192 protein-coding genes and 1 pseudogene (1 of these 193 cut by a window edge) are annotated in these 230,686 nt (G+C 45.9%); 91 read left to right on the top strand and 102 right to left on the bottom strand.

All coding sequences use genetic code 11. From position 1 onward, the window contains the following. Positions 1-242 carry the 3' end of a tetratricopeptide repeat protein gene (locus A4R26_RS17820; protein WP_081165815.1) on the top strand. The gene continues 604 nt to the left of window position 1, outside the view, so the window shows 242 of its 846 coding nt (coding positions 605-846); its start codon lies beyond the left edge, outside the window; it ends in the stop codon at positions 240-242. A 346-nt stretch (positions 243-588) separates the two neighbouring features. Further along, positions 589-2,142: an Rne/Rng family ribonuclease gene (locus tag A4R26_RS17815; RefSeq protein ID WP_081165812.1), complete on the top strand. Its 1,554-nt coding sequence runs from the start codon at positions 589-591 to the stop codon at positions 2,140-2,142. An 87-nt stretch (positions 2,143-2,229) separates the two neighbouring features. Here the strand turns inward: A4R26_RS17815 and A4R26_RS35040 are convergent, their stop codons facing one another. Together A4R26_RS35040 and A4R26_RS17810 are read right to left on the bottom strand one after the other, a co-directional pair. Further along, a complete protein-coding gene (locus A4R26_RS35040) occupies positions 2,230-2,373 on the bottom strand; it encodes a hypothetical protein (protein ID WP_165760320.1) in 144 nt (47 codons plus the stop codon). A 967-nt stretch (positions 2,374-3,340) separates the two neighbouring features. After that, positions 3,341-4,030, bottom strand: a complete 690-nt coding sequence (locus tag A4R26_RS17810; RefSeq protein WP_081165809.1) for a zinc metallopeptidase — start codon at positions 4,028-4,030, stop codon at positions 3,341-3,343. A 618-nt stretch (positions 4,031-4,648) separates the two neighbouring features. On the opposite strand from A4R26_RS17810, the gene radA reads away from it, so the two are divergent. The 4 genes from radA to A4R26_RS17790 all read left to right on the top strand — a co-directional run bounded on the left by radA (position 4,649) and on the right by A4R26_RS17790 (position 9,008). Then, positions 4,649-6,022 (top strand): DNA repair protein RadA, encoded by a 1,374-nt coding sequence (radA, locus tag A4R26_RS17805; protein WP_081165806.1) that lies wholly within the window; start codon positions 4,649-4,651, stop codon positions 6,020-6,022. 95 nt (positions 6,023-6,117) lie between these two features. After that, entirely contained in the window at positions 6,118-6,813 is a 696-nt protein-coding gene (locus A4R26_RS17800) for a ComF family protein (RefSeq protein ID WP_081165803.1), read from the top strand. Positions 6,814-6,977: 164 nt separating this feature from the next. After that, positions 6,978-8,372 carry a choice-of-anchor Q domain-containing protein gene (locus tag A4R26_RS17795; protein WP_081165800.1) on the top strand — a complete coding sequence of 465 codons (1,395 nt, stop codon included), beginning with the start codon at positions 6,978-6,980 and terminating at the stop codon, positions 8,370-8,372. A 120-nt stretch (positions 8,373-8,492) separates the two neighbouring features. Further along, positions 8,493-9,008 (top strand): glutathione peroxidase, encoded by a 516-nt coding sequence (locus A4R26_RS17790; RefSeq protein ID WP_081165797.1) that lies wholly within the window; start codon positions 8,493-8,495, stop codon positions 9,006-9,008. 573 nt (positions 9,009-9,581) lie between these two features. Here A4R26_RS17790 and A4R26_RS35855 read toward each other — a convergent pair. Further along, complete coding sequence (locus tag A4R26_RS35855) at positions 9,582-9,713, bottom strand: hypothetical protein (RefSeq protein WP_278248430.1); 132 nt, start codon at positions 9,711-9,713, stop codon at positions 9,582-9,584. Between the two features lie 212 nt (positions 9,714-9,925). On the opposite strand from A4R26_RS35855, the gene A4R26_RS17785 reads away from it, so the two are divergent. From A4R26_RS17785 to A4R26_RS17775, 3 genes are all read left to right on the top strand, one after another. Further along, the gene (locus A4R26_RS17785) at positions 9,926-11,140 is read left to right on the top strand and encodes a DNA polymerase III subunit (RefSeq protein WP_081165794.1); all 1,215 of its coding nucleotides are present in this window, start codon (positions 9,926-9,928) and stop codon (positions 11,138-11,140) included. A 475-nt stretch (positions 11,141-11,615) separates the two neighbouring features. After that, positions 11,616-12,941: a PSP1 domain-containing protein gene (locus tag A4R26_RS17780; protein ID WP_081165791.1), complete on the top strand. Its 1,326-nt coding sequence runs from the start codon at positions 11,616-11,618 to the stop codon at positions 12,939-12,941. A 194-nt stretch (positions 12,942-13,135) separates the two neighbouring features. Next, positions 13,136-13,891 (top strand): Bax inhibitor-1/YccA family protein, encoded by a 756-nt coding sequence (locus A4R26_RS17775; RefSeq protein ID WP_081165788.1) that lies wholly within the window; start codon positions 13,136-13,138, stop codon positions 13,889-13,891. Positions 13,892-14,018: 127 nt separating this feature from the next. On the opposite strand, the gene A4R26_RS17770 is transcribed toward A4R26_RS17775, so the two are convergent. Next, positions 14,019-14,813, bottom strand: a complete 795-nt coding sequence (locus A4R26_RS17770) for a TIGR00266 family protein (protein ID WP_081165785.1) — start codon at positions 14,811-14,813, stop codon at positions 14,019-14,021. 242 nt (positions 14,814-15,055) lie between these two features. Between A4R26_RS17770 and A4R26_RS35655 the strand changes: the two genes are divergently transcribed. Further along, complete coding sequence (locus tag A4R26_RS35655; RefSeq protein ID WP_278248429.1) at positions 15,056-15,967, top strand: M16 family metallopeptidase; 912 nt, start codon at positions 15,056-15,058, stop codon at positions 15,965-15,967. Then, complete coding sequence (locus tag A4R26_RS35650) at positions 15,946-17,922, top strand: M16 family metallopeptidase (RefSeq protein ID WP_278248428.1); 1,977 nt, start codon at positions 15,946-15,948, stop codon at positions 17,920-17,922. The genes A4R26_RS35655 and A4R26_RS35650 overlap by 22 nt, the downstream gene beginning before the upstream one ends. A 122-nt stretch (positions 17,923-18,044) precedes the next feature. On the opposite strand, the gene A4R26_RS17760 is transcribed toward A4R26_RS35650, so the two are convergent. The 4 genes from A4R26_RS17760 to A4R26_RS17745 are packed head-to-tail and all read right to left on the bottom strand — an operon-like array spanning position 18,045 to position 24,993. Beyond that, positions 18,045-21,641 carry an efflux RND transporter permease subunit gene (locus tag A4R26_RS17760; protein WP_081165782.1) on the bottom strand — a complete coding sequence of 1,199 codons (3,597 nt, stop codon included), beginning with the start codon at positions 21,639-21,641 and terminating at the stop codon, positions 18,045-18,047. Between the two features lie 36 nt (positions 21,642-21,677). Next, positions 21,678-22,889 (bottom strand): efflux RND transporter periplasmic adaptor subunit, encoded by a 1,212-nt coding sequence (locus tag A4R26_RS17755; RefSeq protein WP_242674938.1) that lies wholly within the window; start codon positions 22,887-22,889, stop codon positions 21,678-21,680. 60 nt (positions 22,890-22,949) lie between these two features. Next, the gene (locus A4R26_RS17750) at positions 22,950-24,359 is read right to left on the bottom strand and encodes a TolC family protein (RefSeq protein WP_081165776.1); all 1,410 of its coding nucleotides are present in this window, start codon (positions 24,357-24,359) and stop codon (positions 22,950-22,952) included. Next, on the bottom strand, positions 24,331-24,993 hold the full coding sequence (locus tag A4R26_RS17745; RefSeq protein WP_165760319.1) for a TetR/AcrR family transcriptional regulator: 663 nt from the start codon (positions 24,991-24,993) through the stop codon (positions 24,331-24,333). The genes A4R26_RS17750 and A4R26_RS17745 overlap by 29 nt, the downstream gene beginning before the upstream one ends. 258 nt (positions 24,994-25,251) lie before the next feature. Here A4R26_RS17745 and A4R26_RS17740 point away from each other — a divergent pair, with 258 nt between their 5' ends. The 7 genes from A4R26_RS17740 to A4R26_RS17705 all read left to right on the top strand — a co-directional run bounded on the left by A4R26_RS17740 (position 25,252) and on the right by A4R26_RS17705 (position 35,003). Then, positions 25,252-25,890, top strand: coding sequence for a DUF502 domain-containing protein (locus A4R26_RS17740; RefSeq protein ID WP_081165770.1), 639 nt, complete (start codon positions 25,252-25,254; stop codon positions 25,888-25,890). Between the two features lie 440 nt (positions 25,891-26,330). Continuing rightward, positions 26,331-27,296, top strand: coding sequence for a zinc dependent phospholipase C family protein (locus A4R26_RS17730; protein WP_081165764.1), 966 nt, complete (start codon positions 26,331-26,333; stop codon positions 27,294-27,296). 95 nt (positions 27,297-27,391) lie between these two features. Then, complete coding sequence (gene serC, locus A4R26_RS17725) at positions 27,392-28,471, top strand: 3-phosphoserine/phosphohydroxythreonine transaminase (protein WP_081165761.1); 1,080 nt, start codon at positions 27,392-27,394, stop codon at positions 28,469-28,471. Between the two features lie 154 nt (positions 28,472-28,625). Next, positions 28,626-29,858, top strand: coding sequence for a DUF1015 domain-containing protein (locus tag A4R26_RS17720; protein WP_081165758.1), 1,233 nt, complete (start codon positions 28,626-28,628; stop codon positions 29,856-29,858). Between the two features lie 293 nt (positions 29,859-30,151). Continuing rightward, positions 30,152-31,177 (top strand): tetratricopeptide repeat protein, encoded by a 1,026-nt coding sequence (locus A4R26_RS17715; RefSeq protein WP_133054721.1) that lies wholly within the window; start codon positions 30,152-30,154, stop codon positions 31,175-31,177. Positions 31,178-31,318: 141 nt separating this feature from the next. Further along, positions 31,319-33,100 carry an AMP-dependent synthetase/ligase gene (locus tag A4R26_RS17710; RefSeq protein WP_081165752.1) on the top strand — a complete coding sequence of 594 codons (1,782 nt, stop codon included), beginning with the start codon at positions 31,319-31,321 and terminating at the stop codon, positions 33,098-33,100. Between the two features lie 430 nt (positions 33,101-33,530). Continuing rightward, entirely contained in the window at positions 33,531-35,003 is a 1,473-nt protein-coding gene (locus A4R26_RS17705; RefSeq protein WP_081165749.1) for a pyridoxal phosphate-dependent decarboxylase family protein, read from the top strand. On the opposite strand, the gene A4R26_RS17700 is transcribed toward A4R26_RS17705, so the two are convergent. Further along, positions 34,993-35,241: a hypothetical protein gene (locus A4R26_RS17700; protein ID WP_081165746.1), complete on the bottom strand. Its 249-nt coding sequence runs from the start codon at positions 35,239-35,241 to the stop codon at positions 34,993-34,995. The two genes, A4R26_RS17705 and A4R26_RS17700, sit on opposite strands and share 11 nt — an antisense overlap. A gap of 16 nt (positions 35,242-35,257) precedes the next feature. Between A4R26_RS17700 and A4R26_RS17695 the strand changes: the two genes are divergently transcribed. Both A4R26_RS17695 and A4R26_RS17690 read left to right on the top strand, forming a co-directional pair. Continuing rightward, entirely contained in the window at positions 35,258-36,322 is a 1,065-nt protein-coding gene (locus A4R26_RS17695; protein ID WP_081165743.1) for a branched-chain amino acid aminotransferase, read from the top strand. Between the two features lie 101 nt (positions 36,323-36,423). Beyond that, positions 36,424-37,116, top strand: coding sequence for an SDR family NAD(P)-dependent oxidoreductase (locus A4R26_RS17690; RefSeq protein ID WP_081165740.1), 693 nt, complete (start codon positions 36,424-36,426; stop codon positions 37,114-37,116). 149 nt (positions 37,117-37,265) lie between these two features. On the opposite strand, the gene A4R26_RS17685 is transcribed toward A4R26_RS17690, so the two are convergent. The 6 genes from A4R26_RS17685 to A4R26_RS17660 all read right to left on the bottom strand — a co-directional run bounded on the left by A4R26_RS17685 (position 37,266) and on the right by A4R26_RS17660 (position 42,117). Beyond that, positions 37,266-37,562: an early set domain-containing protein gene (locus A4R26_RS17685; RefSeq protein ID WP_081165737.1), complete on the bottom strand. Its 297-nt coding sequence runs from the start codon at positions 37,560-37,562 to the stop codon at positions 37,266-37,268. Positions 37,563-38,029: 467 nt separating this feature from the next. Beyond that, complete coding sequence (locus A4R26_RS17680; protein WP_081165734.1) at positions 38,030-38,296, bottom strand: hypothetical protein; 267 nt, start codon at positions 38,294-38,296, stop codon at positions 38,030-38,032. Positions 38,297-38,430: 134 nt separating this feature from the next. Further along, complete coding sequence (locus A4R26_RS17675) at positions 38,431-39,828, bottom strand: HAMP domain-containing sensor histidine kinase (protein ID WP_081165731.1); 1,398 nt, start codon at positions 39,826-39,828, stop codon at positions 38,431-38,433. A gap of 1 nt (position 39,829) precedes the next feature. After that, positions 39,830-40,519, bottom strand: a complete 690-nt coding sequence (locus tag A4R26_RS17670; RefSeq protein ID WP_081166312.1) for a response regulator transcription factor — start codon at positions 40,517-40,519, stop codon at positions 39,830-39,832. A gap of 184 nt (positions 40,520-40,703) precedes the next feature. Next, a complete protein-coding gene (locus tag A4R26_RS17665; protein WP_081165728.1) occupies positions 40,704-41,687 on the bottom strand; it encodes a type I glyceraldehyde-3-phosphate dehydrogenase in 984 nt (327 codons plus the stop codon). 82 nt (positions 41,688-41,769) lie between these two features. Continuing rightward, complete coding sequence (locus tag A4R26_RS17660) at positions 41,770-42,117, bottom strand: response regulator (protein WP_081165726.1); 348 nt, start codon at positions 42,115-42,117, stop codon at positions 41,770-41,772. Positions 42,118-42,166: 49 nt separating this feature from the next. On the opposite strand from A4R26_RS17660, the gene A4R26_RS17655 reads away from it, so the two are divergent. The 3 genes from A4R26_RS17655 to A4R26_RS17645 all read left to right on the top strand — a co-directional run bounded on the left by A4R26_RS17655 (position 42,167) and on the right by A4R26_RS17645 (position 43,283). Beyond that, positions 42,167-42,472 carry a YtxH domain-containing protein gene (locus A4R26_RS17655; protein WP_081165723.1) on the top strand — a complete coding sequence of 102 codons (306 nt, stop codon included), beginning with the start codon at positions 42,167-42,169 and terminating at the stop codon, positions 42,470-42,472. Between the two features lie 63 nt (positions 42,473-42,535). After that, a complete protein-coding gene (locus A4R26_RS17650; RefSeq protein WP_081165721.1) occupies positions 42,536-42,886 on the top strand; it encodes a hypothetical protein in 351 nt (116 codons plus the stop codon). After that, positions 42,870-43,283: a hypothetical protein gene (locus A4R26_RS17645; protein WP_081165718.1), complete on the top strand. Its 414-nt coding sequence runs from the start codon at positions 42,870-42,872 to the stop codon at positions 43,281-43,283. The genes A4R26_RS17650 and A4R26_RS17645 overlap by 17 nt, the downstream gene beginning before the upstream one ends. Here A4R26_RS17645 and A4R26_RS17640 read toward each other — a convergent pair. Together A4R26_RS17640 and A4R26_RS17635 are read right to left on the bottom strand one after the other, a co-directional pair. Then, a complete protein-coding gene (locus A4R26_RS17640) occupies positions 43,256-43,693 on the bottom strand; it encodes a response regulator (protein ID WP_081165715.1) in 438 nt (145 codons plus the stop codon). The two genes, A4R26_RS17645 and A4R26_RS17640, sit on opposite strands and share 28 nt — an antisense overlap. A 160-nt stretch (positions 43,694-43,853) precedes the next feature. Further along, positions 43,854-44,021 carry a DUF1328 family protein gene (locus tag A4R26_RS17635; protein WP_081165712.1) on the bottom strand — a complete coding sequence of 56 codons (168 nt, stop codon included), beginning with the start codon at positions 44,019-44,021 and terminating at the stop codon, positions 43,854-43,856. Between the two features lie 358 nt (positions 44,022-44,379). On the opposite strand from A4R26_RS17635, the gene A4R26_RS17630 reads away from it, so the two are divergent. Next, positions 44,380-44,697: a hypothetical protein gene (locus tag A4R26_RS17630; RefSeq protein ID WP_081165710.1), complete on the top strand. Its 318-nt coding sequence runs from the start codon at positions 44,380-44,382 to the stop codon at positions 44,695-44,697. On the opposite strand, the gene A4R26_RS17625 is transcribed toward A4R26_RS17630, so the two are convergent. Then, positions 44,666-46,033, bottom strand: a complete 1,368-nt coding sequence (locus tag A4R26_RS17625) for a sensor histidine kinase (RefSeq protein WP_081165707.1) — start codon at positions 46,031-46,033, stop codon at positions 44,666-44,668. The two genes, A4R26_RS17630 and A4R26_RS17625, sit on opposite strands and share 32 nt — an antisense overlap. 183 nt (positions 46,034-46,216) lie before the next feature. Here A4R26_RS17625 and rpoN point away from each other — a divergent pair, with 183 nt between their 5' ends. The 4 genes from rpoN (at position 46,217) to A4R26_RS17605 (ending at position 52,921) form a co-directional block, all read left to right on the top strand. After that, the gene (gene rpoN / locus A4R26_RS17620; RefSeq protein ID WP_081165704.1) at positions 46,217-47,638 is read left to right on the top strand and encodes an RNA polymerase factor sigma-54; all 1,422 of its coding nucleotides are present in this window, start codon (positions 46,217-46,219) and stop codon (positions 47,636-47,638) included. A 100-nt stretch (positions 47,639-47,738) separates the two neighbouring features. After that, positions 47,739-49,295, top strand: coding sequence for a sigma-54-dependent transcriptional regulator (locus tag A4R26_RS17615; RefSeq protein WP_081165701.1), 1,557 nt, complete (start codon positions 47,739-47,741; stop codon positions 49,293-49,295). Between the two features lie 128 nt (positions 49,296-49,423). Continuing rightward, positions 49,424-51,418, top strand: a complete 1,995-nt coding sequence (locus tag A4R26_RS17610) for a PAS domain-containing sensor histidine kinase (RefSeq protein WP_165760318.1) — start codon at positions 49,424-49,426, stop codon at positions 51,416-51,418. A 9-nt stretch (positions 51,419-51,427) separates the two neighbouring features. Then, on the top strand, positions 51,428-52,921 hold the full coding sequence (locus tag A4R26_RS17605; protein WP_081165695.1) for a hybrid sensor histidine kinase/response regulator: 1,494 nt from the start codon (positions 51,428-51,430) through the stop codon (positions 52,919-52,921). A 78-nt stretch (positions 52,922-52,999) separates the two neighbouring features. Here the strand turns inward: A4R26_RS17605 and A4R26_RS17600 are convergent, their stop codons facing one another. Then, positions 53,000-53,656: a porin family protein gene (locus A4R26_RS17600; RefSeq protein WP_081165693.1), complete on the bottom strand. Its 657-nt coding sequence runs from the start codon at positions 53,654-53,656 to the stop codon at positions 53,000-53,002. A 203-nt stretch (positions 53,657-53,859) separates the two neighbouring features. On the opposite strand from A4R26_RS17600, the gene A4R26_RS35035 reads away from it, so the two are divergent. Together A4R26_RS35035 and A4R26_RS17595 are read left to right on the top strand one after the other, a co-directional pair. Further along, complete coding sequence (locus A4R26_RS35035) at positions 53,860-54,033, top strand: hypothetical protein (RefSeq protein WP_165760317.1); 174 nt, start codon at positions 53,860-53,862, stop codon at positions 54,031-54,033. A gap of 89 nt (positions 54,034-54,122) precedes the next feature. Then, positions 54,123-55,781, top strand: a complete 1,659-nt coding sequence (locus A4R26_RS17595) for a hypothetical protein (RefSeq protein WP_081165690.1) — start codon at positions 54,123-54,125, stop codon at positions 55,779-55,781. 287 nt (positions 55,782-56,068) lie between these two features. On the opposite strand, the gene tamL is transcribed toward A4R26_RS17595, so the two are convergent. From tamL to A4R26_RS17580, 3 genes are all read right to left on the bottom strand, one after another. Next, positions 56,069-58,324, bottom strand: a complete 2,256-nt coding sequence (gene tamL, locus A4R26_RS17590; protein ID WP_107685860.1) for a translocation and assembly module lipoprotein TamL — start codon at positions 58,322-58,324, stop codon at positions 56,069-56,071. A 28-nt stretch (positions 58,325-58,352) separates the two neighbouring features. Next, positions 58,353-63,470, bottom strand: a complete 5,118-nt coding sequence (locus tag A4R26_RS17585) for a translocation/assembly module TamB domain-containing protein (protein ID WP_081165684.1) — start codon at positions 63,468-63,470, stop codon at positions 58,353-58,355. Positions 63,471-63,640: 170 nt separating this feature from the next. After that, complete coding sequence (locus tag A4R26_RS17580; protein ID WP_081165681.1) at positions 63,641-64,570, bottom strand: YihY/virulence factor BrkB family protein; 930 nt, start codon at positions 64,568-64,570, stop codon at positions 63,641-63,643. A gap of 182 nt (positions 64,571-64,752) precedes the next feature. Between A4R26_RS17580 and A4R26_RS34480 the strand changes: the two genes are divergently transcribed. Next, positions 64,753-64,899 (top strand): lmo0937 family membrane protein, encoded by a 147-nt coding sequence (locus A4R26_RS34480; RefSeq protein ID WP_107685853.1) that lies wholly within the window; start codon positions 64,753-64,755, stop codon positions 64,897-64,899. Between the two features lie 168 nt (positions 64,900-65,067). On the opposite strand, the gene A4R26_RS17575 is transcribed toward A4R26_RS34480, so the two are convergent. Then, positions 65,068-65,412, bottom strand: a complete 345-nt coding sequence (locus A4R26_RS17575; RefSeq protein ID WP_081165678.1) for a hypothetical protein — start codon at positions 65,410-65,412, stop codon at positions 65,068-65,070. Positions 65,413-65,630: 218 nt separating this feature from the next. Next, a complete protein-coding gene (locus tag A4R26_RS17570; protein WP_081165675.1) occupies positions 65,631-66,098 on the bottom strand; it encodes a ferritin-like domain-containing protein in 468 nt (155 codons plus the stop codon). A gap of 377 nt (positions 66,099-66,475) precedes the next feature. Between A4R26_RS17570 and A4R26_RS17565 the strand changes: the two genes are divergently transcribed. Continuing rightward, positions 66,476-66,793, top strand: a complete 318-nt coding sequence (locus A4R26_RS17565; RefSeq protein WP_081165673.1) for a DUF6496 domain-containing protein — start codon at positions 66,476-66,478, stop codon at positions 66,791-66,793. A gap of 1,279 nt (positions 66,794-68,072) precedes the next feature. On the opposite strand, the gene A4R26_RS17550 is transcribed toward A4R26_RS17565, so the two are convergent. The 3 genes from A4R26_RS17550 to A4R26_RS17540 form a co-directional block, all read right to left on the bottom strand. Next, positions 68,073-69,164 carry a DNA topoisomerase IB gene (locus A4R26_RS17550; RefSeq protein ID WP_242674937.1) on the bottom strand — a complete coding sequence of 364 codons (1,092 nt, stop codon included), beginning with the start codon at positions 69,162-69,164 and terminating at the stop codon, positions 68,073-68,075. Then, positions 69,161-69,631 (bottom strand): low affinity iron permease family protein, encoded by a 471-nt coding sequence (locus A4R26_RS17545; RefSeq protein ID WP_081165665.1) that lies wholly within the window; start codon positions 69,629-69,631, stop codon positions 69,161-69,163. The genes A4R26_RS17550 and A4R26_RS17545 overlap by 4 nt, the downstream gene beginning before the upstream one ends. 205 nt (positions 69,632-69,836) lie before the next feature. After that, positions 69,837-70,448 (bottom strand): ferritin-like domain-containing protein, encoded by a 612-nt coding sequence (locus A4R26_RS17540; RefSeq protein WP_081165663.1) that lies wholly within the window; start codon positions 70,446-70,448, stop codon positions 69,837-69,839. 191 nt (positions 70,449-70,639) lie between these two features. Here A4R26_RS17540 and A4R26_RS17535 point away from each other — a divergent pair, with 191 nt between their 5' ends. Continuing rightward, positions 70,640-71,152, top strand: coding sequence for a pyridoxamine 5'-phosphate oxidase family protein (locus A4R26_RS17535; protein WP_081165661.1), 513 nt, complete (start codon positions 70,640-70,642; stop codon positions 71,150-71,152). 349 nt (positions 71,153-71,501) lie between these two features. Here the strand turns inward: A4R26_RS17535 and A4R26_RS17530 are convergent, their stop codons facing one another. Next, positions 71,502-72,527 carry a helix-turn-helix transcriptional regulator gene (locus tag A4R26_RS17530; RefSeq protein ID WP_081165659.1) on the bottom strand — a complete coding sequence of 342 codons (1,026 nt, stop codon included), beginning with the start codon at positions 72,525-72,527 and terminating at the stop codon, positions 71,502-71,504. A 500-nt stretch (positions 72,528-73,027) separates the two neighbouring features. On the opposite strand from A4R26_RS17530, the gene A4R26_RS17525 reads away from it, so the two are divergent. From A4R26_RS17525 to A4R26_RS17485, 8 genes are all read left to right on the top strand, one after another. Next, positions 73,028-76,024, top strand: coding sequence for a T9SS type A sorting domain-containing protein (locus tag A4R26_RS17525; RefSeq protein WP_081165657.1), 2,997 nt, complete (start codon positions 73,028-73,030; stop codon positions 76,022-76,024). Positions 76,025-76,302: 278 nt separating this feature from the next. After that, entirely contained in the window at positions 76,303-77,499 is a 1,197-nt protein-coding gene (locus tag A4R26_RS17520; RefSeq protein WP_081165655.1) for a glycoside hydrolase family 5 protein, read from the top strand. A gap of 641 nt (positions 77,500-78,140) precedes the next feature. Then, positions 78,141-78,326, top strand: a complete 186-nt coding sequence (locus A4R26_RS17510; RefSeq protein ID WP_081165649.1) for a hypothetical protein — start codon at positions 78,141-78,143, stop codon at positions 78,324-78,326. A gap of 259 nt (positions 78,327-78,585) precedes the next feature. Continuing rightward, positions 78,586-79,254 carry a hypothetical protein gene (locus A4R26_RS17505; protein WP_133054720.1) on the top strand — a complete coding sequence of 223 codons (669 nt, stop codon included), beginning with the start codon at positions 78,586-78,588 and terminating at the stop codon, positions 79,252-79,254. Positions 79,255-79,265: 11 nt separating this feature from the next. Continuing rightward, a complete protein-coding gene (locus A4R26_RS17500) occupies positions 79,266-80,261 on the top strand; it encodes a hypothetical protein (protein WP_081165643.1) in 996 nt (331 codons plus the stop codon). 43 nt (positions 80,262-80,304) lie between these two features. Next, positions 80,305-82,071, top strand: a complete 1,767-nt coding sequence (locus A4R26_RS17495; protein ID WP_081165640.1) for an OmpA family protein — start codon at positions 80,305-80,307, stop codon at positions 82,069-82,071. Positions 82,072-82,153: 82 nt separating this feature from the next. After that, a complete protein-coding gene (locus tag A4R26_RS17490; RefSeq protein WP_081165637.1) occupies positions 82,154-82,933 on the top strand; it encodes an ABC transporter permease in 780 nt (259 codons plus the stop codon). Next, positions 82,933-83,724, top strand: a complete 792-nt coding sequence (locus A4R26_RS17485; protein WP_081165634.1) for an ABC transporter ATP-binding protein — start codon at positions 82,933-82,935, stop codon at positions 83,722-83,724. The genes A4R26_RS17490 and A4R26_RS17485 overlap by 1 nt, the downstream gene beginning before the upstream one ends. Positions 83,725-83,799: 75 nt before the next feature. Here A4R26_RS17485 and A4R26_RS17480 read toward each other — a convergent pair whose 3' ends face one another. After that, the gene (locus A4R26_RS17480) at positions 83,800-84,318 is read right to left on the bottom strand and encodes a hypothetical protein (protein ID WP_081165631.1); all 519 of its coding nucleotides are present in this window, start codon (positions 84,316-84,318) and stop codon (positions 83,800-83,802) included. Positions 84,319-84,718: 400 nt separating this feature from the next. Between A4R26_RS17480 and A4R26_RS17475 the strand changes: the two genes are divergently transcribed. After that, positions 84,719-85,900 carry a glycosyltransferase family 117 protein gene (locus A4R26_RS17475; RefSeq protein ID WP_081165628.1) on the top strand — a complete coding sequence of 394 codons (1,182 nt, stop codon included), beginning with the start codon at positions 84,719-84,721 and terminating at the stop codon, positions 85,898-85,900. After that, positions 85,893-87,788, top strand: coding sequence for a hypothetical protein (locus tag A4R26_RS17470; protein WP_081165625.1), 1,896 nt, complete (start codon positions 85,893-85,895; stop codon positions 87,786-87,788). The genes A4R26_RS17475 and A4R26_RS17470 overlap by 8 nt, the downstream gene beginning before the upstream one ends. A 78-nt stretch (positions 87,789-87,866) precedes the next feature. On the opposite strand, the gene A4R26_RS17465 is transcribed toward A4R26_RS17470, so the two are convergent. Next, entirely contained in the window at positions 87,867-88,325 is a 459-nt protein-coding gene (locus tag A4R26_RS17465) for a hypothetical protein (RefSeq protein ID WP_081165622.1), read from the bottom strand. Between the two features lie 172 nt (positions 88,326-88,497). Here A4R26_RS17465 and A4R26_RS17460 point away from each other — a divergent pair, with 172 nt between their 5' ends. After that, positions 88,498-89,085, top strand: coding sequence for a peptidylprolyl isomerase (locus A4R26_RS17460; RefSeq protein ID WP_081165619.1), 588 nt, complete (start codon positions 88,498-88,500; stop codon positions 89,083-89,085). Here A4R26_RS17460 and A4R26_RS35465 read toward each other — a convergent pair. Continuing rightward, entirely contained in the window at positions 89,072-89,248 is a 177-nt protein-coding gene (locus A4R26_RS35465; protein WP_207625779.1) for a hypothetical protein, read from the bottom strand. The genes A4R26_RS17460 and A4R26_RS35465 overlap by 14 nt on opposite strands. Before the next feature lie 31 nt (positions 89,249-89,279). On the opposite strand from A4R26_RS35465, the gene A4R26_RS35460 reads away from it, so the two are divergent. The 5 genes from A4R26_RS35460 to A4R26_RS17435 all read left to right on the top strand — a co-directional run bounded on the left by A4R26_RS35460 (position 89,280) and on the right by A4R26_RS17435 (position 94,870). After that, a complete protein-coding gene (locus tag A4R26_RS35460) occupies positions 89,280-89,435 on the top strand; it encodes a hypothetical protein (protein WP_207625778.1) in 156 nt (51 codons plus the stop codon). Between the two features lie 302 nt (positions 89,436-89,737). Further along, complete coding sequence (locus tag A4R26_RS17450; RefSeq protein WP_081165613.1) at positions 89,738-89,944, top strand: hypothetical protein; 207 nt, start codon at positions 89,738-89,740, stop codon at positions 89,942-89,944. Positions 89,945-90,232: 288 nt separating this feature from the next. Then, a complete protein-coding gene (locus tag A4R26_RS17445) occupies positions 90,233-90,700 on the top strand; it encodes a (2Fe-2S)-binding protein (protein ID WP_081165610.1) in 468 nt (155 codons plus the stop codon). Positions 90,701-90,741: 41 nt separating this feature from the next. Further along, a complete protein-coding gene (locus tag A4R26_RS17440; RefSeq protein WP_081165607.1) occupies positions 90,742-92,898 on the top strand; it encodes a xanthine dehydrogenase family protein molybdopterin-binding subunit in 2,157 nt (718 codons plus the stop codon). A gap of 328 nt (positions 92,899-93,226) precedes the next feature. Further along, positions 93,227-94,870, top strand: a complete 1,644-nt coding sequence (locus A4R26_RS17435; RefSeq protein WP_165760316.1) for a DUF2341 domain-containing protein — start codon at positions 93,227-93,229, stop codon at positions 94,868-94,870. A gap of 137 nt (positions 94,871-95,007) precedes the next feature. On the opposite strand, the gene A4R26_RS17430 is transcribed toward A4R26_RS17435, so the two are convergent. The 10 genes from A4R26_RS17430 to A4R26_RS17385 all read right to left on the bottom strand — a co-directional run bounded on the left by A4R26_RS17430 (position 95,008) and on the right by A4R26_RS17385 (position 104,366). After that, entirely contained in the window at positions 95,008-95,673 is a 666-nt protein-coding gene (locus A4R26_RS17430) for an NAD-dependent epimerase/dehydratase family protein (RefSeq protein WP_081165602.1), read from the bottom strand. 228 nt (positions 95,674-95,901) lie between these two features. Next, positions 95,902-96,915 (bottom strand): LLM class flavin-dependent oxidoreductase, encoded by a 1,014-nt coding sequence (locus tag A4R26_RS17425; protein WP_081165600.1) that lies wholly within the window; start codon positions 96,913-96,915, stop codon positions 95,902-95,904. A 63-nt stretch (positions 96,916-96,978) separates the two neighbouring features. Continuing rightward, positions 96,979-97,524: an RNA 2'-phosphotransferase gene (locus tag A4R26_RS17420; RefSeq protein ID WP_081165598.1), complete on the bottom strand. Its 546-nt coding sequence runs from the start codon at positions 97,522-97,524 to the stop codon at positions 96,979-96,981. Between the two features lie 10 nt (positions 97,525-97,534). Then, on the bottom strand, positions 97,535-98,476 hold the full coding sequence (locus tag A4R26_RS17415) for an ADP-ribosylglycohydrolase family protein (protein WP_081165596.1): 942 nt from the start codon (positions 98,474-98,476) through the stop codon (positions 97,535-97,537). 20 nt (positions 98,477-98,496) lie between these two features. Continuing rightward, positions 98,497-99,438 carry an ADP-ribosylglycohydrolase family protein gene (locus A4R26_RS17410; RefSeq protein WP_081165593.1) on the bottom strand — a complete coding sequence of 314 codons (942 nt, stop codon included), beginning with the start codon at positions 99,436-99,438 and terminating at the stop codon, positions 98,497-98,499. After that, positions 99,435-99,992, bottom strand: a complete 558-nt coding sequence (gene ybiA / locus A4R26_RS17405) for a riboflavin biosynthesis intermediates N-glycosidase (RefSeq protein ID WP_081165591.1) — start codon at positions 99,990-99,992, stop codon at positions 99,435-99,437. Before ybiA ends, A4R26_RS17410 begins: the two co-directional genes overlap by 4 nt. A gap of 81 nt (positions 99,993-100,073) precedes the next feature. Continuing rightward, complete coding sequence (locus A4R26_RS17400) at positions 100,074-100,895, bottom strand: TIGR02452 family protein (RefSeq protein ID WP_081165589.1); 822 nt, start codon at positions 100,893-100,895, stop codon at positions 100,074-100,076. A gap of 20 nt (positions 100,896-100,915) precedes the next feature. Further along, positions 100,916-102,355 carry a nicotinate phosphoribosyltransferase gene (locus A4R26_RS17395; RefSeq protein WP_081165586.1) on the bottom strand — a complete coding sequence of 480 codons (1,440 nt, stop codon included), beginning with the start codon at positions 102,353-102,355 and terminating at the stop codon, positions 100,916-100,918. Positions 102,356-102,405: 50 nt separating this feature from the next. Then, positions 102,406-103,302: an NUDIX domain-containing protein gene (locus A4R26_RS17390; RefSeq protein ID WP_081165583.1), complete on the bottom strand. Its 897-nt coding sequence runs from the start codon at positions 103,300-103,302 to the stop codon at positions 102,406-102,408. A 371-nt stretch (positions 103,303-103,673) separates the two neighbouring features. Then, entirely contained in the window at positions 103,674-104,366 is a 693-nt protein-coding gene (locus A4R26_RS17385; protein WP_081165581.1) for an NUDIX hydrolase, read from the bottom strand. Positions 104,367-104,442: 76 nt separating this feature from the next. On the opposite strand from A4R26_RS17385, the gene A4R26_RS17380 reads away from it, so the two are divergent. Genes A4R26_RS17380 through A4R26_RS17370 form a run of 3 tightly spaced genes read left to right on the top strand, consistent with a single transcriptional unit; the run spans position 104,443 to position 109,314 of the window. After that, positions 104,443-106,035 (top strand): class I SAM-dependent methyltransferase, encoded by a 1,593-nt coding sequence (locus tag A4R26_RS17380; protein WP_081166309.1) that lies wholly within the window; start codon positions 104,443-104,445, stop codon positions 106,033-106,035. Positions 106,036-106,079: 44 nt separating this feature from the next. Beyond that, entirely contained in the window at positions 106,080-107,090 is a 1,011-nt protein-coding gene (locus A4R26_RS17375) for a hypothetical protein (protein WP_081165579.1), read from the top strand. Continuing rightward, a complete protein-coding gene (locus tag A4R26_RS17370) occupies positions 107,047-109,314 on the top strand; it encodes a hypothetical protein (RefSeq protein WP_133054719.1) in 2,268 nt (755 codons plus the stop codon). Before A4R26_RS17375 ends, A4R26_RS17370 begins: the two co-directional genes overlap by 44 nt. A 234-nt stretch (positions 109,315-109,548) precedes the next feature. Here A4R26_RS17370 and A4R26_RS17365 read toward each other — a convergent pair whose 3' ends face one another. The 6 genes from A4R26_RS17365 to A4R26_RS17340 form a co-directional block, all read right to left on the bottom strand. Continuing rightward, the gene (locus A4R26_RS17365; protein ID WP_081165575.1) at positions 109,549-112,491 is read right to left on the bottom strand and encodes a DUF4132 domain-containing protein; all 2,943 of its coding nucleotides are present in this window, start codon (positions 112,489-112,491) and stop codon (positions 109,549-109,551) included. Positions 112,492-112,526: 35 nt separating this feature from the next. Then, entirely contained in the window at positions 112,527-113,669 is a 1,143-nt protein-coding gene (locus tag A4R26_RS17360) for a VWA domain-containing protein (RefSeq protein WP_081165573.1), read from the bottom strand. A 3-nt stretch (positions 113,670-113,672) separates the two neighbouring features. After that, a complete protein-coding gene (locus A4R26_RS17355) occupies positions 113,673-115,958 on the bottom strand; it encodes a DUF5682 family protein (RefSeq protein ID WP_081165571.1) in 2,286 nt (761 codons plus the stop codon). An 80-nt stretch (positions 115,959-116,038) separates the two neighbouring features. Continuing rightward, positions 116,039-117,118, bottom strand: coding sequence for an ATP-binding protein (locus tag A4R26_RS17350; protein ID WP_081165569.1), 1,080 nt, complete (start codon positions 117,116-117,118; stop codon positions 116,039-116,041). A gap of 14 nt (positions 117,119-117,132) precedes the next feature. Beyond that, on the bottom strand, positions 117,133-118,584 hold the full coding sequence (locus A4R26_RS17345; protein ID WP_081165566.1) for a DUF5691 domain-containing protein: 1,452 nt from the start codon (positions 118,582-118,584) through the stop codon (positions 117,133-117,135). 29 nt (positions 118,585-118,613) lie between these two features. Continuing rightward, positions 118,614-119,915 (bottom strand): SWIM zinc finger family protein, encoded by a 1,302-nt coding sequence (locus A4R26_RS17340; RefSeq protein WP_081165564.1) that lies wholly within the window; start codon positions 119,913-119,915, stop codon positions 118,614-118,616. Between the two features lie 518 nt (positions 119,916-120,433). Here A4R26_RS17340 and A4R26_RS17335 point away from each other — a divergent pair. Beyond that, positions 120,434-121,705, top strand: a complete 1,272-nt coding sequence (locus tag A4R26_RS17335) for a hypothetical protein (RefSeq protein WP_081165561.1) — start codon at positions 120,434-120,436, stop codon at positions 121,703-121,705. Positions 121,706-121,774: 69 nt separating this feature from the next. On the opposite strand, the gene A4R26_RS17330 is transcribed toward A4R26_RS17335, so the two are convergent. The 4 genes from A4R26_RS17330 to A4R26_RS17315 all read right to left on the bottom strand — a co-directional run bounded on the left by A4R26_RS17330 (position 121,775) and on the right by A4R26_RS17315 (position 124,511). Then, on the bottom strand, positions 121,775-122,248 hold the full coding sequence (locus A4R26_RS17330; protein WP_081165558.1) for a Dps family protein: 474 nt from the start codon (positions 122,246-122,248) through the stop codon (positions 121,775-121,777). A gap of 12 nt (positions 122,249-122,260) precedes the next feature. Further along, complete coding sequence (locus tag A4R26_RS17325; protein ID WP_081165556.1) at positions 122,261-123,115, bottom strand: pirin family protein; 855 nt, start codon at positions 123,113-123,115, stop codon at positions 122,261-122,263. A 115-nt stretch (positions 123,116-123,230) separates the two neighbouring features. Beyond that, positions 123,231-123,746 carry a DinB family protein gene (locus tag A4R26_RS17320; RefSeq protein ID WP_081165554.1) on the bottom strand — a complete coding sequence of 172 codons (516 nt, stop codon included), beginning with the start codon at positions 123,744-123,746 and terminating at the stop codon, positions 123,231-123,233. A gap of 63 nt (positions 123,747-123,809) precedes the next feature. Continuing rightward, the gene (locus A4R26_RS17315) at positions 123,810-124,511 is read right to left on the bottom strand and encodes an acyl carrier protein (protein ID WP_081165552.1); all 702 of its coding nucleotides are present in this window, start codon (positions 124,509-124,511) and stop codon (positions 123,810-123,812) included. A gap of 264 nt (positions 124,512-124,775) precedes the next feature. On the opposite strand from A4R26_RS17315, the gene A4R26_RS17310 reads away from it, so the two are divergent. Continuing rightward, the gene (locus A4R26_RS17310; protein ID WP_081165550.1) at positions 124,776-126,584 is read left to right on the top strand and encodes a PQQ-dependent sugar dehydrogenase; all 1,809 of its coding nucleotides are present in this window, start codon (positions 124,776-124,778) and stop codon (positions 126,582-126,584) included. 22 nt (positions 126,585-126,606) lie between these two features. Beyond that, positions 126,607-127,305, top strand: a complete 699-nt coding sequence (locus tag A4R26_RS17305; RefSeq protein WP_165760315.1) for a carbohydrate-binding family 9-like protein — start codon at positions 126,607-126,609, stop codon at positions 127,303-127,305. Between the two features lie 2 nt (positions 127,306-127,307). On the opposite strand, the gene A4R26_RS17300 is transcribed toward A4R26_RS17305, so the two are convergent. From A4R26_RS17300 to A4R26_RS17280, 5 genes are all read right to left on the bottom strand, one after another. Further along, positions 127,308-127,613: a hypothetical protein gene (locus tag A4R26_RS17300; RefSeq protein WP_133054718.1), complete on the bottom strand. Its 306-nt coding sequence runs from the start codon at positions 127,611-127,613 to the stop codon at positions 127,308-127,310. Between the two features lie 115 nt (positions 127,614-127,728). Further along, positions 127,729-128,838, bottom strand: coding sequence for a pyridoxal phosphate-dependent aminotransferase (locus A4R26_RS17295; RefSeq protein WP_081165544.1), 1,110 nt, complete (start codon positions 128,836-128,838; stop codon positions 127,729-127,731). 60 nt (positions 128,839-128,898) lie between these two features. Next, a complete protein-coding gene (locus A4R26_RS17290) occupies positions 128,899-129,405 on the bottom strand; it encodes a DinB family protein (protein ID WP_081165542.1) in 507 nt (168 codons plus the stop codon). 174 nt (positions 129,406-129,579) lie between these two features. Next, positions 129,580-130,005 (bottom strand): VOC family protein, encoded by a 426-nt coding sequence (locus A4R26_RS17285; protein WP_081166306.1) that lies wholly within the window; start codon positions 130,003-130,005, stop codon positions 129,580-129,582. Between the two features lie 93 nt (positions 130,006-130,098). Beyond that, positions 130,099-130,308: a hypothetical protein gene (locus A4R26_RS17280; protein WP_081166304.1), complete on the bottom strand. Its 210-nt coding sequence runs from the start codon at positions 130,306-130,308 to the stop codon at positions 130,099-130,101. Positions 130,309-130,690: 382 nt separating this feature from the next. On the opposite strand from A4R26_RS17280, the gene A4R26_RS17275 reads away from it, so the two are divergent. Beyond that, entirely contained in the window at positions 130,691-131,677 is a 987-nt protein-coding gene (locus tag A4R26_RS17275) for a GlxA family transcriptional regulator (protein ID WP_081165540.1), read from the top strand. A 273-nt stretch (positions 131,678-131,950) separates the two neighbouring features. Here A4R26_RS17275 and A4R26_RS17270 read toward each other — a convergent pair whose 3' ends face one another. Next, positions 131,951-132,292, bottom strand: coding sequence for an ArsR/SmtB family transcription factor (locus A4R26_RS17270; RefSeq protein ID WP_081165538.1), 342 nt, complete (start codon positions 132,290-132,292; stop codon positions 131,951-131,953). Between the two features lie 314 nt (positions 132,293-132,606). Between A4R26_RS17270 and A4R26_RS17265 the strand changes: the two genes are divergently transcribed. Continuing rightward, positions 132,607-132,984, top strand: coding sequence for an SWIB/MDM2 domain-containing protein (locus tag A4R26_RS17265; protein WP_081165536.1), 378 nt, complete (start codon positions 132,607-132,609; stop codon positions 132,982-132,984). A 411-nt stretch (positions 132,985-133,395) separates the two neighbouring features. Beyond that, positions 133,396-135,000 (top strand): L,D-transpeptidase family protein, encoded by a 1,605-nt coding sequence (locus tag A4R26_RS17260; protein ID WP_081165534.1) that lies wholly within the window; start codon positions 133,396-133,398, stop codon positions 134,998-135,000. A 111-nt stretch (positions 135,001-135,111) separates the two neighbouring features. Here the strand turns inward: A4R26_RS17260 and A4R26_RS17255 are convergent, their stop codons facing one another. Continuing rightward, positions 135,112-136,185 carry a WG repeat-containing protein gene (locus A4R26_RS17255; protein ID WP_081165532.1) on the bottom strand — a complete coding sequence of 358 codons (1,074 nt, stop codon included), beginning with the start codon at positions 136,183-136,185 and terminating at the stop codon, positions 135,112-135,114. A 234-nt stretch (positions 136,186-136,419) separates the two neighbouring features. Next, positions 136,420-136,884, bottom strand: coding sequence for a hypothetical protein (locus tag A4R26_RS17250; protein ID WP_081165530.1), 465 nt, complete (start codon positions 136,882-136,884; stop codon positions 136,420-136,422). Positions 136,885-137,092: 208 nt separating this feature from the next. On the opposite strand from A4R26_RS17250, the gene A4R26_RS17245 reads away from it, so the two are divergent. From A4R26_RS17245 to A4R26_RS17230, 4 genes are all read left to right on the top strand, one after another. Further along, entirely contained in the window at positions 137,093-138,109 is a 1,017-nt protein-coding gene (locus A4R26_RS17245; RefSeq protein ID WP_207625777.1) for an alpha/beta hydrolase, read from the top strand. Next, positions 138,106-139,125 (top strand): pectinesterase family protein, encoded by a 1,020-nt coding sequence (locus A4R26_RS17240; protein ID WP_081165528.1) that lies wholly within the window; start codon positions 138,106-138,108, stop codon positions 139,123-139,125. Before A4R26_RS17245 ends, A4R26_RS17240 begins: the two co-directional genes overlap by 4 nt. A gap of 282 nt (positions 139,126-139,407) precedes the next feature. Continuing rightward, positions 139,408-139,605, top strand: a complete 198-nt coding sequence (locus A4R26_RS17235; RefSeq protein WP_081165526.1) for a hypothetical protein — start codon at positions 139,408-139,410, stop codon at positions 139,603-139,605. A gap of 378 nt (positions 139,606-139,983) precedes the next feature. Continuing rightward, a complete protein-coding gene (locus A4R26_RS17230; RefSeq protein WP_081165524.1) occupies positions 139,984-140,364 on the top strand; it encodes a response regulator in 381 nt (126 codons plus the stop codon). Positions 140,365-140,411: 47 nt separating this feature from the next. On the opposite strand, the gene A4R26_RS17225 is transcribed toward A4R26_RS17230, so the two are convergent. Continuing rightward, positions 140,412-140,912 carry a GNAT family N-acetyltransferase gene (locus A4R26_RS17225; RefSeq protein ID WP_133054717.1) on the bottom strand — a complete coding sequence of 167 codons (501 nt, stop codon included), beginning with the start codon at positions 140,910-140,912 and terminating at the stop codon, positions 140,412-140,414. 274 nt (positions 140,913-141,186) lie between these two features. On the opposite strand from A4R26_RS17225, the gene A4R26_RS17220 reads away from it, so the two are divergent. The 4 genes from A4R26_RS17220 to A4R26_RS17205 all read left to right on the top strand — a co-directional run bounded on the left by A4R26_RS17220 (position 141,187) and on the right by A4R26_RS17205 (position 147,024). Further along, a complete protein-coding gene (locus A4R26_RS17220) occupies positions 141,187-143,313 on the top strand; it encodes a M43 family zinc metalloprotease (RefSeq protein WP_165760314.1) in 2,127 nt (708 codons plus the stop codon). A gap of 108 nt (positions 143,314-143,421) precedes the next feature. Then, the gene (locus A4R26_RS35850; protein WP_081165518.1) at positions 143,422-143,913 is read left to right on the top strand and encodes an acyl-CoA carboxylase biotin carboxyl carrier protein subunit; all 492 of its coding nucleotides are present in this window, start codon (positions 143,422-143,424) and stop codon (positions 143,911-143,913) included. Positions 143,914-143,951: 38 nt separating this feature from the next. After that, positions 143,952-145,421, top strand: a complete 1,470-nt coding sequence (accC, locus tag A4R26_RS17210) for an acetyl-CoA carboxylase biotin carboxylase subunit (RefSeq protein WP_081165516.1) — start codon at positions 143,952-143,954, stop codon at positions 145,419-145,421. 58 nt (positions 145,422-145,479) lie between these two features. Then, complete coding sequence (locus A4R26_RS17205; protein ID WP_081165514.1) at positions 145,480-147,024, top strand: acyl-CoA carboxylase subunit beta; 1,545 nt, start codon at positions 145,480-145,482, stop codon at positions 147,022-147,024. Positions 147,025-147,072: 48 nt separating this feature from the next. Here A4R26_RS17205 and A4R26_RS17200 read toward each other — a convergent pair whose 3' ends face one another. After that, the gene (locus A4R26_RS17200) at positions 147,073-148,203 is read right to left on the bottom strand and encodes an RtcB family protein (RefSeq protein WP_081165512.1); all 1,131 of its coding nucleotides are present in this window, start codon (positions 148,201-148,203) and stop codon (positions 147,073-147,075) included. 267 nt (positions 148,204-148,470) lie between these two features. Between A4R26_RS17200 and A4R26_RS17195 the strand changes: the two genes are divergently transcribed. Continuing rightward, on the top strand, positions 148,471-148,932 hold the full coding sequence (locus A4R26_RS17195; protein WP_081165510.1) for an OsmC family protein: 462 nt from the start codon (positions 148,471-148,473) through the stop codon (positions 148,930-148,932). 112 nt (positions 148,933-149,044) lie between these two features. Here A4R26_RS17195 and A4R26_RS17190 read toward each other — a convergent pair whose 3' ends face one another. From A4R26_RS17190 to A4R26_RS17140, 11 genes are all read right to left on the bottom strand, one after another. Next, the gene (locus A4R26_RS17190; protein ID WP_165760313.1) at positions 149,045-149,911 is read right to left on the bottom strand and encodes an ester cyclase; all 867 of its coding nucleotides are present in this window, start codon (positions 149,909-149,911) and stop codon (positions 149,045-149,047) included. 102 nt (positions 149,912-150,013) lie between these two features. Next, positions 150,014-152,587 carry a BamA/TamA family outer membrane protein gene (locus A4R26_RS17185; protein ID WP_081165506.1) on the bottom strand — a complete coding sequence of 858 codons (2,574 nt, stop codon included), beginning with the start codon at positions 152,585-152,587 and terminating at the stop codon, positions 150,014-150,016. A 128-nt stretch (positions 152,588-152,715) separates the two neighbouring features. Further along, complete coding sequence (locus A4R26_RS17180) at positions 152,716-153,660, bottom strand: endonuclease/exonuclease/phosphatase family protein (RefSeq protein WP_081165504.1); 945 nt, start codon at positions 153,658-153,660, stop codon at positions 152,716-152,718. Positions 153,661-153,681: 21 nt separating this feature from the next. Next, complete coding sequence (locus A4R26_RS17175; protein ID WP_081165501.1) at positions 153,682-155,079, bottom strand: FAD-dependent oxidoreductase; 1,398 nt, start codon at positions 155,077-155,079, stop codon at positions 153,682-153,684. A gap of 134 nt (positions 155,080-155,213) precedes the next feature. Further along, positions 155,214-156,479: an MFS transporter gene (locus A4R26_RS17170; protein WP_081165499.1), complete on the bottom strand. Its 1,266-nt coding sequence runs from the start codon at positions 156,477-156,479 to the stop codon at positions 155,214-155,216. Between the two features lie 19 nt (positions 156,480-156,498). Then, positions 156,499-157,578: a metallophosphoesterase gene (locus A4R26_RS17165; RefSeq protein WP_081165497.1), complete on the bottom strand. Its 1,080-nt coding sequence runs from the start codon at positions 157,576-157,578 to the stop codon at positions 156,499-156,501. Positions 157,579-157,636: 58 nt separating this feature from the next. After that, positions 157,637-159,301: a RagB/SusD family nutrient uptake outer membrane protein gene (locus A4R26_RS17160; protein WP_133054715.1), complete on the bottom strand. Its 1,665-nt coding sequence runs from the start codon at positions 159,299-159,301 to the stop codon at positions 157,637-157,639. A gap of 19 nt (positions 159,302-159,320) precedes the next feature. Beyond that, positions 159,321-162,359, bottom strand: coding sequence for a SusC/RagA family TonB-linked outer membrane protein (locus tag A4R26_RS17155; protein WP_081165493.1), 3,039 nt, complete (start codon positions 162,357-162,359; stop codon positions 159,321-159,323). A gap of 624 nt (positions 162,360-162,983) precedes the next feature. After that, the gene (locus A4R26_RS17150) at positions 162,984-164,165 is read right to left on the bottom strand and encodes a hypothetical protein (protein WP_081165491.1); all 1,182 of its coding nucleotides are present in this window, start codon (positions 164,163-164,165) and stop codon (positions 162,984-162,986) included. Positions 164,166-164,177: 12 nt separating this feature from the next. Then, a complete protein-coding gene (locus tag A4R26_RS17145) occupies positions 164,178-164,588 on the bottom strand; it encodes a hypothetical protein (RefSeq protein ID WP_081165489.1) in 411 nt (136 codons plus the stop codon). 641 nt (positions 164,589-165,229) lie between these two features. Next, positions 165,230-166,249, bottom strand: a complete 1,020-nt coding sequence (locus A4R26_RS17140) for a helix-turn-helix transcriptional regulator (protein WP_081166298.1) — start codon at positions 166,247-166,249, stop codon at positions 165,230-165,232. Positions 166,250-166,787: 538 nt separating this feature from the next. Here A4R26_RS17140 and A4R26_RS17135 point away from each other — a divergent pair. The 4 genes from A4R26_RS17135 to A4R26_RS17120 all read left to right on the top strand — a co-directional run bounded on the left by A4R26_RS17135 (position 166,788) and on the right by A4R26_RS17120 (position 169,784). Further along, entirely contained in the window at positions 166,788-167,111 is a 324-nt protein-coding gene (locus tag A4R26_RS17135; RefSeq protein WP_081165487.1) for a S24 family peptidase, read from the top strand. A 1-nt stretch (position 167,112) separates the two neighbouring features. After that, on the top strand, positions 167,113-167,874 hold the full coding sequence (locus A4R26_RS17130) for a nucleotidyltransferase domain-containing protein (protein WP_081165485.1): 762 nt from the start codon (positions 167,113-167,115) through the stop codon (positions 167,872-167,874). Next, complete coding sequence (locus A4R26_RS17125) at positions 167,864-168,922, top strand: DNA polymerase beta superfamily protein (RefSeq protein ID WP_081165483.1); 1,059 nt, start codon at positions 167,864-167,866, stop codon at positions 168,920-168,922. The genes A4R26_RS17130 and A4R26_RS17125 overlap by 11 nt, the downstream gene beginning before the upstream one ends. Before the next feature lie 181 nt (positions 168,923-169,103). Then, positions 169,104-169,784: a TIGR02117 family protein gene (locus A4R26_RS17120; RefSeq protein WP_081165481.1), complete on the top strand. Its 681-nt coding sequence runs from the start codon at positions 169,104-169,106 to the stop codon at positions 169,782-169,784. A gap of 50 nt (positions 169,785-169,834) precedes the next feature. Here A4R26_RS17120 and A4R26_RS17115 read toward each other — a convergent pair whose 3' ends face one another. The 9 genes from A4R26_RS17115 to A4R26_RS17075 all read right to left on the bottom strand — a co-directional run bounded on the left by A4R26_RS17115 (position 169,835) and on the right by A4R26_RS17075 (position 184,016). Continuing rightward, complete coding sequence (locus A4R26_RS17115) at positions 169,835-171,004, bottom strand: M23 family metallopeptidase (protein ID WP_081165476.1); 1,170 nt, start codon at positions 171,002-171,004, stop codon at positions 169,835-169,837. 317 nt (positions 171,005-171,321) lie between these two features. After that, a complete protein-coding gene (locus A4R26_RS17110) occupies positions 171,322-172,416 on the bottom strand; it encodes an SGNH/GDSL hydrolase family protein (protein ID WP_081165473.1) in 1,095 nt (364 codons plus the stop codon). A gap of 22 nt (positions 172,417-172,438) precedes the next feature. Next, complete coding sequence (locus tag A4R26_RS17105) at positions 172,439-173,668, bottom strand: YdcF family protein (RefSeq protein WP_081165470.1); 1,230 nt, start codon at positions 173,666-173,668, stop codon at positions 172,439-172,441. A 5-nt stretch (positions 173,669-173,673) separates the two neighbouring features. Then, positions 173,674-174,549: an endonuclease/exonuclease/phosphatase family protein gene (locus tag A4R26_RS17100; protein WP_081165467.1), complete on the bottom strand. Its 876-nt coding sequence runs from the start codon at positions 174,547-174,549 to the stop codon at positions 173,674-173,676. 124 nt (positions 174,550-174,673) lie between these two features. Continuing rightward, on the bottom strand, positions 174,674-176,674 hold the full coding sequence (locus A4R26_RS17095; protein ID WP_081165464.1) for a phosphodiester glycosidase family protein: 2,001 nt from the start codon (positions 176,672-176,674) through the stop codon (positions 174,674-174,676). 26 nt (positions 176,675-176,700) lie between these two features. Next, positions 176,701-178,452, bottom strand: coding sequence for a RagB/SusD family nutrient uptake outer membrane protein (locus A4R26_RS17090; protein WP_081165461.1), 1,752 nt, complete (start codon positions 178,450-178,452; stop codon positions 176,701-176,703). A gap of 24 nt (positions 178,453-178,476) precedes the next feature. Beyond that, positions 178,477-182,037: a TonB-dependent receptor gene (locus A4R26_RS17085; protein ID WP_081165458.1), complete on the bottom strand. Its 3,561-nt coding sequence runs from the start codon at positions 182,035-182,037 to the stop codon at positions 178,477-178,479. A 125-nt stretch (positions 182,038-182,162) separates the two neighbouring features. Next, positions 182,163-183,377 carry a FecR family protein gene (locus A4R26_RS17080; RefSeq protein ID WP_081165455.1) on the bottom strand — a complete coding sequence of 405 codons (1,215 nt, stop codon included), beginning with the start codon at positions 183,375-183,377 and terminating at the stop codon, positions 182,163-182,165. A 90-nt stretch (positions 183,378-183,467) separates the two neighbouring features. Further along, the gene (locus A4R26_RS17075; protein ID WP_081165452.1) at positions 183,468-184,016 is read right to left on the bottom strand and encodes an RNA polymerase sigma factor; all 549 of its coding nucleotides are present in this window, start codon (positions 184,014-184,016) and stop codon (positions 183,468-183,470) included. Positions 184,017-184,353: 337 nt separating this feature from the next. Between A4R26_RS17075 and A4R26_RS17070 the strand changes: the two genes are divergently transcribed. Next, complete coding sequence (locus tag A4R26_RS17070; RefSeq protein WP_081165449.1) at positions 184,354-186,597, top strand: ATP-binding cassette domain-containing protein; 2,244 nt, start codon at positions 184,354-184,356, stop codon at positions 186,595-186,597. 93 nt (positions 186,598-186,690) lie between these two features. On the opposite strand, the gene A4R26_RS17065 is transcribed toward A4R26_RS17070, so the two are convergent. The 3 genes from A4R26_RS17065 to A4R26_RS17055 all read right to left on the bottom strand — a co-directional run bounded on the left by A4R26_RS17065 (position 186,691) and on the right by A4R26_RS17055 (position 188,404). Then, positions 186,691-187,188, bottom strand: a complete 498-nt coding sequence (locus A4R26_RS17065; protein ID WP_207625776.1) for a CAP domain-containing protein — start codon at positions 187,186-187,188, stop codon at positions 186,691-186,693. 98 nt (positions 187,189-187,286) lie between these two features. Next, positions 187,287-187,583, bottom strand: a complete 297-nt coding sequence (locus tag A4R26_RS17060; protein ID WP_081165446.1) for a hypothetical protein — start codon at positions 187,581-187,583, stop codon at positions 187,287-187,289. 17 nt (positions 187,584-187,600) lie between these two features. Further along, positions 187,601-188,404 carry a hypothetical protein gene (locus tag A4R26_RS17055; RefSeq protein WP_081165443.1) on the bottom strand — a complete coding sequence of 268 codons (804 nt, stop codon included), beginning with the start codon at positions 188,402-188,404 and terminating at the stop codon, positions 187,601-187,603. A 191-nt stretch (positions 188,405-188,595) separates the two neighbouring features. On the opposite strand from A4R26_RS17055, the gene A4R26_RS17050 reads away from it, so the two are divergent. The 5 genes from A4R26_RS17050 to A4R26_RS17030 all read left to right on the top strand — a co-directional run bounded on the left by A4R26_RS17050 (position 188,596) and on the right by A4R26_RS17030 (position 193,814). Next, positions 188,596-189,561, top strand: coding sequence for a hypothetical protein (locus tag A4R26_RS17050; protein ID WP_081165440.1), 966 nt, complete (start codon positions 188,596-188,598; stop codon positions 189,559-189,561). A 162-nt stretch (positions 189,562-189,723) separates the two neighbouring features. Next, positions 189,724-190,869, top strand: a complete 1,146-nt coding sequence (locus tag A4R26_RS17045) for a tetratricopeptide repeat protein (RefSeq protein WP_081165437.1) — start codon at positions 189,724-189,726, stop codon at positions 190,867-190,869. A gap of 173 nt (positions 190,870-191,042) precedes the next feature. Continuing rightward, on the top strand, positions 191,043-191,504 hold the full coding sequence (locus A4R26_RS17040; RefSeq protein ID WP_081165434.1) for a hypothetical protein: 462 nt from the start codon (positions 191,043-191,045) through the stop codon (positions 191,502-191,504). A 90-nt stretch (positions 191,505-191,594) separates the two neighbouring features. Next, entirely contained in the window at positions 191,595-192,848 is a 1,254-nt protein-coding gene (locus tag A4R26_RS17035) for a vanadium-dependent haloperoxidase (RefSeq protein WP_207625775.1), read from the top strand. Between the two features lie 6 nt (positions 192,849-192,854). Beyond that, positions 192,855-193,814 (top strand): homocysteine S-methyltransferase family protein, encoded by a 960-nt coding sequence (locus A4R26_RS17030; RefSeq protein ID WP_081165428.1) that lies wholly within the window; start codon positions 192,855-192,857, stop codon positions 193,812-193,814. Positions 193,815-193,912: 98 nt separating this feature from the next. Here A4R26_RS17030 and A4R26_RS17025 read toward each other — a convergent pair whose 3' ends face one another. The 3 genes from A4R26_RS17025 to A4R26_RS17015 all read right to left on the bottom strand — a co-directional run bounded on the left by A4R26_RS17025 (position 193,913) and on the right by A4R26_RS17015 (position 196,950). Next, complete coding sequence (locus tag A4R26_RS17025) at positions 193,913-195,151, bottom strand: MFS transporter (protein WP_081165425.1); 1,239 nt, start codon at positions 195,149-195,151, stop codon at positions 193,913-193,915. Positions 195,152-195,235: 84 nt separating this feature from the next. After that, complete coding sequence (locus tag A4R26_RS17020) at positions 195,236-196,183, bottom strand: helix-turn-helix domain-containing protein (RefSeq protein ID WP_081165422.1); 948 nt, start codon at positions 196,181-196,183, stop codon at positions 195,236-195,238. Positions 196,184-196,233: 50 nt separating this feature from the next. After that, positions 196,234-196,950 carry a hypothetical protein gene (locus A4R26_RS17015; RefSeq protein ID WP_081165419.1) on the bottom strand — a complete coding sequence of 239 codons (717 nt, stop codon included), beginning with the start codon at positions 196,948-196,950 and terminating at the stop codon, positions 196,234-196,236. 72 nt (positions 196,951-197,022) lie between these two features. On the opposite strand from A4R26_RS17015, the gene A4R26_RS17010 reads away from it, so the two are divergent. Then, entirely contained in the window at positions 197,023-197,973 is a 951-nt protein-coding gene (locus A4R26_RS17010) for a helix-turn-helix domain-containing protein (RefSeq protein WP_081165415.1), read from the top strand. 77 nt (positions 197,974-198,050) lie between these two features. Here A4R26_RS17010 and A4R26_RS17005 read toward each other — a convergent pair whose 3' ends face one another. From A4R26_RS17005 to A4R26_RS16995, 3 genes are all read right to left on the bottom strand, one after another. Then, positions 198,051-199,610 carry an IPT/TIG domain-containing protein gene (locus A4R26_RS17005; protein WP_081165412.1) on the bottom strand — a complete coding sequence of 520 codons (1,560 nt, stop codon included), beginning with the start codon at positions 199,608-199,610 and terminating at the stop codon, positions 198,051-198,053. Positions 199,611-199,691: 81 nt separating this feature from the next. Beyond that, the gene (locus tag A4R26_RS17000; RefSeq protein WP_165760312.1) at positions 199,692-200,798 is read right to left on the bottom strand and encodes a T9SS type A sorting domain-containing protein; all 1,107 of its coding nucleotides are present in this window, start codon (positions 200,796-200,798) and stop codon (positions 199,692-199,694) included. A 27-nt stretch (positions 200,799-200,825) separates the two neighbouring features. Beyond that, complete coding sequence (locus tag A4R26_RS16995) at positions 200,826-202,094, bottom strand: phage tail-like protein (RefSeq protein ID WP_165760311.1); 1,269 nt, start codon at positions 202,092-202,094, stop codon at positions 200,826-200,828. 434 nt (positions 202,095-202,528) lie between these two features. Here A4R26_RS16995 and A4R26_RS16990 point away from each other — a divergent pair, with 434 nt between their 5' ends. After that, entirely contained in the window at positions 202,529-205,573 is a 3,045-nt protein-coding gene (locus tag A4R26_RS16990) for a sensor histidine kinase (RefSeq protein ID WP_165760310.1), read from the top strand. Between the two features lie 6 nt (positions 205,574-205,579). Further along, entirely contained in the window at positions 205,580-206,335 is a 756-nt protein-coding gene (locus tag A4R26_RS16985; protein WP_081165400.1) for a LytR/AlgR family response regulator transcription factor, read from the top strand. Positions 206,336-206,409: 74 nt separating this feature from the next. Here A4R26_RS16985 and A4R26_RS16980 read toward each other — a convergent pair whose 3' ends face one another. Then, a complete protein-coding gene (locus tag A4R26_RS16980; RefSeq protein ID WP_081165396.1) occupies positions 206,410-206,787 on the bottom strand; it encodes a SnoaL-like domain-containing protein in 378 nt (125 codons plus the stop codon). 195 nt (positions 206,788-206,982) lie between these two features. Between A4R26_RS16980 and A4R26_RS16975 the strand changes: the two genes are divergently transcribed. Beyond that, a complete protein-coding gene (locus A4R26_RS16975; RefSeq protein ID WP_081165393.1) occupies positions 206,983-207,201 on the top strand; it encodes a hypothetical protein in 219 nt (72 codons plus the stop codon). On the opposite strand, the gene A4R26_RS16970 is transcribed toward A4R26_RS16975, so the two are convergent. Further along, positions 207,202-208,941, bottom strand: coding sequence for a glycoside hydrolase family 28 protein (locus A4R26_RS16970; RefSeq protein ID WP_081165390.1), 1,740 nt, complete (start codon positions 208,939-208,941; stop codon positions 207,202-207,204). It lies immediately after the preceding gene. A 90-nt stretch (positions 208,942-209,031) separates the two neighbouring features. Further along, a complete protein-coding gene (locus A4R26_RS34640; RefSeq protein WP_133054714.1) occupies positions 209,032-209,250 on the bottom strand; it encodes a TIR domain-containing protein in 219 nt (72 codons plus the stop codon). 147 nt (positions 209,251-209,397) lie between these two features. Here A4R26_RS34640 and A4R26_RS16965 point away from each other — a divergent pair, with 147 nt between their 5' ends. Both A4R26_RS16965 and A4R26_RS16960 read left to right on the top strand, forming a co-directional pair. Then, a complete protein-coding gene (locus A4R26_RS16965; RefSeq protein ID WP_081165387.1) occupies positions 209,398-209,787 on the top strand; it encodes a DoxX family protein in 390 nt (129 codons plus the stop codon). 70 nt (positions 209,788-209,857) lie between these two features. Further along, positions 209,858-210,073, top strand: coding sequence for a hypothetical protein (locus A4R26_RS16960; RefSeq protein ID WP_081165384.1), 216 nt, complete (start codon positions 209,858-209,860; stop codon positions 210,071-210,073). 71 nt (positions 210,074-210,144) lie between these two features. Here the strand turns inward: A4R26_RS16960 and A4R26_RS16955 are convergent, their stop codons facing one another. Both A4R26_RS16955 and A4R26_RS16950 read right to left on the bottom strand, forming a co-directional pair. Then, a complete protein-coding gene (locus tag A4R26_RS16955) occupies positions 210,145-212,151 on the bottom strand; it encodes a CehA/McbA family metallohydrolase domain-containing protein (RefSeq protein ID WP_242674936.1) in 2,007 nt (668 codons plus the stop codon). A gap of 251 nt (positions 212,152-212,402) precedes the next feature. Further along, positions 212,403-213,563: an acetyltransferase domain-containing protein gene (locus tag A4R26_RS16950; RefSeq protein ID WP_081165378.1), complete on the bottom strand. Its 1,161-nt coding sequence runs from the start codon at positions 213,561-213,563 to the stop codon at positions 212,403-212,405. Between the two features lie 236 nt (positions 213,564-213,799). Here A4R26_RS16950 and A4R26_RS16945 point away from each other — a divergent pair, with 236 nt between their 5' ends. Then, positions 213,800-214,834, top strand: a complete 1,035-nt coding sequence (locus A4R26_RS16945; protein ID WP_081165375.1) for a sensor histidine kinase — start codon at positions 213,800-213,802, stop codon at positions 214,832-214,834. Further along, positions 214,831-215,538: a LytR/AlgR family response regulator transcription factor gene (locus tag A4R26_RS16940; RefSeq protein WP_081165372.1), complete on the top strand. Its 708-nt coding sequence runs from the start codon at positions 214,831-214,833 to the stop codon at positions 215,536-215,538. The genes A4R26_RS16945 and A4R26_RS16940 overlap by 4 nt, the downstream gene beginning before the upstream one ends. Before the next feature lie 174 nt (positions 215,539-215,712). Here A4R26_RS16940 and A4R26_RS16935 read toward each other — a convergent pair whose 3' ends face one another. From A4R26_RS16935 to A4R26_RS16920, 3 genes are all read right to left on the bottom strand, one after another. Further along, positions 215,713-216,153, bottom strand: coding sequence for an SRPBCC domain-containing protein (locus A4R26_RS16935; RefSeq protein ID WP_081165369.1), 441 nt, complete (start codon positions 216,151-216,153; stop codon positions 215,713-215,715). 396 nt (positions 216,154-216,549) lie between these two features. Next, positions 216,550-216,975 carry a small multi-drug export protein gene (locus tag A4R26_RS16930; RefSeq protein ID WP_081165366.1) on the bottom strand — a complete coding sequence of 142 codons (426 nt, stop codon included), beginning with the start codon at positions 216,973-216,975 and terminating at the stop codon, positions 216,550-216,552. Between the two features lie 514 nt (positions 216,976-217,489). Further along, entirely contained in the window at positions 217,490-218,083 is a 594-nt protein-coding gene (locus A4R26_RS16920; RefSeq protein ID WP_081165360.1) for an outer membrane beta-barrel protein, read from the bottom strand. Positions 218,084-218,742: 659 nt separating this feature from the next. On the opposite strand from A4R26_RS16920, the gene A4R26_RS16915 reads away from it, so the two are divergent. Together A4R26_RS16915 and A4R26_RS16910 are read left to right on the top strand one after the other, a co-directional pair. After that, entirely contained in the window at positions 218,743-220,512 is a 1,770-nt protein-coding gene (locus tag A4R26_RS16915; protein WP_133054713.1) for a histidine kinase, read from the top strand. A gap of 14 nt (positions 220,513-220,526) precedes the next feature. Beyond that, entirely contained in the window at positions 220,527-221,282 is a 756-nt protein-coding gene (locus A4R26_RS16910) for a LytR/AlgR family response regulator transcription factor (RefSeq protein ID WP_081165354.1), read from the top strand. Position 221,283: 1 nt separating this feature from the next. On the opposite strand, the gene A4R26_RS16905 is transcribed toward A4R26_RS16910, so the two are convergent. Then, positions 221,284-223,647, bottom strand: coding sequence for a response regulator (locus tag A4R26_RS16905; RefSeq protein ID WP_081165351.1), 2,364 nt, complete (start codon positions 223,645-223,647; stop codon positions 221,284-221,286). 234 nt (positions 223,648-223,881) lie between these two features. Continuing rightward, entirely contained in the window at positions 223,882-225,075 is a 1,194-nt protein-coding gene (locus A4R26_RS16900) for a serine hydrolase domain-containing protein (RefSeq protein ID WP_081165348.1), read from the bottom strand. A gap of 232 nt (positions 225,076-225,307) precedes the next feature. Here A4R26_RS16900 and A4R26_RS36095 point away from each other — a divergent pair. Further along, positions 225,308-225,634 (top strand): annotated as a pseudogene (locus tag A4R26_RS36095) (MgtC/SapB family protein); the annotation flags it as partial. 210 nt (positions 225,635-225,844) lie between these two features. Next, complete coding sequence (locus tag A4R26_RS35640) at positions 225,845-226,549, top strand: MgtC/SapB family protein (protein WP_242674935.1); 705 nt, start codon at positions 225,845-225,847, stop codon at positions 226,547-226,549. Between the two features lie 169 nt (positions 226,550-226,718). On the opposite strand, the gene A4R26_RS16890 is transcribed toward A4R26_RS35640, so the two are convergent. Further along, positions 226,719-229,025, bottom strand: a complete 2,307-nt coding sequence (locus A4R26_RS16890; protein ID WP_081165342.1) for a leucine-rich repeat domain-containing protein — start codon at positions 229,023-229,025, stop codon at positions 226,719-226,721. A gap of 303 nt (positions 229,026-229,328) precedes the next feature. Here A4R26_RS16890 and A4R26_RS16885 point away from each other — a divergent pair, with 303 nt between their 5' ends. Then, positions 229,329-229,655, top strand: coding sequence for an ArsR/SmtB family transcription factor (locus A4R26_RS16885; protein ID WP_081165339.1), 327 nt, complete (start codon positions 229,329-229,331; stop codon positions 229,653-229,655). Next, on the top strand, positions 229,652-230,152 hold the full coding sequence (locus A4R26_RS16880) for an SRPBCC family protein (protein ID WP_081165336.1): 501 nt from the start codon (positions 229,652-229,654) through the stop codon (positions 230,150-230,152). The genes A4R26_RS16885 and A4R26_RS16880 overlap by 4 nt, the downstream gene beginning before the upstream one ends. Positions 230,153-230,401: 249 nt before the next feature. Here A4R26_RS16880 and A4R26_RS35455 read toward each other — a convergent pair. Further along, the coding region (locus A4R26_RS35455; protein WP_207625774.1) for a hypothetical protein at positions 230,402-230,686 on the bottom strand (285 nt) is incomplete at its 5' end.

The following is a 230,686-nucleotide window of genomic DNA, read 5'->3' as shown; positions in this document are numbered from 1 at the left end:
TTATGCTTGGCCTTGGCGGTATGATCTCGGGCCAGTTTGATAAAGCAGCCGGCCGCCTGCTGCAAGTTGTTCAACACCAGCCAGAGAACATCGAAGCTATCCTGATGCTGGCCGACGCTTATGAACAACAGAAAGACAAGGCAAATGCGGTAAAATGGTACAATGTGGCGAAGAAGCATATTCAGAATGCCGAATTAACGAAGGAGATCGACGAACGTATTAAATTACTTGATAATAAATAATTAAACCTTTCCGGTAAAAGACATTAGAAACATTATTATTTAATCTTAAACTCATTGGTGTTATATGCCTTGTGGTAGAAAAAGAAAGCGTCATAAAATAGCCACGCACAAGCGTAAAAAAAGACTTAGAAAAAACCGGCATAAGAAGAAGAACCGCTAGTTTTATCTTCTTGAAAAAGGTCGCGCCATACGGCGAGGCCTTTTCCTTCTTTCGCTGAATCTAGTTACGTTGTCATTTATTACAGGTTACCTGCTATGCTGATTTTCTGATACCTGACAACTAATTCCTCTTCAGCACCTTTCCTTGTAGTGATGAGATGGTTTAGACGGTATAAAGACAGTACGCTTGAATAAGGAACTAATTATAAATGCAGCACCTCAGGGCGTTGAAATAGCGCTATTAGAGGACAAAAAGCTCGTGGAATTGCATCATGAAAAAGCTGATGCAAGCTTCGCGGTGGGAGACCTATATCTCGGAAAAGTAAAGAAACTCATCCCCGGACTTAACGCTGCATTCGTAGATGTAGGTTTTGAAAAGGATGCCTTCCTTCACTATACTGACCTCAGTCCGTATGCCCGCTCCCTTTTGAAGTTTACCCAACAGGCCATTAGCGATAACAGCCCGCAGGGTTTCAACTTCGCCAACTTCCAGGTTGAACCGGAAATTATAAAAACCGGTAAGATCAATGAAGTACTGAGCGGCAAACCGAACATTCTGGTTCAGATATTGAAAGAGCCAATTGCAGCCAAAGGCCCCCGCCTTAGTTGTGAAATTTCTTTGCCCGGCCGGTTTGTGGTCATCACTCCTTTCAATGATATAGTGGCCGTTTCCCGCAAGATCCACTCTGCCGAAGAAAGAAAAAGATTACAAAAGATAGTAGAAGCTATTAAGCCAAAGAACTTTGGCGTAATAGTTCGTACTGCCGCTGAAGGGAAAAATACCGCCGAACTGCACGAGGACCTGGCCGCCCTGGTTGAAACCTGGGAAACCATTCAGGCAAACCTCAAAGGTGCGGTAGCGCCCGCCAAGATATTGAGTGAGCAAACGAAAACCACCAGTATCTTACGCGATCTGCTGAATGAAGACTTTAACCGGGTGGTTGTAAATGACAGGAATATTTACAACGACACCCGAAACTACATTCAACGCATCGCCCCCGAAAAAGCGGAAATTGTTTCCTTCTATCATAATGGGTTGCCGATCTTCGATCAGTATGGTATTACCAAGCAGGTAAAAGCCGCGTTTGGTAAAACCGTTAACCTGCCCAGCGGCGCCTACCTCATTATTGAGCATACCGAAGCCCTTCATGTAATTGATGTAAACAGCGGTTATAAAAGCGTTGGCAATAACCAGGAACAAAATGCCCTGGAAACCAACCTTGAAGCTGCTGCTGAGATCAGCCGCCAGTTGCGTTTACGCGATCTTGGTGGTATCATCGTGGTTGACTTCATCGATATGAAGCTGCCCGATAACAAACGGAAGCTGCTGGAAGCCATGGAAGAATGTATGCGCCCCGACCGGGCCAAACATGCGGTTCTGCCCATCTCCAAATTCGGGTTAATGCAAATAACCCGGCAAAGGATGAAACCTGAGGTTAATATCAATACCCAGGAAGTTTGTCCAAGCTGCGCCGGTACAGGTAAAATATCTTCTACCCTGCTGCTGGAGGATGAAATTGAAAAGAACCTCAGTTACCTCATCACCCACCAGCATAAAGACCTTACCCTGGTTGTACATCCTATTATGCATGCCTACCTTACAAAAGGTTCCATGTTCAAATCGAAACAATGGAAATGGCGCTGGAAGTACGGTCAGAAGGTTAAGATCAGGGAGAACACCAATTATCATCTTACCGAATTCCATTTCTTCGACAAACACGACGACGAGATCAAGTTGTAGCCTTTGGCTACAACCAACAGGTAATAAACAAAGGCAATGTTCACCGTTATCGGGTTTACCCGTTAATTGTGAACCTTTCAATGTTGTTCAAGGAGCTATTGATTGCCGGTAGCCGGCCGCCTGCATGGAGGTATCTGTTACCCCTTCGCCTGTTTTTTCATTTATTGAAATCGCCAAGCCCGAACGGCCGGTTTCGCCTATGGTTTGCTGTAATAATATTGTACGCCGCATTTTCACTACTCCAGTTTGCCTACTGCCGTCAATAACGATCACAGGTAGCCCCGCAAACATCAAACGCTTCCCAAATCGCTTTACAGGCGATTTCAGCGCCTCTTTTTCTAATGCAACTCCGCGACCGTTTTTATCTACAAGCCGCCCACTCTCATTTAAAAGGCAACCGCAGCATCTTCGGAAAGGCAAAAGATTTTATTCGATGAAGAAGCATTAAATGAACACTAAATAATATATCAGATGGCTGTAACATGCGAGGAGTGTTCTTTTCCGGTTGTATGTTCACGGGAGGTATATAAAAAAAGGATCGGGCAAGAAATTGCCCGATCGAAATATAAAACCAGAAAGGCGTAGGGAAAAAAGTGAATCAGACATGTCAAAATTATTTTTAAATCTCTTACCGCAAAGAACAAATTGGTAAGTGTGCAGTTTTGGCAATAGGCGTGTTATTATGGTCGATAAGTGTGCAGCAAAAAACGCCAAATTACCTAGTTCGGCGCCATCCGTCCCTATTTTTGGGTAGGCTGTAGTCTTTTTTTCGGCCCCTCAACCCGCCCTAAATCATGCCGGGTAATGATGCCGCCGGCAAAAGCCAGTCTTTTTTTCTAATCCTATTCTAATTATTTCGGTTTCAGGGCCGCCTGGTATCCAGTTGCCGCCCTGGCAGACCGCAGCTCCCGATCAACCTTTTTAAGCCCGCGGCTATCCAGTAATTGCTTTAAAGCTCCGGGCTTTTTCAATGAAAAAACCCCGCCTGTTGGCGAGGTTTCCTAACTCACTAAACCAGTAATTACAATTTATAGTTGAGACTTCATTTCCCCGCCTTACGGCGAAGTATTGAAGCCGGATAGCCTTTCGGCCTGCCCCGGCCTGGAAAAACCGGTTGCCGATTTTAGCACTCAGTCCTGCAACCTGTTTTGCTTACCTGTTCTTAAATCCCTGTTCTTAAGCTCCTTACGCCTAAGCCTTAATCCCTGTCCCTGCCACCGAGGAATATAAATATATATTGTACCAAGGTGGCTACGGAAGCCAGGGCAGCTACCACATAAGTTAAGGCAGCCCATTTAAGCGCGTCCTTTGCCTGGGGATACTCACGGTCGCCGGTAATATTTGAGCGGTTCAACCAGGCCAGCGCCCTGCGGCTGGCATCCAGCTCAACAGGCAGGGTAATCACTGAGAATAAGGTAGTTAGACCAAAAAGTACAATACCTATCAGCAACAAGGCCGGAAACGCATTTACCATAATTACACCCAGTAACAAAATCCACTGTACAATTCCCGAGCTGAACATTACCACGGGAACCAGCTTGCTGCGCAGCGTTAACCATTGATAGGCAGTGGCATGTTGTACGGCATGGCCGCACTCGTGGGCCGCCACGGCTGCAGAAGCCACTGATATACCGTTATATACGTCTTCGCTCAGGTTTACCGTTTTTTTGGTGGGGTCGTAGTGGTCGCTCAGGAAACCATTGGTTGATACCACTTTAACATCATATATACCGTTATCGCGTAACATTTTCATTGCCACTTCCCTACCCGTTAAACCGGCTGACAATGGCACCCGGCTGTACTTTGCAAATTTGCCTTTCAGCACACCGGACACCGCTAAACTGATCACTAAAAACAGGATCGAAATAATTAAAATTGATGGTGTCATTTTTCGTACTCTTTTATTAATAAGTAACAATAATCTATCAAATCAGTTACCAAAACATTTGAGTAAATTTTACGCCATTTTTCGGCAGAAATCAGGGGCCTTTTTGTCATTCAAATTGCGTTTAATCGCGGTGGGCTGACATTTTATCACAAGCCTTTTCTCAAATCTCTTAAAATTCTATTAAAATTTGATTATCAACGCCTTATGGCATCAAAACGATAAATCGCCCCGACATTAAAAAGGCGTTGGAATTTATTCACAACCCCAAAAAATAATTTTGTTATGTGGCGCTTATTTGTAATTTAGTGCAAGAATTTAATGGGTTAGTAAGTAAAGGGTCAACAGTAATGTTGGCCTTTTTACTTTTAAGAAAAAAGCACCTTTTTTACCCCCCTCCGGCCATCTTTTTCGTTCAATTTATTGTTCAAAAAACAGCCTGCGCAAATCGCTTATCGTTTTATACTATCACATACCTTAAACGCAGTTTATACCACTCACTAACTTTTTAACGTGAATAACTACTTCAAAAATCATACTTCATACCTATTCACATGTTATCAACAACTCAATTCATTGCACCGGCTTAATAACCGACGTGGTTTTCATTAACTTTATCGCATGGCTAAAGTTAAAACAGCATTCTTTTGTTCGAATTGTGGATATGAAAGCGCGAAATGGGTTGGAAAATGTCCATCATGTGGTACATGGAATACATTTGTTGAAGAAGTAATTTCAAAACCATCCTTAAAAAAAGAAAACGGATGGGATGATTACAATGAAGAAACAAAATCTATTCGCACCATTGCATTACATACCATCAAAAGCAATGAACAGGTTCGCCTTACTACAACAGACGCAGAACTCAACAGGGTACTCGGCGGAGGAATCGTTCCCGGCAGTATCGTATTGATAGCAGGCGAACCCGGCATTGGTAAATCAACTTTGTTTTTGCAGAATGGTTTACAACTGAAAGAAAAAACTGTGTTATACATCAGCGGCGAAGAAAGCGAACAGCAGATAAAGATGCGCGCCGACCGTTTGAACATCCAGAACGATAACTTTTACCTGCTCACCGAAACTTTAACACAAACCATATTCCAGGAAATAAAAAAATTAAAACCGCACCTGGTCATCGTCGACTCCATTCAAACCATTCAGTCGCCGTATATCGATTCGTCACCCGGAAGCATATCCCAGATCCGTGAATCGGCAGCGGAGTTCCAGCGCTTTGCCAAAGAAACCAATACGCCGGTGTTTCTCATTGGGCATATTACAAAAGACGGCAGTATTGCCGGCCCGAAAATACTCGAACATATGGTCGATACCGTATTGCAGTTTGAAGGCGACCGGCATTATGCGTATCGCATTTTACGAACCATCAAAAACCGTTTCGGCAGCACCTCTGAACTGGGCATATATGAAATGACCGGCGCCGGTATGCGTTGTGTTAACAATCCCAGCGAAATACTGATGACGCAAAAGGAAGACCGTTTAAGCGGTATTGCCATTGCAGCTACCATTGAAGGCATGCGTCCGTTGCTTATTGAAGTACAGGCGCTCGTAACCCAATCGGTTTACGGAACACCACAACGCACCGTTTCGGGATTCGATCTGCGGCGTTTACAATTGCTGCTGGCTGTACTGGAAAAGAAAGGAGGCTTCCATTTCGGCGTAAAAGATGTTTTCCTGAACATTGCAGGCGGTTTGAAGGTAGAAGACCCCTCGATCGATCTGGCCGTTTTATGCGCTCTCCTGAGCTCCTACGAAGATGTGCCGTTGCCATCACAAGTTTGTTTTGCCGGCGAAGTGGGATTGAGCGGTGAAGTAAGGGCCGTTCACCGGGTTGAACAACGGATAGCAGAAGCCGAAAAACTGGGTTTCGAAAAGATCATCGTATCGCGGTACGGACAAAAATCGATTTCCAAATCGGCGCACAATATAGAAGTAGTGCCCATGGGCCGGGTTGAAGAAGTATATCAGTACCTGTTTTAATATCGAATGTTGAATGTCCAATTTCCAATGACGAAGTAAATACAACTTCCACATTCATCATTCAAAATTCGATATTCAATATTTCGAAAGGCTATATGTTTAAAAACGTATTACATCCTTTATTACATCTTTTTGTTCCGCATCAGTGCGCGGGGTGCGGCAGCGATATCATGAGCCGGCAACAGGTTCTATGCATGCACTGCATTAACCGGTTGCCGGTTACTTCTTTTCATAATTTTCCCGACAACCCCGTTGAAAAAATTTTCTGGGGCCGGATGGCTGTCACCGCCGCCGCCAGCTATCTCTATTTTTCGAAAGACTCCATCCTGCAACACATCGTTCATGAAATAAAATACAAAGGCAATAAAGAACTGGGACTTTATATGGGACGCAAAATGGGCGAAGCGCTGTTGCACGCCAGCCGTTTTAACGATATCGACGCGCTGGTACCATTACCGCTGTTTTCGGCCCGCGAACGCAAACGCGGCTATAACCAGGCTTTTCTTTTATGCCAGGGCATGAAAGAAGTATTACCGCTTCCGGTTCTTGACAAAGTCATTCGCCGGCAAACTTCCAGCGAAACCCAAACTACCCGAAACCGCATCGAACGCTGGCTGAACATGCAGGGCAGGTTTGAATTATTGCAACCCGATGCCATCAGCGGAAAACATATTTTACTTGTTGATGATGTAATAACCACCGGCGCCACCCTCGAAGCCTGCGGACAGGAACTGTTAACCGCCGCCAATACGCGATTAAGTATTATGACGATGGCTTATACCGTAAAGTAAACACGGTTGGATGGAGAACAGCCGTGAATCGTGAATGGCCTCGCGAAACGTGAAACGGCAAACGTGAAACGTGAGATTGCAATATTGTATCTGTCATTACGTTTTTACTGTCCCGGCCAGCGGCCGGTTTATGTGTATTCGAAAACGTGTATTTTTACAGGAACATGAAATATATACTCGTTGCCATACTGCTTACCAGCGCGCTGATCTCCTGTAAAAAGGAATCATTTATCACCAGCAGCACGGCATCGCTGGCAACCAGCGCCGATACCCTTCATTTCGACACGGTATTTACCACAACAGGTTCAACCACCCGTTTTTTTCGCATATATAACCAGAACAACCAGAAACTGCGCCTTAACAAGGTAGCCCTCAGTGGCGGCAGCGCTTCTTTATTTGATATGAATGTCGATGGTACGCCCGGCCCGGCCGTAACCGATATTGAAATGGATGCCAACGACAGCATTTATGTTTTTGTTACTGTAAAAATCGATCCTACAGCCGCAGACCTGCCTTTTGTGGTACAGGATAGTATCCTTATCGATTATAACGGCAATGAACGTTGGGTGCAACTGGAAGCCTGGGGACAAAACGCCAACTTCATGCGCTCGAAGATCATCACCGGCAATGTTACCTGGACCAACAACAGGCCTTACGTTATCACCGGCGGAATGCTCATTGATAAAAACGCTACGCTTACCATTGAAAAAGGTTGCCGTGTATATATGCATGCCGATGCACCCATCATTGTCGACGGCACATTAAAAGTTACCGGCGAAAAATACGATAGCACCCGCGTAGTGTTCAGGGGCGACCGCATCGATGACCCCTATCGCGATTTCCCCGGTGGCTGGCCTGGCATCTATTTTCGCGAAACAAGTGTAGATAACAACCTGCAATACGCAAACATCATAAACGCCTACCAGGGTATAGCAGCCGAAAAACCTTCGGTGAACGCCAACCCTAAAGTAACCCTCAGCGAATGCATCATTGATAATTGTTTTGATGCGGGTATACTGGGAGTACAGTCATCTGTCAAAGCACAGAATTGCCTGGTAAGCAATTGCGGAAAGAATATTTTGTTAGGTTATGGCGGCAATTATGATTTCACACATTGTACCGTAGCATCCTGGTCAAACTCCTATATACTGCATAAAGACCCGGTGCTGGTAATTACCAACTATATCAAAAACGGCAATGTGGTTTCTACGTTCAACTGCACAGCCAGTTTTACAAATTGCATTTTCTGGGGCGAGAACGGTACGGCAGAAGATGAAGTGGTTACCGATAAACAGGGCAACAGCACCTTCAATGTTAATTTTCAGAATTGTTTGTGGAAGGTAAAGAACAATCCCGCCAACGTAAGTGCAAGTAATATCATTGCCAACGATCCGCCTTTGTTCGACAGCATCAACACCCAGTTAAAAACATATAATTTCCGCCTGCGCAGTGAGTCGCCGGCCATCAATCGCGGCGCCGCCACGGGTATAACCATCGACCTCGACGGAGAACTTCGGAATAACGGCGCTCCTGACCTTGGATGTTATGAGAAGCAGTGATTGGCGAGCGCTGGTTCACATACCGTTAACCAATATTTTACGGGAAAGCAACCAATTTAGCAGCATATTTGTATAGTACAAGTGCCAGCCGGCATATACTATACTTAAAATTTTATCAATATGATACGCTTATTGCTTGTTTCCCTGCTAATTGCTGTAGCACCTTCCATCTATGACTTCAAGGTGCCTGCGCTCGATGGTAACGGAACCATCGACTTCAAAAAATTCAAAGGCAAAAAGATCATGATCGTGAACACCGCATCAAAATGCGGCAACACCCCTCAATACGCCGATCTTGAACAACTGTATAAGCAGTATAAAAACAAACTGGTTATAGTGGGTTTTCCGGCCAATAACTTCGGCGGACAGGAACCCGGCTCAAAGGAAGAAATTGTTGAGTTCTGCAAAAAGAATTATGGCGTAACATTCCCAATGGCCGAAAAGGTTTCGGTAAAAGGCGATGACATTCATCCCCTGTTTAAATACCTGGTTGCCGAAGCTGCGAAAAAAGGTATTACCGATCCAATAAAATGGAACTTCACCAAATTCCTGTTAGATGAAAAAGGCAACCTCATCACGGTGATCCATAACAAAACAAAAGTGACCAGCGAAGAAGTGACCAAATATCTCAATTAAATTATAACGATCGTTATACGATCACCGGCCGGTTAAAAAAGTATGCATTCGGGGGATGCGTGTTGAGCAAAAGATCACCTCATTCAGTTCCCGAACATTCTTTTTTAACCGGTCATTTTTTTACAGCCCGCGCCTGCTTTTGCGTTTTTTTGCAAGCTTTTTCAAACTATACCCATTCCCCTTCATTTAATAGTTTTGACGCAGTTACACTTAAGAGTTTACTCTCATTTTTCGTCTGGCAAAACAACAGCAAAATCGATTATAAGTGTCGTTTGAACGAATAAAGTTCCCTTTGCGGCTTTATATGTACATTTTTGAACTATCAATCCAGTATCTGTTTAAATCATCCAATTTCCGTAGAAAAACCAATCCAATACCGGGAAAGCCAATCCAACGGTCCTGTGAGAAAGAATATCCTTTGACGAAAAACCACGGAAAATCCAATCCATTGAAAATCAGTTACACCCACTTTTCCTAACTCTTAATGAAAATTTGTGATCCCAATTCTGTTAAAAACCATCAAGAGATTAGCCGTAAAAGTTATCAGAAAGCCCCACCGGGGGCTTTCGCTTTTCAGGTAATGCCCACGCCAACATTGAAACCTATATTATTCAGGGCCGCCGCACTTTGAGCCTCCATACCGGCGATTTTGATAATTTCAAGCCATACCACCGGTACGTTGAACGCTTTGTAATTACGTAACATGTTTTCGTAATTATGATTCGCCTTTTATAATTACAAACCATACTTCCGGAATTTTTTATAATTACAAACCATACTTCCGGAATTTTGAACAGCGCTTGCCTGTAAACTTCCGCCTATACCCTGTTACCCGCCAATTTTAGTAACAACCGTTTTGCCCGGGGGCTGCATAACCCAACTTTATCCGTTGCCATTTCCTGCTTAACTTCGCCCGCATGTTATTCAAAAATGTTATAGGCCAGGCAGATGCAAAATTGCATCTGGCCAATATGGTTCAACAGGACCGTATCAGCCACGCCCTGTTATTTCTTGGAAAAGAAGGAGTTGGTGCACTGCCCCTGGCCATTGCATTTGCACAATATGTTGTTTGCGAAAAGGTAAACCGCAAAGCGGCCACCGAACAGGCCGGTCCGTCCCTGTTTGGGGATGAACCGCCGGCAGCTCCCAGGCCCGGCGCCGGCATGCTCGATTCCTGCGGCGAATGTCCCAGCTGCCAGAAGATGCAGCAGCTGATGCACCCCGATGTTCATTACTCTTACCCGGTAATTCCCCGCAAGCCGGGCGACAAACCGCTCAGTTCGGATTACATCAGTGAGTGGCGCGAGTTCATAGCCAAATATCCGTATGGCAATTCGTACGACTGGCTGCAGTTTATTGGCGCAGAAAACAAACAGGGGAACATCACCGCCTATGAATGTAATGACATCATTCGCAAGTTGTCGCTCAAAAGTTTTGAAAGCGGATTTAAAATACTGTTGATGTGGATGCCCGAATACCTGGGCAACGAGGGGAATAAGTTATTGAAACTCATTGAAGAACCGCCGCCAGATACACTGTTTATATTAGTGGCCGAAAATGAATCGCTGATCCTGCAAACCATTTTATCACGCACCCAGCTGGTAAAAATTCCGGCCCTCACCCACCAGGAAATTTCCGCCGCGTTGATTGAAAAGGCAAAAATGGCTGAAGATCCGGCCCGCCAGATCGCCCTCATAGCTGAAGGCAATTACCGCGAAGCGCTGCAATTGATGCAGCATGCCGATGAAGACTGGCAGTCGCTCCTGCGCGATTGGCTGAACGCCATTTTAAAGAACGGACCCATCGCTCAGGTTAAATGGATAGATGAGGTAAGCAAACTGGGCCGCGAAAAACAAAAGCAGTTCCTGCGATATTTCACCCACTTGCTTGAACAGGCTATCAGGCTGCACGCCATGGGCCCGGCCAACCTGCACCTGCCCGATAAGGAAAAGGACTTTGCCGGCCGGCTGAACAAAATTGCCGCATTCAACCAGCAGCAGGCCATTATCGAAGAGCTTGATAAGGCCACCTATTATATTGAGCGGAATGCCAATGCCAAAATGCTGTTTCACGCCCTTACCATTAAATTATACCACATTATTGCCAACAAGCAGACCGCTACGGTGATTTAACCCCAGCCCCCTGAAGGGGATGGTTACCTCAATTTAAAATGCTAAAGAAAATTCGGCTGGCTGAGAACGCCTGGTTTTCATAATTCAAAAATTTAGATCGCCGGATACTGTGCAAATCTTCCCAAGGCGCGCCAGCATTCCCCTTTCAGGGGGTACTTACAAACGTTATCATATACATACCCTTTTAACGTTAATAACTTATATTTGTAAATCGGCCTGTTAAGCAGGAAGCAGAAAAATTGTGCGATTGGGGTTGCATGCGAGCAGGATTGCTATATATATTAGGTCATCTTATTTCGCTATATTATTCATAAATGCGTCTTATTCAAAACGTTACATTTTTGTAACGCGAAACGGGTGAATATGGGCGCACCCCGGTTTCCCGGAGGTTTGTTTAATACCCTGCCTATATTTCTGCGTGTGTTTTCCGGCCGAACATTAATAAAATTTATAAATCGTTAATCCTAAATAAAGAATGGGATGTAGTTCATGCGGAACAGGCGGTAAAGTAGCCGGTTGTAAAAGCAATGGCGGTTGCAGCACGGGAAGTTGTAACAGGATGAATGTGCACGATTGGTTGAGTAACCTGCCATTCAGCGACCCTTCGGGGAGCTGTAAGATCGTTGAAATAACTTTCAATAATGGAAGCCGGAAAGACTTCTACCGGAATACCACTGTTCATTTATTCGAAAAAGGCGACCTGGTTGCCGTGGAAGGCGTTAGCGGGTTCGATGTTGGAACCGTTAACCTCACCGGTGAAATCGTTCGGCTGCAAATGAAGAAAAGAAATGCCGACGAAACCGACCCCGACATTAAAAAAGTATTACGCCGCGCCACCGATAAAGACATCGAGATCTGGCAACAAAACAAAGACCGCGAAAAAGAGGCCCTCATCCGGGCCCGCGCCATCGCCCGCCAGCTCAACCTCGAAATGAAACTCACCGAGGTTGAAATTCAGGCCGACGGCCGTAAAGCCACCTTCTTTTATATCGCCGACGACCGCGTCGATTTTCGCGAACTGATCAAGGTGTATGCAAAAGAGTTCCGGGTAAAAGTGGAAATGCGGCAGATAGGCGCCCGTCAGGAAGCCGCAAAGGTTGGCGGTATCGGTAGTTGCGGCCGCGAATTGTGCTGCAGCACCTGGTTAACCGATTTCAAATCGGTTAATACCACTGCCGCCCGCTACCAGAACCTGTCGATCAATCAAAGCAAACTCAGCGGTCAGTGCGGCCGGTTAAAATGTTGCTTAAACTATGAGCTCGATATTTACCTCGATGCCCTGCAGCATTTTCCCGACAATGCCGATACCTTACAGGTAGCCAAAGGCACTGCTATCCTCATAAAGAAAGATATTTTCAAAAACCTCATGTGGTATACCCTGCCCGATACCAGCAAACAGTATCCGCTGACCATTGACCGGGTAAGAAAGATAAAACAGCTGAACGAGCGTAACCAGGTACCCGATGAACTGGAAGCTGTTGATGTAACCACGCAGAAACCAAAAGAGGTTGAACCTGAATTTGTTGATGTGGTAGGCCAGATCAGCTTACGCAGCCTCGAAAGGGCCGAGAAAAAGAAACGGCACCATCATCACCAGCAGGGCCAGCAAAAAGAGCAGCCGCGCCAGCAGCAACAGCACCGCGGCGGTCGCGACAACCGTGATAACCGCGACAACCGCCAGTCTGATAAAAAAGGCGGTGGCGACAGAAGGCATAACCAGCACCGGAACCAGGGCGGCGGCCAGAACCAGAACCGCGAGGACCGGGGTGGCAATAAAGGGAAGGAAAAGGATGGGCAGTAGTGAAATGAGGAATGAGAAAGTGGAGGGGAAAGGCAGAATATCGAATGCTGAATGCAGCATATCGAAGTGAGGAAGGAATACAGCTCAGATGCTTATGATCAGTAAGCTTCGAATGCCAGGAATTTTCTCACCATTCACCATTGACCATCGACGGTAAAACCTGTATCTTGAAATAAAAATAAAACTCTAAATCTATGGCTCTGTTTAAATCCGGTAATCCTGCACTGGGAGAGAAAACCTTCTCTCAGCCTTACGCCGTATATGGCGATGATGCAATGACTGTTAAAGGAACGCTGAATAAGTTCGGCATTCTTTTCTTACTTACCATGGCAACAGCCGGCCTTGCCTGGAAAATGGCTTACTCGGGAGTTAACGTTACCTCCTACATGTGGGTAAGCGTCTTCGGCGGATTAGGCATTGCCGTCATAATGGCCTTTAAAATGAGCCTGGCCCCGTATCTGGCGCCTTTATATGCGCTGGTAAAAGGGTTTGCCGTAGGCGCCATTTCAGCTTATTACAACTATGCTTTTGACAAAATAGCTCCCAATATCATTACCCAGGCAGTTGCTTTGACCTTTGGTGTAGTGATCGCGATGTACCTTTTGTACAAGTTCAACATCATCACGGCAACCCCAATGTTCAAAAAGATAATTATCATTGCCACTGCGGGTATTGCGGTTTTTTACCTGATCGCTATCGGTATGCACTTCGCAGGTATCGGCATTCCCTTCCTGCATGAAGGAAGCACTTTCGGTATCATCTTTTCACTGGTAGTAGTGGCATTGGCAGCCCTTAACCTGATCCTCGATTTCGACCTCATCGAAAATGGTTCTAAAATGGGCGCGCCCAAATACATGGAATGGTATGGCGCTTTCGCGTTGCTGGTAACCATTGTATGGCTGTACCTCGAGATCCTGAAATTATTATCTAAACTGGCAAGGAGAAACTAAACCTTAAAAGTTTAATTATAGTAAAAGGGCGTCCCGGTTAAACCAGGACGCCCTTTTGTATTTAAAGAGATCTTACTTTCCGTATTCCATTATCACATCATCACATTATCGAATTATCACATTATCCCTACCAGCCATCGCCATCGAGCATATTACCCAAACCACCTAAGATGCTACCTTCTTCTTTACGGCCTCTCGGGCCGCCATACGTTAAGATGCGTCCTGCCAGGCGGCTGATGGGCAACGTTTGTATCCATATTTTACCAGGCCCCCGCAATGTAGCAAAGAACAAACCTTCACCACCAAACAGCGTATTCTTGATACCACCCACAAACTGGATATCGTAATCGACGGTTTGTGTATACCCCACCAAACAACCGGTATCTATCCGCAGCAGTTCGCCGGGTTGTAACACTCTTTCAAATACGTGGCCACCGGCATGCACGAAAGCCATACCATCACCTTCGAGTTTCTGCATAATAAAGCCTTCACCGCCAAATAAACCGGTACCCAGTTTACGCTGGAATTCAATACCCACACTTACCCCTTTTGCCGCACACAGGAAAGAGTCTTTCTGCGCAACGATCTTTCCACCAAAATCCATCAGGTCGATCGGAATGATCTTACCGGGATATGGAGAAGCAAAACTTACTTTCTTTTTGCCCTGTCCCACGTTGGAGAACGCGGTCATGAACAAACTTTCACCGGTGAGGATCCGTTTACCGGCCGACATCAGTTTGCCAAAAAAACCGGTATTGGGTTTGGCGCCATCGCCAAAAATGGTTTCCATTTGAATACCATCGTCCATCATCATAAAGGCGCCGCTTTCAGCAATGGCCGTTTCACCGGGATCGAGCTCCACCTCAACATATTGCATTTCCTCACCGTAAATTTTGTAGTCTATTTCGTGATTTGTGCGCATGAAAATCAGTTTAAAGTTTTATTAATCAATTATATTTTTCGGGTAACCGGTTACCAGATCCGGAATCGCAGCGGATCTCCGGTTCCCGCAACCCCGATTTAATACAGAAAGGTTAGTCGCAAAATAACAATATTCGTTTCATGAGTTTAATTATTTTTTTGGGTGGGGAATTGATAAATGGTTTGGAAGCCCCATAATAATTCTTTTACCTTGCTGTATCTCAATTAAAACAAATTACATATATGAAAAGAGCCATACTGCTACTGGCTATTTCAATGCCCTTCCTGTACAACCAGGCGAACGCCCAAACGAAGCTGGTTGAAAAAATAACGCGTAAGGGAAGTGAACTCGTTATTCCTTACGAAAAATATACGCTGCCAAACGGCCTTACGCTGGTGGTGCATGAAGATCACAGCGATCCCATAGTGCAGGTAGATGTAACCTATCATGTTGGTTCGGCCCGCGAACAGATCGGCAAATCGGGTTTCGCCCATTTCTTCGAGCACATGATGTTCCAGGGAAGCGACCACGTAAAAGATGAAGAACATTTTAAAATGGTCACCGATGCCGGTGGCACCCTCAACGGTTCTACCAACCGCGACCGCACCAATTATTACGAAACGGTACCCGCCAATCAACTCGAAAAAATGCTTTGGCTCGAAGCAGACCGTATGGGCTTTCTGCTAGACGCAGTTACTCAAAAGAAATTTGAAGTACAACGCGCTACCGTTAAAAATGAAAGAGGACAGAACTACGATAACCGCCCCTACGGGTTGGTAGGCGAAGTGACTGCCAGGAACCTGTACCCGTACGGGCACCCCTACTCGTGGCTAACGATAGGTTATATTGAAGACCTGAACCGGGTTGATGTAAACGACCTCAAGAATTTCTTCTTACGCTGGTACGGCCCCAATAACGCCACCGTAACGGTTGGCGGCGATGTAAAAACCGCCGATGTTGTAAAACTGGTAGAAAAATACTTCGGCTCAATTCCCCGCGGTCCCGAAGTAGAGAAAGTGGTTGTGCCCGCGGTGGTGCTCGATAAAGACGTTACGTTTCCTATACCGATAACTACATCAGGCTGCCCCTGCTCAATATTGTTTATCCTACCGTTCCCAATTTTCATAAGGACATGCCGGCGCTCAACTGCCTAGCGCAAATTCTGGGACAGGGCAATACCTCCCTATTGTATCAGCAACTGGTAAAACCGCAACTGGCCTTACAGGCTAACGTGTACAGTCAGTTTACAGAACTTGCCGGTGAGTTTCACCTGAGAGTGGTACCCCTACCCGGCAAAACACTGGCAGAAATGGAGCAGCTGGTTCGCGCCACACTCGACAGTTTTGAAAAACGTGGCGTTACCGATGAAGACATTGAAAAATTCAAAGGCAGTACGGAAGCGAAGTACATAAACGGTTTGCAAAGCGTTTCAGGAAAAGTGTTTCAACTGGCCGCCTTTCAAACATTCACCGGTAACCCCAACATGATAGGCACTTTACTGAAAATGAACAGTGCCGTTACCAAAGAAGAGGTAATACGGGTGTACAATAAATACATAAAAGGAAAACACAGTGTGGTAGTAAGCGTATTACCAAAAGGACAGGAAAACGTAATTGCCGCTGCCGATAATTATAAAGTAGATGAAAGCAATTACACCGCGCCCGATTATGGATATGCAGGTTTAAAATATACAAAGGCCAAAGATAATTTCGATCGCAGCAAATACCCAGGCACCGGCCCCAACCCTGTGGTAAAAGTGCCGGCCTTCTGGCGTAAGGATCTGCCCGGCAACATCAAAACAATAGGGGCCGAAAACCATGAAATACCAACCGTAACACTCATTATTTCCATTCCCGGCGGACATCTATTGCAATCGAAAGATACCGCAAAGATCGGGCTGGCCAGCCTGTTTGCCGAAATGATGAATGAAGACACAAAAAATTACACGGCCGAACAAATGACGATTGCCCTTGAAAAACTGGGCAGTACCATCGAGGTCGGCAGCAGCCGCGACGCCATTGTATTCACGGTGGAAGCGCTTAAAAAGAACATCGATAAAACACTTCAATTGCTGCAGGAGCGGCTATTCAATGCAAGGTTCACCGAAAGCACATTCAGCCGCGTGCAACGGCAAACGCTTGAAAGTCTGAAACAATCAAAGACCCGGCCGGCAATAGTGGCCGACGATGTGATTGCCGCCGTGAATTATGGCCCCAACCATATCTTTGGTATGAACGAAAGCGGCACTGAAAGTACTATCAACAACATTACCCTGCAGGACGTAGAGAACTATTATAAAAACTACCTTACCGCCAACAATACAAAAGTGGTGGTGGTAGGAGATATTACCCAAAATGAAATTCTGCCCAAACTGGCCTTCCTGAGCAAACTTCCTTATAAATCCATTGCGTTGCCTTCGGTTACTGCCAAACCAAAAGAAGTTGACAAGTCGAGAATATACCTGGTGAATGTTCCCAACGCAGCGCAAACCGAATTCAGAATAAGCCATGTTACCGGTTTGAAGTACGACGCTACCGGCGAGTATTACAGAACAGGATTAATGAACTTCACCCTTGGCGGTGGTTTTAACGGCCGTGTAAATATCAACCTGCGTGAAGATAAGGGCTGGACCTACGGCGCCCGTACTACCTTCAACGGTGATGAATATACCGGCGACTTTACCTTTAGTTCGGGTATCAAAGCCGATGCTACTGACAGCGCCCTTACAGAAGTAATAAAAGAATTCAGATCATACGCCGCCACCGGCATAAAAGAGGAGGAGCTGGCGTTCATGAAAAATGCGATCTGCCAACGCGACGCATTGCGCTATGAAACAGGTACGCAAAAAGCAGGTTTTATTCAACGGATGTTGCTGTATAACTTACCCGCCAATTATGTTGATCAGCAAAATAAGATCCTGAAGAACATTACCAAACCGGAAATTGATGCACTGGCAAAAAAATATATCGATGCCGATAAAATGAACATGGTACTGGTGGGCGATAAAGAACGCATTTTACCCGGCCTGCAAAAAATGGGTTACGAAATTGTAGAATTAAATCCCGACGGGAAAATGGTTGAGGGAGGCGAGGTAAAAAAGGGCTTCTAGCCAATTTGATAATGTGATAATTCGATAATGTGATAATTGAAATACATTAAAAAATCCCCTCCGACGCATCGGGGGGGATTTTCATTATCGAATTATCTAATTATCCAATTAGCACATTAGTTTTAAAACCAGCTTCCGAGGAATGCTTCATTCACTTTCTCTTTCTTACCGGCCAGTTTTCTTCTTCTGCGTCTTACTTTATAGTTGTGCCTTACCATGGTAACGATCATCATGGGTAAAAACAGGATGGTCAGTGGCGGAATACCCATAAACGAAACCCATTTACCACCATACATGTTACGCATTGGTCTTCTCAACCGCTCGGCGATCAAATACATCGCAGGCAGGATGAGCAGGGTCATAAAAAAGGCGAATGCCAAACCGAAGATGATGGTCCATGACAACGGTTTCCAGAACACCACGTTATCACCACCGAAGAAGATATGCGGGTTCAATTCTGAGAACAGGGTAACGAAGTTGATGTTCAACCCAACCGCCAGCGGTATCAATCCCAGGATCGCAGCGAGGGCGGTCAATAATACCGGAATGATACGCGTTTTACCAGCCTGAATCAGCGCTTCCTTTGTTTTCATACCACGCGCCCGTAACTCATCGGCGAACTCTATCACCAAAATACCGTTCTTCACTACGATACCCGCCAAACCTACGATACCGATACCCGTCATTACCACCGATACTTCCATACCGGTAAAGGCAAAACCAAGCAACACCCCTATCACACTAAAGATGATCTCCGTTAATATGATCACCGGTTTACTGATAGAGTTGAACTGTATAACCAGGATCAGGAGAATAAAGAACAAAGCTATCACCAGCGCTTTACCAAGGAAGGCGCCTGTTTCAGCCTGCTGTTCTCCTTCACCCGTTTGCTTAATGGTTACGCCATCGGGTTTTTGTTTGAAATTATTGATATGTCCGGCTATCACCTGGTTTACTGATGTTGGTGTAAAGCCGGTCAATACGTTAGACCGAACGGTGATCACACGTTTCTGGTTCTTCCGTTTAACGCTACCCAATGTGCTGGTATAATCAACCTTTACGAGTGAACTGATGGGCACGCTTTTCGTTTGCCCTGTTGCCATATCGCGGAAGGTAACGTTCATATTCAGCAGGTCGGTCAGGCTCTTCCGTTGGCCTTCGAGGTTGCGCAACTGAATCTTGTATTCATCTTCACCGTCTTTGATCTTCGACACTTCTCTTCCGAATACGGCCGTCCTGATCTGCTGTCCTATCTGAGCGGTAGACACGCCTTCGATCAATGCCCGCTCGCGGTCGACCGTAAAGGAAACCTCGGGGTTGGTAAGGTCGATATCCATTTTCAATTCCTCAACACCCGGAACCTGTATTGAATCGAGATAATTCTTAAGCGATACCGCTGTTTTGATGAGGTCATCAAATTCTTCGCTCGCTACCTCAATGTTAACCGGCGGTTCGGTTGGCGGACCGTTCTGTTCCTGGTCAACCGAAATTTCCGCCCCGGGAATGCCTTTTATTGCCTGTCGAATTGAATCAAGTATCGGTTTGGTAGCAACGCCATGGCGTTTTTCAAATTCCACGAACGAAACCTGTATACGGCCCAGTTCGGGTCTTGTACTTCTGTCGCCGCTGTTGGGGTCGCTGGCGCCTACCGCTACGTTGCTGATCACACTCTCAACAATGGGGTTTTCTTTATACCCCCCTTTGCCGTCTTTATCCATATGCAGTATACGGTAAACTTTTTCTTCCAGTGTGTGGGTAATAGAATCGGTATACTCCACATCGGTACCTACCGGTAGTTTCAGATACACATAGATCTGGTTGGGATCACCGCCGGGGAAGAACACCACGGGCACATTACGTGCACCAAAGAACCAGAAAGTAAGTATGAGCAAACCGAATGTACCTAACAGTAAGTGAACGGGGCGCCATCCTTTCAACGCCCAGCGTAATGACGTTTCATAATGACCCATGATCCAGGGCAATGCACGGTTCTGAAAACCGTGGATCATATCATCGAGCACATACTTGTTCAGGATGATCATGAGCACTATGAAGATCAGGAAGTTTCCAAGGAAGGTAAAACCTGCCAGGTCTAACAGGATACCAACACCCAGCGTAACCCATAATGATGGTTTGCGGAAGATGGCCGATTTGGGCGGTTTCGTTTCTCCTTCGGGATGGTTCATGAAATCAACCGCAAACACGGGGTTCATGATAAAGGCAACTATCAGCGATGCGGTAAGTGTAAAGATGAGCATCGTTGGCAGGTAGATCATGAACTTACCAATGATACCGGGCCAGAACAACAGCGGGAAGAACGGCGCCAGCGTTGTTAATGTACCCGCCAGTACCGGAATGAATACTTCACCAGCGGCCATCATGGCCGACCGCTCACTGGTAAGGCGGCCATTGCCCTGTACGAAGATGCGGTGTGTATTTTCAATTACCACTATAGCGTCATCTACGATAATACCCAAACCGAACAACAGGGCGAACAGTACGATGAAGTTGAGGGTAACATGCGTACCAACAATGAGGTCGGCGGCAGGCAAAAAGATGAATGCCACGAACATACTCAGCGGCACCGAAAGGGCCACGAAGAACGCGTTGGTAACACCCATGAAGAACATGAGGATGATCAATACCAGTACGAAACCGATAACGATGGTGTTCACCAGTTCGTTGAACGATGTACGGGAAGCTTTACTTTGATCGCCGGTCACTGAAACGTTCAGGTCTTTGGGAAACTGGCTTTCCTGCATTTCCTCCACTACATTCTTAACCGCATCGGAAGTTTCGATAAGGTTCTCACCGGCGCGTTTGATAATGTTCAGCGTAATTACGTTTTTTCCATTCAACCGCGCATAGCTTTCCCTTTCCTTGATGGTATCTTTTATTTCGGCAATATCTTTCAGGTAAATAGGCGCACCGCCGGTGTTGCGAACAACCACCTTCTGAATGTCGTATGCGGTTTTGAACTGTCCTTTCAACTGCAGGGTACGTTTGGTATTACCCACATCGAGCAAACCGCCGGAAATATCGAGGTTCTCGCGGGAAACAGCCCCGGCAATATCATCGAAGGTGATACCGGCGCTGCGCATTTTGTAGTTGTCGACATTGATCTGGAACTCGCGCTCGGGCGCCCCAACCAGGTCTACCCGGTTCAATTGCGTCAATTCTTCGAGGCGGTCCTGCAGATCGTCGGCATATTCTTTCAACCTGGGCAGGTCATAATCGCCGTACAGGTTCACATACATGATGGGCTGTTCCGAAAAGCTCACCTCCATTACAGAGGGCTCTTCGGTAAGGTCGGTAGGCAGGTCGGGTTTGGCCTTGTCAACCGCATCTTTTACTTTTTGAAGCGCCACATCGGTTTTTACATCGGTGCCAAACTCAACCATAATGGCTGAATAATCTGCTACCGAAGTACTGGTGGTTTTATTGATCTTGGCACCCGTTATACCCTTGATCTGTTTTTCAATGGGGCGGGTAACCAGGTTTTCGATATCCTTTGGCGAGTTACCAAAATATATGGTTTGAACATAAATGGTAGGGATAACGATATCGGGAAATTGTTCTTTAGGTAAGGTAACGAACTGGAATACGCCGATCAAACTCACGATCAGCATTACCAGGTAAATGGAGGTTTTGTTTTTTATACTCCATGTGGTTGGACCGAAATTTTTGAACTTACCTGTAATATTTTCTAAAACACTCATACAATGAATTTGGTGTGTAAGTAAGTCTTCCTAATGCTATTTACTTTTACCGGCAGCAGCGGCGGGCTTGTTACTCTCGGCGGTAACCGGCTGGCTGGCATCGGTAATGATGGCCTGGCCGTCGTACAACCCCTGGAAACCGTCAGTGATCACTACATCGCCGGATTGCAAACCGCTTTTTATTTCGAGCTTATCGCCATACAACAATCCCGGAACTACGGGGCGTTTTCTGGCTACCTGCTTATTGCCTTCTTTGGCGGCAACCATAATGAATTTTCCTTTTTCATCGTTCTGAATGGTATTGATAGGAATGGTGATCGCATCAGGTACTGAATAATCCTGAATTCGAACCATGGCTATCTGGCCGGGGCGGAAACCGCCATTGCCGGGAATTTTTCCTTCAATATAAAACGACCGGGTATTGGGATCGATGAGCCTGCCGGCTACCGACACTTTTGTTTTGATCGATTTGTTATTATCCTCGGGAAGTGTAACCAACAGGTTGGTACCTTCTTTTACTTTTGTCTGGTACGCTTCAGGGACATCGGCTGTAACTTTCAGGTTATTGGTGTTTACGATGGAAATACCAAGCATCGATGCGGTTGAACCGCTGAACGTTTCACCAACCTTAATATTCACCCGTTCGGCTACTCCTGAGATCCCGGCATATACGTTCGACATATCCAACTCTTCTTTTAACAGGTCGATCTGCTTTTCCAGGTTATCTACATTGCTTTTTGCGTTCAATAATTCCACTTCGGTGCCTATCTTCTGATCCCACAGGTTTTTACGGCGCTCATATAAGGTTTGGGCCAGTTTCAACTGCACATTAGCCTGCTCGATCTGGCGGCGGGTTACCGCATCGTCGAGCTTCATCAGCAACTGGCCTTTTCTTACATTATCACCTTGTTTTACGTACAATGCTTTTACCTGGCCGCCCTGGCCACGGGGAGTAACAACCGCTTCATTATCGGTTCCTACCTTACCCTGCAGATCTATATAGTGAGTGAAGGGGCTTGAAGTAACCGGCGTTAGCACAACCAGTTTCGGCTTTTCGGGTAATTTGAAACTGGTATCCAGTTTTGCAATTTCCTTCTCCAGCTTCGTAATTTCGGCGCCGGTTTCTACCTGTTGGGTTTTTAGTTTCTCAAGCTCTTCTTTTTTCTTCTCCAGTTCACTTTTACCAGCACATGCTGTCATAAAAAGTATAACTGCTGCAGTGCCCATTATGTTATACGTACGTTTCATATCTGATAATTTATCCGGTGATTGCATTTGTTGGTTTAGAGTTTTATAGCGTATGGATTTTTACAGTTTTCCTATGGCCTTTAAATAATCGATGCGTGCAATAATGGCTTCCTGCAGCGCGGTGATATAGTTGGTTTGCGCGGTTTTAAGATCGGTTTGCGCGGTGGTGATCTCTGTATTGGAACCTAAACCCGCCTCATATTTCTTCTTCGTTTGTTCATACACTTCTTCGGCCAGTTTCATATTCTTCTTTTGAAAGTCCATAGCTTCAACGGCCGTTTTGAAATTAGCCCGGGCGCTGTCTACCTCCTGATCGATAGATAATTTCAGATTCTCTATGTCGTTGGAAGTTTTCTGCAGATTCAACTTTGCCGTTTCAATTTTCGAGCGGGTGCTGAAACCGTGAAAAAGCGGTACTGAAATATTCACCCCGATATTTGAGAAAGTATACCATTCGCCTTTGCTGAAAATATCGAACTTATTACGCATGGCGTTTTTCGAATACGAACCGGTAAGCCTTACCGTAGGGATCTGGCTCAATTTGTACCGTTTAACATCGAACTCACGCAGCTTTTTTCCCAACTCGGCATACTGGAACTCTTTTCTGTCAGCATAGTTATAAGTGCTGGCTTCAAGGATCCCGTCTTTTATCATGCTATCGCTGAGGGTATCTTTCAATGTAACCTCATCTCTAACCGGCATGCCCATCAGCACTTTCAGGCCCAGATATCCCTTATAGATCATCGTTTGTACTTTCTTCTTTTCGGTCTCGAGGTTAGCTATCTGTACAGTTATCTTATCAACATCGAGCTTTTCCGAAAAACCGTTCTTATACATTTCTTCGGTATCATGATGCAGTTTTTGTAACCGGGCAATGTTGGCATCGAGTAGCTCGAGCTGGGTTTTACCCGTTACCAACTGGTAATACACTTTGTAAACGTTCGACTTTATCAGTTCTTCAGTTACTTCGATATTGGCTCTTGCCCATTGCAGCGAAGTTTCCCTTGCCTGCAGGCCAACGAACACCTGGCCGTCGAATAAGATCTGGCTAAGGTCAACGCCGATATTAGCCGTATACTTAGTACCGAACTGGGCTTCAATCAACCCGAAGTCGCTGGGCGAAATGATCGGCTGGCCGGCAGCGTTCTTTACCCCTTCCTGTTGTAACACGCCGTAAGTACCGGCGGCAATAAAGTTGGGAAAGGCCTGTACGGCAATGTTGGGATTGTATTGCGCGCCTGCCCTTGCATCGAGTTGCGGGAACGCCTGCGAAGTGATCTCGCGGTTGGTTTGCTCCTGCAATTTGTAGTCGAGCAGGATATTTTTAACCCTTACACTGTTCTTCTTTGCATATTCAACTGCTTCTTTTACGGTTAATTCATGCTTTTGCTGTGCCAGTGCCGGTTGTATTATACCTGCCAGTACAACCACCAGGGCGATGCTATTTATGCTTACCGGTTTCAGTTTCATAGTTCTTTGCATTTTTATTTCTATGCTGTTGATATTTTAAGATAAGTTTATGTCCTTTCAGGGATGCAACCCCGTAAACGTAATGCTCGATGATAGCTTTGGTAACTTCTGATAATTTATACCGGGAAGGCGGGAAAAGGTCTATGTTGAAGGGGATCATCATCGATTCTAACCTGAACTTCGATAATATATCAACATCTACATCAGGGCGGTAGAGCCCATCCTTTATACCCCACTCCAGGTTTTTTCGAATCACCTGTAACAGGAATTTATTTTTATGCTCCATAAACCGCTGGAATGCCCGAATATGGAACTTCTCCATATCGTACAGCACCATCGGGTTCATGCTGCTTAATTGTTCAACTACCTGGTCAACGGTTAAAAAGATCTCTTCGATCGCATCCTTCGCATTCTCGCCGCACTTCATGCAATCGTTCTGCATATCGAGCACCTCATCCTCCACCACCGCATCAACCAGCTCGTTCTTATCAGTATAATACTGATAGATCGTTTTTTTCGACATGCCCAGCTGGTTGGCTATATCATCCATGGAAACAGAGCGAATACCATATCGTAAGAACAGTTCTTTCGCTTTTTCCCGGATCCTCACTTTTGTGTTTCCTTCTGTTATCATAATAATCGGGAACAAAACTATAGAAACTTTTATCGTTACCAAAGTTTCCATCCCCATTTTTTGACCGCCGGTAACAAAGCCCCGGCGCGAACAACTGTTCGTTCTTTAAATTTTCGCCGGTACCTCCGCTAAGGAACCGTCGCCGCCCTTATCTTTGCTAACCGATTGCTTTCCAATTCAAAACATGCATCTTTACACAACCTTATTTTACCAGCCAGCGGAAGTGGATTAATTTTGGAATGCAAAACAAAGCACAACATGAAATCTCCTCATATATTTAAAAAATTCATACAATATTTCCTGCAGGGGCTAATAATTTTAGCGCCGATCGCCATCACCATCTATGCCGTGACGGCTTTATTTAATTTTATTGATAATATCTTACCCAGCCTTATCGGGTATTTTTCACCCGATCTGTTAGGTACTGACGCCAATGGCAACCCTAAAAAAATTCCGGGGCTTGGTTTTATTCTGGTAACCCTCATCGTTATACTGGTGGGTTATATCTCCTCTTCGTTTATTGTAAGTAAACTGGTTGATCTGTTCGATAAAGTACTCGAACGCACGCCCGGTATCAAACTGTTGTATTCAACCGTGAAAGACTTTTTTGAAGCCTTCGCCGGCAATAAAAGGAAGTTCGACAAATCGGTATTGGTAAGCATAGAAACAACGGATGTATGGCAAATAGGTTTTATTACCCAGGAAGACCTGCATGAATTTGGCCTGCAGGAATATGTTGCCGTTTATGTTCCGCAATCCTATGCCTTTACCGGCCGCCTGTATTTTGTAAAGGCCGACAGGGTACGCCTGATAACCGATATCAGTTCGGCAGAAGCAATGAAGTTTGCCATCTCGGGCGGGGTAACCACAATTGAGGAGGATGATAAGAAGAGTTGATTAGTTGACGGGTTGACTAGTGACGGTTGACCAGTTTACAAGTTGCTAAAAGTGCCGGTGGTGATAAAGGATTTTGCGCCGGCAGGGCGGGGTTGGTCAGTTATTCAGTTGTTCAGTTGTTCAGTTGTTCAGTTTGAGCGGGCCGGCGCGTTTGCCAGGCTGTTACATCATTTACCGGTTGGCCGTTGGCCAACCGTTTTCTTTTGGCGGCTAACCGCCGCCGAAACGCCGGCAAAGACAGTTGAGAACAAAACCTGAAAACTCATAACTGAACTAAAAACTAAGAACTGTGAACTATGAACTATGAACTGTGAACTGTGAACTATGAACTGTGAACTGTGAACTGTGAACTGTGAACTGTGAACTGTGAACTGAAATTACCCGACAAAAACCGGCTATTCACCTCCTCACACTATAACTTTACGCACACATGCCATTTCATGAAAAAGCTACTGCTTATAACGGTATGGTTGCTATGTATTCAACCCTCCTTCCCCTGGGGCTTTTATGCGCACAAACAAATAAACTATTACGCGGTTTTTATGCTGCCGCCCGAAATGCTGGTGCTGTATAAAACCAACATCCAGTTCCTGAGCGATCATGCCGTTGACCCCGATAAACGGCGGTATGCCGTGGCCGGGGAAGGCGCCCGCCACTATATTGACATCGACCACTATGGCGTGTATCCATTCGATTCATTACCCCGCAACTGGCACAAAGCGCTTGAAAAATACGGCCGCGATACCCTGCAGAAATATGGCATCGTTCCCTGGCATATTCAAACCATGCTGTTCCGCCTCACCGCTGCCTTTAAAGAAAAAGACCAGGTCAGGATCCTGAAGCTGTCGGCCGATATAGGCCATTACATTGGCGATGCACATGTACCGCTGCATGTATGCAGCAACCATAACGGCCAGCTCACCAACCAGCACGGCATTCATGCCTTTTGGGAATCGCGCATACCTGAACTGCTCGCCGCCAGTTCCTGGGATTTTATGATTGGCAAGGCCGAATATATTTCAAACCCCGTATCATTTACCTGGAAACGCGTGCTTGAAAGCGCCGCTGCTGCAGACAGTGTTTTAAGAATAGAAAAAGAACTGACCACCCGCTTTTCAGGCGATCAGAAATATTCATTCGAACCACGGAACGGCCAGGCCATCCGTCAATATTCTACCCGCTACTGCCTGGCGTACAATCAGGAGCTCAATAATATGATCGAAAGACGCATGCGCCAATCCATTGCAGCCGTTGCTTCTTTTTGGTACACCGCCTGGGTAAATGCCGGCCAGCCCGATCTGAAACAACTCATAAACAAAAACTTCAGCGAGCAGGACCGCCGGGAATTTGACAAACTGAATGCCGCCTGGTTAAGCAGACAGGCAAATGGAAAAGATTGTGATTAGTTCATAATGAACAACTTACGTATCCTATGTAAAATTCGCCCTGCCTATAGTCACGCGAATTGAATACTTTTGCACTCCTTCAATTTAACGAAACAATGATGCACAATTTTAATGCAGGGCCCAGCATTCTGCCCCGCGAAGTATTCAAACAAGCCAGTGAAGCCATTTTAAACTATAACAATTCCGGTTTGTCGATCCTGGAGATCGGTCATCGTACCGACCTGTTTCAGGCAGTAATGGATGAAGCCATTGCGCTCGTGAAAGAATTAATGCAGCTCGACGATCAGCATGAAGTATTGTTCCTTCATGGCGGTGCTTCCACCCAGTTCTTTCAGATTCCCATGAACCTGTTGAATGATAATGAAATAGCCGCATATACCGATACCGGCACCTGGTCGGCCAAAGCTATAAAGGAAGCCAGGATCTTTGGCCATGTAGAAGTGGTTGCCAGCGCCAAAGAGTCGAACTACAATCACCTGCCCAAACAATTTACGGTTCCCAAAACCGCCAAATACCTGCACCTTACCACCAATGAAACCATTCACGGTGTACAGTGGCACGATTTCACCCCATTTTTTGAAGCCGGCGTACCACTTGTAGCAGACATGAGCAGTGATATCCTGAGCCGTAAAATGGATTTCAACAAATTCGACCTTATATACGCCGGTGCTCAAAAAAATGTTGGCGCCGCCGGTGTAAACCTGGTGATCGTAAACAAGAACATTCTCGGTAAGGTAACCCGCAAACTGCCTTCTATGATGGATTATCGCAATCACGTCGAGAACGGTTCGATGCTGAATACCCCACCGGTGTTTGCTGTATACGTTTGTATGCTTACCCTGCGCTGGTTGAAAAACCTGGGCGGCGTGGAAGCTATTGAAAAGATCAATAACCAGAAAGCGCAATTGCTGTACAACGCCATCGATAGCCTGCCGGTGTTCAAAGGCACGGCTATCAATAAAGAAGACCGCAGCATCATGAACGCCTGTTTTATAATGGATAATGCCGGGCTGGAAAAAGAATTTCTGACCCTCTGCAAACAGCACAATATCGTTGGCATAAAAGGCCATCGCAGTGTAGGCGGGTTCAGGGTTTCCCTTTACAATGCGTTACCGCTTGAAAGCGTGCAGGTGCTCACCGGCCTCATGCAGGAGTTCGCCGGTAAAAAAGGTTAACCCCCAGGCCTGCCAGCTGGCGGAGAGCAAAAGGCAAATCTACCTTATGAACCAGTTGAAGATCTTAAATTCGCGATACAAAATTTAACCACGGTGCCGCCAATTCCCCTCCTTCAGGAGGGGTTAGGGGAGGTTCCACTTAATTGATAGAATAATGGCACACATTTCTCCTTTCAAAGCCCTGCGCCCGCGTCCCGAACTGGCCAGGCAGGTTGCTTCCCGTCCTTACGATGTATTGAATTCAAAAGAGGCGCGTGAAGAAGCAGTAGGCAACCCCTATACTTTTCTGCATATTACCAAATCAGAGATCGATCTGCCAGATGATATCGATATGCACAGCGCACCGGTATATGAAAAAGCAAAAGAGAATATCACGGCATTTATTCAACGCAGTATTTTGTTCAGGGAAGACAAGCCCTGCTACTACATATATCAACTGGTAATGAACGGCCGCAGCCAGACCGGACTGGTTGCCGCCAGCTCGGTTGACGATTATGAAAATGATGTGATCAAAAAACATGAGTTCACCCGCCCCGAAAAAGAGCAGGACCGCATCAATCACATCAAAACCACCGGCGCTCAAACCGGTAACGTATTCCTCGCTTACCGCAACAACGCCAAAGTAGATACGCTGATAGAGAACTGGAAGAACACGCATTCGCCGGTGTACGATTTCGTAGCCGACGATGCTATCAGCCATACCATTTGGGTGATCACCGATGACGCGATAAATGAAGCCATCACCAACCTGTTCGAAACGCAAATTCCGCATACCTATATCGCCGATGGCCATCACCGCGCCGCTTCAGCCGCCAAAGTGCGCAAGGCATTGGGCAGCCAGGCAAAAGCCGAAGCAGATTATTTCTTAACTACCCTGTTCCCGTCGAACCAGTTATACATCATGGATTACAACAGGGTAATTAAAGACCTGAACGGATTTACCGAGGCCAGCCTGCTTGAAAAACTAGGCGCTTCTTTTACCATAGAAAAAGCGGCTACCGCCGTTGCGCCCGCCAAACTGCACCAGTTCGGTATGTACCTCAAAGGCCAGTGGTATACACTCACCGCTAAAGAAGGTACCTGGAGCAATGACCCCATCGGTGTGCTGGATGTATCAATTTTGTCGAACCTCGTACTTGATCCCATCTTAGGTATTAAAGACCAGCGGACCGACAAACGCATCGATTTCGTAGGCGGTATCCGCGGACTGGGTGAGCTGGAGAAAAGAGTGAACAGCGGAGAAATGGCCGTTGCCTTCAGCCTGCACCCCGTAACCATTCAGCAGTTATTCGATATTGCCGATAGCGGTAATGTAATGCCGCCCAAAAGCACCTGGTTTGAACCCAAACTGCGCGACGGGCTGCTTACGCACCTGATCGAAGGGTAAGGGTAAGTTGACAAGTAACGGGTTAACAGGCTGACAGGGGGAATTACTTGTGTTTCTTACAAAGTCTTAATGAGTTTACAAGAATCTCACCGCAATAAAAAGCCGGAGCGCAACGCCTCCGGCTTTTGTTTTGTAACCCGGTCAGCAAAAACCGATCAATGGCTGCCCGATACAATTCCTGAAGGAAAAAACAAAAACCCCGGCATTTCATACCCCCCAACTTTTCAACCCTGCCCCCGATTTTAACGTTCTTTGCCCCTGTCAGTCCTTTCCTTCCCTTATCTTTGAACTGTATGAAATATCTTTTACCAGTTGTATGCTTATTGTTTGCCGTAAATATGACACAGGCCCAAACGGAGCCCGGTGATGTGAAATCTGTACAGGAAACTGCTAAAAATTATATGAAGCAGGGCGATTATTCCAACGCCGTGCTGGTGCTGAACCGGGGTTTACAAAACAATACCGATAACCTCGACCTGCAGAAAGACCTGGCATTTGCCTATTACCTTAACCGCGACTATGTACGCGGCCTGGAAGTAGCCAAAAAATTCCCCGAACGCCAGGATGTGGATGTACAAAGCTTTCAGATCCTCGGCATGATCTACAAAGCCATCGAAGAAGTAAAGGATTGCGAGAAGATGTATAAAGCCGCCCTGAAAAAATTCCCCAACAGCGGCACCCTCTTCAATGAGTACGGCGAAATGCTGTGGAGTAAGAAAAACTATAACGATGCCATAAAACAATGGGAAAAAGGCATAGAAACCGACCCCGGTTATTCGGGCAACTACTATAACGCCGCCAAATATTACTATTTCACTCCCGATAAAGTGTGGGCACTGATCTACGGCGAGATCTTCGTAAACCTCGAAAGCTATTCAAAACGCACCGCAGAGATCAAGAACGTGCTGCTCGATAGCTACAAGAAACTGTTTACCGACGCCAACATGATGAAGGACCAGGATACAAAAAATGAATTTGTAAAGGCCTTCCTCGAAAACATGAAAACCCAATCGACCTTTATAGGAACTAACGGTGTTAATGCCGAAACCCTGTCGGCCGTACGCACCAAGTTCGTCCTCGACTGGTTCGCCAAAAACGCAAATAAGTTTCCCTTCCGCCTATACGAATATCATCAGCAGCTGTTAAAAGCAGGGATGTTCGATGCTTATAACCAATGGGTATTCGGCACCGCCGGCAACCTGTCTGCCTATGAAAACTGGACCAAAACCCACCAGGAAGATTACAACAAGTTTGATTACTTTCAGCACAACCGGGTATTTAAGGTACCGGGGGGACAGTATTATCAAACAGTAAAATAATCGAATGGCCCCGACGTTACACGCCGGGGCTTTTTTTATTAGCGCAGATTCGTTAAATTCAACTAACGTAAATCCGGAGGTCCTGTTCCCCGGCCGGCCGGGATTTTCCCTGCTTACTGTCCGGATCAAAAAACAACATCTATGACCGAACCCAAACGTCTATTCGATTGCCTGCTGATCCATTTGAAAGGGAAGCCAATGCCCAATATGCTGGCTGCCAAAGAGAATGGTAAATGGAGAACGTACAGCACAGAGGAAGTAAACAATACCGTAAATAAATTAAGCGCAGGTTTACTGAACCTGGGCATCCAGTGCGGCGATATGACCGCCGAAAAGCGCGATAAAATTGCCATTCTCAGTAAAAACCGGCCCGAATGGGTGATGCTCGACCTCGCCGTTCAGCAAACCGGCGCCATTTTAACACCCATTTATCCTACCATCAACGTACAGGACCTCGAATTCGTTTTGAACGACGCCCAGGTAAAGATCGTGTTCGTAAACGACGAAGAACTGTTTCATAAAGTACTAAGCGTAAAAGACCGCGTTCCCGCCCTGCAGGAAATTTTCACCTTCGAGCATGTGGCCAATGCCCGCCACTGGAAAGAAGTGATTGCCCTGGCCGACGAAGCGGCACACGAAAAAGTTACAAACATTGCCGCACAGATCAGGTACGAAGACCTGGCCACTATCATCTATACCTCAGGCACCACCGGTACCCCCAAGGGCGTAATGCTTTCACATCGTAATATCCTGAGCAATGTGCTGGCCTGCTACCCCTGTTTGCCCGCATTCCCCAATATGCGTTCCCTCAGCTTTCTGCCGCTGAACCATATTTTCGAACGCATGATCACCTACTTCTATCTGTTCCGCGGTATAGCCATTTACTATGCAGAAAGTATGGAAACCATCGGCGATAACCTGAAAGAGGTGAAGCCCGATATGTTCACCACGGTACCGCGACTGCTCGAAAAAGTATACGACCGCATTATGGCCAAAGGCGCAGAGCTCACCGGTATAAAAAGAAAATTATTCTACTGGGCGCACGACCTCGCTACCCGGTATGAGATCAATAAACCAATGGGCTTTAGCTATAATATGCAGCTGGCGCTCGCCAACAAACTTATTTTCAGTAAGTGGCGCGAGGGCCTCGGCAATAACCTCAAATGTATTGTAAGCGGCGGCGCTGCCTGCCAGGTGCGTTTGATACGCATTTTCACGGCAGCACGTATTCCGATCCTCGAAGGGTATGGCTTAACTGAAACCTCGCCGGTTATCAGCGTAAACCGGTTCGAAGAGCATAACCGCAGCTTTGGCACGGTTGGCCCCCTTATTGACGATGTAGAAGTAAAGATTGCCGAAGACGGCGAAATACTGTGCAAAGGCCCCAACGTTATGATGGGCTATTACAAACGCCCCGACCTCACCGAAGAAACCATGAGCGGTGAATGGTACCATACCGGCGATATCGGTATGATGTCAGATGGCAAATACCTGAAGATCACCGATCGCAAAAAAGAACTGTTCAAAACAAGCGGTGGTAAATACGTAGCGCCATTACCGATAGAGAACAAACTGAAAGAATCCATCTTTGTTGAGCAGATCATGGTGGTGGGGTCGGAAAGAAAATTCGTAGGTGCGCTTATTATTCCGGCCTTTCCTTCGCTGAGAGACTGGGCGCGCAAACAGGGCCTGCCCGACATGCCCAATGAAAAGTTGATAAAAGATCAGAAAGTTATTGATCTGTTCCGCGAACTGATCGACAGCTACAACAAATTCTTCAACCATGTAGAGCAAATAAAAAGGTTTGAACTGTTACCACACGAATGGAGCATTGAAACCGGTGAAATGACGCCTAAGTTAAGCCTGAAACGAAAAGTGGTGATGGAGAAGTATAGAGATGCTATTGAGCATATTTATGCGTAGAGGCAAGTTGAAAAGTTGACAGGGTTGAAAAGTTGATAAAGGGAGCCCGCCAAAGGCAGCGCTTACCTGACGAATTCACAAATTATATATGGCAGCCCTCTAATGGTTTAAATCATTAGAGGGCTTTTTATTAGAGCGATTCTGCTTTCGTCCGCCTTTTCCTTTTTCCCATGTCCTCGATCCATAACAAGCCAACCCGCCAACCATAAACCTTGCTCCCGCCTTTATCAACCCCATCAACTTTATCAACTTTTCAACTCCGCGGCGCATCTGATACAGTCAAACTGCCCGAATCTGCATCTGTTTTATAACCCTGTTCTGCAGGAAATTTGTAGAACGCCTACAGCTTAACGCCAAACGCTTAACGCATAAACACCAGCATACTGTATTTCAGCGTTCTGCGTTGCGCGTTCTGCGTTTAAAAATCGTTATGAAAAAAGAAGCAGTAATAACAGAAGAGAGAACACTTGACCCGCAGTACTGGTCGGCGCTCAATGAGCTGGGCCACCGCATGCTCGATGACCTGTTCTATTATCTCGAAACATCGCGCCAGCGGCCGGTTTATACCAAACCAACCGCCGCTGCCATTGACAGCATGCAGCAACCGGTACCTGAAATGCCGCAGGATGCGGTTTCGGTATATGAAGATTTCCTGAAACATGTACTTCCCTATAACACCAACAATATTCACCCCCGGTTTTGGGCATGGGTGCAGGGCGGCGGTACGCCACTCGGTATGCTGGCCGATATGCTGGCCTCGGGTATGAATGCCAACGTAAGCATTGGCGATAGTATGCCAATGCATGTGGAAAAACAGGTGCTCGACTGGTCGAAGCAGATAATGGGCTTTCCCGAAACGGCGAGCGGGCTGCTCATCAGCGGCGCCAGCCTGGCCAATATCACCGCACTGGTAGTGGCGCGGCACCATGCCGATCGAAATATAAAAACAAAAGGATTACAGTCGCTACCCGGCCCGCTCACTATTTACGGTTCTTCCGAAACCCATAACTGCGTAATGAAGGGGGTTGAAGTGATAGGGATCGGCAGCGATAATTTCCGCAAGGTACCGGTTGATGAAAATTACCGCATTCGCACCGATGTACTGCAGCGTATGATCGTTGAAGATATAGCGGCAGGCTGCCGGCCATTTTGTATTGTAGGCAATGCGGGCACGGTGAATACCGGCGCCATCGATGCGCTCGATGAGCTGGCTGCCATTGCCAAAGAACACAACCTGTGGCTGCATGTAGATGGCGCTTTTGGCGCAATTCCCAACCTGTTGCCCGAGTTTGCCAGCCGGCTGAAAGGGCTTGAACTGGCAAACAGCCTGTCGTTCGATTTTCATAAATGGATGTATGTGAATTATGAAGCGGCCTGTGTGCTGGTGCGTGATCCTGAGTTACATCGCGAAGCATTTGCCTATGCGGTAAGCTATTTAATGGTTCACGACCGCGGATTATCGGCCGGGCCGGATGGCTATAACAATTACGGCATGGAATTGTCGCGGGGTTTTAAAGCCCTGAAAGTATGGATGTCGTTAAAGCAGTACGGGCTTGAAACCTATCGTACGCTTATCAGGCAGAATTTGCAGCAGGCGCAATACCTGGCTGAACTGGTTCAGAACGATCCCCTGCTTGAACTGATGGCGCCCGTTCCGTTGAACATTGTTTGCTTCCGGTATAACCCGGCTAACATGCTTACCGGTGAATTGAATAACCTGAACCGGGAAATACTCATGCGGCTGCATGAAAAGGGAATAGCGGCACCTTCATATACATTACTGAACGGGCAGTACTGCATTCGCGTGGCCATTACGAATCACCGCAGCCAGTTCAATGATTTTGAATTGCTTGTAAATGAAATAGCAGCTATTGGAAAAGAGGTAGTTAGTTCTAAGTGGTAAGTTTTAAGTGGTAAGTTCTTTTATTCGGGATTAATAAACAATTGGCGGTCTTGCCCTTGGTTTTTAACTGCTGGCCGTCGGCTGTATTCCGCTTGTGGCTTGCAGCTGTATTCGCTTTAAGCTTTAGACTTTCAGCTTTGGGCTGTATTCTCTTTAGGCTTTCAGCTTTCGCCTGCATTCCACTTTTGGCTTTGCCTTTTTTCGGGTTATCTTTACACACTGAATTGACTTGTAGCACAAAAAATTTTTGTTATATGGAACTTACTGATGAGATCTTAGTTCAGAGAACAACCAAATCGAAGTTGCCGGAAGTAGACTTCAACAAGCTGGGATTCGGCACCTATGTATCTGATCACATGCTGATCTGCAATTATTCAAATGGCCAGTGGGAAGCTCCCCGCATCGTTCCTTTTGGCGATATTACCGTAAGCCCCACCACACTGGCATTCCATTACGGACAATCGGTTTTTGAAGGTTTGAAAGCATTCAGACAGGAAGATGGCCGCATCAACATTTTCCGTGTACACAAACATTACGAAAGAATGCTGCGCTCATTAAACCGTATGTGCATGCCAGGCATACCCGAAGAGATCTTCGTTGAAGGGTTGCGCCGCCTGATCGAAGTAGATAAAGACTGGCTGCCCGCACAACCCGGTGTTTCATTATATATTCGCCCGCTGATGTTTGCCAGCGAGGCCAAATATGGTGTAAAGATCTCCGATGAATATTGTTTCATCATTTTTACCGGACCTGTTGGCCCTTATTTCTCCCAACCATTGCGGTTAAAAGTAGAAACAGAATATACCCGCGCTGCAAAAGGAGGCACGGGTTCTGCAAAATGCGCCGGTAACTACGGTGGCGCCTTTTACCCCACACAAAAAGCAAAAGAGGCCGGGTACGACCAGGTTATCTGGACCGATGCCCGTGAAAATAAATACATTGAAGAATCAGGTATGATGAATGCCATGTTCGTTATCGACGGCGTACTGGTAACACCGCCCACCAGCGATTCCATCCTGGCCGGCGTAACCCGCGATTCTTTATTGACGCTGGCTGCCGATCTCGGCATTCCTCATGAAGCGCGCCCGATAAGCGTAACGGAGCTCGAGAACGCCTTCAGGCATAATACCATTTCAGAAGCGTTCGGCGCCGGCACCGCAGCCGTAGTAGCGCCCATAGCTACCATACACATAAATGGAATCGACCACCATTTACCTGTTATTAAGGATAATGCCATCATGTTCCAGCTAAAGAACAAAATGGAGGCCATCCGCAAAGGCCAGGATGAAGACAAGCATGGCTGGAACTTCCTGTTCTAATCAGTATTACTATTTCAATAAAGGTGGGCCATCTGCATAGGTGGCCCACCTTCTTTTATGTAATACCAGTATCTTTGAATAAACTACATATACCTTTCATTATGCCTAAAACAATTATTATAACAGGTGCAAATGGCAACCTGGGAACCGCGGTGGTAAAAAAATTCCTCGACGAAGATTACAAGGTGATTGCGGTTGACCATTCGGGTAACCACCTGGGTTTTGCAGACAGGCACCCCCAATTCGAACTGCACGGTATCGAGCTTACCGACGAATCTGAAAGCTCCACGTTTGTAAAAGAAGCAGCCAGCCTGTACGGGAATATCGACTGCGGCGTATTACTGGCCGGCGGTTTTGAAATGGGCGATATTTCATCTACCAACATCAGCCAGTTAAGACAAATGTTCACGCTCAACTTCGAAACCGCTTACAATATCGCCCGCCCGTTATTTCAGCATATGTTACAGAACGGTTATGGCCGGCTGGTATTCACCGGCGCCCGTCCCGGACTGAACCTCGCAGAAGGCACCAACAAAATAGCCTATGCGTTGAGCAAATCATTATTGTTCAACCTCGCCGAAATTTTAAATAAAGAAGCCAAAGGTAAAAATGTTACGGTTTCAGTAATAGCACCCAGTACGATCGATACGCCGCCCAACCGCAAAAGCATGCCCGATGCCGATCATAACAGCTGGGTAAAACCCGAACAAATTGCAGCCGTACTTTCATTTATCTGCTCCGATAACGGCAACGTTTTGAGAGACCCTGTGTATAAAGTTTACAACAACGCATAAAAAAATCCCGACGCTGGCGTCGGGATTTTTTAAAACCCTGAGTGCTTAACTAAGCTTTCGTACGGAATTAAACACGCAGGGTTGTTTTATTACACCATTTAAACACTATTCTCGTTATTATAACATCCCGTTTTATCAATTCTCACAGGTCAAACTTCCAACACACTGTTCCAGCCGGTAACCCCATCGGGTTCACGAAACTGGTTCTCTATATCCTCAGCCCACATTCGTTCATCGATAAAGAATTTGTAATAATACCTGCCCCGGGGCAACATGGGTATTTCAATACTCCAAAAACCATTTTTCGTAGGTCGCAAAGTTAACTGGTCATGCGCCCAGTTATTAAAATCACCGGCGAGCGCAATCCTGTTTGCACACGCATTCTTAATGTGGAATTCAATACACTTCTTCCTCTTGTTAACGTAAGGGGATTGGCGGTGTTTCATGATGCCCTCCTTTTTTGATTGCCTAATAATGGTTGATAGTCGAATACGGAACGATCATCAGCTTTCACAAGGTTATCTGACACGTAACATCAAAGAATAAAAAATGGTCGAATTCAAGGCAAATTTGAACGAGTAAGGCAGAGATATTAATAAGGATTTTCTTATGGCCTGTCACAAAAGGTACGTCATTTTAAAAAATTATTAAAGATTTTATTCATTAATTTTTCATCAACGACCAGTGACCGTTTAGTCTATTGTATATCAATTAAAAATTCATTCCCACTCATGTCCATTGTTTGTTATACGTGCAAACATTGATCATATACACCATAACCAAATGTAAATTGTAAATAGTAATCGTCATATGATCATGGTCATGCCAGAGATCGTTGTATTGCTAAACCGATTAAAATAACGACAGGGCAAAAACTACATTGGTGTTACATCGATGTCAGCTATCGCATCGATCACTTGCGGGTGGCGATTTCGCGATTGGTGAGATGTTGCTTATCGGGATTACTGCGAACCACGCTATCGAGGTCGTGCTTCAGGAAGTTGAGATCTTTTTGCAACTGAAGGTTTACAGATAGAACAGAATCATTTTGTAACAACAGCCTGTTATGTGATTCTGTGAGCTGTTTATTTTTCTGATGCAGCAATAGGGATAATGACAACAGTACAATTACACCAATTGCCAGACCTCTGAAAATAAAAACAGGTTGATTCAAGTTCATTCTGATTTATAAGTATATCAAATATGCTTTATTACCGTTAAACGCTAATTAAACGCGAATTAAAAAGCAATTAAACAAGATGATCCTATCAGGTGCCTGGGGAAAATACCTGTAGCCGTTACCGGAATATACCATCAGGCTTTAGCTGCAAAGGCTTTAAGGGAAGGAAGAACGATCGTAAAAACCGTTCCGGTTTCGTGGGAACTTTGCACTTTAATATTGCCCTTGTGCAAATTGATGATCCTTTTGGCAAGCGCCAGCCCCAGTCCGAACCCTTTAATGGGTGTGGCGTTGGCCGAGCGGTAAAAAGGCAGGAAAATATGTTCGGCTTCCTCTTCGGTGATGGTGTCGCCATAATTCTTAAACTGTACGATCACGTTATCATTTTCGAACAGCAGGTTTATCATCACATGATGGTCGAACGAGAACTTGCAGCCATTGTCGGCTATGTTTCGCAGTGAGCTATACAACAGTTCGCTGTTGCCGAATACAAGGAACGCCCGTTCATCATCGGGGAAATCGCCGAACTGTAAGATCACTTTATATTCTTCACTGTTCTTTTGCACGTCGGCGGTAACTTTCAACAGCACTTCATCTATCCGTACCTCGCTCAGCTCTATGCTGCCCTGGGTACCGGTTTTGGCAATCTCAAGCAGGCTTTTGGTAAGCTGCTGCATTTGCCGTACGTCCTCATGTACCGAATTTATTACTCCTTTGTACTCTTTTATATCCCTTTCCTTTTGCAGTGTTACTTCCAGCTGGCTCGAGATGGCGGTAAGCGGTGTCGACAGCTCGTGCGATGCATTGGAGATAAAACGCCGTTGGATCAAAAAAGACTCCTGTAACCGGTCGAGCAGTTCATTGAAGGTATTGGCCAGCTGGTTCAGTTCATCCTGCGTGCTGCCGGCATTTATATGCTGCGTGAGGTTTTGCGAGGTAATATGTTTTACATCGTAAATGATCTGTTTAATGGGTTTTACCAGTTGTACAGAAAAAGCATAACCCACTACCAGGGCAATGGCAATGCCAATGAACAAACAGGTAAGCAAAATGTCGCGCAGGTCTTTCAGCCGGTGCCAGCCGTCGATATCATACCCTCCCACCACCACTACAACGCGGCTTCGGCTGTCGGTGTAGTGATAAGCCAGTATATCGCGTTTACGTCTTGTATAATACACTTCATGTTTAAGGCGCGCCTGTTTCAGGATCTCTTTATCGGGCAGGATGGAATCGATACTGGCAACGTTGTACGTGTATACCGGTTTATCGAGGTAATTGAAGATCGCCACGCTTTTCTCGTTCAGCGTAAAGGCCGAGGCAGAATCTATGGCGTGCAAAATAGCGCGGGTACTGTCGCTGTCGCCAAAATACGAAAAAAGCTGGCCGTCGTTGTTGGCGCGGCCTTTCAACCGCCGTTTAAAAGAGTCGGTACGTTGCAGGGAAGTAAAGTAATGAACGGAAATGCTTAATACCAGCAGAATAATGGTAACGAGTAAAGCAAAAAGCGCGGTTATTTTAAATTTTATTTTCAACCTAGGGGTTTTCTTTCAATATATAGCCCATGCCTACCTGCGTATGTATGAGCCGGGTTTCAAAATCTTTATCCAGCTTCTTACGCAGAAAGTTTACATATACGTCAATAACATTGGTCTTTGTGTCGAAATCGATATCCCATACGTTCAGGGCTATGTCGGCGCGGGAAACTACCCGGTTCTTGTTCCGTATAAGGTATTCGAGCAACTGGAATTCCTTGGCCGTAAGTGAGATGGGTTTGTCGGCCCGCGTAACCTCCTTGCTATCGAGGTTCATGGTAAGATCGGCTACCTTCAAAATATTACCGGTAGGAATATTGTGATAGATCCTTTTCAGCAATGCCCTGATGCGTACCAGCAGTTCCTTAAAATCGAATGGCTTTACGATGTAATCATCTGCCCCCGCATCAAAGCCCTCTATTTTGTCGGCGGTTGTGTTGAGGGCCGTTAGCATAACCACGGGAATACGCTCGCTATGGCGCCGTATTTCCTTGCACAGCTCATAACCGTTTAAACCGGGCAAGTTGATGTCGAGTATTATGAGGTCGAACGGGTAGGTCTCAAAGAGCTTTTTACCGATCAGTCCGTCATACGCCACTTCAACGTGGTAATTCTGCTCGGTAAGCCCTTTCTTCAATGACTCTGCTATCTTTCTTTCATCCTCAACCAGTAAAATTTTTATTTCTTCCATAGCCAAAAATTCATGCGCAAAATTCACAAATAATAAAGTTACCGGGTATGGTTTATCAATATAAGCAATTAAAAGTAAATTAAAATTACCAATTCAAAAATTGAAGCTCCGCCCACGCAGGGGCATTATCATCAACATATTTACCGATGCACTTGTTAAACGGGCTGCCCTTCATTTTACCCACTTACGCCATCTTACCCAGCAAATCGATCATACGGGTAGTAAAGCCATATTCGTTATCGAACCAGGCGATCAGCTTAACGTGGTTACCCACAACCGATGTAAGCGTGCCATCAATAACACATGAATGGGTATTTCCTTTAATATCCAGCGAAACCAGCGGGTCTTCTGTATATTCAATTATTCCTTTATACTCGTTTGCGGCAGCTGTAGCAAAAAGTTTGTTAATTTCCTGCCGAGTAGTTTCCTGCTCCAACTGAAGGGTAAAATCGGCCATAGCGCCGTTGGCTACCGGAACCCGGGTCGATACCGACGCGATCTTTCCTTTCAATGCCGGCAGTAAGCGCTCCAGCGACTGTTGCAGATCGATCTCTACAGGAATTATGGCTTCGGCTGCCGCCCTTCCGCGCCTGAACTGTTTATGGGGCGCATCGACCAGTTCCTGCCGTGAGGTATAGGAATGGAGAATATTACATTGAACCGACTTAATGCCTATAGCGTTCAGAATATACAAAATGTGGGTAGAACAGTTGGTCATGCAGCCGCCGGGGCTGATAATGGTTTCTTCGTTTGTAAGAACATGCTGGTTGAAGCCATACACCAGCAGGGGAATATCGGCCGAACCTGTTGTTGATAAAAGTACTTTGCGTGCGCCGGCCTTTAAGTGCTGTTCGGCGCCTTCACGGCTCGAGAAACTGCCCGAACATTCCAGCACCACATCTACCCTTAGATCTTTCCAGGGAAGCAGGGTGGGGTCTTTCTGTTGCAGGGCCTTTACGTTTTTACCGTTGGCTACGATGGCTCCGGGCGCGTGAACCACGGTGCCGGTAAAGGTGCCGTAAATGCTGTCATACTTTAACAAATAGGCCAGGTTATCGCTGTCCATGATGTCATTCACCGCTACCAGTTCAATACCGTCCATATCAATTAACCTTCTGAACAATAGCCGCCCTATACGGCCCATACCGTTGATTGCAATTCTCATCATATAGTTTTCATAAATGAGGTGCAAATATAATCAACCGGTTAATGCAGAACTGCTAAAGGATGCTTTAGAGCCAAACGGGAAGCTAACTGAAATAGGTATCCAGGTCGCGCAGTGAAATAGGCTTTTCCCACACCCTGGTAACGGGCAGGTTGTCTTTAATTCGTGGGGGGTTATAGGCACTCAACAGATGCAGTTTGATATTGGGATGGTCTTTAATGATATTCTCCGCTTTCTCCCAACCCAGCCCGTCGGGCAGGTTGTTATCGAGAAATAAAATATCGGGCAAAAACTGGTCTACCTGCACCAACCCTTCTGAAAGCGTGTAGGCAGTGTGTACTTCACAGTTTTTACGGCTAAGGTAGGCCTTGATCAAAAGGCACAGATCCTTCTCGTCATCAATTATTAAAACCTTTATACGCTCTTTTGTCATGTTTTTAGAGCTGAATTTTTAATACCCCTGGGGAAATAGTTTCCCATTGATGAAAAATATAAAAAAAACAGGAATCTTTTGTCAGTGGTATAATTTTTTCCTCAAATTCCTGAAACGTAAATGTATGACATCTAACACAAAAATCATTCTAGGTATGCTCGCCGCCGCTGCTGCAGGTGCTGCGGTAGGGGTTTTACTCGCTCCGGAAAAAGGTAGTGAATTACGCAGAAAGATCAAAACGGGTATTGATGAGGTTATGGAAGATGTTGCTGAGTTACTGGCAGTTGGCAAGGAAGAAATGAAAAACATGTACGCAGGCGCTGAACAGGAAGCTGAAGCGAGGGTAGAAAGTTAATGTGACAAACTTTATGGCAACTTACGCTACTGCATTTTTGATAGGCCGGATTAAAACATCAACATGGAGAATTTAAACAACAAAGCAGCCAACCTGGCCAGCCATGTACAGGAAATTGCACAAACGTATTATGATTTAGCCCGCATTAATGTAGCACAGGCAGGGTCGAAAGCCGTTGCCCGTGCTTTCCTTTTCTTTTTACTGGCCGGGCTCTTACTTTGCATCTTACTGTTAGCAGGCATAGGATTGTCGCTTTATTTAGGTAAATTGTTGAACAATGCAGCAACGGGCTATTTTATAGTAGCGGGTTTTTACCTTTTTCTGGTGCTTTTCTTTTACATGCTGCGGAGGCAAATTGTATTTCCATTCATAAGGAACTTTATAGTTAGAAAAATTTATGATAAAAGAGATTAACAGCTACAAAGGACTGCTGGAAGAAAAAGCCAGGCTTAATGCCTTGCTAAAAGAGCAGGAACTGCAGATCAGGAACGACTGGCAATCTTTAAAAGAAGAAATGAAACCCGTCGCAATGGTTGGGGCAACTATTAAAAAACTATTTACACGTAAGGCCAGTTCCACAGCGGCATTGATTGTTGTAAACCTGCTGGCCGACGGGCTTGTGAAGAAAGTGCTGCTCTCCAAAACCGGTTGGATTACCCGATGGGGCATTCCTTTCCTTATAAAGAATTATGCGTCACATTTTGTAGATAACCCCGAAAACCTGATAAAAAAAATAAAGAAGTTCTTCAGTAAAAACGGGAAGATGCAGGAGGAAACAATGCATCAGGAGACAGGAATGGATGCCGTTTGAAACCAGAAACTGCGGATGTTTTCCACGACTTTCAACAACGCATCGAAGCTGATAGGCTTAACAACATAGCTGTTTGCACCCAACTCATAACAGCGTTTTATTTCTATTTCATTTTTCGTAGTGGTAAAAACAATAACCGGGATCTTCCTGAACACCGGGTGTTGTTTTAATTCTTTCAATACTTCACGGCCGTCTTTCTTCGGCATATTCAGATCGAGCAGGATAAAACCAGGCAGGGCCTTCATTTCCATATTACTGCCCGTGTATATTTTTTCAAGGTAATTAAACAACTCAATCCCGTTCTCAACAAAATCGATCTGTTCGGCATATCCTGTCTCCGAAAATGCAGTTTGAAGCAGGTACCGGTCGTCGGCGTCATCTTCAGCAATAAGTATTGGCTGCTTACTCATAAAGTAAAAGTAAGATTTGTTATCTACTCGTTTCCTTAAAATTTCCTTAAGACCCCGGGATACAAAATCAAAAAAGTCCGGAAAGAAGATTTTAGCAAATTCTCCTCCCGGACTTTGAGCGTCTTTGTAGGGTTGCTAACAACTGAAATGCTTTCAGCTATTAGTCTACCCTGCGAAAACCTCCTGCCACCAATGAAATTATGAACAATATAATAAAAATGAAAAACAGGATTTTCGCAATGGAAGCAGCACCTGCAGCAATTCCGCCAAAACCGAAAATAGCTGCTATAATAGCCACTACCAGAAATATTACTGTCCAACGTAGCATAGCAATAGTTTTTAAGTGAATAAATACAGTTACCAATCAAATTCTTTTTCTGGTCCCAAACTGGTGTACTATTCGTTTAAACACCCCGAAACCGGCATTTCATCTATATTTTGTAAAAATCATACCGCCTGTTCTGCACGAATAATATATTATCATAATTAACAGATAACGCTCCCCCGTTCAGGTAAAAAAAATTACAGCGTGTAGACTTAGTTCTACAATATTCTTCAAATCCGCTTCATAATTCCTGCAGGTATAATCTTTACAATAATTAAGAAGGCTGCTTCTTTTATTAGTCGTTGTAAAATGAACATTTAAACAGAGAATAGAAGTATAGTAACATTAAAAATCTCAGGTTATGAAGAACAGCTATTTATTACATATAGACGAGCAAACAACGCAGGGAATTTCGTTGGAAGACATTAGCTATTTATCTTCTTTTAAAGCGAATTTGCTTGAAGAACAACTTGCAGAGATCTATATCATTGAGATCACTTTATCGAATCCCGGTGCAAACCAGGTTGCCGCCCTGGTGAAGATAGGCGCACACAATGGCGAGTTTACAGGCTACAGCGTTGCCGTTCGCTGGGAAACCGCCATAACAAAAGCATTTGAAAGTATCAGGTATCACCTGCATCTTATAACTAAGCCTCCGGTACAGGAAAATATAAATTGAACAACGCACCCTTATCTTCCTGGGCCGACGCCAATACATACCCATTGTGGTTGGTCATTACTCTTTCAACTATCGCCAACCCAATCCCCTTGCCTTCATACTCGGTTCCCGTATGAAGGCGCTGAAAGATCAAAAATATTTTTTGATTGAATTCATTGCTGAACCCGATGCCGTTATCCTGCACACTGATTCGAATGAATTCCTTCTTCAATAATTTTTTATCGATCTGCATCAGTTCGTCGCCCGTGGTTTGCACGCTCTGAATGGTAACAACCGGCGGAATACCCGGCTTCGAGAATTTGATGGCATTATCGATAAGCGCTTTGAACATCAGGAACAATTGTTTTCCGAAACCGGTAATAGCAGGCAACTGTCCAATATGAATAGTTGCCCTTTTTATTTCTATCTCCTGCTTCATGTATGACACTACCGATTCCATCAATTTATTGGCATCAACCACGGTCAGTTGCTCACCGCCACGCACCAGGTTGGCAAAATTCATCAGGTCTTCCAGCAATCCCTGCATACGGCGGGCAGAATAATCGATACGTGAAAGAATGAGTTGTCCGTCCTCGTTCAACTGATCGCGGTATTTCCACAATAACCGGTCGCTGAACGTTCTTATACGCCGCAGGGGCTCCTGCAGATCGTGCGAAGTGGCAAACGCTATCTGTTCCAGTTCTACATTGTAGGCATTCACCTCCAGCACTTTTTGTTCAAGTTGTTTCTGGTATTTCGATCGTTCCCGGTATTCCTTCAATATAACAAGGAAAGAGATGAAAATAATAATAGCGGCAAATAGAAAAATAGCGGTAAAATAACGCGGCATGGCGGCTTCATACCGGTTCACCGATTTCTCTTTTACCAGTTTCATTTCTTCCTCCTGGATCTGCACGAACACCGTGCGCAGATTATCCATGTATCCCTTTGTTTCAACCAGGCTGCTGCGCGATTTCAGATAAACGCTGTGCTGAAAATGATCGATAAGCTTGTTCATCAGCAAACCGGCCTCGTTCAACAGCTGCTGCTGCCTGATGTTACCGGCGGTAAGCCGCTTCAACGAATCGTATCCCGGTTTTATATCGGCCTTGATACTTAAATAGGGATTTAAAAAACTACTATCGTTGGTAAGCAGGTAGCCGCGCTGGCCGGTTTCCGCTTCCTTTATGAATTTCTCGAGGGCGCTTGTTTGAAGGATCACTTTGTAGGCATGTTCTATCTTCCGGTTCTGCGCATTTGACCGAACATAGCTCTTATAAAGGAGATATGACAGGCTTAACGTTATGACGAGCGACAGTACAAACGCGGTAATGATAAAAAATAGTCTTTTTTTCATAGTGATTCATTCTACAGATCGGGGATAATTTTCCACAGTCGCCTTTAGCACTTCTCCTATCCCCCAACATAGTAAAAAAACGAATTAAGGACAAAAACCTGAGATTCAATAATCTAAAATTTTCTTTTCCAATAAACATAAAGTGGAAAGCATCTTGAAGTTAATAAAGAAAAATGAACCCGTATGTTACAGCAGAACCTTGTGCAGAAGCAGGAAACCAAAATATTGCCTCAACAGATCCAACTGCTCAACTTATTTCATTTAAATACAATCGAATTAGAGCATAGAATAGAACAGGAATTGGAGGACAATCCGTTTTTGGAAAAAAAGGAGGATGAGGAAGAGGCAGCAGCTGACAAGTTTGCCAAAGAACAGGCGCAGGACTACCAGGACTGGGAGGAATATGGCTACGATGACATTCCGGATTACAAGATGGAATACAGCAATTACCTGCCCGACGACGAAAAGACCTTCAGTCCCATGAAGGCCGCCACCGATTTCAGGGAAGACCTGAAAAAACAGTTTCGCCTTTGCTGCAACGACGAAAAACAAACGTTACTGGCCGATTACCTGATCGACTCACTCAGTGATAGCGGCCTTTTGGAAATAACACTCGATAAACTGGCTGAGGAATACTCATTCACCTGTAAAACCTGGATGGAAGCCGAGGATTTTGAGCCGGTGCTGAAAGTGATCCAGAACCTGGATCCCATTGGCATTGGCGCCCGCAGCATTTGCGAATGCCTGCTGTTACAGTTGAAGGCCATGAACCAGAAACGGCCCGATGTGCAAAAAGCCATCTGCCTGCTTAAAGAGCATTACCAGGACCTGCGCAACCGCAATATGGACAAGATCATGGAATGCCTTCAACTGGAAGAAGATGAGCTGAAGATCATTCTGGAGCTGGTAAGCAGCCTGAAAATGAAACCGGTGGCCGAAGTACAGGAAGGCAGTACCCCCAACGCCCACATTATACCCGATTTCTTAATAGTTCAGGAAGGCGATTACCTCGAAGTTTCCCTTTATAACCAGCGCTCCTCCTCCCTTTTTATCAGCCGGGAATGGAAAGAAATAGTGGCCGACAGCCAGAAAAACAAGAAAGACGCGGCAGCGGCACAATATTTAAAGAACAAGTATCAGTCGGCCCAGTGGTTCGTGAGTGCCATCAGGCAACGCGAAGGCACCATGTTGCGCATCATGAAAGCTATCGTAAATATGCAGTATGATTATTTTCGCGAGGGGGATATAAAACTGCTGAAGCCGATGATCCTGAAAAATATAGCCGATAAAACCGGCGTGGATATTTCAACCGTATCACGTATTACCTGTAACAAGTACGTCGATACGCCATTCGGCATGATCCTGCTTAAAGACCTGTTCACGGAAGGTATTATCAATGAGAAGGGAGAAGCCATCAGCAATAAAGTTATTCAGGTAGCCATCGAGGATGCAATTGAAAAAGAGGACAAGAAAAATCCCTATACCGATCAGCAACTGGTAGCCATTCTGGCTAAAAAAGGATTTTCTATTGCCCGCAGAACTGTTGCCAAATACCGTGAAATTTTACAAATTCCGGTAGCGCAAATGCGTTCAATATGGGCATAGCACGGCATTGTTAAAAAGATACTGAATTTTACGCGGTTAACCTATCAGGGTATTCCTAAACAATCCATCATAAACTCACAGTAAAAAAGTAAATTTGAAGATGCCGAAAATACTAGTAATCGACGACGACAGGGACATTTGCCTGTTATTGAAACGCTTTTTAACCAAGCATAACTACGAAGTGGCTGAAGTGTATGCCGGAAAGAAGGCATTGGAATTAATGAACTCCTTCACCCCTGATCTTGTTTTGTGCGATTTCAGGCTCGATGATATGGATGGCACTACTTTACTGGTGAAAATAAAGGAACAACTGCCCGATGTACCGGTCATTATCATGACCGGCTACAGTGATATAAAGGTAGCTGTAGAAGTAATGAAACTGGGGGCTTACGACTATATAGGCAAACCATTATTCCCCGACGAAATTCTGGTTACCATAAAAAAAGCTTTACAAAACCAGGGCGCTGCCACCACAGCCCAGGCTGGTACCAATACTACCTCCCAGGCCGCTCCTGCATATACTCCGCCTGTAACAACAGCGGCAGAGGAACAGGGCGTTGCCGAAAACAAAGACAAGAAGCAGCAGGTGGTTATTTCAGGCGACTATATCTTTGGCGATAGTGAGGCCTTTAAAAAGATCCTTAAACAAATTGACCTGGTGGCGCCAACCAGTTACAGTATTATCATATATGGCGAAAGCGGAAGCGGTAAGGAAGCCATTGCGCAGGAAATTCATAAACGCAGCCGCCGAAAGGCCATGCCGTTCGTTGCCATCGACTGCGGCGCCATGTCGAAAGAACTGGCGGGCAGTGAACTTTTCGGTCACGAGAAAGGATCCTTTACCGGCGCATTGAATCAAAAAGTTGGTAACCTCGAAATAGCAAACGGCGGTACCGTTTTCCTCGATGAGATCGGGAACCTCTCGTACGACATCCAGGTTTCCCTCTTACGCGTGGTGCAGGAAAGAAAAATGCGCCGCGTAGGCGGAACCAAGGACATCGACCTCGATATCCGCATCATTGTGGCCAGCAACGAAAAATTGTGGGATATTGCCCGCAAGGGGAAATTCCGCGAAGACCTTTACCATCGTTTTAATGAATTCAGCATAGTTGTGCCGCCTTTACGCGAGCGCAAGGAAGATATTATGGTGTTTGCCCGGCATTTCTTATTGCAAACCAATAAGGAACTGGAGAAGAACGTAAAAGGGTTTACCAAAGAGGTGGAAGATATTTTCAGGAGTTATATCTGGTACGGTAACCTGCGCGAGTTGAAGAATGTGATCAAGCGGGCCACCCTGCTTGCCGAAGGACAATTCATAGAAGCACATACCCTGCCTTTCGAAATATCGAACTTTACCCGGCTGCAGTTTGATGAAGCGCCGGAAACTCCCTATTTACAGGCAGAGCCTAAACAGGCCATAGCGGCCCCTCCCGTTCCTTTGCCTATCAGCGAAGCCGAAATACCACGGCCTCATCCGCATCATTCACACAGCGAACTATCCCTGAAAAATGCAAGCATCGACGCTGAGTACGAAACGATCATTGAAGCCTTGAAGAAATCGAATTTCAACAAAAGCAAGGCGGCTAAACTATTGAACATCGATCGAAAAACGTTATACAACAAAATGAAACAGTACCAGGAGTTCAACAACCAGTGATAAAAGCTGAAGGCTAAAGGCATAACGCATAACGCCCAATGCTTACCCTGTTGGGCAGGCTCTGTATTCCGGGTTCGGCGTTCGGCGTTGGGCGTTGGGCTTTAAGCGTAAAACAAGTCCAGGCTTTGATGGAACAACTAATAAACCAGGAGATTAACCCTCTGAAGCTTTTGTTTCAATCCAATAGCGTGCATGGCGGGCTTACGGATAAAATCACCGATTTTTTTCCGGCAATAGTCTATGTGTATGATGGCGATACCAGGAAACTGAAATACATCAACAACAAGGTAACCGATATCCTCGGTTACTCAATGAATGATATAAGTACCTGGGACAACGACCTGATGAGCATTGTGCACAAGGACGACCTGGAAAATGTAAAAAAGGAACTGCAGAAATTCTATGCGCTAAAGGATAACGAAAGTCACAGCTATAATTCACGTCTTACGCTTAAGACCGGTTCATGGAAATACTTTCGTACCATGGGCACGGTGCTTAACCGCGACCCCGGGGGTGGCGCAGCTTCCATTTTGTTCATAGCCCAGGATATTACCGAAGAAATAGAAACCGGGAACCAGTTCAAACGCATTGATGAACTGTTCAACGACACCCAGGAACTGTTGAAGTTCGGCGTATGGGAATGGTGTGTGCCCGAAAACAGGATCACCTGGAGCAATGGGCTGTACAAGATCCTGGGTTACGATCCCAAACTCGAAAAAGACACGCTGACCATTACACCCGGGTTTTACCTGCAGCATGTAATGGACGCCGACCGTGATAAAGTATTATATAACCGCAAAGACCACCTGATACACCACGAATACGACCTGTATTATAAAATACACGACCGCAATGGCCGGGTAAAAGATGTGCGGGAGAAAGCGAAAGTGTTCCGTAACGACAAAGATGAATTACTGCGGGTTATCGGAAGCACCATAGATGTAACGGAACAATCGCAGTTGTACCGCGACCTGGCCGCGTACAAAGCCATGAAGCAGGAGAATGAAGAATACCTGGCTTACGGCACCTGGGAAGTGGATGCCCGCACGGGGGCTTACTTCTGGTCAGATGGCATGTACCGGTTATTCGGCTACGACCCCGAAACAGAAAAGAACAAGATAGTGGTGAACGAAGCGCTTTATCAAAAGCACATGGATGAAGAGCATTTTGAAAAAAGCAGGGAATTCCTGGATGATATCATAAGCCGGCGGCAGCATCCTGAAAGCTTCGTCACCGAGTACGAGATCAGGGCAAATGACGGCACCATAAAAAAGATCGAAACTTCAGGTAAACTGTTTTACGACGATACCGGCAAATGGATAAAAACCATCGGCACCTCGCGCGATATTACGCGGTTGCGTTTGTACCAGTCGAGCCTTGAAGAAAAGATAAAGGACCTCGACCGTTCGAACAAAGAGCTGGAAGAGTTTGCCTATGTGGCCTCACACGACATGAACGAACCGCTGCGGAAGGTCACTACTTTCATTGAACGGCTCGAAAACAAATACAGGTCGGAACTGGGCGACGACGGAAAATTGTATCTCACCCGCATCTCGGCTTCTGTTGAGAACATGCGCCGCCTGATAGATACCCTGCTCGAGTTCAGCCGCACGGCGCGCAGCAATCAACCGTTTTTACAGGTTGACCTCAACGGCATCCTGAAAGAAGTGCAAACCGACCTCGAGCTGAAGATAGAAGAAACGGCAACTACCCTGCAGGCTGATTCACTGCCCGTGATAGAAGCAATTCCTTCGCAAATGAAACAATTGTTCGACAACCTGTTGAACAATTCCATCAAATTCAGAAAAAGCAACGTTCATCCCGTTATAACAATACGGTGCCTGCGCCTGTCGCGCCGGCAAAAAGAACAACATCACCTCGATGCCGCCAATACCTGGTATAAGATCGATTTTTCCGACAACGGTATCGGGTTCGAACCGGAATACAACCAACGCATTTTCCAGATCTTTCAACGGTTACACGGGAAAACGGAATATCCCGGATCGGGCATCGGCCTCGCCATCTGTAAAAAGATAGTCGACCAGCACAAAGGCCTCATTTACGCAACCGGCGAACCGGATAATGGGGCTACCTTTACTATATTAATGCCGGAACATCAATAAACATATCTGATGATAGTATCCAACTTACAGGCCCGCATTCTCATTGTGGATGATGACGAAGATGATTACATCATCACCAGCGATCTTATTCGCAACATTCCTTCGTCGGGCTTTACCATGCACTGGAGTTATTCCTATAAAGACGCACTGGACCAAATGAAGAGCCGGGCGTTCGATATATATTTCATCGATTACCGCCTCGGCGCAAAAACCGGGCTCGACCTCCTGAAAGAAGGCATTGCAGCCGGCTGCGAAGAACCCGTTATCCTGCTTACCGGTAAGGGCAACCATACCGTTGATATGGAAGCTATGCGGGTGGGCGCCATGGATTACCTTGTAAAAGGCGAATTAAACGAAGAAAAACTCGAGCGCTCCATTCGCTACGCACTTGAAAGATCGGCCTCTATTAAAGCGCTGCGGGCCAATGAACGCAAGTATCGCAATATGTTCGAACGGTCGAAAGACATGGTGTTCACCGCCGACCGCCAGGGTCGGTTCAAAGATGTGAACAGCGCCACCGCCGACCTGTTGGGGTATACCAAGGAAGAGCTGATACAGGTAAGCGTATATGACCTGTTCATACAAAAACGGGAAGAAGAAAGGTTCCGGTACCTGATCACCGAACGGCAGGAAGTGGATGACCTTGAAGCGGAGATCCGCACTAAACAGGGCGAGCACCGCATCTGCATCATCTCGGCATCCATGGAAGCCGATAACAAAAACCAGGATTACATGCAGGGCATCGTGCACGACATCACCAATTTAAAAAAGGCGGAGAAGGCCACCCTGCAAATTGAAAAGCTGGCAGCTACCGGCCGCCTGGTGCGCACGCTGGCCCACGAAGTGCGCAACCCGCTGAACAATATCAATCTCTCGGTAGAGCACCTGCGCGAAGAAGCGGGCAATGACGAGAACGGCTCCACCTATCTCGAGATCATTCAACGCAACAGCAACCGCATCGGCGCGCTGATAACGGAACTGCTGAACTCCTCGCGCCCCGCTGAAATGAAAATGGAAACCCATGTACTGCAAAGCATCATGGACGAAAGCATACTCGACGCAATTGACCGGTTAACGCTGCAGCGCATAAAACTCGAAATAAAATATCCCGACGTGCCGGTGATCGTAACGGTTGACAAGGAAAAACTAAAGCTTGCTTTTTCGAATATTCTTATCAACGCCACCGAAGCCATCAATCATAAGCAGGGACGTATTTCGGTAGTGATACATCACGATCCCGATCCCAGTATCGTCATCAGCGATAACGGCTGCGGCATCAGTGAAGAAAATATTTCACGGTTGTTCGAACCATATTTCACTTCCAAAAGAAATGGTATGGGTTTGGGGCTCGCCAGCACGTTGAACATCATTCAATCGAACAAGGGCGCCATCGACGTGAAGTCTACATTGAATGTGGGTACTTCCTTCATCATCTCTTTCCCCAAAAACCAGGAAGAACCGGGCGTGAACGAACAATTGAATTTAGATAAACACATACTGTGACATTTTGCATATAGAAAAAGGGCTGCTCCCGCCAGCTGGCAGGGGCAACCCTTTTTTTAATCCTCAAACCCGTATCGCTCAAAATCCTATTCCTATATATAGAGAGACAGCGCTGTTCCGGGAATCTTTTGTCAATTGACCGGAAAGGCTACCAGATTTCCCTATCTCTTTCAATCCATAGTTGTAACGGGCGCCTATGGTAAAGTTGGAAATATCTATACCGAGGCCACCAACCAGACCGTAGTCCCAACGGTTGAAGTTATCGGTATTCAGATCTGCGATCTCGTCCATATCGCCATCATCATCCAGGTCTTTGATGTTGGCTTCAGCAAGATAAGATACATACGGACCAACGTGCAGGTTGAAATTTTTCGCAACGTTGATCACAGCCAGTACAGGTAATTCGATATAATTCAAATTGAACCTGTATTCACCTTCACCTTCTATAATGTTATCGTACGTCAGCTTCGCCCCTTTGCTGGTATATAACAATTCAGGCTGAATGGAGAAACCTCTGGCTACAGGCAATTTGGCAAAGAAACCGGCATTGAAACCTACCTTCATGTTCTCATCCGATACGTCATCTACAAACATGTTGGTAAGGTTCACACCTCCCTTGATACCGAATTTAGGCGATAACGTACTTTCACCGGTAGTTTGTTGCTCTTGCGCAAATACACCTGCTCCTGTTGTCAAAGCGGCCGTTAATAAGGCAGCACACATAATCCTTTTCATAAGAAAATTTTTTAACGTTCAATTTATGATTACTTGTTAAAATCCCGTGCCCCCGCCGTAAACACAGGCCGGGTTTGATTTTCATGGATTTTCGCGGGGAAATATATCCTCATCCGTTGCCACAAAATGGTTAGTTCATTTCACCATCATAAATGCAGGCACAATAATTTTTTATATAGCGGCAGACCTAATCACTATAACATATGAGTAAGTTTTTTAAATGGATAAAAGCAATTTCGGTGGCCATAATAAACATGTGTTTATTATGCGGCGCAGGACATGTGTTCGACTGGATGGGATTTGTATTTAAAAAAACAACACCCCGCATGCGCGGTGCAACACGAAAAATTAAACGTTTTGTATTGAATCAACCATGATAAGTATATCGTATATATCGTCATTAAACAACCGATAAATTGTAATGTAATGAACTAACAACTTATTGCACCCCCTAAATGCTACACACATGAAAAAGCTCGTTTTCTTATTGCTACTTGTCCTGCTCGTTGCCCTCGGCCTGGTTTATTACAAGAAATGGCGTAAAAACTTTCTGCATAAAAAAGTCCCCGAACTGGTGTTCCTTGAATCAGACAGTCTTTACCGCATCACCTATGATACGATAGATATTGATGAAGTAGACGGGGAAATAATGATTAAGAACCTGCAGCTCATTCCCGATTCCACCTATAAAAAACCTACCGACAGCAGCCTGCCCCGCAACCTGTTACGCGTTACTGTTCCCGAATTGTATATTACCGGCGTTCAAACAGATGCTGCCGTGCTCAATAAAGTTGTCATAGCTTCCAAAGTTAAACTAACCAGCCCGGTAGTCACCATGTACAAAAACCGTTACGCCGCCAAAAACGACAATAACAGCAACGACACCTCCGCCACTACCGATAAAATATACAAGATCTTATTGCGCGGCCTGCAAAAGATAAAGGTTGATACCATTTTGATCACAGATGCCGATTATCATATTTGCAAATGGCCCAAAGGCGATACGGTTTTCAGCGGCTCGCACATCAATGCAAAGTTGCATAACATCAACATAAGCGATAGCACCAGCACCGATACATCGCGCATACTGTTTGCCGAGAACGCCTCGCTCGATGTAAAAAAACTGGTGCTTCACGATAAAAACGGATTATACAATTATGTGTTCAACGAGATCAAACTGATCTCCGCCGAAAGATCTTTTGCCGTTGAGAAACTACATATTGTTCCTTTATTGAGTGAAGCAGCATTCATGCGCGCTTTTAAATGGCAAACCGACCGGCTTAATTTCGACCTGTACAATCTGCTGTTCAAACAGGTAAATGTACAGGAGATCCTGAACGGCAACCTGATCGCAAACCAACTGGTTATCAAAAAAGCCACCTTTAACATCTTCAGGGACAAATCGTATCCTGAGAAAAAAGAGAAGAAAGTCGGGCACTACCCGCACCAGAAGCTGCTGAAAGTACCGACCGATGTAGCAATAAAGAAAATAATTGTTCAAAGCGGCTACATCGAATACAAGGAAAAGAATCCCCAAACCGGCAGCAGCGGCGTAGTGTTATTTGATAACATGAGCGCCAGTTTACTGAACGTCAGCAACCGGAATAATAAAGGCATCATGACGGTTAACTTCAACTGCCGCTTCCTAGGCAAAGCGCCATTAACGGCAACGCTGCAGTTCTATATGAATAATAAAAACGGCAAATTCACCGCAAATGGCTCTATGAAAACTACCAACGCCACCGTGTTCAATACATTGAGTAAACCAATGGCGTTGGTAGAGATCAACTCCGGTATGATCAATAGCCTCGACTTCAATCTTATATGCGACGATTATAAGGCTAAGGGCATTATAAGGCTGCTGTACAACGATCTTAAAATAAAAATATTAAAGCAGGAGGAAACGGGTAGTGTGCAAAACTACAAGCCCAAAAAAGTGATCTCCCTGCTGGCCAACATGACCATTGTCGATGGCAATCCCCAAAAAGACAACCCGGTGCGTATCGTTACGGTGAACCATCAGCGTGACATCTACCGTTCCATGTTCAATCTTATCTGGAAGGCAATCTTCGAAGGCGCGCAGAAAACAGTGGGGATAGACGGGAAGCTGAAGTCGAAGAAATGAGGGCAATGGTGAATGGTCAATGGTGAATGGTGAATGGTGAATCGTCAATGGTCAATAGTCAATGGCGAAATCGAGAATGGTAAGTAGCAATGGCTGATGGTTGAACGCATGGATGCCCTTAATCCGTTAACCAGGTTTCATCGGACATCTATTAACCATGCCTCCTTTCTAACTCCTGTCACCCCTCCCCTACATTCCACCCTCTGTATTCTGCATTCTGTATTTCATTTCTCATTCCCCTGCCTTTCCCTTCAACATTCAACATTCAACATTCGATATTCGATGTTCTAGAACGGATATCCAATCGCCAGGTTAAAGATCACATTCTCCCGCCGCCACTGGCTGTTGGCCAGGTCAATCTGATTGATCACCCAACGTTCTTTGGGAAGCAGCCAGGGCTTACGAATAGGAAACGCCACATCGAAGCGCAGCACCAGGAAGGTAAGGTCGAAGCGGAGGCCCACCCCGGCGCCGGCAGCCAGTTCACTCAGCCATTTATTTGAAAACTTAGCGCCTACTTTAATGGAATCTTCATTGAACAGCCATACATTACCTGCATCGACAAATACAGCGCCATGTACAACGCCCACTATCGGGAAACGATATTCCGTATTCATCTCAAATTTGAGATCGCCGGGTTGTTCGGCCAGCAACCCGCCATTCTGTGGAGGATTGTACCGGCCCGGGCCAACAGAACGGCTTCTAAAGGCCCTTAAACTGTTATTACCGCCCGAAAAAAATTGTTTTATATAAGGAAGCTGATGCGAATTCCCATACGGTATCCCTATGCCCGTAAAAATGCGGTTGGCCCATACCGATTTCTCCCCTACCTTTCTGTAATACCGGAAATCACCCTGTAACCGCGTAAACTGCGAGAACTGGGCGCCAAAGATCTTGGCGGTATCGCCTTTGCGAATATTGGCGCCGCTTACCAAACCGGCTATATTGCCCGACAGATCGACACCACCACTGAAGTAAAACCCATTTACCGGTTTATAATTCAATACGTTCGTATAGGTGTAGGTATAATCAGACCCCAATATGAACTGGGTATCTATGGCATTCCACAGCGTGGGGTTGCGCTTTGCGCTGTCAGTATATTCAGAAGTAATATTGATAGGTTGGATATAATTTATGCTGACAGGGCTCAGCTGATGTTCTTTTTCAATAGATTCCTTCCATATAAAACCATAACTGGTACGGAAAGAATTCATGGAGTAAAGCTTCTGTCTTTGCAAAATATCATAGCCCAGCGTTATGGTGGTTTGCGGCAGGAACCCGCCCTTTGTATTGAAATTAAAGAAAGGGATCAGGAAACGCGGAAAAGAAAGCGAAGGCTCTAACCCAAAACGGAATGTATTGTACCCTTTGAACTGACCGCTATATTGTAGCTCAAAACCGGCCGATGCTTTTATCACAAACTGTTCGCCGGCGCGTAATGCATTGCGGTTCCGCCATCCAATAGTGATGTTTGAACCGGTGAGGTTGTTCGATTTTGTATTTGCGTTTATTTCTATCCGCAACGACTTTTTTGGCAGGCGGGTAAGATAATAAAATGCGTTTAACTGAGCTGAATCGGCACCGGGCACTACTTCAAACCGGTTCTTCACAAACTTGAAAATATTCAGGTTTATCAACCGGCTGATACTTTCATTATGATCGGTACGGTTATACACGTCGCCGGGGTTGAATGTCATCGACTGCTGGAAAAGCTTTGGCTTAAAGATGTTCCGCCGGTCTATTACATAATAACCTTTGTAATAAGTAGCATTGGCTTTACTTGTATCCATTTGTCCCGGCTCCAGGTTAAAACCGGTAAATATAAACACGTCGTTTATGCGGAAGACCTTTTTGGCTTCATCAGGTGTAGTTTGTTTTACAGTTACAAACAGATCGACCTTGTTCTGCCCTATTGTAGTATCGGCTTTCACCAGTATGAAATCGGGATTGAAAAAGTAGAAGCCATGCTCCTTTAAATAGTTATCGATGCGTTGTCGTTCAGCGGTAATAACCGCCAGGTCAAAGGGATCATTTGGCTTCAGCAATGACTGGGGCATCGTTTCGCGTACAGTTTGCTGCATTACAGAACTATCTCCTTTGAACTGTACCTGCTGAATATGGTATTGCCCGCCGGCTCTTACCGTATAATCTGCGCTGGCCTTTTTCCCTTTTACGGTAGTATCACCCAACACCCGGGCATTGAAATAACCTTTATTGATCAGGTAATTATTCAACACCTGTACGTTGGTATTCAGGTTAAGGTCGCTCAGCAGCACCGGCGGCTGGCCAAAACGTTCCCTGATCCATTTACCCGGACCTTTTTTCGCCTTCGCAAATGCATTATAGATGTTCAGCTTGAACGGGATGCCCAAAACCTTCTGATTGGGCACCGGGCGGGTAAGACCTGCCAGTTGCTTGCGCAGCGCCTTTTTCTTTTTGTTTGAGATATCATCGTCCTTAATAGTGATCTTTGCGCCGGTATACAACGCGTCACCGGGCGGCAGGTTTTTGGTGCTGGAGCATGCATATAAAATAGTAACCATTAAAACCAGCACTAAGTAATATGGAACACTAACTGTCTTCACGCTTTTCGGCTTCCCTGTTTTCGGGTGAAAGAATATAGGTTTGCGGTGGTGTTGGCTCTTGTTTTTGCCGTTCGGCTTCGCGCCTCCTTTGTATGCGCTGTCTTCTTTCTTCACGCGCTTTCCGGCTCAGGAACAGGTTTCTGAACTTATTATAGTCGAGGGTAATAACAAACGCTACGCCGGTTTCGATCACATAACCTTCAATTACGCCTTCATATTCATTTTTACGATAGGCCCGCAGCATATACCGGCGGTCTTTGCTAAGGCTGTAATCTACCGCCACATTACCGGCAATATTGTTTGCAGCGCGATTGTTATTTCGCGACCCCTCCAACTCAAAATTGCTGCCCACGGTTACCGTCAGCCGGTCGTTCAACAGGCGTTTTGACAATGCAACATTCATATCGGTACGGGTTTGCGCGGTTCCGGTTGAGTAATCGTCAAATGAGGTTACATCAAAGTTCAGGTCAACACCCTGTATAAGCTCACCGGCCAGCCGGTTCAGTTGTTCGGTCAACAGTTTGCTGGCGCTCTGGCGGGCAAAAGATTCAGCGGTTAACCCGCCGGCGCTGCTTTCAAACGGATTTTCACCTACGAAACGGTTCAGTAACAACAGGGAGAATACCTGCTTATTCATTTCGGAAGGCTCCTGCCGCAATTGGGCAAGGCGGTAGTTGATGGTAGTGGCCGCTCCTTTTGATACTTCATTGCTTTCTTCGGGCAACTGAATATCGAAGCTTACCTTTGGCTGCAAAAGCTCTCCCTGTAATTTCAGCAATACTTCAAATGGCAGTCGCTGCAGGAACATATTCCTGTTTACCGCGGCTTCGTTACCCACCTGGTTCTTTACGAGGTCCATAGGCGCCGCTTTTGTTTTATAAATAGCGGTTACGTCAAGATCGGCCTTTGTGGGTTCCCCGTTCCACACGATCTTACTTCCCGGCTGCATTTCGAATCGCCTGCGCAACAAATTATAATTAAGTTCGTAGGCCCCGCTGGTGATCTCATAGGAGCCCGACAAGGTGGTTTTACCGCTGGGATCTATACCGCCGGTAAGTAAGCCTTCACCCTGCATACGAACAAAGTCGCCGTTGCCTTCATCTATTACCATCGTAAAGATGGCTTCCCTCTTTATTTCCACGTTGGCAGAAATATCGAGCCCCGTAATACCCGATCTGTTCAGCGAATCGAAACCCGCTTTTGCATTCATGAACAGCGTATCATTTTCCGGTGCATCCATATCTACAAACTGTACAATGCCTTCGCGTTTTACAACCGCGGGGTCCTGCTGTGGCAGCACCACGGTTACATTGGTCTTATCGGCTATGGTAATATTTCCATCTACTACCGGTTTGGCGCTGGTTCCTTTCAGGTGCATGTTGCTGCTGAAAATGAGCTGGCCGTAATACAACCTGTTCTGCGCTTTGGTGCTGTTCATCGCCTGGAAGTTATTTGCGCGAACAGAAAGATCGAACCGGTACTCTGTGAAATTGGTGGTATATACCATCCCGTTCACGGTTGCCTTGTTCTTTGCAGAGTCTTCAATAACAAAGCTATCGAAGCGAATACCCTCATCGTCTATCGATACTCTTTCATCTTCAATATGGAAGAAGCTGTTGAGCATGCTCAAAGTGAAGTTCGTTTGTTTAAAGTTGAGCCCGCCATCGATATTGGGATTGGCAAACGACCCCGACACATCGAACTTCCCGGTTATGCTTCCCTTTGCGTCTTTGATAGCGCCCATGCTTGCTCCTTCAATAGTGGCCATATTCAGCGTATCGAGCGCCACTTTGAAATTGAAATCATTACCATTTACCGGTTTCAAATAGAAATCTCCATTTACTGTAGCATGGTTGCCCCGGCCTGTCAATTCGATATTCGCATTTATGATATCTGCGGTGGTATTCTTTGCTTTTACGATCACATTCCCAACGGTGTCGCCTTTGAAATTGAGATTGCTTACGGTTACATCGCCCGAGAATAAAGGTTGAGTTGTAAGATTGTGTATCAGGATCTCGCCATCGAGTGTGCCGTCAACCGCCAGTGAATCGGAAGTAACAAATGCAGCCAGGGTTGAGATCTGGAAACTGGTAAAGCTGGCTTCTGCCGGTGCATTGAGCATATTGCCTTTACTCTTCAGGCTGAACTGCTGAAAATTATGGTTCAGCATAAAATTGGTTGCCCTGAGATCGTTGCTGGTGATGTGTATTACATTATCGGGCGCCACCGTCCACAGATCATAGTTCAGCAACAGGCTGTCAGACTTCAGGCTGATATCGTACACGCCATACCTGGGCTGGTGCAGCATACCGGGGATCGCATATTGTATCCGGCCCGCACGGTCATGAACACGGGCAAGGAAATCAATTTTATTATTGGCAGCGCGGGCTTCAACAAATGCTTTGTATAACGTATTACCACCGAACTGAAAGGTACCTACCGTAGTGGTTGCATTCAGTATGCTGTCGCGGGTTACAATTTCAAGTTGCATATTATCGATGGTCATTCCACTCATGGCAAGCACCGGCATCCTGGCTGTTGCCTGCCAGCCGCTATCGCTTGAGAAATGCCCCCTTACAAACAGGTTCTGGAACCGCTGCACTGTAGGCATGGCCACTTTTAATGCAGGGTTATCGGTTACATACAACCACATTCTGAAATTGTACGGGGCAATGGGTTGAGCCGGCTTTTTTGGTGCAGGTGTTATGGTAAAATATGGCTGCAGGCCCTGCATGAACAGGGCGCCCAATTCGGTTAATTTGTATTTTCCCGCCAGCCGCGCGTTGGCTATATCGCTTTCAATGGTAATGCGGTTGCTATCGGGGGTGGTGCTGGCCACTATCCGTAACGTGTCAAGCTGCAAACGTTGGTTACCCGTTACCAGTAAAGAATGAATGACTTCCACCTTGCCCTCCAGGCTATCGGGATTTATATTGGCGAGATCGGCTTTTATTTTTCCGCGGTATACAAGTTCGTCTCTGGTGAGGTTCAGCGGTTTTGTTTTGATGCTGTCAACCACTACATCGGCGATGAGAGCGGGGTCTGACAATGCCAGGTTCAGCGCTATACTGCCGGCCATCCTGATGTTGGCATCTGCTATGCTCACATTGCCTTTCGCCTGCTGGTCTTTAATAGATCCATCGAGATCGATATTACGGTAATTGTAGCGCTGGAAACCTACCGATTCAATGGTGCCCTTCAACGTAGCATCGGCGGTTTGGGGGGTTAATCCTTTACCCTTCACTTTCATATTGGCCGTCAGGCTTTGCAAACTGGTATCCTTCATTATAGCGCCGGCCTGTAACTGCTGTACCTTTACCTGCATATCGTAGATGGCGGATTTTACATCCTGGTAATTGGCCATCGAACCGTTGAGCGCAATGTTGCCCGATGAGCTTTTCAACTGCAGATCGGTACGTAACTGTTTTCCATCTCCTTTAACCGTTCCCGATAGCTGCAGGGTGGCCGGAATTTGAAATTGATCGCGGATAGAATCGGGCAAAAAGCGCGCTGCATCCTGCCGGGTAGTGCGGATCTCTTTGATGCGGATATCGCCATGTAGTTTTTCTATCGATGGCAATCCAACCACGGTGCCTGCCACATCTACACTGGTATTGCTCCAACCCTTTATCTGGAGCACATTTGCGGTAAGGTTATTTAAGCGGCCCGATACATTGGCATTGATGCGGAAAACGGTGGCGGGATCGCTGAACGCCGGCTGGCTTTTGAGCGCCGGAACAAAGAGCAGGATATCTTTATTTGAAACATAACAATTGGGCAGTACGGCCCGCACCTGTAAACCGCCTATATCTTTTTGTAAACTTTCCAGTGAAGGATAGTCGAGATGAATAGTATGTTGAATGCGCGTACCGGGTGTTTGCACCAACAGGTCATCGGCATACATTTTTTGACCGGTGTATAAGATATCACCCTTCAACCGCTGCAGCGCAAGCCCGCTTTGCTCCTTAAATGCCGCCTGTTGTATAGAGGCGGCCAGCGAATCTTTATCAAACAAAAAACTCCGCGCCTGTAATGTTACGTCACTGGCTTTCAGATGGGCGTAATCGAGTTCCTGTTTTTTGCGTGGTTGCGACTCGTCATCGAACTGAAATGAGGTATTCCTGATATTTATATCCCGCAGATTCAACATCCAGCTTTGGGCTGCAACATCCTCCGCTTCTTTTTTTGCTTTTTCAACTACCAGTTTGGCCGATTCCGTTTTTCCCATAGTGATCTTTGCGTCAGCGCCCAGTAAACGCAGGTGGTCGAGTATGATCCTGCGGCCATTGAGATCGGCGGTGTTGACCCTTGTGGTGAGGTCCTGCAGTTTGGTCCGGGCGAACATTGCCGAAACATTGTTCCGGTAATCCACGTCGATGTTCTTTATCTGCACATGCCGCAGGTTCAACACCGGCATAAGCGCCACGGAAGAATCATCGTCGGCAACATCTTCGGGGGTTATCAGCGGTTTGTACTGGTACATGCGGGCAGTTAAGCCATCGAGCACAATAACAGGTACATCGAATTCCAGTTTTTGCGGATCGAACTTTTTTATATTGCTGTTGAAATGGCGTAATTGTATGGTCCAGTCGTTTCCCGAAATAGTATCCTGGTATAAAAACCGGATATTATCGAGAACAATATGGTCGAGATCCATTTTCATGGCGGCAGTGGTATCTGCCGGGTTGGCCGGCTTTTTTTGCGCGGTCATAAACGAATCAATAATGAACTGGAAATTGAAGACCGTATCGGGCAGTTGCCGTTTGATTTTAGCCGTAACGTCCTGTACACGCAGGTCGCCGATCTGTACCTCGTTCTTTAATAATTTGAAAATATGAAGGCTGGCCTTTATTCGGCCGCCGTATAAAAGGGTGTCTTTTGATTTATCTTCAACATATATATTTTCCAGAACAACAGAGGAGGGGAAACCAATACGAATTTTGCCTATCTCGAAGCGGGTATCCAGTTTTTTGGCAAGCCAGGCCTGTACTTTCTTGCGGGCAAAATTTTGCACCGGTGGCGTTTGTACCAGCACTACTATCAATAGCAGTACTGCCACAATCCACAGGAGTACTTTGAAGGTTATTTTTACCGCTTTAATCACATATGTAGCTTTAGAGTACTGTATTCTTAATTCATCAGGAGCCTTTGCGTTATGAAATAATTAAAATACCTATGCCATTCAAAATGCTTTGATAAGAGTTGATGGTGAATATACGGGGATCGGGTGGTGTAGAAAAATATCTACGTTGGGCGGGGAATTCACTATCTCACCTATCCCAGTTTCGATTCTCCTATTTCTTTCGCTTCCTGTTTAATAATGAATACGGCGGTTTCAACCGGCTTTATGCCGGCTCCGTGGCGTATAGAATAGATCTTCGTGAATTCGGCCCCGAAATACAGGATCAGGGAAGAATAATAAACCCACACCAGTATCACTATAATGGAACCTGCGGCACCGTAAGTGAGCCCTACATTTGATTTCCCAATATATAAGCTGATCAGGAATTTGCCCAGCATGAACAACAGGGCGGTAAAGGCGGCGCCAATGGTGGCATCTCTCCAGCGAATGGTAGCATCGGGCAATACTTTAAAAATGATAGCGAACAGGGCGGTTATCACTGCAAAGATCAGGGCCCAGTTGAGTATATAGAATAAAACTATTGTTACACTTTCGAAATAGTACTGCAGCTTCTCATTCAACAACTCCATAACCGCGTTGATAACAAGCGAAACCAGCAGGATAAACCCGCAACTGATTACCAGCGAAAAAGAGATGAGGCGGTTGGTAATGAATTTCAACCAGCCTTTTTTCGGCTTCGCGCGAATTGACCAGATGTAGTTGATAGAACCCTGTATCTCAGTGAACACGCCCGTAGCGCCGAGAATCAATAACACAAAGCCGATTATGGCCGCTACAACCGTTTGATTGCTTTGCTCCAGGTTGGCGATGATACTTTGAACCTGCATAGCGGCAGCGTCGCCTATGAGCATTTTTATCTGATCATAGAGTTTCCCTTCAACAGCTTCGCGCCCGAGGAAAATGCCAGCAAAAGAAATTATAATGATCAGTGTTGGCCCCAGCGCAAAAATGGTATAATACGACAGGGAAGCACTGAGCTTAATGCAATTATCATTAAGAAACTCAGTTACCGTCTGTTTAAGGATTTTCCAGGTATTTGCCATTGCTTTAAAGATGATCATATATGATGCCAGTAAAAAGAATGTTCCCCCTCTGAGCAATGAAGGTAAATACCGGTGCCATGAGCAATTTCTTCTACATCGCACCGCTGAATGTTGACTGTTTTCAACCTTATCTGAAGCCACTGCCTGGCAATAGATTTTTATTACTATAACATATTACGCAACCTAAAAAATTGTTCACCATGAGAAGTATATTGTATCTTATTGCAGTGATATTAGTTGTGGGCTGGTTATTAGGATTCTTTGTATATAGTGCAGGTGGCTTAATACATATTCTGATCGTACTGGCCGTTATATCATTAATTCTCGGTTTAATGCGCAGCACATAGTTTATCCAGATGATAGTATTGTTTAGGATTAAGCAAGGCTACAGTACGTCAATACTGTAGCCTTTTATTTTACACTTATACCGGTGAACCGGAAAGGAAATAAAAAGGCTGCCCTGATAATCAGAGCAGCCCTTGATCACTACGTATTTATAATGGAAAAAATATAGGTCAGTTGATCATGAGTTTTTCGTTTCGTGATTCAACGTCGAGGATGAATTTGTAAACGAATGGATCGGCCAGTGTGCCGCAGCCATCTATGAGTGTTCCTTTTACACCGTCAGCTGTCTCAATTACATATAATACTGCGCTATCGTGTGGGTCGGAAAAACCTTCAAACCGGAATGAAGTAACTACTTTCACTTCATTAGGGCCGTATAGTTTTCGGGTACTGGATGATTCAAGGCCTTCGCGGGTAGCGATAAAATCCTCTTTGTAACCATCGTCCACCACCTTGCTTAAACACGACACCATGCTCTGTATATATGGAGTAGACCTGTTATAATCTGCTTTCATGCCCATTTCATTTGATCATTATTATAAAAATTACTGCCAGCATGTTTTGGCCTGTTTTTCATCAAAGAGTGTATAAAATTCCCCACATACATGTGTATTTTTAAATATATAATCAACAGTTTGAAGTATTTACGCCACGAAACAAACAGGCCAGGTAATCTAACTTACCCGGCCTGTGTTTTTGCTCTACAGTACTAAAGCCACTATTTTGAAGATGCTTATTTAGTGATCTCGTGTAAATCCCTGTACCTTTTGATCATATCGTGTGCATTTCTCAAAGAAGATTTCTGGCTCGTTATTAACTGCCTTACATCAGTTGGCAAGGGCGCGTCAGAGGCCAGCGCATCTTCATAAGCGCGTTGAGCTGCATCTTCCCCGTATTCGCAGGAAGCCAGCAATGCATGCCGGTCTTTACCGGTGAACATGTCTTTCACGTTCATCCATGCCCTGTAAATTTTACCTGAAGTGGTAGTACCGGTTGCAGGTTCACCACCCAGACGGCCCACCTGAGCTGTAAGCTCGATGGCGTTCTGGCGGCTTTCATCGGCCATTCTTTCAAATATGGTCCTTAGGTCAACGTCTACTGTTTTTGTATCTTCTGAGGCTCTGGTGTAACCTGCAGTACGATCGTTATTGATTCTGATAAGATCGTTCAATACTTCAATGATTTCCTTATTCTGTACCATATGATCACATTTTGAGTTTGCTAATAAATGATAATTTTCATTTAATACAACGTGATGCATCACACGTAATTTTTACTAATCCGGTTTTAAGTGTAATGTTATTGTGTCGTTATCTGCCATTATACAGGCCAGGCAAGCATCACAATAAACATCACGTCAGTACAACGACACAGTAGGTAATAAAAAATTATTCCTCTCTGTTTTACAGGCTACTATAATGTGGATGTAATTTGAATGGGAAACCGCTTCTACACTTTGCGGCATCGGTGTAAACAAACAACAATATGTTGCCATCGACAAAAACGATTCACCGGTGGCACAGTAATTTGCAACTTATTGATGGTATTAATATTCAGCAATGATAAAATACTTTAGTTATGGCTAAATATTCAAGAAAATCGCAAAAGACAGTGGAGAGCGCAATGCGACGAAAGAAGAAAGGAACATTGCGAAGCGGACGGAGCGGGAAAAAGGTAACCAGCCGTAAACAGGCCATTGCCATCGGTTTATCCGAAGCGCGCGAAAAAGGCGCAAAGGTGCCGGCGCCGAAAAAGAAAACCGCTAAAAAGAGAACGACGGCGAAGAAAAAAGCCCCGGGAAAGAAAAGGGCTACGGCTAAGAAGAGAACTACAGCGAAAAAGCGTAGCGCAAAGAAATCGGCGGGCAGAAGAACAACGGCAAAGAAAAAAAGATGAGGCAGAAGGCAATGAGCAAAAGACCCGCTTAATACAGGGCCTCCGATGAAATGGCCAGGCCAATGGTGAATGGTGAATGAACCGCGCTTATTGCAGAACTGCGGTCACATGAAACCAGGCCAATGGCCAATGAACCCGCTTAACGCAGTACTTCCGGTGAATATGGCGGCAGTCAAAGGTGAATGCGTGCCGTTTCCGGTACAATTTCCAATCGTTATACAACATAATACCAAAAAGAAGCTTTCAGGCTTCTTTTTTCATTTTCACCCACCCCGAACAGGTTTACAAGATCGCAAAAGCATGTGTGAGCCATGTGTCAGGCATGTATGCTTCATTGAAGAACACCCCGCTTTGACACATGGTTCACATATGCATGACATAACGTTTATACAATGAATGGCGCTGTTCAATGACAGCCATAAAAGTACTTCAACGATCCGAATCGGATCTGAAATGGGGGATCATGCTGGAAGGTTGGGGAGCAGGAATGGTTATTCTTATTATAGAATGTATTCGGGCCATCTTTCCCTTTTTTAGTATATTGCACCAGGTTATACCATTGACAGCATTTATTATCCATACTGCGATCAGCATTCTTTCTACACAAGACAATCACCAGACCCTCACGGGACCTTCACGAGACTTTCACAAGACCTTTACGAGACTCTTACGGGACCTTCACGAGACCTTTACGTGACCTTTACGGGATGTAAATCTTATGGTAATGGCTTCGGAGTACATTTGCAATGGCCTTGCACTCCGGTTGAACTATTATTAAAAGCCAATGAAAGTATACTGAAACGGGTATTTGTATATATGTGTATAACTCGCGAACACCCTGCAGATTGCCTGATGACACGCTGGCGATTGCCTCACACACCAGGTATCGGTAGAGGGGCCGCAGGCAATTCCCGGCGTATCTCAGTACAATACGCCGGCTATCTGGCTACCATTAACCTACAATGCAGGTACCATTACCCTACCATGTTTGACTATAATCCCCCATTTTTTTGACTTGATCCAAATGGGTATGTGCTACGGCTGATCGCCAGGTGCAGATAAAATAAAAAAACCCGATGTAGAAACATCGGGAGTCCTTGGTTAAGGCCTGATTTGTAGCGTAAGTTTATAATGAGTTTTTACTATCGATTTTAAAAGCCGGCTCCCACTTCTGATATTACTTTTCAGCAACGCCGGCTACATATATATTTATAAAAACTATGCCTAAAATTTTAAACGGGAACAAATTGTATCTGTAGAAAATAGTTCCCAATATCACCTAACTTTTGTGGAACGACTGTAGAATTTTCATCAAAATCTGTTCATCTGCATGCAGCCCTGTTGTTCCTTCAGTACACGGTTCATTTTCTAACTGCGATAGGTACTTATTTAGCTTATTCTCCTCGTACAAGGCTATCAGGCCCGGGTGAACGTAGTATTTCTTACACACAGTGCGTGTATTCCCTAACTTTAGGCTTACTGCATCGAGTGCGGTCACAATGTTCTTCTTATTTTCAGCGGCTGTAACCGCCTCGCCAACGGCCTGCAGCGATTGCAATAAATTCATAGAGCCTGCCCATGTCCTGAAATCCTTCGAAGTGAAATCCATGCCCGTCGCATCCTTTATATAACTGTTAATCATGCCCGAATCAACCGGATGTTTATTTCCTTCCTCGTCATAATATTGAAATAGTTCTTTCCCCGGAATTTCGCGGCAGTTTTTTACAATGCGGGCCAACCGCTTACTTTTCAACGTTATATCGTGGCTTACGCCTTTTTTTCCCCTGAACGAAAACCGAATGGTGTCTCCGGCAACGGCTACGTGGTTGTCCTTCAACGTGGTAATTCCGTGTGAGCCATTCTGCTTTTCATATTCGCAGCTGCCTACGCGAATGTATGTTCGTTCCATAAGGCTGATAACGGTGGCGATCACCTTCGATGCGGTCAACCCCCGTTGGCTTAGATCACTCTCCAGCTTAGTTCTTAAGCCAGGCAGCGCTTTTCCAAATTCATACAACCGGTGAAATTTGGTTTCATTGCGTAATACCGACCACAGGGGATGATAGCGATATTGTTTTCTTTTACGCATATCCAGCCCGGTTGCCTGTATATGTCCGTTTGGCAGGGTGCAGATCCATACCGACGTCCAGGAAGGCGGAATGGCCATGCTGCGGATCCTTTTTATTACATTTTTCTTACGTAATAGCTTGCCTTCATACATGTACATATACCCCCTGCCCTTTTTATAGCGAAGAATGCCGGGTTGGGTATCCGACACATATACGAGATCGGCCAGTGTGGCAGCTTTTGCATAGTCCCTGTATATCTTCAAATGTTGCCGGTGCGTCACTTTTGCCAGTTGCTCCATCATCTTCCGGTTTTACGTTTCAATTTGAATTCGTGTAAATTCTCCGCCTCGCTAAGGGAGTGTGAACTGCTCACATCGCCCTCCTTTTCTGCCAGGGCCGAAAGTTTTACATAGAACTTCCTGATCTTCTCCAGTTCTTCTTCCGTAAGGTCCTCTATATCGACCAAACGGTTGCTGGCCCGCTCATTACAGGCTATCAATTCGTTCAGTTTTAGCTGAATGGCCGTAGTATCTTTATTTTGAGATTGTTGAATGATGAAGACCATTAAAAAAGTAATAATGGTAGTGCCGGTATTGATCACCAGTTGCCAGGTATCTGAAAACCCGAAGACCGGCCCGGTTATACCCCAGATCAAAACCACGATCAATGCTATGCTAAATGCCAGGGGCGAACCGGTTGCTTTGGTTATTTTGACCGACATTTTCTGGAACAGGGCGGAGAGCCTGCTCTTTCTTTTCTTCTTTCGCATAATACGTCCTTTTTGAAAATGCAGGAATTGGGAGATCCAAAAACCAAACGAGGAGTATAGGCAAAAAAAAGTCAGGCCAGGAATGGCCCGACACCAGTAGACCTTAAAAAACCCCTAAATCTATAACCAGAACTAAAAAAGTTATACCAGGGTAGCCATTTCGGGCAAATGAGCTGTTTTTTTAATGTTCTATTAATCTCGTTCGTTATTCTTCTTCTCCATCATTCCCTTCTTCCGTTGAACTTTCTTCGTTTGCGCTGCCTTCAGCAATGCTGGTCAACAGCAGATCGGCTTCCTTTTCTTCATCGAGTGTTTCGGCCAGTACTTCGGCTACCTCCATCATTCCGATGGTTTTTGCCAATTGCACCAAACTTCCATAAGTTGCTATTTCATAATGCTCTACCTTCTGTGCAGCCATAATTAAAGCCACATCGCGGGTGGCTGTTTCTTCATCTGTTTCCTCAATTATGTGCTGCGCTTCTTTAACCAGCCCTTCCATTGCTTCGCATTTCTTGGCTTTGGGAGTTTCGCCCATCATTTTAAAAACATCTTCCAGGCGACTAACGTGTTCTTCGGTAGCTGCCTGGTGATCGCCAAAAGCATCGGCCAATTCCTCACTTGTGGAGGCTTTCTGCAATTTGGGCAACTCTTTCGCCAAATGTTTTTCGGCCCAATAGATATCCTGTAATTCTTCTACAAAAAACTTTCTCAATAACGATTGGTTATCCTTTGTCTGGTTATCTTTCTTACCCGAAGCAGCTTTGCTCCCCTTGTTAGCAGCCGCCTGATTTTTTGAACTCCTCGCTGATCTTTCCATAACGCATTGTTTTGTGGTGATAAAAAAACGATTGTAACCCGACGACAGATGAAAAAGGGGTGCCACGTACTATTACTATATGTGCAGTCTTGTGTAGAAAAATGTCTACGTGACCCCAACAAAACTGCCTGTTTAGGGTACATTTTTTTACTGGTATTGGATTTGAACTTTAACACCTAAAACACACATATATGAGGCACGCTGACAGTATACCTTTCTTACAGGATAAAATACAGGGAATAGGCAGTGCGTTGTTTTATAATTTGAGCGGAGGCGTGTTAAAATTCCCTACCACTATTGTAAGCATTCTTAAAGTAGATGAACTGGCCAATATCTGGTTCTTTATGAACCGGCCCGAGCAGCAACTGAATGAGTTCGACCGCGAATTTCCCGCACATATGCAGTTCTATCGCAAAGGCAAAGGTTATTACCTGCAGATCATTGGAAAAGCTTACGTAATAAACGATCCCGAAGAGCTTAATAGTTTGATCGGCCTGCCGGACGAAATCAAAGAAAAAGCTTTTAAAGAGATGGTGCTGGTGAAAGTAAAGATCGGCAGTGCACAGTATTACCCGTTCCAGCCACGATTTGCCTATAAATCGAACCTGCTTGGACTAATAAACCGTTTCTATAACTGGTTGTTCAGGGAACCTGCCCGTACAGAGCCATATATCTTGCGGCCTATGCCCCGGTTGGGATTTTAGGCTAATTCGATAATGTGATAATTTGATAATGTGATAATGGGGTCGTTCAATTTAGTGGTTCGCTTTTAATTGCGAATGATTAATAGTTACCTCCATTCTATACTTCCAACGATTCGCTGCCAATAATCTTCCAATTCTACTGTTTAATTTTTAGTTTTCGTCCTCAAAAAATAAAACCCCGCAAAGCATGCGCTTCGCAGGGCTTATACTGCACGCCGACTGAGGGGACGAGGTTGAATTAATGTGATAATGTGATAATTCGATAATTTGATATTGGGGTTGCTGCATTTCCGGGCCCGCTATAAAGGATTATCGTTCTCAGGTTCCGGTTACCCTGACAATGTCCCGCTCATGAACTCAACATCTCGCTGTGCTTCCGCTTGATGGTTCCGGGCGAATAGCCATGGTGCTTTTTAAAGATCTCAATAAAATGGCTCACTTTCTCATAACCCATCATTTCGGCAATTTCATTTACCGAATAAGGCCGCTGCAACATCAGTGTTCTGGCCATTTCCATTTTCCGGTTCAAATAATATTCGTAAACGCTTTTACCATAGATCAGCTTGAAGTATCGCTTTAATGTAGATTCACTCAACGCCACCGTTTTGGCTATAATGCTCATACGCGGCGGCGACTTTTGCAGATTGGAGATCAGGATGGCTTCCGCCTCCTTCACTTTCTCATAATACAGTTCTATGTTGCCATTCGTTTTTTCGGTTTCCTCTTTTGCAGGGGCGCTCAAAAAATCCTTTATCAACGCCTCTGCCATTGGTAACAGAACCCCCGGATCGGATTTTTGATCTTCCAGCCAATCGATCAGTTTGGCTGCCAGCATATTCGCCTTCGCCTGACAGGGCTCTATCAGCAATGGTATGCCGTTATCTTCCATGATGCCATCATTGAAATACCCGGCAACATGCACATACCCGGGTTGCTGTTTAAGCCAGTATGCAGAAATGCTAAAATCAATCAATTGTACGGGCAGGTGCGCATTCAGTTGTAAACTTACATTTACCGCATCGGGAACCAGGGCAAAGCGCCGCTCCCTTACTTTACTGAACTGCTGGTGCTGATTGATACTCTTCAAATCAATTGACTCAGGCGTATGTAAACATAAAAGGGTAAATCCGTTGTCTGTAATATAAACAGGCAGGGCTTCCCTGATCAGCTCAATCGGCTTCAGTAAGTACAGATCCCACACTCGCATATATAAGCCGGCGTCAAGATGGTACTTTTTTATTTTACCCCGCCCCCACTCACCGGAAAATGTCAACAGCGAATTGCTTTCCTGCAGCACGCCACCCATTGCAAGCGCCAGTTCCTTAAACGCATCTTCACGATCGATTTTGCTTACGTGAATTGAATAGCTCTTCATACTTCTTTGTGGTTTAATTATAACAAGGTTTTTAACTGCACAGCTATCAAATCAGAGATATAAACGCGTAACTACTATTATATACAAACACCGATGCTATATTTATGAATAAGGAAAAAAATAGCTATTTGCCGCTTTGAGCGTTAACCTTCATTTTCGATAAGCATTTTCTCTTATCGTTACAATCACAGGGTTCTGAAACTTGATCCAGGTCAACGAAAACAGTACCTAACTTGAAAGACTAAGTGTTTGTTGACCCGATACCGGTATTCTTTGGATCAGGAGGGGTAATTGAAAGCAGTCAGGGGTCCTACTTTTACATCCGGATCGTTTAAGATTACACACTCCAATATTTAAAAGAAAAGCCTGTCCGGGCCCAATTCCTTCCAATATTTCTAGCTCCATTAATCAATTACAAACCTGCTATTCGTGTGCATACGCCTTAACAACGCTGCATAGGAAAAAGCAATTACTTTCTGTTCACCTCAAAACATTTACCATTGAAACCAAACATTTACACATGGTTGGCAATAACAGCTATTGCGTTGCCATTAACAACTACCGCACAGGCACAATTGAACAAAGCGCATCACCCGGCTCAGCCCCAAACAATTATCAAAAACAATAAACAGCTTGCCGCCGATATTTCTGCCGACTGGTATAATAGGGCATTGACAAGCATACAGCAACTCAGCGAACAAATAAAACCGTTGCATTCATACGGAAGCTTCAGCGCTACCAATATGCGCAGCCGCGCCGGGTTTTACATTTCTCCTTCCGGTTATAAAGTGCAATGCATGCAGGAAAAAGAATGGCAGGTAGCCTTCCGGCTTAAGGGCATTGGCCGTTCTGCCATACAATGGCAACCCGAAGGACAATACGCTATATCCCATACAGCCAATCAACTGCAGTACAGGTATGATAACATTTACATCGAATACATCAATAACAGCGACGGTTTACGCCAGAATTTTTTGGTGAACAGGAAAATGCCAGGCGATGGCGCCCTCAAAGTGACCATTGAACCTGCTACTGAACTGCAACCCCGGTTGCTGAATAGTAACAGCCTGGCTTTTTTTAATTCCGAAAACAAAATGCTGCTGGCTTATGAAGACCTGCACGTTTGGGATGCAACGCACAAAGCATTACCCGCCGCTATGCGTTACCTCAATGGTTTACTCACCATTGAGGTAGATGACAGCGAAGCTACTTACCCGGTAACCATCGATCCGCTGAATAAAACGCCTGAGTGGACAACCTCAGCCGATGGATTGATCAGCGGCCTCACCACCGCGCAACTGCATGCTTCATTGTATGGTTATGCCGTTACCGGCCTCGGCGATGTAAATGGCGATGGTTATGGCGACGCCGCAATCAGCGCCCCGGCACTTACAGATATCTTCAGTGGTACCGGATCACTGGCAAGCGTAGGTGCGGTGTTCGTGTTTTACGGCTCACCCGCAGGTTTATCAACCATACCGGCCAAAACCCTGCAACCCAATACCGCCGTTGCCGGCGCCCTGTTTGGCACCAGTGTAGATGCAGGCGATGTTACCGGCGATGGCATCAATGATATTATTGTTGGCGCACCCCTCGATTCCTATACCACCACCGCAGCGGGAATTATACCCACCAACGTTACTGTAAAGGCAGGAAAGGTATATGTTTTCCCCGGTGGTAATACAGCGGCGGCCAACCCTACAAACTTTATTGAAATTAAATTACAGGGCACAGGATTCTTCAGCACGGGCATTGCCAATATATTGCTTAGCAACGTATCGGTCAATGCCCTTTTTGGTTTCTCCGTTGCCGCCGCCGGCGATCTTAATGGTGACAATAAATCAGATATCGTTGTTGGCGCGCCCGGGTTTATGGGTGTAGGTTTATCGGCCATCCAAAACGGCGCTGCCTTTGTATATTATTCAAATAACTTAACAACCACCGCTCCTGTACAGTTGGAAACGCCTACCCTTTCGCTACTGGGTCTGTCGCTGCCCATCCTGCACAACGGATTGTTATTTGGCTTCAGTGTTGACGGCGCAGGTGATTATAATAATGATGGCTATTTAGACGTGGTAGCGGGCGCACCCGCCGGTGTTGACCTGTCGTCATTAAGCGGCATAGTGAACGGACAAATATTGAGCGGAACCGCGCACGTTTATTATGGAACCGGTTCAGGTGTAAATAGCAATGCTGGTACAACGCTGAAACCAACCAGCGGCAGTTTGCTTGGCAATGCCGCCAATTTATTTGGTTATAAAGTAAAAGGCCTGAAAGCCGTTAACGGCATCAGGAATGGAAGCATTGCCATTGGCGCACCTGCGGGCGGTTTACTGCCCAACACACTTACCCTCACCATTCAGAGTGGCAACGTACACATCTTCAAAAAGAAAAGCTCACCGGGCAGTTCAGCCACCAGCGACCAGGTACTGGAGTCGCCGCGTTCAACCAGTTTATTGTCGATCCTGAACACACTCGACCTGAATGTGCTGTTTGGCGCAGCCATCGATAACGCTTATGATGTAAACTGCGATGGGTATGCCGACCTGGTAGTGGGCGAACCGCTTTCTTCAGGCGCTACCCTGCTGCAACTGCAGGCAAATGCTGTCGGCGGATCGGCCTATGTTTTCCTTGGCAATTCAAACGGAACATTCCATATTACGCCCCCGTATACGGCCTCGGCCACTTATGGCAGCGAATTTCTTTCGGTGAATGCTGTTTCGCTGTTCGGGTACAGTGTTGCCGGTGTGCCCTATGTTCGTGGCATCGGCTCATCACCCCGCATACTCATTGGCTCGCCTGCGGCGGCGCTCGATTTCGACAACAGCCTGCTGAACCTCGGCAGCACACTGGGTATCCTGTTCGATTTTGTGGCTGTAGATAATGGTTTGGGTAAAGGTTATTTATTCAATACCCAGTTGTGTATAGGCGAAACACCGCTGCCGGTGACATTGACCGAATTCAAAGGCCAGGAAAAAAATACCGTCATCAACCTTACCTGGAGAACGAGCGAGGAAGTGAACCTGAACCGGTTTGAAGTGGAAAGAAGCCGCGACGGTGTTCACTTTGAAACCATCGGTATTGTTTTCCCCCGCGAAAATGCCAGCCATGGTGATTACGCATTCAACGACAAAAACGCCGCAACCGGCAACAACTATTACCGGTTGAAAATGATAGATAATGATGCCGCCTTCAAATTCTCGAACGTCCTCACCTTTACATCAGGCCCTACAACCGGTATGCAAATGGTGGTTGCCCCCAACCCCGCAACAGATCTGATCAATATTCAGTTAACGGGACTGAGCGAAAGCTCGTACCGGCTCGAGCTGCGCAGTGTAACCGGACAGAAATTTATAGAGCGCTCATTTAACGTTACCGGATTCAGGCATACTGAAAAACTTTTGCGGACTGCCTCAATGACACCGGGAATTTATTTCTTAACAATTTTTGGAAAAACTAATCAGAAAATATTTTCAAACAGGGTTATCGTTCTCTAGGTTTACAATGTGAAAGTAAGCCCCGATTCTTCGGGGCTTTTTTTATTTATTTTATTATCAGTTACAGTACGTAAATTACCTGCAATATTAGTCACATGTGTGTTACCAGCTATCAACAAACGAACCCACTTCTGACGGTTTGGCAACCAACAAAAACCCGCGAATTAAATTCGTGGTCTTACCCTATCCATAACAGTTTTTGGTACGTTTCATGCAAAAAGGATTTTGATTCACTTGTAGCGGAAAATTTTTCTCACTTTAAAAAATCCTTGGAGCAAATGAAACTGAACAAAGGCCTGACCCGCCGGACATTCTTGCGTAATGTCGGGCTGGCTACAGTAGCGCATGTGGTAGGATGCACTAAAGTTATACCGGAACTTGCAGCACTTACCGCTAACAGCGTCAATTCAAATACAGAAAGTAAATCAGGAAAGAACAAATTACCCAAATGGAAAGGGTTTAACATTCCCGATTATTTTCAACCCGATCCCTGGTATGAAATAAAACATACACCCGAAGAGTATTTTAAATGGGTGGCCGACTGGGGATTCGACTTCATAAGAATGCCGGTGGCTTACCCCACCTACCTGAACATCAGCCCCAAAAAACAATTCATTAGTGCCGAAGATGTATATAAGATAGACGAGAACAAGGTAGAGCAGATTGAAAAAACAATTTACCTGGCACAGAAGTATAACCTGCACGTAAGCCTGAACCTGCACCGCGCGCCGGGTTATTGCGTAAGCACCGGTTACAACGAACCCTATAATTTATGGAACGATAAAAGTGCGCAGGATGCCTTTTGCCATCATTGGAGCTTTTGGGCAAAGCGGTTCAAAAATATTTCAACCGGCAAGATCAGTTTCGACCTGGTGAACGAGCCCTGTTACCGGGAAAATATAAATGATACCAAATCGAAGACCACGGCTGTTCCCGGAACACTTTACCATAATGTAGCAAAAGCGGCCACGGAAGCTATCCGGAAAGAGAACAGGAATTTTTATGTTATTGCCGAAGCCAATAACGGGTATGCTGCACCCGAACTAGCCGACCTGAATATCGGCCAAAGCTGCCGCGGTTATTATCCGTATGAAATTTCTCACTATAAAGCGCCCTGGGTGTACCCTGATCCTGCTTACCAGCCAACGCCGTTATGGCCTGGTAATATGGGCGGACGGTATTACGATCGCGCCGCGATGGAAGAATATTACAAACCCTGGCTCAACCTGGTGAAGCAAGGTGTAGGCGTGCACTGCGGCGAATGCGGCTGCTGGAAACAAACCCCGCACGATGTTTTCCTTGCCTGGTTTGGCGATGTGCTCGATATTCTTACCGGCAACGGAATTGGTTTCGCACTGTGGGAACTGAAAGGCGATTTCGGCATGCTGAACTCAAACCGCTCCGATGTGCAATACGAAAACTGGTACGGCCACAAACTCGATAAAAAACTATTGAAGTTGTTACAAAGCAAGTAAAGCTAATGTGATAATTCGATAATGTGCTAATGGGGTTCGCGAATTTTAAGGATTACTACTATACCTTATCAGCTTGATATAGTAAGTTGCAAGGGAACAGTTCGCGGATTTTGTAAATCATATTTGATCCGGGTGGCTTCAAATAAATTGGTTTCTGTATTCATTATCACCATTATCGAATTATCACATTATCAAATTAATTTTCAGCCGCTTACCCATTTATTTTCGCTTTTAGCCGCTTATTTTACCGCTCATCATACATACTTTGCCGGTTGTGAAACAAAAAATACCGCTTATGCCGGATTCCCTAAATGAAATGTTAACGTCTGTATATCTTTGACCCATCAACAAATGGAGAACCTTCTCCTGCCAACATGAATCACTACTTAAAGTTTCTCTTCGCCCGTTACCGCCAAAGGGTAAAACCACCGGCAATCATCCGTTTTAATTAACAGGCAAAACTGCTGAGTACCCCACACTCGGGCAATTACACATATGCGGCAGCCTGCTGCGTACAGGATTTTCCATGCTCAACTTTTAACTGATGAAACGCTGCAGGAAACAAAGTTCAGTGAACTACCCATGTGCTGAAATATTTTCCCTGCGGAGCTCCATCCGGCCCAAAACAAAAAACCTTTCGGATGAAATTAAATTGTTGGATCGGTCCATTGATAGCTGTAATAATTTTACTCACGTTGCGACATAAGATGTATGAAGTACGAAATGAGCACCAACAGTCAGTAATACCCGCAGCAAAAGAAAAAAAGCCGGAGATCAATCCTCCTATGGCCGGTACCCTTATTATCAGGGACACACTGCCCTTCTGAATTACTTTCAGTTAAGTTAACAAGGCAGCAACAACATGTAACATAACAGCTTGAACTGTTATGGGTGACCGTACTATGCGCGGCATTCCTGAACGGTTAAAACGTAACTCATTCCCTGCTTAAAAAACAGGCAGGAATGAGACAGGGAAAGGTATGCCTTCAGGCAACACTTCTCAACCCGACATCTCCCCCATAGGAGGTGAAGGAAAATGTTTTGCCCGAAACCAACGTGTTCAAAACACTTAAACAACATACAACTATGGCCAACTTCGGAAAGAAAATTTTGTCGGCCTTCGTGGAGGTAAGCGACGACAAAAAACCGGAAGCGGAAAAGCCGCCTGAAACAAAAGAAAATTATCAGCAGCCGGAACCGCTCCCGATAGCTATCGGCACAAGCACCTTCAGCAGTACAACTGTAAATAACAGTTATGCACCAGCGGCAAACAGCAAGTTCAAAGAATACTTTGACAAGCTGTTCAGTGAAGCCAATATACCGGGGCCCGACTACTTCGAGTTCAGTAAAATGATAGAAGCCATGCAGGCGGTTCCCGATGAACAGGTTCGGTATATCACCGCCTTTGCAGGCTTAAGCGTACAGGGGCTCGATAAACAAAAGTTATTGACGACCGCCTCGCAGTACCTGCAGTTGCTGCAAACCGATGCCAACAACTTCCATAGCACCGTAGATGCGGCTTTGCAGGAAAAAGTGCACGAGAAAAAACGGCAGATGGAGGAAAAAGAAAAACGCATTCAACAGCTGACACAGGAAATAAGCATGCTGCAAAATGAAATGCTCAACATGCAGAACGAAATAAAAGAGAACGAAGCGAAAATAGCAGCCAATACGGGCGGGTATAAATATGAAAGCGAGGTGATGAAAGACCGTATTGGCCGCGACATGGAAAAAATAAAAAGATATATACAATAAAACAGCACAACATGATCAACCCGATCCAAAAAACGAAAACACCCGGCTGGTTCAGCGAACCAAAAAACCTTGCTACAGCCATTATAGGTATTTCTTTATTTGCCGGACTAGCATACGGTTTTCTAACCTATGTGCTGCCCTGGCTGGTAACCGTAACCTGGAACCTGGTGAACCTGGTGATAGGCGGTGTGATCCTCGGCTTTCTGCTGATGATCGTAACCAATAAAAAGTTCTGGCGTGCACTGAAATACTTTTCAGCATTCATTGCCAACTACACCATCGGCATCGCCATAGAGCTGAACCCCTTCAACATTTTGCAGGCAAAAATTGAGCAGGGTTATAAAGACAGGGAGACCTTGTACCAGCAGGCTGCCAAATTAAAAGGCAAACAAAGCGAGCTGGTTGATAAACTCACCGACAAGGAAAAAGAGCTGCAGCTGAACATACAAAAAGTAAAGATCCTGCAGGCAGAACAAGGTAAGAACAGCCGGCAGATCGACCTGTATGCAAACAACGTGTTGCGCTGCCGGGAATACATAGACAATGTAACACCGATAGTAGGCGACCTGAACAAACTGATAAAGTTTGCCGATGCAGCTTATGAAGAGAGTGGTATCATGCTCGAAGATGCAAAACTCGACCTTGAAGCCAAGAAAGACCTGTACTATTCGGTAACCACCGGTTTATCGGCCGTAACAAGCGCCATGAAAGCCTTTAAGGGCGACGATGAACTGAACCAGGATGCTGAAAAAGCACTGGCCATATTGAAGGTACAGATCGGTGAAAAGATAGGCCATATTAAATCGGCCATTGACGTCACCTCACGCTTTATGGATGACAAAGTGCTTGAAGATAAAGCCAAGTCGGCCCAGGCCATCGAGCTCATCAACCAGTTCAATGTAGACAACGATTTCAACTATACGCAGAATGCGTTGGATAAAAACTCGGATAGTGGAAAGTTAAAAGGTATTTCTACCCCCGACAGATACCGGGGATTGTTAGATTAACCCAAAAAAACCAACAAAACCAAAAACCATAAACTCAACGACAATGGCACTCAAATTAAAACCCGCCGGTAAAGTATTTATCATTGCTGCAGTAGTAACTGTAGGCATTTTCGCCGTGCGCTGGTATCAAAACCGTCCAAAAGACGTAAACGGTTCAATTGAAGTAGGCAAAGTAGCGTTGCCCGATGCGCCTGATGCTTCTTTACAGGGGAACGCGGTTAAACTTCCCTTACCCGGCACAGAAGAGGCGGTGAACGGCGGTACGCAAATTACCTGGGAACGCATGGCCTGGAACAGCCAGTTCGGCGGTATGTATGCTAACGGCGGCATTCGCACTACCAAAGGCTCGCTGTTCGATCAGGCGCACCTCGATGTGACCTATATACGTCAGGACGACTGTAACAAACAAATGGCCGACCTCGTCAAATTTGCCAACGACTATAAAAGCAATCCCAATACACCGGGTGTATTGATCACCTTCATGGGCGACGGTATGCCGGCCTTTATGACCTCGCTCGCCAAAGAGCTGGAACCTTTAGGTCCCGAATACCAGCCCCTGATCATACCAGTTACACACGGCAAATCGTATGGCGAAGACCAGGTGATGGGACCCCTGTCGTGGAAACAGGACCCAAAGAATGCAGTAGGCAAATGCGTTGCCGGCGTATTACGCGACGGCGACATCAACATCCTGCTGAAATGGGCGGGCGACAACGGACTGAAAGTAAACCCCGATGAAACCACCTACGATGGTAATGCCATCAACATCATTGCCGCCAATGACTTCCTCGATGCACCTAACAAATACATCACCGGCTATACCGAAAAAAGGAAGCTCATTGTAAATGGTAAAACAACGGGCAGCGACACAACGGTAGGTGTAGACGCTGTTGCTACCTGGACGCCCGGCGACGTAAATATCGCCACCAAAAAGGGCGGACTGGTTACTATCGCCAGCACCAAACAGTATGCATCGCAAATGAGTAACCAAACCATTGCCATTAAAAGATGGGCCAACGATCACCGTACCGATATCGAGAACATGATCATTGCCCTGGCACAGGCCGGCGATCAGGTACGTTCGTATAACGAGGCCAAACAGTTTGCGGCTGAAGTAAGCGCGAAACTGTACCAGGAGCAGGACGCCGCCTACTGGCTGAAGTACTTCAACGGCGTGGAAGAAAAAGACATTCAGGGGCTGAAGGTAACACTTGGCGGTTCAGCCGTATTCAACCTGAGCGATATGGCCAACACCTATGGTTTAGGTGAAGACAGGGTTGACCGTTATAAAGCCGTGTACAACACCTTCGGTAACCTGATGGTGAAAATGTACCCTTCGATAATGCCTGATTTTTTACCATATGAAAAGGCAGTTGACAAATCGTTCCTGTTCAGCGTGATCTCGAACCACCCTGAATTATTACAGGGTAAGGCCATTGAAACTAAATATGCCGAACAGATCACCGAAGCCGTTTCATCCAAATCATATGCGATCCAGTTCGAGACCGGTTCTGCCACAATCAAACCTGCATCGTACAGAATGCTCGATGAGATCTTTGAATCGGCTGTAGTAGCTGAAGGCTTGAAACTGGGAGTGTATGGCCACACCGATAATAAGGGTAGCGATGAAGTGAACGTGCCGCTTTCAAAAAAGCGCGCCGAAGCGGTAAGAAGCTATCTGCTTAAAAAAGGTTTGAAACAAAACCAGATCGAAGCCAAAGGTTATGGTGCAGAAAAGCCCGTAGCCGATAACAGTACCGAAGCCGGCAGAAGTAAGAACCGCCGTGTGGAGGTGGTATTAGGTGAATAAAAAGTAGCTATCAGTATCATAAATGCCGTGTCATGGGGTTGCAGCCATGGCACGGCTTATTAAAAAACCAACCAACTATTAAATGAAAAAGATATTTCAGCCATTTGCAACGATCAACCGGCAAACAGTGATGATCATGATGGCCGTGCAGGTGGTTATTACATTATTGCTATGGCATACTTTATCGGATGGCCTCATACCTAAACCCGGTAAAGTGGCAGGCGCATTGGTGCAACTGCTGGGCAGCAAGCTACTGTTCGATAATGTACTGGTAAGCCTGCTGCTTACCCTGAAAGCCATGCTGTATTCGATCCTGATCACCCTGTTGTTTGCTTATTTATCTGTACTGCCCTTTTTTAAAAGCCTGGCGCAGTTCATAGTCAAATGCCGGTATTTAACCCTTGCGGGTCTGATTTTCGTATTCACGCTGCTAACCAAAGACGGCAGCGAACTGAAATTGTCGTTGCTGGTCTTCGGTATAGTACCTTTTTTCGTTACCTCCTTCCTGTCGGTGATCGTAAACATCAACCAGCAGGAATACGAGCTGTGCAAAACACTTGGGTACAACAACTGGCAAACATTGTACGAAGTGATCATCATCGGTAAAGCCGATCAGGTGTTCGAGATCCTTCGCCAGAACTTTGCCATTTCCTGGCTAATGATCACGATGGTTGAGGGTTTGAGCATGAGCGAAGGCGGTATTGGTACGCTGTTGATAAAATACAACAAGTACAACGACCTTACCAATGTACTGGCGCTGCAGCTGGTGATCTTTACAATTGGTTTATGTTTCGACTATTTATTGGGAACGCTGCGGCATTGGTTATTCCCGTATAGCAGATTAAAACAAGCAAAAGCATAATGACACAACATACAAAAGAAGAAGCGATTTTGCAGGTCAGCAATGTAGCACTCACATACGACCGGCCAATCCTGCGCGATATCAATTTTTGTATCAGGAATATCGTTCGCCCCGGTTTTTCGCAGGGCCAGGTGGTAACCCTGATAGGCCGGAGCGGCATTGGCAAAACACAATTGTTCAAGATCCTTTCGGGCCTGCAACAACCTACCAGCGGCCAGGTGACCATACACGATAACCAACCGGTAAAGGCCGGCGACATGGGCGTTATTTTCCAGAACTACTACCTGTTCGAATGGCGAACCGTACATCAATCATTATTACTGGCGGCCAAAAAGAACAAGGCATTGGCGGGAAAGGAAAAACAAACCATCGATGAGTATGCAGAGCAGTTTCACCTGACCGAGCACCTGGGTTTATACCCAAACCAGTTATCGGGCGGGCAGCGCCAGCGCGTAAGCATCATGCAGCAGTTGTTAAAGGGCTCGAACTTTATCCTGCTCGATGAACCGTTCAGCGGGCTCGACGTATGTATGCTCGATAAAGCGGTAGAGTTGTTGTTACAGGTATCGTTGTCAGATGATCTGAAAACGCTTATCATCGTTTCGCACGATATTGAAACAAGCGTAGCTATTTCGGATACCGTTTTTATATTAGGCACCGAACCCGGTATGGCCGGCGCAACGATCAAGAAAGAGATAGATCTAATTGATCGGGACCTGGCGTGGCAGAAGGGAATTAAACAGGAGAAGCGCTTTTTGGAGACGATAGAGGAGATTAAGGGGTATCTGTAAATGGCAAGGGAAGGATGAGGTTGATAGGGTTGCGTCTTTCCCTATCAACTCCATCAACTTTATCACCTTATCAACTCAAAGCCCAAACCTCCAACCCGCTTTGAACCCAACCCATGAGGCATAGCCGCCATTACGCACAAACCCATCAAAGGCAAGGCCCATTTCAAAGGGGCCTAACTTAACGCCCCCACCTACATCGGCAGAAAAACGGGAAGAAGAAGTATTGGTTGTCTTATCTTTTATTTGACCGATACCTGCATCGGCATGAAGGAACAATAGTTTGGCCGGTAAAAAATATTTGCGAACCCCTATCTTCATGGGAACATAAATAATATTGCCCAACTCTTTTGAGGGAGAATTGAAAACCGTATAGCCGATGGTACCCGTCAAAAACGTCTTTTTGCCAACGGCGATTCCCACACCGCCTTCAGCACCTGCACCATAATTATAATCATTTTTGAATTCGCTTTGCACCGGACTGGCATATTGCCCATGGGCAAACGCAAAGAATACTTTCTGCGCCTGCACTTTACCGCACAGGCCGGCAATGATCAACATTGCAATTACTGTTAAAGAGCGGATACCATATTTCATATTGGCTGGTTAAATATAAACAGCAGATGAAAAATTTATGCCATTATAAAAAAGCCACATGACTGTTTATTAACATATATCTGTATTGTTATACAAGTTGGCATTTCAACGGAAGCAGCGGCAATAATTAACGTTTCTATAGGATAATGATCACAATGCTGAAAATGAAATTGCGAAAATATATTCGAAATTTAAGATGTTGTTTAGAATTGCCACCTATTTGAAAGTTTAACGCGCTGAAAAAGAAAGGCACACTATAACTCCGGCAACCAAAGGTGTGCCACACTTTAGAAGTGTGGCACACCTGGCAACCAGCAACGGCAAGGGAACAAAAGTATCAGCACTCTGTGAAAACGGAGTGCATAACCTATTCAAAGTTCCTCACTTCAAATCCAACACAATGAACTTCAACAAAGTGAACAACCTGGCAGGATGGACGGTTTTCGCAATTGCCAGTAGCGTTTACCTGCTAACCATGGAACGCACCGTTAGTTTATGGGATTGCGGAGAATTTATTACTACAGCTTACACAATGGGTGTTCCGCACCCGCCCGGTGCACCATTATTCATCCTGATAGCACGGCTGTTTATTATCCTGTTTGGCAATGAAGCCTCCACCGTAGCCATTGCCGTAAACAGTATGAGCGCCATTGTAAGCGCGCTTACCATCCTGTTCCTGTTCTGGACCATCACCCATTTTGCCCGTAAGCTGGTGCAAAAAAATGATGAACCGCTCAGCCGGCTATCGATCTTCCTGATCATAAGCGCGGGAACCGTTGGTGCACTTGCTTATACTTTTTCCGACTCATTCTGGTTCAGCGCTGTTGAAGGCGAGGTATATTCGCTCTCTTCCCTGTTCACCGCGCTTGTGTTCTGGGCCATTTTGAAATGGGAACAACAGTCGCACCAACCCGGTGCCGACAAATGGCTGATATTTATATTTTATATGATGGGCCTTTCAATTGGCGTTCACCTGTTGAACCTGCTTACCATTCCAGCCATCATTATGGTATATTATTTTAAACGGTTTAAGGTAACGCGTGTGAACACGGTACTGGCCTTCCTTACCGGCTGCGCCATCACCGGCTTTATCCAGAAATTCATTATCCAGTACAGCATCAAAGGTGCGGGCGCATTTGATATCTGGTTCGTAAATGAACTGGGAACGCCTTTCTTTGTTGGTTTTGCTTTCTTCTTCATATTGATTGCTGCAGGTATTACTTTTGGTATCCGCTTCGCCGGTAAAAGAAAACTGCATTACCTGAAGCTAGGCTTATGGAGCAGCGCTTTTATGCTGCTGGGTTATTCAACCTACCTCACCACCATGATACGTTCGAACGCGAATCCCAGCGTTGATATGTATAATATCGATAACCCCATCAACCTCGAAGGCTATTTGAGCCGGGAAAAATATGGCGACTGGCCAATAATGTATGGTCCTGATTTTACCGATAAAGCGCCTTTTGTTAAAACCGGCGATCAGTACGTGCGGGTAAAAGATAAATATATTGTTACCGGTTCGCGCTACAAACAGGATTGGGCCAATACCCCCCTCTTCCCACTTCTTTCCCCGCATGTATAACGAAAGCAATGAACGCGGCGAGGTCGACTGCTACCGGCAGTTTGCCGGGCTTTCACCCGACGACACGCCTACCATGGGCGACAACCTGAAATACTTTATGAACTACCAGGCCGGCTGGATGTATATGCGCTACTTCATGTGGAATTTCGCCGGCAGGCAAAACGACCTGCAGGGTTTCGGCAATCCGCGCGACAGCAATTTCATCAGCGGCATATCGTTTATCGACAATGCTATGTACGGCAACCAGCAGGCGATGCCCGACAGCACACGTGTCGATAACAAGGCGTTTAACCGGTTATACATGCTGCCGCTGTTGTTAGGTATTGCAGGTATATTGTTCCAGTTGAAACGCAGCCGCCGCGATCTGCTGGTAAATGGCCTGTTGTTCTTCTGTACCGGCCTCGCCATTGTATTTTACCTGAACCAGGCCGGCTATCAGCCGCGCGAACGCGATTACGCATTTGTAGGTTCATTCTATGCCTTCTCTATCTGGATTGGCCTCGGCGTTTTATGGATCCGACAGGTGCTTGAAAAAATAACAAAAACGCCGCTGGCAACTTATGCAGCAAGTGCTATCTGCTTACTGGCCGTACCGGTGTTAATGGCACAGCAGGAATGGGATGATCATGACCGCAGCCAGAAAAAACTGGCCCTGGACCTTGCTAAGAATTATCTGCAAAGTTGTCCGCAAAACGCCATCTTGTTTACTGCGGAAGACAACGACTCTTACGCACTATGGTATGCACAGGAGGTAGAAGGTATCAGAAGGGATGTACGGGTTGTTGTAAGCACACTTATTGGCACCGATTGGGGAATAGATCAGTTACGATATAAAGTAAATAAAAGCGATCCGTTCAATGTGGTGTTCACTCCCGAACAGGTGGCAGGCGACCGGCTCAATGTCGTTTATTATACGAAGATGCCCGGTTATGAAGCAGACAAATTTTACGACCTGCACGATGTTTTGAAAAACGTAGTAGGCAGTGACGATCCGCGGTATACCACCATGTCGGAAGACGGCGATGTATATCATTTATTTCCCACTCAAAAATTCAGCATCCCGGTTGATAAAAAAACGGTCGCCGGCAACGGAACAGTAAATGCGAATGACAAAGTAGTCGATGAACTGCACATTGACCTTGGCAATAAAAATTTCCTTTTCAAGAACGACCTGGCCATGCTGGCGGTAATTGCGGGCAACCAGTGGAAACGGCCGATCTGCTTTACCAACAATGGTACGGCGCAGGATCTGGGACTGGATAAATACACCCGGCTGAACGGCCTCACGTATCAACTGGTGCCTGTTGAAAGCAGCAATACCGGTGGTGTGAATGTAGATGTGGCGTACAAAACCATCATGCAACAATTCGGTTATGGCAACGCCGGTAAAACAGGCGTTTATTTCGACGAAGAGAACCGCCGCCGTATGAACACCATCAAACTGGCGCATGCGCAGGTTGCCCGCAGCCTGGCCGGAGCCGGCAGAAAAGAAGATGCCCGCCGGGTTTTACACCGGTTTGACGAAAAGGTTAACACGGAAAATATTCCTTATGGCATGACCTCGAACCGGGGCAACATGCATAATATATTTTCGCTCAGGTTCCTTGAAGCATGTTATGAGGCGGGCGATCTTACACTGGCCGGCAAAGTTGCCGCTTCGCTGAAAAAAGACCTGCAACAACAGCTGCGATATTACCAGTCACTCGGTAATGGCGGTTATACCCCTGAACAACTGGCCAACAATGCTTATTTGTTGTTACAGGGTCATGAAAGCGGACTCTCGAACAGGCAGGCGGCATTTGCGCAGGATATTTTATCGGCCTATCAGTTGCTGCAACAACTGGCGAAATGGGAACAGGAGTACCAGCCAAAGAAAGGTTTATTATAAAAACGAAAGTGTGCCACACCTTCGAGGTGTGGCACACTTAATATAACCTTTCAAAAACATCCTTACTTTTCAAACCAATCAATACCTGGCGAAACGGTAACGGCCGATATAGTTATTGGTAAAATTGGTAGCTACGAACGAGTTATTATATACGTTTACGTTATCGAAATACATATCGATGGTATCATCGCCGTAATAATCCGATACATGGATCGACAGGTCCTGGTGAGAATTGGTAAAATAAACACCAAACTCATCGTAGTAACCGTTGGTTATTGTGCGCATAGACCAGGTACCTTCAAGTACTACCCCATTCTCAACATATTTTGCCCGGCCATTATTATAAAAAGTGAATACGCCATGTTCAATTCCGGTGTTTACAGTGTACCAGCCATATTTGTCTTTATGAGATGCATCGGAAAGCACCCACGAGCCGGTGATGGCAGGGCGGATATCTACATCGACAACAACTTTAGAACAGCTTGCAAAAGAAGCGATGGCAATAAACAAAACGGTTAAGCGTAAAATAGGTTTCATGACCGGTGTTTTTAAAGTGAATAAAGAGTGGTCGTATATAAGAAGGCGCATTGTTCACCTGGTTTATTCATTGTTCACCTCAACATGACCATTTGTGACATCGTTAACAGGAGGTTTTTATTTCTTTAACAATCCCCCTTTTCCGCTTAATTTGCATTGTTAAAATTTTTACATGCGCAAGCAATACCTGTTTATCGTTTCCATCTGTATGCTGATGGCAGCCTGCGGAACCAAATACAAGAATCCGCACATTGAAATACAAACCAAATTCGGCGATATTGAAGTGGAATTATATCCCGATCAGGCGCCGAAGACCGTAACGGCATTCCTCTCGTATGTAAAAGCCGGTTATTACAATAACAGTTCGTTTTACCGGGTGCTGAACGACGAAAACCAGCCGTCGAACGCGTCAAAAGCCGAGTTGATCCAGGGCGGCATTTACAAATCGAAACCTAAAGTGCACGACACGCTTACCGGCATACCGCACGAAACTACCGAACAAACCCATATACAACATAAAAGAGGGGTGATCTCCCTCGCGCGGCTTGCTCCCGGCACCGGTACGAGTGAGTTCTTTATTTGCCTGGCCGACCAGCCCGGTTTTGATTTCGGCGGCGAGAACAATGCCGACAAACAGGGTTATGCAGCCTTTGGCAAGGTGGTGAAAGGAATGGAGATCGTAAACAAGATCTATAACCAGCGGGAAGAGGGCCAGGCTTTTGACCCACCGGTACCTATTTACGATATCATTCAATTATAAACGGTGATGGGAACAGCTCAGCATAAACAACATCTGCACGGGAAGGCTTTGCCATAATCGACAATGTATTTACGGAACCGGAAGTAGCAGCTATTATTGAAACGATCGATGCCATCGATACCAGCGGAGCTGCCTTTCGCAAAACCAGTGACCTGTTTGCCATCAGGCGGTTTGTAAAAGAAGTACCAGGTATTATGATCATGCAGCCCCTGCTGCTTCATGCTTCTAACAGAACAGTGAACAATAACAAACGAACGGTGATACACCTCGAATTCAGCAACCGGTTGCTGCCAGGCGGGCTGCAATGGGCTGAATACCTGCTATTGACCGATTTTACGGCGATCTCCTGAAAACCATAATCCCGGTAATATAAACGGGTTGCCCATATAGAAAATAAATATCTAAAGAAAGGGGCAACAAAAGCTTGCATCATTAAGATTTGCTTGCCAAATTTGTAAAGTCCCTGACACCAGTATACTTTGCACATTTAACTGCCCTATTTCAATTTTCCAATTTCCTTACGCACATTTGACTTACTGATCAATTCCAATTTTCTCAGAATTAACCAGTGTTCCTGTATTAGTATGTTATCGGCATGGGCCGATATGTAAATCCGTATTATCAAACGTTCATTATAAAAATCCCGTACCAAATGAAAATTGTTTACCTGTTGTTGCCATTGGCATGTATTGTCATTACCTGCGTTGTAAGTGCCATCATGTACCTGAAAGGCGAATACAATTTATCGAGCCTGCTTATTCTTACTTCCCTGATCTCGCTCACGTTGTGGGTAAAACAGAACGGATTACTCGAGGACAAAAAAATAACCAATGATGCGGGCCCTCAAAAAGCTCACTGAAAAGGCGTGATCTGTAACCTTTACCAATTAATCAATTTGTCACTCATTCATTACCGGCATACGCTTTAGCCCTGTACGTGTTGCAGCTACAGGTGCTAAAGCCGGTAATACTTCGCGCTCACATATATTTAACATTCTATCCCTGTAATATTCCGCTGTTGGTTTCGACCCACTTTGTTTTAGTTTAATTGCTTAACTTATACTCTTTTGACGGTAACCGGATGACCGAAGGCAAAGGCCAGGCATTCGGTTTTACGCGTCGCCATGTTCTTTTTAAATTCAATTATTATGAATACTACCATTCAATTGCAGGTGAACGGTAAAAAACATACCGTGCAGGTTGATCCTGCCACTCCGTTGTTGTATGTGCTGCGAAACCAGCTGGCGCTGAATGGCCCGAAATACGGTTGCGGGTTGCAGCAATGCGGCGCGTGTATGGTATTGCTCAATGGCAAAGCAGAACCCAGTTGTATGCTGCCCGTAGCAGCGGTAAAAGACAGGAAGATAGTCACGCTGGAAGGATTGATACAAAACGACAACGAAATGCATCCCGTTCAGGAAGCCTTCGTACAGGAGCAGGCTGCGCAATGCGGTTATTGCATGAACGGCATGGTGATCTCTGCCGTTGCACTACTGAACGAAAACCCTCACCCCGACGATACCGCTATCCGCAATGGTTTACAACGTGCACTCTGCCGTTGCGGCACGCAGAGCCGCATCATTAAAGCAGTGAAGCGGGCGGCCAATTCCAAATAAGTCAATAATGTTTACCTCATTCTACTTTATTCATATCGGGTATGAACAGAAGAAATTTTTTAAAGAACACCGGTTGCCTCGCCATCGGGTTCAGCCTGCAGCGTTCATTCATTGACCTGCCTTCGCCTATGTTCCAGGAACTGCCGCAAAGCATTAAACGGCATCCCCATATCAATGCCTGGCTGGAAGTGCTGGCCAACGGACAGGTACGCATCTTTACCGGCAAGCTCGAACTGGGGCAGGGAATAGGCACTGCCATTGCACAGGTGGCGGCAGAAGAGCTCGACCTCGGAATGAACAAGGTTGAAGTGGTGTTGGCAGATACGCTCAGAACGCCCAATGAAGGGTATACGGTGGGCAGCGGTTCTATTGAACAAAGCGCCATGGCGGTTCGGTTTGCAGCCGCAGCAGCCCGGCAAAAATTACTGGAGCTGGCATCGCAACAACTCGGCGTTCCTGCGGCACAATTAAACATGCAGAACGGGACCATCAGCGCCGTTACAGGAAACAAGTCAATAACCTTCCACCAGCTTTTAAATGGTAAACAAATAACCGATAAGGTACAGGCGCCTGTTAACTTAAAACCAAAGGAAAGTTATAAACTGGTTGGCAAGGCCATTCCGCGCAGCGATATCAGCCGCATGGCGCGTGGCGAACAGTATTATATCCAGGACATGCGTTTCCCCGGTATGGTGCATGCCTGTGTTGTTCGTCCACCCGCATACGACGCCCGGTTGCAGGAGCTGGATGAAAAGGCACTGAAAAAAAATATTCCCGGCATATTAAAGACGGTTGTGAACGGAAGTTTTGTGGGTGTTATAACACAGGAAGAATACCAGTCCGTTAAAGCACAACGATGGTTGCAGCAACATAGCAAATGGAGCGCCGGCAGTAAACTGCCTGCAGGCAGCAACATGATCAAATATCTGAAAACGCTGCCCGGGCAAAATGATAAGGTAGCTGAAAAAGGCAGTATACCCGATAGCAATGCGTGGATAAAAGCGCAATATTATAAACCTTATCACATGCATGCTTCTATTGGGCCATCGTGCGCCCTGGCGATATACGATAACGGCCGGCTGCATGTATGGTCGCATTCGCAGGGCATTTACCCCCTGCGCGAATCCATTTCAAAATTATTACCGTTACCGGTTGACAAGATCGATGTTACCGGTGTTCCCGGTTCGGGTTGTTATGGTCATAATGGCGCCGACGATGTAGCAGCCGATGTGGCCCTGCTGGCAATGGCTTATGCCGGTAAACACGTAAGGCTGCAATGGACACGCAGCGATGAACATGCCTGGGAACCCTATGGCAGCGCCATGATCATGGAAGCAGCCGCGTTACTTGATGATGCGGGTAATATTACCGCCTGGCTATATGAACTGTGGTCCGACACACATAGCATTCGTCCCGGCGGCGATGCCAACAACCTGCTGGCAGCACAACATTACGCTACCCCGCTTAAAGAAAGTTCACGCTTTAGCAGTGGCGCCAACAGGAATTCGGAACCTTATTATGCCATTCCCAATCAACGCATAGAAGCACATTTCTTCAAAGGCCCGTTGCGAACCTCAGCACTTCGCAGCCTCGGCGCATACGCCAATATCTTTGCTATAGAATCATTCATGGATGAGCTGGCCGAAAAAGCCGGTAAGGATCCTTTCACTTTCCGTTTAATGCATTTACAGGATGAACGCGCAAAAGCGGTTATCCGCAAAGTGCAGGAAATGATTTCCAACATACAATTGCCGGCCAACACTGGTATTGGAATAGCTTTCTCGCGGTACAAGAACAGCGCATCGTATTGTGCAGTTGCCGCACAGGTACATGTTCAACCTGCAACAGGAGCGATAGAGGTACAAAAGATGTGGTCGGCCATCGACGCAGGCGAAGTGATCAACCTGGATGGAATTATCAATCAAACAGAAGGCGGCATGATACAGTCGGCCAGCTGGACGTTAATCGAACAGGTGAAGTTCGATGCGCAACATGTTAGCAGCAGGGACTGGGTTTCGTACCCCATCATGCGTTTTAACCAGGTGCCGGAGGTGGAAGTGGCGGTATTGAATCAACCTGAAGAAAAGGCCATGGGCGCCGGAGAAGCAGCACAGGGGCCGGCTGCAGCCGCCATTGCCAATGCAGTATATAAAGCAGGCGGCAGGCGCATCAGGCATTTGCCGATGGTGCCATCGTGAAAGGTCAATTCAACATTTTAAACTTCGAACCCTTTATAGATAGTGATATTATTTAATGTCAGCTAAACAATTTTTTGGCCGCTGCTAAAAAAAACCACTATCCTTACCTACTTGTTGACATATATCAAATAATAAAGGTTTACCATTACATTTCCAACCCGCGGATACAATTTTTTCTGAACCTATGCGGTTATACTTAATACTTCGCTTCCTGATGCACATTGATTCCGTAAAAAGCTGAAGTATTAATTGGTTAAGGCGCATGAAACAATTCAAAGTAAAGAGTAGCACTTTGAAGAAGGGATTCTTCTGTCTATTCGTACCAGCGATGCTTCTTAGTAAACATGTTGATGCCCAGTTATCTGGCTATGCTTATGGTAAAACCATTACCCTGCAGGGCACCCAGATCTCAGGAACATTGACTGATTTCCCGGTGTTGATCAGTTTAACTGACAACTCATTAAGAACCACCGCCAATGGCGGTCGCGTTCTCAATGCAAACGGGTACGATATTGTTTTCACCCTCCCCGATTGCAGTACGATATTGCCTATGCAAATTGAAAGGTACACCGCCACCACCGGTCAACTGGTTGCCTGGGTAAAGGTTCCATCACTTACCGGTGGCAGCAACCAGATAATATATATGTTCTATGGCAAATCGGGCGTAGTAAGCAATCCCTCTTCTACAGGTGTTTGGGATGCCAGCTATATGGGCGTATATCATTTCAACAGCAGCGTTACCGATGGCACCTCGAACAACAGGCATCTTACCGATGTAAGCACGGCTAATTTAGCCGCCAGCAAGATCGGCGAAGGCCGCCGCCTGGCAAATACGCCGAACATTACATCAGGAACTGCCGGTGTACGTTACCTGCAGTTACCTAATAATATTTTTAATTCTGTAACCAATTTTACCTTTGAAGGCTGGGTATACCTCGAAACAGTAAACACCAGTTGGGAGCGTATTTTTGATTTTGGCAGAAATACCAACTTCAATATGTTCCTGTGCCCAAGTATCAACGGCAACGGGGTGAAACGTTTTGCCATTACAATCAATGGTAACGGCACTGAGCAACAGGTCTCTTCTGGTACTACTACCGGCACAGGCGCCTGGCATCATTTTGCGGTTACGATAAATGCGGCCACCAATACTGGTGTGTTATATTATGACGGGGCAGCCAATGCCACCAATACAGGCGGCATTACCCTTGACCCCAGCAGCCTTGGAGGGAACGACAGGAATTATTTTGGCATCTCACAATACACCGCAGACCATGGCCTGTATGGCAACTTCGACGAGTTCAGAATTTCAAACACAACAAGAAGCGCCGGCTGGATCAGCACTTCCTATAACAACCAAAACAACCCGGCTTCTTTTTATACTGTCGGCTCAGAAGTAGTGAGCGGTGCGTTATGCTCGGTTCTTCCTGTACATCTTACTTCTTTTGACGCAGCCCCGGCGCCCGATGGTTCAGTAACTATCCGCTGGACAAGCCAACAGGAATCAGCCGGAGATAAATATATCCTTGAAAGATCAGCCAATGGAACAAACTGGGAAGCCATTAAAACCATTTCAGCCACCGGTAATGGCGGCGAACAGAAATATGTAACCCGGGATGCCAGCCCGCTGTATCCGGCCTCTTATTACCGTTTACAACTGGCCGGCGCAGGCAACACAGTAACCTGGTCGCAAACGGTGAGTGTAAAAACAGATGAAGTACCCAACAACAGTTTTATAGTAAGCCCCAACCCGGCTCGCGAAGTCATCAATATTACCCTGGGCGAAAATGCATTGCCACAAAATATAAGAGTGGAATTATTAAGTAACATGGGCGTTCGGGTGCCGGTTCAACCTGATTATAACGGAAATACGATCGCCATGAAACTGCCTGTACTGGCCAATGGGGTTTATTTCCTGAACGTGTATATGAAAGGATATAAACATTCCAGGAAAATGCTGATCGTTCAATAAAATGTTTTCGACCAATCAGGCAGCGCGCATGAGACCCCTAAACCCGTAATCGATTTAAGGCGCTAACACAACAACCACGAAAAAACAAAAAGCAGCAATGCTTTTTTTATCCCGTTTAGGCGGGATTTTTTTATTTGTTATGCAGCCTGGGCAGCCCTTACAATATCCTTTACTTCCAGCACCTTCTTTTCATATCCTTTAAGGGTAACGTTGATCATAGCGCGCCCCAGTTCGCTTAAAGTTGAAACAAAATTGGGGAACATGGGCCGGAGCACGGGATATAACCAGGAAAAGAATTTATACCCTTTCAATGTATGCTTAAGTCCTTGGGTAGGTTTCATAAAACCGGGCCTGAACATATAAGCGGCCTTGAACGGCAAACGAAGCAGGTCATTCTCTGTTTGCCCTTTTACGCGGGCCCACATCATTTTACCATGCTCGGTGTTATCGGTGCCCGAACCGGAAACATAACAGAAGGTCATGCCGGGGTTCTGATCTGCGAGGGTAGTAGCCATATGCATGGTAAGATCATACGTAAGATGATGATACTCTTTTTCCTTCATGCCCACCGATGATACGCCAAGGCAAAAGTAGCAGGCATTGTACCCTTTCAACTGATCTTTTACAGCCGACAGATCAAAAAAGTTGCTATGTATGATTTCTTTAAGTTTAGGATGAACAACACCAGCCGTTCTTCTTCCTACCACCAGCACCTCCTCCACTTCGGGGTGTAACAGGCATTCATGCAGCACTCCTTCGCCTACCATTCCTGAAGCGCCTGTTATAATTGCTTTTATTTTCATATATTGATTATACGGTATGGTTAGAATGATAAAACAGTCAGCGCTTCCGCTTTGTTTATCATTTTTACACGGCTTAAAAATAATACCTGATCGTAGTATAGGCAATAGCAAAAGAGCCATGCGGACGGCATGACTCTTCCTTTATATTCACATGTATATTAATAACTCTACATAAGCGATTGTTTATAACAACGCTGTTTATAAGGTTTGTTAAATCACCTTTTTACCTTACTTACCGGGAGTAATTGCAAACATTTTTGCCATTAACCGGTAACTGTCAAAACGGTCTTCTTTTGTTTCGGCAAACGTGGCAATGATCACCTCCGGCACATCCAATTCAGCAGCCAGCGCCAGCATTTTTTCTTTCACTACATCAGGCGTTCCTACAATAGTGCGTTGCCGGTTGAACAATACGCGCTGCCATTCAGCGGGTGTATAATTATATTTACCAGCCACTTCAAATGTGGGGATCTCATCGTACCTGCCTTTTTCAAAACTCAACAAGCGGTAATCCATAACGGCCTGCACCTGTTCTGCCTTTTGCCCGTCTTCAGAAACAAATGCAAATACACCTACACTTGCTGTGGGTGTTTTTAACTGAGCAGATGGCTTGAACCGCTGCCGGTAAACAGCAAGGGCTTCCTTGCCGCCGATGGGATTGATGAACTGCGCAAAACTCAAAGCCATACCACTATGAGCTGCCAGGTAAGCGCTTTCACCACTACTGGTAAGCATCCATAATGCAGGAACGGTATCTATCTGCGGAATGGCCCGCACCTTTCCATGAATATTATTATAGTTGGGATTATCGGTTAAGAAATCCTGCAGGTCGCTGATCTGTTGTATATATTCCTGCGGGTCAAATGTATTGGATGGATTCAATAACTGTGCGGTAATGCGGTCGCCACCGGGCGCGCGGCCTACACCCAGATCGATCCGCTGCGGATACAATGCTTCCAGCATTTTGAAATTCTCGGCCACCTTCAATGTGCTGTGATTCGGCAACATAATTCCACCCGAACCCAAACGAATGCGTTTGCTTTCCGCGGCCAGCCGGGCGATCATTATTTCCGGTGCAGCCATGGCCAAAGTAGTGGTATTGTGATGTTCACTCAGCCAGTAACGGGCAAATCCCAGCTCATCGGCCAGGCGAACCAACTCAACCGACTCCTGCAACGCTTCAGCGGCATTACTTCCCCGGCGAATAGGGGTTTGGTCAAGGATACTTAATTGTAAAGACATGCCTATACTAACAGTACAGGCATGAAAAGGTTTGAAACCAGTTATAATTCTACGTGGGAATTGTTAATTGTTAAATTCAATAAAAGCAGGCGGTACGTGATCGGTAAGCCACACGCCATTGGCTGACAAATAAAAAACATGCGACTGTTCATGCATTATCAATGCATTAACTATCAACACCACCGGTTTGCCATGGCGGCCGCCTACATTGCGGGCAGTGGCTTCATGGGCGGTGAGGTGAACATGGTGGCGGTTCATTTTCTGCAGGCCATGCTGCCTGATGGCGCCGATGAACCTATCGGCGGTGCCATGGAAGAGCAAGGCAGGCGGCACCTGCGCTGCCAGGTTCAGATCTATCTCAACGGAGTGTCCCTGGTTGGCGCGGATCCGCGTTTTATCATCATTGAATGAATAACGTTTTTTATCGTTGGTATCTACGATTATCTGCAGGGTGGCAAAATCAAGTCTGAGGCCTCTTTTATTTGTCTTTTCTATCAGCTCGGCCACATCGGCCCAGCCTTCCTGATCAAGTGTAAGCCCGATCTCCTGCGGTTGATGCCGCAGTATAAGGCTCAAAAATTTACTTATATGTTTTAGTTGTTTTTCCATAAAATCATTTTCAAAGACCTTTTGCCTTCGCTAACCGGTTGCACAGGTCTTTAATGTCATTTGTTCTTTTTATTTCCTTCACCCATTTTTCGGGAATGGATTCGAACCCATAATACAATCCTGCGAGGCCGCCTGTTACTGCAGCCGTGGTATCGGTATCATCACCGAGGTTAACAGCCATTAAAACAGCATCAGCATAATTCCCGGTGGTAAGGAAACAATACATCGCGGCTTTGAGTGTGCTTAACACGTAACCACTTGAGGGTATACTATCGACGTGCTGCGTAGCTATATTTTCATTCAGTAATGGTGCAAACAGGTTAATCTCTTTCTCTTCAAAACTTTTTATAACCAAAAAATCGGATACTGTTTTTGCAGTGTTTACAAAAGCCGTTTGTTTATCATGCCCTTTTAATAATTCGAGCGCATATTCCAGGTAATAAAAACAGCTGATCACCGATCTTAAATGGCCATGGGTTATAGAAGAAACGTCGCTGGCCGCTTCATATCTTTTATCAATATCGAAATCTTTAATATAGAATAACAATGGAAGTATTCTCATTAACGATCCGTTGCCGTTACTGTTTACTCCGTAGCAACCAGCCAATTGAGGCCTCGGTACGTATTTTAAATTACCGATAGCCTCAGCAGTGATCAAACCAATGTCGAATACCTTTCCACCTGCCGTCCAGTATGCATGTTCCCGCCAATTGATAAACCGGTTGGCCAAATCGTGAAGATCAAATCCAATGCACAATGTTTCGGCCAGACAAAAGGTAAGTGAACTATCATCGGAAAACGTACCGGGTGGCTGATTGTGGCTTTTATACCCGATAAAATCCTTTATAGGGTCAAGCTGCAAGGTTTTGCGGCTTGTAAATTCCGCAGGTACGCCCAATGCATCGCCGATTGCCACTCCAAATAACGCTCCGTGAACAGGATTCGTTTTCATACATTTCTTTTTAAAATTCTTTAATAACCCATTGCCGTTGACAACCGGCTGCACAGGTCATAGATCTCATCACTTCTTTTAATGCCTTTTATCCATTTTTCAGGAATGGTATCGAAACCGTAATACAAACCGGCCAGCGCGCCGGTTACGGAAGCGGTAGTATCGGTATCATCGCCAAGATTCACCGCCATTAATACTGCTTCTGTATAGCTGTTTGTTTTCAGGAAGCAATACATGGCAGCCTGTATTGTTAAATGCGCATGATGGATGGTGCTACACTCATTTTCATCAACCAGGGGTATTCGTTGCCCGAACAATGGCTCAAAAAGCGCCCAATCCGCCGGCGAAATACCTTTGTTGCGAAGGAAAACAGTCACTTCCTCGTTTCTTCTGTGATACGCCACCTCCTTACTGGTGCCATTCAATAACTCCAGCGCAAACTCGGGGTAGTAAAAACAGGCAATTACCGTGCGCATGGAACCATGTGTCATAACCGCAACTTCCCTGATAATTCTATAACGTTCTTCCATTTCAAAATTCCTGATATAAAACAACAAAGGAAGAATACGCATCAGTGATCCGTTGCCATTGCAATCGGGATCATAGTTACCCGAGTGTGCCGGCGAAACGCCATTTTCTAACCGCGTTATGGAATCTTCGGTTGACTTACCTACGCCAAACACTTCGCCACCAGCCGTCCAGTAACCTTCAAAGAACCATTTTACAAAACGCTGCCCGGCATCGTTGAGATCATACCCATGGCACAATGACTCGGCCAGGCAAAACGTCAATGAGCTGTCATCGGAAAAAGTACCGGGTGGTTGGTTATGGGTTTGGTAACCTTCAAGATCCGTTACCGGTCTTGCTTTTAACTCATCGCGCTTTTTAAACTCAACGGGTACACCTAATGCATCGCCAATGGCTAAACCGAACAATGCGCCGTGAACGGGTGTTGGTTTCATGCGGCCTCGTTTAATAATTTATCACGCGCTTCCATCAGAGCAAAGCCCAACCAATTGGTGCCCCGCCAGGTATCAGGGTGTTGGGCTTCCGGTCTGTCCTTACCCAACCCTATTCCCCAAATAAAATCACGGGGACTTGCCTCAACGATAATCTTCTTACCTGTATTTAATAAGAAGGTTTTAAATGCTTCGTTCTGTGAAAATTTATGATAGCTGCCTTCCACCACAATATCATAAGCGTTTGCATTCCATACATCCTTATCAAAGTTTTTAACTTTTCTTCCCAACGCTTTTACTGCGCCGGGTTTCGGCGTGGCCAACATTTCCTGCAACGCCTCCTCATCCTTAAACAATTTGGCTTTGCGGATCATCATCCAATGCTCAGCTGTAGGATATTCAATATCTTCTACAACAAACGTTGAAGGAAACCACTGACTGAAACAGGACCTATCTACCTCATTGGGGTTTTTCTGTTTATGTCCCCAAAAGAATAAATAATCAACCTTTACGCCCTTTTCTATCTGTTGTTTTAGCCAGTCTCTTGAATATTTCATATTAATCAGGTTTAAAGGTCATACACTGTAACAGCAATTTCCTGTTTGGCAGTTCAGTTGTTATCCAATCTTATTTCCCTGTTAAAATCTCTTCCTGAAAGGTTCTATGATCTCCTCTTTATCGGTCTTCACCGCAAACACCACCTTTTTGAACTGGCTGGCAAAGTTGCCGGTGAGTGCCTCACGGAACAGCTCCGCTATTTCTTCAGGATCGTTTCGAAAAACTCCGCAGCCCCAGGCGCCCAGCACCAGCGCTGTATGCTCATAATGCACACAAAGGGCCAACAGTTTTTCAATCCGTTTCCGCATTACGGGAATGATCTTATCCGCATTACCGGGTTCATTCCTTCGCACCGCACCAGCATTAACAGCGGGTGATGTTATAATATTTGTGCATATTACTTCATTCAGCAACTCACCGCTTTCCGTTTTCAGGATAGGCACCTGCGGTGAATAGATCATATGATCACTATACAAACAGGTGTTCAGCTTCCTGTGGTATTCGTAGTATTCATTTGCCTGCAACAAACAGGGATACAAACCTGTGGCCCTTGCTATGCATTCTTCCTGCGCCAATGCGCCACCAAGGAAACCGCCGCCGGGATTTTTTGCCGAGGCAAAGTTCAAACACACCACATGCTCTTCCCCCTCTCTCGCCAGGCGGCGAACGGCATCGAGTGTTGTTTCATTCGTTACCTCATACCGGGTGTCATAGCTGTATGTATACCTGATGCCGGTTAACAGTTCATCCAGCGCTTTCGGCGTGTACAGACTGGTTTTTTCTTCTGCATTCTTTTGGATAAGGCTTAGATCTACTTTTTCACCGTTACTATTTGTATAAAATCCTTTCTCCAGGATCGCCAGTGTGTCTTTTGCTATTTCTATTCTTTTACTCTGTTTCATTTTTCTTAATTGAACTAGTTCTACACCTCCTGCGGCTCTCTCACCACAACGGCACGCTCCCTTATTTCTTCAAAGCTTACCGTGTTGATGATCGCTCCATTCTCAAACACGGTTATCATCTGGTCTTCAAAGCCGGGTGAAGTTTCTTTTCTTACCGTTTGATAACCGGCATCGGTGCGTATTAATTTTAATTGTCCGGCTTTTGATTTTTTAAACGATTGTACCAGTTTACCATGCGAGTCAACTTCTACAGGATGCTTCTGCACATCTACCGGTTTACCATTTACTTCGGCATAAGAACATTTGAAAGCGAACTTCTGCGTATCGCGGTCTACCTTTTGTAACAGGGCCCCACCCATTCCCAATACCAGGTTCTCTGCACTGATACCATTTACTTTCAAAGCCCCATATATACTGCGGATAGCCTGTACGTTTACGCCATCACCCTGTAACACCCTAACCTGCGGTGGTAATACCTTATATCCTTTTTCATTGATGGTATAACCGAATTTGGTCAATAAGATATCGAAGACCCTCAACAGCGTAAATACCGGGTCGCCGCTATCGGGACGAATTACCAGTACCCCATCCCTGCTCAACACCAGGTCTTTCAACTCCGTTCCCCAGTACTCGCTACATGCCCTGAAAATATCGAATGAGTCGGACACACAGGCTACAACACCGGCAGGGAAGGTTTTTAAAATGTGTTTGAATATATCCAGCTCGCCTTCTTCGCCCAACAGCGTACATACCGAGTGTTCTGTTGCGGGTACCGATAAACCATATACTTTCTGCGTTTCGTAATACCGTTTGATCATCACACTGCCCATAAGCGTATCGCTTCCCAAAAAGTTGATGAGGTGAGCGGCGCCACCCAAACCAGCGCTTTCTACCGAGCTTACGCCGCGGAAACCAAAATCATTCAGCACAAAATCAATCGCAGGTTTTGAAGCATCTGCGGCCGTTTCCTCAAAATACTCTTCCACTATCTTTCTCACTTCGCGCGATACCGTTGCTACAGTACAGGGATACCATACCTGCATCAACAGGGTTTCAAGGAAGTTCGATAACCAGAAACATTCAGGATCGGTATTCTCTATGGTCATCATCACATTGTTAACCGGCACCACGGATCCTTCAGGCACCGCTTTTATGCGAACCGGTAAACGGCCATTGTATTTTTCAACTATATAATCGAACTTACTGCGGTCGAACACATCGTTACGGCCGAACACCTGGGTTAAAAAAGCTTCCGCTTCATCGATCTTCTCTTTTGTGATCACAATTCCTTCGAGATAGTGCTTCATGAAATATTGCAATCCAAAGAAAACGGTTTCATCAAATTGTCCACCCCGGCTTTCGAGATACGAATAGATTTTGGTAGTGCCGGGATAGTATAATTTATGGTGTGAATATTTATATGCGTCGGCTAATAATACAAAGTTCTCCTGCGTTTTCATATGATGTAATGTTTAATTGTGAAGTAAGGGTTATTACGGGTGCTGTGAAATTATGCGTTCAGGTTATTCAATAACAGGTTTACCAAAACATGGTGCTCTTTTACGATCGTTCCCTGTTGCATCATGTTTTTAAGTTCTTTTACCGGGAACCAGGCCAGCTCTTTCAGATCGTCATTTGCCTTTGCCTGCCCAAACACCCATTGGGTTTTGAACAACAAGGTAAGTATCTTATCATCTTCAGAACGATAACGCCAGTCATCTATTTTGGCAGAACCTACATATTGCATGGTATTTACCTCCATATCACCGCATTCTTCCTGTAACTCGCGGCGTGCCGCGGTTTCATACGTATCATCAGTTGGGTCGGCAAAACCACCGGGGAAACGCCATTTGGGTGAATTGCTTTTTTTACCCAGCAATACCTGTGCATCCCCATCTTTCAAAACCGCTATATCAACCGTGGGATATACTTTTGAATACGTGTTCTGATAAGCATAGTTGATGCCCATTCTGAAATCGGTTGTATCGAGCACTCTGTCGCTATTGTCGTTCCTGATGGCGGTGGCGGAATGTTCTCCATATTCCGGCAGTGCAATAACCTGTAAATGCCCGTTGTAATAGGGAATAAAACACTCGCGGCTGCCGTATAAAATAAACGATTCAAGCGGAAAGGTATTTTGCAACAAGGCATCGAGATTTTTGCTCCACGTTTCATCGGAAGGGTGATCGCTCAACGGCAATACCATCAGGTCGGGTGCGTATTGTTTTAACAAACGTTCGCGTGTATAAAAATCGAATGGGTTGCGGCGACTGCCTTTTACCGGCGAAATACCCAAAACCACCACTACTTTATTGTGTTTGGAACGAATTTCATCTAACAAATACTTATGCCCTTCGTGCAGGTACGGGGTCTGAAATCTTGCTATAATAACACCAGTTGCTTTCATTTTGCGTTAATTATACGCAAATATAGAACGGAGTTCCGGAATATCCAAATTTTGCGTGAATACTACGCAAAATAAATGTTCTTTTAAGGGAGTATGAAAAAATAAAGAGGAGAATTGGAACAAAAGAAGAATTGAAAACGAAGGACTTAGATTAAAAACCTGTTAACCCGCCAACCTGTTAGCCGCTGTTCTGCCAACCTGTGACCCACTACTTATTATCTGGCCAACCTTGTTAATCCGCCAACTTATTAACCCGTCAACTAATTAACCCGCCAACCTGTTAAGCCGCTGATCTGCCAACCTGTAACCCACTACTTATTATCTGGCCAACCTTGTTAACTCGTCAACCTGTTAACCCGTCAACTAATCGCCTATATCTCAAAATTGATCCCTTCCTTCAACAGTTCCTGGTAGCGTTTTTTATTGAACTGGTACATTTTGCTGGGACGGCCCTTGCCTTCGCTTTTGGCGTATTCGTCGGTTTCATCGAGAATGCCGAGGGCCATCACTTTTTTGTAGAAGTTGCGCCGGTCTATATCGCGGTCAAGTAAAGCTATATAGAGTTTTTCCAGATCGGCGAAGGGAAATTTACGATCGAGCAGTTCGAACCCGATAGGCTGGTAGCGGATCTTGGTGCGCACCCGCTCTATGGCCATGTTAAGAATTTTTCTATGATCGAACGCCAGTGATGGCAGTTGTTTGAAATTGAACCATTGCGCATTTTCGGCATCGGTGCTTGCCTTTAACTGCTGGAACCGGGCGCTTTTAACCAATGCAAAATAGGCAATGGAGATCACCCGTTTACGCGGGTCGCGATCGGGATCGCCAAAAGTATACAGTTGTTCGAGATAATTCACCTCGATGCCCGTTTCCTCCCTTAATTCCCTGCGCACCGCTTCTTCCAGCGACTCATCGGCCAGCACAAAACCACCGGGAATGGCCCAGGCATTCTTGAACGGCGGATATTTCCGCTGAATAAGCAAAATGGATACACCTTCATTCTTGGAATACCCGAAAACGATGGCATCTACTGCTACTTTTATTTCTGAACCGGATACTGACATGGCCTGCAATATAAAACTTTCGGCCGTAGTACCAACCTATCCACCGCAAACTGTATCTTTAAGGCAAATCAGTTCCATGTACCTGTTGATTCCCGGCCGCCACCAGTTGCTTACCCAATTTCAGTTTGAATATATTCAGCGGCTGCTTCAAAACGGCCTTCAGAACGAGAAAGACGTATTTGGCAAACCCACTGGTATTACAAAAAAAATTGAAGCGGTATTGTTTGCCGTAACCTCGGCCAACCATTCGAATACCCGCCGAAACCCCCTACCATTTTACCTGCGGGCTATCACTATCGAGGCGTTTGGCAATGCGCTTTCCGCCCCAACTTATATGTATGGCATCGACGATGTTGGACAGGTGCCGAATTTTGCCGCATACACGCTTAAACGCATTCACCACGACAGTGAAGGGCTGTTCCAATGCACACCCGAAAATACCGTTGTGATCTGTTCTACCCCCGTACTGAATATGTATCACGATCTTGGTTTTACCATTCTGCCGGCGGAACTGAAAGATATGGCCACCTGGCAGCACCATACGCCCATGCCCTGGGATGTGGTTGAACAAATTGCCAAAAGCGATCAATGGCAAACCGACCCTTACGTACAAACGCATATGCACCCTGCCGCATTCAACGTATGGCAGAAATATAAAAGAGGCGAAAAAGTACAAATGCTGTTCAGAGACGCCATGATCAGCAGCGATGGCGACCTTACCGAAACCCGCGACTACAATGTTTACGTTCGACAAATGGATGATATTGCCGAAATGAAATACCACGATACGGCACAGTTCATCCAACCCGGCCGTATTGGTGATATTGGCTGCGCAGTAGGCTCGTGGATAAAACTGGCCTGTAAAGATGAACGCCTGCGGGAATCAGATTTTTATGGTATCGAAGTCTCGCGTTATTTGTATGTATTATGCCAGCAGCGAAAAGAGAACGGCGAGTTTGCCAACCCCTTTGTTTTCTTCTCGCAAAAAAATGCGGTAACCGGACTGGTTTTTGAGCCCAACTCCATGAACACCATTCACACCTCTTCGCTTACCCATGAAATTGAATCGTATGGCAGCCGCAACGACCTGTTGCAATTCATACAAAACCGCTATGACGAACTGGCGCCCGGCGGCGTTTGGGTAAATCGCGATGTGGTTGGCCCCGACAATAAAGACCGGATCGTTCACCTGTGGTTAAACGATTCGGATGGCGACAACACCGATCCTTTTAAAGTGTACGCCGATAAACAGGAATTTGCCGCTTATATTTCCGGCCTGTCGACCTATGCGCGCTTTCTGCGCTTTGCCCGTGATTTCAGGCACAAAGAAGGTTATGTGCTGAAGTATTCAACTACCACCATCAACAAAAAGAATTACGTTATTACCAGTTTGCACGATGCCATGGAATTCCTGAGCCGGAAAGATTATACCGACAACTGGCAAAGTGAAATGCACGAAACTTTCTGCTTTTGGGATTTTTCAGAATGGAAAACACACCTGCAAACAGCAGGGTTTACCATTCACCCTTCGTCAAAAGCATTTACCAATGAATGGATAGTAAACAACCGCTGGAAAGGCAAAGCAGCATTGTTTACAACCAAGAACGGCATTCCCGAACCGCTAGATTACCCAGTAACCACTATGTTTTTGATTGGTGTAAAAGCATAACACGCTTATCTTCGGCCTGCAATTGTATAACCCCTTACAAGGTGATGAAAAAGTATTGGCCGCCCATTTTATTCTTATTGGTATTGACTGCCGCATGCCGGCATCAGAAGAAACCGTTGTCGTTCTATTACTGGAAAACACAGTTTGCGCTGAATAATTATGAAAGAAACGTATTACAGCAACATGAGGTAAAGACCCTGTACGTGCGTTATTTTGATGTTGACTTTAAACCCGGAGACCAGCAACCGGTGCCCGTTTCTCCATTACAGGCAGATACGTCTATCAGGCACTATAGGATCATTCCTGTTATATTTATAAGGAACCGGACATTCGAGCGCCTGACAACTGCCGATATTCCAACGCTTGCCAGAAATGTATTTGCGCTGGTGGCTCAAATAAACAGGTCACAGGGCATCAGCACCCAGCAAATTCAGTTCGATTGCGACTGGACGGAACGCACACGCGTTCATTTCTTTCAGTTCATAAAACAATATCGCGCCCTTGGCGAACAAATTATTTCTTCCACCATCCGCCTGCACCAGGTGAAGTATAAAGACATAACCGGTGTGCCGCCGGTCGATTACGGCGTATTGATGTATTACAACATGGGCGCCATCAATGGCGATAATAACAATAGCATTTACGAAAAATCGATTGCCGGTAAATACAACGCTTACATAAAATCGTATCCCCTACCCCTCGATGTAGCGCTACCGGTTTTTTCGTGGGCGCTTACCATACGCGAGGGGAAAGTGGTGCAACTGCTGAATAAAATTAATTTCCCGCAGTTTGAAAATGATTCTAATTTCATAAAAGTAAGCAGCGACCGGTACCAGGTAAAACATGCCTGTTTTAAAGCAGGGTACTATTTCAAAGAAAATGACCAGGTAAAAAAAGAGCAGGTACCGGCCAGCGATCTCATAGACATAACTAACCAAATCAATAAAAATTCCAATCACCGCATTGGCAAACTGATCTTCTACGATCTTGACAGCACTAACCTCGTTCAATATGAAACAGCTATTTTCGAAAAAGCACTTGACAACCTTAATTAGTTCCTTTGCCGCAGGCACCGGAATAATTTTAGCCTGTGCAGGCGACTGGGGGCCTGAATACGGCACATCGAGCTTTACGCCCGAAGCCTTTGTGAGCGACGACAGTTACAGGCCCTTTTTTTATTCAGGCACCTCGTTCTATTATGATATCGGGTACGACACAAAACACGACAACCGCTTTAACGATGTAAATATCAGCGACTGGTTAACTTACTTAGGCAGTGGCACACGCCGCACTGAACTCGAACACCTGTTGCAAACCGCTACTGAAACAGCTATCGACAGCGCAGCCGATTTTGCCAACGGCAAAACGAAATCACTCCCATCGGGCATGAAATCGTTCCAGTTGTTTAAAAAACTTAACACTAAAACAACTTCCTTTCTGTCTTACTTATCGTTGGCGAAAAAAAGCGAGGCATTTGCGGTAAATAATTTTGAGTATTCCTGGGAATACGACTCAAAGAAAAAAAATACCAGCTTTAACGCCGCCCCGCTGAACAGCAAACTATTGCAGGAATTCACCAAAACAACAGATGCCTTCCTGAAACAACGGTACTGGTTCCAGCTCGAGCGTTCTTATTTCTTCAACGGGCCTTCGCAAAAAGCGATCGATCTCTTCGAAAACAATGAAAAATCGTTCCCTAAAAACGACATGTATTACCGCACCATGGCCTATGCCGCCGGTGTATATAATAAATTAAAGAATTTCAGCAAGGCCAATTATTATTACAGCCGGGTGTTCGATAGCTGTACAGCTTTACGCACGGTTGCCCATTACAGTTTTAACCCGCAGGAGCAGGCCGACTGGACCGCCACCCTTGCCCTCGCCGCGAATAATGATGAAAAAGCAACGCTCTGGCAAATGCTGGGCATCTATTACGCCGACGAAGTGCGCGCCATGCAGGAAATATATGCATTGAACCCGCGCAGCGAAAAACTCGATCTGCTGTTAACCCGCGCCATTAACAAAACGGAACAAAATTTCAATGATTATAATGAGGGCATACAAGGTAGTATACTGGCAATAAAGAAAGATACCGTTAACAGCAGCCTGTTCGCCCTGGTAACCCGCGTTGCACAGGCCGGCAACACCAGCCAGCCCTGGAAATGGCATACGGCCCTGGGATATTTAAATATGCTGAAAGGCAATACGGAAAAGGCCGCAGCCGCTTATGCACAGGCAGAAAAAAAGTTACCAAAAGAAGAACTGGCGCAGTCGCAACTGAGATTGCTTAAACTAATAAACATCATTGCAAGCGCAACAAAAGCCGATAGCAAGCTCGAAAAAACTATTTTACCTGAACTCGAATGGTTAACCGGTATTAAACTCGAAGACGGTGCATTCAGACATCAATCTGCTTTGAGCTGGGTACGGCAAACGCTGAGCAACCGGTATAAAACCCAGAAGGAATATATAAAGGCGGTTTGTTTCAGTAATTACCAAAACTTTTATGTTGACAATAACAATATAGAAGCAATGAAGACCTTCCTCGCCAAAACCAACAAAACGCCTTATGAAGCGCTGTACGCTAAACTATACCCGCTTACTGCCAACAACCTGGTAGAGTACCAGGCCATCGCTCTGGCGCTGCACGATAACCTGGAGGAGGCTATTGCCAAAATGGAAACCCTGCCGGCAACCAATACCACCCTCCCCGGCAACCCTTTTAACGGCCGTTTACAGGATTGCCACGACTGCGATCATGAAGCCGCGCAAAAAATTAAATACACCAAACTTTCATTGCTTAAAAAAATGAAAGAAATGGAAGATAAAATAAAAGCCGGCGGAGCCGAGGTATATACCAATGCCATGCTGGTGGCCAATGCGTTTTACAACATGACACATTATGGCAATGCCCGCGCTTTTTATGAGAACCAGATCATTGGCTCATACCACTATTCCCCATTCGCCATCGACCAGCAATTCAGGTCATTATTGATAGATATGAGCCTGCCCACTAAATATTATACGCAGGCATTGAATGCCGCCAAAACGGATGAGCAGAAAGCAAAATGTTATTTTATGCTGGCCAAATGCGAGCGGAATAAGTATTACAACACGAACCTTTACAACAAAAAGGAATATCATTACGGCGACAGGGCCAACCTGGCCGACTACCTGGCGTGGGACGGTTTCAAATCACTGAAACAATATAAAACCACAAAATTTTACCAGGAAGCGATCAGGGAGTGCGGGTATTTCAGAACATGGTCGCAAAAATAGTTACAGCCATTTCAACATATAACTAAACCAATATTTTGCCGCTTAAAAGGGCTCCGGTGCATCGGGGCCCTTTTTTAATGTCGAAAGGATATAAAAGTGGCAAAAAATGAAAAGCAGAATACCTGTAATGATCTTAAAGCTGCCTGTCATGAAAACAAAAAATGGCTATCATGCAATTCATGATAGCCACAATAATTTTAAATGAAGATGTTAAACGTATACTATAACCCACCTTTATTGCGCAACCTCATCCTTTACAGTATGCACTTTGATGGCTTTAACGCCCGTCATCACTTCGGAATAAAACACTTCAGGCAAATTGCCCAGGGGTATCAGCACCGGATCTTTATCATCTTTGGGATGCGTTACCCAGGCTTTCCGCTCTTTTGGCCTGTTCCTGAAATAGAGCATTCCCAGCTTAGGATCATAATCTGAATCAAAACCCGAAACAGACACGCCTTCCACTTCCAGCACCGCCATTAAATTACCGGCATGATCGTCCTTAAAAAACGTATCTATAGTGCCGCCATCGCCGGTAGGGCCTTTGCGCCATCCATATCTTTCAAGGGTAGTTTTTATAGAACCTGATTCTGTTTTAATGCCATTAAAAGTTTGTATTATGGTCACCTGTTTATCTTCAGGCGTCATTGGATAAATTTTGCGGTCGAGCTGTGAGAATACCGGCTCCACGGAAAGATCGAAAAACTTACGCTGCCATTGTTTCAACTCGCTTTCCGGCAGTTGCAACGGATGTACAATACCTATTTGGGCGGCCTCCTCTATCAAGATCTCATTGTCTTCCACATCAACCAGCGTTGTGTCTTCCTGGCAATAAAAACATTGTTTCAGTACATTTTTATCATAAATACCCCAAACCAGTTTGGTGGCATAAATAAACATCACCGGGTTGGTTAAAAAGAATTGTTCCCATTGCGCTTTATTCCAGCGGCGTTGAACCACCAGGTAATGCTCAAGCCGCGATGACTGTGATTTCACCACATCCCGCACCTCCTTTGCAATGGCTTTGAACGCTTCCTTTAATTCGCTATCCGCACTGGCAGGAATGGCCTTCAGCTTTTTATTGTCGTCGTTAAAGAAAGCTATTTTAAAATTGCTGTCAATAAACGCGCGGTAATTTTCACCGTCGACGTCAAACTCCCTGAACAATCCTTCAAAGCCAAAATCGGGCACAATTCTATCGCCGAGCTCATACACCGTAATGTTCAGTTCTTCGGCGGCGGCCTCCAGCGCCGCCAATGCTGCAGCGCCCACATTGGCCTTTTTGGTTTTGTACTTGCGGCTGTACAGTTCAACCCAGCGCAATGCTTTGTTGCTTCCCTGCAGCGCCAGCGCGCCTACCCCATACTCCGCCATTTTGAACCGGCTATCGTCAATCCATTTATCGATGGTTATCCTAATTTTTTCGGCCACCGCTTCATTACCCAACAGGGCCGACAACGCCAGCAGGTATTTATGTTCGGGTTTGGTATTCTTATCGATAAACAGCTTTATGAGATGCAAGGCAAATTCCGCCGCCTTTTCTTTATCGAGCCGGTCGATGATCAACCTGGCCTCCAGGTCGGAACGCATGGTTTTTACCCGGTTCATGCGGTATAACAAAAAGCGAATTTCATCCTTGCTCAATTGTGTTCCATTTGCATAATACAGCGTAGGCAGTTCCGCTTCGGTAAGCCATTCTTCCAGTGGTTTGGCCAGTTTTCCACGGTTACGCGCGTCTTCGATCAATTGCGCTATCATTTCATCACCGGCCTCATCATAAATTCCTTCAGCCACCACCTGCAGCATTATATCGCGGGCATCATCATTCTTTTCGCCGGCAATTGCTTTTTGTAAAACGGTCTTCGCTTCGGGCGTACCTATCATGCCTAAGATCTGTGCGGCAGCTTGCCGGGCGTCGGCACTTTTATGGTTCAGCAATGCCGCGCATTTCTCTACACCACTATCATCTGCACCCAGCGCCTGTATGGCCAGCTGCCTTATTTGTTTAGATTTGTGCTGCACCAGTTCCCACAAAGCATCATTGTATTTGTCTTTGTAGGAATGCTCAAGCAATTCAAGCAGTTTTTTATGATATCGCACGCCCCCGATCGACACATCTGCCTGTAAGGCTTTTGAAACGAAAGGGAAAGCCTCCGCTTTGAAGTTGTCGGCTAAAATGGCAAGCAGGGCAAAGGGCAAATATTTCGTCTGTTGTATAATATCCCATAACTTATCTTTTACTGCTGCAGGGTCCGCTTCCAGTAAAACGGTTGTAGCCACTACGCTGAATTCGGATGAATCGCCCTGAACCCTGATCCTGTGTTCCCAGCCTTTGTCATCAATTGAAACGTACAGCGCCAGGTAATCATTGGCAGCCTGGGCCAGCAATTCCTTTACCGGCTCCGGATTTTCCGATTGCAACAACCACAAGGTGTTGAATCGGTTCTCTACGCTCTCGCGGTTTTTAAGATGGCTATAATGGCTCCTGATCTTTTCAATAACGTAGGCTAGGTATTTTCCTGAATCATACTTCAGCGCCCAATAAACAACCGTAATATTTAAAAACTGTCCGTCTTCGAGGTTCTGTTGCAAATAAAGATCTACAAGCGATGGATGGCACTCGATGAGCAGCCCCAGCAGATCACGACTGAATTGTGCCCGGCTGTATTGTTTGAAAAGCGTTGTCACCGCTGTTTTATCCGCAGTAATGAAAAACGCTTTAAGCCATTTTACAGTCAGGGTGTTTTTGACAGTTCTTTTCTCCTGGTCATATATTCCCCCGTTGGCATGCAGCAACGACTGAAAAATCCCGATCAACGGAAGATGTTTTTCCCAAAAACCTATTAAGCTATTCCAGTCCTGTTCCGTTCCTGACGCATCAACTTTTTGCGCTATCATTTCGGCAAAACCATTTAATACGCCCGGCCCCAGTAAAGAGTGGGCAACAACATCCAGTACCAACTGATCATTATGATCCCACTGGCCCGGCTGTTTTACCAGCATAGACAGGTTCCTGAAATGTCCGTTATCATAGCAGGTGGCAACACCTGCCAGCGCATTGGCATCGCCGGTTAAATAAGCAATTACCAATGCAAGGTTATTCTGAAAGGTTGAACTGTTGTATGAGAAATCGACTTTCGCTTTAAAGGGCTGCAGTTGTTCAATAGTAAATGCCATAGGGGGTAACAATTCTGATTAGTTATTTAACAAGGTTACTTTTTCAACACCAGATCTTCTTTTGCCGCCCACAGGCCAATATCCTGTTTGCTAAGCGCTGCAGCCATCAGGTCGGGAAATTTATCGGGCGTACAGGCGAATACCGGTATGCCGAGGTTCGATAAGAACTGTGCGTTGTTATGATCATAAAAGGGTGCGCCTTCATCGTTCAACGCCAGCAACACCACAACCTGCACACCGGCAGCCACCATTTCAACGGCGCGTTTACGCATTTTATCTACATCGCCGCCTTCGTACAGATCGGTGATCAATACCAGCACGGTATCGTTCGGTTTTGTAATTATTTGTTTGCAATAGGTAAGCGCCAGATTGATATCGGTACCACCACCCAATTGCACGCCGAACAATAACTCAACGGGATCGGTCAGTTCTTCGGTAAGATCTGAAACGGCGGTATCGAACACCACCATTTTGGTTTTAATGGCCGGAATAGAAGCCATCACCGAACCGAAAATACCGGAATAAACGACAGACGTACCCATCGATCCGCTCTGATCGATACATAGCACTACATCTTTTAACGATGTACGCTTCCGGCCATAACCGATCTTCGTTTCGGGGATCACCGTTTTATATTCGGGTTGATAGTGTTTCAGGTTTTTCTGAATGGTAGCATGCCAGTTTATTTCATTGTGCCTTGGCCGCCGGTTGCGAGTACTTCTGTTCACACTGCCAATGATGGCCTGTTGCGTTGGCTGCGCCAGCTTGCGTATTAATTCATCCACTACTTTACGCACTACCAAACGGGCGGTATCTTTTGTTTTATCGGGAATCACCTTGCTCAACGTCATCAGGGTTGCCACCAGGTGTATATCGGGTTCTACATTCTCGAGCATTTCTTTTTCAAACAACATCTGGGTAAGGTTCAGCCGGTTCAATGCATCCTGTTGCATTACCTGTACAATAGAAGAAGGAAAGAAGGTACGAATATCGCCCAGCCAGCGCGCCACGTTGGGCGATGAAGGCCCCAGCCCGCCCTGGCGGTTACTATCGTACAACGCCTCGAGGGTTTTATCCATTTGCAATTCGCGCTCACTCAACGAAGCACCGGTGCCGTCGTTTTGCTGGCCGCCGAGGATGAGGCGCCATTTGTGAAGATGTCGTTCGTCGTTGATCATTGTTTAATTTTTTATGCCTAACAATTGCATTATAACCGGAATGCCCTGTTTAGCCCGTTCTTCATCGATGGCATTTTCCGCCACCTGTTTTACAACAGCGCCGCTGCCGCCTGCTTTCACTTTCTCGCCGATCTTTTTTCTTTCGGGTGAAGAAAAACCGGCAAAGGTTCTGCGCAATAAAGGCAATACCCTGGTAAAGGTTTCTTCATCGAGTGTATCTACCCAGTTATTGACAAGGCACCACAGATCGTTATCAATAAGAAGAATGGTACCGCTGCCCTTCAGAAATCCTTCCAGCCAGGAAGCTGCTTTATCGGGCGGGGTACCGGAGCTCATGGAAAAATGAAATACACGTACCAATTCATCCCCTTCCAGTAATTTATAATCGGCCAGCAGGCGTGTTGCATAACCCGAGATCATGGGCGAAGCATTATCCGACGCAGCTATCGACCGCAGGGTTTGCTGCCATAATGCGGTGATCTCTGATTGCTGCAGCACATTTACCGCATCGTTCAGTTTGAAGAAAAGCTCGAGCAGTTTTTGCGCGGCATCATCGCTTACCGCCGTGCAGGCCGTTGGCAGGCTCACGCAAATACGGGTGAGCATGCTGTTTACGATGCCCAGCACCAGGTCGGCATCGGTCTTTCGAACGCTGCCATATCGCGTAACCTGAACCAGGCCGGGCAGCACTTCCATTAACTGGATCACATCGCCGCTGGCTGCGGCCAGGTTATTGATACATTGTATACATACTTCCACGGCCTGGTGCAGTTCGGCCGGAATGGTGTTCCCGAGCAGGGCGCTCACCGTGCTTAATGCATCTGCTTCCTTTGCTTTTTGTATTACGAATTTCTCTGCCGCTTCAGCGACGGTATTTCCCCAGTTGCCTTTTTCAATAATGTTGATGGAGATCTCGGGGTGCCACTGTAAACGCCACAACTCTTTAAATGTACCTTTCCCCGATACATCGTGCCGTTCGCCCCATTTTATTTCGAGCAATTGTAACCGGTGCAGGAAAATACTGCGTTCGAGGTCATTCTCCTTACGCAGGTCGAGCGTGTAATCTTTGTAGTCGGCCGTTGCAGGCAGGCGCAATTTTTTTTGCGTTCTTTCAATATCGAGTTGTAACGGCGGCTTGGGAATTTCCGTAGGCACATCGCCAATTCTGTTGCTTACTATGAGCTCTTCGCGAATGAGCTGCATTAAAACATCCTCGCCATTGCAGAGCACGGTCTTCGTTGCTTCGTTCAGCTCTTCCAAACCCGCCTTGTATAAGTTGCGCATACTGGCCAGCGTTTCGGCAAGCCTGACCGCCTCTATCACATGCGCCACAGAAGTATCCATTTGTTTTGTCCTGAACAGTTTGGCAACCTTTGCCATCCAGCGGGTACCGTCGTCCTTGGGATAATGCCAGAGATGATCGTACCAGCCGGGCGATTCTATACCGGCGCCATAACCGCTATAGTAACTCAGGCGGCTGAACGTCCAGGGAATCCAGGTGCATTCCACTTTTACCTTCGGCAAACCCTTCAGCAACTCGTTATCGTCTTTTGCTTTAGGCATATTCACCAATGCAGGTGCATGCCAGGCGCCGCAGATCACGGCTATGGTCTGAAACATTTCTTTCTCTGCCTGCCTGATGGTCTTGCGCATCCACGCTTCCCGCATTTGTTCTACGCGGCTTTCTTTTTGCGCGAACTCCTCACGCAATACCTGCATGGCTTCCGTTACGGCATCGAACACCTGCTCATTGCCATGGCGATGCTCGAACATATGCTCCCACCATTTCTCGCCATCATCGTAGCCGGCCGCTTCCGCCAGCCAGGAAATAGGATCTTTCCTTACCGCGGGCGGCGGCGCCACTTCATTATTCCGGAACGCATAATTATTTACCGAAGGGGCCGCATCACCGGGCTGTTCGCCTTCCTTTTTATTTTCCCCGTCCTGCTTTAAGCGTTCAAAAGTTTCTTTCTCCAGCGCCATATGATGGGTCATGGGAAGATCCATGAACCGCACATGGATATCGTTCCTGCGGGCATAGGCTATGGCCTGCCACTCGGGCGAGAATTCTGCAAAAGGATAAAAGGATGAATGCTGCGGATCGTCGGGCTGATATACGAGTATGGCTACCGGTGGTTTCAGCTCTGCATGGTTCACCCACTTCAGCAAAGGATCTGCCTCGGGCGGCCCTTCTACCAGTACGATATCGGGTTGAACCTTTTCGAGGAATTCCTTTACATTCTTTGCCGAACCGGGACCATGGTGCCGTATGCCTAAAATGTGAATCATGGTGAATGGTCAATAGTGAAAATTAATTTAGGAGAGCCACACTTCCCTGGCGATGCGGTCGTAAGTGTGGCATACCTTGCTTACATCAGATCTCTGCAGGCGCGGTAAATATCTTTCCACTCATCTCTTGGCTTTACCACGGTTTCAAGGTATTCCTGCCAAACCAGTTTATCCTGTACGGGGTCTTTTACCACGGAACCGATAATACCTGCAGCGAGATCGGCCGCTTTCAGTTGCCCGTCGCCAAAATAAGCGGCCATGGCCAGTCCATTGTTTACCACCGATATCGCTTCGGCCGTGCTCAGCGTTCCGCTGGGTGTTTTGATCCTGGTTTTTCCATCGAGGGTTACGCCGCTGCGCAATTCGCGAAAGATGGTTACAATACGGCGTATCTCCTGCAGGGCAGGTGGTTCGGCGGGTAACTCCATTACCTTTTCAAAACTCTCCACCCTGCGTTTTACGATATCGATCTCTTCTTCCATTGAATCGGGAACGGGCAGAATAACCGTATTGAACCGGCGCTTCAATGCGCTTGATAGTTCGTTCACGCCTTTATCGCGGTTGTTTGCCGTGGCAATTACATTGAATCCTTTAACCGCCTGCACTTCCATATTCAACTCGGGCACAGGCAATGTTTTTTCCGACAAAATAGTAATGAGCGTATCCTGTACATCGGCGCCGATACGGGTAAGCTCTTCAATGCGAACGATCTTACCATCTTTCATTGCACGCATCACCGGCGTTTCAACCAGCGCTTTTTCTGAAGGGCCTTCGGCCAGCAGCCGCGCATAATTCCAGCCATAGCGAATCGATTCCTCGCTGGTGCCGGCAGTTCCCTGAACGATCATGGTTGAATCGCCGCTTACAGCCGCCGATAAATGTTCGCTTACCCAGCTCTTTGCCGTTCCGGGCAATCCATACAATAACAAAGCACGGTCGGTTGTCAACGTAGCAACGGCTATTTCCATCAACCGTTTATTACCGATATATTTTGGTGTTACTTCAAATCCGTTTTTAAGTTTACCACCAATAAGGTAAGTAACCACACCCTGCGGCGTTAATTTCCAGTTGGCCGGACGTTTGCCTGTATCCTGTTTTTGCAATTCTTCCAGCTCCTGTGCAAATAACTGTTCGGCGTGTTGACGTAATAAGGACGACATAATGGTTTTACTATTTAATCGTTAAAGGATTGTATGGTTTGTTTTTTGAGGTTAACCAGCGTGGTGACGTACTCGCTGGTATTGTTCCAGGTCGATCGCAGGTGCTCTTCGCCTGGCGCGCATTTGGCCAGCTCAGGAATGATGCCAACGGGAATACAATGTATGTACCGGCTGTAGAACGAGCGGTTATACTGGTAAACACTTCTGGCGGTATGAATGAAAATAGCGCGGGTAAGATCGATGCTCCAGGTATCTTCCCTTTTTATTGCGTGTTCGATAACGTTCTCGGCAAACTGGCCAATAAATTTAATACTGTAGAACTCCTGTTCCTTTACCGGCAACAGGGGAATGATATCAATGTAAAATACATGGCTGTTCTGCATAAACGCCGTTGCCCAGCGCTGGTCTTTAAATGCAACCACCGCCTGCACAATGGCGGGCAACAGTTTTTTACCGGTAGCATCTTTTTGCCATGTTTTTATGATAACATCAGGCGTGCTTTGTAAATGCGTTTCCCAAAAGGAAGGCGGCACGGCCTGTATCAACTGCATGGCCACAAATTCATCATCGGTATAATCTTTATTATTGCTTAGTTTGTCTATCCCCGTCTTTAAAATGTTTTCATCCAGCGCGGGTAATTCAACCTGCAATCCTTTTCGTCCGTTGGTAACACTTTGTTGTAGTAACTGCTGGTATTGCAGTACGACCGGCGAACCGGGGATCTGTTTCAGCAACCAAAGCGCAATATCTTTTACTTTTTTGCTTTTTTCCTTCGACAGGCTTTCGAGGAATACAATATCCGCTGCACCGATGTTAATGCCCAGCAACAGCAGGAATTCGATCTTTGTACCGGCATCTTCCTGCGGCCATGTTTGCATCAGCCAGGCGCGTGCGGTTTCGGGATCAACCTTGCGTACCTGTTCCAAAACCAACTTGCGCTGTTCGGGAGAACCTGTCTGCCACAGGTCTTCATCGGTTGATGCGGTAGAAAAATTCCATTCGGGGTTGAACCGGCTCAGCCATTCGCCGCGTTTGCCACAGCATGCAACTACCAGGTGCTGCAGTTTTTTTTGCTGAATGCCCATATTCATCAATAACGGCACAAACTCCGGGGTTACAATACGCGCTTTATCGCTGCATTGCTGTAGCCAGAACTGCAACAGCGAATTACTTTCCGAATCAAGAATATCGTTCAGCGTTTGCACGGCCAGCAGCGAGCAGTATTGTTTTTCCTCCGGTGCTGCCTTTTCGATGGTAACGTTTTCTTTTTTCAATGGCATGGTGCCGCACTGGCGGTAATTAAATGCCAGTGCCGCGGTTTGTAAAAACTGTTCTTCTTTATCAGTAGTTTTTTGTTGAATAATTGCCGCCGCTTCTGCAAGCGCGGCAGGTAGTTCATTGGCGCCAGGCCCTCGTTTATCGGTGCCCAACAGGGCAGTATTAATAATTTGATCCCAGGTTTGCATAACCCCCAATTTGAAAGAATCTCTTCCTGTTATAAAATTTTGTATTCGTGCTGATACCAAACCCCAAAGGGTTCGTACACTTTTTCTTTCCCTACTACTGCCATATTCAGCGCTTCACCGCCGCTTAACGACAATAGCTTCCAGATGTTCTTAAACCCGCCTTTAATATTCATCATGGCATGGCTGCTATCCTGCAGCCACCATTGATGGTTATAAAAAACAGGGCGTACCTGTTCAATAATGAAAGGCCGTTCGCTGCGGAAAGGCAATGCACTGCTGAAAGCGGTTTCAGCTTCCACCACCTGCTGCCAGTTTGAAAAGCCTTTGTATTGCTGTACCTGATCGGTATTGATCTGCTTTTTTACAATAGCCCGCAGGGGCGCAACGGATGGATAAAATACCAGCTCCGCCTCTACAAACAAACCGGGTGTAAAGGCAAACTGCGCGCCCTGTCCGCGCGCAATGAACTGAAGCACCAGCGCATACCGGTCGCTTTTGATACCATACAACCAGTTACGCTCTACAGTGAGGTTATCGTCTTCGGTAACCTGCTTGCCCAGTATGAGCCAGGTATCGGTAATGCCTGTTTGCTCTTTTAATTCTTCCTGGTTTTGGGTGAAGCCGATCCAGGTGCGAATGTCCTGTTGCAATAAAGACGGAAGGTTGTCATTATTCTTAAAGCCGGTGATCACCAGGTAAAGGCGCAACAACTGATCCATAAACTCCGATTGCCAGCCATCGCGATAGAAATTTATTTCGCTCAGGTTCCTGATCATGCCGGCCAGCCCGGGCGCCTGTGCATCTACCATGCGGCGGGCCATGCCTTCAAACCAGGCAGCACCTTTTTCAGGTATGCCTATGATGCCATTGCGAATGATATCTTTTGTCCACTGTAAAACTTCCTCTATGCCGTCGCTTACTTTTTGCTCGCGCGCCTGGCGGCGTTTGGCCTGTGCCGCTTCATCAACCGGTTTTTCTTTTTGCACCGCCTGTTTTTCCTGCCGTTCAGCCCGTTTGCCGATCCATTCAGCCACCCAGGCGGGCATTTCATTTACGGTAAAATCATCTTTACGGCGGGCATACAACAACAATAATCCAATACCGTGTTTGCATGGGAACTTGCGGCTTGGACAACTGCATTTAAAAGCAACATTCACCACATCGATCTGGGTTTGATATGGCTTGCTGCCGCTACCCTGACATTCGCCCCAAAGCGCCAGTTCATTTATTCCTTTACTTACCCATTTGGCAGGATTGGATAATTCCTTTCCCGATTTTTTCGAAGATTCATCAGGCGCCAGGGCAAGTACTTGTTCTTCGGATAATTGCAAGCGTAATGATTTTAGAATGAAAGTATAAAAAAAGCAGCCGTTTACCGGTTTTATACCGTCCCTTAGTTAATCACGTGAAATGATATTTTTCCGTTCTTGTCCAGGATGCCCGGCCGGTTTTCTTCGTTTTTAGGAAAACCGTAATCACCTTATTTCCAATTATTGATATTCCCGTAAAAATTACTTCCGGTCGCACGCCTCAAATTACGTTACCAGCGGCACATCTTCACATACTATTATTATAGAATATTTCTTTGGCCGGACTGCGGCTTTTTGCCAGCCAACTTCAATATAAACCTTCATTTATTACTGCAGATTTCACATACACTTAATATACCGCTCAAACGCAATGTGTGCCTGTATTTTGTGGAAAAAACACCGCCCAATAACAGGTAGTTATTTTGTTATTGTTACCGATTTTGGCTAACTATGAACAGGAAAATTTGAATGCATTCAATACACCCCCGTTTCTTATTCTGTAACTATCAACAACTATAATTTAACCTAAAAACAATCCTATGAGTCTTCGCAACTATTGTATTGCTGCAATAGCAGCCACCACATTGCATGCCTGCCAGAAACATACACAGCCGGCTGCAGACGATCAAACATCCAACCCCGGCCCCCGCCTGCCAACGGAAAACGCCATTGCCGCCAATGTAACGGTAACCTACACCGATGAAAGCAGTTTCGTGAACAGCCTGTCGTCGTATGGTTATAAAACGCCCGACCAGTTAAACCTTAACCGGGTGGGCACCAGCAGTGGTTATACAGGTGTTTACGGATTCAATATACCCGCCGCCAACCAGGTAAAAGGTTTCAAATGGAACAGCGGCGACCAGCAAACCAATGAATGGCGCCCCCAGGGCATTACCGGTTTTACCTGGGGCGGCAGGAATTTCCTGCTGATCACCTGGTATGGTGTTGGCCCCGGTAACATCGCCGGCGTAAACAACCAGCACAAAGGCGTTCGCGTTTCACTGGTTGATATTACCAGCATGAGCAATATCACGTACAGGCATATTCTGCTTGTGCAGGAGAAAGCCAATATGTCGAACAGCGAATTGTATAAAGCGTCCAATTCGTATGTACAGCTGGGGTCCTATGCACCGGTAACCATTCACGCAGGCGGCATTGCCTGTTATGCCGGCAAGGTGTACGTAGCCGATACCAACCTCGGCATTCGCGTATTTGATCTTACGAAGTTCGTTTCCGCAGCAGGCGACGCCACTGAAACAAGGCTGGGCATGGAAACCGGCGGCAGCCTGAAAGCGTTCAACTACTCCTATATTTTGCCGCAGACCGGCTATTACAAGATCACCAATGCAAAACCATTCTCGTGCATAGAACTGGGCACCGGCGCTACCGCTCCGGATAAAATGCTATGGACCGGCCAGTACATAGAGGCGTCGAGCACTACCGTTCCCAAAGTTTATGGCTTCCATCTGAACGCGGCCGGGCAAATTGTAACCAGTCCGCAGCCCGAAGTAATTACGCCTATCGATAACGACAATACCAACGTGAACGGCATTCAGGGCGTATACCGTGCCGGTAACAAAACCTTTATGGCCACTACCGGCAACAGCAGTTACGAAGGTTCTACAGCCCGGTTAACGCGTTACAACGACGGCGCAGCTGCCGGTGTTCGCTATCGCTGGCCGCATGGCGCAGAAGACCTGTACCTCGAAACCGCCACCAGTTATTTATGGAACCTCACCGAATATGAAACGGAGAAATACGGGGTGGATAATCGTTGTGTGTTTGCCGTTCGCCTGTCTGACTATGATTAAGATATCTCCTACATGCAAATGCCTCCCGGTTGGCCGGGAGGCATTTGCATGTACACATTTATAGTGGCTCTATCTCAGATGCGATCTTAACATCCAGGCCATTTTCTCATGTTCTTCCATAAGACCGGTAATGAAATCGCTGGTACCCGCATCTTTGAACTCATTGGCAAAACGATCGATACACTCCCGCATGGCAATGATAATGGTTTCATGATCGGCCAGCAGCTCGCGAATATAACCCTGGCTATCGTTCTTCTCACGCATTTGTTCGGTCAGGCGCGTGAGTTTAAGAAAATCTTTCAGGGTAGCCGGTGCATAGTGGCCAAGAATGCGAATGCGTTCTGCCACTTCGTCCATGATCTCATCCAGTTGCCCGTACTGGCTTTCGAAAAATTTATGTTTATCATGGAAATCGGGGCCTTCAACATTCCAGTGCGCATTGCGGGTTTTGGTATAGAGCAAAAATTCATCTGCCAGAATTCCGTTCAGGAGGTGCGATACACCAGTTAGATTTTCAGGTTTAATACCAATGTTAGGTTGCATATAAATACTATTTTAATAACTTAAAGTTCCAAACAATCCGTTTTTATAATCGCTCATCGCCTGCTCGATCTCCTCTGCGGTGTTCATTACATAATTGTCTTTGGCCGCAACCGGCTCATCGATCGGTTCTGCACTTAGAAACAATAGTTGCGCATCTTCCGTTGCCGATACAAAGATATCTCCTGCCGCCTTGTCAAACACCACCAGGTGATGCATTTCAACCGGCTGATCGTTTACTGTCACCTTTCCTTTGGCAACATAGAGCAATGTCCAGTAACCGGGCGTTGCATTCAATTCAATTTCCCTGCCGGCTCCTATTTCGCCGATCATTGAAACAACAGGCGTGAAATTCTGTATTGGCCCGGTTTGGCCATTATACTCCCCACTGGCCAGCCTGAACTGCACACCGTCTTCGTCAATTACCTTTGGCAACTGGCCGGCGGAAGCGGCCTGGTAAAAAGGTTTGTCGCCTTTGTTAGCCCGCGGCGCATTTATCCATAGCTGAATAAGTTCCATTACACCGCCCTGCTGAAGCAATTCCTTTGTTGGCCCTTCGCTGTGCAGGATGCCCCTGCCCGCAAACATCCACTGTACGCCACCTGCTTTTATCACTTCATCATTACCTGCATTGTCGCGGTGAAACCCTTCGCCCTGCAGCATAAACGTATACGGACTAAACCCGCGGTGCGGGTGCGGGTGAATCCTGGCCTGCTGACCGGGTTTGTAGGTGAGCGGACCGCTATGATGAATTACGATAAACGGGTTGGCAAAGCGAAAATCCATATGAGGCAGGGGTTGCCGTACGGTTTCTTCATCGGTGATCTTCTTCTCACGGGCATGAAGAATATGATCGATCTTCTTATTCATGTGCAGTATTTCTTTTGAACGAACGATTGGCGCGTTAAGTTAGCAAATAAAACAGGAGCTGCAGTTCATTAAACAGAATTCAACAACACAAGAGATGATTCGTACAACAACTGCATTACTTCTTTGGCTTCAGATAAATAAGCTGGCCTAAATGATAGCTGTTGTGATTCGTGCGGTTTATAAGAACGTTCAGTTTATTGCGGTGAGGTTCTTTGGCAAAATCTTCAGCCGATACCGCGGCATGTTTTGCAAACCATTCAGCAGGGGTTGTGGCAGCTATATGCCCTGAAAGTTTTGCGTTTATTTCTTTCCAGTATTTTCTCAATTCCTGTACCGGCGGATATTCGGCGCCTGAGCCATCGGCACTGGTAACGAACGGTTTTTCCAGTTGAGGGTATAATTTTTCACCAAAACCAAGTAGCGGCAACATACCATCTGTAACAGCTACCAGATGACCCAGCAGGTAAATTCCGGTATTTCTGTTCGGGGCAGTATTTGCGGCCAATTGTTCGTCGGAAAGTGCATCGAATAATTTTGTAAGCCGGGTGCACTGGGTATCCCAGGCATCAACCGCCATTTTAATAAACAGTTCGTTTACGGGTGTTCCGGTTGTTAAGGCAACATCACTCATAGTTGTATTTTTTAAAATTGATACAACAATAACCAACCAGGCAGCGCTTTTGTTTAACGGGGGTTAATCGATCCCCAGATCGTTCGTCAGGCTCTTTTCCGGGGCGATCTCATGCAGATCGAGCCCGGCGGTTTCGGCGACAATATGATTGATAATAACCTCCATTTCCTGCCTGCCAATGCTTTTATTGGTCATAAGGGTGCCGTAGTTATAAGCCAGTACCATTTGTGTATAAGCTTTGACAAGACCGGGTTTGAATTCGGTACGAACCGCATCGAGGATGTTCGATATAAAAACGGTTGAAATTATACCGAGGCCAGGCAGCACGTACAACCACGGGGTATAGCCATAACCATAAATTAACACCAGCGCCAGGGCAAGCGATCCGGCGATGAGGGTAATGCCAGTAACCATTAAGAACCTGCCCCATACTGCCGGCAGCGCCAGTTCAGGAACCTTTAACTGCAGTTCCTTTTTCAGCCTGAGGTACTTTAACCGCCTGTTCTTTTTCGGAAAGATGTCGTTGAGCGAGGCATCCGGTTCGATGGCCTCGCGGGGTACCTGAAATTTATTGATGAGCAGGTAGCGCAGTTTGTAAAACAATTGCTGCGATCTGCAGCGCATGCTTTGGCGGCCCTGCACATGGCGCCATACGACGTTGTGAATGTCGCCAACGGTGGTAATTTTTTCCGCTTCGTAATTGGAAATGGTAATGCCGAATGCATTTTCCACATTCACCAGAATTTCTACGGAATCGAGTCCCATAGCCTGTTTCGGTTGTTTAAGGGTCTGCTGTTATTTAAGGGTCAACCGTTTAAAGGTAAAAAAATAAAAAACTTCCTCCCGGGCCGGGACAATTTTTTTTATAATTTTAGATTACAAACTACACTTAACAACCCACCTCGTTTTGTAACAGGACCAGCTCTCGTTTTTGTCCGCCCTCCTGTAGTACGCGAAACCTGCTGTAATATTTCTGTCAGTTGCCCATGCGAACTGATAAGGCATCTTTTATTCATTAAACCAACTGCCATGCCCTCAAAGCTTACATACCGTTACCGGATGAGCAAATTGATTTGTATATGTATGTTCCTGGCTTTCTGCAGCCGGAACAAACAACCGCCCCTGCCTGCCGGCGACCCCGGCAATGGCGGCCTTTTTTTACCCGGCCGTTTTGAGGCCGTAGTAGTTGCCGACAGCATTGGCCGGGCCCGGCACCTTACCGTAAACACCAACGGTGACATATACGTTAAATTAACCTTTAACGACATTATGCATGGCCGCGGGGGCACGGTGGGCCTGCGTGACGCCGACAATGACGGCAAAGCCGACATCATAACCTATTTTGGCGATTATAAAGATGAAGGCGGCCTGCCGGCCGGCATAGCCGTTCATAATAACTATCTGTATACCGCTACTATTAAAAATATCTTCAGGAACAAACTGAAAAAAGGCCAGCTGGTGCCCGATAGTAAAACCGAGATCATGCTCACCGATGATGACGAGCACCTGCGCAAACACTGGCATACGGCCAAACCATTCGCCTTTGACAACAGGGGAAATATGTATGTGCCATTCGGGGCGCCAACCGATGCCGCGCAGGATATAAACATGGCCGGCCCTGCCGGTATCCCGGGCGGCAAAGGGCTCGACCCGGCCCCGGACCTTGAAAAATATGCCGGCATCTGGCGGTTCCGTGCCGACAAAAAAGGGCAAACCCAAAAAGATGGTCATAAATATGCCACCGGCATCCGGAGCGTACTGGCTATCGACTGGAACCCCATGGATAACAGTTTATATGTTGCCATGAACGGAATGGATAACTTTCATACCCGCTACCCCCAGGTATTTACCGCCTGGCAGGCGGCCGTGCTTCCTGCTGAACCCCTGTTAAAAGTTACCGAGCATTCCGATTTCGGTTGGCCATACGCTTATTACGATCACATGCAGGGTAAAAATGTATTACAACCCGGTTATGGCGGCGATGGAAAAATAATTGGCCGGGCGGCAAAATTCGATGTGCCGCTGATGGGTTTTCCCGGCCACTGGGCGCCGATGGACCTGCTGTTCTATACCGGCGATCAATTTCCCGAACGGTATAAACACGGCGCCTTTGTTGCCTTTCATGGTTCAACCGACCGCTCGCCCTACCCGCAGGCGGGTTATATCGTTTGTTTTGTTCCCTTTGAAAAAGGAAAACCTACAGGTAACTGGGAGGTTTTTGCCGATGGCTTTACCGGCGTTGATACCGTGTTCAATACCAGCGATGCATTGTACCGCCCCATGGGCTTGGCCCAGGGACCAGACGGGTCGTTGTATATTTCAGAATCCAATAAAGGAAAGATCTGGCGGGTGATGTACAAGGGCAACAGGAAGGCTTTCAATGCAAACGACCTGACCGCGATGGAGCAACGCAAATCGCGCACCTATATAAAAACGCCCGATGAAATAAAAGACAACCTCGGCCTGGGCGGTGAAATGAACGGACTGATATTATATAACAGCTATTGCGCCAGTTGCCACCAGCGCGACGGCAGGGGCGATAACAATCGCTATCCCCCGCTGGCGGGGTCAGACTGGCTCAACAATAAGGAACAACTGATAAAAGTGATCTTATACGGACTGCAGGGCGAGATCGTCGTAAACGGGAAAACGTACAATGGGGTTATGCCTGCGCATGGCGGGTTTCTCGATGATCATGCCATTGCGTCCATTGCCACCTGGATCAATAAAAGGTTCAATAACGACAACACGCTGATCTCCTCGGCGGCGGTTGCCAAAATAAGAAATGATTCAACGGGTAACGGCCTGTCAACCGCGAAAAACAAAACAGGCAATTGATCTCTTCTTTATCTTACATAGTATGAAGCGAGCTGTATTTATATTATTTATTATGGTACTGGCCGAATCAGTTGTACCGGCAAAGGCACAAACCTATGTGGTTAAAAAGATCCCGGAAAATGTGATGCGCTTAAACGGCAAAGGCGATAATAAGGCCTGGAACAAGGCCGCCGTGCTGTCTGATTTTAGTTTTCCATGGGAAAAAGAAAAAGCGCCGGCTACTTCCTTTTCAGCCTTGTGGGACGGGAAATGGCTGTATTGTTTATACCGGGTAAAAGATGATTCCGTGATCACGCTTGTGAAGAACAACAATAAGATAGAGGTAGGTGCATCGGACCGGGTAGAGATCTTTATGGCCCGCGATTCCGCCCTCAACCCTTACTATTGTCTTGAAATGGATGCAAAAGGCAGGGTGCTCGATTACCGGGCGTTCTTTTACCGTAAAATGGATTATGCCTGGCAATGGCCCGCGAAACAACTTGTTATTAAGACCAGCGCGGTGAAAAACGGGTATATTGTTGAGTTGGCGATCAGCATTAAATCACTCACCGGGCTTGGCCTGCTTAAGAACAGGCGCATGCTGGCCGGTCTTTTCAGGGCTGAATGTAAAAACATAAAAGAGGGGAAAGCGGGTTTACACTGGATCAGCTGGATAAAACCCGATGCGCCCCGGCCCGACTTTCACATTCCTTCGGCCTTTGGCGAGCTGGCTTTGGAGTGATACTAAATTATATTATGTAATAACTGGCCGCCGCTGCTCATATGCCGGGCGTACATGATCTTGTCGGAATACCCAATGTACACCTTTGTACCATCTTTGAGGTCGTACACATAAATATGAATACCACTTCCTATATCGCCATCGGGCACACCGAACAGGTTCACCAGATCGTCATATGTCAGATCAGCCTTCAGGTTGTAATTGAAGTATTCGATAGTTTCTTTATCAGTAGGTTCCTCACGGGTATCCTTTGAGCAGGCTGTGGTGAGCATTCCGGTTAACAATATGGCCAGGAACATCTTTCGCATATGATGGCTATGTATTGAACAGAGGTTTTGTGCTATTCAAATTTACTTAAATAATAGTGTAATCCCTACTGGTAACGGGTAGTAGCAATACTACCGCTGATATTAAAAATACCGCTTACAATTTACTCGCTTTAATTGACGCACTTATATGCAGGAGCCCCTGTTCAAAGGCCTGTTTGCCGGGCCAGCCGAAACCAATACGCATATAGGCATCGGGCATGGCAAACCAATGACCCGGGCCTACCATGGTTTTGTGATTTTTTAAAAGCGTGTCGTAAAAGCGGGGGATGTCAATGCCTTCAGGTTCCCTGAAACGGGGAAAACAAACAACGCCGCCCTGCGGCAGCACATACTCTACGCTGGTTTCCTGTTGCAGCCAGGTGGCCAGCCGCTGATAGTTCTCCATAGCTTTTTCATTGATGGCCGCAGCAAACCTTTCCTTCTGCCGGTAAAACTGAAAGGCTGCTTCTTCATCGAGCGCGGAGTTGCTGATATAGATCATTTCCTTGGCGGCCAGGAATTGTTCCATCAGCTCTTCATCCTGCGTTATAAGCCAACCCATTCTAAGGCCGGGCAGGCCAAAAGCTTTTGAGAGGGATGAAACGCTGATAACCTTTTTACTAAGGGAGGCCGCCACCGGGTAAGGTGTTTTAAAACAGGTATCGCGGTAGGTTTCATCTACCAGCAGGTAAATATCTCTTTTTTCGGCAATAGCGATCAACGCCTGTAATTCTTCCTGCGTCATCGTCATGCCGGTAGGGTTATGCGGCGTAGTGATACTAATAAGCCGGGTGGCCGGTGTAATGGCCGCTTCAATAGCCGGGATGTTCATACGCCAGCCTGTTTCCAGCTGCAGATCGATATAACCGATGGAACATCCTATAGTTACCGGCACTTCAATATTGGTGGCGTAGTTGGGGCGAATGACGATCAGGTGGCTGGCCGGCGAAAGCAATGCGGTATTTATGATGAACAGCGCACCCGCCGCCCCGTTGGTAAGCAGCACCTGGTCTTTTTGCAAACCACCTGCATCGTTCCCTATCATTTGCCTGAGCGCATTATGGCCACGGTGAGGGATGTACTCCAGTTTCAGCTCACCCAGCTGCAGGTTCAGTTCACTAAACATAAGGTCGCTTACCGAACTTTCGGCCAGGTTATGCAAAATGGTGTCGTAGCCTTTTTCCTCGGGCGACTCCTTCTCTATTGGCATTCGTTTGTACAACATGTGCAGGCGGTTTGTTCTACCGCTAAAATAGCCAAAGGAATGCTGCACCGGGTTGTTTTCTTACACCGCCGCCAGCTTTTCGGTAATGTTTTTTACCTGGTTGGTATGGCGCATGGTATGAAAAATAACAAAGGTTAAAATTTCAAGGCGGGTGGGTTTGCCGAAGATGGGCATATGAACCGTTTCGGTAAGGTTGAGCGTTTGAATGGCTTTACCAATTTCTGCGCGGCCTGCTTTAAAGGTACCGATCAGGTTTTCCTTATCGAAAGTTTCATTGGAAGGAATGATAAAATCAGGCGATGGCAGTTTGGTGCTGAAATCTAAAAAAATGTTCCGCAGGTTGTCAACCATTTCATCGGGCGGCCGGCTGGTTGGCTGCACCGGGCCGTTCAGCGCCTGTATCATGGCCTGGTCCGATTTACACAAATGCTCAATAACCTGCGCAGCCGTCCAGCTGCCGCTAAAGGGAACCTTATTGATCTCAGACTGGCTTAAAGCAGCCACCTTTTCGATAATTGCGTTGGTGGCTGCCTCAAATTCCAGTAATAATTCATTGGCTGTTTTCATCTTAAAATAATAATTGAGTTTTTGCCAGATGCCGGCCTGACCGTACGGGCAGGGCACTTACCATGGCAATCCGCCAGCCGGCGGCCCCCCGGTGTGGCTTACTGAAAATTTTGCCATGGACGTTTTATAAAATTTCAGGTTTTCAATAAACCGGTCTCTGATCTGTGCGCCTGATTATTTCTGTTGGGTGTCTACATTGATCATCCAGCTAATGCCAAACCTGTCAACGAACATTCCAAAGTAAGCGCCCCAGAAAGCATCTGCCATTGGCATTACCACATTGCCGCCGGCCGACAATCCGTTGAACAGTTTATCCGCTTCTTCTTTGGTTTCGGGATGCAGGCTGATATGCATATGATTACCCACTATAACCTTGCCCATATGTTCGGGAGAATCACTGCCCATGAGGATATTACCACCTTTTATTGGCAGGGAAATATGCATGATCTTGTTCCACTCCGACTCGGGGCCGCGGTATTCTTCGGGCATATCTTTGAACCGGCCGATCATGGTAAAGTCGCCGCCAAATACCGATTTGTAAAAATTGAATGCTTCTTCGGCGTTACCGTTGAAATTCAAGTAAGGATTCATTGCAGGCATGGTCATTTATTTTAAATGTTTGAAAATTGGAGCCCCGGGTTAGTGTATTGTTTTGCAGCAAAACGGTTGCCAGCGTTCCGCCGTCACAATTACTTAATCGAGCACCGTGCACAGAAAACCTTTTTCCGTGACGAGGGTCATTAGTTTTTCGATTCGCAGGTTGTTGCCTTCCACCCGAAGCACCTTATCGCAATCATCCATATCGATGTTGATTTTGGTGCCGGGGAAATGCCGCCGCAACAAGGCCACCAGCTTCTGCGCTTCGGTAAACTTCTGCACATTTGTTTTGAATACTTCAACCATAGAGCTTGCTTTATGTTTGTTTACGGTACCATTCCTGCCGATCACACTATCGGGGCTATTTAACTTCTTCCTGGCTAAGTTCTAACAGCCTGCCTCAATCGTATTCAAAAGTACATGCATTCGTCTTTTTCAAAAGGGTGCAAAAGCGACCAATTAAGGGGGCCTTTGCGACAACACCTTCATATCCTGATCGCCGCGTTACCGATCTGCGGCTTTTTGCCACCTGTATTATTGCGGCAATTGTTTTTTATCTTTAACGAGGGGGAAAGCTAACATAATTGTCTATAATGATATCCCGGTTGTTTCTCCCTTTGTCGTGGTAATTGCCAGTTCCGTCGGAGAAGGCAGGTAACCGGTCAAAAACATTAAATACTTTGCCAAAATGAAACACGTTTCCATACTTATTCCGCAGGGACACACCAGCCTGGTGAATATAGAAGGAACGCACCAGATCCTTTCAGAGGTGAATATTCTGCGTACGGGAATGGGTAAAGCTCCTTTGTTTGATATTCAGCTGGTTGGCCTTTCAAAAGAAACTTCACAACGCGATGGGTTGTTCACTATCAAACCCGATTGTTTATTGAAGGATGTGAGCAGGACCGACCTGATCATTATACCCGCTATTCACGGCCAGTTTATAGAGGCGGTAGAAACGAACAGGGAGTTTCTTCCCTGGATCGTTAAACAATTCAATAATGGCGCCGAAGTGGCCAGCCTTTGTATTGGCTCTTTCTTTCTGGCGGCTACCGGTTTGTTAACAGGAAAACAGTGCGCCACACACTGGCGTTTCGCCAATGAATTCAGGGCGCTGTATCCCGAAGTAAACCTGGTCGATGACAAGATCATTACCGATGATGACGGGATTTACACAAGCGGCGGTGCTTATTCCTACCTCAACCTGCTGGTGTATATGATAGAAAAATATGCCGGCCGGGATATCGCTATCCTTATCTCCAAAGCATTCAGCATAGACTTCGACCGTACTGTACAATCGCCGTTTATCATTTTCCAGGGACAAAAAGCACATGAAGACGATACGGTAAAGAAGGCACAGGAGTACATAGAGAAGAACTTCGAAGAGAAAATAACGGTTGATCAGCTGGCAGATACCTTTGCCGTTGGCCGCCGCAGCCTCGAGCGCCGGTTCAAAAAAGCTACCTGTAATACCGTTACGGAATATATACAACGGGTAAAGATCGAAGCCGCAAAGAAAGACCTCGAAACCGGCCGAAAGAATGTGCTGGAAGTTATGTACGATGTGGGATACAGCGATGTAAAGGCTTTTCGCACCATCTTCAGGAAGATAACGGGGTTGTCGCCCATCGAGTATCGTAACAAGTACAATAAGGAAATGTTAGTGCTTGATTGAATGGAAGTGAATGAGGGGTAGGATTCAGGTTAACGAGTTGACGGGTTAACGAGTTGACGGGTTCCACTTAAACCAGGCGCTCACCTATTTACATTTTCTCCCTGGCGCCGAACCCCCGGCTGGCAACTGAACAACTAAACAACTGAATAACTGAACAACAAAATAACTGAACAACTGAATAACTGAACAACTTACTAACCTGCCTACCAACCAAAATGCGTTTAACTAACACACAAACTCCCATTCCAGTCATCCCTTCAACCAGTTAACTCCTCACCCTTTCTTCCGCCCCGGTTTCCGCTTCTTCGTCTCGAGGTCATCGAGGAAATTTTCGAGGTTGTCTAAGCGTTCCGTCCAGACCTTCCGGTATTGTTCTACCCAATCAGCAACCTCTGCAAGCCGCTCCAGGCGGGCCTCGCAATAACGCTCCCTGCCGAACTGCGTAATAACTACCAGGCCGCATTCGGTAAGCATTTTGATGTGTTTGTATATAGCCGTACGGCTTACTTCGAAGTTCTCGGCCACGGCATTTACGTTCAGGGGATGCTGGGCAATCATGTTGATGATCTCCCTGCGGGTGGGGTCGGCTATAGCCTGGAATACGTCTCTTCTCATAGTTTAATTATGAAACCTTTAGGTTGCAAATATAATGCAACCCAAAGGTTGCGTTTATAATTTATGAATAAATACCCGGTCTCCATAGGGGAAATCATAAAAAAGGAGTGTTATGTTTGCAGCAGCTTACTTGCATTCACCCCGGTAGCTATAGTGAACACGGCTGTGTACAGGCGGGTTTCATAAAGATTTTAACAGCGGAATATTGTGTAATTCGTATTGTTATTTATAAATTTGATATATTCACATTGATTTGCTCTCATTATTAATTCAAACAATAGCTTCATTATTCACTTTTTAAATTTTAAAACACTATGGCAAAAACAGCTAAGAAAGCTGCTAAGAAAGCAGTAAAAAAAGCAGCTAAGAAAGCGGCTCCAAAGAAAGCAGCTAAGAAAGTAGCAAAGAAAGCGGTAAAAAAAGCGGCTAAGAAGAAGTCTGTAAGAAAACCTAATGCTGCATTCATGGCTCCTCTTACTGCCAGCCCTGTTTTAGCTGAGGTTATAGGTAATAAACCTTTACCAAGAACAGAGATCGTTAAGAAGATCTGGGATTATATCAGAAAGAATAATCTGCAAGACAAAAAGAACAGAAGAATGATCAACGCCGATACAAAACTGAAACCATTGTTCGGTAAAGATCAGATCTCAATGTTTGATCTGGCAAAAATCGTTTCCAAACACGTGAAGTAATTCGTGTTATGCGAATTGAAGGAATCGGATCTTTTACGGGTATACAGTGGGTTTCATACTGTAAAAGACAGGGTTAGTAAGTACTTTTTTTCAAATAGTTTCTCGTTCATTCCTTTAGCCGTTCACGGCCCAATTATGTGGAGCTGGGCCTGCTTTACTTCTCGAAGGGAATCATTAAGAATCTGATCACCATTGAAACATACGATTGCTTTCCCGTTAGTTTCTGATTTGACTTCCAGGGCCGCAACGTATGAAATCGCCTTCCATATACGTTTATAACGTAATATTGCGGGGTTTGCGGGTATAACTGGCAGTTAAACTTAAACTACAAGAGAGAATACACCAGTCATATTCATAGACCCCATTTTTATTGTAGCGTATCTACCCCTATTGAAGAGCCATTTTTAATTTATGCAAAAATTCACTTGTTTCCTTGTTCTGTTGTGTATCTGGGGATGTAGGGAATCGAACAAACAATCAAACACAAACCGTACAAAAGATTCCATTCACAAAGAGATGCAGGATGCCGCCAGCGACCTGGCCGGTAACTTCAGCGATCAACGCTCCATGCGTTTCTCCTCTTCCCGCATTGAATCATTCTTTGCCAAATACGACTCGTTACGCAGCTTTCAAACCGACCTGAACACCTTCTATACCACCCGCAGCTACGCCTTTGCCTGGTATACCGAGAACGGCCTTACCGAACAGGCCAGTAACCTGTACGCCCGGCTCGAGAACCTGCCCGAAGAAGGCCTCAATATCGTGCTGCCCTATAAACGCCAGCTCGACAGCCTGTTCAACATTACGCTGCCTCAAAGCACCGATCAGAAAAGCGAAACGGAACTGCTGTTAACTTCCATGTACTTCTTCTTTGCGCAGAAAGTGTGGGGCGGACTGGAAGAGAGCGCCACACAAAAGGTCGACTGGCATATGCCGCGTAAAAAACTTAGCTATAGCGCCCTGCTCGATTCAATGATGCAACCGGGCAAAGTATCAACCGCTCAGGAACCGGTTTACCGCCAGTATAACTTACTGAAAGAATACCTTAAAAAATATAAAGCCCTGCCGGCCGATAAGGTCACCGTCTTCCTGCCCAATAAAAAACCCATTCGCCCGGGCGATACCTTGGCCATGGTTACCAGTTTACGGAAGAAGTTATTCCTGCTGGGCGACCTTCCCCGTGCCGGCGACACTTCCTCACCCATCTACGACAGCAGCCTGTTGACCGCCGTTAAGCGTTTTCAAAAAAGACATGGCATGAAGGAAGACGGCATTGCCGGCGGTAGTATGATCCGTGAGCTGAACGTTCCGGTACAAAAGCGGATCGAAAAAATAATCGTGAACATGGAAAGGAACCGCTGGCTGCCTACCGATGTTAGAGGCCGGTACCTTGCAGTTAACATCCCCGAGTTTGTATTGCATGCGTATAACGACGATTCGCTTTTATGGAACATGAATGTGGTAGTAGGTAAGGATGTAAACAAAACAGTGATCTTCGCCGGCTCCATCAGCCAGGTAGTGTTCAGTCCACACTGGAACGTGCCGCCGGGCATTCTGAAAAAAGAGGTGTTGCCGGGCATGGCCAAGAACCCCAATTATCTCGAAACACATCATATGGAAAAGTATGGTGACGGCGTGCGGCAGAAACCCGGCCCCTGGAACAGCCTCGGCGCCGTGAAGTTCCTGTTCCCCAATAGCCATAATATCTATTTACACGATACCCCTTCAAAAAGCCTTTTTAAGGAAGACAAACGGGCCTTCAGCCATGGGTGCATTCGCGTGGCCGACCCGAAATTCCTCGCCATGTATCTGCTGCGCAATGACTCAACCTGGACGGAAGAGCGCATCGTAAAAGCAATGGCCAGCGGAAGGGAACAATATGTTGCGATTAGGAACCCCATGCCGGTATACATTACTTATTTTACTGCCTGGGTCGACAGACAGGGAGACCTTAACTTCAGGGATGATATTTATAAAAGGGATGCCCAGCTTTCAGGCCTGCTGATAAAGCATTAAACGGGCAGGAACGAAACAAAAAAGGGTGAACGGGAAATCTCCATTCACCCTTTTTTATGTAAATATGCGTTCAATAGCAGCTTTAGGAAAGGAAAGCAAAAAGCCCGGGCATCAGCCCGCAGCCCCCTGTTTCAAATAATTGATAACGGTATCGATATCATGCTGCAGGTATTTTTCAGTATACCGTTCAATAACATGACCATAAAAGCCAAGCGCAACCGGCCGGTACCCGGCAACCGCAGCGCCTTTATTCACAACGCTGCCGGTGGTGGTAATGGCAACATTCAATACCCACATAAAAGCACTGAACTGTTCCCATTTTTGCTGGTATACCGTTCCGCAATGCGCACAGCGGAACTGATCATTGCCCTGGTCATGTAATTTCTGTACGAATACCGAAAACAGTATTTCCTGGTCAACAAACCCCACCGGGTGGTTCCATTGAATATAATCCCTGAACCGTTCGTATTCGCAGGGGCAGCCATCGCGGTACATTTCATCGATCATTTGTGCGGCAGCATCTGCAAACCGTTTTTTCTGCCGGTTAAATTCGTTCAGGCGATCGAGGTTATTATTCCATTCAACCCCACCCCCAATGGTGAGCTCGCCTTCTTTGTATTCTTCACCTTCCTGTACCTGTACGGTTACCCTGTTGCGGTAAACCGGGCCAATGGAAATATACATTTGCGGAACCACTATGTTGCCGCCCTTATCGATCAGTCCCCAGGTTTTCAGATCACCGAATTTTGCGTACCCCTTTTCAAAATTTGTAAGGGCCGGAAACCGGTAGCCGATCACCAGGTTGCCCCATTCGTCAATAGCGCCATGGAGGTCTTTTTCATTTCTCACGATGGCCATGCCATCGGCAAACTCATCGGCATAATGATATCGCGGTGTAATAACTTCTTCCCCGGCCGTGTTTATAAAGCCCCATTTGCCGTTGCGCATCACCCGCGCCAGTCCCTGGGTGAAATTGCCATACGACTCGTATTCGTTACTGAACGGCAACACCACATTTCCTGTTTTATCGAAGTAGGCCGTGTATCCGCCTTCGGTGACCGTGAACAGATCACCGGAAGGAATGGCCACAAAATCATATACGGCGGGAATGATAATTTGCCCGTCGGCAGTTTTGATGCCCATTTTTGCGCCTTCGTAAAACTGGAAAAATTCGGTAGTGTCCATAAATAAATGTTTAATTCGGGATATTCTGATTCGTTTTCGGATTGCCGGGGTGAAACGTGAAACGTGAAAGGGCTCGCTAATTTCACAGATTCACTTACGAACTTGCGCCGCCCGAATTTATTGCTGTTTGACGACGTAGGCCGCGCTGAGGTTTGCCGTTTCACGATTGCCGATTGACGCCGAACGCCGCGCTGAGGTTTGCCGTTTCACGTTTCACGTTTGCCGTTTCACGCTTTAAAACCATCTGAAATACGGCCGCCTGGTAAACGGCGAAAAATGCCAGGGAACAGACGCAAAGATGATGACCAGTGCAATGGTAAACCAGATGGCCATGATCCTGAAACGCTGCCGGTCGGTGGTTTGCCTTTTTGCTTTGGCCGAGCCAATGGTGATGAGTACTATCGCAATCAGCATCATGGTAATATGCTCCATGCCAAAGAACCTGATCTCGCGTTCATGCACCGCCCTTTTAAAATAGCTCATAAAATACCGCACTACCGGACTGATACAATATAAAACAATACCCAATACCATTTGAAGATGCGAGATATTGACCGTGGCGCTCCTGATGGCATCATCGGTTCGGGTATACTTTTCATTACCGAGCCAGCCTTTGTATGCCCTGCAGATGGCAACAAGCAAACTTATTAAAACCAGCCAGCGCACCAGTGAGTGGATAGTTAACAGTACAGAATACATTTTTATAATTCGTTTTTTGTCATACCCATTATGACAATGTTCAGCAGGATGCGGTTAATTACGCCTAAAAGTAAGCATTACCGTTTTTTTTACCATCGCGATCATTTTTTAAACCTTCCACGCACACCAAATCGATAAATTTGTACCAGTGCGGGTGGGTCGCTCTTCAGCAGCGGCCCGCTCTGTCAATTCAACTAAATAGTATGCAATGGTCAGGAATTGTTTTGCCGGCAAATGGCACGTATGGGGTGCTGCTATAACTTCGCTTTTCATTTCAATGGGCGCGTATAGCCAGGCCCGGCCGGTAAATGGCATCACCAACCAACCCGACGCTTCCTATACTACCTGGAGCGCCTATAACAGCACCCGTAAATCACACCCTGATATCAAAATCGTTCCCGGGCTGAACTCGAAGAAAGTAGCCGAAAAAAGAAACATCACCTATTGCACCCTGGGCGAGCGATCGTTGCAGCTCGATGCTTTTTACCCCGCCGGTAAAACGAAAACGAAACGAACCGCCATTGTCATCATTCATGGCGGCGGCTGGCGTTCAGGCAACCGTACCCAGCATCATCCGCTTGCACAGCACCTGGCAGCGCGGGGTTATGTTTGTTTTACCCCCGCGTACAGGTTATCGACCGAAGCATTATACCCGGCAGCCATATACGATCTGAAATCAGTATTGCGGTGGGTAGTACAACATGCGGCCGGATACCACATCGATACCGCTAAAATTTCCGTACTGGGTTTTTCCGCGGGCGGACAACTGGCGGCCTTCTTAGGCACCACCACCGGCGTTCCTGAATTCGAAGGAGCAACCTGTAATGGTAACCAGCCTGCCCCGGTGCATGCAGTAGTAGATATTGATGGCACCCTGTCGTTTACCCACCGCGAAACCGGCGAAGGGGATGACAGCAAAAGAATATCAGCCGGTACTTATTGGTTTGGGTATTCGAAAAAAGACAGTATTGCGTTATGGGAAGAAGCTTCGCCCCTTGCACATGCCGGCCCCCATACTGCACCCACCCTGTTCATCAACAGCACCGTAGCCCGCATGCATGCCGGCCGCGACGATTATATTAAAATACTCGGTCGGCACGGGATCTATTCCGAGGTAAAAACCTTTGAGAACGCACCTCACTCCTTTTGCCTGTTCGATCCCTGGTTTCAGCCCACGGTCAACTATATCGACGAATTCTTAAAAAGAGCTTTAAATAAATTATGAAACTACCTGTAATTCTCTTTCTGCTTGCCTTTGCGGGCGTTACCCATGCTCAGGCGCAAACCGCCAATCCGAAACAATATAAATACGTTTTTACCGTAGCCAAAGACGGAACAGGCGAATACAAATACATCCAGGACGCCATCGACGCCATGCGGGTATATCCTTTGGCGCCCATAACGCTGTATATCAAAAACGGGGTGTACAATGAAAAGATAGAACTACCGGCCACCAACACCGATGTGACCTTTATCGGCGAAAGCGTTGACAAAACCATTATCGTATTCAATGACTATTCCGGCCGCGGCAAACTGACCACGTTCACCTCCTATACCGCAAAGATCTCAGGCAACCGGTTCAGGGCGGAAAATATCACTTTCTCCAATTCGGCCGGTGCGGTTGGACAGGCAGTTGCGCTGCATGTTGATGCCGATAACGCAAGTTTTGTGAACTGTCGTTTCCTTGGCCACCAGGACACCATTTTTACCGGTGGCGAATCAGCCCGGCAATTATTTGTCAACTGCTATATTGAAGGAACAACCGATTTTATTTTTGGTCCCGCAACAGCTGTTTTCCAGAACTGCGAAATACACAGCAAAACCAATTCTTACATTACAGCCGCCAGTACAACGCAAGGCAAGAAATTCGGGTATGTTTTCCTCGATTGTAAGCTAACGGCAGACAGCGCCGTAAATAAAGTATACCTGGGAAGACCCTGGCGCAGCAATGCAAAAACCGTATTTCTGCGTTGTACCATGGGCAAACACATTACCCCTGAAGGATGGAATAACTGGGGCAACCCGGCAAACGAACAAACCACCCTGTATGGTGAATATAAGAACAGCGGCCCCGGCGCTAGTCTCAGCAACCGCGTAAAATGGAGCCATCAGTTAACCGATAAAGAAGCGGCCAGCTACACCCTGGCAACGATATTCAACAATGAAGGCGCTTCCTTACCGGTAAATCCAACATGGTATACCAGTCAAACTACAAGCACATTTCAATGGCCGGCGAAGTAAAGCAACGGTAAGCAATGCCCTATAACCGAAAAAAATGTGTATAAACTGGGGCGCTGGTTCCCCAGTTTACAAATCGGTTTCTACAGTCAAAAGATGTTAATACGGGTTAACACTTAATAAGAAAAATAAATAAAACACTTACCCTCAAAAGTATACGTAAAAAAATTTGGCGGGTGCGCCGACCGTTTTTTTACTGAGCACAGCTTCAGGTAATTATCTACGTAACGGTATACAAATTGTAATATGTTACAAAACTATTGTGGACCCCGAGAATTAGTGAGCATGAAAGAAAGTACATCTGATTATCTTATGATCCTGCACAGGCAATACATGGCTGAGGTTGGAAAGTTCCTGAAGGCGTTAAAGGATAACGCCCCGAGAAATGAGCTTATCCTCATCAGAACCAATGTGAAAAAGCTGCTGGCAGAGATCAGACGATTCCCGAATTCGGGCAGCCAGAATGAAATAAAACCGCAATAAAGCGGCGCCTGCTGAATTTTACACCCTGTTCATTTGCGTTACAGGCAAACCCACGTCGCTAAGTGGTTCTATTTACCCGACTCCCGGTAATTATTCATTCCTGTTTCTAATATTGAAAAACCATAGATCATCCTTCTGCCCCGGTTGTTTTTATACCAGACACCGTGATTTTCCCGTCAATTGAGCTTTCCGGTATAAACCGGCCGGCAGCTGGCCTTATTTTTTTATTGTTGAACCCGGTTTGTAATTCTTTAAGCTAATTGGGAACCGATGGGTTATAAAATACCGGAAAGTGAATGTTCCGGGTGCTGGTAAAATTCACCTGCCGCAGGATGAATTGAGGCGATTATAAACCCGTAATAATTTAATTAAGGATCTATGAAAAATCAATCGACAATTGCTGTGGTAGACGATCATGCTTTATTGCGTAAAGCAGTAAATTACCGGTTAACCGGCATGGGCTATAAAGTTGTAATAGAAGCTGAGAATGGAAAACAATTTCTCGACAAGCTTGAAGATGCCCCCTCCCCCGATCTTTGTTTGCTCGATATAAATATGCCCGAAATGAATGGGTTTGAAACGGCTGTTCAGCTTAAGAAAAAATGGCCGGCCATGAAGATCCTGTTCTTCTCCATGCAAAATGGAAGCACCTATATGAAAAAGGCAAAAGAAGTGGGCGCCGATGGTTATCTGTGTAAAGATGCGTCTTCTGAAGAATTCAATAAAATATTGTACACGCTGTTACCACCTGCAGTTTAGTATTGCTATTTATCAAATTTCTATAAAAAAGCGCTTAAACCCGCCGCTTACACCGGCGGGTTTATTTTTTCTTTAAGCCACTCAAAATAAATGTGCGGCACTGTTTTATACAAAATATGCCCCTTGTCGGTAAACCCACATTTTTCATAAAACCCTCCAGCGCCGGCAACGCCTTCAAAGGCATCCAGCCTGATGGCATCGCCCGACAGCGCAGTAGTCACGGTCTTCGCCTGCTCGATCAATGCCCGGCCCACACCTATCCGCTGATACCCCGGGCGCACAGCCATATCAACCAGGTAAACCGGCCGGGGCACCGGGGTAAAGTAAGCAGGATCGATGACCCAAGGCCTCGATCCCGTCAACCGCAACGTTCCTACCACTTTATCTCCTGTTCTGGCCACCAGCACTTTGGCTTTGCTCATGCCGTTAAGCACCCCTTTCGCACTGGCAACCGCACTCCAGTGCCCATGTCCATGTTTATCGGTAAGGTCATGCGCAGCCGCGCTGATCACATCGGCAATGGCCTCTGCATCTGCTGAAGTAGCCAATGATATTGAAACATTTACATTCACCCTATAAATTTACGATATTCCCTTCCATTACTGATTATTACAGCCCGTTTACGCTCCGTTCTTCAGCCCATACAGGCTTCTCCCTATCACTAATGGTTTTCATGCAACCACCCCTCATATTATAAAATTATACGCATTAAAAACCGGTCTGTATGATACAATAACACCAGTTCATTTGGCATATGTATGGCAGTCAACCGTTCCCTTTATGAAAAAAAGCTACTTAGCTCTCCTAACCCTGGTCACCTGTATGTTCGCAACGCAAATCATGGCGCAGCCTGTTTGCGGTTTCGATGCTATCCATAACCGGCAAATGACCACCAACGTGCAGTATCGTAAACAGGTTATAGAGAATGAAGCGCAGTTACAAACAATTATAAAAGAACAGCAAAGCCGCAAGGCTGCCAATGCATCCAACGCACGTGTGGAAGGCGTACAGGCAGCTTTATATACCATACCTGTTGTTGTACATGTGATACACACCGGCGAAGCCGTTGGCCACGCTTATAACCCATCAGACGCTACCATCACCGGCGCCATCTCTTACCTGAACCAGGTGTATGCCGGAACCTATGCAGGCATGGAACCTGCGGGCGCAGATGCGGCCGGAGAAATTCAAATACAATTTGCACTGGCTACCCGCGGCCCTAACTGCTCCGCCACCAATGGCATCGATCGCGTCGACGGCAATGCCATTGCCGGGTACCCCGCAAACGGGATAAGGACCGCAGGCGCCAACCCGGGTATCGATGAAATGCTGGTTAAAAATTACTGCCGCTGGGATCCTTCCAGTTATTATAACATTTATGTGGTTCATAAAATTGATGGCGTTGATGGCACCAGCGGGCAGTTCGTTGCCGGCTACGCCTATTTTCCCGGCACCAATCCATACGTTGACGGAACAGTAATGCTGGCCACCCAGTTTCAGGCAGGACAAAAAACGTTACCGCATGAAATAGGTCATGCGCTCAATTTATATCACCCGTTCCAGGGTTCGGGCGATGCGCTAAGTTGCCCGGCCAATACCGCCTGCGGCAGCGATGGCGACAGGGTTTGCGATACCGACCCTGTTACTTATAACCAAACTGGCGGCGTTGTTGATTTTACCTGCAGAACCGGCGTGAACAGTTGTACAGGTACCAGCTACAGCATCAGAACGGAAAGGAATTTCATGAACTATACCAGTTGCTATACCCTTTTCACGCCCGGGCAAAAGACCAGGATGCAGGCTGCCATGGGACTATCGAGCCGCAGTTGTTTCGCCACTTCCTATGGCGCTACCGGTTCGTACCCGGTAAGTTTTTCATCACCGTCAGCAGCCGGCTGCACACCCGCTACAGCCGGCACCGGGTTGAATGCGATCATCGCAGGATTAACAAGCGTTACCATAAACAACAGGACCTTTAACTCAAGCTATACCCGGGGCGATTTCCTGTCTGGTTATACTACCGGTTATATCGATGGCGCCAGTGCATGCGGCAACCTTATTCCGCTTGAGCTGGGCGGCACCTACCCTATTTCCTTTACTGTGCTTTCGCAAAATCCTGAACAGGTGCGGGCATTTATCGATTATAATAATGACGGTGATTTCGATGATGCCAATGAACAGATCTTTTTTGCAGACAATATTCCCAACTTCGCCAACTTCATTACCGTTTCCAGTTCGTTCACAGTGCCGGCATCGGGCATTGCCATGAACACCATGCTGCGTTTACGGGTGATCGAGGATCTAAGTTCAGGGTTCGGGCTGAATACTGCTACCCCCTGTTATGCGCCAACTTACGGACAAATTGAAGATTACCCGGTATTTTTTTCATCGGGGTTACTGCCCCTGGGTTTGGAAAACTTCAAAGGAGAAAAGCTTAACAAAACGATACAGTTAAACTGGAATACAAATGCGGAAAGCGAAGCCAGCCAGTTTGAAATAGAAAGATCGAACAACGGCAGCGACTTTACCGCCATTGGCGTCATTGCCGCCAAAAACAAGACAACCGGATCGCAATACACGTATGATGATAACAATTATTCCGGCAAGGTGATCTATTATCGCATAAAACAGCTGGCAAAGAACGGGCAGTTCAAATACAGCGGGCTGGTTACTATACAAAATGATATCGATGCCGAAAATGCGGTAACCATTTTTAATAATCCGTTCAGGGAGAAATTCGACGTAAGCATCACCACCCCCCGGCAATCGAAAGTAGTTGTAAAAATGCTCGACGTTACCGGGAAGCTGCTTTACACAAAAACGCTACACACCACAAACCATTCAACGACCACTGTATCGCCTGAAACCAACGCAATGGGTGCTGGCATATACTTTGTACAGGTAGACATAGATGGCAACAGGATCGTGAAAAAAGTGATCAAAAACTGAGATCTCCATCACTACATATTAGATTTTGCTTTGCGTTCCGTTTATACCGGAACGCTTTTGTTTTTATGGCATCCATGCAATTACTTAAATTACAGCAAAATATCGCTAATGACCGCTAACGATTCGTATAAGGTCCTTGTCAATGGGTTCACTTTCTGCTTCACAAAAACCGACCTCGATGCGCTTGACCTGGTTGCCATTACCCCCACGGAATTCAATGCCATCGACAACAATCACCGGTCGGTCAATGCAAGACTGGTTAGCGCCGGTATGCTCACCAAAACGTTTACCATTGAAACCGGCGGCGAAACATTTGAAGTAGCAATAAAAGATGCACTCGACCAGCGGCTGGAAGAAATGGGCTTTAGCACTGCCAGCGGCAAACAGGTGAAAGAGATCAAAGCCCCGATGCCGGGCCTTGTGCTTGAGGTAAGCGTTGCTGAAGGACAGGCAGTAAAAGAAGGCGATCGCATGCTGATACTTGAAGCCATGAAAATGGAGAACAGCATTCTGATACATGCCGATGCCACCATAAAAAAAATAAATGTGCAGGCCGGGCAGGCCGTTGAAAAAGGGCAGGTATTGGTAGAACTGGAATAGATCACCCCCGGACCGAAATAAAAAAAGAACAACTGACGATGCAAAAAATATTAGTCGCGAACCGCGGAGAAATTGCCTTACGGATCATGCGAACGATACACAGGATGGGAATACGATCGGTAGCTGTTTATTCAGAAGCTGACCGCCATTCACCGCATGTGCTTTTTGCCAATGAAGCGGTTTGTTTAGGGCCCGCTCCCTCGAACCAAAGTTATTTGAACGGCGATGCGATCATCAGCTTTGCAAAACAACTGGGGGTCGACGGTATCCATCCGGGTTATGGGTTCCTCAGCGAGAACGCTGCCTTTTCAAAAAAGGTAGAAGAAGCCGGTATTACTTTCATTGGGCCTGGCCACGAAGCCATGCGCATTATGGGTTCCAAACTGGCAGCCAAAGAATGCGTAAAGAAATATAATATTCCCATGGTGCCGGGGATCGACAAAGCCATTGACAATATTTCCATAGCCCAAAAGGTTGCAGTGGAGATCGGTTATCCCATTCTGATAAAAGCTTCTGCCGGCGGCGGGGGTAAGGGAATGCGCATAGCCGCTAAAGAAAGTGAGCTGGCAGAACAAATGGAGCGCGCCACCAGCGAAGCACTATCATCATTTGGCGACGGGTCGGTATTTATAGAAAAATATGTGGCGTCGCCGCGGCATATTGAAATACAGGTATTGGCAGATAACTATGGCAATACCGTGCATTTGTTTGAACGCGAATGCAGCATACAACGGCGCCATCAGAAGGTAGTAGAAGAATCACCTTCTTCTGTTCTCACTCCTGAGCTGAGACAAAAAATGGGTGAAGCGGCGGTGATGGTTGCCCGGTCATGTAATTACAGGAGTACAGGAACGGTAGAATTTCTGCTCGATGAAGATCTGAATTTCTATTTCCTCGAAATGAACACGCGTTTGCAGGTAGAGCACCCCGTAACGGAGATGATAACCGGTATCGACCTGGTAGAAGAGCAAATAAAAATAGCTCGGGGTGAAAAGCTCCGGTTCAGCCAGGATGATCTTACCATCAACGGTCATGCGCTGGAGTTACGGGTATATGCCGAAGACCCGCTCAATGATTTTCTGCCTTCAACCGGCACGTTGACCAGGTACGAAAAACCCTCAGGCGATGGCGTACGGGTTGATGATGGTTATACCGAGGGCATGCCGATACCCGTGTATTACGATCCCATGATCGCCAAACTTATTACCCATGGCAACGACCGCACGGAGGCCATACAAAAAATGAAGACCGCCATTGCCGGTTACCATATTGAAGGGGTGCAAACCACGTTGCCTTTCGGCAATTTCGTACTGGAACACGATGCATTTTTAACCGGGCGGTTCGATACCCAATTCGTTCAAAAATATTATTCGGCAGAGAAGCTGCAGGCGCAGCAAAAAAACAAGGCGGCGCTGGCTGGCATGATCGCCTTAAAATACTGGTTGCAAAAACAAGATGATGTGAAGGCGGCAGAACCATTACCAACAAACTGGACCCGTAGATCCTGAAAGGCTAAACATTCTCAGGACACAATCATCAGGCCCGTTCAGCATAAAATTTCGCTGCATGAAAAAAACGAAATCGGAGATATTACAACAAAAGATAGAGAAAGGAAAACTGGGCGGCGGAGCGCACAGGAACGACGCGCAACATAAAAAAGGAAAACTTACCGCCCGGGAACGCATCACGTTGTTGATGGACCCCGGCTCCTTTGAAGAGATCGGCGCCCTTGTTTTGCATCGCACCAAAGATTTTGGAATGGACAGTCAGCAATTTTATGGCGATGGTGTAATAACAGGTTATGGCACCATCAATGGAAGGCTGGCGTATGTGTTTGCGCAGGATTTCACTGTATTTGGCGGCGCCCTGTCAGAAACGCATGCAGAAAAAATATGCAAAGTGATGGACCTGGCCATGAAGACCGGCGCACCGATGATCGGATTGAACGATTCCGGCGGCGCCCGGATCCAGGAAGGCGTGAGATCGCTGGGTGGTTATGCCGATATCTTTTACCGGAATGTGCTGGCTTCCGGCGTAATACCACAAATATCCGCTATTATGGGGCCCTGCGCCGGCGGGGCGGTTTACTCGCCGGCCATGACCGACTTCACATTAATGGTGGAGAATACGAGTTATATGTTTGTGACCGGGCCTAATGTGGTAAAAACAGTTACCAATGAAGAAGTGAGCCCCGAAGAACTGGGCGGTGCTTCTGCGCATTCAACCAAATCGGGTGTAACACATTTAACAGCGGCTAACGATGTGGAATGCATTGCCGAAATAAAAAAACTGTTAAGTTATATTCCGCAGAACTGCGAAGATACGACACCGAAAGCGCCTTATGATTTAGGTGATGAAACCAGGCCGGTGCTTGAAACCATTATTCCCGAAAGCAATAATCAGCCATACGATATGCGGTCGGTGATAGCAGGCATCAGTGACGAAGCATCCTTTTTTGAAATTCATGGCGATTACGCCACCAATATAGTGATCGGGTTTGCGCGGCTGGCAGGCAGAAGTATCGGCATTGTAGCCAATCAACCCATAAGTCTTGCCGGGGTATTGGATATCGACAGTTCAAAAAAAGCGGCCCGTTTCATCCGCTTTTGCGATTGTTTCAATATTCCATTGCTGGTGCTCGTTGATGTGCCTGGCTTTTTACCCGGCACTGACCAGGAGTGGCATGGCATTATCACCAATGGCGCCAAATTGTTGTATGCATTCAGCGAGGCAACGGTGCCGCGGGTGACCGTCATTACCCGAAAAGCATATGGCGGCGCATATGACGTAATGAATTCAAAACATATTGGGGCCGATATGAATTATGCCTGGCCAACGGCTGAAATTGCGGTGATGGGCGCCAAGGGCGCCAGTGAGATCATTTTTAAAAAGGAGATCGCCGAAGCGGCCGATCCGGCGAAAAAGCTGGCAGAAAAAGAAGCGGAGTATGCAGAGAAATTTGCTACGCCCTACCTGGCTGCCGAAAGAGGATTTGTCGATGAAGTGATAGAACCCAAACACACACGCGCCAAACTTATAAAAGCCTTTGCCATGCTCGAGAACAAAGTGGCTACCCTGCCGAAAAAGAAGCATGGGAATATACCATTATAAAAAAGGGCAGCTCCTCCGCCAACCGGCAAAGAACCGCCCTTCTTTTTCTTAAATTTCCGTATACTTCACCGTTACTACCGGCGTTGTTTGCGTTACCATTTTCAAATGCGGCTGATATGTAAAAATATCGGCGGCATCCTTGTAGGCGAAATCAAACTCCTGGATGTATCCCGGTGGAAAATTACCCGAACGGTTCAATAATTCGCTAAAACGCTCCTTATATTCGCGGCGTTGTTTCTCCTTCAATACTGTTTTCCAGTACTTCATGGCATCGAAGCGCGACAACCTTCTGCCTGCGCCATGCGCACAGGAATTCAGCGCCGTACCAGTTGTGGTAACGGAACCAGCCTGTACCAATAAGCTGCCCCTTGACATCGACAAAGGAATAACCACGGTTTTTCCTTTTACCAGTTCGGTACTGCCTTTTCGATGCATAATATGCTGCTCAGCAAAACGCACATGATTATGAATGGAATCTTCCATCTTATAAGGAGTTCCATTCAAACTACCTTCTTCTTCAATATTATTAAAATTGAGATTGAGGTAGCTTTTATCGATGGCGTTTTTGTCGCACCTTATGTAATTGGCTTTCTGCAAAAAGAGCAGGGTCTTAATGCAAAAGTTTTTACGCCGGTCATAACCGAACGTGAGGGTTGCGTTATAGTACTGCCGGAATTCTTCTGTTAAAAAATCCCGGTGCACAAAATCAACATCCTGTCCGTACTCGCGGGAAAAATCCCAGGTAAGTTGCAGGCATTGCTGATACAGGGCAATACCTCTGTCCCTGGTACCGGTATGACAAATAATATATACCGCTTCACTGTCTTCTTCAATCGACAGAAAGTGATTGCCACCACCGAGGCCATCATCGGTCATTTTTTGATGAGCCAGGTACAGGGCCTGGAAATGGGCTTTTTTGTCGAACGGTTTTAACCAAAAGGCCTTACTTATTTTAAGGTACGTTACTCCACAGCCGATGTCCTTGCCGGTTATGAGTGGGTAACAATAGCCGGTTGTTTGAAAAGCCACCCCTACCGGTAACGCTTTTTCGGCACAGTAATGAATGTCGGTAAACGCGCAAATGGCGTTCACATACGGCTTCTGCGCATACTGCTGCAATTGCGCCATAGCATTTTGCTCAATGCTACCGGCATCGCAATAGAATCCAATAGATTGCATGTTCTTTAATTTGGAATAAAAAAGATTAGATCGTGGGGCTTTGGTAGGAACATCTGCCCCGTTCAGAGATGTCAGCAGCCGATATTATCGGAAGTGCAAAGATATATAACAGATCTATGGTTTCAAAGGCCTCTCCTGCTTCTTTTCTACAACTTCACAACCTGACCGCAATCAGCCGCAACACCAACCACCATCAGCTGCATTTCATTAGCCCGGTTATAGTTTTGTGACAGATATAGCAAGCGTAATTCTATAAAAACCTGAAGTATGAATGATACCGCTCATTACTACGAAGTAAAGCTCGATTGGAAAGCCGACAGAAAGGGCCTGGTAAGCTCGCCGGTTCTACAGTCAAATATCGAGGTTGCCACGCCGCCTGAATTCCACAAAGGCATAGCGGGCATCTGGTCGCCTGAACATTTGCTGGTAGCGGCAGTCAACAGCTGTCTTATGACCACGTTTCTGGCCATTGCAGAAAATTCAAAATTTGAATTCATCAGCTTCACCAGTAACGCCAATGGCAAGCTGGAGAAAATAGATGGCAAATATATTATCAGCGAAATTGTTCTGTCGCCAGAGCTCACGATTAAAAATATTGCCGATAAAGAAAAGGCGCTGAAGGTGCTGGAAAAATCTGAAGCGGCCTGCCTGATCTCCAATTCAATAAAATCAAAAATTATATTTAATCCTGTTATTCACAACAACCCGGTAACCCAAAGTGGGTTGTAAGATGATCTTTCAAAATAAGTGTTAACTCCCTTCCGGTTGTTTTACTGTTAATCCAATCTATGATCGAGAAGAGCTACCCAGCGACCGGGTAGCTTTTTTATTTATACAACTGCTACTCATGCACCCGGGTGTAAATGCCTCTGTCGACGGTAATACCCAGCCTTTTGAACATGGCAGGCGCATCAAACCCTTCTTTTTTATATTCGGCCTGCACCGCTTCTTTGGCCTTGTTCAATGCTTCGGCACTTTGCCACATGGCCACGGTTATGAAGATCAGGTTGCCATCGTTATCAGTATATTCATAAGCGGCATCTTCAATAAAGCCCGGCAGCTTTTCAATAAAATTGCGGTTGATCTTTACCCGCTCGCGAAACTCCTTAATGGCCGCAGCAGGCACAAAGAATTTGTCGATAAAATTCACCTGCCCGTTATGCGCCTTCCTGTTGAACAACACGTTTACATCGGCCGGTAATACCTCAAGCGCCTGCATAAAACCGACACGGTCGGTCAATACGTGGGTACTTATCACTTTTCCGTTCTTCAGGGTCAACACGCCGGTTCCCTCACTGCTGATGAATTTGCCCGTTGCAGGAATATTATTAAACGGGTTTGTGTGTGTACCCTGCACTTTCCAGCTTGCAAACACCTTGTCATCTTCAGCTATCAGGTTCGTCAGGTTCCATTGCATATCAGGAAAAGATCTTATCAGCGCCTGCATGGGTTCCTGAAAACCGGCCGCACCTTTTTTACCCTGTATACCGGTATACGCTTCCGATACAAGTTCATTCAGCAGATCAAAATTCCGCTTATTTAAACATTGTTCATAGATCTTCAATACGATCGCTTTGTTCTGTTGTGCGGTGTTCATAATTATCTCCTTGTTTTTATTGTTTTTTATCTTGCCTGTTGTTTGCGCGTTGATACCGGCGGGAATCATCAACACGCCTATCAGGTACCGGGTGATGTGTAATGCCTTCATTGTTTTTGTTTGCAGCACAAAACTATCACCCCGGCAAGCGGGAGAATTGTAAAAAATCATTGATTTTATAACAGGGAGAAAAACTATGTTTTGGCGGGCGGCCTAGCGCATCATATTTATCATGCGGTTCAACCGTAACTGTACCAAACTGATCTCTTTTGACATACCGTAAGAAACGGTGATATTGTATTTGTCAAACGGTACTATAATGATGCCCGGGCCCCAGGCAAAATGCCATTTGTCAGATCTTTCGCCCGGCATCCACACCCTTCCATTGTCGACAAAGCCAAAGAATCCTATTTTACCGGTCATGAAGCGTGTTCGCATATTGGTGATGAAGCGTAATTCGTTGCTGTTATAAAGCGCGGTTTTACCCCAGAAGCGTTCGCGCCGGAACCCGCGAATAGTACGCGGACCGCCCACGATGGCGTGCTCATATGCCTGGCCCGTTCCCAATACATCGTTGTTAACGATGGTTTCGCCGCCAAAGCGTATGGCCATCGATACTTTGTTCAATAACGGTACGTATACCTGCGCACTTGCGTTATATCGCTGAAAGAATTCATCCAGCCTGAAATCATTGGCATATACCGCATTCGCCTGGAAGGTGAACCCCGATACGGGCACCACTGAATCTTTCAGGTGTATGTATGACCAGGTCAACTGCAGCCCGGCATATGGATGCGTATTAAATACTTCCTGGTTGTGCAAAAAATATTTTGTGAAGAAGCGGTCCTTATCCTGCATGCTTCTTACCCGTTGATAATAACCCATTGCCTGCACCGTACTTTTTCCCAGTTTGCGAAACAACCCGGCCTTTACAAGCCATTCTTCACTGCGCATGCGATAGTAATCGATATCCCTGGTCACCGACCGGGTTTCATTACCCGTTCCATAAAAATTTGTCCATCGTACCACATCATATTCCGCCCGGTAAGTGAAGTTCCACTTTCCCAACACATTTGGATATAAACCTTCCCAAAATGCACTGAGGGCTCTTTGCGACAGGGAATAATGCACGCCGAACTCCTGTGCCCAGGCAAACGGTTCGCGCCGCCATTTTTGATTTTTCATCCTGTATCTCAACCCCGCATAAATGCGGTCTTCATAACTGTAGAAAAGAATTGGCAGAAAGCCCTTTTTATCGTACTTAAACCATTTGTAGTTCCACTTGTGCACAGCGGTATTTTCCGACAAATGCATGCGGGCTTTGGAGGTCTCAAAAATATTATTGGCGTTATCGTAAATATGTACTTTCTGTTTCGACTGTACTATCGAATCCTTACCGGGGCCGCCGATGATGCGTACGGTTATATCGTCTACGTCATTATTCACCACGTATACATCTTCGCCTTTAATTCCAAACAGCCGTACCTCTTTTGTTTGACCGGGATTGAATGTTCTTTTATAGAAAGGCTGCCGTGCTTTTTCTCCCTTTTCACTCATACGGTACACCGACACGGTCATTTCATTATTTCCATTGCCGGCAACTTCAAAATACTCGCGCCGGCTGCTGCCTGTAACTTCAACTTCTTTGGCAATTAAACGATAATGTTGCCGGGCAAACGCCGGCAGTTGATTGCGGCGCGCCTTTATTTTATCGATCAGTTCTTTACCTTTTGCAGCGTATACTTCCGGCGGTAACTGCGACACCGATTGTACGATCACTTTATCGCTCAATGCTTCCTGTAAGGCTTCGGCTTCTTTTACCCAGTCTTCAAGCGTAAGCTCGTTGGTAAACAGCCGGTCCATATTACGGGCTGCATGGCTCATCAGCGAAATGTTCTTAACAACACTATCATAGTGCTGCATATAGAAAAGACCGGCCGCGCGCATTACGGGATTTATAACAACTCCATCGTGATAAAAAAATGACTGGTCGCGATCGCGGGGCACAGGTTGATACAGGACGCCGCCTTCAACTTTCTTTTCGCCCCATTCCCAGTTGCCTTCATGGCGGTCCCAGTCGCCTATCAGCATATCGAATAACCTCGCTTTTATATAAGCATGCTGATCAACCCTATGGGTATTGCTCTGTTGCAGCTTCACCAATAAATCTTCGGTACTGCTGAATGAACGGAAATTACCGAGGTGATCTGCTTCGCGCCAGTCGCCTTCCGGTTTCTCTTCAAGCAAATACAGGTCATTGCCAAATCTGGCATTGAATGTATCCAGCGCTTTCTGTTTGGGTAAATACACCAGCCTTGGCCTGCTATGATAAATGCCTGCGGCATCCATCATATGACCAATGGCAAACGCTCCGTAGGGGTGCGACATGGAGACACCGTCATTAACGATATCTTCCATAAAAGTGCCCTTTAAATTATCGGGTATTACTTCTTCCCTTGATTTATTGATAGAACGGAGTGCGTATTCTTTTCCCGATTTCGTACGCAGCTTAAGCGACTTCGATTCATTGCCGCCACCGGCTTTATATGGTATCAAACCACCGAATGCGGTATCGAGTTTTAGTATAGGAACATATACAGGTGTGGTCCATTCAACACGGTGGTTTTTACCCCACAACTTTTGATAGAACCGGCTTCCCTTGTATTCGGGACCGGCTGCAATAGTTTTTGTTGCCGTGGTATCTGCCACCGGTTGTTGGGCTATCGAGTTTAGGTATACAAAGGTTAACCCCAGATATGTTATGTATGATCTGACAAAGCAGCGCATACTTACCCTTATTATAAAATTGTGCCACGGGGTAAGCAAAGCGCGAAATGTTGCGCAACCCATTGCCGCTCAGTCTTCGACCAGGATAAGACGGGCTACCCCCTGAAGACGACCAGTCTTTCTACATTTTACAACAACATTATTTGTGCCGACACAAAAAAGTGATCGCTGGGGAAAATACCTTTGGGCTTGTCTTTTATTATACCAGCCGCCAGCGGTTTGCAATTGCCTTTACAAAAGATAAAATCAATTTTTCCTTTACCGGTGAGTTTCGCACTATCAACCGGTTCAAACCCATGCGCTGTAACGCCGGGGTCAGCTTCGCCATGCAAAACGGCATAACTATCGGTAAAACCGGCGGCCTTTACGCTTTCAATTACATCGCCTGATGCCCTCGAGTTGAAATCGCCGGTGAGGATCTGCGGAAATGCCGGCTGGTACTGACTGCTTTCAACAGCCATCAGTTTTGCCTGCTGCACTTTGGCTTCATGCGATTTATGATCGAGGTGCAGGTTCACCACCCTGAACTCCTTTCCTGTTTTTATTTCGCGCAACCGTACCCAGTTCACATGGCGCGCCCTTGCCGTATTCCACGACATACTGCCGGCCACCAGGGGCGTTTCGGAAAGCCAGTAGGTTCCGCCGGCCAGTAACTCATAGCGTTGAGTTAACCACATGATCGGGTTTTTGGCAATGCCATGGTACCCTGTTGGGTTGGCATCCATTTCAGGCCCGTCGAACCCGAACAAACTGTGTTTAGGCATTTGCCGTTGCAGGTAAACCGACTGCTCTTTCAACACTTCCTGCAGGCCGATGATATCGGGGTGCTGATCTTTGATCAGTTGTACGCATACTTCGCGGCGCGTGTGCCAGCCAAAGCCTTTGGCATCATCTTCGGGTAGGGCTACACGTATATTACAGGTAAGTACTTTATGGCTGCCGTTACCTTTTATAAACTCCTCGTCTGCGGCAACCATGCCGGCCGCAGGAAGGAAAGGAGTTAAAGCAACCGCGCCCAACCCCTTTAGCAATCGCCTGCGGGAAGCCACATTCTCAGGGCTCTTGTTTTTCATAATAATTTTTTATAACTCTTTTTAAACCGCCGCTTCCTTATTCAACCTTAAGTAAGCGCCTTTACCTATCAATTCCTGTTGCAGTTGCTGCACATCTACATCGGCGGGCTGCACATTTCTTCTCACCGCCTGTTTTGCAGCGCGGCCGGCAGCTTCACCCATTGCCATACAGGGCGCCATTACCCTAATGGCCGACATCGCCTCATGTGTTGCAGAGATACAACGCCCGGCCACCAGCAGGTTCTTTATTTTTTGCGGAACCAGGGAACGATAGGGAATATCATAACAATCGCCACACCACTCAAGCGTACAACCACCGCCCTGCGGGTGATGAATATCGAGCGGATAACTGGCCACAGCAATGGCATCGTCGAAATGACGGCAGCCCATAATATCTTCGCGCGTCATGGTGTACAAACCATTTATGCGCCTTGTTTCACGAATGCCAAGAAAAGGCGCCGTTTTCAAAAAATAGGCGTTCTCAAAACCGGGCACGTATGCTATAAGGTAGCGCTGAATATCGTAGATCTGTTTGCGGCCTTCTATTTCACCGTGGGTCAAACTTTCAGGATCTGTTCCGTTTACGCCGTTCACCCGGGTCATGTTCACCCATACTTCGCCTTTGCGCAAACCGGTGATCAGGATGGTGCGTTCGGTTGTAAGGGTTAGTCCGTCGGCCTGTGCCTTTTGCACTAGGTTACGCATACCTACCAGTACAAACTGGTTGTTTTGTCCGAAATATTCTGCCGGAATAAAATCTGTGAGGTATGTTCTAGGCTCTTTTGCCACACTTAACCTTAATTTCTCCGTATCTACACCGCCAAGGCAAAACATAAGCGTGGGTGGCTGTACGCCGCCATGATCATTTCCATATTCACATGGAACACCGCTGCGGTAAGCCACATCGGCATCCCCGCTGCAATCGATAATTACTTTCGCCGTAATGGCTTCCCGCCCGGCCTTGCTTTCTACAATAACGCCTTTCAGTTCATCACCCTCCATTACCACGCCGGCGCAAAAGGTATAGAACAATACATCTACATTGCTTTCACGCAACATTTCAAGCGCTACTGTTTTTACGCTTTCCGGTTCTACCAGTGTAAGGCTCATGTGTAATGGACAGGGGCGATGTTCGCTGGCAGCCTGGCGCGCTGCGAGGCGGTCAATTAATTTTTGCGGCAGGCCCTTTATGATCTGGTTGCCTTTCTGACCCAGGAATCCGAGAATGGGTAACCCAATGGTCATGTTGCCGCCTACAAAACTGCGGCTTTCGATCAACAGTACCCGCAGTCCGTCTTCCGCTGCAGCCATAGCTGCTGTAATACCAGACGGGCCGCCACCTACTACCAGTACATCTACCTGTGTTCGTATTGGAATTTCTCTTGCCGGTTCTTTGATGGCACCTAAGTTATTTTTCATATAATATTTAGTTTGTGTTTTTAACTGTGCTTGGGCCGTGAATGGCGTCGCGATTATTCAGATTTCATTTACGACCTTGCACCGCCGGAAATTATTGCCGATTGCCGAAGAAGGCCGCGCAGAGGCTTGCCGTTTCACGTTTCACGTTTCACATTCTTCACCTTCTCCCGTTTCACCATGAACCATAAAAGCATCGCTGCCACCGGGTGCAGGATAGCCATGATCATGAAAATATTTCCTGCGCCAAGTTTACCTATCATCTGGCCTACATAATAATTGAACAACACCGCGCCGAATGCGCCAAAACCGCCGGCTATGCCCAGCACGCTTGCCACATTATGCACAGGAAATGCTTCCGCCACCACCACGCTCAGCGATACCAGCCAGCTCAGGGCCATCACGGCAATGAGGCTGAATACAACCAGGGTGCTCACCGCACCTGGTAAATAATTGATGAATGCACACAATGGCGCTATGGCCACAGTGGCCGTTAACATAATCTTGCGGGCGCGCAAAGGCTGCTTTCCGGCCCGCACCATTTTATCGCTCCAGGCGCTGGTGGCAATACTGCCTGCATCGGCAATCAAGAACGGGATCCAGCCAAACAAACCGATCTGCGCCAGGGTAAGCCCCGAGCCTTCCTGCAAGTAACCCGGCAGCCAGAACAAACAGAAATACCAAACGGGATCGCTTACAAAACGGATCAGCAGCACCCCCCACAAACTTTGGGTTGTCCATAACTGACGCCAGGTAAACTGCTCTCCTGCATCGCGGCCTTCCGCCTGCATCACTTCTTTTGTTACTTCAACCGGGGGTTTGCGATAGATCATTTTCCACAGCAGGGCTATCACTATCCCTACGCTTCCGCAAATGATGAACGCCGTTTTCCAGCTGAACGCAATCGTTAGCCAGGCGATCAATGGCGGGGCTATGATGGCGCCAATGGAACTGCCCGCCACACAAAGACTGTTGGCGGTTGCCCGCAGCCGACCCGAAAACCATACGGTAACGGTTTTTAACTGTGCAGGAAAATTGGCCGGCTCGGCCATGCCGAGCATACCGCGAAAAAAGCCAAACTGCACTACCGTTCTGCTGATACCACCACCGATACAGGCCACCGACCAGAGTATGATGCTATACAACATGACTTTACCGGCGCCGAATTTATCAACCAGCCAACCCGATACCGGGTACATAATGGCATAACAAATGGTGAAGATGTTTACGATAACCGCATAACCGCTGTCATCAAGTGTAAACTCTTTTTTCAGCAATGGCTTCAATATCGACACCATTTGCCGGTCGACATAATTAAACACGATCGTTACAAAAATGATCCCCACTATGAACCAGCGGCGATTATCTTCAAACCAATTCTTTTTTTGTTCTGTGGCAGGCATTAAGTTCTTTTTATAGCAATCAATTCAGTTCAAAAGAAAACTCATCAAACGATTCCCTGCGCCGGGCCAGGTGTTTTGTACCGGGCGACATGGCAAAAAAGGGTGAAAATGTTTTTACATGTACCGTTTTTCCATCGGGCATAAATTCCATTATCCGCAGCCAGCCATCGCCGCCATTGCCATAATGACCGCCGCCCATAGCCTGCGCATTGAAGGTCATTTGCTGTACGTTCCTGCCGGCATCGTTCTTATCGGTTCTGAATCCCACGTGTTTGCGCGCATTGTCTTTCTCCCCGATATGACCCGATACCACCAGTTGAATGTTACCGGCCGGTTTTACCAGCTTCTCCCAAATGGCCGCCCCATAATTCGCATCTTCCAGATCGTACTTCGCCGTTTTCATTTGTTCGTTCTTATAATTGAGATAGGCATGGGTAAGCAATACCACTGTATGGTTTTTATATTTGGGCTGGGTCACTACTTTTTTTGCCCATTGCAAAATGGTATCTCGCGGGGCAAATTCAACGGTCATAAACAGGAACGGTTTGCCTTGCGGTGAGGTAAATTCAAGACAGGAGTTTTCGAGACTGGGCGTATTATCGGGATTGTTTGTATACTCCCTGAGCATTTTTTTGTTAAGCGTATTCTTTTCAGGCGTAAAAAATTGGGGGTAGTTAGTGTGTTTGGGCGCGTGGGTATAGCTGAAAATATTGTAATCATGGTTGCCTGCCGCCGCTATATACGGTATGCGGCCATCGATCTTACCAAAGGCAGCAGCAATGGTTTCCCATTGCTGCAAACCGGTTTGGTCCATTTTTTTTCCATCGGGGTTCGTGATATCATTGTGCTCAACCAGGTCGCCGGTGCACAATACCATTTTTATATGAAGCCGCTCTCTGTTCTCATCGATCCAGTTCATCATAATATCGAGCAGGGGATGATTGCGTTTGTACTTTACATAATTCTGCGGATCGGGCAACACAATTACCGACCACGCATTGGGATCACTGAGAGCGGGCTGCGTACTGTCTGTTTGCTGAGCAAACCCTGTAGCAACAGCCAGCAGCATCAGCAAACAAAGGGCAAACTGTTTCATCATAAAACCAATTAACTTATACACTTTGTATTCATTATCACATTATCATATTTTCCCCTTCCTACCAGTTATCGTTTTGTGTTATTAATCCTTTCGTGGTCAGAATTTCGGAAGTAGGAATGGGCCACAGATAATCGCGATCCGGGTTGAACACCATATTCTCTATGACCCGCATAACACCTGCATTTGATACGTTGCTGTAATCGGGCGTACTGTTTTCATCGAGTGTTGGCGCTGCGGTAAGCCAGGTTGTTCTGCTGCGGCCATATCTGGTGCCTTTCATTACTTTTTCTGCAATTTTCCAGCGGCGGATATCGAACAGCCGCAGGCCTTCATTGGCCAGTTCTATTTTACGTTCGCGGCGTACCAGCGAGCGCAAATAAGCCTGTGTTTGTCCACGCGGTACTACCGGCATGCCCGCTCTTACACGAACCGAATCCAATGCTTTATAAACCGATTCATCGATCTGGTTGTTTTCAATTTTTGCTTCCGCATAGGTCAGCAGCAGTTCTGCATAACGAAAGAGCACAATATCGCCTTCACAGTTCTCGTCGTCGGTCCTGTCTTTTATATCGGTCCATTTACGCCACATATAACCGGTGAAAGTGGCGTATACATTGGTAGCGTCGGTATTGGGCACCCGGGCTGCGGGCGTTACGTTGTAGTTCCACACCTTTGTACTGTCGGGGTGCGTTTCAAACTGAAAGCCGTAATATATACTGCCCGGCAGCGCGATGCTCATAGCCAGCCGGGGATCGCGGTTCTCAAAAGGTTTTGATGGATCGTACAGCGGCGATTTATCGATGGTAAGACCATCGGTGCACTCGTATGAATCGATCATTTGCTGGGTAGGCACTTCATTTGCCACACCGCCTGCCAAACGTGATGAAAGGAAATTACTGTTCGAATGTACGATAATGCCTTTCATGAACTGCAGGGAGAAGATCTGTTCTTTGCTGGTTTCACCGGTATAATTGAACAGGTTGCCATAATTATCATACAACCCGTATTTACCAATGGCTCTTGCCGCATTGGCCGCATCGGCCGCCGTTTGCCATTGTGCATTATACAGGGCCACCCTTGCCTTTAATGCATGGGCTGCTACCCTGGTAGCCCTGCCTGTTATGCCAACATTCGATGCCGGCAGGTCGGGCGTAGCCTCATCGAGTTCCTTTAAGATAAAACTTACTACTTCCGCTTTTGCCGTTCTCGACAGAATAGGGTCTTCGAGCGTTAACACTTTTGTTACCAGCGGTACGTTACCAAATAATTCGGCAAGCAACATGTAATTGAACGCTCTTATCCAGCGGGCTTCGGCGATCACCTGCTTATAGTAAGCGTCGCTGATCAGCTCTTTTGAGCGGTGGATATTCTCCAGTAAAAAGTTGGCACGGCCAATTGATTTATAACACTGCGTCCAGGCAATTTCCGAGGAGCTATTGGCACTGGTAGCGGTACCGTTGCCCAGTTCCTGCACCGCATGCGCGCTCCGGTTCCAGCTTACATCGGTAGCATTATCGAGCATAACGGGCCAGGGCCGGTTCGATTTCAATTCCCAGTTCAGCGATTTATAACAACCCAGTATGCCCATATCGACTTCCGCTGCTGTTTTGTAAAATGATTCAGAAGACGGACTATCGAGCGGCAGCTTATCGATCGATTTGTTACAGGCCGTAATTCCTGCGGCTATGCCGGCAAACAATATAATAGTTGTAGTACGTTTCATAATTTGTAAATAAGGATGTTTAGAATTTGATATCCAGGCCAACGGTATACACTTTTACCTGCGGGTAGGCATTACCTGTACCTACCGGCGTTTCTACATCGTATCCTTTCCAGAATTTATCGCGGGTAAGCAGGTTTTGTCCGCCTACATATACTTTCACGGCGTTCATTCCCCATTTGCTGATAAGTGAGATAGGCAAGGTGTAACCCAGTTGAATATTCTTCAGGCGCAGATAAGCCGCGTTCTTCATCCAGAAGCTGGAAGGCAGGTAGTTGTTGCCGCCGTCGTTATAGGTAAGGCGGGGAAATAGTGCGTTGGGATTTTCTGCGGTCCAGTAATCCTTATGTTGTTCATGCGCTGTGCCACCGCTATAAAATGGCTGAATGGCATAGGAGTATAAATATCCATTGGCCTTGCCTACGCCCTGCAAAAAGGCATTAAAGCTAAACCCTTTGTAGGCTGCATTCAGGTTAAGGCCATAGGTGTAACGCGGAATGGTTCCACCGATTATTTTATAATCTTCGTTGTTGATGATATTGTCTTTATTCTGGTTTACATACCTGATATCGCCGGGCGCCAGCACGCCAACCTGTGCAGGGTGGTCATTAATTTCGTCCTGCGATTGAAAATACCCATCGGCTTCCAGCGCATAGATAGAACCGATGGAATAGCCTTCGCGGTTCTGCCTGAGCCCCGTGGTGCTGATGCCTTTCAGATCGAGCACTTTATTCTTTACATCGGAAATATTGAAGTTGATGCCGTAGGTGAAATCTTTTCCGGCATGGCCATTGTAATTGATGCCTAACTCCCAGCCAACATTACTTACTTTACCTGCGTTCTGATAAGGTGCGTTCAAACCGATGTACAAAGGAATATCTAAAATCAGCAGGATGTCGTTCGTGATCTTCCGGTACCAGTCGGCTGTGATGGACAGGTTATTGAACAACGTTACATCCACCCCCACATTGGTCATGTCGGTAGATTCCCAGGTCATCAGCGCATTGTTCATATCGGTTAATGCACCGATGGAAACAACCCGGTTGTTTATGGCATAGGAACCTAAAGATATGTTGGATGCGAAATTGTAGTTGTTACCGATGAGCTGGTTACCCAGTTGCCCCCACGAAGCGCGGAACTTCAGGTTGGTGAGCACCCCGCGCAGGTTATCCATAAACGCTTCTTCGCTGATGCGCCAGCCGGCCGAGAAAGAAGGAAAGAAACCCCATTTATGGCCCTTGCCAAAACGGGATGTGCCATCGTAGCGGCCATTGGCCTCAAACAAATATTTTCCCTTGTAGTCATAATTGATCCGGCTGAAAAAACTTTGCAAAGCCCATTCGGTTGCACTGCCTGTTGTTTGCTGGTTACTTTTATCCCCGGCTTCAATCACGGTGTAATCGGGGAACAGGTAATTATCGCGGAAAGCGCTGAAATCTGAATAATGAGAAGTTTCTTTCGATGCACCCAGCAACCATTTTACGCTGTGTTCGCCAAAAACTTTATCGGCCGTAAAACTGGCGCGGTAATTACCATACCAGGAGCGTTCATTGGTGTTGGTCTTTTCAGTTTTTGCAGGCTGGGTAAATGCAATGGAACCTGCACCGGTATACGTAGTAACGGCTTTTATAAATTTATCGCCATATACATTTACAAAACGCGGAGCGGCTACCAGTTCGGCCGTCAACCAGTCAACAGGCCGGTAGCTCAACTGTAAATTTCCCTGCAGGCTCAGTGTATTTTCTTTATTGAACCCGCCGTCTTCAACCATGGCAATGGGGTTGTTACCATTCCAGCCTTCGCCCCATTTGCCATTGGTGAGCCGGCCCAACTGAATGGCGGGTATACGGTTCATCTGGGAAAAAACATTCTCAAGACCGCGGCCCGGCTGGGTTGTGGTGCGGTTGATCAACTGCAGGTCCATCTTCATGCTCACCTTGTCGCTGAACTTTACATCGGCATTGTTCCGCAGGGTATATCGTTCGTAGGAAGATGTTTTTATTATACCATCCTGTTTCAGGTAGCCGAGAGAAGTAAGGAAACGCAGTTTTCCCGACGAACCGCTGATGCCTACCGAATGGTTCTGCATCATTCCTGAACCCGTAAGCACTTCCTTTTGCCAGTCGGTATTGGGATACAGATCGGGGTTGTTCAACATTTCCTGGCTATACTTTTCAATTTGGGCATCGGTAAAAACGGGCGTTAAACCGGTATTTTTATAAGCTAAGTTCAACAGGCGCATATGGTCGAGCGCATCTACTTTATCGGGGAGATTGGTAGCCTGTTGTTTACCCATATAACCATTGTAGGTAATGGTAAGCTTTTCCCCTTTCGCTCTTTTTGTGGTAACGAGCAAAACGCCATTGGCGGCACGTGACCCGTAAATGGCCGAAGAGGCGGCGTCTTTCAGCACCGAAATGCTTTCGATCATGTTCGGGTCGAGCTCGTTCATGTTACCTTCAATGCCGTCGATCAAAACAAGCGCGCTGGCATTGTTCAATGTGCCGATACCGCGAATGCGGATGGTGCCGGCATCACTGCCGGGAGCGCCGGTGGTGGTTGTTACGGTAACACCGGGAGCGATGCCCTGTAATGCGGCTGATAATTGGGTTACCGGCCTGTCGGCGAGGCGGGCCGAATTGATACTTTCAACCGAACCGGTAAGATTTACTTTTCGCTGTGTGCCATAACCAACCACTACCACATCGTTTAAAGTATTACTGGCTGGCTGCAATTTTATGGAAAGGTTTTTTGTAGCGTTCTTTACCGCGATCTCGCGCGTAACGTAGCCAATAGAGGAGAATACCAGGGTAGCGTTTTCCGTTGTTTCCAAACTGAAGTTTCCATCCCTGTCGGTGGCCACTCCCGAACTGGCGCCTTTGATGGTAATGTTTACGCCCGAAAGCGGAACGCCTTTATCATCGAGCACCTGCCCTTCAATTTTTACCGGCATTTTGGTTTGGGCCATCGTTATTGCAGGTGAACCCAACAGGAGAAAAAGTGCGTTTACCACAAATACAGTGGGCAGCAGTAGCTGCCTGAAGAAAGAACCTGATCTCATATAGCAAGGTTAGAAGGTGATAAAATCAGTGAACAATCGTTTCGTTGCGCCGGGTGTTAGCTGTCTTATTTTCTTTATCATAACAATACATTTAGTTTCGGCAAAGGAATTAAATGTATTTTAAGATAATTAAAGCACAATGTTAAGTAAATAATATCAAATTAAAACGCCAATGTTAACATTTTTATTTAATTGAAATTAAATGAGTTACATTGTATTACCCAAATTCACCCGGTTTTTCCGGCTTATTTTCAACTGTTTAAAATTAGCGGAATTCACGGTCAGGAAGTATTAAAATTAAATTAAACGGCGAACCAATTGAAACATAATTAAAGTTATTTAAACATCAAACCGGGGGATGCAGGAATTGGGAGGGGGGAAATGGGGAGGAGTGGCCGTTTGAATATATTCGACATCGTACCCAGGCCCTTCGGCTTAGCTCAGGGCCACAAAAAAAAGGCTGGTGAGTACACCAACCTTATATTATATAGCTTCGGTTTTTTTAAGGCAGTAAAGGCTTAGACGCTACTGACCTCTTGGAGACCATTGTTAACAAGTTGACGAGTTAACTTGTTAACTAGTTAACTCGTCAACCCGTCAACTTACTTCATTCTTACATTCAGCCTACAGCTGCTTCGCCGCTCCGTGAAGGGCTTTGAAGTTCGCCCGCACATTGATGAACCCAAACAAATTTCCGTTCTTCGGGTCATACTTTATTTCAAACGGCACCCATATATTATTCATGATCCTCACACGGATGGTGCTGTTAAAAAACAACCGGTTGCGCTCCTCATTGGCATACAGCTCACTGAAATTATAATAATAAGCACCGCTGAATTTTATTTCGAGCCAGCTCTTTTGGGTATGTTTTGTTTTGATAGCCACATTGATACCGGGTTCAAAACTAAAGATGGCCCGTTTCAGATCTCTTTTAAGCTGCAGTGTGTCATCTGTCAACTGCAAGGCCGAGCGGATGTTCAACTCAACGTCATTTTTTGTTTCGGCGAATTTATTCAGTCCCTTTAACAACTCGGTATGGATCACGATATTGGAAAATACAAACTGGTTCCTGTAAGTAGTATCGGTTACGCCAACCGTCCACAACAGGTTTTTATTGAAGTTTGTACGCAGGTCGTTATAAATACTATCTGCGGTTTCGGCGAGGTTAAAGTTACTGTTGCGCTTTAATGCTTCACCCAGGCCGCGGGTTGCATCGCTGCTGGCAGCTACCGCAAGAATAGTATCGCGCAATGGCTGGCTCAACGCATTGAAATTCTTTATACCCCTTCTGAAATCGGTATACTCCAGCATGGCGGGAGCGGGGTTAGCCATGGCAGAGATCTTTGCAAGAATGAGATCGTTCAATGCAAATAGCTGTTTTGCTTTGGCATTGTTCTTAACCAATTCGAGGAATGCCCTTGAAACGGTTTCATCACGTTTATTGATGATCGCATATTTTATTCCGGAAGCAAAACCATCGAACTTAAAAGAAGTATCGAGCCGTAGCGCGAATGTATAGTTGATATTCCGGAGTGTTCTGTATCTGGTATACAATGTATCAACCAGCAAGGCAGTATCGAGTTTGGCCATAACGGCAAACGGGGTACCGGTGAATTTGAGTTCTTTGGTGGGACTGGTCATGCGTTCGAAAGCCAGTTGAAAAAAGCTGTTTAACACATCTTTATAGTTACCGGTAGCCAGTGAGTCGGCAGTAAGCACCGGGTTGGCCACTTTCTTTTGCGCAACCACAGGTACGGACAGGCATACAAGTAGCCCTACCGTAAGCACGGAAATTTTCCCTGTCATATTACCTTTTTATTAATTAATTAAATAACCTGAAATGATAAGGCCCGAGTTGAATTGTTCGGGTGTGGCGGGAGTAGTGGGGGTATTGATAACAACGTTTGCTTTCCCGGCGCAAATGCCATTCACGGAGATCACATCGCCGCTTTGCACTTCCGAAAAATTGACGTTACCGCTTTTGCTGATGCTTTGCATGTTGATCAAAACACCTTTGCGGAAAAGCACTGCCGTGGCCTGCCCTATGCCGCTGGTAAATGTAAAGGAAACATCTATCGATTGTGAATGCGGGGCGTCTTCGGCATCCGGCGAACCGGCGGTAAGGCCCTGAGAAGATGAGGTCATGGTTTTAGTATTGGTTTTGGTATTTGTAGAAGGTATCGATCTGGGCTTAGGCTTAGGCTTTGCTTTTTTCGAAGTTTTAGCCATGGGATGGTGTTTAGTGATGATTAAAGCTACAAAACATAACGCTTATTAGTGGCCGATAAACCGGCTATTTTTTAAAGATTTTTGCACAAAGCCACGCTATAACGGTAAACCGATACGCTGTTCAAAGCTAAACTTTATAAAGATCCGGTACCTTAACACAAAAGGGTAAGCCCTCCTGAAGCGCGCCCCTTCCCGTTACACAAAAGGGTGCGTCCTCCGGGCTGCGGAGCGCCCACCCTTTAATTAAAAAGAGACCGAACGATCATGTAATTTAAACATGAACTATTCGGCCCCTTGTAACATGAGTGTAACTTATAAATACTATTGGGGAAAGCCGCGTCAAAAGGCCATCCATACAATTGAACCGAACAGACATCCAATTCAATTCCCGCACTATTGAATTCAATTGAACGTTCTTATAATTGAATTAATCGTGCTTTTAATTAAACTGAACTGTGTGGCAATTCAATTGAACCGTGCGGTAATTGAATTAAACCGTGCGGCAAATCAATTGAATCGTGCGGCAATTCAATTAAACTGTGTGGTAACTAAATTGAAAAGTGCGGAAATTCAACTGAACGGGTGTACAATTGAACAGGCAATAGATTCTCCCTAAAGTATTTACATCGAAGCCCGAATAATCATTCAATGGCTTTATAACCCTCCGACGCCTTGCCTAACCTCCTGGCGATCTTTGCTGCCAGCGCTTTCGGCGCCAGTACCTTCATGCATTCCCCAAAGCCGAGGATCTCGCGTTCCAGCTCAAAATTCACTACCACATCTATCCTTATGATGATGCCTTTCTCCTCCTCCTTCAATAATTGCTGCGAATGATGAAGCGGTTTGGTGAGCACATATGGTGCGTTGTAATTGTCAATATACAGCACCACCCGTTGCGCCTTTTCATGCTCATTCTTTGTTACACCTATGAGGTCATTAAAATAATGATCGAAATCTATTTTATCATCATCTATAAACGGCTCTTTGATCAGTTCCTGAAATTCAATGATGCGGTCGAGCGCCAGCGTCATCAGCAAGTGCTTCTTTTTAGCCCGCACTATCAGGAACCACCGGTTACGGTATTCCTTCAGCAGATAAGGATAACAAATAAGTTGTTGTGAATCGGCCGCCTTGAATGATTTGTATTCTATCAGCAGAGACCGTTTATTTAGAATTGCCTGGTACAGGGGATTGATATGCTGCAGCCCTTTCAATAACTGGTTATTCTCGAACTGAATATAATTACGCCCATGGTGCGTGGTCCGGTGCAGGTTGTTCTCGAGCCGGGCTATCATTTCGCTCATTTCATCAAAGTAAGAAAACCCGTTGAACTGCTTCAGCACGCCAACGATCTCTTTCATTTTCTCTACATCTGCTTTATTTACCGGGGCGTTGGTGATACTGTAATCGGGCTCACTGTAGGAATAGAACTTTTTGTCGATCACAATGATAGGTGCATTGTATCCCAGTTTGTCGCTACGCATTACCTGAATATCCGACTGAATAGTGCGTTTGCTTACGCCGGTGGTAATACCTTCGAGGTCGTACAGCACATCCGCTACTTTTTCAATAAGATCATCTAGTGACCATTTCCGATACCTGTTACGCAAACAGTCGTCGATGGTCTTATAACGAATCAGGGCCAGTTTATTTACAGACATACAAGGTTTTGGTGCGGTAAAAATAATATCCTGCATTTTAGTACGCAACTCAACTGCGCAGTTTGGCCATCATTTTTATCCATTTCATTTATTTTCCGATGTATTGAACTGTTTTCCAAATAATTAAAAAAAACTAAAAAATAAATTCGCTTTGCGCAAATACGCTGCGTAGTCGCATATGCATATTTGCTATATCAAAAGCCGGTCAGGAATAAGTTACTTCCAAAGCCAAATAAACTTTTTCAACTACCGTTTTTTGAGAACCGAAGCGGTAGCTCAGCCGGCAGAACAGCGGATCTAATTTCTATCCCCCTGTAGCTTAAAAGGCAAAGCCTGCGGTAAAATTGGGACCGCAGCGTGTATGGATAATCCCGTAATATCTGCGCGAAATTATGGGTAGAGTTTACAGTGCACCAAAATACCTCGTAGTAAAGTAGGGAAGCGTATTTACAGCCATGCAGCTCAGCGATGAGTATGTGAGTTCGAATCTCACCAGGGGAACTGATCATTGATACAGATACATTTTATTAAAAAGAACATGAACAAATTTGAAAGGCTCAAAATCGATCTCGAAGTAGCCGGAACAGGAAAATTAAAAGCATTCGGCAACTCCATGTTGCCCATTTTGAAAAACGGAAGTTTACTCACTTTTATAAAAGCGGCCGATTACAACATCGGTGATATTGTTTTCTGCAAAGTAAAAGGCAGATACATCGATGCCCATAAAGTGATAAAGAAAGACACCAACAAAGGATTTCTGATCGCCAATAACCATGGCTTTGAAAACGGTTGGACGAAAATAATTTATGGCAAAGTGATCCTTGGCGAATACCAGGGCAGGATCATTTTCAAAACCGATTAATATGAAACAACTGATAACCAATAAGCTCGCGGAAGTAGAAAAAGAGAACGGCATAAAGATTCTGTTCTCCTGCGAATCGGGCAGCCGGGGCTGGGGATTTCCCTCACCCGACAGCGATTACGACGTGCGGTTTATTTACGTACGGCCCTATCGATACTATCTGTCGGTAATGGAACGGGCCGATGACCTGAATTTCGCCATCAACGGCGACCTCGATATGTATGGCTGGGACCTTCGAAAAGTGCTGCAACTGACGCGAAAGTCGAACGTTACGCCGTTCGAATGGCTGCAGTCGCCCATCATATACCGGCAGGAGCCAGGTTTTAAAGAAGAACTGTGGGCTTTATGCCAGCATTATTTCGGCCGGCGTTCGAATATTCATCATTACCTTGGGATAGCCCAGGGTGCGTTGGCCGGCATCGCCAATGGCAATGAGATTGCGATCAAAAAACTGTTCTATGTTCTGAGGCCGTTACTGGCAGCCAGATGGTGCCTCGAAAAACAACAAATTGCGCCTATGACCATTGGCCCGTTGATGACACTGTTGCCGGCGCATTTACAGGAACAGGTATGCAGGTTGATAACAAGAAAATCAACCGCCGCAGAAGGCTTTATAATACAGATAGATGCTGAATTGAAAACTTATATCGACCAGGAATTCGCCCGCATCGATGAAGCATCGAAATCGCTTGAAAAAGAACCTTTCGGTGCAGAAAAGCTGGATGAGTTCTTTGTAAACACCATTACAAAGTATGACCATTAAAGATATAAAGGGGCAGGGATTGCTGTTGTTCGAATGCATAAGCGGCAGTAAGGCATACGGGCTAAATACCGCCACATCCGATACAGACCTGAAGGGAGTTTTTTATTTGCCTAAAGCGCAATTCTATGGCCTCGATTATACTCCGCAGATCAGTAATGAAACCAGCGATGAAGTGTATTATGAGCTGGGACGTTTTGTAGAATTGCTTACAAAGAACAATCCCAACATCCTGGAGGTACTGGCATCGCCCGATGACTGCATCCTTTATCGGCACCCGGTAATGGACATGCTGCCTGTAAACATGTTCCTGTCGAAACTTTGCAAAGAAACGTTTGGGGGGTATGCCCTCACCCAAATAAAAAAAGCGAGAGGTTTTAAAAAGAAAATAGTGAACCCGGTTGACGAGGTGCGGAAGTCGGTGCTCGATTTTTGTTTCATTATGCAGGGCTATCGATCGGTACCGTTAAAGGAGTGGCTGTTGCAAAACAATTTTGTGCAGGAACAATGCGGCCTGGTAAGCATCGCCCACACAAAAGGATTGTATGCCCTGTTCTATGACGAAAAGAACCTTCACCGTTACAGGGGCATTATGAGCAGCGAACTGGCCAACGAAGTATCGTTATCGTCGATACCGAAGGGTGAAAAAGAAAAAGCGTACCTGTTCTTTAACCTCGAAAACTATTCGTCCTATTGTAAAGATTACAAAGAGTATTGGGAATGGGTAGAAAAGCGGAATGAGCACCGTTACCTTGGCAATGTTGAACATGGCAAAGGCTACGACGCCAAGAACATGATGCATACCATCAGGCTGTTGCAGGTGGCGGAAGAAATATTGACACAGGGAAGGCTGAATGTAAAACGGTTCAACCGCGATGAACTGCTATCCATAAAAGCAGGCGACCGACCATATGACGACCTGTTGGAAATGGCCGATTCACTGATGTCACGTATAGAAGCCGCTTATTTTAACAGTCCCTTACCCGAAGTTCCGGACAAAGAAAAAGCGGAGTTGGCATTAATACAAATGCGGGAAACATTATACGGGTAAACCCGTAATTTTTAAAAGGCATAACCGATGTTTTTGGATCGGTTATGCCTTTGCTTTTTGATCTTGACAATTATGGATAAGTCCGTTAGCGTTAACAACTGACAAGGCATTTTTTCTTCAAAAAATAGGTTACTTTCATGTGGTTTTTGGAATAAAGAAAAGATCAATAACCTTTCCACCCATGAGAAAGTTCCTGAAATACACTGGTTATTCCATCTTAACCTTTGTAGCACTCATCCTTGTATACCTAAGCTGCGCGTGGGTACTATCGCGTTTAACCGTATCCGCAGAAAAAAACGCAGCCCGCCAGGTCACCATCTACATCAAAAGCAGCAGTGTTCATACCGATATTCTTTTACCTGTAAAATCTAACCTCAAAGACTGGAGCAAAAGCATTTTATACAAACATACCCGCACCGCCGATACCGCATTTAACTACATTGCCTTTGGCTGGGGCGATAAAGGTTTTTACCTCGAAACGCCCACCTGGAACGACCTGAAAGCAAGTACTGCATTCAAAGCCGCCTTCTGGCTAGGCTCTTCGGCCGTTCATACCACTTACTACAAAACACCTAAAGAAGGAAAGAATTGCGTAAAACTGGTGATCTCTGCTGAACAATACCAGCGGCTGATCAGCTTTATTGAAAAAAGCATGCAATTGAATAACGCGGGGGCGCCTATTGCCATCAGTTATGCAAAACCATATGGCAATAACGATGCGTTCTACGAAGCCAAAGGCCGGTACAGCTTATTCCATACCTGTAATACCTGGGCCAATAATGCGCTGAAAGCCTGCGGTCAAAAGGCCTGCTGGTGGACGCCTTTTTCAACGGGTATCCGGTATCAGTATGGGCAGAAGTAAATAGACGTGCCACACTTTGAAAGGGTGGCACATCTATTGAACGCTTACACTTATTTTGACTGCCACTCTACATCATCTATATAGGCCGTCCAGGTACCCGACCGGTTAGGCGAGTTCAGAACAATGGCATCGAGCGTTAGTGTCGATGCATTCAGTACACCGTTGCCACCGCTTACATTTACACCGTTCCAGGTGGTAAGATCGAAAATATAGCCGTGCCATGCGCCGTCATTGATCACATTGAGCGTAGCCGAACCTTCCGTTCCATCGCTGTCATCGACATAGATCTGCACCGTACTGCCACTGGCCGCATTGGCGGTCTTTAACCACAATTTGACGATGCCATTCTTCGAAAATGAAGTATTACCGGCAGGTGTGCCTTCTGCCGACAGCATCCTTACCTTCCAGGGCGTTGTTACACTCGTATTGTCGTTCAACGTAAGCAACAGGTGCGTGCTTGAACCGCTAACATAATGCGTGGCCGTCGATGAAGCGGCAATACCTGTAGTACTTCCGCTGTATGTAGGCGAAGTATTGAAGTGGCCTACCCCGTTTGCAAAATCATCGAGCACTTTAATGGTGGGTGTTGGCGTGGTTGAACATACGTTCAACTCCTTTGCATATAATAATGACCATGGATTGATGGCATTATTATAAACCCCATCGGGATACAACGAGTAATGCAGGTGTACGACGCCGTTCGATGCCGTACCTGTTTTACCCACATACCCGATAATATCGCCGGCCTTTACCACTTTTCCATTTACCATACCGGAGGCTATGGATTTCAGGTGGCAAAAGAAATGATACCAGCCTGTGGAAGTTTTGATAGTCACTTTATTTCCTGAATAATCTGACCAGCCGGTGAGGGTAAGTGTACCGCCAACCGTTGCAGCAACAGGCGTACCTTCGGCCGCCCAGATATCAATTCCGAGGTGATCGCCGGCAACGAAATCGCTGTTTGAAGAACCTCGATTGCAATTCCACGAAGCGCGGCTGCCGCCATCGAGCGAACGGTCATAACCCGTATTGTGCAACCCTCTTACAGGGTACACATCGATCTTAGCAGCACCCGAGGTTTCCTCCTTTGGATCATCAGGTACCTGTTCGCTGTTGTGTTGTTCCTTTACGGGGTCATTTTTCGGTTGCTGGTCGTTGTTTTTGCTACAGGATGCCATGAAAAGCACCAGCATGACAATCAATACATGATTTTTTCTCATTGAAAAGGTTTTAGTTTATGAAATAATTGTTTAGCCTGTACAAATAGCCGCCTGGCCGTATGTATGCAACCGGATAACACAGTGCATACATGCAGCATTAAAAACGCTTATGCGTTATTCTGCATTCAGGGGCGAACGTTAGGGCAGGCGATTAAAATGCGCACGTAAAATATTGCAGGGATTAAAGGCAATGAGTGAATTGTGAGGGGTACACGTAATATAGGTAGAAGAATTCTATTTGCATGCCAGAAATAAAAAAGGTGGATAAATGTATATCCACCTTTTCTTTATGTACCACATGTACTGATCGCTGTTAGTTACTTCTTTTCATTCATCGCTTTCTTTATTACCGGAAGAATTGCATCAGCAATGCGCATAAAACCAAGATCGGTTAAATGTATACCATCGATGGTTGCTTCATGATCATTACCGATGAGTTTATCGCTTTCTATATAAAAGATATTCTTAACACCTTCCTGCTTCAATCGCTCATATGTTTTTTTGATCTCTTCATTTTGCCTTCTTACCGTTGTACCTACCTGTTGATCAAAGAGGCCATTCTGCCTGAACACCGTCTCAACCAATACAATAGGCGTGTTGGGCCGAAGCCCGCGAATGTATTTAATAAAATAATGTGAGCGGTCCCTGATCTGCTCGGGCGAAGGATTGGGTATACAGTCCAATACATAACAGTCCGCTTGTACAGTGGCTATGTATGCTGCCAGTTCCGGTTCCATTTTTGCACTGCCGCTAAACCCAAGGTTAATTACATCATAACCGGTTCTGCGTTGCAGTATTGCCGGATAGGCCATCCCAGGCCGGCCGGCCGATGCGCCCTGCACCACACTTGACCCATACACTACGATCCGTTTTGTTTTATTGATGGCAGGCTGTGCCGGTTTATTGATCACCGCATCTTTTTGTACGCCGATCTGTAATTGACTGATGCCATTGTACAGGGGGAGGTATAACATGAACTGTTTCATGCTGCCATCCATATGCTGAACGATCAGTTGGTTTTGGCTGGTACCTTTTGCCGGTTTGGCAACACTTACAAATTGCCATTTGCCGTTTTGGAAACAATACAGATCGAGACCGCTGTGCGCAATCGGCGTCATATTGTGCATGTACACTTCAGCAGGTAATGTCCATTTTGCACGAATGATGTTTGAATTTGTTTCGAACAGCACAGCAATACCGGCGCTTTGTTTGGCAAGGTTTTTAACAGCCGGGGGAAAACCTTTAGCGTCAACGCTATCTACCCGCCGGTAGATCGAATCTGTTGTTTTTGCCTTACCGGTAAGCAATAGGGTTGCGGCATCAATGTATCTGATGCTGTCTTGTGAATACATAACCTGCCGCATCAGCAGGAACGCGGCGGTTAGCAACAATCTGGCAGAAGGAGTTCTCATTGTTTAGATTTATAAGCATTTCTTATGGATCGAGCGGATCAAGCGAATTGGGTTGCCATGAATCGGGGGAAGGCACATACTCCGTTTCCGTACCACTTATTTTTTTAATAATGTTGAACGGCATGTATCCCAGTTCCTTTATTACCTTATTTTTCATGCCACCGTTAATATAGTTATTCTGCGCCGCATCGGTTACGATGAGTACCGGTTTATTTTTTGGAATTCCATACAGGAAGATCAGGCGATTGGTGTTTCGAAGGTTTGTAGTGGTATGCCTGGCATGCGGTTCAATAATTATTGCGGCGGCGGGAATTTTCAGTTTCTCAACCATATATTTTTTCATTTCAACCGCTTCGCAATAAGGCGTTTTATATGGGTGAACATGGCCACCGGACACAACAATGAACGGCGCTTTTCTTTCACGGTATCGCACTGCCGCGCTATCACAGCGTCTGGCGCCATTGGGATCAAGGCTTACATTCGCTTGCTCGGGACCAAGACCGGGTACCATAATCACACTATATGGATAATGATCCCACCGCACTTTTTTTGTAAGGTTCAATGCAGCCTTATTTTCTTTCAGGTACATGGGTTCATAACGAACCGCCTCATCGCGCCCGTTCAGCAAAAGCGCTTTTAATGCCAACTGTAGTGGTACATTAAAAAAAGGCCGTGTTTTGAATTTATTGTCCAGTACTTTTTCGACACTGACACCTACGTTGGCCGTGAAATGGAGATCATCTTTATCAAAACTAATTGAATCGATCTTCGGGTACAACGGCTTTTGCCCACCAATGTATGTGTTCAGGATATAAGCTATTCCGCGTGTTTCGGTTTGCCATAGTTTACGAACATAGGCTGTATCCGGTTCCTGTATGAATAAAGGATAGAGCCCGTTTATTTTCAAAGTACGGATCAATCCCCTGATGGATGCCTCCGTTAATACCAGGTGCACCAGTTCGTTGCCAATGGATGTTATTTCCGCATCGGTAAATTGTAAAGTACGGCTGTAACAGGCGCCCGATTTACAATTCTTTATCGCATCCATAGCATCATGTTCCAGCCTGGCACGCGCGGTTATAAAAACCATAGGCTGTGGGTTTAACTTTTTTAAAGGCGTTTCAAGCATATACAAAAAAGGGAAATTCTTTTGCAGCAGTAACCTGTCTTTGTCAGATAAAGCCATGGCATTGGCTGTTCCAATCACCAAAACAAGGCAGCAGCAAAAGAATTTTAAAAATTGGTATTTCATTTTCTTTATTTCAGATCAAGCAAAACGGGGTAATGGTCTGAGTAATTGTTTGTAAAGTCATCCGCAATCACCTTTGCAGCCACGATCTTCTTTACAAGATCTTTGCTCACAAAGATAAAATCGATCCTCGAACTTACATCGGTCCCGCTTTTTGGTTCAAACCGTTTTGGGTGCACCGTTTTTACAAATTCAGGCGTCATACTTTTCAGTGCATCGGTAAAACCGCCCACCAGTACTTTTTCAATTACCGTATAATCGAGCTTGTTGTCAACAAGTTTTTTCCGGGGTGCGTATTTCTTTTCATACTTCAGGTAATTCTCTATCATACGCCCATCACTGTAATTGGCTGAATCGGCGGGCGACAGGGTATTGAAATCACCCATGATCAGCCATCGTTGCTTTGAAGATTGTGCGTTTATGTGCGCCAGTAACAGATCCACTTCCTGCCGGCGTTTACGGTAATCGAACGGTGTAAAGTGCAATGATACCACATTGAGATCTTTCACCCTCGCAATTATAAAACCGCGATCCATATTGTCGCTTACCTTTTGCACATTTACAATGGGGTATTTACTGGTGATGGCCACCGGGAATTTCTCGCCTTCTATCAGCAATACGGCATACGGATGTCCGTACGACTCGGCCAGTTTCTCCAGTGAAACCTGGGTAAAACCCGTTACTTCCTGCAGGGCCAGTACATCGGGATCCATTTGTTTCACCCATTGAACAAAACCGGGTTTGCCGGCTGAAGTGTCAAGACGCATGCCTTCATAAATATTATACGTTATTGCACGCAACCGGTTGTTTTGCGAAAAGGCCGGTACCAGGGCAAAGAAAAACAGCAACAGAAAAAAAAAGGCGCTTTTCAACATTTTCATCATAGTTACTTTGGGGTCAATGGTAAATGGTCACTGGTGAACAGGGTTCGCAATTTGAATTCCTGATTAAGTTTTTAGCCTCGCGTATCAGGCAAAATTGACCATTCAATATTGACCATTGACCTGTTTATTTGATCACAATTTTCAACGATTCATTCACCGGTTTTGAATTTACATAAAGAATGTAAGCACCTTTAGGCAGATATCCCAGATCGATCTTTTGTTTTCCACCGGTATACTTTTTTTCAGTTAATTTTTTTCCGTAAGTATCGAGCACCTTCAGGGTAAAATCGTTTACCTGATGCTGCTTGAAATCAATGGTAAAAACGCCATTACCGGGGTTGGGATAAACTATTACCCTGGCTTCTTTTTTCTGTATCATATCAGTTGTGGCGGAAGGCACCGCAGCATTGGGACCTGCTACCAGGCGGGCGCCTGCCGTACCGTTTAAATCAACCATAATGTCATCGATAAAAACAAACCAGGTGTTGGACGTATTGGGCTGCGTGAATTCAATTGAATTTAAACGAATGCCACTGCTTTCAAGTGTACCGTTACCTGTATCGAACGTTGTTCCGTTATAGTTCGCAAGGTCCCATACATATTTGTGCCATTGCCCGTCATTGATCACATCGAGCTGTGGCGATAATTCTATTCCATCGGTATCATTCAGCCAAAGCCGCACTTTGGCGCCGGTATTTGCCGTTGAAGTGCGCATATAGAAGCTGAACGTACCGGTGTTATCGAAGTAGCGGTTCTTTGTAATATCGCCGCTGCCCGATAAGATGCGAACTTTCCACGGTGTGGTCACCGAAGTGTTGTCGTATAGTTTAAGAATAAGCGACCCGTAACCGCTGTGGCAGGTTTTGGCTGTTTCAACAACTGAACTGGCAGATATGCCTACGGTTATGTTGCTATACGTCGGCGGGCGGTTGAAATGCCCTACACCGTTTTCAAAATTGTCGAGGGTAATGCTTGAAAGATAAGCCAGCAGGCAACTTGGAATATCCCTCGCCCCACTGGCGTCGGATGGAATATTCTTCAACATGTCATTCCCCATCATGGTGGAGGAACCGCCGCCGTCGAAGTTCAATGCCTGGTAACAACCAAGGAACAACATGAAACTGCCAAGGTCAACCAGCTTAATACCAACGCTCCTGGTGGGCTGCCTTCCATCTACAACCACAAAATATATTTTTGATTTTGACTGGTTATAGCCAATAGCCGTCCTTGGCGCAAGACTGTCCGGTACCGCGCCGCCTTCTTCACCCAGGCTTGTGTTGGTATAATTAACGCCATCTTTAACCAGCCGGGTCCAGCCGCCGGAAAGTTGTTTTATATTGGTTATGCCGGTTGAATCTACCTGCAGGTTCAGGGAAATCACATCGTTTACGTTGATCGCATCGAGAAATGTTTTTGCGGTACCCGTTCCAAACAGTACAGCCTGCCCCGAGTCGTACGGCATTTGTCCGGAGGCATATTTTGCCAGTACCTTACACTGAACGGTTGCATTGGCTTTCCAGCCGTGCGGAATTACAGGTTCTATTTTTATACCAGCACCCCCTGATGGTACCGGGGCCGATGTACCTCTGAACCGGTTATACATGATCAATTGATCGCTGAGGCCATACCACCGGTTTATGCGGGTGAGGGTACGGGTTGTTGCGCCGGCGGTAACACTGTAACTTTCTTTGGGTTTTGTAATAAAGGGAACTCTGTTCTCTGTAATGCCAAACACGTGGCGGTTAAGCGTGGTATCCCACAGGATCTCGCCATCGCCGATCATCATATGTCTGGGATTTTTTTTGGTACGGTTGCTGGTAAAGAAATCAGAATTGATAGCAGCCGTTACATCGTGCTGACGAAAATGATCATGCGCACTGTACATAACCGGTAACTCTTCGGGCAGCGCATCTATTACTCCGCCTGATTTTACCGCCTGCAATTGTATGGTGGGTTCGCCAAGATCGATCTCCATTACATGGAAACGTCTTAACGGGGATGCGGTTGAGTAATGTTTATAAACAACGCCCGGCGACATCCGGCGGGTAGAGTCAAGCGTGTATTGACACATGCCGTTAGCCCACGCCATAGTGCATAGCATGCCCAGCGAGATAGTTTTTCTCATAGTAAATAAGTAATATGGTTAAGGAATTAATCCCAGTAAGGATTCTGCTTCAGATTAGTGTTAAGGGTTAAATCTTCTGTCGGCAGCGGGTAATAATAATCGCGCTCTTCCCTGAATTTGCGTGGGGTGCTGTACAACGGATTAAAGTTGCCCGATGTAGTATTGCTTAAACGCTTTTGATTGACATTAATGATACTGGTTGTACCAGCCGGAGCGCCACTGGCATTGCCCGCATGTAAAAACACATCGGCCTTTCCATCATTATTGAAATCAAAAGCGCCCAGTCCCGGGAAATACATACCCACCATTGGCTTTTCGAGTTTCAATCCTTCTTTCCAGCGCATGAGGTCATCCCAGCGCAATCCTTCGTTGAACATTTCTATACGCCGTTCGCGCCTGATCTCCAGCAGCACCCCTTTATTGGCAGCATTACCAAGTTTGATGTTGGGATACCATGATTCGAGGTATGGATCAGGATTGCTGTTTGCCACCGCCAGGTTCAGGTTGGGCATACCGGCTCTTGCACGCAGTAAGTTTATGGTTTTATCCAAATCGGTTTGCGTGAGTGTTCCCAGCTCTGCCTTTGCTTCGGCCATTATCAGCAATGCTTCGGCATACCTGAAGATGATAATGTCGTTGTAAGAATTGGATGCTCCCCACTGGTCGCGGGTGGCCAGCGCTTTTATCACCCGGTAACCGGTGGTGGTAATGCCAAGGTTGACCGGCTCGCGGGTTGTTTCTTTATAGGCCGTGAAATCCGGACCAGGTGTGGTTTGTGTCAAACGCGGATCGCGGTTCTGCATTTCTTCATAAAAACCTTTTGTTTGATAATCCGGCTGGTCGGTAAACCGGCTGCCGTCCTTCATCAGATAGCTGTCGATCATGTCTTTCGGAATACCATATACGCCGGCAGTAGGCGCTACCATCAGGTAACTCAGCCCGTGACGGGTAAACGTAGCGCTAAAGTCCCGTGCCAGGATCGTTTCGGTGGCATCCTGGTCGTTGCGGGCAAACAATTCGCGGTACGATGCATTTACACCGCCGGTGGTGAACAGCTTATACGCACCGGAAGTTATCAACTCATTGGCTGCAGTAGCGGCTTCTTCCAAAAATTTATCATGGTCGCCCAGTGCGTGGTATTTTCTAAAGGCTCCTTCAAACAAACAAATACGTGCCTTTAGTAATAGTGCCGTATACTTTGTGATCTGGTTCAGTTGCACTTCCTTTGGAATATTCGCTACCGCATAATTAATATCAGCGAGCACCGAGTCCATTACCAGTTTGCGCGAATCGCGGGCTTTGAACAGGTCGGGATCGTTTGCCGTGAGCACCTTATTGTAAAAGGGTACATCGCCATAGGTTTTTATTTTGTCGTAATAGAAGAAAGCTCTGAAGAACCGGGCGATGCCCCCGTACTTCTTCTTTGCAGCTTCATCGGGGCATTTCTCATAATGTTCGAGGAAATAATTTATTTTCCGAAGATCGGTCCATGACCAAACAGTTGATGAGCTGGCAGCCGGCACTATACGCGCGCCTTTTACGCGGTCGCTTACTGTAAGCTGAATGATATTGTCGCTGTTGGCATCATCGGTATATACCATGGTAGTAGGCAGCATCTCATAAAATCCATTGGTATAAGCCTGCAGGTCGGTAGCCGTGTTGAAGAATTTATCTGCATCGATACTATCAACCGATGTTTTATCGAGAATATCGCTTTTGTTACAGCTGGTTATATAAAGTGCAGCAATTATTGCCGGTATTATGAATATGCGTTTCATTGCCATTTCTTTTGAGTTCATGAATTAGAGTGTAAGGTTGACGCCGGCTGAAAAGATCTTTCCGATGGGATAGTCCTCAGCCCTGCCCCGGGTTACGGCGCTTTTAGGGTTTGAATAATTAACACCGGCGCCGGCCATTTCAGGATCGAGATACCTGGTTAACCCGCCAAAGCTCCAGGTTAAAATATTCTCCCCGCTGAAGTATACCCGCAATCTTTGGATCTGCGCACGTTTAGTCAACCGCTCTGATAATGTATAACCGATCGTCAGGTTCTTGATTCTCAGGAACCCTACATTGGTTAGATAGTAATCGTTGGTTTCGCCCAGTGAACGCAGGCCGCTGGAATTAAGGGCGGCATAACCACGGTTAATTTGCGGATACCTGTTCTTTGGATGCTCAGGCGTCCAGGCCCTGCTTACCAGGTCTTTTCTGATGAACGATAAATAAGGCCGTTCGTAAGGCCCCCAATAGATATCGCCCGAGGGGTACCAATCCTGTTTTGCCACACCGGTTCCTGCTATCGACAGATCGAAATTCTTCCAGTCGGCGCTGAAGGTAAATCCAAACGGGCACTGCGGCATGGCGTTACCTATAGGCGCCCAGTCGCCATGATCGTCGAGTGTGTTCTTTCCTTTATTGATAGCGCCATCGTTATTCAGATCGAGGTACTTGACATCGCCGGCACGCAACCCTTTCCATTCGGTATTTTGAACAATGTTGATCTCGTAGTTATATACCTGGCCAAGACTGGTGCTGGGATTAATGAAACTGTTCTGGTAATCCTTCGCTTCTTTATCGCTTTGAAATTGTCCGTCTATTTTGTAACCATAAATGGTTCCCAGCTTCTGCCCTTCCCAATAGGTGTTCATTAAGCCATTGGGGTTGGGATATTTGGTAATAACGCCTACAAAGTTGTAAACGCTGGCGCTTGCGCGAAAACGGAGCGGACTACCAAACACCTGGAAGTTGTTATTATAGCCAACACTCAGCTCAAAACCCCGGTTACGCAAACTGCCGATATTTTCACTGGGTTCATTAGCGCCAAACACAGAAGGCAGGGGTTCGCCCGGCAGGTACATGTCCTCCACATTTTTTTCGAAATAGTCAAACGATGCGGTTAAGCGGTCATTGAAGAAACCCAGGTCTGCCCCGAAATTGGCCGTACGGGTATTTTCCCAGCTCACTACCTTAGGCAGGGGTAACGGAGCTCCTACAAAATTTGCCTTTGCACCGTTGATCAACCAACTGGTTTGACCCGTTGCCAGGAGCTGCCGGAAGGTGTTGTCCGCGATATTCTGATTACCTAGTTTACCATACGAAGCCCTCAGCTTGAATGAACTTATTATTTCTTTAAGCGGCTCATAAAACTTTTCACGGCTAATGTACCAGCCGGCTGAAACGGAAGGGAAAAAGCCCCAGCGGCTATTCTCAGGGAATTTGGATGAACCATCGTACCGGGTATTCACTTCAAGCAGGTAGCGGCTCTTATAGTCATAATTGAACCTACCAAAAAATCCCTGTATACCCCAGGTGTAGCCTTCACCGGTGGCGCGTAACAGATCGGTACCAAGGTTAAGACTGGCGAGATTGTTGGCCAGCAGGTTACCCTGTTCACCGGTAACCTGGTCAGAGGTCACTTCCTCCTGGTTATAGCCTAACAACAACTTCAGGTTATGATCTTTCAGGCTTTTCGAATACGTACCATAAATGTTCAATGCATTGTAATAACTGCGATCGCGTTCTTCCGTCAACCTGTTTACACCACCGGTTTGCAGCAGCACTTTTTCGCCGCTCAGGTAAGAGAACTGGTTTAGCCGTGTGGTGCGCGCCAGTTGATTGATGGTATTGCTGTAGTCGATATTGAACTGCAGATCTTTAAATGGTGTGATCTTTCCACTGATCGTATTCACCAGCTGCTCACGATGCAATTTTATATAGTTCGATCTGTCGCGAAGGGCGCCCTGGGCACCGCTGGCAAAAAAGTCGAACGGTTTGCCATCGATCTCCGTGGGATAAAAGGGAAAAAGAAAATACCAGGTGGTGTTGCTCCACAAACCACCGTAGCCCGATTTGGCGCCGGCAAATTCCAACTGATCATCTGAGCTTAACTGCGTGTTGTTGCTGATCTCTATCCAATTATTCACTTTAAACTTCAGATTGCCTTTGAGATTGTACTTTTTGAGTTTGGCATCATCGATGTTCTGAATGCTTTGGGTTTCATAGATCCTGGCGGAAAGATAACCCTGCATTTTTTCCGTACCACCCGACAGCGAAAGGTTGTGACTGCTGGAAGCCTGCCATTTCCTGAACAGGTAATCGTACCAGTTTGTGTTGTAAAAGAATTTATAACTGCCGTTGGGCTGCAGCTCCCTGAATGGCTCCAGTTCACCCGAGATCACTTTTTGTAATTTTTCATAGTCGGCATCGGTATAGCCGGTATAGGTTGTTCCGTTGTAACCATACAAGGCGGCATCAACGGTTTTCCCGTAATCATATGGGTTCGAAATAAAGTCGGTGCGGTTAGTAGGCCGGGTTTGGCCAAAGTTATTGGTGTAATTGATCTGTGTTTTCCCTTCCTTTCCTTTTTTTGTAGTGATAAGGATTACGCCAAATGCACCACGGGCGCCATAGATGGCTGCTGACGCCGCATCTTTCAGCACGGTAACGCTCTCCACATCCATGGGATTAAGGCGGTCGATGCTTCCCTGTATTCCATCGATGAGCACAAGCGGCGAACCGCCATTGATGGAATTGAAACCACGAATATTTATCTCCGGGGTTTCGCCGGGGTTACCATTATTCGACTGGATGTTCAACCCCGGCAGCAAACCCTGTAATGAGTTAACGACATTTGAAGTAGGCCGTTGGTTGATGGCTTCACCGCCAATCTGCGAAACGGCGCCGGTAAGGTTGAGCTTTTTTGTTGTGCCATACCCTACTATCACTACCTCGCTCATGTTCTGCATAAATTCAGTAAGGGCCACCGCAAATGAAGCGCTGGATGCCGGCAGTTCTTTGGTAACATAACCGGTGTATGAAATGATCACTACATCGTTATCATCAATATTGGTCAACTCGAATTCACCATTTTCGTTCGTCACCGTTGTGCGATTCGATTGACGGGTCCTAACTGTGGCGCCCGCAAGCGGCCTTCCTTTGCTATCGGTAACTTTTCCTTTTATATTTACCGGCGGCAGCGTTTCCTTTTCTTTTGACTTTTCTTCCGCTTTTTTAACCGCCTCTTTTATAATGATGCCTTTATTGCTTATTTCGAAAGAAAGATTGGAGCCGGACAAACAGGCATTCAAAACAGCAGACACGTCGGCGTTGGTCATGTTGACTGAAATATTGCCTGTTTTTTTCACAGCTTTTACATTGTAAACAAAATCGAGCCCGCTTTGCCGTCTTATTTCCCTGAAAATATCTGTCAATGGTTTGTTGCGCTCGTTGATGGTTATTTTTTGCGCAAATGCAGTTGTATGCAATTGCAGCATGAGCATACCCCAAACCATTCCTGCAATTAATTTTTGTTTACAGCAAACGGGATGCTTTTTTATACGTTGATGACCTGTATAAAATATCATATACCTTCAGTTAGTTATTTATATAAATAAAGTTTTACCGGTTTGTTTTTTGAAAAGCGAATAGTTACCCGGGCAATGCATACAGCACCGCCGGCCCAATATTCAACAGGAAGGTTTAGTTTAAATTACCTGGTGATGATGATCTTCTTTCCTTTGCCTGAACTATCCCCCGGAATTATTTTGAAATGAATGGTACCGGTAGATTCAAACATTTTTAGTACGTCTGAAATATTCCTGAATTTGGAGATCATACCCCCAAATTGTTCTTCGCTAATATCACCCAGGTATTCCGGCGTAAAATCGTACCAGCGCGCCAGCTTGCGCATAATGCTTTTGATATCTTCATCAACGAAAATAAAATAGCCGTTCTTCCAGGCAACCGCCTCTTCCACATCAACCTGTTTTATCTTCATTTTATTTTTATTACCCAACACCGCCTGCTGCCCGGGTTTTATTATTTCCGCTTCCTGCAAACTGGCAACTTTAACCGACCCTTCCAGCAACGTAACTGCCTGCGCGGGTTCGTTGTCGTATGAATTCACATTAAAGTGCGTACCCAGCACTTCTACCGTTGATGTTTTAAAATGTACTTTGAATGGCCGCGCCCTGTCTTTTGCAATTTCAAAGTAGGCTTCTCCGCTCAATTCAACATCTCTTGTATTACCTGAGAAATTAACCGGAAATTTTATCCTTGAGGCGGAATTAAGCCACACTTTACTGCCATCTGATAGTACGAGTTCATATTCGCCGCCGTTCGGAACTTCGAGAATATTATATACCGTTTCGTTTGAGGTATTCAATCCGTTGCCGCTTTCGTAAATGATCTGCCCGTTCCCGCTTTTTCTAACTTCGGCGTTTCCCTGCATACTCAACATGCCTGTGCCGGTTGAATCGAGAACGATCTGTTTATTATCGGCCAGTATCAGCACGGCCTTGTTTTTCCTGCCGGGCAACAGGTCGGGAACGCTCGTTTTGTTTTGAACAACCGGCTTCACAGTTGATGTGGCAGCAGGTTGTAATAACCATACGCCGGCTATTATCAATACACAGGCGGCCGCTGCAACACCGGCCCATTTCCAAAAAGGCGACATACGTACTACCGGCCGTTGTTTCGTAATATCGATCTTCGATTGTACCGCTGCCAACAAAGCCTCGCTATCTGACTGTTTAAAATATTGGGCATTACCGGGCTGGTTTTCCATCACATCCCTGAAAAATTGACGGGCTGTACGCGCATGCTCGTTTTGAGCAAGCAGGTTCAGGAGCTCTGCATGTTCAGCTTCGCTGATCGTTTTATTATGAAAGCGTTCTATAAGCGTATCGAGCCTTGAGTTAGCCATGATAAAAGATTCTTGTAGTGCCGGTCACTACGCTTTTATAAATTAAAGACACAAAAAGGAGAAAAAGGGAGATATGAAAAAAGAAAAAAATTAAAGAAATTTTGAAAAAAGTATGATCAGCCCCGAGGAAGGTCCTGCTTTGATGAGCTTCACAATCGTTTGCATAGCCCATTGCTGGTATTTTTTTACCGAGTTAACCGAGAGATCGAGTTGAAAGGCTACATCTGCATTTTTGAGCCCCTGCTGCCGCAACAGGTAAACCTTCTTTTGTTGTTGTGGCAACTGATCTACTGCATTGTCGAGCAGGGCGTAAGGATCGGTTTCAGGTACCGGTTCGTTCTCTTCCGATTGTGCGTAATGATGGGCAAGCGCAGATTGTTTTTCTCTTTCCTGCACCAGTTTTCTGATGGCATTCAGCGTATGATTGCGGGTAGTAATAAAAAGCCAGGCGCTGAAATTTTTTATAGCAGGTAATTCTTTGCGGTTTTCCCACAGTTTTACAAAAACGTCCTGAATGATCTCTTCGGTGAGTTCTTTCGAGCGGGTAACGGAGAAAACAAAACCACCCAGTTGCTGGTGATACTCATAGAACAGGCTGCTGAACGCGCGTTCGTCATCCTGCGCAATCGCCTGTAGCATACCATTATCTGTCAAGGGATGTAACACCGTACAATTAGTTGGTCGATTCGAATTTATGATTATTTATCAAATTTCCGAATTTTTACCCGCAGATGCTAATCGGTGGCAGGCCTTGCTGCGATGATAATGATTTAATAATTTAAGCCGAGGCTGATAGCAAGGCTTTTCCTTTAAAAATTCCTTCAGGCTGGCAAATTCCGCCCCGGTCTCCTTTTTTTTATAACTTGTCGTTTCCGTACAAGTGCAGGAAAATATTTTTCCCGAAATTACATCCCCTTTTTCCTTTTAAGCCCTGCCCGAATAATTGTTACACCATTTATAGAAGTCAATATAAACCATGCAACAGGAATTTATTGAAATCAGGGGTGCAAGGGAGAACAATCTCAGGAATGTTTCCCTGCAGATCCCGAAACGAAAGATCACCATTTTTACCGGGGTATCCGGTTCCGGAAAATCTTCCATAGTATTTGATACCATTGCTACGGAAGCCCAGCGCCAGTTGTACGAAAACTTCAGCATGTTTGTTCGGAACTTCCTGCCAAGGTATGCGCCGCCACAGGCAGAGGCCATCGAAAATTTAAGCATGGCCATTGTGGTAGATCAGAAAAGGCTGGGTGGCGGATCAACTTCCACTGTTGGTACTATAACCGATATTGCGCCTGTGCTGCGACTGCTGTACTCACGGGTAGGGCAACCGCATGTTGGTTATTCCAATGCTTTCTCTTTTAACGATCCGCAGGGTATGTGCCCCGAGTGCAGCGGGTTGGGAAAAAAGCTGGGGGTTAAAGCGGAATCATTTCTCGATCTGGATAAATCGCTAAAGGAAGGCGCCGTGCAGGTGCCGGTTTTTGCATCCTGGGAAATTGCCATGTATACCAGCTCAGGCTTTTTCGATGTAAATAAAAAACTGCGCGATTACACCGCCGAAGAAATGGACCTGTTGTTACACAGCAAACCGCAAAAAATAAAGATGCAGTTTGGCGGCGGTATTATCAATGTCACTTACATGGGCATCATTGAAAAATTCACCAAAGCATATATTAAACGCGATCTGAAAACGCTTTCCGAACGAACACAAAAGAAAGTGGCGCCATATATAGGCATGGGCCCTTGTCCTTTGTGCAGGGGCGCCCGGTTGAGCCAGGCGGCATTGAACTGCAGGATCAATAAAAAAAATATCGCCGAGCTGTCGGCCATGGAAATTACCGAGCTCATCGATGCATTGAATAGCATTACCGACCCGGTAGCCGCGCCCATGTTAAAAACACTCCGTGAAAGGTTGCAACACCTGGTTGATATCGGTCTCGATTACCTGAGCCTCGACCGCGAAACCAGCACTTTATCGGGCGGGGAATCGCAGCGTATAAAAATGGTGAAGCACCTTAGCAGCAGCCTTATAGATGTAATGTACATTTTCGATGAGCCCAGCGTTGGCTTGCACCCGCGCGATGTGCATCGCCTGAACGATCTGCTGAAAAAGCTGCGCGACAAAGGTAATACGGTTATTGTAGTGGAGCACGACCCCGATGTGATAAAGATCGCCGACCATATTGTGGACGTTGGCCCGCATGCAGGCAACAAAGGCGGCCATATTGTTTTTGAAGGAAGTTTTACCAACCTGCTGAAAGCGCAAACGCTTACCGGCCGGTTTATGAAACAAACCATTCCCATTAAAGACAGCTTCAGAAAACCGGCGGGCGTTTTACCTGTTAAAAAAGCCAAAGTAAACAATCTGCAGCATGTGAATGTGGATATACCGAAAGGTGTGCTCACCGTTGTGACCGGCGTAGCCGGTTCGGGAAAAAGTTCGCTTATACATCAGGTATTCTTAAAACAGCACGAAGCAGCGATCGTGATCGATCAGTCTGCCGTTGGTACCACCAGCCGTTCCAACCCCGCCACCTATACCGGCATAATGGATGATGTAAGAAAAGCATTTGCAGCGGCCAATAATGTAAGCGCCTCCCTGTTCAGCTTCAACTCGCAGGGCGCCTGTGAAAACTGCCAGGGTGCGGGTGTTGTGTATACCGATCTGGCTTTTCTCGACGGCATAAAAACGCCGTGCGAAATTTGTGAAGGCAAACGGTTTAAAGAAGAAGTGCTGGCTTACCTGCTCAACGGTAAATCAATTGCCGATGTGTTGAACTTAACGGTGCAGGATGCCCTTGAGTTTTTTAAACAAAAGGAAATACAGAAAAAATTACAGGCGATGAGTGATGTGGGGCTGAATTATCTTACGCTTGGCCAGCCGCTGAGCACCTTATCGGGCGGTGAATGCCAGCGCATAAAACTGGCCAGTGAACTGCATAAGAAAGGAAGCATTTACGTAATGGATGAACCTACCACCGGTCTGCATATGTCAGACATCGGGCATTTGCTGGCGATCATCAACCGGCTGGTTGATACCGGCAATACCGTCATCATCATTGAACATAATATAAGTATTATCAAAAACGCCGACTGGATCATCGATATGGGGCCCGAAGGCGGGCATAAAGGCGGACAGGTTTTATTTGAAGGCACGCCGAAAGATCTTTTAAAAGCAACACACTCGCTTACGAGTGCTTATCTGAAAGATTGAATCTGCCCGGGGCAAAGGAGGCTTGCCCCGGTATTTGAATGAACTTAATTCCCAAAGGTGGGTCGCCCGTTCTGAGCGGCTCACCTTCCTGATCTAATTGGCAACAAAGATCTGAGTAAAATATAGAACGCCTTTTTTGTCGGCGGCAACGCCAATACCGGTAAGATTGTAATGGCCTTCGATATTCCTTTTATGCATGGAGCTTGTTAACCATCCGTTCACTACATCCTGGGCCGAAGTACTACCCATCGCTACATTTTCCGCAGCATTTTCAATACCGCCGTTCAGCGAAGATGAAATTCTTTTTATGCGTCCCTGAAATCCATTATGGCTAAAAGAGGTGCGGCGCGCTGCCATATTTTCACTGTGCCGTTGGGCTTCAGCGTTTATGGAAGCGTTCATCGATAAAGCGGGCAAACCTTTTTTTCTGCGGTAATCATTTATGTATTTAAGTATTTCATCAGCCATGCCTTTGTTACTGGCCGGCGCTGCCGCCAATGTATATGGCTTTTTAACCACAACTTTTGAATGAACGGAACTGGCATCTACGACTAAACTGAACAAAAGGGCAAGGGCCACAACATGTTTCATACTTATACGGTTGATCGCCGCACTTACTGCGAATTTCAAGCCACAAAAATCTAAAGGATTATTAATATTTATGCACATGCCCATTCATCACCGGCAGGTCAGGCAACATCGGCAGTAACTATTTCAAAGTACATTGACTCATCCTGGTCTAACAAAAAATTGATGGCTTCTTCATGTTTATTGTCACCGGTATCGCCTGCAGAATAGTCTATACTATTGGCCATAGCGGGTAAAACATGTTCCTCATCTATATAAAACCCATCGATGCCCAGTATTGGGATATGCTCTTTTTTGCAGGCGTCGATAAATTCTATGGCATCGCTTTTTGAAAACACCATCCAGCCACCGGGGCGTACAATTGCCCGGTCAAGAAATTTCAATTTTACTTTATTCATGAGATATTGGAGTTAGGTTAATTCCAGCTGTTAAGCAGTTCCAGCCTGTCTTTAAACCTTTCTTTAATACTGTTTATCAGCCAATCGCCGCCAAATGTAATCGTTTCTTCATGTGAGCCATAAATAGCCCATTTATATGTTTCATCAAAATACATAACCTCGTGATCGTGATAAGATGCGCTGAAACTTTCAATGTCGGTTTCATAATCGTCGCCCGTGTCGTTCACTTCATACAAATGCCTGACGCCTTTCAGGGCGAGCAGTTCCCTTATAAAAGAACGGTCGCTGTCGGTAATATATTTTGAAAGCAGAAAGACCGTTTCACGGGGACTTTTTTTACCCAACGGCTCCCAATAGTCGCCGTCGTACCCCCACACCTCCTGCAACATCTGGCGAACGGTAAGCTTTTCACCGCTTTTTAGCCTCCGGCGCAACGGCAATGGCTGCACATTCTTTACATCCGTTTCCTTTAACGCCTCAACGTACATCTTGAATTTTTTTCGTTCGTCCTGTATCGCGTTCTCTTCTATTTCGTTATCGGGATTACTGGTAAACGCCGTTTCGTTTTGCAGTCCGGCCCCGATGATATCCCTTTTCAGGGTTTTAAAATCCTTATATTCTCCGGGCACGATCAATTCAACGCCTTTTAAAATGGCGTCGACGGCATTATAGCGGGGAAATAAATTATAATCAGAATCGGAATAGGTGTATTCAGGGAAATCTGAACCGGTGCGTTTTTCGGCGTACTCTTTTTTCCAGAATGCGATCGCATTTATACAGTAAGTCCTTACCAGGGTATGCAGCCCTTCTACTTTTGTCATGGTTTGGATTTTTAACAGCCTGAATTTATCTATACGTACTTTGTGAGTATACAGTGTTCTACAAAAACAATATTACTACAACGTTAATTCCGCAAAAAATATTGAAAAAAATGCGACCACAATATTGAATTGCCCCATTTGAGCTATCGGTTCACAATTTGAGTTGTTGCATCTTTAGTCATTAAAAAAGAATGCGTAAAGGAATTTTTTCATCTGTCAGGAATTTCCTTGGGTTGGTTACGATGCTGCTGGTTGCCGCCATTGCAGGTATGCTTGCCTGGGGCAGTTGGTATTTATATCAGAATGAAAAACAGGTACAACAGTTTAGAATAGCAGGACAACCCGTTTCTGTTCTGGTAACTGCTACCGACCGGCAAAACCGGGCCTGGTACGACCAGTTTTCTAACAATGTTTATATTACATTTAATTACAATAACCGTTCATATACCGCCCGTTATACGCAGGATTCCGGCTCGATCAATGAGGGCGACCGGGTAACTTTATTATACCACCCGGCGCTCGACGCTTTCCGGCAATCGAATAAACAGATCCATTTTAACAAACCCGCCGGCCACTCGCGGCTGATCTCGTTCTCAATTACCGGCCGGTGGAGCGACGGGCAAAAATGGCTGCTCCTCAGCCTGGCCTTATTTATAGTTTTTATACTGGTAGTGACCGCAATGATAACCAGTGTTATACAGATACCCCTGCTGCGGGGTACCAGCCGTTTTATAGTTGCCGGACTTGTCGTTATTGGCGCTTTGTATTTTACATACAATGGCTGGCAATATTACCAGTACTATAAAAAAATAAAGAACAATAGCCGGGAAGAAACGGTTACCGTGCTTGGAACCAATTCCCATGCGCGGTCAAAAAGGAGCAACTGGTTCTATTATTACGATGCAACCGTTCAATTTCAAAATGAACATAAAGTAATACCGATAGAAGAAGAAGATTATCAAAAGCTTAAACCCAACGATACATTAAAGGTGCACTACAACAGCGAAGAGAATGATATGATGCCGGTGAATTATACCGCAGACCATAGCAACCTGGTGGTGGCCCTGTTCATGTGGTGTTTTGCCGCCTTCTTCGTGTGGACCGGCTTTTTCAAACGCCCAAAAAACGAAACCGGCCTGCGCCGGATAAACCGGTAAAAAAAATTCATGAAACGTGCATGGGATCCGCCGACAGGAGATGGCCATGACAAGTTCAAGTTGGCCAGACTGAATATCTGTTATCAGAAGAAAAGGGCCGGTTAGTAGTATTGGCCGTTTTCACAATTAGAAATACTTTTGCATTTTCAATGCAGGTTTGGAATGCAGGCCACCGACCATATTACACTTACGATCTTTCCATTCGAGGACCTTTCTTTACAAAAAGAACCTGGCATCTTCTGCCGCGCCTTTAGCACCGATCTTATTACCGAGCTGTCGCGCTTTCGCCAGTTCCGCGTTATCAACCTGCCGGTACAGGACCTCGAAGCCGATGCGTCTGCCTCGAAACTATTCGATGCTGCAAAAACAGATTATTTTATTCAGGGCACTTTTCGCTGCGAAAAAGAACTGGTAAGGATCAATGTACAACTGTATAACAGCAGTACCCGGCACATGGTATGGGGCAACCGCCTGGAGGGCAGCCTGTTGGGCATGCATGAAATTCAGGATAACCTGCTGGCGGCCGTAGTGGGTATACTGCAGCAGCAGATCAATAACGACCTGTTATCAGCCATGCGAAAAAGACCCAGGGTAGAATTCAAAGCTTACGAGCATTGGTTGTATGGGATGGAACAGGTGAAAAAAGGTTCTGTTGAAAGCGATCTGCTGGCCCGCGAACATTTTCAAAAAGCGCTTGAAATACAACCCGATTACTCACTGGCTTATACGGGCATGTCGCTCAGCTATTTTAATGAATGGAGCTGCCAGTTATGGGAACGTTGGGATGTAGCGCGCACCGGCGCTTATGAATGGGCACAAAAAGCCATTGAGCTCGATGACCAGAATTATATTGCCGCACTGGTATTGGGGAAGATCTTTGTGTATGATAATTCATACGATACAGCTGAATTCTATTTCAGAAAATCATTGCAACTGAACCCAAACGACCCCGATACCCATATGCAAATAGCACTTTGCTTTCTTTTGCTGGGTAAAGAAAAGGAAGCGGTGGCTATTTATGAAAGGGCTTTACAGCTGATCCCATTCAATGCCGACAGTTATTTTTTATACGGCGTATTTATGTATTTTTCTACGGGCGACTATGAAAAAGCGGCTTCATTGATCCAACCCAACCAGAAAGCGAAAGTTGCCGATGCCGACGCTTACTATGCGGCCATATATTATTACCTGAATCAGCCCGACCGCATGCATCATTTCTGGAATTTATACCTGGAAAATTACCGCAGGCTCATCAGCAAAGCAAAGAATTTACCTGGCAGGAAGCCATTGACTGGATCTGGAAGATAAACCCCTACCGGTACAAAACCAATCTTGACGATTTTCTAAAACATATAAGCAATGGGCATTCTGTAAAAGCGCCCGAACCTGCACCAAAACAAAACCCGCAATCGGCAAAAGCGAATCATTTTCTAAAAGAAACCGGCGCCTGGAAACTTTCCTACGACGGCGCCACCGTACAAATGCAGGAGTTAAAAGGGTTTTATGATATACAGAAAATGCTGCTCGAGCCGCGTCACCTGTTCCACTGTGCCGAAATGATGGGCAGCAGCATCAATGATCAGGGAGAAAAACTGATCGATGAGAAAGCCCGCAAGCAATACCAGCAAAAGATCCTCGAACTGCAGAACGACATCTACGAAGCAGAGAACACCAGTGATTTTGTTACTGCAGAAAAACTGCAGGCCGAATACGACCAGCTGGTTGAACACTTATCACGGTCGCTGGGGTTGAAAGGCAAAACCCGCGAAACCGGCGGCACCATCGAGAAAGCCCGTTCCGCCATCACCTGGCGCATACGAAATGCCATTGCCCGCATTGAACAACACCACCCGTTACTGGGCGCCCACCTTTCCAATGCCATCAAAACGGGCATCCTTTGTTCGTACCAACCCGACCGGGAGGTGAACTGGGTCACCTCGTAAGGCCCTGCCCTCACATTGTAAGGCATCAACTTACGCTTCATAGATTATAAATACAATCAAAAAATGAAGCACTTAAGAAAAACATGGTTGATGCTTACTGTTACAAGCTCCCTGGTTATGGTTTCCTGTTCAAGAAACAGCTATCCTGAAGACCCTGTTAAAAACCTGCCTAATGATGTGGTGTTGAAATGGGACGAGGTAGCCTATGAAGGTTTTGGCGGCGTAGCCTATCAGCATTCGTTGATGGCCTCCCGCCTGAATGCCATGGTGCATCTCGCCATGCATGATGCCCTTAATGCCGTTCACCCGAAATACAGCACGTATATATTTACCGGCAGAGACGCCGGCGCCGATGCAGTTGCAGCGGCAGCATCCGCCGCCCATGCAGTGCTGGTACAGGAGCTCCCCGGCAGAAAAAGTTTTCTTGACTCCGCCTTACAGCAATCGCTTTCAACCGTTCCGGAAAGCGAGGCCAAGAACAGGGGTATAAAACTGGGAAAAGACGCAGCACAGGCCGTTATTGCCGCCCGGTCAAACGATGGTTCCGAAGGCGATCCCTTTGCGCCGGTACCGGTATCGGATATTCCGGGAAGATACCAGACAGTACCGCCGTTCGATTTTTGTTTTGCGCCTTATTGGGAAAATGTAAAAGTGTTTGGTTTACAAAAGAAAGATCAGTTTCGTTCCTCACCGCCGCCGGCATTGAACAGCACAGCATACGCAACTGCTTTCAACGAGGTAAAAGAAACAGGCATACTTAACAGCGCCACCCGCACGGCAGATCAAACCGCTTATTCAAAATTCTGGTATGAGTTTTCAGAAGCAGGCTGGAACCGGGTGGCACGAACCGCAGCCATCAACAAAAAACTGAACTTGCTGGAAGCCGCCCGTTTGTTTGCATTGGTCGATATGTCGCTGGCCGACGCATACATCGCAGGCTGGGAAGCCAAAGCCCATTATGACTTATGGCGCCCCTATACCGCCATTCGGAATGCGGCAACGGATGGCAACGACCAAACTACCGCCGACCCGCAATGGCTGTCTGCCGAACCTACTCCGCCTGTGCAGGACTATCCGTCGACCCACAGCGCACTGGGTAATGCAGCTGCTACCGTACTGGCAAGAGTATTGGGCGATAATACCGCCTTTACTATTACATCGCCCACAGCATTTCCGGCAGGCAGTACAAGAAGCTTCACCAGCTTTAGCCAGGCGGCAAAAGAGAATGCCGATTCAAGAGTAAGAGCGGGTATTCACTTTCGTTTTGCCTGCGAGGCAGGATTGGAATTAGGCAATAAGATCGGTAACTGGAATGTCGACAATTATCTTAAACCAATAAATTAATGTAAGATGGAAAGCAAACTTCACTCATCAGTGGTTTTTCCGCACAAACACTATCTCACTGACGGTGGCCTGGAAACTACCCTGATCTTTCATAAAGGCATTACGTTACATTCATTTGCCGCTTTTGAATTGCTGCGCACGGAAGAAGGGCAAAATGCATTCAGGGAATATTATCAGCCGTACCTGGCGCTGGCAGAAAAATACAACCTCGGGTTTGTAATGGAATCGCCTACCTGGCGCGCCAGCTCCGACTGGGGTTTTAAACTGGGATACACACACGATGAGTTGTTTGCGCTCAATAAACAATCCATCAAACTCATGCGCGAGGTGGCACAGCCATTTTCACAATCATTACCGCATGTAATAATAAGCGGCAATATTGGCCCAAGAGGCGATGGGTATAAAGCGGAGAACCAAATGACCGCCGAACAGGCAAGGGCATATCACCTCGAACAGATAAAAGCATTTGTGCTGGCTGATGCCGATGTGGTAACAGCCGTTACTATCAATTATATCGATGAAGCCATCGGTATCATTCAGGCCGCCAGATCATTTAATTTACCGGTGGTGATCTCCTTTACGGTAGAAACCGATGGCCGGCTGCCCGGTGGAGAACTGCTGCAGGAAGCTATTGAAAGAACCGACCGGGAAACAGATTACTATGCCGAACATTATATGATCAATTGCGCCCATCCGCAGCACTTCATGCACGAGCTCGATAACAACGGAAACTGGAAGATCAGGATCAGGGGAATAAGAGCCAACGCTTCTCTTAAAAGCCATGCAGAACTGGATGAATCGGATACCCTCGATGCCGGCGATAAATGCCAGCTGGCTGAAGGTTATATGCAACTGTTTCAACTGTTACCCGAACTGAAAGTAATTGGCGGCTGTTGCGGAACAGACCATTCTCATATGGAAGAAATTTGTAAAACACTCGAAGAACAGGAAGCCCTGAAGGCATGAATATTAAAGTGCCTGGTGTTTGATATGTTAAAGTCGTACGTAGTATAGCCTGAAGAACGCCCCGCAGTTGGTGGGGCGTTCTTTTATTGTCAGAAAACTTACGCAGCAACAGCAGCTTCGGTCTGTGCCTCGTTTTTATTGGTTTTTACGCTTTCATTACCCACCCATTTCGTTTTTACAATTACCAGGAACATACCTATGGCCAGTACCGCATAGGCAACACCGAGCATGGTTTGGTTGGTAATACTTAATGAATTAACCAGTACTGAGCTCAATATCGATGTCACTACCGAAAAACCACCGCCTACCAGGCCCGCCGCCTTGCCGGCGTACTGCGGAAAACGGATCAGCGTGTATGACATCAGGTTATTGAATATAAAACCACCGGTACTGTGCATCAGGAATACATACAACAGGAGCGTTGCCAGGCTCTGGTGATAAAAAGTAAACATTATAAGTAAACTTACCGCCACCAGTTGCAGGGTAGAAGCAAAGATCAATTTCTTTATAAAAGGCTTTTTGATCAGTATTCTCGACAAAGTGCCCCCAATTAAAACCGAAACCCCGCTAAACAGCGCCGCATAACCGGTTACGGCAGGCGATAAATGCAGTTGCTGTTCTACCAGGAAGGGACTGGCCATTCCGTAAAACAATATCATGGCGTAAGCCAGGCCAAGTATTACCATACCGGCGGTAAAATCGGGCGTTTTAACCATTTTACCATAGCTGTCGAGAATGCCTTTGATACTAAACGGCTGCGCCTGTTTTTGCGTTTCACCGCCTATTATCATTTCTATGATAAAGAATGCGAAACTAAATATACCGAGAAAGATGAAGTTGGAGGTCCAGCCCCAGCTGGTTTGAAAAAAGCCGCCAAGGAATGGCGCTACGATGGGGCCAATGGCCCAGATGACCGAAAACAAACTGGTATACTTTTTCAATTGATCGCCGCTGTATACATCAACAAAGAACGTTCGTTTGCCAACGACAATTACGGCAACCGTAAAACCCTGGATGATACGCATGGCATATATTACCTGTATACTTTCGGTAAACGCAATAGCGAAGCTCGATGCGCTGAATACCAGCATCGAGATCATGGTTGGCCAGTACCGGCCATAACTATCGAGCAGGCCACCCACTATTAACTGGGAAATACCGTAACTGATAATAAAAAGCGAAAGTGTTAGTTGAATGGCCGCAGGTGTAGTATGCAGCTGCACCGCCATATCGGGCAGTGATGGAATGTAAACATCCATGGCGAAACCCGATAAAGGGATCAATCCCAGTGCGACCCAGGTGTTTGCCTGTATACGTGATTGTGAAATACTCCTCATGTTAATACCTTTTAATTGACAACGTAAAGGTATATCACCCGCGGGCCGCGATTATTATACCATTCAAAGGGATGCTTATACAATTCAAATATTGCCAGCAACGGCGGCTTGTTGCTGCCTGAACTCCATCGGCGCAACCGATGCAAACTGTTTGAAGTATTTATTGAAGTGGGAAGGATATTCAAAACCAAGCGCATAGGCAATTTCTGCAATGTTCCAGCTGGTATTTCGCAGCAATGCTTTTGCCTCTGTGACGATCCGTTCATGAATGATGGTGCGGGTCGATTTGCCGGAATACTTTTTCACTACGCTGTTCAGGTGGTTCACATGCACATGCAGCTGATCGGCAAAATGTGCAGGTGTTAATAATTTTAACGAGGTTTCGGGTGAATCGACCGGGAACTGCTGGTTCAGCAAAGTATAGAATGCATTCACCAGCCTGTCGCGCACAACGCCTGTTTGTGAAAGCTGACTTTGCTGCAGCCTTACGCCTTCATGTATTATCAGCTGTAAGATATTCCTGATCATATCCCATTTAAAGGGATAATCCGACTCCTGCAACCGCTGCATTTCCCCAAAGTAAACATGCAACCGGTCACGCTCTTCTTCAGTGAGCTTTACGATCGGGTATAGCGCAGGATTGAACAGCGGGCTGGCATATTGCACATCGGGCAGGATCTGGCTTTCAATAAATTGTTTATTGAATATACAACCATAGCGGCTGGCGGAAGTAAAGGAGATTTCAATGGACGCCGGCACCGAGGGATGGGTAAAAATAAGACAGGGCGGATGCAATTGTATTTCCTGGTCGTCGTAAATGAGACTGCCTGTTCCGCGGCCCGATGCGCTGCTCAAACAAATTTTATAATAATCCCTTCTGTTAAAGGGCGTTTTGCGGGTGGGAGCGGTGGTGTACCTGACGCTGAAATGACTGGCTCCGCCGGCAACAGGCAAAAGCTCCTTCGGCACCGCCTGCCCTGTTCTTTGGTAATAATCCTGCAAACTTTCTGTTGGGATCATCTTGTTCATCATAGTATTACACTTAAAATACCAACAAGGTTGACTTATATAAATCAAATATATTAAAAATGATCCGATCTGGATGTTAAAGAGGTGTTTTGATAGCCGTCTTTAAATTTAAGCAACCAGATACTGATTGGGCCAAAGGTTATTATAACCATGGGCAGGTAAATCGTTGAGTACAGATCACCCTGCAGCCATTGTACATTAAAATAATCGCCCGATAACCGCCAGAATGACCTAAGCAGGTCGATGGCCAGCACTGCCTTGATTATAAGGTTAACTTTTTGTTTTACAGACCAGAACAAGAAGAAGAGAATGGCATAACTGATCGTTGCCGATACGATCAGGGGAAAGTATAATGCAGACTGGATGGTTTGAAAGGTCTGGAACTGATCGATGATACCCTTCAATTCGTGTGCATCGGCCCCGCGGGCTTTTTGGGGCAGGTGAAGCTGCAGGTAGAACAGTTCCGTAGAACGCAGTAAAACCTCAAGCATAAAAAAAGTGAAGTAGCAGATGAAAGCAAGGTTAGCCCAGAACCGGTTATACATGCCTGCAATAAAACATATTACATACCGTACATACAAAAGCATGAACATAGCCGCCAGCATCAATGAAGAACGCACCAGGTGTAACGGATGGTTGCCCTGTTGTAGTTCCTCTGCTGCTGAAGCCGGCGGGTTGAACTGCTCAAAAACATACCATTGAAACGTTTGAATAGCGACGTAGATTAAGGCGATGACCGCGGCAACGACACGGAGTATTTTGGTATTCATAATGATCAGGTTGATACCGGAAAATTAATTACCATTTTTTTATGAGCAACGAATTGCCGAAAAATCCCGATAATGGATAACTTTTCAGTTAAGGAGCAAACCGCTTTGCATAAGCCCTCAACCATACAGTACTACCAGGCAATTGCCAACCGCGTGCATGAGTACGTGGAAGCGAATATTCATAACGATATTTCCTTACAACGGCTGGCAGATCATGTATTTGTTTCATACCACCATTTTACAGACATATTCGAAAAAACCGAACAACAAAGCATTGGAAGTTATATAAAGCGGTACCGCATCGAAAAAGCAGCTACACTCTTATCATATACCGACCTGTCACTGGCAGCAATAGCAGAAAAAACGGGCTACTCGGGCAGGCATGCATTATCAAAAGCCTTTAGCCAGCGGTTCAACCAAAGCCCGGGCAGCTTTCGAAAAAAGCCGGTATTCCTTAAGCATTCACCAAACGCCATTATGGATGGCATAGGTTCTGAGCACGACTATGATGCATTATTAAAAAAGAACATACCCTTCAACTACCGCATAGAAACAGTATATAACATGTTCACCATATGCAGCTCGCTGCGAATGGTGCCGGCGCTATATTGCGGCGGATTTTCATATGAAACTTATCTCAACAAAGTGAAGAGTGGTTTTGAGAAGCAATGGCATGAACGGCTGGTGGTAAAACCCTTCGACTCGTTAAATTTCTGTACGGCAGCACTGTTTTCCATGCACCATGGCATACTTGTAACAGGGGATGAGATCGATCTTTTTTCAGCCGAACGGCCCGGTTATATTACCAGTCCGGTAAAAGAAGGCACATATCTCGTATTCGATATTCCGGCGGGCTCTGTTGATGAAAACATAAAGAGCTATACAACCTACTTCAGAGAAAGTATAATAGGTTATAAAAAATTATTCAGGCCTTCAGACTTCTTCTCTTTTTTATTGCTGCGCAATGACGAATGTAAGCTGGGTGAATTCTTTATGTACCTGCAGCCCGCAACCGGAAAATAATACGTTTCATTATACCAAATGACAGCGGGGGTCTCCAAACAGAGCCCCCCGTTCATTTTTCCTCTTGAGATAGCCTACTAATCAAATATTTGAAACAGCCAGAAATCCGTCCTTGTAGTTCCGTGCAAACCACTCACATCTCCATCTGAACTGTTTGAATAACCTATTACGGTAAAGCTGTTCCCCGTTGCTGCCAGCGCAAACGCCAATTCTGAATTTTTTCCACCCAGCGATCTTTGCCAGACAAGCGAACCTTTGGCATCGAGGCGCACTATCCAGCTTTCACTTTTGCCATGATTAAAAGTGATATCCCCATCGGTACTGGTTGTCAAACCCGCTACCGCACAACCTCCGTCCTTGGCCGGCGCAATGGCCAGCGCCTGATCGAGGAGCGAACCACCCAGCGCTTTTTGCCAGGCTATCGTACCGTTTGCATTTAACTTAACTACCCAGTAATCGTAGTTACCATGGTTACCTGTTACATCGCCATCGGTACTGGTGGTATAGCCTGCGATATAACTGCTGCCATCTTTATTGGCAATGATCGAGTTGGCTGCGTCTACACCGGAGCCACCCAGTGTTTTTTGCCATTCGATATTACCCGTAGCATTCAACTTCAATATCCAAAAATCGTTACTGCCGTGATTACCGGTAACATCGCCATCTTTACTCATGGCAGAACCAGCCACCAGGTAACCACCATCGGGGGTAGCCGCTACGGAATTGGCCTGGTCATATTCAGAGCCGCCGTATGAACGCTGCCTGGTAATGGCGCCATTTGCATCGAGCCAGACTAGCCAACAATCAGTCAGACCGTGATTGCCTGACACATCTCCGTCATTGCCCGATGAATAACCTGCAACTACAAAGCCACCTGGTATGGCGATCACCGAATTGGCCACATCGGTACCCGACCCGCCCAGTACCCGCTTCCATATTACATTTCCGCCGGCATCGAGTTTAATAATGAACCAATCACTTTCGCCATGATTACCGGTCACATCGCCATTGTTGCTGTTGGTATAACCGGCCACAACACAGCTTCCATCGGCCAATGCCACTATACTGTTGGCGCCGTCTGAAACGCTTCCGCCAAAAACCTTTTGCCAGGCAATGGACCGGTCGGCATTTAACTTAACAATCCACATATCGCTAAGACCATTATTTTTGCCAACATCTCCATCAGTACTCCGCGAAGTGCCGGCTACCAGGTAGCCACCGCCGGCAACAGGCGCTATTGCCGTTCCGTCCTCATCGAGCACACCACCTAACATTTTTTGCCAGTACAACTGATTAACGATGATCAGATCATCCGGGCTCGTCATTTCATTTCCCTTCGCGCTTACATATACTTTTGCACTGGTGGCGCCCGCAGGCACCTTTATTGTCAATGCAGTTTCTGTTGCTTCCAGTACTTCAGTAACGATCGCGCTGCCTATACGCACCGTATTGTCTTTGGCCGTAGCGCTAAAACCACGCCCGTTTATGGTCATGGTTCTACCTGCGTAAACTGTGTCGGCACTGAACCCGGTAATGGATCCGTTCCCATCACCGCTTTTTTTGCTACAGGAAAACAGGGCCGACAGCATAAAAAAGCAGGTGATCAATTCAGTTTGTACAATGAGCTTTAATTTCATAACTGATACCGGTTTTGATTTCAAAGGATGGTTGCTATTTATAATCGAAGGGTTAGTAACGGATCAACAATGTTTCATCTATTATTTCTTTATAAGTTTTATGCTCCGGCCCTCACACACGAGGTAATATATTCCCCTGGAATAACCGGTCATATTCCATATTTCCCGGGCAGCACCTTTACGGCTTAACAACTTTTTACTCTGCAGCCAATGCCCCGCCTGGTCGTACAAACTGATCGTGTATTCTTTGTCGATGCCGCTATGGAATGCAATTGTAAATTGCTGCTGCAGTGGATTGGGGTACACCTGCATGGTTGATGAAAGCGGCTCACTTTGCAACCCGGCGCCGGCAACCCGTGCCATTTTTTCCGTTTTCGTTTCAACGCCAACGGTATACCGCGTGAAATGATCGATGCCCGTTTTTACGATGTAATTTGCCTTTTTATTCACACTATCCCCGCCATCGAACAACCAGTAATTTCCCAAATCGGCCCCCTTCCAAAGGCTTATGGCAGCTTCGTCGATCCCTGCCAGTTCTTTATCGAGGTAAAAAAATCGCAGTGTGGCATTTAGGTTTGAATTAGTGGCCGGCCTTATCTGGAAATAGCGCTGAATGCTTTGTCCGCCATTCAACAATGTTTGCCGCTCATGTCTTCTTTCAATCACTGTTGTACCGGGATTGCTTAATGTAGTTATCTCTACGCCTATGTTCCCGGGATTTACTTCGTGCGGCGCTCTTAGTTTTGTGGTTACCCGCATAACACCACCTGTTGTACCGGTAACCGACGACAGGTTGTTTTCCCCGGTTATATACCCGTTCAGATCGAGGGTATATTTATTCAGCTGCAGATTTCCTTTGATCATCTTAAGGGTATCATTAACACTGATATGGCCATTCAGTATTACATCGGCCTTGCGGTTGATGACAATCTTGTGGAAGGAGGCAGCGGTACTGCCCCCAATCCACGATTGAGCCGGATTTTCCCCGCTTAAAATAAGCGTGCTGTGACCCGCAGAGAAATGCCCGTTTGTGGTAATGCCTGCGTTTTGCAATACCAGGTTAACATTCCCATTCACTACCATGTGCGCGCCCGGCGTTATCTGAATGCCTTGTGCACAAATGGCAGCGGGCAGTAAAAATATCAGCCATTGTAAACCGATTGCCCTTATATAAAATTTTGACTTCATATTGATACTATTATCGCTTGCCGGCATTTACCTGATCTTTTGTATTAATTGCTTCAATGCTTCAATTTCCATTTCAAGCCTTTCATTCTTTTCATTCAATTCCTGAATGGCTTTTACCATGGGCACTACAAAAGCATCGTAGCTCAGGCTATAATGGTCCTTGCCCGTTTGCGGTTTTACAATGCCGCTAAAATCATATCCTGCGCTATTGGCGGCTTTCTCAACCTCCTGTGCAATGAACCCGCTGCGGCGCAGGCTGTTTGCTTTATTATAACTTGCTGCATAGGCGGCATACCCTTCGGCACCGGCATTATTATTTGTGAATTGTGCATCAAACCTTTTTACATCGAACAGGTAAGTAACGGGGCGCAACCGCAGAATGAATGCAAGGCCCTTCACATCCTCCTTTACCTGGAATTTGTACCGGCCATCTGAAGGAACGGTAAAAGGCACCGCGCCTTCGATACTGGTTACGGCGCTGTTGCCGATCCGTACTTTGTTGGAAGCATTTACAATTGCACCGAAACCTATTGCGGTGGCATTCGACAAATTTCCGCTCACTGAGGCAAAGCTACCTATAGCGGTGTTGTTTGATCCGGTTACATTATGGCTTAATGCATAGGTACCGATCGCAGTATTATTATACCCGCTTATGTTATTCTGTAATGCTGAAGAACCGCTGGCAGTATTACCCCACCCCGTGGTATTTGCATACATTGCCGACGAGCCAATGGCTGTATTTGAATCACCGCTTATATTGGAATACAACGAAGACGCCCCGGATGCTGTATTAGCTATGCCTCTATGATTTGAATAAAGGGAATAGAAACCGGTTGCTGTATTTCTGGTCCCGGTTGAATCGCTCCAGGGACCGGAATTTGTATTCCCGGCACGGAACCCCCAAAAGGTGTTACCTCTTACAGGATGAATTTCACCGGATGGCAATGAATTTACCCTGAACTGCAGCGGCTTGTTATTCCAGGTCCCTATGTAACTGTAATCATTTACCATGTTACCCGAACGGCTCCAGTTATCGCCCTTTGCCAGGTACGTCCAATGGCTGGCGGTTTCTGTTACAGAGTCACAAAACCAAAACGAATTGGCTGTTGAATCAAATACAAGCAAACCTCTGGGAGCTTCTATGGCAAGCCTGTCTGTAGTGCTCATACGGGGGATTAAAATACCTTTGTTGTACGACTTAACATCGAGTATAGCTTTAGGATCGGGTAAGGAACCGTCTTCATTGATAGCCACACTTTGACCAAAACATGGCATCATGAATAACAATGATGCCATTAACCATATAAACAACTTTGTAATTGGGTAAAAACTTTTCATCTATTCGTATTTGATTTTTTTATTGCCAATCGATATAACATTACTCGCTTTGATTCGCGCGCAAGTTATTTAGCAGATTTTTTTGCCGGTACCATAAACCAGTGAAGGAACGGTTTAATGCAACAAGCGGCGGCAATGAACTAGTAAGTGGAAAAATACCTGCTTAACTAACATATGTAAACACCGGTATCAATGAACACTTTCTTTATATCTTTGATTGAATCATTTATTTTTGTTTGCAGGCCATAGTGAAAACGTAGCAGATATGTACTCAATAACCAGAAACTTCCCGCCATACTATTACTTTCATGCACCTGACCTTTTACCCGCCACTGTATAAAAAACACCTTATTTATTATTGCTATTTATTGTTTTTCATTCTATGTAATAGAATGGCTGCAGCCCAGTTAAATGAAAAACAGTTTACCCGTTATAGCATGCAGGATGGATTAAGCGATAACTCCATAACCGGTCTGGTGCAGGATGAGCATGGATTCATCTGGGTAAGCACGCCAAATGGCTTAAACCGCTTCGATGGCAGGGAATTCAGAAAACCGGCTAATGGCAGTAGCACCATAGATGAAGTTTTGAAATTGTCGGTTACCGGCAACCAGTTACTGCTTACCACGCGAAAAGGCGTTCAGTTATTAAATACCACAAATGAGCAATTGACCTCTTATGCATTGCCTGACACCGAACCGGGCAGCATCAACATCAATGATGCATATAGTGCACTGGTAACCCCGGAAGGAGATGTATTGATGTCTACCAAAACCGGTTTTTACTCCTTCGCTAAAAACGGCCGCCTCAACTTCCGGCACGACAGCTGCAGGGCCAGGCAACGCGAAAAAACCGGCTGGGTTCAGGGCCGCGATATTGTTGCCCTTAAAAATGGGCTGTACCTGCATTTTACCAATGTAAACGGCATGTTCGTATACGATTGTAAGCAAAAAAAATACAGTCCTGTTTCAGCTTACAAACATACGTTTCCCCATCTTGCCGCATTGAACAAGCTGGTTTTTCCGCTTACCGGTTCTGTTAATCCCAACAGTATGGTATTGCATAACAGGAAAACAAATGAGTTATTCTTTTATGACCCGCAAACCGATAACCTGCAAGCCTGCCAGGTGCCGGCATCTTTTAAACAGGATATAGGCTGGGAAATGATCTGGTGCGCAATCGATGATACTACCGCCATTGTTACCAGCCAGAAAATCGGGTTGTATTTCTGTAACTACAACACCGCAACCGGAGTTATTAAACCACAACCGAAATGCTATTTTGAAAACTTTTTCTGCACGGCGCTGCTGAAAGACAAAGAAGGCAGAATTTGGATCGGTACTGAAAAAGGCTTACAAAAAGAACAGCTTGTTTCAAAGCCGGTACATGCATTCGACCTGCGGTCAGTATTTGCCGGCAACAATAAAGCGAAATACGATATCACCGCTTTTTACCGGCATCAAAACGATCTTTATGTAGGCACTTATGCAAAAGATGCCATTTACATCCTGGATGCAGGCGCGCTCACCTTAAAACAAAAAATAAGCTTTACCCGTCTCGATCCTAAATGCAACCAGATCTGGTATATCTTACCAGTAGCAAAAGATACCTTATGGTTCGCCACGCAAAGTGGTCTTGTATGGCTGCATACCGGTAATAAGCATTTCGGCTTTGTATCGCTGCCTTCATCAATAGGGCCATTACTGAACAGGAAACCAATTTCACTTGCTTATCGCGACTCACATCATCATCTCTGGCTGCAGGGAGTTTGGGGCAGCGGCATTATTCAATACGACCCTGGTACCCAATACAGCCGCATCTACCAGATCTCAGATAAAGAAAATTATATCCCAATAAATAGCGCCAGTTTTATTACCGAAGATGCAGCAGGCAACGTCTGGATAGCCGCACACGGATTAACCAGGTGGAACCGGCTGAAGAACCGGTTTGACACTTTAATGGAACGATATACCGGGTTTAACGGCAGTAATGTTCACATTTCTGCATTAACCCACAACCGGCAAAAGCAGGTAATATTCAGTAACCTGCATAACGGCGTATTGTTCTATGATGCTACCCTCAAAAAATATCATCAGCTCACTGTTGCGCAGGGCCTTCCTGAAAATATTATCCGCGTTTTGCTTGCCCCCGGCAACGATCATCTCTGGATAGCCAGCAGGAACTACCTGAGCGCCTGGCATAGGCAAACAAATAAAATTATCAGCTACTCCTTTGAAGAAGGGGTACCGCAGGAAGGCGGCGTTCCGGAACTTTTGTACCACGACACGATCTCTAAACGGCTGTACATCGGATATACTTCCAATTACATAGCATGGGTTACCGACAGTATAATACATTGCGAAGCCAAAAGCCTTCCCTTATTTATTGATGTCATCAATACAGCCGGCGGCATAAACATAATGTATCCCCGCAACGAACTGAAGCTGCCATATTACGACAATGATCTCCGTATTCATATATCCGCCATTAATTTTACCGATGCGCAGAACAACCGGTTCAGTTATCGTATAGACAATACCTCGTGGATCGCACTGGAAAAACAGAACACCATCAACTTCAACAACCTGTCGCCGGGCACATACACCCTGCAAATAAAAGCGTTCTCAGTATCCAATCACTGGCAGGAAACAGTAAAACAGCTCATCATTATCATTCAACCACCTTTCTGGCAAAAGACCTGGTTCTATGCATCGATTGCCCTGCTCACAGCGCTTATTATTTTTACACTTGTACATTTTCGCATCCGGAGCATCAGGCATACCGCCGGCCTGAATAACCTTATAGCCATAACTGAAATGAAAGCGCTGCATGCGCAGATGAACCCGCATTTTATTTTCAACAGCCTTAACAGCATCAGGGAGCTTATACTGCAAAACGAGAACGGCAACGCTTCACACTATCTTGCCCGCTTTGCCCGGCTTATACGCATGAATCTCGATCACTCGCGGCATCACTTCATTACCCTCGACCAGAACATCCAGTACCTTCACCGGTACCTTGAAATAGAAAAGCTGCGGTTCGAACATTTTACGTATACAATAACGGTAGATAAAGAACTCGATATTACCAGCGTTGAAATTCCACCCATGTTACTGCAACCGCTGGTTGAGAATGCCATCTGGCATGGTTTGAAACCCAGGGATGGCGATAAAAAAATAGCGATCCGCTTTTTGAAAAAGCAGGATCAGCTGATCTGTGAAATTGAAGACAATGGCATCGGCATCGGGCAATCACCGGCAAAAAAACAACAGGATGCCCACCATTCGGTAGGCATTGAAAATATCAAAGACAGGATCAGGTTACTGAATTCGAAATACCATGTCACCTGTATGTTGCAGATCATCGATATTGGGGAAAACGGGAATACAGCAAGCGGCACCCTGGCGCGTTTAACCCTTTCACTTACCTATGAATAATACGTTATGACAGCAATTCTGATTGATGATGAAGTTAAAAGCCTTAACGCACTCTCGTTATTGCTTACCAAAAATTGTGCGCAGGTCGACGTGATCGCCGCCTGTAGCGATGTGGTTACCGCGTTGGAAAAGATCAACCGGTTACACCCCGATCTTATTTTTCTCGACATTTCAATGCCTGGCAAAAACGGGATTGAATTAATGCAGGAACTTTCTGCCCACATTCCCGAGGTAATATTTGTCACCGCGTACGACGGCTATATGCTGCAGGCATTTAAATTCAGCGCGGTGGATTATTTACTTAAACCAATTGATGAAACCGAACTGATAGAAGCCGTAGACAGGGCGCATGACCGCATAATCAATAAGAAAAAACTGGAAGGAATGGAGGTACTGCGTCATAACCTGCGCCCTCAGCTGTCTGCGCATGAAATAAAATTATGTATCCCTTCACAACACGGCTTTGAAGTGATCCTGCTGCAGGATATTATTTACTGTGAAGCCTGCAGCAGTTATACTAAATTTTACCTTCCCCATAAAAAACAGGTGGTTACCTCAAAAACCATTAAGGAGTATGAAACCCTGCTGGCCGACAGTTTTTTTGTTCGCGTGCACCGGTCATACCTTATCAATCTGCGGCACGTAAAAGAATACCGCCGGGGAGAAGAAGGCACCGTAACAATGACCGATGGACAGGAAATAAGGGTAGCTAAAAGAAAGAAAGAGTTTTTTCTGATGAAGATGAAGGAGTATGCCAAATAATTGAATGCCGTACAGTGGCTAAATATTAAAAAGCACCCCGGCATTACCGGGGCCTTCTCATTTATTATCGGGGTTTAATAAAAGAATTGTTCCAGTATGATCTGTCCCGCTTTCACTTCATACAGCATTATCTGGTTCATCTGAATTCTGCCATGCTCCCGCACGGTGATGTCAATTTCCCTAACAACGGCAAAATGATTACCGGTTACCAATGGCTCAGAAGTGTAAGCCCTGTGAAGCGCCGTAATTTGCTTAACAAAATCCTCTCCCTTTTTGCGAACCGCAGCCTTTCCTTCCGCATATCCCATATAGGGCGAATTGGCCGGCTCAATGCTCTTTACATTGTCTGCAAAGAATGCCTCCTGGATCTCAAACCATTTCTCCTGCTGCGCCAATTCATTGAATCGTGTGGCCACTTCCTGCGTGGTCAATATTTTTTGCAGTGTTGTCATTGTTGTCTTTTTTATAGAACAAATCTATTGCTGAAATTCGGGGTTGCCCGGGTGTTAAATGGACTTTAGCAGGGGTTTATTTAGACAAAGTATGGGCAAAAGCGGTTATTTTGCCACGCAACAGCAACCTGTTGTGGCATTATTTTTTCTGGTTATATTGTGTGACGTGAATATTTCATTTTAAATGATCTTATTATGAGCCAGGCATTTGTAAAAGAGGAAGATGGACAATGGTTGCATGACCTGCCGCCCACATTGCCAGCCCTGATCAATTATTTAACCCGCGATAACAACGGGGTGCGGGTGTATGAAGCAAAGACCAGCTTCAGAAAAGATGGCAAAGAATTGCATCATATGAGTAACGGGCTTAACTATTTTGTGAATGATGAAGGGCAATGGACCATAGAATGGTAGTTACCCCATTACAACCGCATTCTTTCCAGCGCCCCGTTCAAACACCAGCGGCTTCTGCGCTTTTCGCAAATCTCCGCCGTTAACCACAATGCCTTCGCACATATCGCCTTCTACCTGTAAAAATGTAGCTGCATGCGACAACACCCGGCAAGAGGCTATCAGAACATCTTTTGAATTGATGATGCGAAACAGTTCGGCATCGGCGCTTCCCTTGGCGCTTACGCCAGTAATGGACGCATCCTGCACATTGTCGAATACGATGGCCGGCCGGGCATCGGGCTTTTCATATTCGAACCTCACATTATGCAGGGTAAGATTCTTTACATTACGTGCATACAGGCCATATGCCGGCGGCCCGAACGGTTCTGTTCCCCATACGCCAAAATATTCAGCAGCAACCTGCGGCACGGCTCTTTTCAATGCCTGCTCTTTTGTGCCCCCGCCGGCATAAGTAATATGCACATCGGTAAAACTGATATTTTCAAGGAATGCTTTGCCCACACCATTCAGCGTTATGCATGAGTTTACTTCCCCATTGAACACATTTACGCCAAAATGAATATCTGCATGATCAACCGGTTTTTCAACCACGGTGGCGCGTATGCCATTGAACGAAATATTCCGCACGAATGCCGACCCGTCATTGGCGTTATCACCGGCATTGTTCCTGTCTTTGGTATTGGTGAAAGCAATACCAACAGGACCCGTTACATTGCGCATTATAATGTTCGAGAAACTGAGGTTTTCAACGCGGGCCTTCCCTGAACTGATCTTTACCGGGCAGCCATAAGTTTCATATATGAGACAATTGCTTACTACAATGTTCTGTGCATCGCCGTTGCCAAATCTGAAAACCGACCACCGGGTACTAAAACTACAGTTGGTTATGGTAACGAACTGGTTGCTGCCAAAAAAGGCGCAGGCATCGTCCTGGCACTGGATATCGCAATTACTGATGTGCACGTACTGGCTATCGTTAAAATGAAAGCCATCGTTATTCTTATTTACGCGGTTATATATGCTGATGCCATCCAGCCGGATCTGTTTGCAATGCAGGATGCGAAAACAATGGTAGGCGCTGCGCGTTAAAAAAACATCGCGCACCACAAAATTGGAGCACTGATAAAATACGATCAAATGCGGCCGGTCGAAATTGCCGCCTATACCGCGCTGGCCCGGACCGGTATTATCACCTTTCCCTGTATAAAAAGCCAGGCCATTACCGTCGATGGTACCTCTTCCTTCAATGGTAATGTTTGCTGCATTTACCGCATAAACGAAAACAATATTACCATTTCCTGAAGGCACTCCTTTTCCTGCTGAATAATCTTCCCGCCGGGCACTGCCCAGCAAACGTCCCTGTACCGACAGGTGTAAGGTAACGTTCGATTTCAGCTCTATGGTTCCGCAAATAAAATCCCCGGCCGGTATCAGCACCGTACCGCCCTGTTCTTTGTGGCAGGCATCGATAGCGGCCTGGATGGCTTTTGTATCAAGCGTTTTTCCATCGCCTTTAGCACCAAAATCGCACACGTTGAAAATACGTGCTCCCCGCAGGTGATCGCTGATATGATGGCCGGAAATGGGCGCCGCCCCCGAAGTCGCAGGTAATGCCGCGCCTGCCAGCGCCAGCGCCGGAAGCGCTAACCGCTCAAACCACTGGCGGCGCGAAAGGGAATTGTTTGCCGAAGTATCAAAATCACTGATTGATCCCTGGTTACTATTTTTCAATGGCAGCATAACAATAATTATTCACCAAAAATAATAATCAGGAATATGTACAAACGGAAGAAGAATGGCCTTTGAGTAACCTATATTGGCCTGATGGGCTCAGGTTTTTGTAAGTGATGCTAAAATATGCTCAAGCGCTGATCTCAGATCAGGCACCTGTTTTACATTGAACTCCTCACAGAAGATGTCGACATTTCCTTTTCGCCAGAAGCCTTGCGGGCAAATTACGATCGCTTTATAATTAAAGGCGCCTAATTCAAGCAAAGATACCGGTGATTTGGATGCAGGATCGAAATACACAATAACGTGGTCAGGCAATGTAGAGGCGCATTATTCCTGAAAAACAAACAAAAGCGTTAGTACTCGGCATTCCTTGCCGTTGTTCTACCCGGTGTTTCCGCTACGCTGGTCATTTTTTAAAAGAATGCAGATTTATTTTATATTTAATGTACCAAATCAATGCTTATGCAACCGAAAACCATCAACATTCTCTACTGGGTGTTTACTATTTTGTTTGCAGCACTCATGATCTTCTCCTCGTATGGCAGCCTCATTGTAAATGATGATGCAAAGAAACTGATACATGATTACCTTGGATTTCCGGTATATTTTATTCCATTTACCGGGGTTGCAAAACTGATCGGGTCAATAGTTATTTTAATTCCGGGATTAAAAACAATCAAAGAATGGGCTTATGCGGGATTGTTCTTCGACCTTATCGGCGCGGTATATGCCAGTATAGCAGTATCGAAAACGATAGACCCCATGCTGGGTTTTATGCTGGTATGGTTTGTTCCGGGTATCCTGTCTTATATCTTCTGGAAGAAAAAGATGAAACTGGAGTTGAAGGCATAAAATCGGATCAGCGATAATCGTTGACTGCAATTTGCCGGGGCCTTACCTTTGCAGTATTAAATTAAACACCATGAGCGAACTAGTTAAACAGATAGTTGAAAAAACAGGTATTCCTGCCGAACAGGCACAACAGGTTTTAGGAATAGTTGCCGGTTTTGTGAAGCAAAAATTCCCGCAATTCGGCGGTCAGATCGATTCAGTGTTAGGCACCAGCGGCGAAGGCGCTGACAATAACGCCGGCGGCGGCAATTTGCTGGGCGACCTGGGCAGCAAACTGGGCTTTTAACATTACATCCCATTACTACAAAAACCCGCTATCCGGCGGGTTTTTGTAGTAAGATCTTATAACCAACGATTCTATTTGATGTAGATAGTTTGTGTAAACGCGCCGTTGGCAGCAACATCCCAGGCTTCCAAACGAACCCATTTCCGACCGGTAAGATCAAGCGATCTGTTTATAGTTTGCTCACCGAATGCATTCGTGTTGTCCATAACGATCCGCTCGCGGTAAACTTTTTCGCCATCACCTGAAATAACTTCCACATAATTCATTGGGAAGGTCCACTTTAGTTTGCACGTTACATTCGATCTTTTCCCGTTCACCGCTATTTCTTCACCCGATGATTTTCCATCGACATTAAATTCGGAAATAAGCACTTCACCGGTCGATGAAAAGAATTTGCCTTGCTGCAACGCATCTACCACCGGCTGCCACCCGTTCTTATATTCAGGCAGCCTGTCAATTTTCAGGTAGTTGATGTTCAGGTGTGCGTACATTTCATTTTCCGGTGTAATGGTAAACAGATCTGCTTCGGCCAATACTTTTTTACGCGCTCCCCAATTGTTCATATCATCCATAAGATCAAGTACACGCTTTCCAAGAAAAGGTTGGGAAAGATCTGCAGGCATTGCTTTCCAGGCGCCGCCCAGGAAATGCTGGTCTTTAAAAAAAGGAGCAGTTTTATATTTGTCAGGATACCCTGTTGATCCCTTGGTGCGCGGGTGGGCCGTCCACGCAAGCCCGTTCTCTTTTCTCAGCAGATCGAGCATTTCGCTTTCATTCGAAATCCGGTAAACCTTACCGAACGCCGGCTCCTCCGTTACAAATGGCTTATCGGCATTTCTCGACATGATCCAGTAAACAGGTTTTGGAAAAAGTTGCAGCCAGTGCCCGCCAAAGAATTCATTGGGTTCTTCGCCAGGCAGCAACAGGAAATCTTTCGATGAAAGCCGTTCGCATTGCTGAAACAATGCATGTAACTCTTTTAACCGAAGACTATCGGGTCCTTTTGGATGCGCTGTATAATGAAACTCGCCGAGGTGAACAATATCGATTCCCGTACGCTTAAATACTTTAATAAAATCAGGTGATTCAGGAACAGTTTTGTTGGCCAGAACCACCTTCATGATAAACTCATTATGAAAATGACTTGCCATTTTTTTATAACCAGGCAACTCAGGATAGCGATCATTGTTTGTAAACTTCTTCACCTCATTCAATGCAAGGGTAGCATTGCCACTACTAAGTAAGATAAAAAAATTTAGTCGCTGTTTGGTTCCCGGCGGTGCATTGAACCACGGAACATACCTTCTGTCGCCATACAGGTCCTGCCTGATCCCTATTCCATAACCATTGATAAGGTTACGGTATTGATTGCCCGCCCAAACGAATTTCAGATTGAACGCCTCATCCAACGGATAAAAATATTGATGCGGCGCAGGAAATACCACCAGGCTTCCCTGTTTGGTTTCACCGATAATACTTCTGTATTTCACCTGCAGGCCAACTGCACTATCGTTCACAGCGGGTTTTATCGATCTCATTTGTTCATCAACATCACTATACCCGATCTTTTCCCACAATGCATTTTTTGAGATCAGTCCGGCATCATATAATATAGCTGTAGAATCAATTTCAGTTTCCATCACGGCGGCAATATTCATCAACGGGCTTCCATTATAGAGCGTTACTTCCAGCGTGCCGGTAAATCCGGGCGCATTTAATTTACCAATGCTGATCACCGTTCTGCTTCCAGCGCTTCTGATAGCGGCAGACTGCTTAACGAATTCAATATTGTATGCATTAAAAGGTTTGTTGGGAACCTTGTCGAAGAAGATATTCCATCCATTTTGCGATATAAGGTCACGCCTGCCAACGGTTAGTACAAATGCCGGGTCGAGGTCCGATGCAATTGGGTGTTTCGTGTTTCCCTCCTGCAACTCTATGCTTTTGAAGATCGGCTTTTGAGCGGAAAGATCAAAAATAAGCTTCCCGGTTTTGCTTCTTCCGGCCGGCCACGATACCGATAGAACTTCATTCTTAACGATTGCGGTAGCGCCATTTTTGCCGTTGAAATTTTTCATGTCCACTTTTATTTGAGCCCGAAGTGTACAAAATGAAATGGCAAGGAGAGATATTAAAATGTATCGCATGGCATTTACAGGTTGTGTTCATGTAAATATGCGCGTTTAGCAAATGAAATAAAAATTTGATCTGAAAAACAGGAAAAGCAAAAGACATCCGCTTCAATACGTTGGAAGCGATCTGCGAAGCCGGATTGCCAGCCGGGCGATATGCCGGAGATAAGGCAGCTTTCAATAAGATAGTGTTCCGACTATAAATACCGCAACCACTTTTTTTCTTTATGAGCTTCCTTGTACCGTGCGTACCACTTACAAAGCGGATACATCACCACTACTATTCCGGTCCATACCAGGTAAATGGCCCAAAGCGCAAGCCCGCTGCCGCTTTTCGGCCGGCCAAAATTAAAGCCGAATTCCAGATCGGAAGGGCTGAACCCCTGGAGAAATACCATTACGAAAACCAGTGAATGAATTATATAAAAATGCACCAGGAAATAAAACAAAGGCACCTTCCCATATACACTAATTACATCTGTTATTTTACCTTTTATTCCCTGTACTGCTGAAAGAATTAAAAACATAATACCCGGGAATAGTAAGCAAAACTGGAGTGAAGGGGGATATTTGGTGAGATTTATAAATGAAAGAAAAGTATATACACCGTTCTTTTGCTGCGACCACGGTACAGGATCACCGTATATATTGATGGCCCGTAAAATGATAAACATCGTAAAAGAAGCGAGCGCCAGCTTTAAAAAGACTGATCGTTGTTTCTGAATTTCCAGTGTAAAAAAACGGGCCGTTGCAAAACCAATCAACATGATGGCCAGCCACGGTAATGGCGGATAAGCCATAAAACATGAACGATCGCCGCCTAAGGGTATAACCCCGGGCGCAAAAAAAGGCATCAGCACCTTTTTGAAAACAGATGATTCGCTGCCAGGTACCAATGGCGCCAGGTTATGCAGGAACATGATCGCTAATCCAATGATGCCAATTGTTTTCGGAGAACGGTTAATTAAAAAAGCAAGAACAATAAATCCAAGCCCTATCGCTGCTATTACTTCAAAAATCAAAATTTTGAACCGGACGTCAAACAACAATCCAAAATTAACCAGGGTAAACTCCAGGGCCATGAGCCATACACCCCTTATTAATAGAAACCTTCGTGTAGCATACATATCATTCCGGTTCTTCATGGAAACAAATGCAGAAACGCCCGACAAAAAAACAAAGGTTGGCGCGCACAAATGGGTAACCCAACGGGTAAAAAATAATGCAGGAGTGGTTGTAGCTAAATTCGTAGGCTGATCGGTTAGTGAAGTGGTATGCAACAGGTCTCTTACATGGTCAAGCGCCATGATGATCATAACGATCCCACGCATGAGGTCAATACTGTAAATTCTTTTCATTTATTAAATAGTTCATTTCTTTAATGCAAATAAGTGATTTACAAATTCTGCTCAGCTACAGGGTCAAATTTATTGTATCCTGTTTGCCCATCAGTTACGGCTCTGCAAACACCCGGCATATTCGTTACCCGTAGTTGGTCTGTATATTCCGCCGTTGGTCGAAAATATTTTATCCAGGGAAAAAACCATCTATTAATTCCTAAGTTTGTCAATAAAAAGGAAGGAGCGTTCCTTACATGAAAAAGCTTAACAGGGAGATTGCTTTCAACCTGGTGTTTTGGCTGCTTTATTTTTTGTACGAGTGGTTCGGACTGGCCGCTCTTTCCGGAGAATATGGCAGTTACTTTATAAACGCATGCATGGCCTTCCCGTTGGCGTTTATTGTGTCATACCTCACCGTTCATATATTCATCAGGAAATATTACAATAAAGGAAAAAAAGTACAATTCTGGATTGCCCAGATCTCCGTTGCCGTGGTGTTGCTCCTTTGCAGAAGATTTATCAATTACTTTGTTATTTATCCAACCTATTTCCCCGAAGCGCAACAGGTACCCTTATTTTCATTCGGCAAACTGATCGTTGAGCTGGTTAATTTATATGTGATCGTTGGAGTATATGCTTTATTTTATTTTGTTCGTTCCTGGTACGAAGAAAAACAACGGGCCCAAATGCTGTTACAGGAAAAAACGGTAGCCGAACTGGAACTATTGAAATCCCAGGTGCAACCGCATTTTATCTTTAACGCGCTGAACAACATCTATGGCACCGCTTTAAAAACCAGTCCGGAAACCGCAAAACTGATCTCCCATTTATCTGGTTTGCTTGACTACAATCTGTATGAATCCAAACACCCCTTTGTTCCGCTGGTACATGAGATCGCCTATGTAAAGAATTATATCGACCTGCAGAAGAACAGGTATGGCAGCAAGCTCGACGCCGCGGTAAATATCTATGATGAATTAAATGATCTGTACATTGCGCCACTGCTCTTACTCCCCTTGATCGAAAACAGTTTCAAACACGGTATAGCCAATTCTCTCAAAGGCGCGTGGATAAGGGTAGATGTAACGAGGGCTGCTGACAGCTTTTCTATTAAGGTCGAAAACAGTATTGACGAAAAAGCCCCATTTACCGAAGTTAAGAATGGCGGTATTGGCATTAAAAATGTACAAACAAGGTTAAACCTCATTTATCCCGATGCACATGAATTCAGGATCGTTAAAGAACCGCATTCATACCTGGTAGTACTAAAAATAAAGATATTGAAATGATAAAATGCATTGTAATCGATGACGAGCAACCCGCAAGAGAATTGATAACCCTTCACCTGGCAAACCTCCGTGGTTTTCAATTACTGGCTGCGTTCGATAATGCATTGGATGGATTTAACTTCCTGCAAAAAAATACCGTTGACCTGGTTTTTCTGGATATTCAAATGCCGCGCATCTCAGGCCTGGAATTGATCAGGTCGCTGAAAGTTTGCCCGAAAATAATACTCACTACGGCCTACAGGGAATACGCTGTTGAAGCATTTGAGCTGGACGTATTAGATTACCTGATCAAACCCGTTACCCAGGAACGTTTTATGAAATCCATCTCGAAATTCAACTATTATAACCCTGCACCTGCAGAAAAACCTGATGTTGCCAACAGCTACCACACGGCTTATATTTTTTTAAAAACAGGAAGGGAACAGGAAAGAATTCTGCTGAATGATATTCTATACATCGAAGGGCTTAGAGATTTTATCAAAGTGCATACCCCGCAAAAAGTTTTTATAGCATCGGAACGAATTAGTTATATGGAAGAAAAATTACCCGATAGCAAATTTGCAAGAGTTCATAAATCATACATCGTTGCTCTTGACAAGATCAACAGCGTTCATGCAGAACAGGTAATGATCGGTAACATTGCCATCCCTGTTGGCAGGGTGTACAAAAATGAATTTCAGAAAAAAATGTTGTGGAGCAAATAAGCATCGGGTGGTGTAACCGCAATAAAGCTACCGCTGTATGCTTCAATCAGTACTTCCCATGTAAACAAAAAAAGGCTACACTGAATGCAGCCATCAACACCGGCGCTAACCATTTCGTTCAATGCAGAACCTGCACCTGCGGAAATATTTCGTTGGCAACAAAGACCCGGAATATCAGTTCGATTTTGCGATTGCATCCACAAGCCTTTCCTGCATGTACTGCGTCCATGCCGGCGCGCAGGAATTGTAACACTCGAATTCAGGCACCAATCCTATGTGGGTGAACACAATTTTTGTTTTGCCTGCTTCCTGCGAAATTTCAAAACTGATCTTAGTTCCTTTCCATTCGTCTGTTTTATCAACAAAGCTGAGATTAGCTTCCGTTACAAGCCAGACCGCTTTTTTATTTGGAACCAGTTCTACCAGCTTTTGTTTGGTGTAATGAACGCCGCCGCCGGCAAGAAAACTAAATTCATCGCCCAGTTTTTCTGAGCTACCCTCGAATGATTCCTCATATAAGCCCGACCACCATGCTCTCACATTCAAAATGGTATTATAGGCCGCTGCCGGTGTTTGTTCTACCAAAACGGAGGTAGAGAAATTTTTATCTTTCATGTTATTTTTTTGTTTTTAAAAATGTTAGTTGACCTAAATGATAGTCCATGTGGCTGACCCTGCTCATTCCAACGTTCGATGAGTTGCGCGCTTTTTACATTCCATGCATTGGCAAGCAGGAAAGGGCTTTGCCGGTGATGCAGCTGATAAAATTTTTCGTACCGATTCATCAGCATAAAAGTAAATTCTATCTTATAAACGCACAGGGGGTGGAATAGACTTTATAGTGGGTTGATTTGGACATACTACAATTCGACAGGAGAATTATTGTAGTTACCGGCAAAATGCCGGTGGAGTATGCTTAAAGATCGGAAGGCAGCGTAAACAAAAAAAAGCGCTTTCCAGCGCCTTAAAAAAACAATTAATGAATTATGGATGAAGTTGTTTATTCAGGGATCAAAATAATTGCAGCCCGTACCAGCCGATCAGCGTGAATACAATACAACGGGTAATAACACCAATACAGCACCAGGTGAGCAGCGTCTTAATATTTGCGTTTAACCCAATGCCAACTGCCAGGCTAACCGGTGCGCCAACTGACATTGTTCCTAAAAACCCAAGTCCCACTACGCCATATTTATTCCACAGCGCAAGCATCCGCGGATGTTTCTTTTCCGCAGCGTCTTTGGTAGGCTTCTTTTTGTGAAAGAAAGCCCTGATTTTATTGCCCAGGAAGGCTGCAACAAAAGCGCCGGCTAAACCGCCCGTTACGCTTGCAAAAAAAATGGTCCAGGGTGATAACTTAAAGACGAATCCGGCAGGGATAGCTGCATAGATCTCAAAAGTGGCAAGTCCGGCTACGGTGAGTATTTTTAAAAACATTTTTTACTATAAGACCCGATTTTATCAGGCCGCGTGAAGATAACTGAATAATATTTCCGGCAAAAGTTCGCCGCAACAAAATATTAATTAAAAGTGCAACTATAAAGGTTTTTACTTCGGGAAGCCACTTAAAACCCCTGGCAATGTTAATATTCAGGTAAATTAATCGATTCTTATTCAATCAATATCCGATAATACCGGGATCCGTAGAAACGATCTTTTTTAGCGGATCGTTCAAAAATGCCCGGTAAATGTGCACCATCTTACTGTTAAATACCCCATGTCCTTTATTGATGAGCAGAAATCGTTGACTGTTCGGCATATAATGACTGATCCGGTCTATATACAGCGGGCGGCAGGCGGGGTCCATTTGACCAACGGATAAAGGACTTCTGGCGTTAAGCGCTTCACAAATTTTGTATTCAAGCGTTTGTATAAACTCGTGGCCTGGCGCACACAATAAAAAAGGCTGCAGTAATTGCAGCCCCTTTTTGAAATAGATGATACTATAATATTAATCAATTCTTCCACCACCGATGGTAAAGCCAACCTTGATACCTACATAACCATTCTTCATGGAAGAAGTAGTTTTTACGCCATTGGAATTGATGTATTCCATCGTGGTTTTAGGAACGATATTATATTCCAGGCCTACACGAAAGTGACTAAGCTCAACACCCGCCCTGATCATTTGGCCAAACTTGGAACCGCTCGATACAGACGCGCCTTCATCTTCGGTAGAAGCAGCAGCGAGAGAATAAAGACCTAAACCGGCACCTGCAAACGGGCGGGCTTTGCTTGAGGTAAAATAATAATCACCGGTAACCAGATAAGATCCTGCAGCTTTAACATCAAATTCCGTGTTGGTTCCGGATGCGTCGGTTCTTCCGCGGGCCATAATTGCCGTTTCCAAACGAAGACCAAGTGAAACGCTTGGGATCACTGCATACTTGGGTTCAATAACAAATAGCACACCGCCTTTTGCGCCTTCTCCGCCCGGAATGGCGTAACCTAAACTAACGTCTACTTTGAAGGGCTTGAATTCATACTGTGCATTTGCAATAGCCGCACCAGCTAACAGCAGTAAACTGAGTACAATTTTTTTCATGAAATGTAAGGGTTTTATTAAGGTTCAAAATACACTTGAATTGTCAGGGATCAAAGCTGTATTCCCCTGAATGTTTTATTTAATCAAAAAATTAACAACTATCACTACTTATAAATTATTGTGAATACAATAAATTTTACACAAGCTTACCTAACAGCATTCAGAGAAAGCTATTTTTTGCTTTTTTTAATAAAAGGAAATGGAGGATAATCATCGACAGATCAGCTATCGTGATTATTCTAAAAAAATAATCCGATATCAATACAATAATAAAAAGTGTGTGTGCTTATCATCCTGTTAGCTTACATTCTTCCGAATGTTTTACAGCATTCTTCCAATACCTGTATCGGTAATGGGGCCCCTTTTGTGGCTGCAAAATAGCAAAAGCATTGAATTGCATTGGGGCACTTAATAAGTGCGCAGTTTTATCAATAAGTGTGCAGTTTTTGACCATAAGTGTGCAAACAGACGGCTGTTTTGGGCGGCAAAGGATACACCGATCATGCATATTCCAAATTGTATTAAATAATTATCTTTCCTGTTATACGGCCTTCGTGAAGTAACGGTCCGTTTTCCATTCGTTAACTGAAACCCGGTATCCGTTAAATAGAAGACCTGTTTTATTGTTCTTTACCGCATCTTTGCTCAAAGGCCTGTGTATGAAGTGGTATAAAATGGTTCTGTTAATCGTTTGTGTCCTGGCCGCCTGGCCCTGCCTCCCGGTTAAAGCCCAGGACTTTACCGGGCAGGGCGATTCCTGGCAGGAAGTGTTCGCTAATAAAAAGGGAACCGTTACCGCTTTGTATGATGATATAGAGCCCTTTATTTACATGAACCGCGAAGGGGTGCTCGAAGGAGTGGAGCACGAGATCATGGAATCGCTAAAACCCTACCTCAAAAAGAAATATGGTATTGAACTAACGATCCAATGGGAGCGCGCAGGTTCGTTCAACAATATTTATAATACGGTAAAAACTACCCGCCGGCAGGGTATTTTCGGCTGGTCGTACTATTCTATTACCCCCGAACGCCGTAAAGAAGTTCAGTTCAGCGCGCCGTATATGCCCGACCTGAACGTGCTGGTCACCAACAACCGCGAACCTATGTACGCCACCTCGCAGGAGTTTACCGTGAAGCTAAAAGACATGAACGCCTACATCATGCCCGGCACCACCATGGAGGAAGATGTGCAATCCTTAAAAGAACATTTTTACCCATCGCTACCGGTGAAAAAAGTAGATTTGGACTATGATGTATTGCGGCTGGTGGCAGGCGATAAGAACGGCTTTGGATATGTTCCCCTGTCAATTTATATAGTAGCCCTGCAAAAAGGCATTAAAGTGAAGCGGCAGAATGTATTATCGAGCCGCCGTGAAGGTTTTGCCGGCGTAATGCCCCTGCATAGCGACTGGAAACCTATTCTGGATGAATATTTTATGTCGGAAGATTTCCGCCTGCTGACCGGAACTATCGTTGCACGTTACCTGGGATCGGAAGTAAAGGACCTGGTATTTGGCCCTGCAGAACAAAAAGCGGCCTCCGCTACACTGCATACCCTCGACCTGGTATCGCTGGAGAAAGAGATCGTCACCAAAAGGCTGATGGATACGGCCCTGGAAGTACAACGCCACCAGTCGATGCGAAACAGTATGCTGGTAGCATTATTCTTTATTGTGCTTCTTACGGGCGTACTATACAGCCGGTACAGGACCAAGCAAAAATTGAACAGGCAGCTGCAGGAACACAATCAGCAGATCATCGGGCAACATAAAAAGATCGGGCACATGAACCGCCTGCTGAAGCTGAAAGTACTGCAGGCGAGAATGAACCCGCATTTTATTTTCAATTCGTTGAATTCAATTCAGTACTTTATAGCAGGGGACGATAAAAAAGCATCGTTACAATATATCGGCAGGTTCTCGGCCTTTTTGCGTAAAGTGATAAACTATGGCGATGAGCTAAGCATTCCGGTTACAGCAGAAGCCGAACTGTTGAAAGAATACCTGTGGCTGGAACATTGCCGTTTTCCGGGACGGTTCGATTATGAGATAAAGACCGGCCCGAACATACAACAGGCGTCCATCCTGCCTTTACTTTCGCTGGGTATGGCAGAAGAAACGTTATATAAGGGCCTGCTGAATTTGCCACCGGCCCAAAAAGGCAAACTGGTCATACATTTCAATACCGAAAACAACTGCCTGGTTGTTTTCATAACCGATAACGGTATGGCGCGCAGCCAGGCGATTGCCCTGGAAAAGAAAAAGGGTTTGAACGGCCAGGAGAATATGCTTGAAAGCCGGATTGAATTGTTCAATGCTCAAAATGGAAAAAAAATTATCAGGAAAATAAAAGAAGCTGAACACGCAGGTGACGATAACATAAGTATCCTTGAAATACCACAACCATTATTTAGCCAGGAACAGGCATAAACAAACTGTTTATCATGAAATGTAAAGCACTGATCGTGGAAGACGAAATGTTGAACCGCGTTTTTCTAAAAAATCTGCTTGAAGAATTCTGCCCGAATATTGAAGTGGCCGCTATGGCCGAAAATGTAGAAGAAGCGGTAACATTCATAAATACCCATTCGCCCGAAATAGTTTTTATGGATATCGAACTGCAAACGGCTACGGGTTTCGATGTGCTGCAGCAGGTAACCCACCATTCGTTTGAAGTGATATTTACAACGGCATATGACCATTATGCCATTAAAGCCATAAAGTTCAGCGCCATCGACTATCTTTTAAAACCTATCAATTTTGAAGAGCTGCAGCAGGCAGTTGATAAGGCCATTCGATCCATTTCGGTGAAAGAAAAAGACAACCGGCTGGAATTGCTTTTTAAAAACCTGCAAAGGCCGCCAGACGATTTTTCAATAAGCCTTTCCACATCCGAAGGCATCGAGTTTGTACCGCTGAACCAGATCATCAGGCTGGAAGCCAAAGGCCCTTATACGACCTTTTTTATGAAGAATGCCAACAGCGTGATGGTGAGCAAAAATTTAAAAGAATATGAATTGTTACTGACCGATCATGGGTTTTTCAGGCTACACAACTCCCATATGGTAAACCTCAGGGAAGTAAAAAAGATGTTGAAAGCAGATGGCGGTTATGCCGTGATGAACGATGACGCCATGATCGCTATTTCGCCCAGGAAAAAAGATGAGTTCGTTGCCCTGATGGCCCGGCGGCTGGTATAACTTAATCTTCATCGACGTTCATATTGCCCAGCCTTGCCACCGCCTCCCGGCACACGCCGTCTATTTTGTCAATATACGGCCGTATGTTATCGACCGGCTCATTGGCCAACGCTCCATTCTCAATTTGCAACAGGTCTTCCCCGATCACCTGCGTTAAACCAAAAAACCCGATACCGTTCCTGATAGTATGAGCTGTTTTGTAAATAGACGTATAGTCGGCTTTTTCGACGGCTTTCTTCAATGCACTGATGTCTTTGGGGTTTTGTTTCCTGAAAATATCGATCATCTCCAGCACAAAGCGTTTGTTGTTTTTCGTTTGCGCCATTAAAAAGTTCAGGCTCAACCCCGGCGCGTCCTTCCCGCCGGCAGTTGCCTGCGCATCCGGCTTATGGTGTTTCGCCCACGCAGCTATTTTATTCAGCAGATCGGTTTCGCGGAATGGCTTCGGCAGATAATCGTTCATGCCTGCCTGTAAACATTTTTCCTTCTCACCCGACAAAGCATGCGCAGTAGTGGCAATAATGGGCGTTGTTATATTCAATTCCCTGAGCGCTTTGGTGGTTTTGTAACCGTCCATTACCGGCATTTGAATATCCATCAGTATCAGGTCGACTGTTTGCCGGCCCAATACTTCCACCGCTTTTTTACCATTCCTGGCAATGATAACCTCGAAGCCATTATTCTGCAGAATGATCGAAGCCAGTTTCTGGTTCATCAGGTTATCCTCTACGATCAATATCTTTTTAATGGAATGGAACTGGTGACTGGCAGCCGGCTCCAGCACCGGCATGGACAGCTGGTCAGCGCTTTTTACATAAGGAATGATAAACTGAAATTCCGTTCCTTTTCCTTTATGGCTCGACACGCTTATTTGTCCGCCCTGCAGTTCGATCAATTGTTTGGTGATCGCCAGCCCAAGTCCTGTTCCGCCATATTTTCGGGTAATGTCGGTATCGGCCTGGGTAAACCTGTCGAAAATATGGTTTAGTTTACCGGCATCGATGCCAATACCGGTATCCCGCACACTAAAACACAATTGCACCTGGGTCTCCTCTTCCCGTTCCACAATACAGTTAACGTATATGCCACCCGATTCAGTGAACTTGACGGCATTTCCAATGAGATTTACCAGTATTTGTGTAAGCCGCATGGGATCGCCGGTTACCAGGTAGTTGATAGCCATATCAACGCTACAGCTCAACCGTATGCCTTTGGCGGCAGCTTTTGATGCGAACATCACCTGAACAGAATGCATCAGTTCAGGAACGCTGAACGGCACCGATTCTATAATAAACTTTCCGGCATCGAGCTTGGAAAGGTCGAGGATGTCGTTTATGATAGAGAGCAAACTTTTTCCCGATGTATTTATGGCCTCGGTATATTCCCTTTGTATATCGCCCAGTTCCGTCTTCTGTAACAGATCGGCAAAGCCGAGAATGGCGCCCAGTGGCGTTCTTAGTTCATGGCTCATATTGGCGATAAAATCGGCTTTTGTTTTTGCCGACTCTTCGGCCAGCATCCGCGAACGCTCCATTTCCTCCTCCACTTTTTTCCTTTCAAAGAACGTGGGAATGTTGTACGGCTGCATGTTTGAATAATGAGCGGGATGTTTGGCCTTTAAGCGCTCCAGATGCTCCTGGATCTTATGCGGCGGCGACATAATGAACCGGCAGCAGTCATCGCCTTTGGCTATACAACTCACTTCCACAGCCGTTAACGGTATGCCGAAACTTTCTTCACACCAACCCGATGAATAACCAGCATTCATAATACAAACCGGTTCTTTCGATACTGCTCCGTTCTGCTTCCACGAATCGGCTTCAAATGAATAAGGATGTTCGTAAATAAGACAAAAATTATCATCGGGTGTAGGATTGCTTTCGGGCGAAATATCTACAAACGCCCAGCCTGAATAGGCAAAATGAACCGGACCTGCCGATAATTTTGAGATCGGATCGGTCAATTGCATTTTCTGATGAAAATCTCTGGCATCATGCATTCCTATTACATGGGCATAATCGAACAGGAAATTCTGCCCTATGGAAAACGCCTCGCTTTCTCCTTTATCGGCATACAAATGCTGAATGGTTTCAAGGAACCCTTTCGAAAAAGCCGATGCCCGCACCAGTACATAGCGCTGATCGTTGATTTCTATCGTTCCGCATGAAGGGTCCATTTTCAGCTTGCTGAAGTAGGCGCTAACTGTTTGCTGCGCCGCATCGAAGAATGGTTTGAAGGAATCCGGCACTTTCACCGCATGTTTAGCAGAAAGCAAGGTGAAGTCCCTGCGGAGCGCAGCATTCTCCCGTTCAAGTGCCGCAATCTTTTCGGTTAGCTGATCAATGGTTGGTAATGGCTTTGACATATTTCTATTTCCGGATGCCGGTTCTAAACAAAAATAATGGACTGGGAGAAATATTATAAAATTTTATTAGAACCTGGCATTGCCAACGCCGCGGGTAGCCGGCAACATACCCATGCCGCCCCGGGGTGAGCCAGTCACCGGTATACAATGTAAAAGGCGCTCAACCAGAGCGCCTTAAAATTCAGGAAAGGTTTTAACCGTACTACTATGATATTTTAAAACTTATGTAACCTGTTATTCTTTTATCCATGCCTCTTCGTAGGCTTTTTTCATTATCGCGGTATAATAAGTAAATCCATCATTCAGGGCATTCGTAAAGAAAACCAGTTCTACATCACCGGGATATTTCACGGCGAGCGTTTGCAGTCCCGGATCAGGAACATCTACTGCCTCGCTGCCATTGACGTCATTAAACAAGGCGCCGTCTTTACCGTATGACTGTCCCCTGTTGGTAGCCACGCTGTGACTGGCATCGAGTCCGTAAAGGTTATCGAGCATTTCTTTCTGCTGCGCCTTCGATAAAATATTCTCTGTATGGTAAACATAGGCCATCACTTTTGCTACATCATGGGCAGAGAGGGAATAACCGCCGCCGCCGCAAACCAGTTTCCAGTCGCCCAATACAATACCGGGCGTACCAGGTGTTGTTTCATTATACATGAGGGTTTGCACAGACCTCGATTCCGGGGTACAGGTTGCATTGGCTACACCTGCGGGGGTGAACACATGCTGCTGCATCAGGCTGATATAACGGTCGGCCAGGTAATTACTGAATGTAGCGGTGTCTTTGAAGAACCACAAGTTTAAATTTTCAATTTCGGCAGTCTCTTTCTTGTTATCGATGAAAGAAAACATAATACGGAACAGGGCAAAATTCGCATTGCTGTAATTGGGCGTTTTTGCTTCGTTCACCACACCGGCGGCGATACAAGCTTTCAACGAATTGTAATCGGTGCCATACCTGATGTCTTTTGTAGTTAAGCCGGCGCTATGCGTAAGTAGTTCCCTGAAAGTGATCGACTTTACTTTGTTGCCCAACGTCCAAGATTGGGGCAGCCATGGATAAATGGGATCTTCGGGTTTGATATTATTTAGAGAAAGCAGTTTCATGGCGCCCACGGCAGTCAGCCATTTGCTGACGCTGGCAATGTTCATTTCTTTTTTAACGCTGTGCAAAGCGGCGCCATCCTGCTTCATACGGGCAAAGCCGCGTGCTGCGCTATCTGCCCATTTACCATTATGGTTGATCATGAACGTGTAACCTATATTTCGGGTACCCAGTTCCTTAATGATGTTTTCTTTAAACAGCGAGGGACTAAATACCTTACCGCCGCTTTTAATGTCGTCAATGGTTGATTTTTTACAGGCAGCACTACCGATGGCTATCACTAAAACAGCCATACCCAGCTGTTGAAATTTCGTTTTCATTTGTTGATGGTTTTGATTTGTAGATCAAAGCTACCATGCAACAAAGGCGTTTAAAGGGGCGGTTTAACGAATGCGGCGTTTCGCTTAACGGAAATGGATTGTGGTTTTATTTGCCGGCAACCGCGGATATGCCGTCAGCAACATTTGTGTTTTGGCCTGCCCAAACTAAATATAATTGTGGATTCACTGAAAAATGGCAAATAAAATGCCCTCTAATTGATACATTTATAGTGTGGAAAACAATCCCTTTTTGTTATTGGGCATATCCCTTGGATTAGGCTTATTAGTAGGACTTCAGCGAGAGTACGCCAGTTCAAAAACGGCCGGCATCCGCACTTTTCCTTTAATAACGCTTACAGGAACTATTTGCGGATTGCTGGCAAAAGCGCTTGACGGATGGATCATAGTGGCTGGTTTTTTGGGGGTCATTTCTTTACTGGTTATAGGTAACAGTCAAAAAATAAGAACAAAGCAGGAGGGAAGTGGCATTACAACCGAGGCGGCAGTATTACTTATGTATGCACTCGGCGCTTACCTGGTTTTTGGGGAACCGATCGTGGCTGTTGTTCTCACCGGGGTTACTACTGTGTTATTACATTTTAAAACCTCTTTACACGGTTGGGTCAAGAAGATCGGGGAACAGGACCTGAGGGCCATAATGCAATTCATACTGATCTCAATGGTAATTCTGCCAGTTCTTCCCAATACCAGTTATGATCTGTATAATGTTTTAAATCCAAGGGATATATGGCTAATGGTGGTTCTGATTGTGGCCATCAGTCTTTGCGGGTATTTTGCTTATAAATTATTCGGCGACAAGGTGGGCGCTTTAATGGGTGGGATCTTAGGCGGTCTTATATCGAGTACGGCCACAACTGTTTCTTATGCTAAAATTGCAGCCCGGAACGTTACCGGAAGTAATTTTGCCGCCTTTGTGATATTGACCGCATCAACCGTTTCTTTAGTAAGGGTCTTAATTGAAATAAGGATAGTGTCGCCTCCGTTTTTTATGAAACTGGCATTCCCGCTTATAGCCGAATTGGCTGTCATGATCATTCTTACAGCGATATTCTCTATTCAACAGCACAACGGCGACTTTGAAATGCAGGAGCAAAAAAACCCTGCCGACCTGAAGAATGCAGTTATGTTTGGCCTGCTCTACGCGATCATAAGGTTTCTTTCAGCGGCAGCTAACGATAAATTTGGGAATGAGGGGTTATATGTCGTTTCAATTTTATCAGGATTGACTGATATGGATGCCATCACTTTATCAACGGCTAAAATGACGGATCAAAAAAATATAGAGGCCGCTTTAGGTTGGAAATTAATTCTCATTGCATTTTTGTCGAACCTTATGTTTAAAGGTGGAATGGCAATGATCATAGGCGGAAGAGTACTAGGTAAAAAAATAGCATTTTTATTTGGCATTGCCATTTTAACCGGGCTTGCCATTCTTTTTATATGGCCTTCCTGAAGTATGGCCGTTTATCATCCTTTAAACAAAATACCCGTTTTATTATTCTTTACCGCAGGTAATATTAACATAATTATTATCCGGAAATCGGGTTGTAAAAAATAGAAAGCACCAAAGCCTCTATCCATTAATTGATGTAATGATCTTAAAGTACGCTTCAGCCCCGGCCTTACCTCATGATCTCGCAATCAGGCAATCTCTCCTGTAATGAAGAAAAGGTTGATTCCGGTAACCGGTGACAATCATACAAAAACAATTTCCGCAGGCGCTGCGCCTGTTCTATTTCACCGGGTAACGTTTCCAGCGGGTTGGCAGACAGGTTCAGCGTATGCAGCTTTTGTATCCTGAATATATCGGGCATGATCATCGTAAGATCATTATCAGACAGATCGAGCGACCACAGCTTAGGCAGCTCCTTTATCGCAGGCGACAGTCGCCCGATCGCATTGTGGCTAAGTTTGAGGGTAAGCAGGTTGTTTAGCTCACCCGCCTGCAGGGGAACGTGTCGCAATGCAGAAGCAGAGATCTCCAGTTCCTGCAGCGCCGGGCAGCCCGCCAATACAGTGAAGGCGGTTTCTCCGGCGTTCGTATTACGTAACACCACATCCCGTAGCTTTTCCAGCGTACACAAACCGGCAGGCAATACAGAAAAAGCAGGGCAATCCATGATCCACAGCCGCGACAGGGACCTGCACCGTACGATCGTTTCATCCAGTGACAAGAGCGCAGTCCACCCCTTCAAACTAAGAACCCGTAATGCCGGTAACTGGCCTATCCATGCGGGTATACCGGTAAGCGCACTGTTATCGATAGCCAGGAACTCCAGTTTCAACAGGGTGCCCAGCTCATCCGGCAGTTCCGCCGGGCCGCTCAGCCCCAGGCTGCAGGAATTAAGCTGCTGCAGGTTGCCTATCGCCGGCGGAATGCTATTCAGCGCACAACCATCGAGGTTAAGTACAGCCAGATTTTTCAGCTCGCCTGTTTCGGGGGCAAGGGTCACCAACGGATTCTCCTGCAATGACAACTGCTGAAGCTGTTGCAACTGTCCGATGGCCGGTGGAATATGTGTTATAGCAGCATTGTTCAATTCCAGCTTTGTAAGCGCCCGCGCCTGGCAGATATTTTCCAGGGCTTTGCTGTCAATAGCCGTATTGTTTCCCTCAAAATATTGCAACCGTTCCAGTGTTGCCATAGTAGCCGGAACCGATTGCAGTTGTTCGCAATTATTAAGGCACAACGTGCGCAGCTGTGTAAGGCGCCCGAGAGACGCCGGCAATGCCCGTAGCTGTTTGTTGGCAATAAGGGAAAGCTCTTCGAGGCTGCTAAGCGCACCCACCCATTCCGGAACGGCAGTAAGTTGACTGCCTTTTATAAAAAGCTTCCTTAAAGATGTCAATTGCGCCAGGCTGGCGGGCAGTGTTGTCAGCTGGCTGCTTTCTATGCTGAGCATCATCAGCGAATGCAGGTTACCCAGCGTGTCGGGTAAAACAGTCAGGGGGTTCGACTCCAGCCGCAGTTCCTGCAGCAGGGGTAAGGCGCCCAGGCTGTTTGGCAATACAGTGATCGCATTTTCTGAAAGATCGAGTTGTACGAGTTGGGTCAGTTCACCAATCGTGCCGGGGATAACGGCGAGCCCGTTCCCCGGCAGTACCAGTTTTTGCAGGCAGGTAAGCATCCCTGTTTCCGGCGGAAGCGTATGAAGGTGACAGCGGATCAATACCAGTTCGCGAAGCGCTTCCATTTGTCCTATAGCGGCAGGCAGAACACCGATCTCTTCATCTGCAATCCTGATGCTGGTTGCAGAACGCAGGTACCGGTGTTTTCCAATATCAATGAATACCGTTTCGCCGGCAAAACTGTTCAAAAGGGGACGCTGCAGAATGGCTTCGGCTACCAGAATGAAGAACACCTGTGCAAACAACAGTTCGCCGGTTGGCAGATCGCAGGGTATACCGTTTTCATGATCAATATAGCTAAGCGCCGGTTCGCCGGTTATCCCGTTCACTTTAAACGGATGAAAGATCACTTCATGCTGACCATGCATCATGGCCTGCCCCACCTGGTGCGGATCCATGTTCGCCTGTTTCAGCTCCTGAAAGAATTCCGTTTCCTCATCTATCAATTCCGCGCCAAAGAGGGCGCCTCCTTCACCGGTGCCGGCAAAAAAAACCGGCACGTCGTGCGGCTGCTGCAGCTGCAAACCATTGTGAACCGCCGCAAGGGCCGCATAACTGGCAGGCACACCAGCCAGCAGGTGTTCGGCAGGCTGCCGGCATTGCAACTGAAAGCCGTTCTCAAAATCGATCAACAGCCGCGCATCGCTTATAGCTACAGCTGTGCATCGCATGCAGACCTGCTCTATCAGTGCAAGCATCGCCGGTGTCGTGGCCAGGAAATTGAAATGGTCAACCAGGGCTTTAGGCTGATCGTCGCTTTCAACAATAGTTGTCCAGTATTTATGGTATTGTTCGCTCATAGTCAAAAAAACGGATTATTATCGTATCACAAAGCATTTAACACACCCCGCATCGGATACGGGGCTTACTTTCTGATTAAATTTCGCAGGAATCTCTGCGCACATACAAAATTGCATATAAAAAAACGGCCCCGCATCGATAAAAGGGGGTAAAAGAAAAAATCACTATTTACAGGGAGGGAGGAAAATAAAAGAATTTGGAAATAACTGATCAGGAAATGCCAGGGAAACCAAAATTTAAAAAATATTGCGCAACCAAATAATTGCACTTATATTTGCAACTACTTAATTGCACATAAATACATGGAAGCAAGGCGAGATGTTTTTCAGGCAATAGCAGACCCTACACGCAGGGCAATTTTATTATTGATTGCAGCCCAGTCAATGACACCCAATGCCATTGCAGAAGAATTTCATTCCAGCAGGCAGGCTGTATCCAAACACATTCAAATTCTTACGGAATGCGGACTGGTAAAACAGGAAAAAAAAGGCAGAGAAATTTATTATCACATCAATGCCAGCAAAGTGAATGAGATCGATAAGTGGATCCAGCAATTCAAAAACATCCTGGAAACTCAATTCAATCAATTAGACAAAGTACTGTTAACACTAAAAAAACAAAAAAAATGACAACGAAACTGCTGTTTGATTTTACCGTTGACAAAGCAGCGAAAACGGTATTCATAACAAGAGAATTTGAGGCTGAACTTTCGCTGGTATGGGATGCATTTACCACAGCGGAGATCCTTGATCAATGGGTGGCGCCTAAACCCTGGACTGCAAGAACAAAACATATGAATTTTGAAGTGGGCGGCCGCAGGTTTTATGCAATGGTAAGCCCGGAAGGTGTGGAGCGTTGGGCTATTCAGGAATACACTTCCATTACCCCAAAGACCAATTTCAAAATGTTCAATGCTTTTGCAGACAAAGATGAAAATCCTGAATTGCCGGGTTCTGATTGGGATTATACTTTTAGTGAGCAGGATGGAAAGACAATAGTCAATATTACTATTTACAATGAATCGCTTGCCCGCATGGAAAAGATGATTGAAATGGGCTTTACAGAAGGATTTAAGATGTCAATGAAAAATCTGGAAAATCTGTTGGCAACGTTATCCAAAAAATGAGCCGTTAGCAAACAATCGTCAAATTTAACTGAAACACTAACACCTATACAGGAAAGAGTGGGAAGCCATACCGCTACCGAAGGCATGAAGCATGGGTAAGATGGATAATGTTGATATATATTATCAGGTGAATGATACCCCGGGCAATATGAAGACTGCTTCTGCCAGATACCAGGATCAAAGAGGCAGTCTTCATATTCAAATGATGTTCTGCGTTGGAAATGCTATCCTGAGAAAAAATATTATCTATCAGAAAATAAATCCACAACTGTAAAGCGATGATTTATCGTTTTCAAGGAAAAAGCAATATGGAAAGATCAGATACCCGGCTCCCATGATCGCCTGATTCCAGTATGGGCTACCATCTGGATGCGGGAGTCCAAAAGCATGGCCCAATTCATGTCCCCAGCCACCAATCCACCGGCTTACGGGTTCCGGCGAAAGACCAGACAACCCTTTCAGGTCATTTCTGGGCATAAGGCAGTAACCTTTTACACCACCAGTTGTAGATTCCTGTCCATGTTGACCCACCGT

The sequence above is a fragment of the Niastella populi genome, from assembly GCF_002078015.1.
GTDB lineage: Bacteria > Bacteroidota > Bacteroidia > Chitinophagales > Chitinophagaceae > Niastella > Niastella populi.
This window is presented reverse-complemented; position numbering and strand designations above follow the sequence as displayed.

Bases quoted from the DNA above. Each gene is read 5' to 3' on its own strand.
- A4R26_RS35040 (WP_165760320.1), bottom strand. From the start codon at position 2,373: ATGCGGCGTACAATATTATTACAGCAAACCATAGGCGAAACCGGCCGT.
- A4R26_RS17810 (WP_081165809.1), bottom strand. From the start codon at position 4,030: ATGACACCATCAATTTTAATTATTTCGATCCTGTTTTTAGTGATCAGT.
- radA (WP_081165806.1), top strand. From the start codon at position 4,649: ATGGCTAAAGTTAAAACAGCATTCTTTTGTTCGAATTGTGGATATGAA.
- A4R26_RS17800 (WP_081165803.1), top strand. From the start codon at position 6,118: ATGTTTAAAAACGTATTACATCCTTTATTACATCTTTTTGTTCCGCAT.
- A4R26_RS17795 (WP_081165800.1), top strand. From the start codon at position 6,978: ATGAAATATATACTCGTTGCCATACTGCTTACCAGCGCGCTGATCTCC.
- A4R26_RS17790 (WP_081165797.1), top strand. From the start codon at position 8,493: ATGATACGCTTATTGCTTGTTTCCCTGCTAATTGCTGTAGCACCTTCC.
- A4R26_RS35855 (WP_278248430.1), bottom strand. From the start codon at position 9,713: ATGTTACGTAATTACAAAGCGTTCAACGTACCGGTGGTATGGCTTGAA.
- A4R26_RS17785 (WP_081165794.1), top strand. From the start codon at position 9,926: ATGTTATTCAAAAATGTTATAGGCCAGGCAGATGCAAAATTGCATCTG.
- A4R26_RS17780 (WP_081165791.1), top strand. From the start codon at position 11,616: ATGGGATGTAGTTCATGCGGAACAGGCGGTAAAGTAGCCGGTTGTAAA.
- A4R26_RS17775 (WP_081165788.1), top strand. From the start codon at position 13,136: ATGGCTCTGTTTAAATCCGGTAATCCTGCACTGGGAGAGAAAACCTTC.
- A4R26_RS17770 (WP_081165785.1), bottom strand. From the start codon at position 14,813: ATGCGCACAAATCACGAAATAGACTACAAAATTTACGGTGAGGAAATG.
- A4R26_RS35655 (WP_278248429.1), top strand. From the start codon at position 15,056: ATGAAAAGAGCCATACTGCTACTGGCTATTTCAATGCCCTTCCTGTAC.
- A4R26_RS35650 (WP_278248428.1), top strand. From the start codon at position 15,946: ATGCCGGCGCTCAACTGCCTAGCGCAAATTCTGGGACAGGGCAATACC.
- A4R26_RS17760 (WP_081165782.1), bottom strand. From the start codon at position 21,641: ATGAGTGTTTTAGAAAATATTACAGGTAAGTTCAAAAATTTCGGTCCA.
- A4R26_RS17755 (WP_242674938.1), bottom strand. From the start codon at position 22,889: ATGAAACGTACGTATAACATAATGGGCACTGCAGCAGTTATACTTTTT.
- A4R26_RS17750 (WP_081165776.1), bottom strand. From the start codon at position 24,359: ATGAAACTGAAACCGGTAAGCATAAATAGCATCGCCCTGGTGGTTGTA.
- A4R26_RS17745 (WP_165760319.1), bottom strand. From the start codon at position 24,993: ATGATAACAGAAGGAAACACAAAAGTGAGGATCCGGGAAAAAGCGAAA.
- A4R26_RS17740 (WP_081165770.1), top strand. From the start codon at position 25,252: ATGAAATCTCCTCATATATTTAAAAAATTCATACAATATTTCCTGCAG.
- A4R26_RS17730 (WP_081165764.1), top strand. From the start codon at position 26,331: ATGAAAAAGCTACTGCTTATAACGGTATGGTTGCTATGTATTCAACCC.
- serC (WP_081165761.1), top strand. From the start codon at position 27,392: ATGATGCACAATTTTAATGCAGGGCCCAGCATTCTGCCCCGCGAAGTA.
- A4R26_RS17720 (WP_081165758.1), top strand. From the start codon at position 28,626: ATGGCACACATTTCTCCTTTCAAAGCCCTGCGCCCGCGTCCCGAACTG.
- A4R26_RS17715 (WP_133054721.1), top strand. From the start codon at position 30,152: ATGAAATATCTTTTACCAGTTGTATGCTTATTGTTTGCCGTAAATATG.
- A4R26_RS17710 (WP_081165752.1), top strand. From the start codon at position 31,319: ATGACCGAACCCAAACGTCTATTCGATTGCCTGCTGATCCATTTGAAA.
- A4R26_RS17705 (WP_081165749.1), top strand. From the start codon at position 33,531: ATGAAAAAAGAAGCAGTAATAACAGAAGAGAGAACACTTGACCCGCAG.
- A4R26_RS17695 (WP_081165743.1), top strand. From the start codon at position 35,258: ATGGAACTTACTGATGAGATCTTAGTTCAGAGAACAACCAAATCGAAG.
- A4R26_RS17690 (WP_081165740.1), top strand. From the start codon at position 36,424: ATGCCTAAAACAATTATTATAACAGGTGCAAATGGCAACCTGGGAACC.
- A4R26_RS17685 (WP_081165737.1), bottom strand. From the start codon at position 37,562: ATGAAACACCGCCAATCCCCTTACGTTAACAAGAGGAAGAAGTGTATT.
- A4R26_RS17680 (WP_081165734.1), bottom strand. From the start codon at position 38,296: ATGAACTTGAATCAACCTGTTTTTATTTTCAGAGGTCTGGCAATTGGT.
- A4R26_RS17670 (WP_081166312.1), bottom strand. From the start codon at position 40,519: ATGGAAGAAATAAAAATTTTACTGGTTGAGGATGAAAGAAAGATAGCA.
- A4R26_RS17665 (WP_081165728.1), bottom strand. From the start codon at position 41,687: ATGATGAGAATTGCAATCAACGGTATGGGCCGTATAGGGCGGCTATTG.
- A4R26_RS17660 (WP_081165726.1), bottom strand. From the start codon at position 42,117: ATGACAAAAGAGCGTATAAAGGTTTTAATAATTGATGACGAGAAGGAT.
- A4R26_RS17655 (WP_081165723.1), top strand. From the start codon at position 42,167: ATGAAAAATATAAAAAAAACAGGAATCTTTTGTCAGTGGTATAATTTT.
- A4R26_RS17650 (WP_081165721.1), top strand. From the start codon at position 42,536: ATGGAGAATTTAAACAACAAAGCAGCCAACCTGGCCAGCCATGTACAG.
- A4R26_RS17645 (WP_081165718.1), top strand. From the start codon at position 42,870: ATGATAAAAGAGATTAACAGCTACAAAGGACTGCTGGAAGAAAAAGCC.
- A4R26_RS17640 (WP_081165715.1), bottom strand. From the start codon at position 43,693: ATGAGTAAGCAGCCAATACTTATTGCTGAAGATGACGCCGACGACCGG.
- A4R26_RS17635 (WP_081165712.1), bottom strand. From the start codon at position 44,021: ATGCTACGTTGGACAGTAATATTTCTGGTAGTGGCTATTATAGCAGCT.
- A4R26_RS17630 (WP_081165710.1), top strand. From the start codon at position 44,380: ATGAAGAACAGCTATTTATTACATATAGACGAGCAAACAACGCAGGGA.
- A4R26_RS17625 (WP_081165707.1), bottom strand. From the start codon at position 46,033: ATGAAAAAAAGACTATTTTTTATCATTACCGCGTTTGTACTGTCGCTC.
- rpoN (WP_081165704.1), top strand. From the start codon at position 46,217: ATGTTACAGCAGAACCTTGTGCAGAAGCAGGAAACCAAAATATTGCCT.
- A4R26_RS17615 (WP_081165701.1), top strand. From the start codon at position 47,739: ATGCCGAAAATACTAGTAATCGACGACGACAGGGACATTTGCCTGTTA.
- A4R26_RS17610 (WP_165760318.1), top strand. From the start codon at position 49,424: ATGGAACAACTAATAAACCAGGAGATTAACCCTCTGAAGCTTTTGTTT.
- A4R26_RS17605 (WP_081165695.1), top strand. From the start codon at position 51,428: ATGATAGTATCCAACTTACAGGCCCGCATTCTCATTGTGGATGATGAC.
- A4R26_RS17600 (WP_081165693.1), bottom strand. From the start codon at position 53,656: ATGAAAAGGATTATGTGTGCTGCCTTATTAACGGCCGCTTTGACAACA.
- A4R26_RS35035 (WP_165760317.1), top strand. From the start codon at position 53,860: ATGAGTAAGTTTTTTAAATGGATAAAAGCAATTTCGGTGGCCATAATA.
- A4R26_RS17595 (WP_081165690.1), top strand. From the start codon at position 54,123: ATGAAAAAGCTCGTTTTCTTATTGCTACTTGTCCTGCTCGTTGCCCTC.
- tamL (WP_107685860.1), bottom strand. From the start codon at position 58,324: ATGGTTACTATTTTATATGCATGCTCCAGCACCAAAAACCTGCCGCCC.
- A4R26_RS17580 (WP_081165681.1), bottom strand. From the start codon at position 64,570: ATGATCATCTTTAAAGCAATGGCAAATACCTGGAAAATCCTTAAACAG.
- A4R26_RS34480 (WP_107685853.1), top strand. From the start codon at position 64,753: ATGAGAAGTATATTGTATCTTATTGCAGTGATATTAGTTGTGGGCTGG.
- A4R26_RS17575 (WP_081165678.1), bottom strand. From the start codon at position 65,412: ATGAAAGCAGATTATAACAGGTCTACTCCATATATACAGAGCATGGTG.
- A4R26_RS17570 (WP_081165675.1), bottom strand. From the start codon at position 66,098: ATGGTACAGAATAAGGAAATCATTGAAGTATTGAACGATCTTATCAGA.
- A4R26_RS17565 (WP_081165673.1), top strand. From the start codon at position 66,476: ATGGCTAAATATTCAAGAAAATCGCAAAAGACAGTGGAGAGCGCAATG.
- A4R26_RS17550 (WP_242674937.1), bottom strand. From the start codon at position 69,164: ATGATGGAGCAACTGGCAAAAGTGACGCACCGGCAACATTTGAAGATA.
- A4R26_RS17545 (WP_081165665.1), bottom strand. From the start codon at position 69,631: ATGCGAAAGAAGAAAAGAAAGAGCAGGCTCTCCGCCCTGTTCCAGAAA.
- A4R26_RS17540 (WP_081165663.1), bottom strand. From the start codon at position 70,448: ATGGAAAGATCAGCGAGGAGTTCAAAAAATCAGGCGGCTGCTAACAAG.
- A4R26_RS17535 (WP_081165661.1), top strand. From the start codon at position 70,640: ATGAGGCACGCTGACAGTATACCTTTCTTACAGGATAAAATACAGGGA.
- A4R26_RS17530 (WP_081165659.1), bottom strand. From the start codon at position 72,527: ATGAAGAGCTATTCAATTCACGTAAGCAAAATCGATCGTGAAGATGCG.
- A4R26_RS17520 (WP_081165655.1), top strand. From the start codon at position 76,303: ATGAAACTGAACAAAGGCCTGACCCGCCGGACATTCTTGCGTAATGTC.
- A4R26_RS17510 (WP_081165649.1), top strand. From the start codon at position 78,141: ATGAAATTAAATTGTTGGATCGGTCCATTGATAGCTGTAATAATTTTA.
- A4R26_RS17505 (WP_133054720.1), top strand. From the start codon at position 78,586: ATGGCCAACTTCGGAAAGAAAATTTTGTCGGCCTTCGTGGAGGTAAGC.
- A4R26_RS17500 (WP_081165643.1), top strand. From the start codon at position 79,266: ATGATCAACCCGATCCAAAAAACGAAAACACCCGGCTGGTTCAGCGAA.
- A4R26_RS17495 (WP_081165640.1), top strand. From the start codon at position 80,305: ATGGCACTCAAATTAAAACCCGCCGGTAAAGTATTTATCATTGCTGCA.
- A4R26_RS17490 (WP_081165637.1), top strand. From the start codon at position 82,154: ATGAAAAAGATATTTCAGCCATTTGCAACGATCAACCGGCAAACAGTG.
- A4R26_RS17485 (WP_081165634.1), top strand. From the start codon at position 82,933: ATGACACAACATACAAAAGAAGAAGCGATTTTGCAGGTCAGCAATGTA.
- A4R26_RS17480 (WP_081165631.1), bottom strand. From the start codon at position 84,318: ATGAAATATGGTATCCGCTCTTTAACAGTAATTGCAATGTTGATCATT.
- A4R26_RS17475 (WP_081165628.1), top strand. From the start codon at position 84,719: ATGAACTTCAACAAAGTGAACAACCTGGCAGGATGGACGGTTTTCGCA.
- A4R26_RS17470 (WP_081165625.1), top strand. From the start codon at position 85,893: ATGTATAACGAAAGCAATGAACGCGGCGAGGTCGACTGCTACCGGCAG.
- A4R26_RS17465 (WP_081165622.1), bottom strand. From the start codon at position 88,325: ATGAAACCTATTTTACGCTTAACCGTTTTGTTTATTGCCATCGCTTCT.
- A4R26_RS17460 (WP_081165619.1), top strand. From the start codon at position 88,498: ATGCGCAAGCAATACCTGTTTATCGTTTCCATCTGTATGCTGATGGCA.
- A4R26_RS35465 (WP_207625779.1), bottom strand. From the start codon at position 89,248: ATGGCAAACAGGTCACTGGTTTTGCGAAAGGCAGCTCCGCTGGTATCG.
- A4R26_RS35460 (WP_207625778.1), top strand. From the start codon at position 89,280: ATGATCATGCAGCCCCTGCTGCTTCATGCTTCTAACAGAACAGTGAAC.
- A4R26_RS17450 (WP_081165613.1), top strand. From the start codon at position 89,738: ATGAAAATTGTTTACCTGTTGTTGCCATTGGCATGTATTGTCATTACC.
- A4R26_RS17445 (WP_081165610.1), top strand. From the start codon at position 90,233: ATGAATACTACCATTCAATTGCAGGTGAACGGTAAAAAACATACCGTG.
- A4R26_RS17440 (WP_081165607.1), top strand. From the start codon at position 90,742: ATGAACAGAAGAAATTTTTTAAAGAACACCGGTTGCCTCGCCATCGGG.
- A4R26_RS17435 (WP_165760316.1), top strand. From the start codon at position 93,227: ATGCTTCTTAGTAAACATGTTGATGCCCAGTTATCTGGCTATGCTTAT.
- A4R26_RS17430 (WP_081165602.1), bottom strand. From the start codon at position 95,673: ATGAAAATAAAAGCAATTATAACAGGCGCTTCAGGAATGGTAGGCGAA.
- A4R26_RS17425 (WP_081165600.1), bottom strand. From the start codon at position 96,915: ATGTCTTTACAATTAAGTATCCTTGACCAAACCCCTATTCGCCGGGGA.
- A4R26_RS17420 (WP_081165598.1), bottom strand. From the start codon at position 97,524: ATGGAAAAACAACTAAAACATATAAGTAAATTTTTGAGCCTTATACTG.
- A4R26_RS17415 (WP_081165596.1), bottom strand. From the start codon at position 98,476: ATGAAAACGAATCCTGTTCACGGAGCGTTATTTGGAGTGGCAATCGGC.
- A4R26_RS17410 (WP_081165593.1), bottom strand. From the start codon at position 99,438: ATGAAACCAACACCCGTTCACGGCGCATTGTTCGGTTTAGCCATTGGC.
- ybiA (WP_081165591.1), bottom strand. From the start codon at position 99,992: ATGAAATATTCAAGAGACTGGCTAAAACAACAGATAGAAAAGGGCGTA.
- A4R26_RS17400 (WP_081165589.1), bottom strand. From the start codon at position 100,895: ATGAAACAGAGTAAAAGAATAGAAATAGCAAAAGACACACTGGCGATC.
- A4R26_RS17395 (WP_081165586.1), bottom strand. From the start codon at position 102,355: ATGAAAACGCAGGAGAACTTTGTATTATTAGCCGACGCATATAAATAT.
- A4R26_RS17390 (WP_081165583.1), bottom strand. From the start codon at position 103,302: ATGAAAGCAACTGGTGTTATTATAGCAAGATTTCAGACCCCGTACCTG.
- A4R26_RS17385 (WP_081165581.1), bottom strand. From the start codon at position 104,366: ATGTCAGTATCCGGTTCAGAAATAAAAGTAGCAGTAGATGCCATCGTT.
- A4R26_RS17380 (WP_081166309.1), top strand. From the start codon at position 104,443: ATGTACCTGTTGATTCCCGGCCGCCACCAGTTGCTTACCCAATTTCAG.
- A4R26_RS17375 (WP_081165579.1), top strand. From the start codon at position 106,080: ATGAAAAAGTATTGGCCGCCCATTTTATTCTTATTGGTATTGACTGCC.
- A4R26_RS17370 (WP_133054719.1), top strand. From the start codon at position 107,047: ATGAAACAGCTATTTTCGAAAAAGCACTTGACAACCTTAATTAGTTCC.
- A4R26_RS17365 (WP_081165575.1), bottom strand. From the start codon at position 112,491: ATGGCATTTACTATTGAACAACTGCAGCCCTTTAAAGCGAAAGTCGAT.
- A4R26_RS17360 (WP_081165573.1), bottom strand. From the start codon at position 113,669: ATGATCAACGACGAACGACATCTTCACAAATGGCGCCTCATCCTCGGC.
- A4R26_RS17355 (WP_081165571.1), bottom strand. From the start codon at position 115,958: ATGATTCACATTTTAGGCATACGGCACCATGGTCCCGGTTCGGCAAAG.
- A4R26_RS17350 (WP_081165569.1), bottom strand. From the start codon at position 117,118: ATGTCGTCCTTATTACGTCAACACGCCGAACAGTTATTTGCACAGGAG.
- A4R26_RS17345 (WP_081165566.1), bottom strand. From the start codon at position 118,584: ATGCAAACCTGGGATCAAATTATTAATACTGCCCTGTTGGGCACCGAT.
- A4R26_RS17335 (WP_081165561.1), top strand. From the start codon at position 120,434: ATGAGTCTTCGCAACTATTGTATTGCTGCAATAGCAGCCACCACATTG.
- A4R26_RS17330 (WP_081165558.1), bottom strand. From the start codon at position 122,248: ATGCAACCTAACATTGGTATTAAACCTGAAAATCTAACTGGTGTATCG.
- A4R26_RS17325 (WP_081165556.1), bottom strand. From the start codon at position 123,115: ATGAATAAGAAGATCGATCATATTCTTCATGCCCGTGAGAAGAAGATC.
- A4R26_RS17320 (WP_081165554.1), bottom strand. From the start codon at position 123,746: ATGAGTGATGTTGCCTTAACAACCGGAACACCCGTAAACGAACTGTTT.
- A4R26_RS17315 (WP_081165552.1), bottom strand. From the start codon at position 124,511: ATGGGACTCGATTCCGTAGAAATTCTGGTGAATGTGGAAAATGCATTC.
- A4R26_RS17310 (WP_081165550.1), top strand. From the start codon at position 124,776: ATGCCCTCAAAGCTTACATACCGTTACCGGATGAGCAAATTGATTTGT.
- A4R26_RS17305 (WP_165760315.1), top strand. From the start codon at position 126,607: ATGAAGCGAGCTGTATTTATATTATTTATTATGGTACTGGCCGAATCA.
- A4R26_RS17300 (WP_133054718.1), bottom strand. From the start codon at position 127,613: ATGCGAAAGATGTTCCTGGCCATATTGTTAACCGGAATGCTCACCACA.
- A4R26_RS17295 (WP_081165544.1), bottom strand. From the start codon at position 128,838: ATGTTGTACAAACGAATGCCAATAGAGAAGGAGTCGCCCGAGGAAAAA.
- A4R26_RS17290 (WP_081165542.1), bottom strand. From the start codon at position 129,405: ATGAAAACAGCCAATGAATTATTACTGGAATTTGAGGCAGCCACCAAC.
- A4R26_RS17285 (WP_081166306.1), bottom strand. From the start codon at position 130,005: ATGCCTGCAATGAATCCTTACTTGAATTTCAACGGTAACGCCGAAGAA.
- A4R26_RS17280 (WP_081166304.1), bottom strand. From the start codon at position 130,308: ATGGTTGAAGTATTCAAAACAAATGTGCAGAAGTTTACCGAAGCGCAG.
- A4R26_RS17275 (WP_081165540.1), top strand. From the start codon at position 130,691: ATGAAACACGTTTCCATACTTATTCCGCAGGGACACACCAGCCTGGTG.
- A4R26_RS17270 (WP_081165538.1), bottom strand. From the start codon at position 132,292: ATGAGAAGAGACGTATTCCAGGCTATAGCCGACCCCACCCGCAGGGAG.
- A4R26_RS17265 (WP_081165536.1), top strand. From the start codon at position 132,607: ATGGCAAAAACAGCTAAGAAAGCTGCTAAGAAAGCAGTAAAAAAAGCA.
- A4R26_RS17260 (WP_081165534.1), top strand. From the start codon at position 133,396: ATGCAAAAATTCACTTGTTTCCTTGTTCTGTTGTGTATCTGGGGATGT.
- A4R26_RS17255 (WP_081165532.1), bottom strand. From the start codon at position 136,185: ATGGACACTACCGAATTTTTCCAGTTTTACGAAGGCGCAAAAATGGGC.
- A4R26_RS17250 (WP_081165530.1), bottom strand. From the start codon at position 136,884: ATGTATTCTGTACTGTTAACTATCCACTCACTGGTGCGCTGGCTGGTT.
- A4R26_RS17245 (WP_207625777.1), top strand. From the start codon at position 137,093: ATGGTCAGGAATTGTTTTGCCGGCAAATGGCACGTATGGGGTGCTGCT.
- A4R26_RS17240 (WP_081165528.1), top strand. From the start codon at position 138,106: ATGAAACTACCTGTAATTCTCTTTCTGCTTGCCTTTGCGGGCGTTACC.
- A4R26_RS17235 (WP_081165526.1), top strand. From the start codon at position 139,408: ATGAAAGAAAGTACATCTGATTATCTTATGATCCTGCACAGGCAATAC.
- A4R26_RS17230 (WP_081165524.1), top strand. From the start codon at position 139,984: ATGAAAAATCAATCGACAATTGCTGTGGTAGACGATCATGCTTTATTG.
- A4R26_RS17220 (WP_165760314.1), top strand. From the start codon at position 141,187: ATGTTCGCAACGCAAATCATGGCGCAGCCTGTTTGCGGTTTCGATGCT.
- A4R26_RS35850 (WP_081165518.1), top strand. From the start codon at position 143,422: ATGACCGCTAACGATTCGTATAAGGTCCTTGTCAATGGGTTCACTTTC.
- accC (WP_081165516.1), top strand. From the start codon at position 143,952: ATGCAAAAAATATTAGTCGCGAACCGCGGAGAAATTGCCTTACGGATC.
- A4R26_RS17205 (WP_081165514.1), top strand. From the start codon at position 145,480: ATGAAAAAAACGAAATCGGAGATATTACAACAAAAGATAGAGAAAGGA.
- A4R26_RS17200 (WP_081165512.1), bottom strand. From the start codon at position 148,203: ATGCAATCTATTGGATTCTATTGCGATGCCGGTAGCATTGAGCAAAAT.
- A4R26_RS17195 (WP_081165510.1), top strand. From the start codon at position 148,471: ATGAATGATACCGCTCATTACTACGAAGTAAAGCTCGATTGGAAAGCC.
- A4R26_RS17190 (WP_165760313.1), bottom strand. From the start codon at position 149,911: ATGAAGGCATTACACATCACCCGGTACCTGATAGGCGTGTTGATGATT.
- A4R26_RS17185 (WP_081165506.1), bottom strand. From the start codon at position 152,587: ATGCGCTGCTTTGTCAGATCATACATAACATATCTGGGGTTAACCTTT.
- A4R26_RS17180 (WP_081165504.1), bottom strand. From the start codon at position 153,660: ATGAAAAACAAGAGCCCTGAGAATGTGGCTTCCCGCAGGCGATTGCTA.
- A4R26_RS17175 (WP_081165501.1), bottom strand. From the start codon at position 155,079: ATGAAAAATAACTTAGGTGCCATCAAAGAACCGGCAAGAGAAATTCCA.
- A4R26_RS17170 (WP_081165499.1), bottom strand. From the start codon at position 156,479: ATGCCTGCCACAGAACAAAAAAAGAATTGGTTTGAAGATAATCGCCGC.
- A4R26_RS17165 (WP_081165497.1), bottom strand. From the start codon at position 157,578: ATGATGAAACAGTTTGCCCTTTGTTTGCTGATGCTGCTGGCTGTTGCT.
- A4R26_RS17160 (WP_133054715.1), bottom strand. From the start codon at position 159,301: ATGAAACGTACTACAACTATTATATTGTTTGCCGGCATAGCCGCAGGA.
- A4R26_RS17155 (WP_081165493.1), bottom strand. From the start codon at position 162,359: ATGAGATCAGGTTCTTTCTTCAGGCAGCTACTGCTGCCCACTGTATTT.
- A4R26_RS17150 (WP_081165491.1), bottom strand. From the start codon at position 164,165: ATGACAGGGAAAATTTCCGTGCTTACGGTAGGGCTACTTGTATGCCTG.
- A4R26_RS17145 (WP_081165489.1), bottom strand. From the start codon at position 164,588: ATGGCTAAAACTTCGAAAAAAGCAAAGCCTAAGCCTAAGCCCAGATCG.
- A4R26_RS17140 (WP_081166298.1), bottom strand. From the start codon at position 166,249: ATGTCTGTAAATAAACTGGCCCTGATTCGTTATAAGACCATCGACGAC.
- A4R26_RS17135 (WP_081165487.1), top strand. From the start codon at position 166,788: ATGAACAAATTTGAAAGGCTCAAAATCGATCTCGAAGTAGCCGGAACA.
- A4R26_RS17130 (WP_081165485.1), top strand. From the start codon at position 167,113: ATGAAACAACTGATAACCAATAAGCTCGCGGAAGTAGAAAAAGAGAAC.
- A4R26_RS17125 (WP_081165483.1), top strand. From the start codon at position 167,864: ATGACCATTAAAGATATAAAGGGGCAGGGATTGCTGTTGTTCGAATGC.
- A4R26_RS17120 (WP_081165481.1), top strand. From the start codon at position 169,104: ATGAGAAAGTTCCTGAAATACACTGGTTATTCCATCTTAACCTTTGTA.
- A4R26_RS17115 (WP_081165476.1), bottom strand. From the start codon at position 171,004: ATGAGAAAAAATCATGTATTGATTGTCATGCTGGTGCTTTTCATGGCA.
- A4R26_RS17110 (WP_081165473.1), bottom strand. From the start codon at position 172,416: ATGAGAACTCCTTCTGCCAGATTGTTGCTAACCGCCGCGTTCCTGCTG.
- A4R26_RS17105 (WP_081165470.1), bottom strand. From the start codon at position 173,668: ATGAAATACCAATTTTTAAAATTCTTTTGCTGCTGCCTTGTTTTGGTG.
- A4R26_RS17100 (WP_081165467.1), bottom strand. From the start codon at position 174,549: ATGATGAAAATGTTGAAAAGCGCCTTTTTTTTTCTGTTGCTGTTTTTC.
- A4R26_RS17095 (WP_081165464.1), bottom strand. From the start codon at position 176,674: ATGAGAAAAACTATCTCGCTGGGCATGCTATGCACTATGGCGTGGGCT.
- A4R26_RS17090 (WP_081165461.1), bottom strand. From the start codon at position 178,452: ATGAAACGCATATTCATAATACCGGCAATAATTGCTGCACTTTATATA.
- A4R26_RS17085 (WP_081165458.1), bottom strand. From the start codon at position 182,037: ATGATATTTTATACAGGTCATCAACGTATAAAAAAGCATCCCGTTTGC.
- A4R26_RS17080 (WP_081165455.1), bottom strand. From the start codon at position 183,377: ATGGCTAACTCAAGGCTCGATACGCTTATAGAACGCTTTCATAATAAA.
- A4R26_RS17075 (WP_081165452.1), bottom strand. From the start codon at position 184,016: ATGCTACAGGCGATTGCGCAGGATGACGAACGCGCGTTCAGCAGCCTG.
- A4R26_RS17070 (WP_081165449.1), top strand. From the start codon at position 184,354: ATGCAACAGGAATTTATTGAAATCAGGGGTGCAAGGGAGAACAATCTC.
- A4R26_RS17065 (WP_207625776.1), bottom strand. From the start codon at position 187,188: ATGAAACATGTTGTGGCCCTTGCCCTTTTGTTCAGTTTAGTCGTAGAT.
- A4R26_RS17060 (WP_081165446.1), bottom strand. From the start codon at position 187,583: ATGAATAAAGTAAAATTGAAATTTCTTGACCGGGCAATTGTACGCCCC.
- A4R26_RS17055 (WP_081165443.1), bottom strand. From the start codon at position 188,404: ATGACAAAAGTAGAAGGGCTGCATACCCTGGTAAGGACTTACTGTATA.
- A4R26_RS17050 (WP_081165440.1), top strand. From the start codon at position 188,596: ATGCGTAAAGGAATTTTTTCATCTGTCAGGAATTTCCTTGGGTTGGTT.
- A4R26_RS17045 (WP_081165437.1), top strand. From the start codon at position 189,724: ATGCAGGCCACCGACCATATTACACTTACGATCTTTCCATTCGAGGAC.
- A4R26_RS17040 (WP_081165434.1), top strand. From the start codon at position 191,043: ATGCAGGAGTTAAAAGGGTTTTATGATATACAGAAAATGCTGCTCGAG.
- A4R26_RS17035 (WP_207625775.1), top strand. From the start codon at position 191,595: ATGCTTACTGTTACAAGCTCCCTGGTTATGGTTTCCTGTTCAAGAAAC.
- A4R26_RS17030 (WP_081165428.1), top strand. From the start codon at position 192,855: ATGGAAAGCAAACTTCACTCATCAGTGGTTTTTCCGCACAAACACTAT.
- A4R26_RS17025 (WP_081165425.1), bottom strand. From the start codon at position 195,151: ATGAGGAGTATTTCACAATCACGTATACAGGCAAACACCTGGGTCGCA.
- A4R26_RS17020 (WP_081165422.1), bottom strand. From the start codon at position 196,183: ATGATGAACAAGATGATCCCAACAGAAAGTTTGCAGGATTATTACCAA.
- A4R26_RS17015 (WP_081165419.1), bottom strand. From the start codon at position 196,950: ATGAATACCAAAATACTCCGTGTCGTTGCCGCGGTCATCGCCTTAATC.
- A4R26_RS17010 (WP_081165415.1), top strand. From the start codon at position 197,023: ATGGATAACTTTTCAGTTAAGGAGCAAACCGCTTTGCATAAGCCCTCA.
- A4R26_RS17005 (WP_081165412.1), bottom strand. From the start codon at position 199,610: ATGAAATTAAAGCTCATTGTACAAACTGAATTGATCACCTGCTTTTTT.
- A4R26_RS17000 (WP_165760312.1), bottom strand. From the start codon at position 200,798: ATGAAGTCAAAATTTTATATAAGGGCAATCGGTTTACAATGGCTGATA.
- A4R26_RS16995 (WP_165760311.1), bottom strand. From the start codon at position 202,094: ATGGCATCATTGTTATTCATGATGCCATGTTTTGGTCAAAGTGTGGCT.
- A4R26_RS16990 (WP_165760310.1), top strand. From the start codon at position 202,529: ATGGCTGCAGCCCAGTTAAATGAAAAACAGTTTACCCGTTATAGCATG.
- A4R26_RS16985 (WP_081165400.1), top strand. From the start codon at position 205,580: ATGACAGCAATTCTGATTGATGATGAAGTTAAAAGCCTTAACGCACTC.
- A4R26_RS16980 (WP_081165396.1), bottom strand. From the start codon at position 206,787: ATGACAACACTGCAAAAAATATTGACCACGCAGGAAGTGGCCACACGA.
- A4R26_RS16975 (WP_081165393.1), top strand. From the start codon at position 206,983: ATGAGCCAGGCATTTGTAAAAGAGGAAGATGGACAATGGTTGCATGAC.
- A4R26_RS16970 (WP_081165390.1), bottom strand. From the start codon at position 208,941: ATGCTGCCATTGAAAAATAGTAACCAGGGATCAATCAGTGATTTTGAT.
- A4R26_RS16965 (WP_081165387.1), top strand. From the start codon at position 209,398: ATGCAACCGAAAACCATCAACATTCTCTACTGGGTGTTTACTATTTTG.
- A4R26_RS16960 (WP_081165384.1), top strand. From the start codon at position 209,858: ATGAGCGAACTAGTTAAACAGATAGTTGAAAAAACAGGTATTCCTGCC.
- A4R26_RS16955 (WP_242674936.1), bottom strand. From the start codon at position 212,151: ATGAAAAATTTCAACGGCAAAAATGGCGCTACCGCAATCGTTAAGAAT.
- A4R26_RS16950 (WP_081165378.1), bottom strand. From the start codon at position 213,563: ATGAAAAGAATTTACAGTATTGACCTCATGCGTGGGATCGTTATGATC.
- A4R26_RS16945 (WP_081165375.1), top strand. From the start codon at position 213,800: ATGAAAAAGCTTAACAGGGAGATTGCTTTCAACCTGGTGTTTTGGCTG.
- A4R26_RS16940 (WP_081165372.1), top strand. From the start codon at position 214,831: ATGATAAAATGCATTGTAATCGATGACGAGCAACCCGCAAGAGAATTG.
- A4R26_RS16935 (WP_081165369.1), bottom strand. From the start codon at position 216,153: ATGAAAGATAAAAATTTCTCTACCTCCGTTTTGGTAGAACAAACACCG.
- A4R26_RS16930 (WP_081165366.1), bottom strand. From the start codon at position 216,975: ATGTTTTTAAAAATACTCACCGTAGCCGGACTTGCCACTTTTGAGATC.
- A4R26_RS16920 (WP_081165360.1), bottom strand. From the start codon at position 218,083: ATGAAAAAAATTGTACTCAGTTTACTGCTGTTAGCTGGTGCGGCTATT.
- A4R26_RS16915 (WP_133054713.1), top strand. From the start codon at position 218,743: ATGAAGTGGTATAAAATGGTTCTGTTAATCGTTTGTGTCCTGGCCGCC.
- A4R26_RS16910 (WP_081165354.1), top strand. From the start codon at position 220,527: ATGAAATGTAAAGCACTGATCGTGGAAGACGAAATGTTGAACCGCGTT.
- A4R26_RS16905 (WP_081165351.1), bottom strand. From the start codon at position 223,647: ATGTCAAAGCCATTACCAACCATTGATCAGCTAACCGAAAAGATTGCG.
- A4R26_RS16900 (WP_081165348.1), bottom strand. From the start codon at position 225,075: ATGAAAACGAAATTTCAACAGCTGGGTATGGCTGTTTTAGTGATAGCC.
- A4R26_RS16890 (WP_081165342.1), bottom strand. From the start codon at position 229,025: ATGAGCGAACAATACCATAAATACTGGACAACTATTGTTGAAAGCGAC.
- A4R26_RS16885 (WP_081165339.1), top strand. From the start codon at position 229,329: ATGGAAGCAAGGCGAGATGTTTTTCAGGCAATAGCAGACCCTACACGC.
- A4R26_RS16880 (WP_081165336.1), top strand. From the start codon at position 229,652: ATGACAACGAAACTGCTGTTTGATTTTACCGTTGACAAAGCAGCGAAA.